The organism is Desulfoluna spongiiphila (assembly GCF_900101345.1).
In the GTDB taxonomy this organism is placed as follows: domain Bacteria; phylum Desulfobacterota; class Desulfobacteria; order Desulfobacterales; family Desulfolunaceae; genus Desulfoluna; species Desulfoluna spongiiphila.
Genome location: NZ_FMUX01000006.1, coordinates 115,344 through 284,375, shown reverse-complemented (window position 1 = coordinate 284,375; position 169,032 = coordinate 115,344). Strand labels below are relative to the sequence as shown.

124 protein-coding genes, 3 tRNA genes and 1 pseudogene (1 of these 128 cut by a window edge) are annotated in these 169,032 nt (G+C 58.7%); 79 read left to right on the top strand and 49 right to left on the bottom strand.

Annotated features, from left to right (window positions below; genetic code table 11):
* The 24 genes from BLQ12_RS10755 to BLQ12_RS10640 form a co-directional block, all read left to right on the top strand.
* Positions 1 to 282, top strand: a 282-nt coding sequence (locus BLQ12_RS10755) for a transposase (RefSeq protein ID WP_139163940.1), incomplete at its 5' end; no start/stop codon positions are given.
* Between the two features lie 88 nt (positions 283 to 370).
* Positions 371 to 1,726, top strand: a complete 1,356-nt coding sequence (locus BLQ12_RS10750) for an O-antigen ligase family protein (RefSeq protein WP_092210648.1) — start codon at positions 371 to 373, stop codon at positions 1,724 to 1,726.
* Positions 1,727 to 2,156: 430 nt separating this feature from the next.
* The gene (locus tag BLQ12_RS10740) at positions 2,157 to 3,197 is read left to right on the top strand and encodes an SLBB domain-containing protein (RefSeq protein ID WP_092210646.1); all 1,041 of its coding nucleotides are present in this window, start codon (positions 2,157 to 2,159) and stop codon (positions 3,195 to 3,197) included.
* Positions 3,198 to 3,240: 43 nt separating this feature from the next.
* Positions 3,241 to 5,421: a GumC family protein gene (locus BLQ12_RS10735; protein WP_092210645.1), complete on the top strand. Its 2,181-nt coding sequence runs from the start codon at positions 3,241 to 3,243 to the stop codon at positions 5,419 to 5,421.
* A gap of 342 nt (positions 5,422 to 5,763) precedes the next feature.
* Positions 5,764 to 6,345: an acyltransferase gene (locus BLQ12_RS10730; protein ID WP_175469649.1), complete on the top strand. Its 582-nt coding sequence runs from the start codon at positions 5,764 to 5,766 to the stop codon at positions 6,343 to 6,345.
* Positions 6,342 to 7,535: a glycosyltransferase family 4 protein gene (locus BLQ12_RS10725; protein WP_092210643.1), complete on the top strand. Its 1,194-nt coding sequence runs from the start codon at positions 6,342 to 6,344 to the stop codon at positions 7,533 to 7,535. The genes BLQ12_RS10730 and BLQ12_RS10725 overlap by 4 nt, the downstream gene beginning before the upstream one ends.
* A gap of 432 nt (positions 7,536 to 7,967) precedes the next feature.
* Complete coding sequence (locus BLQ12_RS10720) at positions 7,968 to 9,566, top strand: lipopolysaccharide biosynthesis protein (RefSeq protein WP_092210642.1); 1,599 nt, start codon at positions 7,968 to 7,970, stop codon at positions 9,564 to 9,566.
* Positions 9,551 to 10,159 carry an acyltransferase gene (locus tag BLQ12_RS28185; protein ID WP_302846769.1) on the top strand — a complete coding sequence of 203 codons (609 nt, stop codon included), beginning with the start codon at positions 9,551 to 9,553 and terminating at the stop codon, positions 10,157 to 10,159. The genes BLQ12_RS10720 and BLQ12_RS28185 overlap by 16 nt, the downstream gene beginning before the upstream one ends.
* Positions 10,156 to 12,372, top strand: coding sequence for a glycosyltransferase (locus tag BLQ12_RS10710; protein WP_092210641.1), 2,217 nt, complete (start codon positions 10,156 to 10,158; stop codon positions 12,370 to 12,372). The genes BLQ12_RS28185 and BLQ12_RS10710 overlap by 4 nt, the downstream gene beginning before the upstream one ends.
* Positions 12,353 to 12,685, top strand: coding sequence for a hypothetical protein (locus BLQ12_RS10705; RefSeq protein WP_092210640.1), 333 nt, complete (start codon positions 12,353 to 12,355; stop codon positions 12,683 to 12,685). The genes BLQ12_RS10710 and BLQ12_RS10705 overlap by 20 nt, the downstream gene beginning before the upstream one ends.
* 3 nt (positions 12,686 to 12,688) lie before the next feature.
* The gene (locus tag BLQ12_RS10700) at positions 12,689 to 13,651 is read left to right on the top strand and encodes a glycosyltransferase family 2 protein (protein WP_092210639.1); all 963 of its coding nucleotides are present in this window, start codon (positions 12,689 to 12,691) and stop codon (positions 13,649 to 13,651) included.
* Positions 13,652 to 13,732: 81 nt separating this feature from the next.
* The gene (locus BLQ12_RS10695) at positions 13,733 to 14,563 is read left to right on the top strand and encodes a DUF4114 domain-containing protein (protein WP_175469648.1); all 831 of its coding nucleotides are present in this window, start codon (positions 13,733 to 13,735) and stop codon (positions 14,561 to 14,563) included.
* Positions 14,564 to 14,700: 137 nt separating this feature from the next.
* Entirely contained in the window at positions 14,701 to 16,644 is a 1,944-nt protein-coding gene (locus BLQ12_RS10690) for a tetratricopeptide repeat protein (RefSeq protein WP_092210637.1), read from the top strand.
* The gene (locus BLQ12_RS10685; protein WP_092210636.1) at positions 16,641 to 17,465 is read left to right on the top strand and encodes an exosortase/archaeosortase family protein; all 825 of its coding nucleotides are present in this window, start codon (positions 16,641 to 16,643) and stop codon (positions 17,463 to 17,465) included. Before BLQ12_RS10690 ends, BLQ12_RS10685 begins: the two co-directional genes overlap by 4 nt.
* The gene (locus BLQ12_RS27400) at positions 17,462 to 17,995 is read left to right on the top strand and encodes a hypothetical protein (RefSeq protein WP_175469647.1); all 534 of its coding nucleotides are present in this window, start codon (positions 17,462 to 17,464) and stop codon (positions 17,993 to 17,995) included. The genes BLQ12_RS10685 and BLQ12_RS27400 overlap by 4 nt, the downstream gene beginning before the upstream one ends.
* The gene (locus BLQ12_RS27395) at positions 17,983 to 18,570 is read left to right on the top strand and encodes an exosortase-associated EpsI family protein (RefSeq protein ID WP_175469646.1); all 588 of its coding nucleotides are present in this window, start codon (positions 17,983 to 17,985) and stop codon (positions 18,568 to 18,570) included. The genes BLQ12_RS27400 and BLQ12_RS27395 overlap by 13 nt, the downstream gene beginning before the upstream one ends.
* An 89-nt stretch (positions 18,571 to 18,659) precedes the next feature.
* Positions 18,660 to 20,426: a diguanylate cyclase gene (locus BLQ12_RS10675; protein WP_175469645.1), complete on the top strand. Its 1,767-nt coding sequence runs from the start codon at positions 18,660 to 18,662 to the stop codon at positions 20,424 to 20,426.
* 45 nt (positions 20,427 to 20,471) lie between these two features.
* Positions 20,472 to 21,059 carry an acyltransferase gene (locus BLQ12_RS10670; protein ID WP_092210633.1) on the top strand — a complete coding sequence of 196 codons (588 nt, stop codon included), beginning with the start codon at positions 20,472 to 20,474 and terminating at the stop codon, positions 21,057 to 21,059.
* Positions 21,060 to 21,120: 61 nt separating this feature from the next.
* Positions 21,121 to 22,716 (top strand): sulfatase-like hydrolase/transferase, encoded by a 1,596-nt coding sequence (locus tag BLQ12_RS10665; protein ID WP_092210632.1) that lies wholly within the window; start codon positions 21,121 to 21,123, stop codon positions 22,714 to 22,716.
* A 41-nt stretch (positions 22,717 to 22,757) separates the two neighbouring features.
* Positions 22,758 to 23,267: a serine O-acetyltransferase gene (locus tag BLQ12_RS10660; RefSeq protein ID WP_092210631.1), complete on the top strand. Its 510-nt coding sequence runs from the start codon at positions 22,758 to 22,760 to the stop codon at positions 23,265 to 23,267.
* Positions 23,264 to 24,256: a glycosyltransferase family 2 protein gene (locus tag BLQ12_RS10655; protein WP_175469644.1), complete on the top strand. Its 993-nt coding sequence runs from the start codon at positions 23,264 to 23,266 to the stop codon at positions 24,254 to 24,256. Before BLQ12_RS10660 ends, BLQ12_RS10655 begins: the two co-directional genes overlap by 4 nt.
* Before the next feature lie 72 nt (positions 24,257 to 24,328).
* Positions 24,329 to 25,891, top strand: coding sequence for a WecB/TagA/CpsF family glycosyltransferase (locus BLQ12_RS10650; RefSeq protein ID WP_092210629.1), 1,563 nt, complete (start codon positions 24,329 to 24,331; stop codon positions 25,889 to 25,891).
* A gap of 115 nt (positions 25,892 to 26,006) precedes the next feature.
* Positions 26,007 to 26,828 carry a cytidylate kinase-like family protein gene (locus BLQ12_RS10645; RefSeq protein ID WP_092210628.1) on the top strand — a complete coding sequence of 274 codons (822 nt, stop codon included), beginning with the start codon at positions 26,007 to 26,009 and terminating at the stop codon, positions 26,826 to 26,828.
* 155 nt (positions 26,829 to 26,983) lie between these two features.
* Positions 26,984 to 27,805 (top strand): cytidylate kinase-like family protein, encoded by an 822-nt coding sequence (locus BLQ12_RS10640; protein WP_092210627.1) that lies wholly within the window; start codon positions 26,984 to 26,986, stop codon positions 27,803 to 27,805.
* Positions 27,806 to 27,841: 36 nt separating this feature from the next.
* Here BLQ12_RS10640 and BLQ12_RS10635 read toward each other — a convergent pair whose 3' ends face one another.
* From BLQ12_RS10635 to BLQ12_RS10620, 4 genes are all read right to left on the bottom strand, one after another.
* Positions 27,842 to 29,947 carry an alpha amylase C-terminal domain-containing protein gene (locus BLQ12_RS10635; RefSeq protein ID WP_092210626.1) on the bottom strand — a complete coding sequence of 702 codons (2,106 nt, stop codon included), beginning with the start codon at positions 29,945 to 29,947 and terminating at the stop codon, positions 27,842 to 27,844.
* Positions 29,913 to 31,427 (bottom strand): glycogen synthase, encoded by a 1,515-nt coding sequence (locus BLQ12_RS10630; RefSeq protein ID WP_092210625.1) that lies wholly within the window; start codon positions 31,425 to 31,427, stop codon positions 29,913 to 29,915. Before BLQ12_RS10630 ends, BLQ12_RS10635 begins: the two co-directional genes overlap by 35 nt.
* Before the next feature lie 145 nt (positions 31,428 to 31,572).
* A complete protein-coding gene (locus tag BLQ12_RS10625) occupies positions 31,573 to 35,850 on the bottom strand; it encodes an amylo-alpha-1,6-glucosidase (RefSeq protein WP_139163937.1) in 4,278 nt (1,425 codons plus the stop codon).
* 146 nt (positions 35,851 to 35,996) lie between these two features.
* On the bottom strand, positions 35,997 to 38,456 hold the full coding sequence (locus BLQ12_RS10620) for a glycogen/starch/alpha-glucan phosphorylase (protein WP_092210623.1): 2,460 nt from the start codon (positions 38,454 to 38,456) through the stop codon (positions 35,997 to 35,999).
* 926 nt (positions 38,457 to 39,382) lie between these two features.
* On the opposite strand from BLQ12_RS10620, the gene BLQ12_RS10615 reads away from it, so the two are divergent.
* From BLQ12_RS10615 to trpA, 7 genes are all read left to right on the top strand, one after another.
* A complete protein-coding gene (locus BLQ12_RS10615; RefSeq protein ID WP_092210622.1) occupies positions 39,383 to 40,861 on the top strand; it encodes an anthranilate synthase component I family protein in 1,479 nt (492 codons plus the stop codon).
* Positions 40,862 to 40,943: 82 nt separating this feature from the next.
* On the top strand, positions 40,944 to 41,513 hold the full coding sequence (locus BLQ12_RS10610; protein ID WP_092210621.1) for an anthranilate synthase component II: 570 nt from the start codon (positions 40,944 to 40,946) through the stop codon (positions 41,511 to 41,513).
* Positions 41,514 to 41,657: 144 nt separating this feature from the next.
* Entirely contained in the window at positions 41,658 to 42,674 is a 1,017-nt protein-coding gene (trpD, locus tag BLQ12_RS10605) for an anthranilate phosphoribosyltransferase (RefSeq protein ID WP_092210620.1), read from the top strand.
* Between the two features lie 197 nt (positions 42,675 to 42,871).
* A complete protein-coding gene (gene trpC, locus BLQ12_RS10600; RefSeq protein ID WP_092210619.1) occupies positions 42,872 to 43,663 on the top strand; it encodes an indole-3-glycerol phosphate synthase TrpC in 792 nt (263 codons plus the stop codon).
* A gap of 169 nt (positions 43,664 to 43,832) precedes the next feature.
* Entirely contained in the window at positions 43,833 to 44,513 is a 681-nt protein-coding gene (locus BLQ12_RS10595) for a phosphoribosylanthranilate isomerase (protein ID WP_254782038.1), read from the top strand.
* Positions 44,488 to 45,693 (top strand): tryptophan synthase subunit beta, encoded by a 1,206-nt coding sequence (gene trpB, locus BLQ12_RS10590; RefSeq protein WP_092210617.1) that lies wholly within the window; start codon positions 44,488 to 44,490, stop codon positions 45,691 to 45,693. Before BLQ12_RS10595 ends, trpB begins: the two co-directional genes overlap by 26 nt.
* Positions 45,693 to 46,487, top strand: coding sequence for a tryptophan synthase subunit alpha (gene trpA, locus BLQ12_RS10585; RefSeq protein WP_092210616.1), 795 nt, complete (start codon positions 45,693 to 45,695; stop codon positions 46,485 to 46,487). The genes trpB and trpA overlap by 1 nt, the downstream gene beginning before the upstream one ends.
* A 414-nt stretch (positions 46,488 to 46,901) precedes the next feature.
* On the opposite strand, the gene BLQ12_RS10580 is transcribed toward trpA, so the two are convergent.
* The gene (locus BLQ12_RS10580) at positions 46,902 to 47,567 is read right to left on the bottom strand and encodes an NAD(P)H-binding protein (RefSeq protein WP_092210615.1); all 666 of its coding nucleotides are present in this window, start codon (positions 47,565 to 47,567) and stop codon (positions 46,902 to 46,904) included.
* Positions 47,568 to 47,620: 53 nt separating this feature from the next.
* Positions 47,621 to 48,253 carry a ferredoxin-like domain-containing protein gene (locus BLQ12_RS10575; protein WP_092210614.1) on the bottom strand — a complete coding sequence of 211 codons (633 nt, stop codon included), beginning with the start codon at positions 48,251 to 48,253 and terminating at the stop codon, positions 47,621 to 47,623.
* 462 nt (positions 48,254 to 48,715) lie between these two features.
* Between BLQ12_RS10575 and BLQ12_RS10570 the strand changes: the two genes are divergently transcribed.
* The 7 genes from BLQ12_RS10570 to BLQ12_RS28180 all read left to right on the top strand — a co-directional run bounded on the left by BLQ12_RS10570 (position 48,716) and on the right by BLQ12_RS28180 (position 62,475).
* Positions 48,716 to 51,784 (top strand): two-component regulator propeller domain-containing protein, encoded by a 3,069-nt coding sequence (locus BLQ12_RS10570; RefSeq protein ID WP_175469643.1) that lies wholly within the window; start codon positions 48,716 to 48,718, stop codon positions 51,782 to 51,784.
* A 668-nt stretch (positions 51,785 to 52,452) separates the two neighbouring features.
* Positions 52,453 to 55,035 carry a molybdopterin-dependent oxidoreductase gene (locus tag BLQ12_RS10565; RefSeq protein WP_217640286.1) on the top strand — a complete coding sequence of 861 codons (2,583 nt, stop codon included), beginning with the start codon at positions 52,453 to 52,455 and terminating at the stop codon, positions 55,033 to 55,035.
* 4 nt (positions 55,036 to 55,039) lie between these two features.
* Positions 55,040 to 55,768 carry a 4Fe-4S dicluster domain-containing protein gene (locus BLQ12_RS10560; RefSeq protein ID WP_092210612.1) on the top strand — a complete coding sequence of 243 codons (729 nt, stop codon included), beginning with the start codon at positions 55,040 to 55,042 and terminating at the stop codon, positions 55,766 to 55,768.
* A complete protein-coding gene (nrfD, locus tag BLQ12_RS10555) occupies positions 55,765 to 56,913 on the top strand; it encodes an NrfD/PsrC family molybdoenzyme membrane anchor subunit (RefSeq protein ID WP_092210611.1) in 1,149 nt (382 codons plus the stop codon). The genes BLQ12_RS10560 and nrfD overlap by 4 nt, the downstream gene beginning before the upstream one ends.
* 290 nt (positions 56,914 to 57,203) lie before the next feature.
* Positions 57,204 to 57,965 carry a TorD/DmsD family molecular chaperone gene (locus BLQ12_RS10550; protein WP_175469642.1) on the top strand — a complete coding sequence of 254 codons (762 nt, stop codon included), beginning with the start codon at positions 57,204 to 57,206 and terminating at the stop codon, positions 57,963 to 57,965.
* A gap of 579 nt (positions 57,966 to 58,544) precedes the next feature.
* On the top strand, positions 58,545 to 60,218 hold the full coding sequence (locus BLQ12_RS10545) for a hypothetical protein (RefSeq protein WP_092210609.1): 1,674 nt from the start codon (positions 58,545 to 58,547) through the stop codon (positions 60,216 to 60,218).
* Positions 60,219 to 60,351: 133 nt separating this feature from the next.
* Entirely contained in the window at positions 60,352 to 62,475 is a 2,124-nt protein-coding gene (locus BLQ12_RS28180; protein WP_092210608.1) for an HRDC domain-containing protein, read from the top strand.
* Positions 62,476 to 62,722: 247 nt separating this feature from the next.
* On the opposite strand, the gene BLQ12_RS10535 is transcribed toward BLQ12_RS28180, so the two are convergent.
* Complete coding sequence (locus BLQ12_RS10535) at positions 62,723 to 63,448, bottom strand: class I SAM-dependent methyltransferase (protein WP_092210607.1); 726 nt, start codon at positions 63,446 to 63,448, stop codon at positions 62,723 to 62,725.
* A 226-nt stretch (positions 63,449 to 63,674) separates the two neighbouring features.
* On the opposite strand from BLQ12_RS10535, the gene BLQ12_RS10530 reads away from it, so the two are divergent.
* The gene (locus BLQ12_RS10530; RefSeq protein ID WP_175469641.1) at positions 63,675 to 64,664 is read left to right on the top strand and encodes an HDOD domain-containing protein; all 990 of its coding nucleotides are present in this window, start codon (positions 63,675 to 63,677) and stop codon (positions 64,662 to 64,664) included.
* A 21-nt stretch (positions 64,665 to 64,685) separates the two neighbouring features.
* Here the strand turns inward: BLQ12_RS10530 and BLQ12_RS10525 are convergent, their stop codons facing one another.
* On the bottom strand, positions 64,686 to 64,991 hold the full coding sequence (locus tag BLQ12_RS10525; protein ID WP_092210605.1) for a hypothetical protein: 306 nt from the start codon (positions 64,989 to 64,991) through the stop codon (positions 64,686 to 64,688).
* Positions 64,992 to 65,226: 235 nt separating this feature from the next.
* Between BLQ12_RS10525 and BLQ12_RS10520 the strand changes: the two genes are divergently transcribed.
* A complete protein-coding gene (locus BLQ12_RS10520) occupies positions 65,227 to 66,210 on the top strand; it encodes an HDOD domain-containing protein (RefSeq protein WP_092210604.1) in 984 nt (327 codons plus the stop codon).
* A gap of 18 nt (positions 66,211 to 66,228) precedes the next feature.
* Here BLQ12_RS10520 and BLQ12_RS10515 read toward each other — a convergent pair whose 3' ends face one another.
* The 7 genes from BLQ12_RS10515 to BLQ12_RS10485 form a co-directional block, all read right to left on the bottom strand.
* Entirely contained in the window at positions 66,229 to 67,095 is an 867-nt protein-coding gene (locus BLQ12_RS10515; protein WP_092210603.1) for an SDR family oxidoreductase, read from the bottom strand.
* Between the two features lie 70 nt (positions 67,096 to 67,165).
* Positions 67,166 to 68,722: a hypothetical protein gene (locus BLQ12_RS10510; protein ID WP_092210602.1), complete on the bottom strand. Its 1,557-nt coding sequence runs from the start codon at positions 68,720 to 68,722 to the stop codon at positions 67,166 to 67,168.
* 274 nt (positions 68,723 to 68,996) lie between these two features.
* A tRNA-Glu gene (locus tag BLQ12_RS10505) sits at positions 68,997 to 69,074 on the bottom strand.
* A 24-nt stretch (positions 69,075 to 69,098) separates the two neighbouring features.
* Positions 69,099 to 69,176 (bottom strand) — tRNA-Asp (locus tag BLQ12_RS10500).
* 23 nt (positions 69,177 to 69,199) lie between these two features.
* Positions 69,200 to 69,275: transfer RNA gene (locus BLQ12_RS10495), tRNA-Phe, on the bottom strand.
* 109 nt (positions 69,276 to 69,384) lie between these two features.
* Positions 69,385 to 70,911, bottom strand: a complete 1,527-nt coding sequence (locus BLQ12_RS10490) for an arylsulfatase (RefSeq protein WP_092210601.1) — start codon at positions 70,909 to 70,911, stop codon at positions 69,385 to 69,387.
* Entirely contained in the window at positions 70,901 to 71,302 is a 402-nt protein-coding gene (locus BLQ12_RS10485; RefSeq protein ID WP_092210600.1) for a DUF4345 domain-containing protein, read from the bottom strand. Before BLQ12_RS10485 ends, BLQ12_RS10490 begins: the two co-directional genes overlap by 11 nt.
* A 461-nt stretch (positions 71,303 to 71,763) precedes the next feature.
* On the opposite strand from BLQ12_RS10485, the gene BLQ12_RS10480 reads away from it, so the two are divergent.
* Complete coding sequence (locus BLQ12_RS10480; RefSeq protein ID WP_139163936.1) at positions 71,764 to 72,111, top strand: hypothetical protein; 348 nt, start codon at positions 71,764 to 71,766, stop codon at positions 72,109 to 72,111.
* Between the two features lie 245 nt (positions 72,112 to 72,356).
* Here BLQ12_RS10480 and BLQ12_RS10475 read toward each other — a convergent pair whose 3' ends face one another.
* The gene (locus tag BLQ12_RS10475) at positions 72,357 to 74,363 is read right to left on the bottom strand and encodes a HAMP domain-containing methyl-accepting chemotaxis protein (RefSeq protein WP_175469640.1); all 2,007 of its coding nucleotides are present in this window, start codon (positions 74,361 to 74,363) and stop codon (positions 72,357 to 72,359) included.
* A gap of 933 nt (positions 74,364 to 75,296) precedes the next feature.
* On the bottom strand, positions 75,297 to 76,220 hold the full coding sequence (locus tag BLQ12_RS10470; protein ID WP_092210597.1) for a transposase: 924 nt from the start codon (positions 76,218 to 76,220) through the stop codon (positions 75,297 to 75,299).
* A 683-nt stretch (positions 76,221 to 76,903) separates the two neighbouring features.
* On the opposite strand from BLQ12_RS10470, the gene BLQ12_RS10460 reads away from it, so the two are divergent.
* The gene (locus tag BLQ12_RS10460) at positions 76,904 to 78,589 is read left to right on the top strand and encodes a sulfatase-like hydrolase/transferase (protein ID WP_217640285.1); all 1,686 of its coding nucleotides are present in this window, start codon (positions 76,904 to 76,906) and stop codon (positions 78,587 to 78,589) included.
* A gap of 161 nt (positions 78,590 to 78,750) precedes the next feature.
* On the opposite strand, the gene BLQ12_RS10455 is transcribed toward BLQ12_RS10460, so the two are convergent.
* Positions 78,751 to 79,152: a ribosomal maturation YjgA family protein gene (locus BLQ12_RS10455; protein WP_217640284.1), complete on the bottom strand. Its 402-nt coding sequence runs from the start codon at positions 79,150 to 79,152 to the stop codon at positions 78,751 to 78,753.
* Positions 79,153 to 79,942: 790 nt separating this feature from the next.
* On the opposite strand from BLQ12_RS10455, the gene BLQ12_RS10450 reads away from it, so the two are divergent.
* From BLQ12_RS10450 to BLQ12_RS10425, 6 genes are all read left to right on the top strand, one after another.
* Positions 79,943 to 80,188 (top strand): hypothetical protein, encoded by a 246-nt coding sequence (locus BLQ12_RS10450; protein WP_092210595.1) that lies wholly within the window; start codon positions 79,943 to 79,945, stop codon positions 80,186 to 80,188.
* A 208-nt stretch (positions 80,189 to 80,396) separates the two neighbouring features.
* Positions 80,397 to 80,684, top strand: a complete 288-nt coding sequence (locus tag BLQ12_RS10445; protein ID WP_092210594.1) for a hypothetical protein — start codon at positions 80,397 to 80,399, stop codon at positions 80,682 to 80,684.
* A 927-nt stretch (positions 80,685 to 81,611) separates the two neighbouring features.
* On the top strand, positions 81,612 to 82,739 hold the full coding sequence (locus BLQ12_RS10440) for an ABC transporter ATP-binding protein (RefSeq protein ID WP_092210593.1): 1,128 nt from the start codon (positions 81,612 to 81,614) through the stop codon (positions 82,737 to 82,739).
* Positions 82,740 to 82,748: 9 nt separating this feature from the next.
* On the top strand, positions 82,749 to 83,405 hold the full coding sequence (locus BLQ12_RS10435; RefSeq protein WP_092210592.1) for an ABC transporter permease: 657 nt from the start codon (positions 82,749 to 82,751) through the stop codon (positions 83,403 to 83,405).
* Positions 83,406 to 83,411: 6 nt separating this feature from the next.
* Complete coding sequence (locus tag BLQ12_RS10430; protein WP_092210591.1) at positions 83,412 to 84,143, top strand: ABC transporter permease; 732 nt, start codon at positions 83,412 to 83,414, stop codon at positions 84,141 to 84,143.
* A 22-nt stretch (positions 84,144 to 84,165) separates the two neighbouring features.
* Positions 84,166 to 85,077: a glycine betaine ABC transporter substrate-binding protein gene (locus BLQ12_RS10425; protein ID WP_092210590.1), complete on the top strand. Its 912-nt coding sequence runs from the start codon at positions 84,166 to 84,168 to the stop codon at positions 85,075 to 85,077.
* Positions 85,078 to 85,216: 139 nt separating this feature from the next.
* Here BLQ12_RS10425 and BLQ12_RS10420 read toward each other — a convergent pair whose 3' ends face one another.
* Positions 85,217 to 85,918 (bottom strand): NYN domain-containing protein, encoded by a 702-nt coding sequence (locus tag BLQ12_RS10420; protein ID WP_092210589.1) that lies wholly within the window; start codon positions 85,916 to 85,918, stop codon positions 85,217 to 85,219.
* 361 nt (positions 85,919 to 86,279) lie between these two features.
* Between BLQ12_RS10420 and BLQ12_RS10415 the strand changes: the two genes are divergently transcribed.
* Complete coding sequence (locus BLQ12_RS10415; protein WP_092210588.1) at positions 86,280 to 87,113, top strand: sulfite exporter TauE/SafE family protein; 834 nt, start codon at positions 86,280 to 86,282, stop codon at positions 87,111 to 87,113.
* 302 nt (positions 87,114 to 87,415) lie between these two features.
* Here the strand turns inward: BLQ12_RS10415 and BLQ12_RS10410 are convergent, their stop codons facing one another.
* The 7 genes and pseudogenes from BLQ12_RS10410 to BLQ12_RS28325 all read right to left on the bottom strand — a co-directional run.
* Positions 87,416 to 88,288 carry a methylenetetrahydrofolate reductase gene (locus BLQ12_RS10410; protein WP_092210587.1) on the bottom strand — a complete coding sequence of 291 codons (873 nt, stop codon included), beginning with the start codon at positions 88,286 to 88,288 and terminating at the stop codon, positions 87,416 to 87,418.
* A gap of 479 nt (positions 88,289 to 88,767) precedes the next feature.
* On the bottom strand, positions 88,768 to 90,486 hold the full coding sequence (locus tag BLQ12_RS10405; protein WP_175469639.1) for a methyl-accepting chemotaxis protein: 1,719 nt from the start codon (positions 90,484 to 90,486) through the stop codon (positions 88,768 to 88,770).
* 87 nt (positions 90,487 to 90,573) lie between these two features.
* Positions 90,574 to 92,682: a putative bifunctional diguanylate cyclase/phosphodiesterase gene (locus BLQ12_RS10400; protein WP_092210585.1), complete on the bottom strand. Its 2,109-nt coding sequence runs from the start codon at positions 92,680 to 92,682 to the stop codon at positions 90,574 to 90,576.
* Position 92,683: 1 nt separating this feature from the next.
* A complete protein-coding gene (locus BLQ12_RS10395) occupies positions 92,684 to 95,260 on the bottom strand; it encodes a response regulator (RefSeq protein WP_092210584.1) in 2,577 nt (858 codons plus the stop codon).
* Between the two features lie 312 nt (positions 95,261 to 95,572).
* A complete protein-coding gene (locus tag BLQ12_RS10385) occupies positions 95,573 to 97,483 on the bottom strand; it encodes a methyl-accepting chemotaxis protein (RefSeq protein WP_092210582.1) in 1,911 nt (636 codons plus the stop codon).
* A 250-nt stretch (positions 97,484 to 97,733) separates the two neighbouring features.
* Positions 97,734 to 98,504 carry a substrate-binding domain-containing protein gene (locus tag BLQ12_RS10380; protein WP_254782037.1) on the bottom strand — a complete coding sequence of 257 codons (771 nt, stop codon included), beginning with the start codon at positions 98,502 to 98,504 and terminating at the stop codon, positions 97,734 to 97,736.
* Between the two features lie 39 nt (positions 98,505 to 98,543).
* Positions 98,544 to 98,645, bottom strand: a pseudogene (locus BLQ12_RS28325) (twin-arginine translocation signal domain-containing protein); the annotation flags it as partial.
* Positions 98,646 to 98,957: 312 nt separating this feature from the next.
* Here BLQ12_RS28325 and BLQ12_RS27390 point away from each other — a divergent pair.
* The 24 genes from BLQ12_RS27390 (at position 98,958) to BLQ12_RS10255 (ending at position 137,274) form a co-directional block, all read left to right on the top strand.
* On the top strand, positions 98,958 to 99,131 hold the full coding sequence (locus tag BLQ12_RS27390) for a hypothetical protein (RefSeq protein ID WP_175469638.1): 174 nt from the start codon (positions 98,958 to 98,960) through the stop codon (positions 99,129 to 99,131).
* Positions 99,132 to 99,332: 201 nt separating this feature from the next.
* Positions 99,333 to 100,673 carry a sigma-54 interaction domain-containing protein gene (locus tag BLQ12_RS10375; RefSeq protein WP_175469637.1) on the top strand — a complete coding sequence of 447 codons (1,341 nt, stop codon included), beginning with the start codon at positions 99,333 to 99,335 and terminating at the stop codon, positions 100,671 to 100,673.
* A gap of 310 nt (positions 100,674 to 100,983) precedes the next feature.
* The gene (locus tag BLQ12_RS10370; RefSeq protein WP_092210580.1) at positions 100,984 to 101,856 is read left to right on the top strand and encodes an ABC transporter substrate-binding protein; all 873 of its coding nucleotides are present in this window, start codon (positions 100,984 to 100,986) and stop codon (positions 101,854 to 101,856) included.
* 40 nt (positions 101,857 to 101,896) lie between these two features.
* Positions 101,897 to 103,927, top strand: coding sequence for a TonB-dependent receptor domain-containing protein (locus BLQ12_RS10365; RefSeq protein WP_175469636.1), 2,031 nt, complete (start codon positions 101,897 to 101,899; stop codon positions 103,925 to 103,927).
* 851 nt (positions 103,928 to 104,778) lie between these two features.
* Positions 104,779 to 106,629, top strand: coding sequence for an extracellular solute-binding protein (locus BLQ12_RS10360; RefSeq protein WP_175469635.1), 1,851 nt, complete (start codon positions 104,779 to 104,781; stop codon positions 106,627 to 106,629).
* The gene (locus tag BLQ12_RS10355) at positions 106,629 to 107,726 is read left to right on the top strand and encodes a microcin C ABC transporter permease YejB (RefSeq protein WP_092210577.1); all 1,098 of its coding nucleotides are present in this window, start codon (positions 106,629 to 106,631) and stop codon (positions 107,724 to 107,726) included. The genes BLQ12_RS10360 and BLQ12_RS10355 overlap by 1 nt, the downstream gene beginning before the upstream one ends.
* Positions 107,727 to 107,728: 2 nt before the next feature.
* Positions 107,729 to 108,763: an ABC transporter permease gene (locus BLQ12_RS10350; protein ID WP_092210658.1), complete on the top strand. Its 1,035-nt coding sequence runs from the start codon at positions 107,729 to 107,731 to the stop codon at positions 108,761 to 108,763.
* Positions 108,764 to 109,115: 352 nt separating this feature from the next.
* Complete coding sequence (locus BLQ12_RS10345; protein ID WP_092210576.1) at positions 109,116 to 110,708, top strand: ABC transporter ATP-binding protein; 1,593 nt, start codon at positions 109,116 to 109,118, stop codon at positions 110,706 to 110,708.
* A 158-nt stretch (positions 110,709 to 110,866) separates the two neighbouring features.
* Positions 110,867 to 112,378 (top strand): DUF2868 domain-containing protein, encoded by a 1,512-nt coding sequence (locus BLQ12_RS10340; RefSeq protein ID WP_139163934.1) that lies wholly within the window; start codon positions 110,867 to 110,869, stop codon positions 112,376 to 112,378.
* 38 nt (positions 112,379 to 112,416) lie between these two features.
* On the top strand, positions 112,417 to 113,814 hold the full coding sequence (locus BLQ12_RS10335) for a GTPase/DUF3482 domain-containing protein (RefSeq protein WP_092210574.1): 1,398 nt from the start codon (positions 112,417 to 112,419) through the stop codon (positions 113,812 to 113,814).
* Positions 113,815 to 113,959: 145 nt separating this feature from the next.
* Positions 113,960 to 116,239 carry a mechanosensitive ion channel domain-containing protein gene (locus BLQ12_RS10330; protein WP_175469634.1) on the top strand — a complete coding sequence of 760 codons (2,280 nt, stop codon included), beginning with the start codon at positions 113,960 to 113,962 and terminating at the stop codon, positions 116,237 to 116,239.
* A 273-nt stretch (positions 116,240 to 116,512) separates the two neighbouring features.
* Positions 116,513 to 118,858 (top strand): ATP-binding protein, encoded by a 2,346-nt coding sequence (locus tag BLQ12_RS10325; protein ID WP_092210572.1) that lies wholly within the window; start codon positions 116,513 to 116,515, stop codon positions 118,856 to 118,858.
* Positions 118,851 to 119,249 carry a response regulator gene (locus tag BLQ12_RS10320; protein ID WP_175469633.1) on the top strand — a complete coding sequence of 133 codons (399 nt, stop codon included), beginning with the start codon at positions 118,851 to 118,853 and terminating at the stop codon, positions 119,247 to 119,249. Before BLQ12_RS10325 ends, BLQ12_RS10320 begins: the two co-directional genes overlap by 8 nt.
* A gap of 310 nt (positions 119,250 to 119,559) precedes the next feature.
* Entirely contained in the window at positions 119,560 to 120,552 is a 993-nt protein-coding gene (gene gap, locus BLQ12_RS10315; RefSeq protein ID WP_092210570.1) for a type I glyceraldehyde-3-phosphate dehydrogenase, read from the top strand.
* A gap of 244 nt (positions 120,553 to 120,796) precedes the next feature.
* The gene (locus tag BLQ12_RS10310; RefSeq protein ID WP_092210569.1) at positions 120,797 to 121,999 is read left to right on the top strand and encodes a phosphoglycerate kinase; all 1,203 of its coding nucleotides are present in this window, start codon (positions 120,797 to 120,799) and stop codon (positions 121,997 to 121,999) included.
* Positions 122,000 to 122,223: 224 nt separating this feature from the next.
* Positions 122,224 to 123,789 (top strand): glycerol-3-phosphate dehydrogenase/oxidase, encoded by a 1,566-nt coding sequence (locus BLQ12_RS10305; protein ID WP_092210568.1) that lies wholly within the window; start codon positions 122,224 to 122,226, stop codon positions 123,787 to 123,789.
* Between the two features lie 233 nt (positions 123,790 to 124,022).
* Positions 124,023 to 125,426 (top strand): pyruvate kinase, encoded by a 1,404-nt coding sequence (gene pyk, locus BLQ12_RS10300; protein WP_092210567.1) that lies wholly within the window; start codon positions 124,023 to 124,025, stop codon positions 125,424 to 125,426.
* Positions 125,427 to 125,756: 330 nt separating this feature from the next.
* Positions 125,757 to 127,031, top strand: a complete 1,275-nt coding sequence (eno, locus tag BLQ12_RS10295) for a phosphopyruvate hydratase (protein WP_092210566.1) — start codon at positions 125,757 to 125,759, stop codon at positions 127,029 to 127,031.
* Positions 127,032 to 128,042: 1,011 nt separating this feature from the next.
* Positions 128,043 to 128,750 carry an MIP/aquaporin family protein gene (locus tag BLQ12_RS10285; RefSeq protein WP_092210564.1) on the top strand — a complete coding sequence of 236 codons (708 nt, stop codon included), beginning with the start codon at positions 128,043 to 128,045 and terminating at the stop codon, positions 128,748 to 128,750.
* Positions 128,751 to 128,912: 162 nt separating this feature from the next.
* Positions 128,913 to 130,406, top strand: a complete 1,494-nt coding sequence (glpK, locus tag BLQ12_RS10275; RefSeq protein WP_092210562.1) for a glycerol kinase GlpK — start codon at positions 128,913 to 128,915, stop codon at positions 130,404 to 130,406.
* A gap of 237 nt (positions 130,407 to 130,643) precedes the next feature.
* On the top strand, positions 130,644 to 131,390 hold the full coding sequence (gene tpiA, locus BLQ12_RS10270) for a triose-phosphate isomerase (protein WP_092210561.1): 747 nt from the start codon (positions 130,644 to 130,646) through the stop codon (positions 131,388 to 131,390).
* Between the two features lie 14 nt (positions 131,391 to 131,404).
* Complete coding sequence (gene gpmI, locus BLQ12_RS10265; protein WP_092210560.1) at positions 131,405 to 132,922, top strand: 2,3-bisphosphoglycerate-independent phosphoglycerate mutase; 1,518 nt, start codon at positions 131,405 to 131,407, stop codon at positions 132,920 to 132,922.
* 413 nt (positions 132,923 to 133,335) lie between these two features.
* A complete protein-coding gene (locus BLQ12_RS10260) occupies positions 133,336 to 135,039 on the top strand; it encodes an ABC transporter substrate-binding protein (RefSeq protein WP_092210559.1) in 1,704 nt (567 codons plus the stop codon).
* A 12-nt stretch (positions 135,040 to 135,051) separates the two neighbouring features.
* Positions 135,052 to 137,274 carry a methyl-accepting chemotaxis protein gene (locus tag BLQ12_RS10255; RefSeq protein WP_092210558.1) on the top strand — a complete coding sequence of 741 codons (2,223 nt, stop codon included), beginning with the start codon at positions 135,052 to 135,054 and terminating at the stop codon, positions 137,272 to 137,274.
* A gap of 299 nt (positions 137,275 to 137,573) precedes the next feature.
* Here the strand turns inward: BLQ12_RS10255 and BLQ12_RS10250 are convergent, their stop codons facing one another.
* From BLQ12_RS10250 to BLQ12_RS10235, 4 genes are all read right to left on the bottom strand, one after another.
* Positions 137,574 to 138,266 (bottom strand): aspartate/glutamate racemase family protein, encoded by a 693-nt coding sequence (locus tag BLQ12_RS10250; RefSeq protein WP_092210557.1) that lies wholly within the window; start codon positions 138,264 to 138,266, stop codon positions 137,574 to 137,576.
* A gap of 262 nt (positions 138,267 to 138,528) precedes the next feature.
* Entirely contained in the window at positions 138,529 to 139,131 is a 603-nt protein-coding gene (locus tag BLQ12_RS10245) for a hypothetical protein (protein ID WP_092210556.1), read from the bottom strand.
* A 36-nt stretch (positions 139,132 to 139,167) separates the two neighbouring features.
* Complete coding sequence (locus BLQ12_RS10240; protein WP_254782036.1) at positions 139,168 to 140,091, bottom strand: DMT family transporter; 924 nt, start codon at positions 140,089 to 140,091, stop codon at positions 139,168 to 139,170.
* 240 nt (positions 140,092 to 140,331) lie between these two features.
* The gene (locus BLQ12_RS10235; RefSeq protein WP_092210554.1) at positions 140,332 to 141,774 is read right to left on the bottom strand and encodes an aminotransferase-like domain-containing protein; all 1,443 of its coding nucleotides are present in this window, start codon (positions 141,772 to 141,774) and stop codon (positions 140,332 to 140,334) included.
* Positions 141,775 to 142,359: 585 nt separating this feature from the next.
* On the opposite strand from BLQ12_RS10235, the gene BLQ12_RS10225 reads away from it, so the two are divergent.
* Complete coding sequence (locus BLQ12_RS10225; protein WP_092210552.1) at positions 142,360 to 142,893, top strand: class I SAM-dependent methyltransferase; 534 nt, start codon at positions 142,360 to 142,362, stop codon at positions 142,891 to 142,893.
* Between the two features lie 132 nt (positions 142,894 to 143,025).
* Positions 143,026 to 143,505, top strand: a complete 480-nt coding sequence (locus BLQ12_RS10220) for a GNAT family N-acetyltransferase (protein ID WP_092210551.1) — start codon at positions 143,026 to 143,028, stop codon at positions 143,503 to 143,505.
* Here BLQ12_RS10220 and BLQ12_RS10215 read toward each other — a convergent pair.
* The 3 genes from BLQ12_RS10215 to BLQ12_RS10205 form a co-directional block, all read right to left on the bottom strand.
* The gene (locus tag BLQ12_RS10215) at positions 143,486 to 144,286 is read right to left on the bottom strand and encodes an alpha/beta hydrolase (protein ID WP_092210550.1); all 801 of its coding nucleotides are present in this window, start codon (positions 144,284 to 144,286) and stop codon (positions 143,486 to 143,488) included. The genes BLQ12_RS10220 and BLQ12_RS10215 overlap by 20 nt on opposite strands.
* Before the next feature lie 492 nt (positions 144,287 to 144,778).
* Positions 144,779 to 145,342: a BON domain-containing protein gene (locus tag BLQ12_RS10210; RefSeq protein ID WP_152004262.1), complete on the bottom strand. Its 564-nt coding sequence runs from the start codon at positions 145,340 to 145,342 to the stop codon at positions 144,779 to 144,781.
* Between the two features lie 221 nt (positions 145,343 to 145,563).
* Complete coding sequence (locus tag BLQ12_RS10205; RefSeq protein ID WP_092210548.1) at positions 145,564 to 146,607, bottom strand: GMP reductase; 1,044 nt, start codon at positions 146,605 to 146,607, stop codon at positions 145,564 to 145,566.
* A gap of 787 nt (positions 146,608 to 147,394) precedes the next feature.
* On the opposite strand from BLQ12_RS10205, the gene BLQ12_RS10200 reads away from it, so the two are divergent.
* Together BLQ12_RS10200 and BLQ12_RS10195 are read left to right on the top strand one after the other, a co-directional pair.
* The gene (locus BLQ12_RS10200) at positions 147,395 to 149,107 is read left to right on the top strand and encodes a methyl-accepting chemotaxis protein (RefSeq protein WP_175469632.1); all 1,713 of its coding nucleotides are present in this window, start codon (positions 147,395 to 147,397) and stop codon (positions 149,105 to 149,107) included.
* 43 nt (positions 149,108 to 149,150) lie between these two features.
* Entirely contained in the window at positions 149,151 to 149,915 is a 765-nt protein-coding gene (locus BLQ12_RS10195) for a substrate-binding periplasmic protein (protein ID WP_092210546.1), read from the top strand.
* 8 nt (positions 149,916 to 149,923) lie between these two features.
* On the opposite strand, the gene BLQ12_RS10190 is transcribed toward BLQ12_RS10195, so the two are convergent.
* From BLQ12_RS10190 to BLQ12_RS10165, 6 genes are all read right to left on the bottom strand, one after another.
* On the bottom strand, positions 149,924 to 151,192 hold the full coding sequence (locus BLQ12_RS10190; RefSeq protein ID WP_175469631.1) for a Y-family DNA polymerase: 1,269 nt from the start codon (positions 151,190 to 151,192) through the stop codon (positions 149,924 to 149,926).
* Positions 151,193 to 151,695: 503 nt separating this feature from the next.
* Complete coding sequence (locus BLQ12_RS10185; RefSeq protein WP_217640283.1) at positions 151,696 to 152,325, bottom strand: HAD-IB family phosphatase; 630 nt, start codon at positions 152,323 to 152,325, stop codon at positions 151,696 to 151,698.
* Between the two features lie 333 nt (positions 152,326 to 152,658).
* Positions 152,659 to 153,024: a LexA family protein gene (locus tag BLQ12_RS10180; protein ID WP_226859971.1), complete on the bottom strand. Its 366-nt coding sequence runs from the start codon at positions 153,022 to 153,024 to the stop codon at positions 152,659 to 152,661.
* A gap of 161 nt (positions 153,025 to 153,185) precedes the next feature.
* On the bottom strand, positions 153,186 to 153,704 hold the full coding sequence (locus BLQ12_RS10175) for a cereblon family protein (protein WP_092210543.1): 519 nt from the start codon (positions 153,702 to 153,704) through the stop codon (positions 153,186 to 153,188).
* Positions 153,705 to 153,772: 68 nt separating this feature from the next.
* Positions 153,773 to 154,546 (bottom strand): tRNA 2-thiocytidine(32) synthetase TtcA, encoded by a 774-nt coding sequence (gene ttcA / locus BLQ12_RS10170; protein WP_092210542.1) that lies wholly within the window; start codon positions 154,544 to 154,546, stop codon positions 153,773 to 153,775.
* Positions 154,539 to 155,249, bottom strand: coding sequence for a histidine phosphatase family protein (locus tag BLQ12_RS10165; protein WP_092210541.1), 711 nt, complete (start codon positions 155,247 to 155,249; stop codon positions 154,539 to 154,541). The genes ttcA and BLQ12_RS10165 overlap by 8 nt, the downstream gene beginning before the upstream one ends.
* Positions 155,250 to 156,002: 753 nt before the next feature.
* Between BLQ12_RS10165 and BLQ12_RS10160 the strand changes: the two genes are divergently transcribed.
* On the top strand, positions 156,003 to 156,329 hold the full coding sequence (locus BLQ12_RS10160; RefSeq protein WP_092210540.1) for a hypothetical protein: 327 nt from the start codon (positions 156,003 to 156,005) through the stop codon (positions 156,327 to 156,329).
* 90 nt (positions 156,330 to 156,419) lie between these two features.
* A complete protein-coding gene (locus tag BLQ12_RS10155; protein ID WP_092210539.1) occupies positions 156,420 to 156,704 on the top strand; it encodes an integration host factor subunit alpha in 285 nt (94 codons plus the stop codon).
* A 128-nt stretch (positions 156,705 to 156,832) separates the two neighbouring features.
* Here the strand turns inward: BLQ12_RS10155 and BLQ12_RS10150 are convergent, their stop codons facing one another.
* From BLQ12_RS10150 to BLQ12_RS10105, 10 genes are all read right to left on the bottom strand, one after another.
* Complete coding sequence (locus tag BLQ12_RS10150) at positions 156,833 to 158,599, bottom strand: ABC transporter ATP-binding protein (protein ID WP_092210538.1); 1,767 nt, start codon at positions 158,597 to 158,599, stop codon at positions 156,833 to 156,835.
* A 164-nt stretch (positions 158,600 to 158,763) separates the two neighbouring features.
* Positions 158,764 to 159,660 (bottom strand): LpxI family protein, encoded by an 897-nt coding sequence (locus BLQ12_RS10145; protein ID WP_254782035.1) that lies wholly within the window; start codon positions 159,658 to 159,660, stop codon positions 158,764 to 158,766.
* Between the two features lie 2 nt (positions 159,661 to 159,662).
* Positions 159,663 to 160,439, bottom strand: a complete 777-nt coding sequence (gene lpxA / locus BLQ12_RS10140) for an acyl-ACP--UDP-N-acetylglucosamine O-acyltransferase (RefSeq protein WP_092210536.1) — start codon at positions 160,437 to 160,439, stop codon at positions 159,663 to 159,665.
* A 166-nt stretch (positions 160,440 to 160,605) separates the two neighbouring features.
* Complete coding sequence (gene lpxD / locus BLQ12_RS10135) at positions 160,606 to 161,631, bottom strand: UDP-3-O-(3-hydroxymyristoyl)glucosamine N-acyltransferase (RefSeq protein WP_092210535.1); 1,026 nt, start codon at positions 161,629 to 161,631, stop codon at positions 160,606 to 160,608.
* A 1-nt stretch (position 161,632) separates the two neighbouring features.
* Positions 161,633 to 162,133, bottom strand: coding sequence for an OmpH/Skp family outer membrane protein (locus BLQ12_RS10130; RefSeq protein WP_175469630.1), 501 nt, complete (start codon positions 162,131 to 162,133; stop codon positions 161,633 to 161,635).
* Positions 162,134 to 162,214: 81 nt separating this feature from the next.
* Positions 162,215 to 164,878: an outer membrane protein assembly factor BamA gene (bamA, locus tag BLQ12_RS10125; protein ID WP_092210533.1), complete on the bottom strand. Its 2,664-nt coding sequence runs from the start codon at positions 164,876 to 164,878 to the stop codon at positions 162,215 to 162,217.
* A gap of 16 nt (positions 164,879 to 164,894) precedes the next feature.
* Complete coding sequence (locus tag BLQ12_RS10120; RefSeq protein ID WP_092210532.1) at positions 164,895 to 165,590, bottom strand: ABC transporter ATP-binding protein; 696 nt, start codon at positions 165,588 to 165,590, stop codon at positions 164,895 to 164,897.
* Positions 165,583 to 166,842: a lipoprotein-releasing ABC transporter permease subunit gene (locus BLQ12_RS10115; protein WP_092210531.1), complete on the bottom strand. Its 1,260-nt coding sequence runs from the start codon at positions 166,840 to 166,842 to the stop codon at positions 165,583 to 165,585. The genes BLQ12_RS10120 and BLQ12_RS10115 overlap by 8 nt, the downstream gene beginning before the upstream one ends.
* A gap of 69 nt (positions 166,843 to 166,911) precedes the next feature.
* Entirely contained in the window at positions 166,912 to 168,402 is a 1,491-nt protein-coding gene (gene lysS / locus BLQ12_RS10110; RefSeq protein ID WP_092210656.1) for a lysine--tRNA ligase, read from the bottom strand.
* 308 nt (positions 168,403 to 168,710) lie between these two features.
* Positions 168,711 to 169,032, bottom strand: the 3' end of a protein-coding gene (locus BLQ12_RS10105) for a two-component system sensor histidine kinase NtrB (protein WP_092210530.1). Its footprint extends 1,064 nt past the window's final position; only the last 322 of its 1,386 coding nucleotides appear in the window; its start codon lies beyond the right edge, outside the window; it ends in the stop codon at positions 168,711 to 168,713.

Here is a 169,032-nt window from a genome sequence, read left to right as displayed (position 1 = left end):
GCAGAAACTGAGGCAGAACTAATCAAAAAGTCTCTTCAGGCCCGACAAGACGAAATAGATCGAATCCCCATTGAAGGAAAATTTGGACAAGCAAAGAGACGATACTGTCTTGGCCGTGTCATGACAAAATTAGCAAAGACCAGTGAAACTGCCATCTCACTATGCTTTTTAGTTATGAATCTTGAAAAATGGCTGAAAGCCATTTTGTTGTGCCTGTTTTTCAAAGAGCCAATTCGGTGGTGGCCGTTTAGAGTGTCACGTTTTGCATCTGCAGCTGACTAACCCCATGTCCTGAAATTAATCGCGCAAAATTGTTCAGCAACCCCTACCTATTACTTCTATTACCTGATTTGCCTACCACCTAATTCCCATGGATAAAATCGTCCTCTTCCCCCTGATCATCAGCGCCCTGCTCCTTGCCACCCGCTCGCCCCGGGAAGTGTTCATCCTCTCCTTCCTGCCGGCCCTTACCTTCTTTCCCGCCTACTTCAACGTCAAGGTGGTCAGCGGGGTGCCCGAGCTCTACTTCTGGTCCGCCGCCCTGGTCCCCATCCTCGGAGCCTGGGCCATGAACGGGTTTGACGGGTACGATTACCACTGGATGGACCTGTTTATCTTTGCCTATGTCTTTGCCATCTTCTTTGCCCAGTGGAGCAACAGCACCTACAAGATCTCCCAGAAGATCGTCTTCAACAACCTCATGGGAATCTGCGTTCCCTACATGCTGGTACGAAGCTTTGCCGTGGACCGAACGGCCCTTGTCTCCCTGATCCGGGCCATGACCGTGGTGGGGGCCGTTGTGGCTTTTTTCAACGCCCTTGAATTCCGCATGTTCATCAACCATTTTGACGAGCACTTAAGGCGCCTCTGGCCCACCTACGTGGTCTGGGATACCGGCATGGTCATGAGCCGCTGGGGCTTCAAAAGGGCCCTTGGCCCCTTTTCCCATCCCATCGTGGCCGGCTATGTCTTTGCCCTCATCGCCCCCCTGGCCATCTGGTGCCAGAACCAGGGCCACTACCCCACCCGGCGCAAGGGGCAGATCATCGTGGGCCTCAACATTTTAGGGATTTTCGTTTCCATCTCACGGGCCCCCATCATCGGCTTTCTCCTTGGCCTTGCCGTCATCTACTACGGCTGGAACAAAAACCGAGCCACCATCTTGACGGTGGTCTCCGTTGCCGGGGTGCTCATGCTCATGGTCATCGTGCCGAAGTTCATCGATTACATCTCCGTCACCCGCGCCACGGCCACCACCGAAGCCCAGCGAAACGTCGCCTACCGGAAAGAGATGTGGGAGGCTTACAGCGAGGTGGTCATGGAGCGCCCCTACGCAGGCTGGGGCCGCTTCAACGTCCCGTCGGTCAAAGGGATGAAGTCCATTGACGCCGAGTACCTGGGCGTGGCCCTGGCCTCGGGGGTCATCGCCCTCTCCTTCTACCTGGTCTTTCTCTTCGGCATGCTCATCCGCATGATCATCTACGCCCAGAAAACGGCCTGGGACGACCCCTGGGGTCGCCTGGCCTGGTGCCTCATCGCCGGATGGGTCTGCGCCATCTTCTCCCAGGCCACCGTCTACTCCGGGGCCCAGAGCGTCCAGTACCTCTACATGCTGGCCGGTATCGGCCAGATCCTCATCCTCACCCGGCCCCAGACAGCCGACACGGAAAGCGCCATGCATGCCGTGCCCCCGGCACCCCGTTTCGGCTTTGCCCGGGTTCTCTAAAAAAACAGCCTTCTATGGTTAAAGTCCGATGAACCGCAGGGTCAAAAGGGCTCAGAAAAAAACAAAAGCGATGCCTCCGGCGGCGAGGTGTGCCACCCCGAAATCACATTCGCCATTGATACAGATAAAACCGAATCTGTTTTTAAAACCTGTTTATTAAACCCGTCGTTTTAAGATCAGGCAAAAGTTTAGCCTCCGGCGGGTCGCTTTTTTGAAAAAAAGCTCCGCAAAAAACGTTTCTAATGCGAAAAAGTGGAAATTATTTCGGCGGAGCCTGGAAAGGATTGCTTAAGACCTGTTTGTCAAACTTTTTAAAAGTTTGGCCCCCGGCAGGGTCGCCGGAGGCTTGTTTGAGCTGAATAGTTACCAAAAAACATACGGTTCCGGTACTCTCCACACCCCCGCAGGTCTTGATCTGAAAGGCACTTTTATGAGTCAGAGCCCCCGTCGACCCATCCATCCCCCCATCCTCATTCCCCTTCTTCTCTATCTCCTGCTGATCTCCGCCTGCGCCACCAAACCCCTTGAAGTGGCCGACGACACAACCTTTTCCCGCAACAGCTTCCGCACGGAGATCCCCTTTGCCGACCCCGAGGTGATCCGGCTCCACGAGGCCAACCTCACCCACGAGTACATCATCGGCTCCGGGGACCTTCTCACCGTGGACATCTGGAACCGCCCCAAACTGTCCGGCGAACACGTGGTGGGGCCTTACGGGAACATCACCCTCCCCATGCTGGGGGAGTTCAAAATCGGGGGAATGAACAGGAAAAAAGCCTCGAAGATCATCACGGGCCTCTACCGGGAGTACTATGAAGAGCCCATCGCCACGGTTAAGATCATCAAATACATGAACAACCGGGTCTATGTCCTCGGAAGGGTTGCAAATCCCGGTGTCATTCACTTCAGCGGCCAGGCCACCCTCTTGGAAGCCCTGGCCATGGCCGGGGGCCTTCCCACCCGGGACAAAACCATCTTTCTCTCCAAATGCTACATCGTCCGGGGCAAGAACCAGATCATCTGGATCGATCTGTTGAAGCTCCTCCAGCGGGCCAACCTCAAGCTGAACATCAGCCTGGCAAACAACGACATCATCTATATCCCCGAATCCATGGACGCCGCCGTCTTTGTCATGGGAGAAGTTGAAAACCCGGGCTCCTACCAGATCCAGACCACGGGCCTCTCCATTCTGGACGCCATCAACCTGGCGGGCGGGCCCACCGAGGACGCCCAGACCAACAAGATCCGTCTCATCCGAGAGATGGAAGAACAAGAGGGGGTGAAAACCATCGACATGGAGTTGATGCTTGCCACGGGCAATCTCTCCGACAATTTTCTGCTCCTGGACAACGACATCATCTATATCCCCAAAAAAGGAATCGCCACCTTCAACTATTACCTGCGCCAGATCGATCCGTTCCTGCGCACCTTCATAAGCGGCACCATCATCCACGATACCCTGACAGACTGATCACCGCATCCCATGCCCCGGACACACCGAGACCGCCCCTGCCATGGACATCCCGGAAAACAAACCTGTCCCCACCTTTCCCGCCAAACCCATCGACCCCGTGGGGAGCCTCCTCAACCACCTGCCTATGGTGTGCCTTATCGTCCTGTCCATCCTGGCCCTGGGCGTGCCGGCCGTCTGGTTCAAGGTCAAGCCGGTCTATTACAGCGAGGCGGTCCTTAAAATCGAGCCGGTAATCCCCAAGATCCTCTACGGCAAGGAAGAGGCCTCCATCACCCCCTACTACGACGACTACGTGCGGACCCAGATCAACATCGTCAAAAGCTACGCCGTCCTCTCCATGGCCATCGAAGAGGTCGAAAAGACAGGCTCAAACTGGAAATACCCGGACGAAACCATGCAGCAGGCCGTGGATCGACTGGCCATGCGCCTGGCCATCAAGCAGCTCCGGGACACCCAGCTCTTCTCCCTGTCCATGTTCAGCCGGAGGGGAAGGGGGCTTGCCGAGATCCTCAACGCCGTCTCCGCAGCCTACATCGAACACACCCGGCTGGAGCGGTTCAACAAGGACGGCTCCAGGCTGGGGTTTCTCAAAGGACGCCGGGAGGAGCAGGAGAAGGTCCTGGCGGAAAAATACGCGGTGCTGGAGAGCATCTCCGCCAAGTATGCCGTGGGAATCACCGACGAGAAGAACATCTACGTCTACCTCCAGGCCGTGGTGGACCTCACCCAGCAGCTGGTGAAGGCCAAAACACGGCGCATTGAGACCCAGACCCGGCTCCGGGAGCTGAAAAACCAGATGGTGAAGCTCCAGCAGCTCGACATCGAAGCCGATGTGGACGATTGGGTGGAAAAGGACTGGGCCACGCGGGACAACCGTATCCAGCTCTCCCGAAAGCTTCAGGACATGCGCCTGACCCTGTCCGGGGTCAACGAAAACCACCCGGACCGAAAGGAGTACGAAGAGAACCTCACCCGGCTCTACGAGGTCCAGGAGAACCTGCTCAAGCGGGCCGGCGAGGTGGGAGAAAAGGTGATCCGGGGCAAGCTCTTGTCCGACCAGCGGAAAAAAATCCTGGAAGAAGAGATGCTCTTTGCCTCGGCCCTGAGTGCGGAACAGCGACTCATCGAGGAACTCACCGCCGCCGAGCACAAGGCCACGGACGTCAACACCCAGATGATGAAGGCCTCGACCCTCAGGCGGGAGATCGACCGCCTCCAGGACGCCCTGCTCCGCATTGAAGAGCGCATCGACCAGATTGAGGTGGAATCCCGCTCCCCTGGCCGGGCCAGCATCCTCACCCAGGCCAAGAGCCCGGAAACTCCAGACACGGGCAAACGGGTCAAAATGGCGGCCGTGGTTATTATCATGGGTTTCTTTTCCGGCATCGGCTACGCCGTGGCCAAGGACAAACTCGACCCGCGCCTCAAAAGCATTCAGGATATCCAGCGGGTCCTGGGCTTTCCCGCCACCGGCCACATCATGGACGCCAAGCAGGACCAGGGCGCGGCGCAGGACCGCCACAGGATGTGCCTGGACTCCCCCTTTTCAAGGGTCTCAGAGCAATTCAAAGAGATCGCCTTTTCCATCGCCAAGGAGAACACGCAGCACAATTCCCGGGTCTACAACGGGCTCTCCCTAAACGGAAATCAGGGGGTCTCCACCTTTCTCCTCAACACCCTCACCGCCCTTCCCGGCATGGCCAAACGCAAGATCTTTGTGGACCTCAACGTCTGGAACCCCGTGACCCGAGATCTCTTTGCCGAAGACGCACCCGGCCTGTGGGATGTACTGGAAGGCCACTGCGACTTAAACGACGCCATCATCAAAGACAGCGATTTTCCCTTTCACATCCTCCCCTTCGGCAACTGGCCGGGCATCGACAAAAGCATCTTCCAGGAAATCGGCATGGCCCCCATGATCGAAAGCCTCCGATGCGACTACGACTACGTTCTTCTGGACTCCTCTCCTTTGTGGCTCTCCACGGACGCCCGGTTCCTCACCCACTTGTCGGATGTCACCATCCTGGTGGTGGAGGCAGGGGCCGTGGTGGAAAGAGAGCTCGCCCGGGCCGTCCACACCCTCGATCGGCTGGAGGTAAAAGCCATCTCCGTGGTGCTGAACCGCGTCTCCTTCCAACGGGGCCGATACTACCGGGAGGCCATGGACAACTACTACAGCCAGGTGCAAAGCGCATTTCAAGGGGCGGGGCAAGGGACATAAAAAGAAATGCCTCCGGCGGCCCTGCCGGGGCTAAACTTTTAAAAAATTTAACAAACAGGTTTTAAAAATTCTTTTTAAATGCATCCGCAACCTGCTTTCAAGGTGGCACACCTTGCCGCCGGAGTTATTCCGGTTAAATACAAGCGAATCCCAAAAGCCCTTCATAGTGTTTCCAGAAGAATGAAACGGGCCTTTCCAGCAAACGGTTGCCACATCTCACACATCACGCGAATGCCTCGAGAACAATTGCATAATGGCTGCCTCCAGGCATTCGCCATAGGGTTTCAAGGTGCCCCCACCTTGCCGCCGGAGGCTATTTTGATCTGAACAATGACGAAACCCATGAACCTCATCGAAAAAATCCGCCTCAAATTTTTCATCCCGAGCGGCTTTCCCTACGCCCGTTACCTGAAAGACAAAGGGTTTCTCAGGCGCCAGGGCACGGGCTGCTTCATCGCCAAAAATGCCGGGATGCCCGACGGCTACCTCACCGCCATCGGGGACAATGTCTGGATCACCGACGGCTGCCAGCTCCTCTGCCATGACGCCTCGGTGATCATGCTCAACATCCGGGACGCCTCCCATTTAGACCGGGTGGCCCCCATCACCATCGGGGACCACGTCTTCCTCGGCAACCGCACCACCATCCTGCCGGGCATCACCGTGGGCAGCCACGTCATCGTCGGGGCAGGCTCCGTGGTTACCCGGGACATCCCCGACGGGGAAGTCTGGGCGGGAAACCCCGCCCGCCACATCTGCACCACCCAAAGCTACCGGGACCGGCTTGACGAGGCCACCGGGGATCTTCCCTGGTACCCTCTCCTTGAAGGCGCAGGCCGTCATGTCTTTGACCCGCACCTGGAGACCAAGCTCCGCAAGGCACGCATCGCCCATTTCTTCTCCGAGGAAGAGACGAGCCCATGACGCACCACACGACCCAACACGATGCCGAGCAGGCCCCCGGCAGACTCCGCATTGCCGTGGCAAGCCCCGGAGACCCCTACGACCGTCGCACCTGGTCCGGCTCCACTTACTTCATCGTCAAGGCCCTGGAACCCTTTGTCCGCTCCCTCACCTGGATCGGCCCCCTGACCATTCCGCACCAGGACTTAAAAAAACGCCTGGCCGCCGTGCGCCATCGCATCACCGGCCTTCGCACCTACCCGGAGCGAACCTTAAAGGCGTCCCAACACTTTGCCCGATGCATCGACAAGCGCCTGGATCAGGAAGCCTTCGACCTGCTCCTCGCCCCAGCGGCAAGCGTGGAGACGGCCCACATCGAAACCCGGATTCCCCTGGTGTACATCTCCGATGCCACCTTTGCCCTCATGCAGGAGGTCTACCCCATCTTTTCCTCCATGGGAGACGCCGCCGCCACAGAGCACCGGTTCGAACAGGCCGTCATCAACCGGGCCGACCTGCTGGTCTACCCGTCCCACTGGGCCGCACGCTCCGCCGTCACTACCTACGGGGCGGATCCGGACAAGGTCCGGGTGGCGCCCTTCGGCGCAAACCTGGACACCCCGCCGTCCCGGGAGGCCAGCCTCGGCAGGCGCGTCAAGGGCCGCCTTGAGCTGCTCTTCCTGGCCAAGGAGTGGGAACGAAAAGGAGGCGACATCGCCTTTCATACCCTTAAAAGCCTCATCGACAACGGCGTGGACGCCCGCCTCACGGTGTGCGGGACCGTTCCCCCCGCCTCCTTCCGCCACGAGCAGATGACCGTGATCCCCTACCTCAACAAAAACATCCCGGAAGAACGAGCCCGCTTCCAGGAAGTGCTGAATCGCTCCCACCTTCTCTTGCTGCCCACCCGGGCCGAGTGCTACGGGGTCGTCTTCTGCGAAGCCGCCGCCTACGGGCTGCCGGTCTTTGCCACGGATGTGGGGGGCGTGGGCACCATCGTCGAAAACGGGGTCAACGGCCACCTCCTCCCGCCCGACGCCGACGGGGCCGACTTCGCCTGCCTGATCCGGGACACCGCCCTGGACCCCACCACCTACATGCGCCTCAACACCGAAAGCAGGCGGCGCTATGAAGAGCACCTTAACTGGGACGCCTGGGGGCGCACCATGGTCCATGAGATCTCACGGGTCCTCAGGGTAAAACAGAGATAAGCGATGCCCTCTATGGTTAAGGTGGGTGGAAAAAGCTTGCCTCCGGCGGCGAGGTGAGCCACCTCGAAAGCAGGGTGCGAATGTGCTTTCCCCTTCGTTCCTCAGGGAAAATCACATTCGCCTATGGTTCAGATTAAACTGAATCTGTTTTTTTAAACCTGTTTATTAAACCCGTCGTTTTAAGATCAGGCAAAAGTTTAGCCCCCGGCAGGGCCGCCGGAGGCATAAGCTGAACAGTTACATTTATTTTAACGTATTCAGAGGGCCCCGCATCATTTTTTTGATACATGAAATAGGTGTCTCCTGCAGAGACGGTTGCCGAATGTCACACGTCGTGCGAATGCCACGAAGACGCCTGAACACCGACAGCTCCCATGCATTCGCCACCGGGTTTCAAGGTGCCCCCACCTTGCCGCCGGAGGCTTTTATTCTATGAACCCTCAATCCCCAAATAACGACAAAGAAAACATCGCAAAAACGGTCTCCCGGAACTCCCTTTTCACCATCGTCTACAACGTCTGGTATCTGGGGAGCCGCCTTGTGCTGACCCCACTCATCCTCTCGTACATCACCATCGAGGAGTACGGGCTCTGGGCGTACTGCTTTGTGGTGCTCTCCTACCTTGCTTTGACGGCCTTCGGGTTCAACAACACCTACATCCGGTATGCCGCCGATTACAGGTCCCGGGGGGAAAACGACAAGGTCAACCAGCTCCTCTCCACGGGTATTATCTCCATGGTGGGGATAGGGCTCCTGCTGTTTTTGCTCTTTCTTCCGGCGCTGCCCGTGCTGATCCCTGTCCTCGGCATCGATCCCGAGCTGAACAGGACGGCCCATCGCCTTTTTGTAGGCACCGCCGCCATCTTTGTCCTGAATTTCAGCCTGGCCGGGTACCAGTGCGTGCTGGAGGGCGAGCAGCAGATTGCATTGGTCCGGAAAATCCACCTCTTCGCCTCGGTGGTGGAGCTGGTGCTCCTGCTTCTTTTCTTCCGCATGGGCATGGGGGTGTTTTCCCTGCTCTGGGCCTACGCCATCCGCTTCGGGCTGATCATTCTGCTCACCATCTTCTTCGCCCACAGGGTGTTTCCCTTTCTCTCCCTGCGCTTTCGGCACCTGCGCGTGGAGGCTTTGAAAAAATTCGGAAACTTCGGCGGTAAAATGAGCGTTCTGGGGCTCCTCTCCCTTCTCATCAATTCGGTGGACCGCATCTTCATCACGCGGATCCTTCATCTGGAATCAGCGGGCCTCTACGAGATCGGGCGCAAGCTCCCCAACATCGGCATGATGCTCCCGTCGGCCGTGGCAGGCACCCTGATGCCCGCGGCCTCCCACCTGGAGGGCAGCGGGCTGCACCGGAAGCTCCGGGGCATGTACCTGCGCTCCACCCGTTACATCATGCTCCTGTCAGGGCTCCCTTATGCCTTTCTCATCTTTTTTGCCCCCCAGATCATCGAGGTGTGGGTGGGGCCGGGATACGACGCACCGGCCCGGGTCATGCAGATCCTGGCCCTGGGGACCCTCATCAACCTCTTCACCGGCTCCGGCACGGCCTGCGTGCGGGGCATGGGGCTCCCCGGCTATGAGATCCGGTACATGGTGATCTCTGCCGCGATGCTCCTGACCCTTACCCCGGTTTTCATTTACGCCGCAGGCCTTGAAGGCGCCGCCTGGGCCTACACCCTGGCACAGGCAACAGGGTCCCTCTACTTCCTGCACAGGGCCAACGGGCTCTTTGCCGTGCCCTGGAAAACCTTTATCGGCCAGACCGTGCCCCCGGTCCTGCTCATCTTTGCGGCAGGGCTGCCGGGCCTGTTTCTCTGCCGAAGCCTCTGGGCGGACGTTGCCACCTCCCGGTGGCCCGGGCTCTTTTTCCTGGCCCTCTTTGGATGCGCCCACCTGATCCTGGCCCTGCTCCTGCTGCTCATGGCGCGCAACCGCCTGTTCACCCCGGAAGAGAAGCACCGACTATCGGAAATCACCCCCCCGAAACCCATGATCCCCCTGTGGAGCAAATTGTGGAACCCCCAGTAAAAGAGACCCTGCGTAACCTCTTTCTCGGCGTTCTCAGTCGCCTGATCCGCCTGATGGCACCGGTGGGCCGTCTCCTCCCTCGCCACATCTACACCGCGCGGTTCATGGCCCGAATTCCCAGCGCCGATGCCACCACCCAGTGCGACGGCCCCGTTCGCATCATCGGCTCCGGGTGCATCACCCTGGGCAAGCGGTGCCGCATCGGAAGAGAATGCGAGTTCACCACCGAGGAGCAGGGGGAGATCATCCTGGAAGACAACATCCGCATCAACCGGGGCACCACCCTCACCAGCTATGCCCAGGTCCGCATCGGCACCTTTGCCATCATCGGTGAGTTCACCTCCATCCGGGACGCCAACCACGGCACGGAGATGGGCACCCCCATGCGCCTCCAGCCCCACACCGCAGCGCCCATCATCATCGGCAGGGACGTCTGGATCGGCCGGGGCTGCTGCATCCTGCCCGGGGTCACCATCGGCGACGGCGCCATCATCGGCGCCAACAGCGTGGTCACCAAGGACATCCCCTCCCACACCCTGGCAGCCGGGGCACCGGCCACCGTGCTCCGGGAAAGACAAAAAAGGCACCCATGAAAGACAAAATCGCATACCTGGCCCCTGAGATCCCGGCCCTTTCGGCCACCTTTGTCACCGGAGAGCTCCTGGAAATGGAGACCCAGGGATTTTCCGTGTTGCCTATCTCCGTCCATCGCCCCACGGCCCCGGCCACCGGACGGGAAGCGGAGCGACTGAGCCGCGTCACCTGCTACCTCTACGAGCAGTCGTGGGTGTCCCTTATCTGGTCCCATCTCAAGCGCATCGCGACCCGGCCCGTGAGGTACATCCGCTCGCTGAACCTGCTGGTCCGGGACCTGATCCGTGTGGGGCCCTTTTCCCGCACCGCTGCGGGGCTCTGCTACCGGTGGGCACGGGCCTCCCACCTGGCCGACATCCTTGATGCCAACCGGTGCGAGCACCTGCACACCCACTTTGCCCACATCCCCACGGACCTGGCCATGTATGCCTCGGCCATGGGCGGGGTGCCCTTCAGCTTCACGGCCCACGCCAACGACCTCTTCGAACGGGGCTGGCTCTTGAAAGAGAAGGTCCGGCGGGCCGCCTTTGCCGCCACCATCTCCGAATTCAACCTTCGCTACCTCATCTCACGCGGGGCACCGGAGGCCTCCATCCACGTGATGCGCTGCGGGGTAAACCCCACCCTCTTTGAAGCCCGGCCCCCCAAGGAACTGGCCACGCCTCCCCTTCTTGGCAGCATCGGACGCATGGTGGAGAAAAAGGGCTTTCACCAGCTCATCAAGGCATGCGCCATCCTCAAACGCCAGGGCATCGCCTTCCACCTGGAGATGGCCGGGCACGGCCCCATGAAAGAGGCCCTGCAGCAACGGGTCCTGGACCTGGGCCTTTCCGCCGAGGTCACCTTCAAGGGGCCCTTGGCCCATGCCGAGGTCCCGGGCTGGCTGGCGGGTCTTGACGCCTTTGTGCTTCCCTGCAGGCGGGACGATCAGGGCGACATGGACGGCATCCCCGTGGTGCTCATGGAGGCCATGGCCTCCGGGGTCCCGGTGGTCTCCACCGCCATCTCGGGAATCCCGGAGCTCATCGACGAAGGGACCACGGGCCTCCTCTGCGAGCCGGACAACGAAGACGACCTGGCCGAATCCCTGAAGCTTCTCCTGGCCCACCCCGATCTGCGCAGGAGCCTTTCTCAAAACGGTCGGGGTAAGGTGGAAGCGGAGTTCCACCAGGGCGCCAATACCGCCGCCCTGGCCCGCCTGATCCGCAGAGCCTCCTTCCCCCGCCCCTTTCCCCCCCAGCAAAAGAGGCCCATCGGCAACCCGCCCCGTTACATCGTGGTCTCCCCGGTCCGCGACGAGGAGGCCTACCTGCCCGCCACCATCGAAAGCATTGCGGCCCAGACCATTGCCCCCACGGAGTATATCCTGGTGGACGACGGGTCCACGGACAACACCCCTGAGATCATCCGGGAAGCGGCCAAAGAGTATCCCTTTATCCGGTATGTAAAACGCTCCAACCGCGGGGAGCGGCAGGTGGGTCCCGGCGTGGTGGAAGCCTTCTACGACGGATACGCGGCCATCGCCTCCACGGCCTACGATTTCATCTGCAAGATGGACGGCGACCTCACCGTCGGTTCCACCTACTTTGAAACCCTGTTCAACAAATTCCACAAGGACCCCTACCTGGGGGCGGCCAGCGGCAAGCTCTTCCTTGAACTGGAAGACGGACGGCTGGTGGAAGAGCGCATCACCGACGAAAGCGTCCTGGGCGGGGTCCTTTGCCTCAGCCGGAGCTGCTTTGAGGCCATCGGAGGGTTTACACGCCAGGTGATGTGGGACGGCATCACCTTCCACCGATGCCGCATGGAGGGCTATCGCACCCGCAGTTTCAACACCCCGGCCCTGCAGATCACCGACCACCGGATCATGGGATCATCCCACAAAAGCATCTACCATGGCCGTCTCCGCTGGGGCTGGGGGCAGTACTTCATGGGCACCCACCCCCTCTACATCCTCGTTGCCGGGCTTTACCGGGTCATTGAACGCCCCTTTGTGGTGGGCGGACTCCTCATCATCGCCGGGTATTTTCAAGGGTGGGTCACCCGGACCCGACAGTACAGCCACCCCGGCTTCAAGGCCTCCCTACGGGCCTGGCAGCTGGAACGGTTAAAGATGGGCAAGCGCCTGGAGGTGCTGCCGGAGCCCACCGGCCCGGTGCCCCAGGACGGCATCGACCAACGGGAGACCGCCGATGCGAACCCTCCCTCCTGAAACCGACGGGGAATCCCGCCCAACCGACGGGGAATCCCGCCCACTGGAGGAACCCGCCAGACGGGAGTTGATATTCCGAATGATCCTGCCCTTGCGGCTCTTTGGCGAGGTCTACTTTCTGGGGTTTCTCATGGGCCGCGACCTGGCCCACGGAGCGCCCCCGGAAAAGGGACGCATAAAGGGCCACATCACAGCCGCCGCCATCTTTCTCGTGCTTTTGTGCGTGGTGCTGTCGGGAAGTTTTTTTCTGCTCTATCTCATAAAATCCCTCATGGGTTTTGATCTCTTCACCCATGCCCATCTCATGGAATGACCCATGGCAAAAGAAACCGATCTGTCCATCATCGTCGTCTCCTTCAACACCTGTGAGCTTACCCGCCGGTGCCTGGCCTGTGTGCGGGACCATGGCGGAGAGGTCCGGCGGGAAGTCATCGTGGTGGATAACGCCTCCTCCGACGGTTCCGCCGACATGATCGAGGCCGAATTCCCGGAGGTCACCCTCATCCGGCTCCCCGTCAATGTGGGGTTTGCAGGCGGCAACAATCCCGGTATGAAGCGCGCCGTGGGCCGCTATATCCTGCTGCTCAACTCCGATGCCTTCATCGAAGACGGCGTCCTTGAAAAGACCCTGGCCTACATGGACGCCAATCCCCGGACGGGGATCCTCGGGTGCCGCCTCACCAACCCGGACGGTTCCCTGCAGCCTTCGGCCCGGAGCCTTCCGGGCCCCATCAACAAATGTATCCACATCTCAGGACTTGCCGCGCGGTTTCCCGCCTCCCGCATCTTCGGCAAGGTGGACTACACCTGGTGGGACCACAGCACCCCCCGCAAGGTGGGCTGGGTGGTGGGTGCCTTCTTTCTTATCCGCAGGCGAACCATGGAGACCATCGGCCTGCTGGACGACGGCTACTTTCTCTACTTTGAAGAGATCGACTACTGCCTGGCCGCCCAGAGGGCTTACTGGGACGTCGTCTTCTACCCCAACGCTTCGGTGGTGCACATCGGGGGACAAAGCACCCTGAAGACCCCGGGGCGCATCTCCACCCACGGACGGCAAAGCCTTTCCATCCGCATCGCCAGCGAATACAGGTATTACAAAAAATGCTACGGACTGCCCCGCCTGCTGGCCGCCATGGCCGTGGAGTACCTCTGGAACGCCCTCGTCCGCGTGAAACACACCCTTGCCCCCAAAAAGGAATCGCCGCAGAAAAAAGCCGACGCCGCGGCGATCATGGAGCTGATCCTCAACCAGCTGACAAACCCTCCCAAGCCGTGAACACGGCACCGCAACAAAAAAAACGGGTTCTCTGTGAGTTACCCGACCCAAACCAAAAAAAGTATGTCTAAGGAAAACACCATGAACCACACAACACGTTACGCCCTCCTGGGCCTCCTCTTCCTGGCCCTTTCCACCCCGGTCCAGGCCAAAGAGTCCCCCATCCAGTCCTTTGCCCGGCCCTTTGGCCTCGATATCGCAGCGCCCGTCATGAAGGCGGGCTCCGATGACCGCTCATCCCTCTTCCAGAGCGATGTCCTGCCTTCCATGAACTCCTGGATCAACACCAATCTGGGGGAAAACGTCTCCATCAACGACACCACCAGCATCGCCCTGGACCCCTCCAACCTGGCCATCTCCACCGCATCGGAGGCCCGGGTCTACTTCGTGGGCGAAGGAGCGGGGTACAAGAACACCCTGGGCTTCAACACCGAGGCCGGCGGGACGGGATCAGGGGACCCCAAGCTCATCTTCCCCGATGCCACCAGCCGGGTCTCCTCCTACGACCCTGGCCCGGGTAAATCCCAATCCCGAAGCCGCTGGTACCCTCTGTATCCCGGAGATTTCGTTGACATCGGAAACCTTGAGGCCAACTCCCAGCTCGATTTCTTCCTCATCGCCAACGGGGCCAGGGGCGGCACCATGACCTACTCCACCGATACCTCCATCAATCCCGATGGTATCGACCACGTGGTGGCCTATGCCATGCCCTCCAGCCCCTACCTCCTCGTGGGCTTTGAAGATCTCTACGGCGGCGGAGACCGGGACTTCAACGACCTCCTCTTTGCCGTGGATATCGGGGCAGCCAACGTGGCAGCCCTCACCTCCGTCCCCGAGCCCGCCACCCTCCTGACCCTGGTCTCCTTTCTGATCATCGGCTTTACCGTTCACCGGCAGAGGCGAACCGCCTAAAGCCCGACCGGCAGATCTCATGCCGTGCTCCGATGCGTGCCGCCTTATCCCGAAACCTTACCCGGAAAAAGGCATAAGGCGGCACGCATCCCATCAACCGCTTGGACTGTACCGTAAAGCCCTCACACGGAGGTGTCATGAAAAAAGGAAAAACATGGATCTCTGTTATTGGAGTCGTCCTCCTTCTGGTCATCCTGGTGGGTTTAGGAAGCGCCATGTGGCGCAGCCATGCCCGAGAAAAACGGGCCACGGACACCCTGGCCCGCGCCGAAGCACTCCTGTCTGAAAACAAGCCCATAGAAGCCCTTGCCCTCTTGCGCCGAGCCTTGCCCCAGGACTCTGATGCATTCACAGAAAAGAAGGCGGCCCTTGAAATCCAAGCCCACCTTCACATGCGCAACGTGCCGAGGCTCCTCCATCTGTACGACCGGCATCCCCACCTCTTCCTTCCCCACGAGGAGGCGGCCCTGTTTGCCTGCCGGGCCCTGCTCCAGACAGGCAACAAGGAACCTTTCCACATCCTGCGCAACAGCTGGAAGGGACGGGAAACCGATTCAGGGGCCTGGCTGGCACTGGATGTGGACGCCCTTCTCGTGGAGGGCAAACGGGACGCAGCCCTTGCCATGCTCAGCGAAAAACGCCCCGATGACGAGGCTGAAACCGTCCGCCTCATTCGCCTGGCCCTTCTCAACGCACCGGACCACCTTGAGGAGGCCTGGAGTTACCTGGAGGAGGCCTCTCTGCTGGCGCCCACCAACAGCGACATCCGTCTCTTTCGCGGGCAGATTCTGGAACAGCTCGGAAAACCGGCAGCAGCCCGGGTGGAGTACGTGGCCGCCCACCTCGCCGAACCGGACAACCCCCGGGTCAGAGACCAGCTGGCCGAGTTCTACAGGCGCCAGGGCAACCCCAACCTGGCCCTTGCCACCTGGGAAGCCGGATTGAGCCCAACGGCTCCGGGATACCTCTGGCTCAAGGCCATGTTCTGGAGCCGCATGGTCAAGCCCCTGGAGCGGGACTGGACCAAGGCGACCTACCCCGAGGAGCGACTCACGCCCCTGCTTGTCTGGCTCGGCCATCTGCCGGACACCAGCCTCTGGGACGAAGAGACCTTTTACCAGGTCCCAGATCGCACCCTGTTTCTCTCCACCCGACAGGAGCTTTTCTGGATACGGGTGGTGGATCACCTTGCCCGTAACCAGGAGACCCAGGCCCTTCTCCTTCTGGAGAGGAACCCCTTTAAAGCCCGTTCCTGGAACCCGGAAATGGAAGAGGCCCTTGTGGCGACCCTGCGATTCCGAAAATGGGGCGCCTTTCCACGGGAGCCCAAAGGGGACCTTACGGCAGGCAACTCCCACCCCCTCTTCAGGCAACTTATCCGGGAAGACGCCGAGCCCTCACCGGAACTTACAGCACTGCTGCAAAGCCCCGAGGCGTTCTCCGCCCTCTTCCTGGCCGGGGGATGGCTGGAGGCGGCCCTTCACCTGCACCGCATGCCCGAGATCCCTTCAGGGTTCCCGGACTGGGTTTCCTACGGCCTCACCCAGGCCATCCGCTACAACCGGAGCACGGAAGAGGCCCTCGCCTTTGCCCAGCGGCAGCCCCAGAGCCCGGCCCTCACCGTGTTGACAGGGGAACTGCTCTTGTCCGAAAACCGAATTGACCAAGGCATGGCGCGCCTGGCCGACGTTGCAAAGGCCCCCACGGAGGCAGGGTTCCGTGCAGCCTGGCTCACAACCATGGTCCACCTGGACCAGGGACAACCCGACAAGGCCAGGCAAGCCCTTGAGAACCATCCCGGCCTGCTCAAAAGCCTCACCGGCCGAGAGCTCATGGCCCGCATCGCCATTGCCGAAAACAAACCCGAAGAAGCCACCCGGCTCTACACCGAGGTACTGACGGAATCCACCGAGGCCAAGGTGTGGCTTGCCAGGCAGGCCTATGTGGCCAAACGCTGGGAGGAAGCGCGCAGGCTCACCACCGAGCTCAACGCGCAGTTTCCCGACAGCCTTCAATTCCGGGCCAACCTGGCGGCCATCGCCGATGCCGAAGCAAAGGCGACCCAAGAGGTTGCGCCATGAACCGAACCCGACGCCTGCCGGTCATGCCGCTGCTCCTGACCCTCTGCTTTGTCCTGATCTGGCTTCAGGACACGGGCTGGTCCCAATCCCTTTCCGACACCCTGCCCGTCCTTGCAGCCCTGCCCCTGTTTTACTGGCTGGGCAGGCCCTGGAATCTTGCAGCAGAGCCATCGCCTCCTTCCGCCCCCTTTCTGGTTACAGGCATCGCTCTCTTTGCCCTGGGCGTGATCACCGGCATCGCTCTTTTCCCCGCCCTGGGCTGGACAGCCTTTCTCTGGAGCTGGCTCTCCCCCCGCCTTGCCACGGAGGCCAGGGCCAGGGTGAGTAAGCTACTGCCCCTTCCCGTCATGGCCTTTCCGTGGCTTCTGCTGGACGGACGCCCCGTGGGGTGGTGGTTCCGCCTCACCGGTGCCGAAGCCACCGAAGGGGTCTTCACCCTCCTACGGCTGGATGTCCTCCGCCAGGGGACCCGGCTCCTCGTGGAAAACCTTCCTGTGGACGTGGCCCCGGCCTGCTCAGGCCTCAACACCCTGCAGGCCATGCTCATCGCCGGCATCGCCCTGGCCTTCCTCGAGTTGGGTGAAACGCGCCTGTACTGGGTATGCCTTCCCCTCCTCGCGGCCGCCGCCTGGATGGCCAACACCCTGCGCATCATCGCCATCACCAGCACCGCCCTGGTGTTCGACCCGGAAACTGCCATGGGCATCTTCCATACCCTGGGGGGATGGATGGTCCTTGTGGTGATGTTTCTCCTCTGCCTGGGGGCTTTTCGCCTCATGGCACCCCATGCCCCAACAGATACAGGGCCAGGCACCCAATGAACACACCCCCTGGTATCGCCGATCCCAACACGAACCGGGGTCTTCTGGCCCTGTTTGCACGGCTTCGCCTGGCAGAGGCCATGGTCTTTGCCTACTGCCTCTGGCACGCAAGGGACCTTCTCTCCGCCTGGCAGCGAAGTCCCCATGACCGTCTGGGCTGGCTTGCCCTGTTCATCTGGCTGGTCCCCGTCCTCTACCGGGGCCGTCACCTCCACCGAGGCCTGCCCGCCTGGTCGCCTCTCCTCCTTGGCCTGGGGCTGCTCCTCTCCTTCATCGGGGAGATGGGCTCCCTGAACCTTCTCAACCACCTGGGGCTGGCCACGGCCCTTGCGGGCCTGGCCCGAATCACACCCCGCCAGCTCCCCTGGGCCGCTGCCGCCATCAGCTGGATGCCCCTGTTCGGGTGGGTGGGCAGCCACTGGTTCCCCACCATGATCCTTCCCGTGCGCCTTGCCCTTGCAACGGCGGGCTGTGGCTTCTTTTTTCTGCACATCCCACCCCCATCGGAGGTCGCCTCGTGTCCAACCTGACCCGGCTTTTCCTTCTCCTGGGCGTTGTTGCCGCCCTTCTCTTCGGCCTGGCCGCCTCAAAACACGCCAGCAGGGAGCATCCCTCCCGCCTTGACACATTGCCCATAAACGGCTCCGGGTATGCGGGACGGGAACTCTCCCTGACCCCTGCAGAGCAGTCGGTCTTTGCAAACGCCCGGGTGGTCAAACGCCTCTACCACTTCGGCAGGTTTCCCTTTGTGCTCATGGCCATCGACGGGTCCAGGTACCGACACGCGGTCCACGATCCAACCTACTGCTTCCGCGGCATGGGCTGGGAGGTGGCACACCGCAACCCCATCCCCATTGAGGGGGGAGAGGCCCTGCTCCTCACCCTCACCAGGGACGGGGAAAAACGACGGGTCCTGTACTGGTTCACCAACGGGGCCTCGCGCCACAGCTCGGTGATCCGCTACTGGCTCCAGACGACCATAAGGCGCCTGACCTTCGGCCACTCCGGACCCGAACCCCTTTTTGTCGTGCTTCAGCCCGCCGGGGACTCAGCGCCCCCGTGGCACCGGGTCATCCACCACTTCGGCCCGATCCATGACCTGTAATAAACCCGTCACCCCACCCATCCCCCGACATGGTACACATCACAAAGCGCATCCTCACATTCAGCGAATGGCAGATTCTCAGTAAAATCATGGCCATTTCCATTATCAGCGTCGCCCTGCTGATCCTGGTCATTCTGGGGTATTTTATGCCCCTTGCTGAGCAGAAAATGCTCGCCGGGAAAAAAGAGGGGCTCAAAAACGTCGTGGATACCACCTACGGCATGTTTCAGGAGTATGCCGACCTCATCAGAGAGGGAAAAATCAGCAAGGCCGAGGCAAAAAAGCAGTTCGCCCGCCGCATCAGGCCCCTGCGATTCAGTGAAAACAGTTATTTCTGGATCAATGACATGGATTCCACCATGGTGATGCATCCCATCATGCCGGAACTTGAAGGGTTGAACCTCAACGATCGCAAAGATTCCAGGGGCAACCTCCTGTTTCAAGACTTCTTACGGATCAGCAAGGCACATGGTGCCGGCTATGTGGACTACATGTGGGCCAAGGCAGGAAAAGAAAAACCGGTTCCCAAGCTCTCCTATGTCAGGCTTTACGAGCCCTGGGGCTGGATCCTCGGCAGCGGCATCTACATCGATGATGTCTACGAAGACATCAACCAGCTGCGCCTCTTCCTGCTTACCAGTGTCGCCCTGTTCGCCACCCTGACCATCACCCTTGCCGTGTTCATCGGAACCGGCATCACCCGCCCCTTGAAAAAAGTCATCTCAGGACTTCAGGACATTGCCGGGGGCAAGGGGCGGGCCGGCCTGACCAAACGCATCGCCATCACCTCCATCGATGAGATCGGCCTTCTTTCCACGGAGTTCAACAGCCTGATGGACGCCATCAACAGCCTGGCGGTCTTTAAAAACGTCATTGAAGAAGACGACTCACTGGACGAGGTCTACCAGAGGCTTGGCGATCTGTTCACACAGATGATCGGCATCCCCCGCTGCTTTATTTTCCAGGTCATCAGCTCGAAAAGCAAACTGGAGCTGACCTACCCCGGCCGCTTTGACCAGGAAGGGATGATGTGCAATCAGCTGATCCTTGATGACAACACGCTCTGCAAGGCAAAACGCACCGGGCACGTGATCACCTCCACCCGTTTTCCCGCCATCTGCAGGCAGTTTAAGCCCGAAGCAAAAGAGCACCACTACTGCATTCCCATTATGGTGGGCGGCGCCACCGTGGCCGTTGTGCAGTGTCTCTTCCCGAAACAGGACAGCCAGACAGAGGTCAAGGCAAGGGAGACAAAACTTTTCAAGGCAGAGCAGTACATCAACGAATCCCTTGCGGTCATCGAGACCAAACGGCTGATGAACTCCCTGAAAGACGCGGCCCTCATCGACCCGCTCACCGGCCTGTACAACAGGCGCTACCTTCAGGAATACACGGAAAAAATCGTGGCGGGCGTTCTGAGGCGAGGCAAAAGCATCGGGCTGATCATGTGCGATCTCGATTACTTCAAGCAGGTCAACGACACCTATGGCCACCATGCAGGGGACCTTGTCCTGAAGGAGACCGCCAGGACCATTGCCCAAAATGTCCGTGACTCGGATATCGTGATCCGTTTTGGCGGGGAAGAGTTCCTGGTTGTCCTCCTTGACATCAACGACGGCGAAAGCATCGACATCGCGGAAAAAATCCGTTTAAAGGTCCAACAGGTCAAATTCAAACTTCCCGATGGCGTCATTCAAAAAACCATCAGCCTTGGTGCAAGCGAATTCCCGAAGGACACCGACACGTTGTGGAGTTGCATCAAATATGCCGATGTGGCGCTCTACCGAGCCAAAGAAGAGGGCCGCAACAGGTGTGTCCGGTTTCTCACGGAGATGTGGACGGAAGATCAGATCTGACAACCCGCCCATGCAGTGGCGGGCTCAGGAGAGTGGGTATCGCCCATGAAGTTAACCGAAAAAATCATGCACATGACGCGCAGGCTCAGGCTCCTGGCCGACAAGGGGTACTACCCCAGCTACCTGAGACACCAGGGGGTACGCATCGGCAAAGACGCCGTGATCCTCTACCCGTCCTACATCGACGGACGGATGCCTTACCTCGTGGAAATCGGAGACAACGTGGTCATCAGCCTTCACGTCACCATCCTCACCCATGATGCCACCAGCGCCTGGGCCGGGGACCTCATCAAGGTGGGGCGGGTCACCATAAAAGATCATTCCTTCATCGGCGCCGGGAGCACCATTCTCTGCAACACCACCATCGGGCCCAACGCCATTGTCGGGGCAGGGTCCGTTGTGAGTCGGGACATCCCTCCTGACACGGTCTACGCGGGAAGCCCGGCCCGGTTTGTCTGCACCATGGAGGAGTTTACCCGGAAAAACAAAGACGCTGCCGCACACCGGCCCCTTGTGGAGGGCTGCCATTACCAGCACCCCTATATTCCCATCCAGAGAAAGGACGCCCTGAAAAAGAGCCTTGACGACGGATTCGGGTATTTCTGTGCGAGGTTGCCGAACGACAAAAGCTGAATTTCCCCTGTAAGGCTTTTCGATGCTTCACGACACCACATAAAAAGGAGGTTGAAGTGCCATGGGAGTCTACCGAATCATCTCAGTCACTATTTGCGCGTTCATTGCATTTCCCACACTCACTGTTGCTGCAAAAAAGATACAGCATGACGCAGAATACTATGTCGTACAAACACAGCATGCCGAACAATGGGCTGCAGAAGACGATGAACTGGACAAGAGGCTTAAAGCCCTGAGAGACAAATACGGCAACCCGCCGAACATCGTGCACATTATGTGGGATGATAATGGCATCGGTGAATTCGGGAACAAGCTTTTCAACAAGATTCGGGGCTACAACACACCGAAAATCAACGCCCTTGCAAAGGAAGGAGCAACCTTTGCCCGGATGTATACCGAACCGTCATGTACGCCTTCCAGGGCCGCGGCTCTTACCGGACGTCTTCCGATCCGTTGCGGAATGTTTAAGGTTTTGTTTCCCCCCGACGGGATGGGTTTACCCGGGGAGGAGGTGACCATTGCCGAAGTGTTGTCAAAGGCGGGATATGCGACGGCATTCTACGGCAAGGCACATCAGGGTGATATTAAGGAAAGCTATCCCCATAATCAGGGTTTTGACGAGGCCAATGCGTCCCTCTACAATCAAGCCGGCCCCACCTGGTGGAACGAATTAGGTGAAGCCGCAGGTGCAACGGTCGGGTGGAGCAAGGATACCTGGGACAAAGAGTATGCCCTGGATCAAAACTTCCGCCCTTACGACTACGTCATGGCCATTGAAGCAAAAAAAGGGGACAAAGTAGCAAAAGAGTGGGCTGTGCCGTCAATTGAAAGCTACAATCGGCTTCACTCTCACATCGAAAAGAAATCAATGGAATTTATCCAGAAGAATGCAAAATCAAAGGAGCCGTTTTATCTTGCATACTGGCCCAACCTGCCTGTCAGGCCCCCTGCAAAGCTACCTGGAGAAACATGGAGCACAAGTTCCGCAAACTGGTATGCCGAAGCCGTTGAGGACCTCGATAAATCTGTCGGGAAAGTGATCGATGAACTCAAGCGCCTTGGAATCGCAGAGAACACACTGGTAATTGCCATGGCTGACAATGGCCCGATGGAAGAGACGGCACCTGTAGGCCCCTGGAGTATTTTTCGGGGTGGGAAAGGGAGCTTTCTCGAAGGAGGCATCCGGGTAACGGCCTGGGCGTGGTGGCCCGGAGTCATCGAGCCCGACACAGTGATTGGAGACATCATCCATATCTCCGATTTGTTTACAACATTTGCGCGTCTTGGTGGAGGGATGAAGTACATCCCTACCGACAGGGTCATTGACGGAATTGATCAGACCGCGCTGTTAATAAATGGTGATACCCATGGGCGCCGGGACTACAACATTGTCTATTCAGGCCCCATGCTTGCTGCCATTACAAAACAACAGTTCAAACGCCACTTTATCGGGGACCGACCGGGACTTGTAGGCAAGGGTTTTTTCAACCTTTACTGGGACCCGAGGGAAGAGCATGGAATGATGCAGGAGTTGCTGTGGGCATGGGGCAATTTTGAACTGATGAAAGAACGTCATGAAAAGCTCATTGAAAAATACCCCAATACCCCTCCCCGCCATGGCGACCCCTTGGGTGGCATTGAACGTATCAGCAGGTAAAGCCGCGAAACATCTGCGGCCCCTTGAAAAGGCAGGATGCCATGTTTGACAACATCCGGGCGGACCTTGCCGCCCACAAGGGAAACTGGGGAGCCCAGGGGTTCTGGGCCATGGTCATCTACCGGTTCGGGAGGTGGCGGTACACCATCGGCAACCGCTGGCTTCGGATGCCCTTTTCCCTTCTCTACAAAATCGCCTTCAAGGCCGTGCAGGTGGTGGCGGGCATTGAGCTGCCCTGTGAGGTCAACGTGGGCAAGGGCTTCCGCATCGATCACTTCGGCGGGGTGGTGGTCAGCGGGTTTGCCTCCTTCGGAGACCACTGCGTCCTCCGCAACGGGGTAACCGTGGGGCTGCAGCGCACCGACGAACCCAAAGCCCCGACCATCGGAAGCCATGTGGACATCGGCGCCGGGGCCAAGGTCCTGGGGCCCATTACCATCGGCGACCATGTGGAGATCGGAGCCAACGCGGTGGTCATACAGGATGTCCCGCCCCACGCCATCGCCGTGGGAATCCCCGCGCGCGTCATCAAAAAAGGAGACACATCGTGACCCAGCCCCTCCCCAAAATCGGTGTGGTGATTATCGGCATCAACGTCTCCCGCTACATCGACGGGTGCATCCGCTCTGTGCTCTCCTGCGACTACCCCGGAGATCGGCTGGAGATCGTCTATGTGGACGGCGGCTCCGACGACGGAAGTCCGGAGCTTGCCGAAACCTTTGACAACGTCCAGGTCATCCGACTGGACCACCCCCACCCCACCCCGGGCCGCGGACGAAACGCCGGGTGGCGGGCGTTGTCCACGCCCCTTATTCAATTCATGGACGCGGACACCACCCTGGAGCCGGGATGGTTCAGGGCCGCCCTTCCCAACCTGGGGGACCGGACCCCTTGCGTCTGCGGTTTCAGGCGGGAACGCCACCCGAAACGAAACAGGTATCACCTCCTCACCGAGATGGAATGGGGCTACGAAGAGGGCCCCTGCCGCTACTTCGGGGGTGAGGTGCTCCTGTATCGGTATGCCCTGGAAGAGACCGGCGGCTTCGACGCCCACCTCGTGGCCGGAGAGGACCCCGAACTGAGCCGCCGGATCCGCAAAACCGGCTGGGAGATCCTGCGACTCCCGGTCCCCATGAGCACCCACGACATCAACATGAACACCTTCAGCCAGTACCTCAAACGGGCGTATCGAAGCGGCCACGCCTACGCCGAGATCGGCCTGAAGTTTGCCACCACCTCAGACCCCCTCTGGCTTCGGGAGCTCCTTCGGATCACGGTGCGGGGAGGCCTGCCCCCGGCACTCATCGGCGCAGGCCTGCTTGCCGGATATCCCCTTACCGGTCTCCTTCTGGCCCTGCTCGTTGCCGCCAAGCCCTTTTACGCCCTGAAACACACCGCCCGAACCTTTCGCTGCTCCACGGGCCAGGCCCTTGTCTATGCCGGTCACTCAGCCTTTGTGGTCTTTCCCCAGTTTGCGGGGGTGATCCGCTACCTCGCGGGCCGACTCCTCAGCCGCCCCCTGCACAACAGCTTAAGCTGACCCAGGGCCGCCGGAAAAGCCTCCCCGCCATTTACTGCTTACAATTTACTATTCACCCATTTTAAGGTCCCCATGCAACCAACCGACACCGTCCTTATTTTAGGCATTCCCCTGGACAACCTCACCATGGAGGAGACCGTCGACCGTATCCATGACATGGTGGCAGCCTACCGGAAAGACGGCAAGCCCAGGCTGGTCGCCACGGTCAATGTGGATTTCCTCGTCAACACCCTCAGCTGGTTTTCAACGGTCCCCAGGCACCCGGAGCTCCTGGGGATCCTTCAGCACGCCGACCTCGTCACAGCCGACGGCATGCCCCTGGTCTGGGCAAGCCGTCTGCTGGGCAACCCCCTCAAAGAGAGGGTCACTGGGGCGGACCTTGTCCCCAGGCTTGCCATTGCCGCCCCGGGCAGAAAACTCTCCCTCTATTTTCTCGGGGGACGAGGCGAGGTGGCCAGGCAGGCTGCGGAGACCCTGAAAAAGAAAAACCCCGGCATGCTCATTGCCGGGGTGGATGCCCCCTTTGTCCACGTTGAAGGGGAGAAGCTGGCCCAGGCCGATGAAGACGACGCAGAGGTCATCGACCGCATCAACGAGGCCAGCCCGGACGTTCTGCTGGTGGCCTTCGGAAACCCCAAGCAGGAGGCGTGGTTCCACCGCAACAGCCATCGCCTGAAGGCCGCCGTCACCATCGGCATCGGAGGCACCTTTGAGTTCATCACCGGCAGCGTGTCCCGGGCCCCCGTGTGGATGCAGAAGGCCGGGCTTGAATGGGTGTACCGCCTCACCCAGGACCCCAAGCGCCTGTGGAAACGGTACATCATCGGGTTGTTCAAATTCACCGTCATGGTGCTGCCCATCATTGTGCAGGACCGGTGGAGACGGTTCCGGGTCCGCACACTGAGGATCAAAACACCCGACACCCCTGCCTTTGAAGGGACCATGCCCCTTAAAAACGAACTCAACGTTGTCCCCCTACCGGACGAACTCGACGCCTCGGTGGTGGCCAAGCTGAAGCAGCAGCAGGAAGAGTGGCTGGCCCATGACAACGGACTGGTCCTTGATTTTCGCAATGTCCGGTTCATCGACTCCTCGGGCCTCGGATTTCTCCTGGGCCTCTGGAAAAAAGGGTCTGCGCGGTACGCGGGATTTCACATGGCGGGCGTGCAGCCCCCGGTCATGAAAACCCTCAAGCTCAACCGGGTGGCGTCCCTTCTCTCCGATCACATGGTGGAAGACCTGGACGAGATCGTGAACTCCCAGCAGGCCCCCTCCCTGAACCGCCCGTTCTACCATACCCTGACCGCAACGGAACAAGCCCGGGAGCTCCAGCTTTACGGAGCCCTGGACGCCGCACAGATGCAGGGGCTTGATGTGAAGCAGATTCTTAAATCCGTTGCCGCACGGCACCTCATCGTGGACCTGACCCACCTCAACTTCGTGGACAGCACCGGCCTGATCCTTCTGCTCAAAATTAAAAAAACCGTTGCGTCATCCGGTCACACCTGTCTTACTTGTGGAGCAAGCAGCCATGTTACCCAGATGCTCCGTGTCACACGATTGGACCACTTCTTCCCTTCTCTGCAGGATATTCAAACAGCCCGGGTCGCCCTGGATGACCTCGTCCTCCCCTGAGCCCGTCCCCGCCATGCCCGCACAAGGGAAGCCGACCGGTGAATGCAACTGTCCCCCGGGCAACCGGTCTGTTCGCGTGCCCCGCCACCCACAGCCTTTATGATAAGGAGGTGTCATGTCCATCATCACAATATCCAGGTCGTTCTGCAGCAAAGGAAACATCGTTGCGGAAAAAATCGCAGCCGCCATGGGATATGAATGCATCTCACGGGAGATTCTCCTGGAGGCCTCGGAGCAGTTCAATGTCCCTGAAATCAAGCTGGCCCGGGCCATCCACGACGGGCCCTCCGTGTACGACCGCTTTACCCACGGCAAGGAGTGCTACATTGCCTTTATCAAGGCGGCCCTGCTCAACCGCCTGAAAAAAGGGGACATCGTCTACCATGGCCTGGCCGGTCACTTTTTTGTCCAGGACATCCCCCACATCTTGAAAATACGGCTCCTTGCGGACATGCAGTCACGGATCGCCGATGAAATGGCCCGGGAAAACGTCACCGAGGAGATCGCGCGCAAACGGATCGCCAAAGATGACAAAGAGCGCTGCAACTGGAGTTCTCACCTCTACAAAATCGACACCCGGGACCCCGAACTCTACGATCTGAGCATCAACCTCCGGCATGTTTCGGTGGAAGACTGTGTCACCATCATCCGGAACACCATGGAACTGGAGTACTTCAAAGGCTCCGAAAAAACGAAAAAACTGCTTGAAAACCTGGCCCTCACCGCCACGGTAAAGGCCTCCCTCGTAAACCGATATTACAACGCCGAGGTGACGACCCGTCAGGGAAACGTGGTCATCAAGCTCCCCGATCCCGTGGCCAAGGTCGATAAGACAAAGGAAGAGATCAAATCCCTCCTTACCCAAATCCAGGGCATCAAGGATATCTATTTGGATGTAAAGTCCAATACCTTGTCACGGACAGCCATGCATAAATAAAGGCCGCAAGCAGGCGTCATGCCCCTTCGCCTGCATCACGGTTCACGGGCCATTTAAAAAAAACAGATATTTTCCATTGAAATTACCGTGTTCCGCGCCTATGATGCGCCCCTTGATATACAAGCAAACTCATTTCTGACCCTTGGAGACGCACAATGCCTATTGTTACCCTGTCCAGTTCATCACAAAAAAAACGCAGACTTATCGCGGAACGCATAGCCGAACGACTCGGCCACAGCTGCATGTCCAGGGAGGTCATCCTTGAGGCATCGGAACAGTTCAATGTCCCGGAGATCAAACTCGCCAAAGCCATCCACGACAGCCCCACAATCTTTGAACGCCTGTCCAACGGCAAGGAACGGTACATCGCCTTTTTCAAAGCGGCCCTTCTGAACAACCTGAAAAACGGCGGCATTGTCTACCACGGCATCGTCGGCCATTTTTTTGTCCAGAGGGTTCCCCATGTGCTCAAGGTGAGAATCATCGACAGCATGGAAAACAGGATTCAGGAGGAGATGGAGCGGGAAGACGTTCCCGAAAACGTGGCGAGAAAACGCGTGATGCAGGAAGACAGAGAGCGCTACAACTGGTGCTCGGCCCTTTACAAAATGGACACCCGGGACCCGGAGCTCTACAACATGGTCATCAACCTGGAGCGCATCTCCGTTGACGACTGCGTGGACATCATCTGCCACGCCCTGGACAAAGACTCCTTCAAAAAGACCGCCGACGCAGAAAAGCAGCTGAAGGACATGGCCCTTACCGCCACCGTCAAAGCCGCCATCGTCCAGAAATACAGCGACGCCACGGTGAGTTCCTACGACGGCAACGTGCTGATCCACATGGATCCGCCCGTTGCCCAGATCCCCAAAAAGAAACGGGACATCCGCGCCCTGACCTGCGGCATCGAAGGGATCAAGAAACTGGAACTGGACCTCAAGGCCAAGACGATTCCGCGGACGCCGATGCATAAATAACAGGAAAATAGGTCATAGGAAAAACAGGTTATAGGCTTATGACCTATGACCTATGACCTTTTTTTCTTGTTTTTCCTGTTTTTTAAGCACCATCGCCGTCCGAGCTGGCAGGTACGTGTAAATCCGGTGCTCGCCCTTGGCGTCGGGGAATGAAAAAAAACGCTGCTCCTCTTCGATGCGGCCCTGCCCGCCGAACCGGTGGGCATCGCTGCTCAGGTGCAGGCTGTAGTCGCCGGGAGAAACCGACACGGGATGGTCCACCCAGGATTGGGTGGGATGAAAATTGAAGATGTACACCATGGCTCCCCTTTCAAAGGCGAGCCATTTTTTTATGCGCGACATCCCCAGAAGCCGGATGGGGGACTCGCCGAACAGGCCCCCCACCGTTATAAGAGCTGTCATCTCGCGGTCAAAGTTGGCCAGAAGCGGGTATTTCAACTCCGAATTGTCCACGAGGCTCCACTGCCGCCGGGCATAGTGACCGGACCAGTTGTTGCCGTGGCGCGGAAAATCGATCCACTCCGGGTGGCCGAACTCGTTGCCCATGAAGTTGAGGTACCCCCCACTGGCCGTGGCAAAGGTGATGAGGCGGATCATTTTGTGAAGGGCCATGGCCCGTTCGATGAGCGGGTCGGTATCCTCTATTCCCATGTGATCGTACATGGCGGCCCCGGCCATGCGGAAAAAGTGGGTCTGATCCCCCACCAGGGCCTGGTCATGGGATTCTGCGTAGCTGATGGCGGGCTCCCTGTGCCGCCTGTTGGTCAGCTCGTACCAGATGGTGTCAAGGTCCCAGGACTCATCGGGCACCTCTTTGATGAGCTTTGTCCAGAGGTCCGGCAGCCCCATGGCAAACCGGTAGTCAAAGCCCGTTCCCCCGAGCTCCCGGGGCAGTGCCAGGCCAGGCATGCCGCTGACATCTTCAGCAACGGTGATAGCAGAGGGGCGAATGTCATGGATCAACCGGTTGGCAAGGGCGAGGTAGACCAGGGCCTCTTCATCCACCTCGTCACCGTAGTAATCGTCGTAGGTGGTAAAACACCGGTTCATGCCACGGTGGTGGTAAAGCATGCTGGTGACCCCGTCAAACCGGAACCCGTCCAGGCGGTACGTCTCCAGCCAGTAGCGGCAATTGGAGAGCAGAAACCGCACCACCCCCTCTTTCCCGTAATCAAAACAGCGAGAATCCCAACCTTCGTGGCGGCCCCTGTTCCCGTCATGGAAGTAAAGATGGGGGGTTCCGTCCTGGCGGCTCAAGCCCTCCACCTCGTTGCCCGCCGAATGGGAGTGAACCACATCGATAATCACCCGGATGCCCATGCCGTGGGCGGTATCCACCAGCCGCATAAAGGCTTCGGGGGTTCCGAACCGGGACGAGACGGCAAAGTAACTTGTCACGTGGTACCCGTAGGACCCGTAATAGGGGTGTTCGAGGATCCCCATCAACTGAATGGTGTTGTACCCTGCCCCCTTGATCCGGGGCAGGACATGGTCGGTGAAATGGTCGAACCCAGCCACCTCACCCCCTTCGCCGGCCATCCCCACATGGGCTTCGTAGATCAGCGGGGCCGTGCCCTCTTCCGTCATGACCCCGTGCCGCCACTCATAGGGTTCCGGTCGCCAGGCCTGGGCGTTGAAGACAAGGGTGTCAGGATCCTGGACCACCCGATGCGCGTGGGACGGAATACGGTCTCCCGAGCCCCCCTCCCAGTGGATCCGCAGCCGGAACAGGGTGCCGTGGGGCATCTCTTCCTCGGGGAGCGCAATCTCCCAGATGTCCGAGCCCTCCTGCCTCGTAAAGGCAAACTCGGGCCTCTCTTCCCAACCGGAAAATGTCCCGATCAGATAAATGGCCGTGGCGTTGGGTGCCCACTCCCCAATGCGCCAGGTGCCGTCTTCATACCTCGGCCCGCAGACAAGGTGGGTACCCGCCGCCTCCCGAAGGCTTCCGTGCCTTGCCAGGAGCTTCAGGGCAAGGCTCACCATCTCAAGGCGCCTCACCAGAACCGGTCCGTATGGTTTCAGCCAGGGGTCCAGGCTGATGAGGGTCGCGGCCAGCTCACCGGCATGGTCCAGACCCGTACAGCTGTATCCGCTTCCCGTCTCGCTACACAATAAAGGGCCGTTTAAGCATCGTCTCATAGAGGTCAATGTACCTGTTTGCCGTTACAGTGTGATTAAAGGTTCGCCGGCTCTCGTCCATGATGCGGATAATCTGGGACCGCTTGAAGGCCTCGGGCTTCCGCCAGAACCCCATGGCCTCGTCAATGGCCCAGCGCAGCCCGCCGGAATCATAGGAGCCAAAGAGAAATCCGTTGCCCATGCCCTCCTCGGAATCCAGGTGGGTAACGGTGTCGTGAATCCCCCCGGTATCACAGGCAACGGGCAGGGTGCCGTAGAGGGGACCGATCATCTGGGGCAGACCGCACGGTTCGAACTTCGAGGGCATGAACAGAAAATCCGAGGCCGCATAGGCCAACCGGGAGAGGGACTCTTCAAAGGGTACCAGCGCCACCCGGGAGTGAAGGTTAAAGGTGCGGATGATCCGCTCGAAATGGGGCTGAAACGCACCGTCGGCAACCATCACCACCTGCATGCCGTCGTGCCAGTAATGGGACAGGGTCTCGTAGAGGATCTCTGCAAGGAGACCGCACCCTTTCTGAAGGGGGTCCAGACGGGACGGCCAGAAAAAGAGAGGGGCGTTGTGATCCGGTTTCAACCCCACCCGCTCCTGGAGATGGATCTTGTTGGACCGCTTGCCCGCTTTATGGCTCTCGGCCGTATAGTTCCTGAAAAGGAACTCATCGGTTTCCGGGTCGCAGGTGTCGTCCGGCGCGTTTAAAATCCCGGCGGCGCACCCCGCGTGCCACTTGTTGGCCAGCTCCTGCCGAAGGGGGGGCGCCACCATCTCATGGCCTCCGCCGACGATCTCCTGGAAAAAGGTGGGGCTTACGGTGTTGACATAATGGGATGCAAAGACACCGCTCACCAGGTAATCCACGGGAATGGTGTCCCGGGAGGCCTCGTAGTTTCCCGGCGGCCGGGTAAAGTAAAGGTGCTGCCAGAACTCCGCCGTGTCGATGCCCCGGTCCTCGATGGTGGCCATCACCGTCTCCCGGCTGTGGACATTGTGAAGGGTAAACAGGCAGGGAATCCCTGCTCGCCTTGCCATGGCGGGAATCAGCCCGGTCATCCAGTCGTTGCAGTGGATCAGGTCCGGTTTCACCCTCGGGATCACGTGATTGATCACCTCCCGCTGAAACGCCAGGGAAATCTTCACGTCTTCCCCGTTGTACCCCGAATAGATCTGATCAAGGTAGAAAAAAGCCCGGTCTTCGGCCAGGTGGATCCGGTCGCTGGTGATGGAGTTCCGAATGCGATCCACCTCCTCATCAAAATCGTTTCGCAACTGGTCCCTGAATATGGCCCTGTAGTTGGGCAGGGTCACGTGGACATCTCCCCCTTGCTCATACAGCGCCCGGATAAGGGAGGAGGAGACATCCGCCAGCCCCCCGGCCTTGGCGTGCATTTTGTCCGCACCCTCCCCCATGCCTGCGGGAAGATACGTTATCTCAGGTGTTACAATGAGCACCCGGGGCGTTTTGTTCCGAGATGTGGGCATGTTGTTTCTCTCCGGCGGTGGCGGGGTGTGCCACCTCGAAAAAAGGGTTTGAAAATGCGTTAAGGGAATTGCCCTTCCGACAGCCCGGCCACACCGGTCCATCATGGGGCAAAATCAGGGTAAGGGCAAAGCTCCGTCCGGGGTCTCACCCCCTGCTGAGACGGGTCTTCACCCGGATCCATTCGCTGACACTCCAGGCCTGGGCATCGCAGCCACGAGGGAGATGCGGTGCATTGCCGTCCATGATCTCCGGCAGATGGCCGTAGCACCCGGAGAGGGTCTGGGGCAGGGATTCGTAAAGAAGGGAGAGGGCCGTTTTTCGCCCTCCGTCCCCAAACACACAAAACCAGGCTTCGCAAAAGAGGGGATAAAACCATCCCCAGGCCGTACCGTTGTGGTAGGCGGGTTTTCTCTCCCGCTCTTCGTCGCCCTGGTACACTCCCCGGTAGGGCCGAAGGGGGTCGTTGAGGAGCTCCCCTTCCCAGGTAAGGGGCAGCGGATACGTTACCTCGCGGTCGGCAAGGCTCCGCAGGCCCCCCGGCACCACCAGCTCCCTGCAGGCCTCCACCACCTTCCGTGCCTGGTCCGGATCCGCTACAAGGCCCAGGGTAACGGCCAGGAGCTGGTTGGGACGCAGGTGGTCGTCGGCTTCGGCATCTGCTGCCGGGATCGGTTCGTCGGCGTGCAGGCAATCACTTAAAGCTCCCCTGCCGGGTCGCGCAAAAAGCTCACGGACCGATGCCTGTACCTTGCGGGACAGGGACAGCCAGGTCTCCCGGCCCTTTGGATCCATCCGGCCAAGGCCCGTGAGGGTCCGGTACCAGAGGGCCTGGATTTCAATGCAGTAACCCGACCGGGGCGTACACGCCGGATGATCCGTGTCCATCCAGGTAAAATGGGCGGGGCTGAAGACAAGGCCGGATGCCGGATCCATGGCAATGCCGTTGGAGGTGCCTGCCACATAGTGCCTGACGATGGAAAAAAGAATCTCCCGCAGGGGACGTCCCCCCATATTGAGGTCAAAAAAGGCTTCGTTCCCAATGGCATCCGCCGCTTCAAAGGCCGCCACGGCAAACCACAGGGGGGCATCCGTGGTATCCCGGTTGCCCGTGTTGTCCCCTAAAATCATGTTGGGAAGAGTCCCCTTCTCCTCAAACCGCCCGAACTGGGAAAGAACGGCCGTGGCTTCATCGTGCAGCCCCGCGGCAAGGAGACCCCGCACGCAGATGAGGGAGTCCCGCCCCCAGTCCAGGAACCAGGGGAACCCGGCGATCACCGACATGTGTCCTTCCCGGTGCACCAGGTATGCGGCAAGGGAGCGGCCCATCAGGACGTCAGGCGATACCTCGATATCACCGTCATCCATCACCGGACCCGCCCCGGGGGAAAGGGGGAGCGCGGCCCGCCCCGTTTCCCGTAAGAGCACCTCGCCTTCCACCACGGTGCCATCGCCTTCGCACAGCATGGACTTCATGTACCCGGGACTGAACAGGTCCGTGGTGGCTTCCAGGCCCCGTTCCTGTTCCAGGGGCAGGTGGACCATGTAATCCCACATGGGGGATGCATGATAGCTCCCGTCGCTTAAGGTCAGTGCAAACCTGTGCCCTCCGGACAGATCAAAAAAGAACCCCTTCTTTTCCGAAACAATGCGCCCCGGCCACTGGGTCTCCGGGCCGGTATAGGCCTTGGTGGTGTGATGAAAACTGCGGTCCTCGATATCGGGTCTCAAAATCAGCCCCACAGGCTCTTTGGCATCCAGCATCCTGGCAAAGGGTGCTGCCGTCCGTCGAAAGCTGATGCGGGTACGGTTCTCCCCATCCACCCCTTCGATCCGCACCTCCACCTGGACCAGCTTGCCGTTGCCCACCGGCACCAGATAGGTCCAGTGGCCCACCATGCCCCTGCCCGTCCGGAACCGTTCCAGATACTCAAGGGCCAGGGGAAAGGAGAAGCCACCGTAGGTCACCCAGGCCCGGCACCGCGTCCAGATCACCCGGCGATCTTCGGGCCACACCGGGTTGAGGTTTGCCGCCAGAAGCGCATCGTACTTGCTCAGCAGGCTCTCCCGCTCAATGGCCACCCGCACCAGGGCGCCCCTGCCGTTGGGGCCGATGACCGCCGTAGGAAAAGGCCGCTCCCCCCGCCTGAAGAGAAGGGGCAGGCGCTTCGGCTCCCGGGCGGTGAGATAATGGAGAACGCCCCCGTCGTGGTGCACCCCGTCCGGGGAGAAAAGGGTCAACCGAAGCCGCCCTTTTTCCGTTTCTCCCCTGTCACGCCTCGGCATAAACAGGGCCGTCACCTTGCCTGCCGGAAGCCGGATACCGGTCTCGGCCCCGCAGGTTTCCCCTCCCACCTCACGCACCACCCGAAACGGATGGGGGCAACACACCAGCAGGAAATGATCGGGGGGGACCATCACCTCCCGGTCCAGGTCCATGGGCCAGCGCCACACCACGGTCCGCGTCTCCATGGAAAAGGGGTTCTCACGCCTCAGGTACCCTTCCGGATCCCGCGAAAAATGCCCCACGGCGTCCTCGATGGAAAACGTCGAGCAATCCGTCAGGCCATGGTAAAACGTGTGGACTTTCAGGCAGGCAGCGGCCAGGATTTTTCTGTGCAGGTGATCGGGCCACACCGACGGCGCCCGGCCATGGGCCGCGATCTGCTCCACCTCCCCTGCGTCCCGGGTCAGGCAGAGCACGGCCCCGGGCATCAGGTGAAGGGAGATGTCCCCGGCCATGACGGAGGGCACCACCCTGTCCCCGGTGAGCAGGTCCCAAAAAGGCCCTCGGGACGCGCCGTCTGCGGGCCAGGAGGCCACGGCCTGGGCCCTGCAATCCGTGTTGGCCACCACCCAGAGGCTCTTTCCCGTCCCTTCATGGTCCCGCCGCACCACCACCGCCTCTTCGGATTCGCAGTTCAACACCGTCAGCATCGTCCCTTCGTAGTAGCAGGGGTGGTGTTTCAAGATCGTGGAGAGGCGAGCCAGATGATCCACGAGATTCTCGCGATCGCCCCAGTTGAGACCCGAGGCCCCATGCACATCGATCTTCTCCGTTGCCAGCCACTCCACCCCGTTGGCAAACCCGAAGCTCCCGTTGCAGGAGAGAAGGGCGCACAAGGCGGTCCTGTGCCTGGCGTAGCAGGAAGAGACCGCGGCAAGGCGGTTGTTGTCGTGGGTCTCGGCAAAATTGACCAAAAGGCCGTCTTCCCGGGAGATCTCGGCAAGCTCCCTCAAATAGTTCTCAACGGCCCGTTTGTCTTCGTTTTGAAACAGCTCGGAATACCCCCAGTCGAATCCGCAGCGCCCCAGGATCTCCCGGGTGGCGTCAATGCCCCCGCCCAGCCCCTCCAGGAGAAAAATGGTGTGGGGATAGGCCGCCCGCACCGTGCGCACCACCTGAATCCAGATCCGTGGGGGGATCATGTACCCCGCATCGCATCGAAATCCGTCCACGCCCCGGTGGCACCAGGTCAGAAACGCTTCGGTGAGGTGGTCGGCGACCCCCGGGCTGGAGTGATCCAGCTCCGTCAGGTCCTCCCAGATTACCCCCCAGGCGCCGGGGGAGACAATCTCACCGTCGGCCCTGCGGAGCAGCCACTCCGGGTGCGCTTCATGGATCCAGGACGCCCAGCCCGTATGGTTGGCAGCCAGATCAAGGATCACCCGGGCACCCCGTTCATGGATGGCATCCGCAAGGTCCGTGAACTGCTCCACCGGTGTCCGCTTGCGGTCGAACTCGGCCAGGGAGGGCTCAACGCCCGTAAAGCTCAGGGCCGCGTATGGGCTGCCGAAGCGCCCCATTTTTCCAAAGGTGGTGGGCAAGGGATTCACTGGCAGGAGCTGGATCACGTTGCAGCCCAGCCTGCCCACAATAAAATCCAGGTGACGGGCAAAGGACCGGAAGGTCCCCGACGGAGGGATCACGGTGTGGCCTTCCCGTTCCAGCCGGTCCGTGGATTCGGTACTGGGTGCCGATGCTTCCCGCTCAAGGAGCATGGACGGGCCGAACTGCCGTAAAAAGGCGTTATAGATAATGGAGGAACAACAGGTAGCGGCTGGCTTGGCGTGGATTTTCACGTTGCCGCCCTCACCCCAGAGGATTCCGTTGCCCTGCTTCACACAGCAGGTGGCCTCGAAATACCCGGCTTCGGTCACCGGCAGGGTAAGGACAAAGCGCCCCGTGCCCGCCGGCAGCATGGGGATATCCCTCCAGGCGTTTTCCGGATAGGCTGGGCAGGCTTCTTCGATCTCAGGAGCGGTGAATCCGAGGTTGGTCCGCACCACGCCCTCCCCCCCTTCCACTTCCCCCAGGGTCAGGACAAAGGCAAGGCTCTCCCCTTCGTAGAGCACCAGGGAACTGCCGGGTGCCGGAATCTGGGTGAGGGGGCGTACCGATTTCGTTGTGCCGGATGGGTCCATAAAGCAGGCCTCAGATACGGATCGTTGGGTCAGGAGATCGACAGGTTGAAGGGGCACAGGCTCAAGGCCCGGCCCCTTGGCGACTCGACAGAGCAACAGACAGCGGTACCGGCTTCAAGGAATACGTGTGTCTGAAAGGGGCGGCCTTACAGGGCCGGGCTCACCCCCCAGATGTCCCGGGCGTACTCCAGGATGGTGCGATCGCTGGAAAAAGTGCCGGTGTTGGCGATGTTCTTCACCACATGTCCGGCCCACTTCCGGGTGTCGAGAAAACAGCGATCCACCTCCTGCTGAATCAACAGGTAAGACGACAGGTCGGCCAGGTGGTAGTAGGTATCCCGGCCGTAGAGCAGGTGCTCGAAAATCCAGGAGAAGAGGCCCGGGTCCTCGGGGCAGAAGAGGTTTCCGGAAAATGCGTCCAGGATGCGCTTGACGGAAGGATCGTTTTCGTAGATGTCCCAGGGGTTGTAATCCCGCCCCTCACGCAGGGCGCGGATCCCCGCCACATCGTGGCCGAAGATAAATATATTCTCACGGCCCACCTCGTTCATGATCTCGATGTTGGCCCCGTCACAGGTGCCCACGGTGAGGGCCCCGTTCATGGCAAACTTCATGTTCCCGGTTCCCGATGCTTCGGTGCCTGCCGTGGAGATCTGCTCGCTCAGGTCGGCCCCGGGGATGATCTTCTCGGCCACGCTCACCCTGTAATCCGGGACAAAGGCCACCCTCAGGAACCTGCGGGCTTTGGGGTGGGCGTTCACCACGGTGGCGATGCTGTTGATCAACTTGATAATCTGCTTGGCCACCTTGTAGCCGGGGGCGGCCTTGCCTGCAAACACGAAAGTGCGGGGCACCTCGGGGCAGATATCGTCTTCGGTGATCATCAGGTACTGATGGACAATGTGAAGGGCCTTCAAAAGCTGCCTTTTATACTCATGGATCCGTTTGGCGTGGACATCGAACAGGGAATCGGGGTCCACCCTCACATAGGCATCGCTCCAGATCCGCGCCGCCAGCCTCTCCTTGTTGGCCCGCTTGACGGCCATGAGTCGCTTCAGGAATTCTGAATCTTCCGCCGAGGCCTCCAGGGCCTTGAGTTTCCGGAGGTCCCGGATCCATCCGTCCCCGATGACCTCGGTGATCAGGGACGCAAGCCCCGGATTCGCCTTCAGCAGCCAGCGCCTCGGGGTCACCCCGTTGGTCTTGTTGTTGAATTTTTTCGGCCAGAGCCTGTAAAAATCGGGCAACAGGTGGTTCTTTAGCAATTCGGTGTGCAGGGCGGCCACCCCGTTTACCGAGTGACTCCCCACCATGGCCAGGTGAGACATGCGCACCTGCTTTTCTTCCCCCTCTTCTATAAGGGAGACGCTCCTCACCAGCTCCTCGTCTCCGGGCCACTGCAGGGTGATCTGCTCGAGAAAACGCCGGTTGATCTCATAAATGATCTGCAGGTGCCGGGGCACCACAAACTCCATGAGGCTCACCGGCCACTTTTCCAGGGCCTCGGGCAGCAGCGTATGGTTGGTGTACCCGAAGGTCCGCTCCGTGATGGACCAGGCCCGCTCCCATGGCAGGGCCTTTTCATCCACCAGGTACCGCATGAACTCGGCAATGGCCAGGGCCGGATGGGTGTCGTTGAGCTGGATGGCCACCTTGTCGGGGAAGATGTCAAAATTATCGAAGCTGCGCAGAAAGGTCTGGGCGATATCGCGAATCGCACAGGCCACGAAAAAATACTCCTGCACCAGGCGCAACAGCCGTCCGGCGTGAAAATAGTCCGACGGGTAGAGGACCTTGGAGATGTTCTCCGAGGAGATCTTGTTTTTCACCGCCTCGTGGTAATCCCCGTCGTTGAAGATCTCCACATCGAACTCCTCGGAGGATTTGGCGGAAAAGAGGCGCAGGGTGTTCACCGTCTGCCCCCCGTACCCCACGATGGGCATGTCAAAGGGAACCCCCACCACCATCTCCCAGTCCCGCCACATGGGGTTGTAATCCCCCTTTTTATCCCGGGTGTGGGCGATGCGGCCGAAAAACGGAACCAGGCACGCCTCTTCCGGCCGTGAGATCTGCCAGGGGTTGCCCCGTTTCAGCCAGTTGTCCGAGGTCTCCCGCTGGTAGCCCTTGCAGAACTGCTGCCGGAAATGCCCGAACTCGTAGTTGATCCCGTACCCGTAACCGGGAATTCCAAGGGTGGCCATGGAATCGAGGAAACAGGCGGCAAGCCGCCCCAACCCCCCGTTGCCAAGGGCCGCGTCCGCGGTGCACTCCTGAACCTCCTCCAGATCCACGCCCATCTCCTCCAGGGCGGTCTTGAAGGTGTCGTGCAACTCCAGGTTGCAGAGGTTGTTTCCAAGGGCTCGCCCCATGAGAAACTCCATGGAGAGATAGTACACCCGCTTTACGCCTCCTTGCCGGTACCGATTCTCGGTTTCAAAGAGCCGCTCGAAAAGCCGGTCCCGCACCGACAGGGAAACCGCCCAGTACAGATCGCGGATAGAGGCCTTCTTCCAATCCCGTCCCAGGGTATACCGCAGGTGATGGATCACCGATCCCTGAAGCGCTTCCTGGGTGTTCATAAGACGCATGCCGTCATAAAGTTTCATCGTGTCTGTCCATGGGGGTTCGGGCAAAGAAGCACGCACCCCTTCCATAAAAAATGGGGGTTAACATCTCGAGACCTTTGACATGGGGCCAACGCTCGAAGCGCTTTTAAAACTGCCTGTCACATCACGCGAAAACCGGCCGGAGACACGCAGGTCCTGTAACACCGGCTCGCCCGGCGGGGTAATGCAGGGAAAAAAAAGACACAAACAGGAAAAAACAAACGAATTGTCGGGGAAAAAGGCCGCACCCTAAAGATGGGCAGCCTGGGTATGTCATATCATCTGGGTTGGTTTTCCTGACATGACGCGTGCCGGTCTCACGTGGTCGACCTTTGGATGGTCAAGGGATCCGGGCTGTCTGGGAAAACCCTAGAACGGGTGGAATGCGCCGTTGCGCTGGAAGTCGTCGATACAAGTTGTCAGATTATCTCAAAATTTACCTTTTATTTCAACACAAGGCTTGGGCATCCCAAAAAAAATGTTTCTGTGCGCAGAAACATTTCTTGACACCCCTTCTGCTGCTGTGTATAACTCCGGCAACGATACTAAAAAAGTGCATACAAAAAACCACATCCCGGTGATGACCTTAACGTATGCACAAAACACGTTTGTTTTTTAAGGAAACCCATCGGCATGGCACACGTCAATCAGACATTCACTCTTTCCGCACCCTTCTGCTGGTGGTGGCGCACCCGTCTTAACGGTCTGCCCACGCACCCCTTGCCTTGCTGAACACCACTTTATATTGAATCCGACAGGGACCGTGAGCACACCTCACGGTCCTTTTTTTTTAAAGGGCCGAACGCAATGACGTTACCGGCCCTTTTTTTTATCCCGCACCCGGGGCTGCAAGACTGTCGGTAACGAGATCACCGTGCATCGTTCATTTTTTTCTAAGAAAACGCCATCACTTGAAGGAAAACACCATGTTTCTCACAGAATTCCCCTCACGCGACGCCTTTACCTCCCTGGGTGAGCGTGCCGACGTCATCCCCCTCTGCCGGGAAATCCTGGCCGACATGGAGACGCCGGTCTCCCTTCTCACACGCTTCTATACCCCGGATGCGCCCCTTTTTCTGCTGGAGAGCGTGGAAGGAGGCGAGCGATGGGGCCGGTTCAGCTTCCTCGGTGTTTCAGCGCGCATGGAGGTGCGGGTCTTCCACGAGCATGTGGAGACAACGGCCGGGGAAACCGTCACAAAAACAGCCCACCACGGCGCCCCCTTAACGGTCCTCCGGGAACTCATGGCCGGACTAAAGGCCGCAGAGCTCCCGGAGCTGCCCCGCTTCCAGGGCGGACTCACGGGATTCATGACCTATGAGATGGTCTCGTTCTTTGAAAACATCCCCCACGACCACCCGAAGGACAAACCCCTGGCCCACTTCATCCTGGCCGATGAGATGATCCTTTTTGACAACATCCGCAACACCATGGTGGCCATGGTGCTCTGCTTCAAAGAGGACAGCCCGGACATGGGGGCCCTCTACGAATCCGGCAAAAAGCGCCTGGACGCCCTGATGGATAAAGTGGAGCACGGCAACGGCAAAAACCCGGGCAAAAAACCCGAAGCACCCCTGGTGCCCCTGCCCGTCATCTCCGATGAGGACTTCCGGGCCAAGGTGGCAAAAACACGGGAGGCCATCTTCGAAGGCGAAATCATCCAGGCCGTCATCTCCCAGCCCTTTACCTGCAAGGCTCCTCCCTGCCCCGTGGAGCTCTACAGGGCCCAGCGCTACGTCAACCCCTCACCCTACCTCTACTTCATGAACCTGGGGGGCACCTGCCTGGTGGGCTCCTCTCCGGAGGTCATGGTACGCCTGGAACAGGGCACGGCAACCGTCCGTCCCATCGCCGGGACCCGCCCCCGGGGCACCACCCAGCAGGAGGACCGACGGCTGGCCGACGACCTTTTAAAAGACGAAAAAGAGCGGGCCGAACACCTCATGCTGGTGGACCTGGGCCGCAACGACCTGGGCCGCGTGGCCACCACCGGCACCGTCCAGGTCACGGACCTCATGGTGGTGGAGCGCTACTCCCACGTCATGCACCTCGTCTCCAACATCTGCTGCGACCTCAAACCGGGCCTCGACGCCTTCGACCTGGTGGAGGCCACCTTTCCGGCAGGCACCCTCTCCGGCGCCCCCAAGGTCCGGGCCATGGAGATCATCGCCGAGCTGGAAGAATCCCCCAGGGGGCCCTACGGTGGCGCCGTGGGCTACGTCTCCTTCAGCGGCAACATGGACCTTGCCATCACCATCCGCACCGCCGTCATCGAAGGGGACACCCTCACCGTCCGCGCCGGAGCCGGCATCGTGGCCGACTCCGACCCGGAAACCGAGAGACAGGAGACCGTCAACAAGGCCATGGCCATCGAAAAAGCCCTCATGCTTGCAACCAGGGGCTGAGGGTTCACGAATGCGCCCGCGGAGGGCAACCGTATGAACAGGAAACGCTCTTAACGTTTTTTCCGAACACAGGTGACACACCATGATTCTGATGATCGATAATTTTGATTCGTTTACTTACAACCTCGTTCAGTACCTGGAGATGGGGGGCGCCGAGGTGACGGTGTACCGCAACAACGCGGTGACCGTTGAGGAGATTGCAGCCCTCTCCCCTGCTGGGATCGTCATCTCCCCCGGACCTGGACGGCCCGTGTCCGCCGGGGTCTCCATGGACGCCATCCGGGCCTTTTCAGGGAAGGTACCGGTGCTGGGAGTCTGCCTTGGCCACCAGAGCATTGCCGAGGCCTTCGGGGGCACCATCATCCGCGCCAAGGCCGTGATGCACGGCAAGGTCTCGAAGGTTGCCACCGACGGCGAAGGCATCTTCTCCGGCATCGCATCCCCCATGAAAGCCATGCGCTACCACTCCCTGGCCGTGGAAGAGGCGAGCCTGCCCGATGAGCTCCTGGTCACAGCCCGCACCGATGACGGCGAAATCATGGGAATCCGGCACAAAACGCACCCCACCGAGGGGATCCAGTTTCACCCGGAATCCATCATGACCACCACGGGCAAACGGCTCATCCGCAATTTTATCAAATGCACCGGCTGAACCCCCCGTACGGCCTACGGCAAAGCGTTTGAACCAGTTGACAGACAGAGCATAAAAACCAATTTCCACGGGCACAGCCCGTAAGGGAATGTGACAAAACCGGACAACAAGGGTTGCCACATTCACGAACCTGGAGGAGTGAACATGTTCAGCGACATCCTGAAAAAAATCGTGGCAGGAGAAAACCTTTACGAGGCCACCATGGCCGACGCCATGGAAGAGATCCTTGCAGGGCGGGCCACCAACGCACAGATCGGTGCCCTCATGGCCGGACTCGCCGCCAAAGGCGAGACCTTTGAAGAGCTGGCCGGGGCCGCCCGGGCCATGCGGAAAAGTGCCACACGCATCCACGCGGGCGGCGCCTGCTTCGACACCTGCGGCACCGGCGGGGACGGCCTGTCCACCTTCAACATCTCCACGGTCACCGCCTTTGTGGTGGCCGCAGGGGGCGTCACCGTGGCAAAACACGGCAACCGCAGCGTCTCCAGCACCTGCGGCAGCGCCGATGTCCTGGAAGCCCTGGGCGTCGACCTGAGCGTCTCCCCGGACGTGGTGGAAGAGGCCATCGCCGAAGTGGGCATCGGCTTTCTCTTTGCACCCACCTTCCACGGCGCCATGCGATACGCGGCCCCCGCACGCAAAGAGACGGGCCTTCGAAGCATCTTCAACATGGTGGGGCCCCTCACCAACCCGGCCGGGGCCTCCCGCCAGCTTTTGGGGGTCTACGCCCCCCAGCTCACCGAGATGTTCGCAGAGGCCCTGCGCCTTTTGGGCAGCCGACGCGCCCTGGTGGTCCACGGCCACGACGGCTTGGATGAAATCAGCGTCTGCGCCCCCACCCGGGTCACCGAACTCAACAACGAGCTTATCCGCACCACGGACATCGACCCCACGGACTACTTCGGCGAGCTGGCGCCCCCCGAAGCCCTCAAAGGCGGCACCCCGGAAGTAAACGCCCGTATCGTCCGGGACATCCTCACAGGCGACGAGCGCGGACCCAAACGCAACGTCATCCTCATCAACGCCGGGGCCGCCCTCATGGCAGCCGACAAAGCCGACACCCTAAGGGACGGTATCTTCCTCGCCGAAGAGGCCATCGACTCCGGTAACGCCATGGCCAAACTGGAGGGCCTGGCGCGTTATACTACCGAAAACGCATAGGCGCAGAAAAAAACAAAAGCGATGCCTCCGGCGGCAAGGTGTACCACCTTGAAAGCAGGTAGCGAATGCGCTTTCCCCCTCGTTCCTCGGGGAAAATCACATTCGCCTTTAATTTTGATTGGCCCGAACCCGTTTATCAAATGTTATAAAGGCTTAGCCTCCGGCAGGAAAACCGAAGCCATAAGGAATTCAAAAATATGAGCGGATTTTTAGAGACCATCGTCACCCATGTGAAAGGCGTGGTGGCGCAGAGCAAGGCAACGGTTTCCATGGCGGACATGAGGCGCACCGCTGAAGCGCCCCGGGTGGTGCGGCCCTTCCGAAAGGCCCTGGAAGCAAAACCCGTGGCGGTAATCGCTGAGGTGAAGCGGGCCTCGCCCTCCAAGGGGGACATTGCCCTTGACCTTGACGCGGCAAAGACAGCCAGGCGTTACGAAGAAGGGGGCGCGGCGGCCTTGAGCGTGCTGACGGAAGGAAAATTTTTCAAAGGAAGTCTTGAAGACCTTAAGGCCGCCCGAAAAGCGATCACCCTTCCCGTACTGAGAAAAGAATTCATTGTGGACCCGTACCAACTCTACGAAACCGCCGCGGCTGGGGCCGACGCCGTGCTCCTCATCGCCCGGATCCTCGAGCCCTCGCAGCTGGGGGACTTCATGGCTCTGGCCTCGGAGCTCCGTTTAGAAGCCCTGGTGGAGGTCTTTGACGAGGCCGATATCAAAAAGGTGGCCCCCTTTGCCCCGCCCCTGGTGGGCATCAACAACCGCAACCTGAAAAGCTTTGACACAGACATCACCCGGGCCGGGCGATTGAGTGAATACCTGCCTTCCGGCACCACGGTGGTGGCAGCCTCGGGCATCAAAGACACCGAGGACATTCGGCGCCACCTGAAGGCGGGGATTTCATCGTTTCTCGTCGGGGAGAGCCTGGTAAGGGCCGAGGACTCCGTTGGGTTGCTCCGGTCGTGGTGTAACGTGAAGGATGAAGGGTAAAAGATCGACCGGAACGGAGCGCCGCACTCCGGCGCGGCTTTTCAGCCTGTCGTTACACGTGCCGCACAGGAGTGCGGCGCTCCAGGGGACAAAGGCCTGTTTGTCATTTTTTCTTTAAACTTGGCCGTCGAAGGCAATTTTGAACTGAACTGTTACAATGGAAAACACCATGCACACCCCTCGCATCAAAATCTGCGGCCTGACCGCCCCTTCCGAGGCGGCCTTTTGCGCGGAGGCCGGGGCCCATGCCGTGGGCCTGGTCTTTTTTCCGAAGAGCCCGCGCAACGTGAGTCCGCTGCAGGCACGGGAGATCACCCGGAAGTTGCCGCCCGAGGTGGCCTCGGTGGGGGTCTTTGTGGACGCATCCTTTGAAACCATCATGGCCGTTTCCGAAACGGCGGGGCTTTCGACGGTGCAGCTCCACGGCAACGAACCACCGGAGCTGGCGGCGGCCCTTCACGACCAGGGCCTTGCCGTGCTCAAGGCCTTTTACGTCACCGCCCCGCCGCTCATGGAACGCGCTTCGGCGTACCCGTCGGCCACGGCCCTGGTGGAATGGGGCAAGGGGGTTCTTCCCGGGGGAAACGCCCTGGCCTGGGGGGATGAGACCCCGCCCCTTCCCCGTCGCAGCCCCCTGGTCATTGCCGGGGGCCTGGGCCCTGACAGCGTAGCCGATATCATCCGGCGCTTCCGGCCCGACGGGGTGGATGTGAGCTCCGGCGTAGAGACGGAACCCGGAAAAAAATCCTTTGATAAAATACAAAAATTCATACGGATCGTGGGCCAATGCCAGGTCCCCGGTCCCATAAAGGAGCCTTTTACCCATGACGAACCAAAATCCCCCCAATAACCTGGGCCATTTCGGCCCCTTCGGCGGCATGTACGCCGGTGAAACCCTCATGAGCGCCCTTCTGGAACTGCGGGAGGGTTACGAAAAGGTCATCAAGGACGCGGCCTTCCAAAAAGAGCTGGACACCCTTCTTGCCACGTACGTGGGCCGCCCCACCCCCCTCTTTTTTGCGCGACGCCTCACAGAACACGCGGGAGGTGCCCGCATCTATTTAAAACGGGAAGACCTGGCCCACACCGGGGCCCACAAAATCAACAACACCGTGGGACAGGCCCTTCTGGCCAAGTGGATGGGTAAAAAACGGCTCATCGCCGAAACCGGAGCTGGCCAGCACGGGGTGGCAACGGCCACCACCGCGGCCCTCTTCGGCATGGACTGCACCGTCTTCATGGGGGAAGAGGACATCAGACGCCAGGCCCCCAACGTCCGCCGCATGGAATTGCTGGGGGCCGAAGTGGTCTCGGTCTCCTCGGGATCGGGGACCCTGAAAGACGCCATGAACGAGGCCATGCGCCACTGGTCCTCCACCGTGGAAGACACCTTTTACGTCATCGGCTCCGTGGCCGGTCCCCACCCCTACCCCAGCATGGTCCGGGATTTTCAGCGGATCATCGGCCTGGAGACCCGCAGCCAGATCCGGGAAGCCGAAGGGCGCCTGCCCGACCTCATCGTGGCCTGCATCGGGGGAGGCTCCAACGCCATGGGCATCTTTCACCCCTTTGTGGAGGAACCGGATGTGGCCCTCCTCGGCGTGGAAGCGGCAGGGGAAGGCATCGACACCGACAAACACGCGGCCACCCTGAGCAAAGGCACCGTGGGAGTCCTCCACGGTTCCAAGAGCTACGTGCTCCAGAATGACGACGGCCAGATCCTCGAAGCCCACTCCGTCTCCGCCGGACTGGACTACCCCGGGGTAGGGCCGGAGCACGCCCTGTTCAAGGAGACCGGACGGGTCACCTACGACTCGGCCACGGACGAGGAGGCGGTACGCGCCTTTAAAACCATGTGCAAACTGGAAGGGATCATCCCGGCCCTGGAGAGTTCCCATGCCCTGGCCATGGGCATCCGAAAGGCAGGGGAGATGAGCAAAGACAAGGTGGTGGTCATCAACCTGTCCGGCAGGGGAGACAAAGACATGGCCAGCGTGGCCGACTACGATGCGAAACGGGAGGGGATGTAATGAAACGGATTGACGATCGATTCAAGAAACTGAAAGAAAAAGGCGAAAAGGCCCTGGTGGGATTTGTCACGGCCTGTGACCCGGACTACGACACCTCCCTGGCCCTTATCAAAGAGATGTGCGAGGCAGGCCTCGATGTCCTGGAACTGGGGATTCCCTTTTCCGACCCCACGGCCGACGGCCCGGTGATCCAGCGTTCGTCCGAACGCGCCCTAAAAAACGGGGCCACGGTGAGGCGCATCTTAAAGCTGGTAGAAGCTATCCGGGGCTTTACGGACATCCCCGTGATCCTCTTCTCCTACACCAATCCCCTGCTCGCCTTCGGCTACGAAGCCTTTGCCCGAAGCGCAGCCAAGGCCGGTGCCGACGGGGTCCTTGTGGTGGACATGCCCCCCGAAGAGTCTGATGAGCTGAACCGCGCCCTTGAAGCACAAGCCCTGAGCCTCATCCGGCTCATGGCCCCCACCACGGACGGCCAGCGGGCCCCCATGGTCGCAGGCGCCGCCTCGGGCTTTCTCTACCTCATCTCCATGGTGGGAGTCACCGGCAGCGGCGGCCTCGACGCCGGAGCCGTGGAAGCCCTCTATGACCGTGTAAAGGCCCTGAGCCCCGTCCCCGTCTGCGTAGGCTTCGGCATCTCCACCCCGGACGACGTGGGTGCCATCGCCCGCTTTGCCGACGGCGTGGTCATCGGCAGCGCCTTTGAACGCCTCATCGAAACCAACTTGGAAAACCCGGAACTCCCCAACATCATCGGCGACCAGACCCGAGCTTATAAAGCCCGAACCAGATAAAAACAACAAGCAGCCTCCGGCGGGCAGGGGATAAATCCCCTGCACCCCAGGTTCGCAAATGCTCCGTCCCTTCGTTCCTCAGGGACGTCCCATTTGCTGACGGGCTTCACCCGTGTTGAATAGAGAGGGCAAAGACCAATAAACTGTTTCAGGGTATCTCTCGTTCCCAGGCTCTGCCTGGGAATGAGGCACGGAGGCTCTGTCTCCACGATTGAGATCGTTTCACCCTGTAATGTTTATCCATTACGCCGCTTTGCTTCACACCGGCAAGTCGGAACCCGGAAACAAAGAAAAGAAAACCATATTGCCATTGCACGTCGTCCCTCAGGAAAAAGTGCCATGCCATTTACGCGGACGTCCCCCGGCTCATTATGCACCCCCGACACCTATTCCCTACTCTCTATTCTCTATTCTCTATTGCCTATTACCTGTTACCTGTATTTCCTTCCCCCCATGCACCCTCACCCCTTCCCCGGGCTCTTTGAGCAGCGTGTGAATCGTCTCGGCGAGGGTGTCGGCATGGACGGGTCGGTATGCTGCGGGAAGCAAAAACGAAACGGGGGAGAGCAGCCGGGCGGCAAGGGATTCACCCAAGCGGGTCTCCCCCCGCGCGCCCGTTAGAAGCGAAGGCCGCAGGATATGGCAGGCGGGGTACCCGAGGGCCGTCACCCGTTTTTCCATCTCCCCTTTGGTGCGAAGGTAGTGTGATGAAGCCGTAGGGGATGCCCCCACGCTGGAAATCACCACCAGGGTCCGGGCACCACACCGGAGGGCATAGGCCGCGGCAGCCTCAGTGTAGAGGCAATCCACCTCAAAAAGCCTCTCCCTGCTTCCCGCCTTTTTCAAGGTGGTCCCCAGGGCGCAGACCATGGCATCGACCTCACAGGACGGATCCACGGCATCCAGCTTGTTGAAATCCGCCACAAGGGATGTCACCTTGCCATGGGCCTCAAGCTCGGGGACGGACCTCCGCCCCAGAAGCACAATCTGCCCGATGCCCGAATCGGCAACGGCTCGATTGAAAAACGATCCGCCCACAAGGCCCGTCGCCCCTGCCATCATGATCCGCATGCCCGGCATACGCCCTCCCCTTTTTTGGATTTTAAACGGGTTCACACAATGCGTGGCCCGTGCTACGCCTGCATAAAGGCCTTGAGCTCCTCCACGCCCTTGCGGGTCACAAGGCGAGCGGAGCGCTCCAGTTTTCTTGCGTTGTCTGCATAATACTCAAGGGCCTTCAATGCCCTTTCAATGACCTCGTCGTCACTCAGCCCCTCGGCAATGACGTCGCCGATACGCGGACGGCCACCGGCGTTGCCCCCGAAGACCAGGGTCCATCCCCCTTTTTTTCCGAAGATCCCCACATCCCTGAGGTAGCCTTCGCTGCAGTTAAAGGCGCACCCGGAGACCCCGACCTTTACTTTGCCGGGAAACACGCGGTCTGCCAAGGCCTTGCCCAGTTTTTCCGAAAGCGCCAGGGAATCCTGACAGGCATATTTGCAGCTTCGTCGGCCCGGACAGGACTGCAGGGTATGGGGGCCTGACTTAACGCCCACGGGCTTGGGCATGGCTCCCCCCAGCTCCGCCATAAGGGCCAGGGCCTCCTCTTTTTCAACGCCGTAGAGCTTCAACCTCTGGGAGGCTGTAACCTTGATGGTTTCCACATTGTATTTTTTTGCAACGGCTGCAATCTCTTCCAATCGATCCGGTGTGGTCATCCCCAGGGGAGACCCCGGAACAATGACACCGATTTTTGAATCACTCATAGTCTTTGTTCATCCTGCGTTGTGTCTGTTGTGTGTCTATCGGACCACCGGATAAAAACCCCGGCGGAATCATCCAAAGCCCGACTTTTACTACGTTACGTCCTCTGTGTATACAGCTAAAATCGTTACCATAACGTTTCCATCGGCACCACGTTGCAAAGGCCCGGCAGGCGGTGCGGCACAACGGCAAGGGGCCTTGCGTTTGCCTTGAAATATGTCTTGGGGCCGGGCCACGGCCCCTGCCCAATAAAAAAAGCACACATTTTCCTCATTTTACACAGCTTCAATTCAAGTTCCCAGCCGGAAAAACCGATATAGCCCTTGAGGATTCAATCTGACACCACCGGCTGTTCCCACACGGCCGGCATATCGTCATTCGAAACGTTTTTTGAGGCTTACCACGGTACAGCCGGGGGCCAAGACGGGGACTCTTTCAAGGGCAACCCGCCGGAGACATTCTTTTTGCTTAACTTATCTGGCTGTTCTTTACTAAGGCATCACCTTCGGGCATTCTGCCTGGGCTTCTTTTTTTTCCTGGCCTCCCTGACTCCGGCATCCGGAGGCACGCCCACCCTTCTTTTCCACCACCTCGATGAAACAGACGGCCTTCCCGACAACACGGTGTTCCAGCTCATGCAGGACCGCAACGAAGCCATGTGGTTCGGCACCCGAAACGGGGTGGCCTGCTACGACGGTGTCACCATGAGGGTCTTCCAGAATGAACCAGGCAACCCAAAGAGCCTCTCCCACAACGATGCGGGCGGCGTGGTTGAGGACCACGAGGGCGCCGTCTGGGTTCGCACCTGGGGCGGCGGCCTCAACCGCCTGGATCCCGACACGGGCAAGGTCAAGGTGTTCCGGCACGATCCGTCGGATCCCCGGAGCCTCAGCGAAGACCGGATCCAGATCCACTACGAAGATTCCCACGGAGTGCTCTGGGCAGGAAGTTTCAGCTCCGGCTTAAACCGCTTCGACAAAGGGGCCGCCAACTTTACCCGGTTCACGGCGGACAACGGCACCGGGGACATCAGCCACAACCGCATCTGGTCCATTGCCGAAGCCCGGGACCGAAGCCTCTGGGTCGGTACCGGCCAAGGGCTGAACCATTTCAACCGCACCGATGAGACCTTCACTGCCTACCGCCACGATCCCCGGGACCCCACCTCCCTTCCCCACGACGAAATCCGGACGCTGTACCCGGCCGGGGGTTCCGCCCTCTGGATAGGCACCCCCAAGGGGGTTTCCCTTTTTGACCCGGATCAAAACCGTTGCATCCCCTTTCCCGGCATGGACGGACTCCCCCCGGAGGTTGCCAACGGCACCGTCAACACCCTCTATGACGACGGCCACACGCTGTGGGTGGGCACCCAGAACCACGGCCTCCTCATTCTGGACCTCGAAACGGGCGAATCCACCCTGCACCAAAGCGTTCCGTACCTTGACGGATCCCTCTCCCACAACGACATCCGGTGGATCACCGAAGACCGTTCCGGGGTCATCTGGATCGGAACCCGCGGGGGCGGGGTCAACGCATTGAGCAAAGCCCTCTACCAGATGAAACTCTTTATGCCCGGCTACTCCGGCAACGCCGTCCCCATGTCCGTGCACGCCATCGCTTCGGACCGCGACGGGACCCTCTGGACGGGAAGCTGGTACACCGGACTCAAAAAAGCATTCCTCAGGCAGGGGCGATGCGAGGCAGCGGGAAACGCACCCCCTCCCCTGGGCCCGGGAAGCCTGGATATCAACGCCCTCTCCCTGGCTCCCGACGGATCCCTCTGGATCGGAACCTGGGGTGCCGGTCTCCTCTTCAGGGATCACCGCACCGGTCAATTCACCCCCTGGAACAGCCAGCCCCTTCAACGGGACACCCGTATCATCACCGCCCTCGGCACGAACACCCCCGGGGTCATCTGGGCCGGTACACGCAACCGCGGCCTGTTTCTCCATGACCTCAAAACGGGCAATGTGCGCCGCTTCGTCAAGGGGCCTGCCAACAAACAGGGCCTCAGCAGCAACACCGTCCACGCCCTCCTTGAAGGCGACGGGGACACCCTGTGGGTGGGCACCGACATCGGCCTGAACCGCATTAAACAAGACGGAAGGCGGGTCACCCAGTTTCACCACCGCAAAGAGGCGGCAGAGACCTTGTCCAGCAACATCGTCACCTGCCTCGCCCGAACCCCAAACGGGGCCATCTGGGTCGGAACCTACAACGGGCTCAACCGCCTGAATCCCGAAACTGAAACCATCCGGTCCTACTTCAAGGAAGACGGCCTCTCGGGCAATATCATCAAGAGCATCCTGTTCGACGGCAGCAGGCGCCTCTGGATCGCAACGGAAAAGGGCCTCTCCGCCCTGGACACCAAAACCGGGGCCATCTCCCGATTTCCCATGCCCCTTCGGTTTGTTCAAGGGGCGGCCCACCGATCCCCGGACGGAAAGCTGATCTTCGGTGGGGAAAACGGCTGCCTCCTGTTTGCCCCGGATGAAATTCCCTTGAGTCTGCCCACAGGCTCTGTTCACCTCACCGGGTTTCTTCTCAACGGCACCCCGGTTCGCCCCGGAAGCCCTGCAGGGAACCGCATCAACCTGCGTGCATCCCTGGACAAAACCCCGGGAATCAGGCTGAAGTACTGGGAGAACAACCTCAGCTTCTCCTTTGCCCTCCACGACTACAACAACCCCTCGCAAAACCGCTACCGTTACAAACTCGCAGGGTACGACACCGCGTGGGTGGAGGCCGGCAACACCACCACGGCACGGTACTCCCACCTCCCGCCGGGGACCTATCGGTTCAGGGTCATGGCATCCGGGAGCCACGGATCCTGGAACCGGGACCATGCGGGCATTGAGATCCGGATCACGCCGCCGTTCTGGCAGTGGACCTCCTTTCGCGCGGTGATCTTCCTGACCCTGGCCGGGCTTATCTGGCTACGGGTCGCAGCCACCCGAAATCGGACCCGACGGCTGACGCAGCTCGTGGCCCAAAGAACCCGGGAATTAGAAGAGCAGTCCCGGCGCCACGAACGCCTCTCCCTCACCGACCCCTTGACCGAACTGCTGAACCGACGGGGCATTCAGTCACGAAAAATCGAGATTCACTCCCGGGCCCGGCGGAACCAAAGCCCCTATGCCCTGGTCCTGGCCGACATAGATCACTTCAAGGGGATCAACGACACCTGCGGCCACGATTGCGGAGACTATATCCTTCAGCGGGTCAGCAGGCTCCTGGAGTCCAACCTCAGGGCCCACGACATCCTAGGCCGCTGGACCGGCCAGCAGTTCATCCTCCTGCTCCCGGACACCACCGGAGAAGACGCGGAAACCATGGCGGAACGGCTCCGAAACCGCATCGCCTCCTCCCTGTTTGAATGGAACGGGGCCTACCTCACCGTCACCCTGACCTTAGGGGTCACGGCCTGCCCCGCCTCGGAGACCTTTGAACACAATGTCAGCAGGGCAGACGCAGCCCTCTGCAAAGGCAAACACATGGGGAGAAACAGGGTAATCTTTGCACAGGCGGGATAAGGTCGGCAGCCGTCCAGGGTCAACGGCTTGCCCCCCGGCATCTGCAGCTCTGATGCATTGACTATGGGGGCACTCGGCCCGTGAAATATCCGGGCTATGCCCCTCGTTTGCGCCTCCGGCGACCCCGCCGCAAGGCCCCCGAACAATTGCCGATGCCCATTGATCTTCAAAAGTCAGCCAGATGACTGGATATACCCACAATGCCATGTTATTATAAAAAAAAGTGTAACTATTCAGCTTGCCTCCGGCGGGTCGCTTTTTTGAAAAAAAGCTCCGCAAAAAACGTTTCTAATGTAAAAAAATGGAAATTATTTCGGCGGAGCCTGGAAAGGTTTGCTTAAGACCTGTTTGTCAAACTTTTTAAAAGTTTGGCCACCGGCAGGGCCTCCGGAGGCTTGTTTGAGCTGAATAGTTGCAAAAGCCATCCCGCGCAAGGGGGCCTATCCTGCCCCCATAAAAAGACCATCGGCCCCGATCCGTCGACCGCCCCTTCCGAACCTCTTCTATCCACCGCCCCTGCACCCTTTCGACTCAAAACCCTTTGGTTCGATGCAACCGGCCACGCGCCATGTTTCACTGTTTTCCCCGAAAGACGCGTTAAATGTATTCGTTTCTCCGACCCGAAGAGATCCACCCAAGCCCACGAACGCCATTCGGCAGAGGTACCCATGAACACGCATAAACACGCCATGATCACCAAACTGGTTTCAGACCTCAGCATGTCCAGAAGGCATTTCCTCAAGGCATCTGCCGCCGGAGGCACCCTTCTGGCAGCCGGCATGGGGCTGAAACCCGAATTGACGGCCCTTGCGGAGGCTGGAGACACGCCCCCGGAAGAAAAAGGCACCTGGCATGCCGGCACCTGTCAGGGGTGCACCTCCTGGTGCGCCAAACAGGTCTATGTCGTGGGCGACCGCGCGGTGAAGGTCAGAGGAAACCCCCACTCCAAGGTCTGCGTGGGGGCCAGCTGTGTCCGGGCCCATATGGCGCTGCAGCAGGTCTATGATCCGGATCGGATCAAAACCCCCATGAAGCGCACCAACCCCAAGAAAGGCCGCCACGAAGACCCCGGGTTTGTCCCCATCTCCTGGGACGAGGCCCTGGACACCCTGGCCGACAAGATCATGGCCCTTCGCGATGCCGACGAAACGCACAAATACATGCTCATGCGCGGCCGCTACACCTACATGCGGGATATCCTCTACGACCGCATGACCAAAATCATCGGATCACCCAACAACATTTCCCACAGCGCCATCTGCGCCGAGGCGGAAAAATTCGGGTCCTATTACACGGAAGGGTACTGGAGCTACCGGCAATACGATGTCAAAAAAGCCCGGTATGTCCTGATCTGGGGAGCCGATCCCCTGGCCGCCAACCGCCAGGTGCCCTTTTACACCAGCGTGTGGGGGGATGTGATGGAGCGGGCCCGGGTGGCGGTGGTGGAGCCCCGGCTTTCGGCAACGGCGGGCAAGGCGGACGAATGGCTGCCCATCGTGCCCGGACAGGACAGCGCCCTGGCCCTGGCCATCGCCCACGTCATCCTCACCCGCGGGCTCTGGTCCAGGGAATTTGTGGGGGACTTCAAGGATGGCTCCAACCGGTTCGTTCCGGGGCAGACCGTGGATGAATCGACCTTTGACGAAGCATTCACCCACGGGGTGGTCGCCTGGTGGAACCTTGAGGTCAAAGACCGGAGCCCGGCGTGGGCGGCTGAAAAAACAGGCCTGCCGGTGGCGCAGATCCTCCGGGTGGCCGAGGATTTCGGCAAGGCGGCCCCCAGGGCCATCTCCTGGGTGGGGGGCGGGCCCTCCATGCAGGTCCGGGGCGGGTACGGCAGCATGGCCTGCCACGCCTTGAACGGGCTGGTGGGAGCCTGCGACAACGAGGGGGGCACCCTGGTCAGCAACAAGGAGTACACCCGAAAATTCCCGAAGCCCGACGCCTTCATGGACGACATCGCCAAAAAAGGAAAAAAACACGAAAAAATCGATCAAAGGGGCCGCTTGACGTTTCCCGCCCTGAAATCGGGCAAACCCGGTTCGGCCGTCCTCACCAACAACGCGGCGGACGGGATCCTCAACGAGGACCCCTATGAAATTAAGGTCGCCGTGGGCTACATGAACAACTTCACCTTCTCCTGCACCCAGCCCGACCGCTGGGAACGGGCCCTTGCCAAGATCCCCTTCGTGGCCCACCTCACCACCCACGCCTCGGAATTTTCCTGGTTCTCCGACCTCCTCCTGCCCAACACCCATCACCTCTTTGAAAAATACGGGTACGTGAAATCCATCGCCAACGGTTACCGGCATGTCACCCTGATGCAGCCGGTGATCAAGCGCATCGGGGACTACAAAACCGATGAAACCGAGGTGCCCTGGCTGCTGGCGGAAAAGCTCTCCCAACGGGGATTCGACAACCTGTTGCGTCACTACAAAGAGTACCGGGACCCGGAAACCGGCAAAGAGCCCACCACCGCCGACGAATTTTCCCTCTACGCCCTGAAGTACGCCACCCAGTCCCTGTGGGACCCGGCCCAATACAAGGGCGGAGACAAGTTCAACGGCTGGAAGGAATTTCTCGAGACCGGGGTCTGGAATTCCGATCCCTACCCCTACCGGAAGCGCTGGGGGAAGATGAAGACCGCCACGGAAAAATTCGAGTTTTACAGCGTCACCTTGAAAAACGCCCTTGAAAAGCACGCCAAAAAGCACAAGACCACCGTCGATGAGGTCCTTTCAGCCTGCAACTACGAAGCGCAAGGGGAGCACGCCTTTATCCCCCACCATGAAGACCCCTTCACCATCGGAGACGCCGACACCTACCCCTTTGTCTTCGTGGACCACAAATCGCGGCTGAACCGGGAGGGACGTTCGGCCAACTGTACCTGGTACTACGATTTCAAGGATCTGGACCCCGGTGATGAGCCCTGGCAGGACGTGGCCAAGATAAACCCCGCCGATGCCAAAAAAATTGGGATAAAATCAGGAGACACCATTCGCATAACCTCCCCCACCGGCACCATCGAGTGCACGGCCAAGCTGTGGGAGGGGATCCGGCCGGGCACCGTCGCCAAATGCTTCGGCCAGGGCCACTGGGCTTACGGCCGGGTGGCCGCGGGCGAGTTCGGGAAAACCCCCAGGGGCGGAAACAACAACGACCTGATCCCTGCGGAATACGACCGGTTGAGCGGCAGCACGGTCCGACATGCCGGCACCCGCGTGAAAATCGAACGCATAGAGGAGGGATAACGCCATGCCACAATACGCCATGGTCATCGACCTTCAACGATGTGTGGGATGTGGAGGCTGCAGCGTCGCCTGCCGAAACGAGAACAACGTGCCGGACGGGATCTACTGGTCCAACAAGATCACCGAAACCGTGGGCACCTTTCCCGATGTGCGGTTCCACTACCTCCCGACCCTGTGCAACCATTGCGAAAACGCCCCGTGCGTCCGAGGCTGCCCCACCGGTGCCATGCACAAGCTTTCCAACGGCATCACCATGCACGACCCGGACAAATGCATCGGCTGCAAGTACTGTGAATTCAATTGCCCGTACGGCGTCATCTATTTCAACTGGCGCAGCCCTCATCCTTCCTGGCGTGATGCCGAACCGCTCATCGAAGGCTGCACCTTCTCCCCATCGGAGGTGACGCAAAAGGCAGGGGGCAAGGCCATCCCCTATTACAACCCGGACCGGGAAGAGACCCTGCCCGGCATCCGCCCCAAGGGCGTGGTGGAAAAATGCACCTTCTGTGATCACCGCGTGGAAAAAAACCTCCTGCCCTACTGCGTGGAGGCCTGCCCGGCCGATGCGCGGATCTTCGGGGACATCAGCGACCCCAAAAGTAAGGTCAGCAAGCTGCTGGGAAAATTCCGTCCCTTCAGGCTGAGGGAGCACCTGGGGACAAACCCCCGGGTCTTTTACATCCGGGGATACAACCCGGCCCACTACGAGGCCTCCAAGGGGGGATACAAATGAACGGGAAAAAAGCAAGCTATGCAATCTGGCTGGGGGGGCTCGGGGCCTGTCTGCTGGCGGGCCTGTACACAACGATAACCCTTTTTCGGGAGGGGCACTGGCTTTTTGCCGCCAACGATGTGGTTGTCTGGTCCCTTCCCCTGGGCATGTACATCTTTCTGGCCCTCAGCAGCTCAGGCCTTGCCATGCTCTCCGCGTTGCCCACCCTGTTCGGCATGGAGCGCCTTGAACCCTTTTCAAAAAGGCTGGTGTTTCTCGCCCTGGCCACCCTCTGCGGGGCATTTGTTGCCATCGCCCTGGAAATCGGGAATATCGGGGGAATGATCTACTTCATCCTCTCCCCCAACATGGCCTCCCCCATCTGGTGGATGGGCGCCCTCTATACTGCCGAACTCCTGTTCCTCACCGTGAAGCTCGGATGCCTTTACACCGGGGACAGGCAAAACGCCCTGAGCAAAACCGCAGGATCCCTCTCCTTTCTCTGTGCCATGGCGGCCCCCATGGTCCTTGGAGCGGTCTTCGGGACCACCGAATCACGGGCGGTCTACTTCGGCCCCATGGTCTCCATCTTCTACCTGACCATGGCCCTTTTCAGCGGCACCGCACTGTTTCTCCTCCACAGCATGATATGCCACAGGCTGGAAACCGGCCGGTTTCCCTCACATCGCTCCCCTGTGGACGAAATGTTTTACCGCCTGTTCGCCTGGTCGGCAGGGGCGGCCATTGTCATCACCGGGGTAACATCCGCCGTTGGCATGTCGACTGTGATCCCGGAGTTCATGGCGCATCGCACCGTCAACACCCCCTTCGGGAGCCTGTTCGGATTTCCCCTGGAGGTCATCGTCGGCCTGATGGTCCCCTTTGCCCTGTTCATGAGCCCTGCGGTCCGCAAAACCGCCATTGGCACCCTCGCGGCGGCCCTCATCGCCTGGGCAGGGTCCCTGGTCATCCACATGAAGATGCTGATCAACGGCCAGCGTTTCCCCGTCGGCCCCAAGGCGGAGCAGTACCCGGAGGTTATCACCTACTTTCCAAGCCCCTGGGAGTGGCTGGTGGCCCTGTTTGCCCTTTCGGTAATGCTGCTTCTCTACACCCTGGGGGAGCGGTATCTCAACCTGGGCACCGATGGCGCGGCGACCCGTTGAAAGAAGTGACGGTTCAGCCATGCCTCCGGTGGCCCTGACGGGTGCCAAACTTTTGAAACGTTTGATAAACAGATTCCGGTCATTCGCAACCAGCTTTCGAGATGGCACACCTCGCCGCCGGAGTTATTCCGATTAAAGTTAAGCGAACCCCAAATGCCCTTCATTGTATTTCCAGAAGAATGAAACGGGCCTCTCCTGCAAAGACGGTTGCCCCATGTCACACATCACGCGAATGCCCCGAGAGCCATTGCATAACAGCGGCCTCCATGCATTCGCCATACGGAGTTACCATGAACACAGACGACATCATCCGTTTTGAGTCGGTACGCCAAGGGGTCTACCAGGGCCTCTCGGCCTGCTTTTGCCTGCCGGGCCCCCGGCTTGCCCCTGTCCCGGACACCCTGGTCTGCCTGTTGACGGCCCAGGAATCCGAAGCCGTGGGCCCCATGGCCCGCATGGCTTCCGCCATCGAATCGCCCACGGATTTTTCCAAGCTCCGGACCGAGTTCACCCGGCTGTTTGTGGGCCCCTACGGACGACTGGCCCCTCCCTGCGGGTCCGGCTACATGGACGGAGCCGACACCATGATGAGTGCCTCCGCCATGGATGCCGAGGCCAGGTACCGCAAGGCGGGCCTTGTGGTGGCTGACACCTTCAAAGAGGCCCCGGACCATATCGTCGCCGAGCTGGAGTTCCTCTGTTTTCTCGTCGAAAAGGAGATCGACGCCCTGGGTCCGGACACGGATGAGGTGCCCCAGGCACGTCTCCGTGAACAGAAAGAGTTCCTGGAACGTCACCTGGCCCGCTGGGTGCCCCCCTTTACCGAGAACATCACGCGCCATGCAACGTCCCCGTTTTATCTGAACCTTGCAACGGCTACCCGCATTATCATCCGGGAAAGCATGGACTACCTAAGCATCCCGGGCCTGTCGGAGCAGCCCACGCCAACAAGGTCCCGGCCATCTACGGCAACGCCCCCTCGCTCCAGAGGAGCCCGTACCATTTTCCTCAAAAACGAAAAAACAAAAGCAATGCCCCCGGCGGCGAGGTGAGCCACCTCGAAAGCAGGTAGCGAATGCGCTTGCCCCTTCGTTCCTCAGGGAAAATCACATTCGCCTTTGGTTCAGATTAAACTGAATCTGTTTTTTAAAACCTGTTTATCAAACTTTTCAAAAGTTTGGCTCCCGGCAGGGCCGCCGGAGGCATCTGTAACTCCGGCGGCGAGGTGAGCCACCTCGAAGGCAGTTCCGGATGTGCTTTAACTACCGTTCCTCGGGTTAAATCACAGCGGCACGCATGTGTGAATAGATGTCTGAGCCCTTACAAAACGAGCAACACAGACTCCGGAATCACCCGCCAGAGCCTGTCCGTCTTATACCGGCCCCTTATCAAAGGGCCTCTATTTACTTGCGTCCCATCATCAATTAGATATATATTTTCACTTTATGATCGTCTTTCGACGGCCATGGAGCCCACGCCTCTCATCATTTTTTCGTCCATAACTCACCCGATAAAATGCCGACGAAAGGCTCCGCCTTCAGTGGACTCCCCGGTCGTTTAAAATCCGAGCCATTACTCACCTGCCTTTGGGACAGGGACTCTTATAATAGTAAGGGCCCTGGAGACACGCCATGCAAGCCCATTTTTCACGATTCGCCATCATCGTTACCGTCCTTCTCGTATGCGTCTGCGCAGCCTGCGATGAAACCAACGACAGCCAGCCCCTCACCATTACCGGACACATCACCACCGACAAAACCGCCGCCGAAGGCGGGGGGGATATCTACGCCTCCGTCCTGAAAGGCGGGGGCCGGGAGATGATGTCCCGGGACCTGTCGGACTCCTTCGAGTCCATGACCCGCACAGCCCCCGACGGCAGTTTTTCCCTGGATCTCTCTGGGACCGGCCTGGCCCCCGGAGACACGGTGACCCTCATCGGCTTTCTCGACCGCAACGGAAACGGAGGCATTCCCACCCCGGACGCAGGGGATGCCATGGGATTTTTTATTGAAGAGGGGACCCTCACCCCGAGCTACACCCTGAAACCGGGGGTCAACAGCGGGGTCGACATCCGCATCAGCCGGGAGGTGTTCGACTTCGACAAGGAAATCTCAGGGACCATCACCGGTGGCTACACCGGCCCGGTCCATCTTTTTGCCTACGCAGGCGACATCAGGAGCCTTGATCTCTCAGCCCTGGATGTGGACAACATCATCGGCTACGCAAGCGTTGAAAAAAACGAGACGCCCCTGGACTACCGGCTGACGATCCTCCCCTACGGCCATGACCTGCCCATTGCCGATGTGACGGTCATGGCAATCTTTGACACCAACGAAAACGGCAGCCTTGATCCCGGCGAATCCGTGGCCTACCATTCACAGCACCCCAAAGGCCTGCCCACCCTCTTGACCCTGACCACGGCAGAACAGGACGGCATTTCCCTGGACTCCGACCGCGCCATGGTCCTTCCCGTCCCTGCGGGAGAGGCGATTTCCCTTTCGGGCCAAGTGGAACCCCCGGACGGCTACGACGCACACAGCGCCCCCCTGTTTGTCCTGGTGGCGGAAACGGATGATCCCAACATCCTTCTCACCCACCCCCTGTCCGTGACCCGGGCCTTCTACCGGCTGGATCCGGCAGCGGTGGATTTCAACCTGGACGTAAGCGCCACCGGCCTTGCCCCCGGAGACACCGTCATGGTCCTGGCCCTGTGGGACAAAAATTTCAAAGAGAACCCGGACACCCCGACCTACACCTCTTTTCCCGATGCCACCGACGGCGATCTTTTGGGGTATTACCAGGACAAAGACACCCTCACCGTGGCCCACCCCCTCCGCGCCGGGGTGAACGCCTTTGTCCCCCAGGCCGAGGGAAATATCCGGTTTGACGTCAACCGGCGAGTCATTGACCACAGTGCATCCCTGGCGTTCAAGGTTGAAAACGGAGGCGGGGTCACCGTCAACGCCGGAGACACCCTCCTTGTCATCTCCATAGAAAAAGAGGGGTTGAGGATTCTCCCACCCGCATTAACCGATCCCGACCGCATCGTTACCATGGCATCGGTGACCGCCACGGGAGATTCCGACCACACCTATGCCGTGCCGGTCATGGGGGCCCTCCTCGATGAGATCATCAAAACGCCCTTTGGTGTGGAGGAGGTGTATGTAATAGCCGTCCTGGACGCCAACCAAAACGGAAAACCCGATACCGGTGAAGCACTGGCATTCTACCCGGGGATCCTCGACCTCATCGACGGCACCAATACTCTGGATAGCCCTGTAAAATTCACCGTTTTCACCATTTAAGGGAACCGGCATCAAAAACCGAACTGAATCTTGCCTCCGGGTCCCTTTTCATTTGCCGCCACATGGGGTAAAACGTGTCCAGGCCGCTGGCAGCGGGCCTTGAATCACAAAAAAACCATGGGACCCACTGGCAATGCATCAAAACAACGAACTGGAACTGGCCTTTGAGTTTGTTCAAGGCACCCAACGCAACCTTTTCCTCACCGGAAAAGCGGGCACCGGCAAGACCACCTTTCTCCACCGGGTAAAGGAGGAAATTCCCAAGCGCATGGTGGTGGTGGCCCCCACCGGGGTGGCGGCCATCAACGCAGGCGGCACCACCATCCACTCCTTTTTCCAGATGCCCTTCGGGCCCCTGCCACCGGACACCACCCTCCAGAACCGCCGGTTCAGCAAAAAAAAGATCCACATCATCCAGTCCCTGGACCTTCTGGTCATCGATGAGATCAGCATGGTGCGCGCCGACCTCCTGGACGGTATCGACCAGGTGCTGAGGCGCTACCGGGACCGCACACAGCCTTTCGGCGGGGTGCAGCTCCTCATGATCGGGGATCTCCACCAGCTGGCCCCCATCATCAAGCCCGACGACTGGGAGCTCCTCTCCCCGTACTACGAAACAGGCTACTTTTTCAGCAGCCGGGCCTTCCAGGAGGCCTCGGTCCTCGGCCTGGAGCTCACCCACGTCTACCGGCAGAGCAACGAGGCCTTCATCAAGATCCTGAACGAGATCCGGGAAAACCGCCTCTCGGAAGCCTCCCGGGAACAGCTCAACACCCGGTACAAGCCCTCCGCCCTGCCGGGCCGCAAGGAGGGGTACATCACCCTGACCACCCACAATGCCAGCGCCGACCGCCTCAACGATGAGAAACTCGCCGCCATGGACTCCCCGGTGGTCACCTTTGACGCGGAGGTCACCGGCACCTTTCCCGAGTACGCCTACCCCGCCGATGAGCTGTTGCAGCTCAAAGAGGGGGCCCAGGTGATGTTTGTCAAAAACGACAGCTCATCGAAAAAAGAGTATTACAACGGCAAGATCGGCACCGTCACGGAAATCGACGACGAGGTGATCCATGTGCAGTGCGAAGGCCAGTCCCCCATCACGGTGAACCTGGAAAAGTGGGAAAACATCACCTATACGCTTAACGAAGAGACCAAGGAGATCGACGAAGAGGTGGTGGGAAGCTTTTCCCAGTACCCCCTGCGCCTTGCCTGGGCCATCACCATCCACAAGAGCCAGGGGCTCACCTTTGAAAAGGCCGTCATCGACGCTGGTGCCTCCTTTGCCCACGGGCAAACCTACGTGGCCCTCAGCCGGTGCAAAACCCTGGAAGGGATTGTCCTGAGCAGCAGGATCTCCCCGTCGGGCATCATCTGCGATGCGTCGGTGAACCAATTCACCCGGGCCATCGAAGAGAACCCGCCCACAAAACAGGACCTGTCCGAGGCCCGGCGCACCTGCCAGTTCACCCTCCTGGACGAGCTCTTCGGCTACCAGGCCCTGCACGAGAAAGTCAGCCACTGCCACACCACCCTTCACCACCACAAAAACGCGGTCCAGGGCACCCTCCTTGAGGCCCTCACGGAAATCCTCTCCACCACCCTGCCGGAGTTCACCCGCATCGCAGGGGCCTTTTCCAGGCAGGTGGCCTCCCTGATGGAAGACGACCTGGGCCTGGAAGAGAACGAGGTGATCCAGGACCGCATTCGAAAAGGGTGCGCCTACTTTTCCGAGCAGACCCGACACGCCATCTCCGAACGCCTCGACGAGGCCACCTTCGAAACCGACAACCAGTCGGTAAAAACCCTCATCGGCGATGCCCTGGTGGCCATCCGCGAAGAGCTCATCGTCAAAGAAACCTGCCTGAAGGGCTGCAAAGAAGGATTCAGGGTGGAGACCTTCCTGTCCATACGGACCCGGGCCTTTTTCAAAAGACAGAGCATCACCGCACGGGCCAAGGCCAAGGTCAAGAGCCTGTCCAGCGAGCACCCCAGGCTCCTGAACCAGCTCCGGGACTGGCGGAAACAACGGGCTGCCCGGGATGACATCAACCCGTCCCGCGTCGCCACCTTAAGCTCCCTTGTCACCATCTCCACCGAACACCCCGACACCATGGCACAGCTTCGGACCATCCAGGGCATGGGAGCCAAGCGGGTGAAGACATACGGTGCGGAGATCATCGAAATCGTGCGGGCCTACTCCGGGAAAGGGGAGAATAAAACAAGGACGGGCATCCAGCAGAGTCTGGATCTGGGGTAAAAAACGGGTGAGGCTGTAAAACTTCTGTGCTCAAAGTAGCGGAGAAATGCCTGCCTCCGGCGGCGAGGTGTGTCACCTCGAAAGCAGCTTGCGAATGCGCTTTCCCCTTCCTGCCTCAGGGGAACTCACATTCGCCTTTGATTCGAATTAAACTGAATCTGTTTTTTAAAACCTGTTTGACTATTTTTTTAGAAGGTTATCCATAGACAGGACCGGACCACCGGAGCCACACGGTGAGCAGGGGCCTTCATTTTATTGCAATAACCGTGACGACCCCGCCGTCTTCCGCGGCATCAACCCTGCCAAAGCCCGCCCCTTTGAGCTGCGCTTCCACCCACGCCTTTGACAGGCGACATTTTTCATACCAACTCGCCTTCAGCGTCCAGCCATCCTGGCCTTTGGTGTGGACCAGGTCATGCACCGTCACCGTTTCGGGGCCGTACTCCAGAAAACAGGTAAGGATGGTGCCCTCGTCGCTTTTCACCGGGATAAAGCGATCAAGGCCCGTCACCTCACCGGAGAGGTCCCGAAAGGTGAGGATCAGTGTACCGCCATCCTCCAGGGTCCCTGCCACCTTACCGAACAGGGCCGATACCGCCTCTTTGGATGGCAGGTGAAGCAGGGTGTCGGTCATGCACACCACCAGCTCCACCTTTTCCGTCAGGTACTCGTCAAAATGCATCAGGTCGCCTTCCACCGTCTCGATGGGCAACGAACCCGCGTGGTCCGCAAGCTCCCTTAAAAGGGGGCCGCTCAAATCAATGGCCGTCACCTTGAACCCCAGGCGGGCCAGGGGAATGGATTGAAACCCGCAGCCTGCTCCCAGGTCCAGGGCCGCGCCCGATCCCAAGGGGCGTATGCCGCGTGCATCGAAAAAATCGATGTTTCGCTCAACCCCTGAGGCGAACCCACCGAACATCCACGAGTAGACATCCGACAACACCACATCGTAATGGTCCTTCACCGTCGCCATACCGTTCTCCCATCGCCAAAAAGTGATACGATTCAGGGGGCGGCCTCATCCCAGCCAAAGGCCTTCCCCACCCCATTTCCCGCAGGCACGGCCCCCACTGGTTAACCAGAAGAAAGGCCGGGGATGTCTTTTCTTTCTCTTTTTGCTGAAATAACTTGAATTGTCATATGTATATCTATATTTAAATATTTTTATTAATTCAGCAGATCTTTCAGGAACCATGCGCATGAAGATTCAATGTCCGGCTTGTGCCAAAGCATACCGAATAAAAGACGAGATTGTTCACAAGGTACACAACAAAACCGCCAAATGCACCCAATGCGGGCAGTTGATCCCCATCGCACACTTCATCCTGGACAAAGAGGCCCTGGCGCCCTTTGCCACCGGTGAGGCGCTCAGGCAGGAGGTTGTCGGTAACCTTAAAAAGCTCTACCCCATGCCCCACATCCTGCTCAAGGCGCGCAAGCTCCTGGCCGGTGACGGCAACTTCGACGAGCTCGGCAGCCTCCTCAACACGGACCCAGCCCTTGCTAGCCGCGTCCTGAAGGTGGCCAACTCCGCCTACTACGGCATGAGCGGCAAGGTCTCATCCCTGCACATGGCGGCCACGGTCCTCGGCAGCGGCACCCTGATGCAGATCCTTCTTCTGGTGGGCAACGCCAAGGCCCTCGGCCAGTCCCTGAACGGTTACGGACTGGGCTCTGGTGAATTGTGGCGACACTCCCTTGCGGTGGCCGTGTGCTCCGGGCTCATCGAGAAAAAACTCCACGCCAGCGACGGGGAAGAAGCCTTTTTTGCAGGGCTCATGCACGACTCGGGAAAAATCATCCTCGACAGCTACGTGCTTGAGAGAAAGCCCCTGTTCACCCGTTATGAAGCCCTCACCCGCGAGCCCCTTTATGCCGTTGAAAAAAAGATCCTCGGCCTGACCCACGGGGACATCGGCTTTGAGCTGTGCCGCAAATGGAACCTGCCCGACCACATGGCAACGGCCATCCGGGACCATCATACCCCCGGCGCCTCAGGGGGCAACAAACTCGCCTATGTGATCCAGCTTGCAAACCACATGGCCGACCGGGCCCTGGGGTCCACCGCGAAAACCCCGCCCCTGCCCTCGGACGCCCTGACCTGCCTGCACATGACGGCCACCGAAGTCGAAGGCCTCATCACCGAGGCCCTGACGGCCGTTGAAACCATGGAAGAGGACACCTATTGATCCCCCCTGGCTTGCTCTCCGTCAGGACCTGCCGACGTTAAAACCGATTCCGGCTTTGATGGCGCTCGGCTTTTGGATGGCTTTTGCGGTGCCGTCTATCCCCTGGAACTGACGGTGACGTTCATCCCCTATGTCGTACACGCTCACCCGTTTGCTGTTGTCGGTATCGGGCCTGGTGCCAAAGGCCCGTTTCAACAGGCCGCTGTCCTTGTCGTTATCCACGGATTGCCGGGCCGCCCGGGTGTAAGAAAACATGGTGCCCCCTGCCATGGGATCGTCAATCAACAGGGACAGCCATGACAACTCACCAAGAGAAGATCCGGACATCGCGGTTCCGTGCCCGCTTGTCAACACGTCCTGTCACCATGTCAATCAGGGAATCCCGGGGAAGACGACCCTGCGAACCGGCTGAAGACGATGGGCTTTTTGTGCATGACATCCGATCCCTGCAGGTGTATACCTTATTCGACTATACGAGGAATAAGGAAATAAAGCCCCATGCCCGGCCAACCTTCCGCGACCGCGGTTTGCAAAAAGGCCCGGCTCCACCACAGGAAGACACATGAACATTACCTGCGCCCACTGCTCAAAAACCTATCGGATCAGCGACGATCTGGTTTACCAGATCACCCATATCCCCTTGATGTGCACCGCCTGCGGAAGTGCCATCGCCATCGAACCCCTGATCCTCTCCGAGGACGATCTCCATGCCCATCCCTCAGGGGCGGCCCTCAGGCAGGAGGTGGTGGAAAACCTCAAAAAGCTCTACCCCATGCCCCACATCCTCTTAAAGGCGCGAACACTGCTCTCCGGGCAAAAGAACTTCAAGGAGCTCGAACACCTGCTCAGCACGGATCCCGCCCTGGCCGGACGGGTCCTCAAAATCGCCAACTCGGCCTACTACGGCATGAGCGGCAAGGTCTCCTCTGTCCAGATGGCTGCCACCGTCCTCGGCACCGACACCCTCCTTCAGATCATCACCCTGGTGGGGTACTCAAAAATGCTTGGCCGCACCCTTGAAGGATACGGCCTGGACTCGGGAGAGCTCTGGAAGCACTCCCTGGCCGTGGCGATCTGCGCCAGACTCATTGAAGAGACCCTCCAGGCGAAAAACGGGGAAGACGCCTTTCTGGCCGGGTTGATGCATGACGCGGGAAAAATCATCCTGGACACCTATATCCAGGACAGGCAGCTCCTGTTCACAAGGTACGCCCACCTCACCCACGCCCCCATGACCGTGACAGAGCAAAAAATCCTGGAGTTTACCCACGCAGATATCGGCGGCGAGCTCTGCAGGAAGTGGAACCTCCCGGAAACCATGGCAACGGCCATCCAGTTCCACCACACCCCTGCGGACTCCGGCGGCAATCGCCTCGCCTACATCCTCAACCTCGCAGACCACATGGCTCAGGGGCTCTTTTCGGCCTCCGAAGCGGCGCCCCTGAAAGAGACCCTGGAGTTCCTTCCCATTCCGCAAATTGCCCTGAAGGACCTGATGCGCAAAGCCCAGGACGCCCTGGAGATCCTGGAAGAGGATACGTATTAGGGCGGGTGATATAGGTGATCATGGATGGTCAGGGTCGGCTTCTTGAAGGCCTTGAAAATAGCCTGCCAGGGTGTGTTCTCCGCAAGTGGGTGCAACCATGTCCGTGGTCATCACATGCATAAAAAACTCCACCGGGCCAAAGCGCGGGGCGCTTAAACAGATTCGTCCTGCAACCAGCACGAAGCGACGCACCCAGTCCGGCACGAAGGTCACCTTCGGGCTCTTGCCCACAGCAGCAAAGGCAAGGCCCGCGATTTCGTTTTGTGTGAGCACCTCCGGCCCCCCTACGTCAATCTCCCGAGCCGATTCTTTCAGCGCCCCCACGCACACCCGGGCCAGATCCTGCCCATGGATGGGGTTGGATTTGTATTGCCCGTCACCGAACAGGTAAACCCGCCCCCTGGCTGCCATGGCGTGAAACTCAGCCATATCGGAGAAAAAGCCGTTGGGCCGGATGATACAGAACTCAAGGCCCGAGCCCTTCAACGCCTCGACGAATTTTTCCTTGGCACGGCAGATCTGTAGCTGCGTCATGGACGCCCCGTTCAGCACGGACACATAGACAAACTTTTTCACCCCGCTTTGCTGTGCAGCCTCAAGGAGGTTCAGGTTGGCCTGATAATCCACATCCATGTAGGTGAGGCCGTCCTTCTGCTTGGTGATACCGACGGCAGAGACCACCATGTCCACGTTGTCGCAACACCCCTGAAGCGAAGCCCTGTCCGTGACCTCGGCACGGACGACTTCATCGGCCGGGCACCCCGAGGCCTCAAATTTTTCAACGTCGCGGACCACCACCCTGGTATGGTACTTCCGGTCCTGAAGCTCCCTTGCGATAAAACCGCCCAGGTAACCTGTTGCCCCTGCAAGTAAAATTCTGGCCATCGGGTGCCCCTTCCTCATTGTGTGGTTTTCATTTCAAACCCTGAATATCCCTATTTCTGTCGTATAGAGTTCACAGCGTCTCCCCGGATGGCGGCAGGTATACCCGGGCGACGGTATCAAAGGTGACGTAGTAGTAGTCCCTTCGCCACCCTGGCGCGGAAAAGATGACTCCCTGAAATAAGGTGTTCATGTTGACACGCGCCTTCTCTTCTCCGCTCTCGACATCCAGCACCACAGAAGCATCTCCCCTGCCGTATGCGTAGTCATTGGTGCAGAGCTCACCGGTGTCTGGAAAATAGATCATGTGGTTGGAGGCACCAAAACCCTCCTTTTCCCAGAGCAGGGTAAACGCGTTAGCCTCCGGCCCATGGCGCCAGGCCTTGATCACCGCATTGGCCGAATCATAGGCAACGAGGATCTTTTTGTCTTCGCAGTAAACGGGCGGATTGGTGACGGTCCCCAGAGGAAGCCCTGAAACGGGAAAGACCGTGGCATCGGAAGCATCGGCAAGGGAGACGCGGACCACATGGGTCATTCCGGGAGTCTCGGCGGCACCGAGCATGGAGATCCGATACCCGTGGTCACCGTTGTCCAGGAACCAGGCGTTCTTTTCGCTGATAACCGGGTCCCAGCCGAAACTTCGCCCGGTCTCCTTGACATAGTCGAAGACCCATTTCTCGTCGAAAACAGGTTTGTAGGCACGGGAACTCCAGGGGTACCGGAAGATGGAGCGGGTGCCCACCACATAGACCGTGTTGCCCCGGGCACTGATCCGGGCCACGGAGGGCTCGTACAGGGGGATGTGGTCACAGACGGGCTTCATGGTAATGGGGTCCAGGACGGTCAGATGGGACGCCTTTTCGGACATCTCTTTCATTACCAGGGTCCCGTTGTCTAAAATAACAAAGGAGTTGTAGGGATGGTTGTAAGGTAACCGGTATGAGGCCAACAGGTGACAATCCGCGTCCAGGCGATGGCACCATCTGCCAAACACCACGTAGAGATCGCCGTTTGCGTGGGCCGCAACCCCGCCCGGCCAGCCCGGACCCGCCTTAAGCCTGGGAGAACGCGTGATGGTCTCAAGGGTAACGGGATCCACCCGCTCCAACCGACTGTAGGAGGGCAACCCGAGGTACCGGTTCCTGGCAAGGGCGGTGGTCAGGAGATACACCTCTCCGGGCCTGCGCAGGATCACCATGTTGGCAAGACGGCTGAAACGCCGGGTAACCTTTACCCGGCTCCCCTCCCGGATATCGAGCCCCGGAAGGTTGCCCGGCACCTGAAGCCGTTCAGGACCGCCGTCTTCCCCGGGCCAGGGGGAGTGGAAATATCCCGACATGAACGGGTGCGGGGTTCCTGCAGGGGCGCTTTGTATCGTAACGCCCTCTTCGGCAGCGCGCCCGTTCAGCATCGGCAGAAACAACACGCCGTAAAGGCAAAGGGCAAGGAGAACGCGCACGTCGGAGCGCCTGAGAAGGACCACACCGGCATAACGGCGCGCAGCCAGCGGAAGCACCAGCAGCATGCCCAGGCCCAAAAGGGCCACACCTGCCGGATCGCTGTCCATAAACGAGGCAACCATCCCGGCGACACACCCGAGCGTGACCAACCATGATACGGCTTTCATCTGCCTCCCCTTCGTCGCTGACGGCGCACGAAAAGCCACCGATGATGGGACCGGAAGTGCCCAGAACAACCTCAAGGGCCACAAAAAAACGGATCCACGGAATTATTCCCCCAAAGACGCACCGAACCTATGGATATCTTATATACAAAACTCAGCCGACAGTGGAGAAGAATAAATGAGAAAAGGATAAAAAGTATTGAAGGGTTGTCGTCGTTTGCGATGACCGGGATAAAAATCAGGAACCACGAGGAAGGATAAAGGGAAAGAAAAAAAGTGGCGTCCCCAAGGGGATTTGAACCCCTGTCGCCGGCGTGAAAGGCCGGTGTCCTGGACCAGGCTAGACGATGGGGACGCAATCTTTTTTTCTTAAAGGTTGTGGCGGGAGTGACGAGACTCGAACTCGCGGCCTCCAGCGTGACAGGCTGGCGTTCTAACCAAACTGAACTACACCCCCGCAACCTTTAAGGGGTTGTCAGGTGGTGCCCAGGGGCGGAATCGAACCACCGACACGGGGATTTTCAGTCCCCTGCTCTACCGACTGAGCTACCTGGGCTCACCAAACGAGAACAGGTTCTAAAGAAATCCGGCGGATGTGTCAACCAAAAATTTCACGAAATGCAAAAGGGGCCTGTTTCCCAAGGTTCCCGACAGCCGCCCCCACATCACTTTGTGGTGGGTAACCCCACGGTATCGTAGGTGAGTTTGGACGGGTTGTTGCTCATGCCATTTTGAAAGGGATACTTGGACAAAGATGCCTGAAAAGCTGCCACCACGCCCCCGCTGGGAGCAATAAGCCACATGTTGTCTGCCATCCAGCGAATGTACATCCCCGACTCCTTGGGAGCGGTTTCATAGGGATCGGCCTTTAAGTTCACAATTTCAGGCAAGGCAGACGTTGTCCTCGTCGCGCTGAACTGGTTGCCCCACTCCAGGGCAAAGTTCAGTTTCCAGTCCCGCCAGCGAACGGCATTGAGTTCACCTGACGAGGAGAAATACAGAAACGATTCCCGGGGTCCGGTCTTGGCTTCTCCGGAAAAGTAGGGAAGGAAGTTGTACCCGTCGGGATGAATTTTCCATTTTTTGCCGTTGGCCTTGTGGCCCTTTTTCAATTTGGAGACAATATCGGGTTCACCGGCGGCGGCCAGCAAGGTCGGCATCCAATCCTCATGGGACATGATGGCGTTGATCTTTGTCCCCGGCTTGATGACGCCGGGCCAACGGCACACAATGGGGGCACGGAAGCCGCCCTCGTTTGTCGTCCCCTTCTCCCCGTTAAAGGGGTTGGTGGCCCCGTCCGGCCAGGCGACCTTCTGCGCACCGTTGTCCGTGGAATAAATAACAATGGTGTTCTCCGCAATGCCGAGTTCATCAAGCTTGTCCAGGAGTTTTCCGATGTGGGTGTCGTGCTCGGTCATCCCGTCGGCAAACACACTTACCCCTGTGATCCCGCGGTATTTTTCCTGGAGGCGTGTCCACACATGCATCCGCGTGGCATTGTGCCACACAAAAAAGGGCTTGCCCGCCTTGTGGGAACGATCGATAAAATCCAGGGAACCTGCCAGGAGCTCTTCATCAACGGTTTCCATGCGCTTTCGCGTCAGAGGCCCTGTGTCCTCAATCTTGCCGTCGGCCGTGGACTTAATCACCCCCCGCGGACCAAATTTCTCGTGAAATTCCTTCTCCTTGGGATAGTAATATGTTTCCGGCTCCTCTTCAGCATTCAAATGGTACAGGTTGCCGAAAAATTCATCGAACCCGTGGTTGGTGGGCAGGTGAACATCCTGGTCTCCCAGGTGGTTCTTACCGAACTGGCCCGTTGCGTAGCCCTTCTCTTTCAACAGGTCGGCAATGGTCGGCGCCCAGTTGGGAATCCCATGGGTGGATCCGGGCAGCCCGATGGAGAGAAGCCCCGTTCGAAAGGGGCATTGCCCAAGGATGAATGCGGCCCTGCCGGCGGTGCAGGATTGTTGGGCATAGTAGTCCGTAAACAGCGCGCCTTCATCCGCAATACGATCGATGTTCGGTGTCTGGTACCCCATAATGCCATGGCTGTAGGCGCTGATATTGGTTTGCCCTACATCGTCGCCCCAGATCACCAGGATATTGGGCGGTTTTTTCTCTTCGGCGAAGCCGTATCCCCCGACGATAAACACGAACAAGACGAGTACTGGAACGTATTTAATTTTCATCGACCGCCTCCATCGTATTCAGTTGTTTCAGCATCATGATGCCGACAGCAGAAAAGCCCAGTTCAAGAACCATATAGAGAAACAGCAACCAGTGAGGCATGCCGTCCACCACAAGGCTCAACGCCCTGCCCAGAGCCAACCCGGACATAAAGGCCACAAGGCTGTAAAGAGCTGGGCGGGTCAATGCGCTGTTGCGGGCCCCGATGACCCAAAAAACGACAAAGGCCCCGTAGAGCCCCATAACGGCACGAAAAATATGCGCCAGGTTCACGTCCTGGACCGTGATATTAAAAAGAAATTTCAGGCTGGCCTGGGGATTGAACCCATAGGACAGAGCAATGGGGGTCAGACCCGCTGCGGCCACAAGCAAGAAGATCTGTGCGCTGTTCATGTGCTGTGCCTCCTTACCGTCGTTAGTGAATATATTGAAATTGATGGGGTGGTCTCAAGAAAAAGTAAAAAGACCGTAAGGCTGTGCGAGACGTTTAGCCCAGGACACATAGCCGCGCCGGACGAACACCTGGCGGCACCGGCATCATAAGCAGCTGTCTTCAGGCCTTAATCATTTTTCGTATTCTTAATTGAGAGTGACCCGGGGGGGTGTTGCAGAAGAGAGCAAGGCATCGATAGAAGTACCTGGGGCCTATTGGACAACCTTAAGGCCACGCATTGGTTTTGTCAAGAAAATCAAATAGAAGCCCACGCAGCAGCGACATTATACAGACATCATCCATGAATTGCTGAGTCACCATCAGCGGCGGCAACAAAGCCATTGATCACAGAGCCAATCCCCTTGTATATTTAAATCTTTGAGCAACCTGCAACGTCTCTGCTGTTCCACAGGAGGTCACCATGACGCATCTCACCCGACTACTGTTCATGACTCTTTTTGGTGTGGCGACCCTTATGGGGTGTGCGGGAAATTCAGGGTCACCTGAGCCTGCGGCCCCCGCCATTTCCGAAAGCACCCAGGGACACCATGAATTTGATATTCACGGCAAGGTGGTTTTTACGGGCCTGGAAGGGGGATTCTTTGCCATTGAAGGAAACGACGGACACACATACGACCCGATCAACCTCCCGGCCCCATTTCAAAAAGACGGGCTCAAGGTAAAGATTACGGCCCGGAAAAGAACTGACATATCAAGCATCCACATGCGCGGAACAATCATAGAAATCATCGGTATCAGCACGGAGTAAAAACGACGAAAAAAAAGACACCGAAAGTCGAATTCGAAAGGGGACAGGTTCTTTATGTTGTGATCCCTCGAAGATGAATAGAATTGATTCGGCGATAAATCTTGGTCAGTCGAATTTAGGGGGGGGGGACAGGCTCTTAAAACCCAGATAAAACTGCCCCTCCCGCCCCCCCCTCCAAAATCCATAAGACCCAAGCCGGAGAAACCAGACGGGGCGGTGAAACCCCGGACTCCCGGCTCAAAACCTTAGAACCTGACAGCTGACACCTTGCCCTCAAGATGATCTGCCAGATCCTTTAATGTATCGACGTTACTGCCCACAAGGGTACTGGAGTTCAGCATCTCTGTTGCTGCCTGGTCTACCTCGCTGATGTCATGGGCAATTTCCCCCGAAACCGTAGCACTCTGGGACATACTGACCGTGATCTCTTCGGTCCCCATGGAGGCCTGGGCAATGTTATCCGCAATTTCTTTGCTTGTAACGGACTGCTCTTCGATGGAAGAGGCGATGGTTGTGACCAGCTCGTTGAGCTGATCTATAATATCGGAAATGCTCTGGATCTCATGAATGGCGTCTGCAGTGGCACCTTGAATACCATCAACCTGTCCCTTGATTTCAAGGGTGGCATCCGAGGTCTGTATCGCCAGCGCCTTGATCTCACTGGCAACCACAGAAAAGCCCTTACCGGCCTCTCCGGCCCGTGCGGCCTCAATGGTGGCATTCAATGCCAGAAGGTTTGTCTGCTGGGAAATTTCGTTGATAGCCTCGGTTACTTTGCTTATTTCATTGGCGGATTTACCCAGCGTATCTATCTTTGATGACGCATGTTTTGAGAGGGCCACGGCCTCGTCGTTGATATTCCTGGCCGTTGAGGTGTTCTGAGCAATTTCATTGATTGTGCTTGTCATCTCTTCAAGGGCTGCAGCAACCATGTTGATATTGGAAGAAGCCTGCTCCGTGGCTGCCGAAACCGACGTGATATTGACGTTCATCTCTTCTGCAGCCGCAGCCACCGTATTGGACCGGTCTGAGGTCTGAGCGGAGCCAGAAACCATTTGGGAAGAAATATCGGTCAACTCAGAGGCGGAAGTGGTCAGGGTATGAACCCCTGAATTGATATCGGTAAACAGCTCACGCAGGCTTACGGCCATGGTCTCCATGTCTTTGTAAACCCCTTGGATTTCGTGCTTGCCGTTCCGGTGAAACTCGACCAGCAAATCGCCATTGGCAATGCTGTGGGCCACCTCGGCAATCTGAGCGGGATCGCAACCAAGCTGTGAAAGGACACTTCGGGTCAAGAAAAACACGACGATTATCCCCACAAGAAGTGCGGCAAGGCTCAGAAGGGCAATAAATTTCTGTCCCTTAAGGTTCGACGCCTGGAGCCTTGGCCCGATCTGGTCTTGAACCCCCTTGATATCAAGCTTGATCTCCTCAATCAATGAAGCCACTGAAGGCCCGATACGGTCCAGCACTCCAGTTACGATTTTGTCCCGTTTTTCCTGCACCGCCTGTGCTCGGGCATGGCCTTCCATATATTTTTCAAGGCTCCCCCGGATGTTGGCCAGGGCCTCTTGTTGAGTGCCACTTGCCATGGTTTGCGCCAGGCGATTCAGGTCCTCCTGCATGGATTCAAATTCCGCCGTGACCTTCCGGGCATCGCTACTGGAATGGCTGATAAAAAACTGGGTCTCATACACTTTGGCTGCCAGCAAGTGCTTCATGGCATTGCCCGCATTATAAAGGGTTGTTGTCTCATTGCTTCGTTCAGAAGAACCCATAACGTCAGAAAGGAGGGCTTCCAGCCTCGGGCCATAAACATCCAGGGAGTCTTGCTTTAGGTGATCGTATTGTTCGGTCAACGAAACAACCTCTTCAAACGCCTGGCGGTATCGGATCACATCCTCTTCAATTTGATCAATTTTCGCTGCACGATCGGGGTGCTCGATATCCTTTCCCGCCCTTTCAAGAAAGGCGTACATTTTTTCGTAATATTTCTGAAACTCTTCTCTGTCGGATTCGTTTCCGTTGATAAGGTATCCTTTCACACTCATACGAGCCATGAGCATATTGGCTTGAATGCGTCCCGACAGGTTGGTATCGCGAGCCATGTCACGGTAACTCGTAAACCCCTGGGAGGAGGAGCTCAATTTGGAAATACCCAGCAATGAAGTAAAAACGAGCAGGATCAATATAGTCGCAAACCCCAAGATAAGTTTGGATCGGAGTGTCATTGTCTTAAAAATAGTCATCGTATCAAAATTTCCTTCAAAAGAAATGTCAGCAGCAACATCGTTACTGAATAAACACAAAGGATGGCAGCACAACCAGAAACAGGGAGAATACATCTTCCCTTTTACCTTTGATCAGCGCTCACTCAACACGCACACAGCGTGTAGTTCATGTAAGAACCATGCAAGGAATCTCCAACAATCATTGTGACCATACTGAGCCAGCAAACGCACTTGCATCCCCCTTCTGGATGCCCTTGCAGCAACTCAATACAAAAACTGAAGGTCTCGTCAGACCTATGGAAAAAAACAACACAGAAGGAGATCTCAATCATCCACGATGCAGCAACAATCCCATGGGGTGCATCGAAAACTCTTGTCGCGTGTCCCCAACGGGGCACCGCTTTCGTATCTCCTGGACAGCATGTGTTGGCCTGCGTTTCTCTCCTTTCCAAAAATCGTGCCAACCCTTGGTGCCGAAAAACCGAAAAGCCCTGAATCTGAAGGTTCCTTCGTAGCAAACAACAAAAAAGCAGCCCCTAACACCCTGGGTAAACAGAAAAAATGATTTAATGCCCAAACAAAACAACCCAACACCACGTAAAGCCGGCACCGCCCCACGCACTTACTTTTCCACTTTAAAGCTCATTTACAATACAGCCCGGACCTGTCTCAGGAGGGGCTGATACAGCCAAATCTGTATCAAAGCAAACGAAACACGTTCCCAAGAAGGGACAGGCTCTTTCTGTTTGCCAGAACACGCACCTCACCAGAAAAGATGCCACCAGGCGTACACAACTAATTTTTAGGAATTATTTTACAGGCAAGGATGCAGCAGAATAAATACAGGTAATAAAACACATGAACCAACGCTACGAAAACATACATAGGGACGCACGTCACCCCCGCATCCCAGAATTTCACCTGACATCTCACAAACCACTATCGCTTTTTTCAGGCATTTGCCAGTCGTCTCAAAGAGTACATACCGTCAAAGCCCTTGACACGTTTGGGAATTTTATCCCGAGATGATCGGCATTTCGCCTTAAACCCGCCATAGGTCGTTTCGACAAAGGCCCGAGAGCCAATAATTCCGGAATCCGTAAAGTATCGGGACCGTTGTCTGAGCAGCGTTATTCGAGACACCTCGAACCCTTGGGAACGCTCCTCGTCCAGAACTGTTTCAGGTATGCTTGCCTTGCCCTTCTTCTCTATCGCACCCGCATGGTATAAAAATTCCCGATAATTTCGAAGACGCGCCCCGTGATCCGAACAGGTATCCGGCAGCCCAAAATCCAGTGAAAGAAAGCCGTCTCTGTTACCATTTTGAACATGATACCCCATGGAGCACCAGCGATAGTCCTCCGGCCGCGCAACGATCCCGGCACGCACCGCATTGAGATCTATGTATGCGAGGCAATGTATCAGGGTCCCTCCATGCTGGACAATCACACTTTTAAAGCGCTCACCCCAGAGGGTTCCCTTTCGCTTTTTCCGCTTGTTGAAGAAACAGGAAAACGTTTGCTTGATATCTTTCACGTAGGCGGAAAGGCTGCAAAAACGATCACGGTAATCATCCAGTAAACCTTCCGGAAACTCTGTTCCCGCCCCGTAAAGAAGGCTGAATCGCCGCCGGACGTCCTCATCCGAAACCAAATCGCACGGGCTCACCTCCACGAGAAGATGAAAATGATTTCCCATCACGGCAAACCCATGCACATCGACGGCGTAAACGGATGAAAAGCGACGAATAATACGCATCAACTCATCCTTTTCCACCTCTCCGAACGGCAATCCGTCCAAGGCAGTCCGGCTGATCACATGGTATGCTGCTTTTTGTCCTGAATCCGTGACAACCATACGGGGAACACGTGGCATAGCACTTTCCTCCCAGGCTCTGTGTGACAGAATGTCATGATGTGTTTTACATGAACAGATTTACAATGGATATTGATATGTTAGTATATTTCACCGACTATCTCACAGGTGAATACAGATCGTCCAGAATAAAAAGTGGATAAAGAGCCTGTCCCCACCAAATCCCAAAAAGGGTTTTGATTTCCGGCGTGATATGGTAGCCTGTATCTGTTTAATTACAAGACGTTGTCGCACAACATGCATCCGACACCGAACGCACGTCAGCCACCTTTTACACCCCCACCATCAACTCACGACCACTTCTTCATGCCACGACAACCTCGTCTCCGCAGTTCGCAGTTAGCGAATTCGGTCCGGATCATACCGCAGCAATAGCAATCGCTTTCTAAAAACCGTTTCAAAATCAAAAAATCGCACCAACGATCACACAAGGTTGACATCCCAGCTTTTCATATCATCCATAGCCCGGATCGCCGGGAGGGATAGAAAATCACTCAGAAAACCGTGAATTACGTTTTGCATTTTTGGAATGCCTGATTTTTTCGACATACTGAACCCCAACAGCACCTCAATGTGTTTATCAGGCCGTTTTCTCATGAAATATCCAGGCCAAGCCATTCACTATGTTCTGCAGTGAGTCATTAACCGTATTCCATCCTTTATTAATTTACAGGAGAAAGGCCATGAACAGATTCATGATCGTGACGATTGCCATCCTCATGTCGTGTCTTATTGCCGGGGTGGCTTCTGCTGGATCGAAAAAAGGGAAAAAAATCATCCACGACGCGGAATATGCCATTCTGGAAGCACAAAACGGGGAACAATGGGCCGAAGACGACAAGGCCATTGAGAAAAAACTTGCAGACCTCCGCAAAAAAAACGGCGGCAAGCCGCCCAATATCGTTTACATCCTGCTTGATGATGTGGGCTTTGGCGAAATCGGCATGGATGAACTCAGTGTCATTCGCGGGTACAAAACGCCCCATATGTCAAAGCTGGCAAAGGAAGGGATGAGCCTCCAGAGAATGTACACAGAACCTTCCTGTACCCCGACTCGCGTCGCCATGATGACCGGTCGCTACCCCACACGGACCGGGACTACCGAGGCCAAGGCCACCCTTGCAGGGGATGGATTGAACGCCGAAGAAGTAACCATTGCTGAAGTATTAAAGGATGCGGGGTATTTCACCTCCCATGTGGGCAAATGGCACTTGGGTGATATCGAGCAGGCATACGCCAGCAACCAGGGGTTCATGCATGCCGAATTTCCCATCCATCAACAGGGACAGCTCGCCATTATGGGCAGGGAGATGGAAACGGCCGATATTATCCGCGGCGTTGACCCAAGCAGGCAGAAGCAGACGTTTACTCTGGACAAGCAGTTTGTCCCGGACCCTGCCCACATGGTAACCGGTGTGGAACTGCGAAATGGGAAACTCTATGAAGTCGAAATGAAACCCGGTGAAGCCTGGACCCAGAAAAAATACCGCGAGATGAACGAGCGCTACCAGAAACATGCCTTGTCCCAACTTCGCACCCTGGCCAGGCAGGACAAGCCCTTTTTCCTTAATTACTGGCCCCTCTTCCCCCTTTCATTTGTTCAGGAGTTTCGAAGCGAATACAACACCCTCAACGGCGGCACCATGGCGGACATCCTTGTGGAGGTCGATGAGTGGATCGGCGACATTGTCCGCGAAGTGGATACCCTGGGTATTGCCGAAAATACCGTCATCATCGTCATGGGCGACAACGGGCCCTTCCTCCAGTACCAGGGCCCCACCGGACAGAGTGACCGTATCTATCGCGGCGGAAAAACCGACCATCTGGAAGGGGGCGTACGCGTAAATGCCTGGGCCAAATGGAAAGGGGTGATTGAAGCAGGAAGTTTTGCCGAAGACATTATCCATGTCAGCGACCTGTTTACGACATTTGCCCGCCTGGGCAATGCCATGGAAGGCGTGCCAAGGGACAGGGTCATCGATGGGGTGGACCAGAGCGGGGTGTTGCTGTTGGGTGAAAGCCACGGTCGACGTGACTACGTCCACATTTATGAAGGCCCCGTGTTGAAATCGGTGGTTAAGAACAAGTACAAAATGCACATCCCCAACCCGGGAGATAATCCCATCAGAGCCAATATTTTCGATCTTTATCGTGATTCACGGGAGCAGAATCCCATTGATGCCATTAAATACGGCCCATGGGCAGGTGGCCAGTTCGCCGGCATGGTTAAGCGCCACATGGCCTTTAAACAAAAGTACCCGGACAGGCCCCCCGTTTTTGACATTCCATACAAAGGGATTGAAAACTTAAGGCCCGAGAGCAAAAAAATCGTCGAAATATTTATGCTGGGGCTGCCCCAGAAAAAATAGCTCCCCCAGTTATCCCTGCCTGCCACAAACACCCCTTGTTTGTGGCAGGCTTCTTCCCCATGGGACATGGGTATAGCCAGGCCGATCAGTCCCCTTTCTGCCGGTTTTGCTGTCGACGACAACAAGGCCTGGCAAAGACGCCACATGAAGTGCCAACGAATCTACGGGCGGTTCAAGTTTGAACCGGTATGACGCACCACCCCCACCACCTCAGGAATCATCAACACCCCTGCCCCCACCGTATAAGCAAACAAATCCATCACATCAAATGTCGACCCGATGACAACCCGCGCCACCTTGCAATCCTGAAGGCCGAGTACAGCCACCAGGTTCATGTACTGGCCCACCTCCACGGCCCAGGCAAAGAGCAGCACCCCGGCAACCAGTTTCGCCTTACCGCACACCAGAAACGCCCGGAAAAACAGATAGAGAAGAACCACCACCAGTACATCGCCCACAAAGGGACGTATAAAGGTATCCCGGACAAACAGGGCAATGAAAAGCTCTACCAGAAACACGCCTGCAAACATGAAAAAACAGGGCACGTCAAATCTCAATTTCACATCCATTTCTGCCACACCATCCTCACCACATGCCCTCTGCATGCTGTCCACATCCAAAAACAGGCACAAGCCACGTCTAACACGGTGCCTTGCATACAGCGCCAACCGCCACCGTCATGTACCATACCGATTGATTCGCGTCACCTCGTAAGACACATAACCATGGTCACGGGAAAAAAGGGGCGCCGGGCCCGGTCTGTCCCTAACGAAACCGAAACAATTAACCACTGGATTTATCAGATAAAAACTATTGACATGGTGAATCGTTGAAATTATGGTGGGGTGTAATAACTAGTTATTGGCTGCATGAAGTCGACCCGACAGGATGTCGGCAAACATCCTGTCAGGCCTAACCAGTACAACCTTTACCGGAGGTCGTCATGGCTAAACGATTTTTTACCCCACCCCCAACTCCATTTCAAGTCGATTTATCCTCAACCCGCGGAACCCCGCTCTCCCTTAACCTGCTCTACTGTCGCTGCAAATGCCCCACAACCACCGGCGTTCCTGATCAACGGGCGAAATGAGGCCCCGACGGGAATTCTGCACGCCTTGGGACTGCTTCGGCATGGACGCCACACCGTCCACGGCCTGTCCGAAGGGGTGTTTTTCCTCTTTTCAGGTGCCAGAGCGAGGCCGGACTTTTCCCTGAACAGGTAGGCCTCCCCCCAAAAAAAAATTTTCTTACTCGTGATGGGTTGCCTTATTATTATACAGGCAAATCAGCGAAACACCCGTGGTGCGCACTTTTCTATGGTGCCTGTGCCTTAGGACTCAGACATAAAAATAAATGCGCAAAAAACCGCTGGGTTTCAAGGTGGCTCACCTTGCCGCCGACAACCAAGTTAAAGATGCCTCCGGCGGCCCTGCCGGGGGCCAAACGTTTGAAAAGTTTGACCAACAGGCTTGGGCTGATTTTATGAAAATCTTCGAGGATGCTATCACCTCGAGGAACGAGTGGATAAAAGCATTCGCAACCTGGGATCCGGGGGATCATCCTCTGGCCTCCGGAGGCAGGCTTTTCCATGCACGTTGATCATATAAGGCATCGTTTTTGTATGGTTTCTTCTTGCCCCGTCCCTTACGGGAAAAACGAGCAGAAAACCGTGACGTACATTTTGCATTTTCGAAATATCAGGGCTATCGGTGCCTTCACACCATGGCCACTGCCGTTTCGTCGTAACGATCACGTGCGGACCGGCTCTGCTTACCACGAACTGTCCACCACACATAAGGAGCTCCCCATGCCCTCACCCACACCCCAGCCCGTGCCCGGGATGTTCTCAGGGTGCGAGATCTCTGAACTCTGTAACGCCATCAAAGACACTCACCGCCTCCTGCACTCCGTGGCACGATTCTATACGGAACTCTGCCACACCGAATCCCCAGGCGGAAACGGACTTCAAATCGATTTTAAAAAATGGGGGATCCGGACCATCACAGAGGATCTCCTGGCCCGGCAGCACGAATCCATTAATCGAATCACCGAAATTTACAGGGAAGAACGAGAAAAAATGATGAATAGAGGCTGACCCTTGCCTCTTGAGGCCCGCCGCACCATGGGAGCCCTTATCCCCGGTGCGGACCGGGCGGCTTTTCGGGATTGCGCCGCCCGATACCGGGTGCCGGACTCCACGATATCCTCCCGGAAGTAGTAACCTGCCTTAGCCCGGATATTTCACGAGTCGAGTGCACCCATATTCAAGGCATCAGAGCTGCAGATGTAGTGGTTTACCTCAAAGCTCTGATAACGCAGAAGATGGGTGCACTCGGCTCGCCCGAAGGGTGAGAAAATCAACCAGCAAACGTCGATTTACATTTTGCATTTTTAAAATAGCTGACATTTTGATTGTAACCACCTTAAATCATTCCTTTTTCATTTTGGTTGGTTGTTTTCTCATGAAATATGCGGGTTAGGCCGGATTCACCGGGAAGCCCGATCCATCAGATGAATCGAAAATCATCAAACGTCTCCGGGGTGCAGGGGAAAACAGCAGGATAAAAGACTCAATAAAAAGCAAAAACACGGATAGGCAATGACACACGTCATACGTCATAGCTCCCCCCACCCGTGGAAGAGACGGAGCCATACCCATGTGAGTTAAGGCCGTTGCGTAAAAAAATGCCCTGCGAAATCACACCGACAGGAACCGCAGGGGCCACCATGCATTGAACCCAAACCATTTTGGCCCACCTGTTCCCTGTGGAATCATAAAAAAGCTTCGAACTAAATATATATTCTTCGCTCCCGCCAACTCAAAAAGCGGCTAATATTATTCCTTTTTTTCAAGGCAAACGCCCGTGAAATGAAAATTATCCTATTGTGTTCAATAGATTCTATGTGGTATGAAATGCTTCCATGATCTATTGAGTTAAAAATAAATTTCGGAAACCATTCCCTCAAAAGACACGTCGCTTAGGCGAATCACCACGATTTGTTTTAACGCCGCAGGAACCAGATGATTGAATATAGAAATGTAAGAAAAGTATACGGAAACGGCCAGGACGCCGTCCCTGCCGTTCGGGACATCAGTTTGCAGATCAAGCCGGGAGAGGTTGTGGTCTTTCTGGGGCCCTCCGGGTGTGGCAAGACCACCTTGCTTCGCATGACCAACAAGCTGGAGGATATCTCCGGCGGGGACATCCTGGTAGACGGCCGCAGCATACGGGAGCTCAACCCCGTTCAGCTCAGGCGCAGCATGGGATACGTGATCCAGCAGATCGGCCTGTTCCCCAACAAGACCATCTATGAAAACATCGCCATGATCCCCCGGGTACTCAAGTGGGACAAATCGAAAATCGACGACCGGGTGGCCCACCTCTTAAAAATAGTCAAGCTCGACCCGGAGACCTACAGCGACAGATACCCCGCCGAACTCTCCGGCGGTCAGCAGCAGCGTGTGGGCGTGGCCCGCGCCCTGGCCGCAGACCCGGACATCCTCCTGATGGACGAGCCCTTCGGGGCCATCGACCCCATCAACCGGGACCAGATCCAGGATGAATTCATGCGGCTCCAGGCCCGCCTGAAAAAGACCATCGTCTTTGTCTCCCACGACATCCACGAAGCCATCAAGATGGCGGACCGCATCGCCATCTTCCGGGGCGGCCAGCTGGTGCAGTTCGACACCCCGGAGATGATCCTGACCCAGCCCAAAAACAAATTTGTCTCAGACTTTGTGGGAGCCGACCGCGCCCTGAAAGTTCTGGGCCTCATCCGGGCCCGGGACGCCATGAACACGTCCCCAAAAAATGTCATACCGGCCGAGATGAAGAGCCCGGAGGCCCTGGATCGCCTCATGGAGAAGAACCGAAAGGTGGGCATCGTCGTGGAAAACGGCAAGCCCGTAGGCTACGTGACACCGAAGCTGCTGAAATTCGAGACCGGACCGGTCACCGACGCGGCCGAACCCTTCCAGATCTTTGTGGAAGACGACGAACCGCTTCGGGAGGTCCTCTCCTCCATGCTCATGGACAGCATGGACTTTTACTGCGTGGTGGACGACAACGGCCACTTCAAGGGGACCATCACCTACCAGAACATCCAGGACAAGATCATGGAATTCTATGAAGACGACACCAATGAGTAGGGGGCCCCAGTGAGCATCATAGGATTTATCCAACAAAATCTGGACCAGGCCCTGACCTTGAGCCTGGAGCACCTCTTCCTGGTGTTTCTCTCCCTGTGCATCGCCATGGTCACCGGCATCCCCACGGGCATCGCCATCACCAAAAACGATGCCCTGGCCAAAAAGGTCCTCGAGGTGGCCAACATCCTGATGACCGTGCCCTCCATCGCCCTGTTCGGTATCATGCTTCCGATCCTGGCCCCTTACGGGCTGGGCCTGGGCAAGGTGCCGGCGGTGGTGGCCCTGGTTCTCTACAGCGAGCTGCCCATCATCCGAAACACCTACACCGCCATCAGGAATGTGGATTCAAGCCTTGTGGACGCAGGAAAAGGCATGGGCCTCACCCGCTGGCAGCTCCTCAAAGAGGTGGAGATTCCCCTGGCCGTGCCCGTTATCCTGGCCGGACTGCGCACCGCAGCCGTCATGAACATCGGCATCGCCGCCATCGCCGCCTACATCGGAGCAGGGGGCCTGGGGGTCTTTATCCAGCAGGGCATCTCCCGATCCTATGAAGAGATGATCATCACAGGCGCACTGGGCGTGTCCATCCTTGCCATCCTGGTTGATTCCGGCATGGCCCTCATCGAGCGCCGGCTCACATCCAAGGGCCTTAAAATCGAGGCATAAGCAGTCATGACTCTGGTAACAAAGATCTATCGTTTTGCACTTTTAGGCATCCTCTTTTTCTGCGGGGTCAAGGCCCAGCAGATCGGGCTCATGGAGTACCTTTCCGATCCCTTTGAGATGGAATATGTCATGGAGCTGGTCCGCCAGCACCTGGTGCTCGTGGGCAGCAGCATGCTCATGGCCACCGTCATCGGACTGGGCGCGGGCATCCTGCTCACCCGTGATCGCATGAAAAAACACACAGCCACGGTGATGTACATCCTGAGCCTGGGGCAAACCATCCCGTCCCTGGCCGTCATTGCCATCTCCCTGAGCTTTCTGGGCATCGGCACCAAACCGGCGATTTTCGCCCTCACCATCTACTCCATCCTGCCCATAGCCAGAAACACCCTGGCAGGGATCCAGGCCGTCCCCCCCGGCATCACCGATGCCGCCCGGGGCATCGGCCTCACGCCCTTTCAAATCCTTCTGGCGGTGGAGCTTCCCAACGCCGCCTCGGTGATCCTCACGGGCTTCAGGATTGCCCTGGTCATCAACGTGGGCAGCGCCCCCTTGGGATTTCTGGTGGGTGCCGGGGGCTTGGGCGACCTCATTTTTACCGGCATCGACATGATGATGCCCGTCAAACTCTTGGCCGGAGCCATCCCCACCACCCTGCTGGCCCTCGTGGGCGACTACGCCTGCGAACTGCTGGGACGCATGGTGATCCCCAAGGGGCTCAGGCTTCAAAACAGTTAAACACCCAACACAGGAGACACCCATGCAGATAGCCAAACGCGCATTTTTACGACTGGCCCTTGCGGCCTGCCTTACCCTGGCCTTCACCACCCAGGCCATGGCCGCAAAAGAGATCGTCTTAGGCGGAAAGAACTACACCGAGCAGTACCTGCTCACAGAGCTTGCCAAGCAGATCCTTGAAAGCAAGGGATTTCAGGTCACCGTCAAAAACGGAGTGAGCACCTCCATTGCCCGCCAGTCCCTGGAAAACGGCCTCACCGATCTCTACTTCGAGTACACGGGCACCGCCTACACCGTCTACCACAAGGGCACAGACCCTGAAGTGATCAACAACTCCCAGAAGTCCTATGACTACTGCAAGACAAAGGACGCCGAAAAAGGGTTGATCTGGCTTAAAAAAACGTCCTTCAACAACACCTACACCCTCATGATGCGGGCCGACGAGGCTGCCGCGGCCAACATCAAGACCATCTCCGACTTAGGGGACCGATACAAAAAAGATTCCAAGGCCTACACCCTGGCCGTGGGCACCGAATTCTGGGAGCGCCCGGACGGCATCAAAAAAATGATGAAAGTCTACGGTTTCAGGATTTCCGGATCCCGCATCAAAAAGATGGACGTGGGCATCACCTACCTTGCCCTTAAAAACAAGCAGGTGGACGTGGCCATGGGGTACTCCACGGACGGCCGCATCTCCGCCTTCAACCTCATCAACCTGGACGACGACATGCACTTCTTCCCCGTCTACAACCCGGCCCCGGTGGTTCGCAAGGACGTACTCACCAAGTACCCCGAAATCGAAACCCTGCTGGCCCCCCTGACGGATAAACTCACCGCCGACCAGATGCAAACCTTGAACGCGAAGGTCGACGTGGACCACCAGAGCGTCACCGACACCGCCTCAGCCTGGCTCAAAGCCAACAACCTGCTGTAGAAAAGGGGCTTCGGCCCTCAGACCTGTTGAACGCAAAAAAGCCCGGTGCGGCTTGGAAGCCACCGGGCTTTTTTTGCATCCTCATTTCGTCGCAACGCCTTTCTATTCTATCCGTTATTCCGGGGGTCTCAGGACTCCCCTATTTTTTTCGATTGTCCCTCACCTCGAAGGACTTCTTTTTGTCCCGCCTCAGGTCAAAAAGCCCGATGGCCTCCATCAGGTCGCTCAACCGCGCATAGCCATAGTTCCTGGGGTCAAAGGAGGCATGGTTGCTGATATGGGAGCCGACCTTGGAGAGGCTTGCCCAGCCGTCACCGTTCTCCGAGCCGGAAATGGCATCCCGGAGCAGGTTCATCAGTTTGGCGTCCCCCCGCAGCTCTTTGGCATCGACCCGGGTTGTTTTCACCGCCACCTCATCATCCACATAGAGAAAGGTGGAACACGCATTGATAAACACGGGTGGTGTTTTCCTCTCCCCGAACCCGATCACCGATTTTCCCTCGGAGATAATCCGCGTGGCAAGGGGCGTAAAATCACAATCAGAGGTCACAATGCAGAAGGTGTCCACCTGCTTGGTGTAGAGAATGTCCATGGCATCAATGGCAATGGCGATATCCGTGGCGTTCTTCCCCTTGGTGAGGTCGTACTGCTGGAAAGGCTGGATGGCATGGTCCTGAAGCACCGCCTCCCATCCCTTGAGGTTCCCTGTGGTCCAATTGCCGTAGGCCCGCCGGATGTTGACCTTCCCGTGCCGCGCAAGCTCCGAAAAAATCTTCTGAATGGACTTGGCCGGTGAATTGTCCGCGTCAATGAGCAGGGCAATGTTCTTTGTATCTGTCAAAATGGGCCCCCAATGAGTGGGTTAACGAATTCTATTCAACACCAAAGACCGCGAATGTTATTCCCGGCATGATGCTTACCGAAAGCAGTCTACCACAAGGAAAGGGACAGGTGGTGTGCAAAACGCCGGAAGATGCGGGTGCCTCACCCAACGCAAAGGAGAGCTTCCGGTGAATCAGGCCCATCCCCTCACGCACGGACTTGCCATTGGAGTTCCTCACAAACTTTCCTATCAGACAAAACCATTATGTTTACATATATCTTACACTCATATAAAAAGATATTGAAACACAACAAGCAGCCAAAAGCCCCATGCATTTCAACACCATTGTCTTCCACCATGACGACAAATAAGGAGATTCATGATGTCGGGCAGATCTTTTTCCTCTGCGTTTGATTTCCGGTTGGCGATCCTCGGTTTTCTTGTGGCCCTTTTCAGTGCGGGCATCGGCATCGGCGGGGGCACGCTCCTGGTATCCATCCTTATGGCCGCTTTCGGCTTTGAGTTTAAAAAGGCCGCAAGCACATCCCTGGCGACCATCATCCCCATCAGCTTCGTGGGTGCCGTCAACCACGTCGCCCTGCTTCCTGCGGCCCCTTCCCTTCGGCTTTACCTTCTCTTCATCCCGGCGTGCGTTCTTGGAACGCTGCTGGGCGGAAACATTGTGCGGGAGCATCGCACGGGCTGGCTGAAACTTGCCTTTGCCCTCTTCCTGCTTGTGGTAAGCTTGAGAATGCTGAAGATTTTCGACGTTCCCCTTCTGCTCTACAGTGGGATTCATACCCTTTTGCTGACACACGAGTCACTTCTTATCATCCCCGTCGGGATCCTCATCGGCATGATCGCCGTGCTCCTGGGAATCGGCTGCGGATTGCTCATCGTCCCCTTTTACGTCATCGTGATAAAACTCGATATGCACCAGGCCATCACCCTCTCGTTAACCACCATGTTCTTTCTCTCTGTTTCAGCCACCCTCATCCACAACAAGCTCAATACCTTTGACAAAACACCCATGAAAAGCCTGTTCGGACCAGCCCTGGCCGGAGCGGTGGCAGGCGCCATCATCTCAAGCCACCTTCCGGCATTCATCCTCAAGCAGCTTTTCGGTGGTTTTCTCTTTCTTATCTCCTGCAACTTCATCATTCAGGAGCTGAAAAGCTACCGTTCAAAGGCCAAAACGCCCCAATCCCTGTAGGATGAGACCATTCGCAAGCTGCTTTCAAGGAGGCAGACCTTGCCTGCAGAGTTCTTCCGGTCAAAGCCAAACGAACCAGAAAAACCCCGAATGGTATTCCTGAAAACAATGACATGGGCATCTGCAGCAGAGACGGTTGCCGGACGTCGCACGTCACGCGAATGCCCCGAGAACGACTGCACAGTGGTTGCCTCCATGCATTCGCCATCGGGTTTCAAGGTCCCCCCACCTTGCCGCCGGAGGCTTTTCCCATGCGCTTTGCACATAAAACGTACACTTCCGCAACCACCCCGACCTGAGCCCTAAATCAGCTTTTCATCCCGCAACCGCTTCACCACCTCCGTGGTCGAGAAGGTGCGGTCCATGGTGTAAAGGTGGATGCCGGGGGCACCGGCCTTGAGGAGGCCCCGGCACTGATCCGTAGCAAAGTCGATGCCCATGGCAAGGACGGCCTCTTTGTCGTCGGGATCCACGGTGGTAAGGCGGGTTTCCAGCTCTGGGGTGATGGTGGTTCCGCAGACCTTGGCGAGGATACGGGCCATCTTAACGCTGTAGACGGGCATGATGCCGGGAATGATGGGGACGGTGATGCCTGCGGCGCGGCACCGGTCCACGTAATCCGCGTAGTAGGCATTGTCGTAAAAATTCTGGGCCACCACGTACTCAGCACCGTTGTCCACCTTGGCTTTGAGGTACTCGATGTCTTTTGAAAGGCTTTCGGCCTCCTGATGGCCTTCCGGGTACCCGGCGCAGCCCAGGGTAAAGTCGTAGTGTTTTTTGATAAAGGCAATGAGGTCCGAGGCGTAGGAAAAGCTGTCGGGGTGTGGGGTGAACCCGTCCTGTCTGGGCTTGTCCCCACGGATGACAAAGAGGGTCTCGATGCCCATGTCCCGGTAGCGGTCCAGGACCTCGGTGATCTCGGAAGGCGCCATGCCGTAGCCGGCAAGGTAGGCCACGGTAGGAATGGACTTGTCCAGCATGGTCCGGACGGTCTGGTAGGATCCGTCCCGGTTGGAGCCCCCTGCCCCGAAGGTCACAGACATGTAATCGGGGGCCATGGAGAAGAGGTCATCCACGACGGCGCCGAATCCTTCTTCGGCTTTTTCGGTTCGTGGCGGGAAAAACTCCATGGAAAGGACGGGGGACGGGCTCTCGTAGAGGTGGGTGACGCGCATGGAATGGGCTCCTGGTGCAGGTAAATGGTAAGGGACAGTACATTAGCGAACCATACAAAAGCATGCCCTCTATGGTTAAAGATACCTCCGGCGGCAAGGTGAGCCACCTTGAAAGCAGGTTGCGAATGCGCTTTCCATCCAGGGCACATGGCTAAAAGCGTTCCAGACAACTGCTTGCCAAACGTTTCAAGAGCTTTATAAACAGGCAAAAAAACGCTGACCGTCGAGACGCTGCCGACAGACATCATTTACTGTGATACGAAATTTACTAATGACGCACAAGTAAGAATAAAAAAGAAATTTCAGGAGGCAGACTATAGGGGACGGATTCGCCGGGGAATGGAAAAAATGAATGGTGGCGGGATTGCTTCGCACGGTCAGTTCAAGGGCGCCGCACCGGAGTGCGGCGCTCCACATATATGGCATGGCTCCGGCGAATGTGACCGCCCTTGTGACGATCACATTCGGGAACCAGGCTGTCAGACCGAGAACCGTGCAGCCGTATCGCTGAGCTGGGCAGCCATGGCGTTCAGGCCATCGGCGCTCTGTCGGATCCGGTCGCTGCCCCCGGACATCTCACCGGCATCGGCGTTGACCAGAGAGATGTCCCGGGCAATCTCTTCGGCCACGGTGGAACTTTGGCTGACGTTGTCGTTCACTTCCCGGATGCCTTCGGTGGTCTGCTGGACATTGGCGGCTATTTCGCTGGTGGAGGCGGACTGCTGCTCCACGGCGGCGGCAATGGTGGCGACGATCTCATTCACCCCGTCGATGACCGAGGAAATCTCTTCAATCTCAGTGCTGGTGGCCGAAGCCGTCCCCTGCATCTCTTCGATGCGGGACCGAATGTCCAGGGTCGCCCCTGCGGTCTGGTTGGCCAGCTCCTTGATCTCGCTTGCCACCACGGCAAAGCCCTTGCCCGCCTCACCGGCCCGGGCCGCCTCAATGGTGGCGTTGAGGGCCAGCAGGTTTGTCTGCTCCGAGATATCGGTAATGGTCTCGGTGACCTTGCCGATGGCCTCGGCCGCGTTGCCGAGCTCCACCATGCGGGTGGCTGCGTGCCTGGATTTGTCCACGGCCTCGCCGGAGATGCTGCGGGCAGACTCCGTGTGGTCTGCGATGTCGCGGATGGTTGAGGTCATCTCCTCGGTGGCGCTGGCTACCTGGTTTGCATTGGTGGCGGCCTGCTCCATGGCGGCTGCCACGGAGACCATGTTGGCGCTCATCTTTTGGGCCGATGCCGCCACGGTGTTGGATTTTTCAAAGGTGTGCCCCGCGCCCCTGGACATCTGCTCGGAAACGGAGGAAAGATCCGTGGAGGAGGTCAAGAGGGTGCCTGTGCTCTGTTTCATCTCGGAGATCATGGCAGAAAAAGACCCGACCATGGTGTTGAGCACGCCTCCCAGCTGAGAGATCTCATCTTTGCTCCCGTCGCGGAAGGCGACGGCAAGGTTCCCCGTGGCCAGGATGTTCACCTTCTTTGCCATCTCCTTTAAAGGGCTTGCGATGTTTTTGACCACAAAAAGGCTGAAGGCCATGGTAAGCAGAAAAAACGCCGCTGCAATGGCCACCAGGGAGATCACGGCCTTCTGAATCACGGTGCTGCTGAGCATGGCGGAAAATTTTGTCTCATAGGCCTCGATATTATCGAGGTAGACGCCGGTACCGATCCAGTAGTCGGTACCCGAAATCATCTCGGAGTATCCCAGTTTCAGGGTATCTCCTGCTCCGGGCTTGTTCCACATGAACTCAACGAACCCGCCGCCTCGCCTGGCATTGGCGTAGAGCTCACCCACGGACCGGACCCCGTTTTTGTCCACCAGGTGCCCAAGGTCCTTGCCTTCAAGCTGGTGCTTGATGGGGTGCACGGCATTGCGGGTGCCCTTGTAGATAAAGTAGTATCCGGACTTATCCTCTTCAAACCTTACGGGGTAGATCATCCGCCGCATGGCATCGAGCTTTTCCTCCTCCCCGTCAATCCCCTCAAGGGCCTTTGACAGAGTAACCGCAACAGTATGCACCGAGGCCTTGAGCTTATCCTGCTGGGCCCTGTGCAGGATCTCCTTGGCCCCTTCAATGCCTACGTCCCGGGTGACGCCGATATAATGAAGCGCGGTTGCCGACAACGAGAGAAAGGAGACGGATACCATGATAAGAACAATATACATCTGGGTCTTGATCTTGAAACACCGTAACATGAATGGGGGATCCTCCACTGATTGAAGCAAAATATCGTACCAGTCAAAAAAATCGAGTGTACCTTGTCGCATGAACAACTCAGATTTTCAATGGTTGGATGACACGGCACAGAGCCATCCGGCACGGCCGCGTTCCGAACAGGTTGCCCTCTCCAGGGGCATGGGCCGGGAGATGAGGTACCCTTGCGCGTGGGTGCACCCTGCCCGCATCACGGCGTCGAGCTGTGCCGGCTCTTCAATGCCTTCGGCCACCACGGAGACCCCGAGTTTCTGAGAGATAGAAGCGATGGCCGAGATGATGGACAGGCCGTCCTGATCAATGCGTGTGATAAAGGAACGGTCAATTTTTAGGGTGTCGATGCGGTACCGATGCAGGTAGGCAAGGGACGAATAGCCCGTGCCGAAGTCATCGATGGCGATTCGGACCCCTGCCTCCCGGAGCCTGTTGAGGTTGGCCTCGGCCATGGGACGGCCTTCCATGAAATCGGTCTCGGTTATTTCCACCACCAGACGATCCGGAGAGGCCCCGTAACGGCCGAACACCTCCGTAATAAAAGGGCAAAGCTCCGGGTCACCCAGCTGACTCGCCGTCAGGTTGATGTTGAGGATGCGCCCAGGAAAGTCCGCACCCCAGGAGGCCAGGGTCTGGGCAGCGGCTTCCACCACCCAGCGCCTCAGGGCGGTGGAGAGTCCGGCCTCTTCCAGTACGGACAAAAACGCCGCCGGGGCCAGCACGCCTTTTTCCGGGTGGTTCCAGCGGATCAGGGCCTCGAAACGCTCCACAGGGCCTTCCGGCAGGGTCAGGATGGGCTGGTAGTAAAATTCAAACTCGCCCCGCACAAAGGCATCCCTTAATTCACGCTCGATCTCCAGGCGATGCACCGCCTTCTCATGGAGGGTACTGTCAAAGAGGGTGAAACGCCCCCTGCCGGAGGCCTTTGCCTCATACATGGCCAGATCCGCATCCCGGATCACCGTGTCCGGATCTGTGTAACCGGACAAGTCGAAGACCACGCCGATGCTGGCACCGATATGAAGCACCTGGCCGTCGATCTCAAAGGGCGAAGAGGCCGCATCCAGAAGCCGCCGGGAAATTCCCTCCACCTCGGAAGCGTCCCGGGTCTCCCGAAGCAAAACAGCAAACTCGTCACCGCCGATGCGCGCCACGGTGTCCCGGTCCCTCAGGCACTGCGTAAAACGGCGTGAGACAACCTGAAGCAGGGCATCCCCCACGGGATGCCCCAACGAGTCGTTGACGGACTTGAACCGGTCTAGGTCCAGGAGCATCACGCAGCAACGGTTGACCCTGCGGTTCTCTTTCAGAACGCCCTTGAGGCCCTCCACAAAGGCGAGGCGGTTGTCGATACCCGTCAGGGCGTCGTGGTAGGCCTGGTGGGTCAGCCGTTTTTCCGCCAGCTTGCGGTCGGTGATGTCCTCATAAATAAGAAAAATTCCCCCGGACTGGTTCTCCACATCCACCCGACAGCCCGCGATGGAGACGGAAAGGGGGGTTCCGTCCACCCGCATCCGAACCCCCTCTCCCTTGAACCGCCCCCTGGCATCGATGGTTTCCAAAAGGGCCCCGTAGGCCTCAGCTTCAGCCACAGGCACCGTGTTCATGGGCTCTGCCTGCCCTTCGAGATCGCAGGCCCTGTACCCGAAAAGATCGCAAAAGGCCTGGTTGGCCCGGACAATGGCATGGGCCTCATCCAGCAGCAGAATCCCTTGTGGGGAGTGGTCGAACAGCCCGCCCAAAAAACGCCCCTGCCTCAGGGAATCCGCCCGGCTGGTTTTAAGGCTCGCGGCCAGGGCGTCGCGTCCCCTTTTGACCTCCACCTGGGTACGCACCCTGGACTGGACGATCAGAGGGGTCACCGGCTTGTGCAGGTAATCGGCGCAACCCAGACGAAACCCTTTGGTTTCGTCTGCGGCGTCGGTGCAGGCCGTCACCATGATGACGGGAATGTGCCGGGTCGCCTCATGGACCTTGAGCCGTGAGAGCACTTCGTAGCCATCCATCCCGGGCATCATCACGTCAAGGAGAATCAGGTCGGGCCCGCTGCCTTCCTGGGCGATGCCGAGACCCTCTTCCCCGGAGGTGGCCGCCTGGATGATGTAATCCTCCATGAGAATCGTCCCAAGGACGTCGATATTGGACGGGATGTCGTCGATAATCAGAAGGGTCGGTTTCTCCATGTCACTCTCCTGTAATGGCCTTGGGGTACGTGGCCGAGCCCGCCGCAAAAATCTGGGTCAAAAGGCCCTTGGCATCTTTGAAGTTGTATTTCCGAAGGCACGCCACCAGCTGCTCCGCCTGCGCCCGGAATCCGGCATGGCTTAAGGGCTCCAAAAGCGCCTGGGCCTTTGCCCGGGCCATTATGTTCCTCGTTGTGATAAGCGCCTCAAGCTCACGCAGGGATTCCAAAGGCAGCCCACGGTGCGGCTCGGCCCCTTCAGGATGCCCCCCCGTCGAGACAAGGCAATCCCCCTCCCGTGCCAGATCAGCAAGACACCGTTCCAGGGTCGCCACCCCACCCCCGGCCTCCTCGAATTGCCCCCTTTTCACGGCAGTTTCCATGGCAGAAGCGGCCTCGGCCAGCTCACGGCAGTACAGATTGGCGGCGGCACCTTTCAGGGTGTGCAGCAATGCCTGCGCCTCATCCGGGGTCTCACCGGCCAGGGTGTCCGCGATGGTGGCCGGGCTTTTCCCGAAGGCCTCCACAAAGTCCATGACCAGCTCAGCCGCGCGGGTCGGGTCTCCCCCAAGGGCGGCTGCGAGGGCTTCAAATCCAGGCCTTTCATCGGGATTTACGTCCTCTTGGGAAACATCTCGGGCGTCCGCTATCAGCTGCCCTTCGAGGACCCGCAACAGCTCACCGGGGGCCACAGGCTTGGTGAGAAACCCCGAGGCACCGGATGCCATGGCTGCCCTGCGGGTACCGGGGTCGGCATCGGCAGTGAGCATCACCACCGGAAGGTCTCTCAGGCCCTCGGAAGACCGGATGGTCTCCGTGAGTTCGCACCCGTCCATGCCGGGCATCTGCATGTCCGCCAGTACCAGATCAAAGGAATTTTTTCCCAGGAGGTCCAGGGCCTCCTGGCCATTGGCCGTACATCGGACCTGAAAACGGGCCGCCCCGAGAATCTCCTCCGCCACTTTCCGGTTGAAGGGGTTGTCTTCAACCACCAGCACGCGCTGACGGTGCACCGCCTCTCCCGAGGTTTCCGAAGGAGCCTCAGGGGCCGACACAGGGGCCAGGGCCGAGACGATGGCGTTGTAAAGGGCCGACTGCTTCACAGGCTTGACCACATGCCCGGCGATATCGAGCCCCCGGTGCCAGGCTGCGTCCCGGTGGTTCAAGGGAGACAGAAGGATCACCCCGGGACGGTTCCCTTCTTCCATGGCCTGCAGGTGACGGATAAGCAGCGCCCCTTCTCCGGGAGGCAGGGTCACGTCCGCGAGGAGCAGCCGATAGGCGCCTCGGGCCTGGGTGAGGGCCTCGACGGCCTCCCGGACGGACCCTGCCAAATCGTGGGGAAAATCAAAATCATCCAAAAACCCTGAAAGGACCCTCCGTGCGGATCGGTTGTCCTCCACAACAAGGCACCGGGGCTTCATATCGACCCCGTAAAGAAAGGCTTCAGAGCTTTCATACGGCGCATTAAGGGGACAGCTCAGGGTAAACTCGCTGCCGCGGCCCGAGGTGGAGGCGACGGTGAGCGTCCCGTCCATCATGGCCGAGAGTTTGCGACAGATGGCAAGCCCCAGGCCGGTGCCGCCGTGATGGCGGGTGATGGAGCCGTCGGCCTGGGTAAAAGCGTCGAAAAGGGTGGGAAGTACCGCCTCGGGAATGCCTTCCCCGGTATCAAGCACGCAAAGGGACAGGTTTCCGCTCTCCAGGGTCTCCCGATGAAATCGCGCCGTCACCACCACCTCCCCTGCCTCGGTGAACCGGATGGCGTTGGCCGTAAGGTTGGTGATAATCTGGCCCAGGCGCGTGGGATCCCCCACCAGGGTCTGGGGCACGGAGGCGTCGATGTCACAGACCAGCTCCAGGGATTTTTCCTGGGCCTGCTGGCTCAAGGTATCCGTCACCCCTTCCATGAGATCCCGCAGCCGGAAAGGGATGGCCTCCAGCTCCAGCTTCCCCGCTTCCATCTTGGAGTAATCGAGGATCTCGTTGACCATAAGCAATAGGTTCCGGGAGGCTGCGGCGATGATGCGCAGGTTGTCCGGTGCCGTCGGGGAGTCGGGTTGCGCCAGGAGAACATCCGCCATGCCCATGATGGCGTTGATGGGGGTCCGGATCTCATGGCTGATGTTGGCCAGAAACGCCCCCTTTGCCTGGACCGATGCCTCCGCAGCCAAGCGGGCCTGGTTGAGCTCGCCGGTGCGCCTTGCGACCCGGCGCTCCAGCTCGGCCTCACGCACCTCGATGATTCGAAGCATCCAGTTCAAATCCCGCATGAGGGCGATGATCTCATTTTCATCCTCGGTTTCCGGAGGAAGGCGAAACCCAATGTATGTGCCCTGCTTCACCCGTGCGCAGAACCGGCTGATGCGCGTCACCTGGCGCTGGATAAGCCAGCGGAACCCGGGAAGCCAGGGCGCGGCAAGGGGCAGGCCGAAGGCGGTGAGAATCCCGACGGTCAGGGCGTGCTGAAATGCCGGCATGGCGTGGATGGTATTGGCCCGGGCAGCCAGCCACAGTGCCGCAAGGGGCAAAGTGGCGTACACATACAGGATAAGCTTGTATTTCAAGGCCAGTTTCATGTCCGCTCTCTTTCCAATCCGTAACGATTCAACGTATGCCTCCGGCGGCCCTGCCGGGGGCCAAACTTTTGAAAAGTTAGACAAACAGCTTAAAAAAACAGATCCAGTTTAATCTGAACCATAGGCGAATGTGATTTTCCCTGAGGAACGAAGGGGAAAGCGCATTCGCAACCTGGTTTCGAGGTGGCACACCTCGCCGCCGGAGGCATTGCTTTTGTTTTTTCCTGAGCCCTCTTGACCCTGTGATTCATCAGGCCGTAACCATAGAAGGCTGCGTTTTGGAGCTGAATCATTGCCCCAATCCTCTGGTTGTCACGCAAGCCTGAACCGGCCGACGACGCCCGTCAGCTCCCGGGAAAGTTCGATCAGGGCCCCGGCACTGCGATTCACCAGGCGGCTGCTGTCGGACATCTCCCCGGATGTCCGGCTCGACTCTGCAATGTCCCTTGAAATCCCCGCAAAGGTATCGGAGGCCCCGGCAATATTCCGGTTGATCTCGGAGATCCCTGCGGAGACATCCCCCACATGGGCCACGATGGCGTCGGTGAGTTCCCGCTGCTCTTCCAGGCTCCCTGCGGTGGCTCGCACGATGCCGTCCACCCGGTCCAGGCCGCCTGCCAGGCCGTCCACCGTTGTCAAGACCTCTGCCGCAGAACGGCTCACGGCCTCTGTTTTTTGCTGAATGAGCTCGGAGGCCCGGGATACCTGTGCTGCCAGCTCCTTGACTTCCGAGGCCACCACGGCAAAGCCTGCCCCTGCGCTTCCGGCCCGGGCTGCTTCGATGGTTGCGTTCAGGGCCAGCAAATTGGTCTGAGCCGCGATGTCGTGGATGCCTTCGGCGATGCCCCCGATCTCCCCTGTGGCCGCATCAAAGGCGCGAAAGGCTGTGCGTGCCTCGCCCAGGGCCGACACCGTATTTTCCGTGATGCCCCGGGCTTTTTCCGCCCTGACGGTCAACTGCTCGATGGACTCTTTCACCCCGGAGGAAGCACCGGAGATTTCCCCGGCACCCCGGGCAGACTCCCCAATGGCGCTGCCGATGGCAGCCATGGTAAGTGCCAGCCGTTCCGAAGCCGACGCTGTGGCGGACACCTTGTCGCTGACGGCCTCTGAATGGGAGGCCATGTCCTCGGACGTGGCGGCGAGATCTCCGGAGGAGGCGGTCAGGGCTTCGGAGGCCTCGGCGCATTTCTCGATGAGCCCGCTCAAGTGTTCGGCCATGCGATTCTGAGCCCGGACCAGATCCCCGATCTCATCGTGCCGGTCCGTCTCCATGCGGCCGGACAGATCGCCTGCCGCTATTTTTACGGAAAAAGCGCAAAGGGATGTAAGGGCCCCGGACAGACGCCGTGAATACAAAAAAGTGGTAAGGCACCCAAACCCCAGCACCGCAGCGCCCACAAACACAGAGGTGAACTCGATCTGACGGAGAACGGCTTCCACCTGGCGGGTCTCTTCAAACAGGGCCAGCAGACACACAGAGTCTGTTCCGCCCGCTGCCACGGGGACAAAGCGAAGGACTCCCCGGCTCTCGCCCAGAAGGGCTTGGCGGTGGACCTGTGGAAACGTGCCATGGATAGAAACCTCAGGTACCGATGAAAACCCACCGGCATCCGATGAGGCACGAAGGCGATACACCTCCCCTTCCCGCTCATAAAGGGCGCAGGCTCCCAGGCCACCTCGAAGAAGAGTGGCCATAAAGGCATCATCCAATGCCCGCCGGATCACCATGGTCCCCAGGAAACTCTCCTTATGGTAGACAGGGCTTGCAAAGGCCATCTCCAGTACACCGCTCCGGGTCTCCATGCCGCCTGCAACAGCTCCCTTTGCCATCTTATCAACCGTGACCTTTCGGCCAACCGGTCCCGGATCGCCGACCACGCAGTTGCCCTTCCGGTCGAACACCGCCACCCCGTCGTAGGAGAGCACCCGTTTCATAAAGCCGACCCTGGCCTGGAGGTTTTCGTATTTCTTCGTGAACCGGGCCGCCTTCATCAGGCGAATGATCTCCCGGTCTGCTGCCATGCGGCCAAGGTCGGCCTCCATGCCCGCGTACATCGCAGAGAGCCTCTTCCCCATGGCCGAAGCCCGGGAGGCGAGTTCGTTCTCCTGGGCATCCATCAATATGCGGCCGGAGTTGATGTGGATGGGGATGATGATGGAGGCCACAGCCAGAATCAAAATAGCGCAAAAAAAAAGGCTGAGCTTGCTTCCGATGTTCATGATCGTTCTCTCTTTCAAAACAATAGGCCCCCTTGCCGCATGGCACAGGGGCCGTTATGAACATGCCTCCGGCGGCCCTGCCGGGGACCAAACTTTTGAAACGTTTGACAAACAGGTTTTAAAAACAATACCGGCTGGCCCAATGCTGCCGATATGCCTAATGTGCCGGAACGTTTTTGCGGAGCTTTTTTTAAAAAGCGACCCGCCGGAGGCAAACTGACTAATTACAAAAAAATGAAACAAACGGGCATCAGAACCCGGCCTTGAGCCAGTCCATGGAAAAGCCTTTCTCCATGAGGGCCGTACCGTGGGGGCCCTTGGCAAAGGCCAGAAAACGGGTTGCGGCATCCGAGGCGTTGGTGCGGCTCACCAGGCTGCGCGGGGCAAGGAAGGGGTACCGGCCGTTCTTCTCGGACGCCCGGCACGGAGACACACCGTCCACGTCCAGATGCTTTGAGTTGGCATCGAAAAACATCCGCGGCACCATGGCAACGGCCATCTCGTTTGCCGCGATCTCATCGAGCTGGTTGTCCGTCACCTCCACGTACATCACCGCGTCTTCGAGACGCTCGGTGTTTTTCCTGATGCCCCTTTCCGCAAGGGCCTTGTCCAGCAAAGTGTCGTAGCTTGCCCCGCACCGCTGCTTGTACAAAAGGATCTCCATGTCCTTGCCGCCCACCTCTTTCCAGTTCGTGATGCGCCCGGCAAAAATCTCAAGGACCTGTCTCTCCGTCAGGCTGTTCACAGGGTTTGCCTTGCTCACAGCAACCGCATAGGCCATGGGGTCAAGGGGTGTCTCCACCAGGCCCGCGGCTTTTTCACCGTCGGTCAGAGGCCTTAAAAGCGTCCCGATATCGGCAGCGCCCGAGCGAACAGCGGCCACCCCCGCCTCCAGCCCGGCGCAGTCCTCGTTCATGGAAAACGCAAAAGGGGTCTCGCTGCGAAAGGGGTTGGGAAACCCCTCCTGGGTCTCATGGGTGACGACGACGCTGTTGAAGATACACCGACCGGTTACGGCCACTGTGAGATCCCGCCCGGGCCCGGCAAAAAGGCTTCCCGGAAATAACGAAGATGCCGCGATAAGAGCCCCCGCCCCTGCCGCCGACCGTTTCAAAAAATCGCGCCGTGAACATGTTGCCCCACATGTGCATGCTCTTGTCATGATACCTCTCCCTTTTACATTTTTTTACATTCATAAATCTTTTTGGCTTGCCAAACAAATACGCATGGCCGAGATAGATATGGAAGCCACAAACCTTTGTCAACAGCAAAATAAGGCAATGAAGCGTCAACCGGGTTTCACCATAAAATCAGCCGTCAACCGATCCATCAATAAAACAACATCATAGGAATCAAACGGCACACGACGTGGCCGCACTGATTTTTCAGCATGGACGCGTCTTGGCCGCCTATTCCGCAACACAACCGCATGATGAAGGGCGAATTATCCCGTTGCTCCGGAGGGGCTGGATCAATGCATTTAGATTTTGCCTCCGGCGGCCCTGCCGGGGGACAAACCTTTGAAAAGTTTGACAAACAGGCATTGAGTTCGATGTTGGTTCATTCAAATATGCTCGTATTTCCAATTATTTCGCCTGGTGTGCATACCTGCGCTTTTATTGCTCAGCCCCCTGGGGTTGAACAATAAAAGCGCAGGCAACCGAAATATTTTGCGGAGCTTTTTTCAAAAAGCGACCCGCCGGAGGCAGCTTGCAGTTAAATGCGTTTGACCTGGGCAGCCCTGCCGGGCGCCTTGACAAATGGCGACTGGCAGACTATGACCGTATTTTTTTTAGGCAAAACAAAATTTATTATGACAAACAAAAAATATAGAAGGATAGTCCGACTGATGATATCCCACGACACCCTCATGAGAAACCTCCCCGGCATGGTCTACCGAAGGGTCAACGACGGCAACTGGAGCATCGACTATGTCAGCGAAGGGGCTCGCAAGCTCTTTGGGGAGACGCCCTACCAAATGATCCTGACCCGGCGCGCCAAGCTGGCCAACCTGGTCCATGAGGCATGTGTCGACGAGGTCATCCGAGCCTCTGAGCAGGCCATGGCCGGGCACAAACCCTACCAGCTTATCTACCGCGTCAACTCCCTGACCGAGCGGGACAAGTGGGTCTGGGACCGGGGGGAAGGCATCTATAACGATGCGGGGTCCCTCATCGCAGCCGAGGGGTTCATCACCGATTTTACCGAGCACAAGGAGATGGAAGAGGAGCTGCGCGAAGAGATCCGCCGCCTGAAAGACCAGGTGGCGCTGAAAACAGGATTTCATGCCATGACGGGCGCATCCCCTGCCATGCAGGAACTCTACGCCATGATCGAAAAAGCAGCCGAAACCACGGCCCCGGTCATCGTCAACGGAGAGTCCGGCACCGGCAAAGAGCTGGTCTCCCGCACCATCCATGACATCGGCCCCAGAAAGGGAAAAAACTTTGTACCGGTCAACTGCGGCGCCATCCCGGAAAACCTCATGGAATCCGAGTTCTTCGGGCACTGCAAGGGTGCCTTTTCCGGGGCCCATTCCGACCGGGAAGGCCTGTTGGACAAGGCCGACGGCGGCACCCTCTTTCTGGATGAAATCGGTGAGATCGGGCTTTCCATGCAGACCAAGCTCCTTCGGGCCATTGAGGGCGGCGGATATACCCCGGTGGGGGGACGGCAGGTGAAGGTCCCGGATATCCGCATCGTCTCTGCCACCAACCGGGACCTTGCAGAGCTGGTTCGCCGCGGAAAGATGCGCGAGGATTTCTTCTACAGAATCCACGTGGTCCCCATCACGGTGCCGCCCTTGCGGGAGCGACGGGCCGATATCCCCCTTCTGGTGGACCGTTTCATCAAGGCCTGGCCCGGGGGAACAAAGCCCGGACCGTCTGAAATGTCCGCCATCATGGCCTACGACTGGCCGGGAAACATCCGGGAACTGGAAAACGTCCTCAGGCGCTACGCCACCCTGGGCCGCCTGGACCTGCCCACCGCCTGCCGGGCCCCGGCAAACTGCCCGGGCATGGAGCGGGGGCCCCTCAAGGCCCGCCTGGCCGCCCTGGAAAAGCAGATGATCGAAAAGGCGCTAAAGGACCACAACCACAATCGCACCCGCGCCGCGTCCGAGCTGGCCATTGACCGGCGCTCCCTCTATACCAAAATCAAGGCGTACAACATCTCGCCCGGTGAGTGACGGGAAGAAATCCCCCGCACCGGGGGTTTTCTTCACTCGCCCGTCAAAGGGCTCGCCTTCCGGGGCTTTCCGTGGGGAAGACGCGCAACGTCGGGAAGGTGGCTTCCCATTGCCAAAAAATCAGGCAAGCCAAAAAAATTACAGTTAATGAAAATAATTTACAGACCTTATGGCATTTGCACTCAGGTTGGCCCGCAATATGCTCTATCTCCCGGTACGCAAATGAACCCCATGGGCCTTTGCCGGCGTCACGAGCCGTCCCACAGGTCGGAGTCAACGCCGCCACGCCCTGCAACCGAAGGAGAATACCATGTCCGAACCAACCGAAATGCGGAACCTCATCATGATCGGCGACAAGCTGGCCCACACCGCAAGGGCCCTGGGGGTCCTGCCCCGGGCCATGGTCACCAGCCAGATCCCCCTCATCGAAGACTTTTTTCCCGGCATCGACCACCTGGAGTGCACCCGCTGCATCATGACCACCAAGCGGCGCATCCTCCACACCGCCGCCAAGCGGGGCGGAATACAAAAAATCCTGTTGGAAAAGGACACCGCCACCAGCGACTACTGGTGCGGGCTCAACCCCTCTGAGATGGAAAGCGAGCTCACCTCCGACGGCTACGAGGTGTCGGTGGTGGACTTTTCACAGGGGATTCACCACGGCATCCGCGACACAGGAAGGGTCTTGGAACGGGACAAGCTGGCGGAACGGCTGGTCAGGCACTACGACGCCCAGCTTGAGGAGGTCAACGCCCTCCTGCCCTTAGGGGGCAAAAAATGCGTTGCCGCCTTCGTCGGCTTCATGCACCCCATGACCCACGAAAACTTCCTGATCCCCCAGGCGTGCGACAGTTTTCTCAACCAAAAGGTCATGGAACCCCTGGGATTGGACAACGCCCTGGACGGCCTGGGCCCCTTGGATGAATTGCCTCCGGCCGAGATGCTGCAACGGCTCACCCAAACCGCCCCGGAGGTCATCGTGATCACCGGAAACGCCCAGGCAGGGCTCATGGCCATCCGGGACGCGACCGACGCCGACCCCGCCTTCCGGGAGGTTCCCGCCGTAAAAAACCACGCTATCCACGCCCTGCCCGCCTGTAGCGGCGGGGAGCCTGCGGACTATCCGCAGATCCTCGGCGCATGGGCCCACGCCCTTGGACACAAAGAGCGTGGAACGATTTGACCCGTAGCGACGGGACACAAAGCAATACCAGGAGATGAACGTGAAAAAGCAAATGTTGAAATTACCCGTGATGGTGTGCATGGCCCTCATGGCCACCCAGGCCCTGGCCGACGAACCGAACATCCCGGCCCCCCCCCAGGAGGCCCCGGCTGTCGCCACACGTATGGACAGCATGGTGGTCACCGCCACACGCACAAAAACCAGTGCCTTCAACGTGCCCGCCTCGGCCTCAGTGGTGGATGCGGACACCATCGAGCAGGACCGGCCCGACAACCTGGCCGACATCCTGGAGAGCATCCCCGGCGTGGACATATCAGGAGACGCGGCCCACGCCCAGCAACCGGCCTTAAGGGGCCTGCCCGAAAGCCAGACCATCATCAAGGTGGACGGGGCCCGTGAAAACTACGTGCAAAAAGCTGGGGACGCCCAGTCCACCATCCTGGTGGACCCGGATCTTTTAAAAGAGGTGGAGGTGGTCCGTGGACCGGCATCGGTGATGCACGGGGCCGGAGGCATCGGCGGGGTGATCTCCCTCACCACCAAGGACGCGGCCGACCTGTTGAAACCCGGTCGGAACGTCGGGGCCATTGTCAAGGGCGGGGTCAGCACCGCCGGAGACGAAACCCATGGCACCGCCGCAGCCTTCGGGCGGTACGGCAACCTCGATATCCTGGCCACCGGAACCCTGCGGGACTTGGGCGATGTGGAGACAAGCACCGAAGAAGAGGACAAGGAGACCGTCAAACGGGACGGCAAAATCAAAAACGCCATGGTCAAGGCCACCTACACGCCGTCGGATGCCCACACCTTTTCCCTCAACGCCACCCGCTTTGACCAGGACATCACCTATGACAAGGATGATTCCCGCTACCAGGCCGAGCAGGACAAACTGATCGGCTCCTGGCGCCTGACGCCCGACAGCCCCCTGGTAGACGCGAAAATCACCGCCCTCTGGTCCAAGCGCGACGAAACCGTGGAGAACAACATCACCGACAAGCTGGAGTTCACCTCCATGGGCATCGACGCCCAGAACATCATGGCATTCAACACCGGAAACCGCGTCTCCCACCGGCTCGTCTTCGGAGCGGACGCCTACAAGGATGAATACACGCCCAAGGCAGGGGATCCCGCCATGGCCTACACCAACCCTCCGGGCCACGGCGAGGACGCCGGGGCCTTCATCCAGGACGAAATCGCCGTGCCCGGCGGTGTCACCCTGATCCCGGCGCTGCGGTACACCTGGTACTCCCGCACCGGCGAGAACTCCGAGTCCCCGGACGGCACCGAAGACCGAGTCTCCCCCAAGATGACCGTAGACTGGAAGCCTGTGCCCTGGGCCGGATTCCACACCACCTACGCCGAGTCCTTTCGGGCACCCCTGGTCAGTGAAATGTTCACGGAGCTCGACAGCCCCCACCCCTTCAACCCCATGATCCGGGTCAAGGTCCTTGCCAACCCGGACCTGAAGCCGGAGCAGGCCGACACCTGGGAATGGGGCGCGCGTTTCGCCTTTGACGGGCTCCTCAGCGATAACGACGCCCTGCGCATCAAAGGGGTCTACTTCCAGGAAAAAATCGAGGACCTCATCGACGCTGAAATCCTCCAGACGCCCGCCCCGCCGGATTTCGAATTCGTCTCCACCATGGTAAACGTGGAATCCGTCAAACGGGAAGGCTACGAGCTGGAGATGGCCTACAAAATAAAGAACCTGTCCCTCCTCCTGGGGCACTCCAAAATCAAGGGCCGGGACGAGAAAACCAAAGAAAACGCAGGCGAGACCCCCGCCACCACCCTGGTGCGGGCCGACTACCTCATCAAGGCCCTGAACCTCAAGCTGGGCTGGCGCGCCCGATTCGTGGAGAGCTTTGAAAACGGCGACGACGAATACGAGGCCTATGAGGTCCACAGCCTCTCCTCCACCTTCAGGCCCTCCTGGTTCAAAAACCGGGACCTGGCCCTCTACCTCAACGTGGACAACCTCTTTGACGAATCCTACGACGCCTACCACTTCAAAAACAGCGGCCCCGGCGGCGCAAGGAGCATCAAGGCAGGGATGAGTATGATGTTTTAACAGGGGAAAGCATGTAACAAAGCAGCCTCCGGCGGCCCTGCCGGGGGCTGAACAGTTAAAAACTGTCTAACAAACAGGCTTCAAAAGTTCTTCTTGAATGAAGTTTGGGCCTCGGCCTTCAAAAAAACGAGAAAAATCGACCCAAACGGAGCGCCGCACTCCGGTGCGGCTTTTTGGTCCGTCGTTACCCGTGCCGCACAGGAGTGCGGCGCTCCAGGCGACAAGGGTGTTCGGAGGGTGATGCAAATAGGCCGATGACCCAAGCGATGATCAAGGCCGACGTTTGTTTGAAAGGCGGGTGTGGCTTGACCCGAGGAACGAGGGGAAAGCGCATTGTATCATTCGAACGAAGAAACCCTGATACAGGATATCGCCCCTTACCCTCGTTATTCAGCACGGGCGAAGCCCGTCAGGGAATGTGATGAGCCTGAGGAATCCGCACATGCCCATGCGAGGGTGTCACCAATAAGCCGACGTCACCGGACTACCGCGCGACAAGCGAAGGCGAAAGAGCATTCCCGAACCTGGGATCCAGGGGATTTATTCCCTGGCCACCGGAGGCAGTCCGATTAAAGCTGATAGTCAACAGGTTACGTGAATGAGTCCTGGTCTTTCAAGGCTTATGGGACAGCTCGTACAAACCACCAACTTATGTATCGGGCGAAGCCCGAGCCGAAGGCGTTTGCGCATTTTCCTGAGGAACGAAGGAAAATGCGCAAATGCAATAAGCTTTCGAGGTGGCTCACCTCGCCGCCGGAGGCCTGCTTTTTCCACTCACGTTAACCATAGAAGGCACGCTTTTACCACACAACCCTTCCGGTGAGCCGGAAGCCAGACAAGGTATGTCCATCATGAAGTTTAGTATTCCCCTGATTGTGCTCGTTCTTTTTGTGCTGACCATCTCCACAGCACGTGCGGAAAGCCCGGGCGTTGTTTTTTCCCACGCCTTAAGTTCCGGGGGGGTGCCAAAATACAAGGCGGGGTTCGAGCATTTTGATTACGTGAACCCGAACGCCCCCAAGGGTGGGACCCTGCGGGATTTTTCCCTGGGCAATTTCAACAGTTTCAACCCGTTTATCCTCAGAGGGGAATGTGCTGCCGGGGCGGAGCTGGTCTACGACAGCCTCATGGTGGCATCCGGCGACGAGGACGGGGTGTACTACGGACTGCTGGCAGAGGGGGTAGAGATGCCTGAAAACCGTTCCTGGATTATCTTCCACCTGAGAAAAGAAGCCCGCTTCCATGACGGAACCCCGGTGACGGCCACAGATGTGGTCTTCTCGTACAACGCCCTGATCAACAACTTCGGCAACACCCTGAAAAAGTACTACGAAGAGATCAAAAGGGTGGAGGCCCTGGGCCCCTACCGGGTGAAATTCGATTTCAAAGCCAGGGCAAGCCGCGAGCTTCCCGGCATCCTGGCCCAGCTCGCCGTCTTGCCGGAGCATGCCTGGCGCATGCGGGATTTTTTCGCCACCACCCTGGACCTTCCCTTGGGAAGCGGGCCTTACCGCATCGCCTCCTTCAAGCAGGGACGAAGCATCACCTACGAGCGCGTCAAGGACTACTGGGCCCGGGACCTTCCTGTCTGTCGCGGACAGTATAATTTCGACGTCATCACCTTCGATTACTTCCGGGACGGCACCGTGGCCCTTGAGGCCTTCAGAGCCGGGCTCTACGACTACCGTTTCGAAAACTCAGCCAAGACCTGGGCCACCATGTACAAAGGGCCGGCCTTTGCCCGGGGCGAGATCAAGTGCGCCACCCTACCCCACCGGCTTCCCCAGGGCATGGAAGGCTTGGTGTTCAACACCCGCAGGCCGGTGTTCAAGAATCCCCGGGTACGCTATGCCCTCCTCCTTGCCTTTGATTACGGATGGGCGAAAAAACGGCTCTACTATGGCGAACCCCGGCGCTTCACCAGCTACTTTTTTAATTCAGATTTTTCAGCGCCTCCCCTTCCCGGCCCGGAGGAGACGGCCCTTCTATCCCCGTTTAAGGACGAACTGCCCAAGGAGGTGTTCACCTCCCCCTACCGAATCCCGGAGTCGGACGGATCCGGGTTAATCCGGGAACGCCTCATCCGGGCTGCCCAGATACTCAAGGAAGAGGGGTGGCGCATCAAAGACAACCGGCTTGTCTACGGAAGGGAAAAGGGCCCCATAAAGCAGGGGAGCCCATTTCGGTTCCAGTTCCTCTCCGACTCGCCAGCCACGGACCGGCTCCTGCTGCCGTTTCAAAAGAACCTGTCCCGCCTGGGAATCGAGATGATCATCCACCGCAGTGACTCGGCCCAGTACACTCTGCGCATGCGAAACTACGATTACGACATGATCAACGCAGGCTTCGGCTGCATGCCCACCCCGGGGATGGAGATGAAACTCTACTGGCACTCGGAGAGCGCCGACCGGAAAGGGGCCCGGAACCTTGCCGGGGTCAAGAGCCCGGCCGTTGATTTCCTGGTGGAGAAAATCCTCTCCGCACCGGACCGCAACACACTCGTTTTCGCCATGCACGCCCTGGATCGGGTACTGCTTCAGGGAACCTACATGATCCCCTTCGGCACGGTGAGCCACTACCGGCTGGCCTACAGGGATAAATTTGACATGCCCAAGGTCATCCCCGGCAAGAAACCCGGGGTCGCCACCTGGTGGGTACGTCCGGGCAAAGACGCCGTTCAGGCAGGCCCCAAGGAGATATGATGGGCGGATACATTCTCAAGCGAATTTTCTATATGGTCCCCACCCTCCTGGGGATCCTCACCGTGAACTTTTTTGTGATCCAACTGGCACCGGGAGGACCGGTGGAGCAGGTGATTTCCAAAATGCAAGGGGACCGCCGGTCGGTGCTTGAACGCATCACCGGCCAGGACGGGGACCTGGTGAGCACGCCGGACACCTCCCTTAACCGGGTCAACCGGTACAAGGGGGCCAGCGGGGTCTCCCCTGAGATGATCCGGGAGATCGAAAAACAGTTCGGGTTCGACAAGCCCGTCCATGAACGCTACCTGAACATGCTGAAAAGCTACCTCTGCTTTGACTTTGGAGAGAGTTTTTTCAGGGACCGGAAGGTGGTGGACATCATCTTTGAAAAAATGCCCGTCTCCATCTCCCTGGGGCTCTGGAGCACCCTGTTGATCTACGGGATCTCCATTCCGTTAGGCATCCGAAAGGCCGTCAACCACGGCACCCGGTTCGACGTGTGGTCCAGCACCGTGGTGATCCTGATGAACTCCATCCCGGTGTTTCTCTTTGCGGTCCTTCTCATCACCGTGTTTGCAGGGGGCAGCTATCTCCAGTGGTTTCCCCTGCGCGGACTGGTCTCGCCGGGGTTTGATGCACTTCCCTTCTGGGGAAAAGTAACCGACTACCTCCACCACCTTTGCCTGCCCATCCTGGCCATGAGCATCGGGGGCATCGCAGGGCTCGCCCTTCTCACCAAAAACTCCTTTCTGGAAGAGATCAACAAGCTCTACGTGGTGACGGCCCGGGCCAAGGGGGTGACCGAAAAAAGGATCCTTCTGGGCCATGTGTTCCGAAACGCCATGATCATCGTCATCTCGGGCCTTCCCGCCACCTTTGTGAGTATCTTTTTCACCGGATCCATGATGATCGAGGTGATCTTCTCCTTAGACGGCATGGGGCTCCTGGGATTCGAGTCCACCATGCAGCGGGACTACCCGGTGATGTTCGCCAACCTCTACATCGGCCTTCTCATGGGCCTGGTCCTGAAGATCATCAGCGACATTACCTATGTGTGGGTGGACCCGCGCATCTCCTTTGACGAAAGCGAGGTATGACCATGGCATGGATCAACCTGTCCCCTATAGGCAAAAGGCGCGTCCGGGCTTTTCGGACAAACCGCCGGGCCTTTTACTCCTTTGTGCTCTTTTCCGTGCTGTTCGCCTTGAGCCTCATGGCCGAGGTCATCGCCAACGACTCGCCCCTCCTGGTGCGATTCCAGGGGCGCTGGTACCTCCCCGTGATTCACGACTACCCCGAAACGGATTTCGGAGGCGTCTTTGAAACCACGGCGGACTTCACCGATCCCCAGGTGCGGGACCTCATCAACGCCCAAGGATGGATGCTCCGGTCCCCCATCCGGTTCCACTACGACACGGTAAACTTTGAGCGCCCGGTCTTCCCGGCACCGCCCAACGGGGAGAACCTGCTGGGAACCGACGACCACGGCAGGGACATCTTCGTCCGGCTTCTCTACGGATTTCGCACCTCGGTGACCTTCGGCATGCTCCTCACCCTCTTCAGCTCGGCCATCGGCGTCACCGTGGGCGCCGTCCAGGGCTACTTCGGCGGAAAAATCGACATGCTGGGCCAGCGGCTCATGGAGATCTGGTCGGGAATGCCCCTGCTCTATATCCTCATCATCATCTCCAGCTTCATCGAGCCGGGGTTCTGGGTCATCCTGGGCATCATGCTCCTCTTCAGCTGGATGGGGCTTGTGGAAGTGGTCAGGGCCGAGTTCCTCCGCTGCAGGAACCTGGAATATGTACGGGCCGCCCGAGCCCTGGGCATCGGGGACCGCAAAATCATGTGGCGGCACGTCCTGCCCAACTCCCTGATCTCGGTGTTCAGCTTCCTGCCCTTTATCCTGAGCGGCTCCATCACCACCCTCACCTCCCTGGACTTCCTGGGCTTCGGCCTGCCCCCGGGCTCCCCGGCCCTGGGGGAACTCCTGGCCCAGGGAAAGGCCAACCAGCACGCACCATGGATCGGCCTCTCCGCCTTTGTGGTCCTGGCCCTCATGCTGAGCCTGCTCGTGTTTATCGGGGAGGGCGTGCGCGACGCCTTTAACCCAAGGCACCAGGCTCGGGGGTGAGCAGCAGGAAAAGAAGCAAAAGCGTGCCTCCGGCGGCCAGGGGATTTTTAGCCTAAGTGGCTTCGCCACCCCTGGACCCCAGGTTCGGGAATGCTCTTTCGCCTTCGTTCCTCAGGCTCATCACATTCCCTGACGGGCTTCGCCCGTGGATACCAACGTAGATGCCACCTTGAAGGCAGGTTTCGGATGCGCTTTGTCCCTCGTTCCTCGGGTCAAATCACATCCGCCCTTAAAAAAGACTTCATCTGAAATCATTTTTTAAGACCTGTTTGTTAAACTTTTTAAACGTTTAGCCCCCGGCAGGGCCGCCGGAGGTATAAACCGAAGAGCAACTATAATTCAGGAGAAATCATTGACCCTACCCCCAGTGTTAAACGTTGAAGACCTGCATATATCCTTTTCTGAAAACGGCATGGAAAAGGAGGTGGTGAAGGGGATCTCCTTTGCCGTCAACCGGGGGGAGATCGTTGCCATCGTGGGCGAGAGCGGGGCGGGCAAATCCGTGGCTGCCCAGTCTGTCTTGCGGCTGCTGCCTGTATCCGGAACCCGTATCCAAGGTGCAATTTCACTTGGGGATCGGAATATCCTGGAATTACCCGAAAAGGAGATGCGATCGATGCGGGGCAAAAGTGCCGGGATGATCTTTCAGGAGCCCATGACCGCCCTGAATCCCCTTCACACCATTGAGAAACAAATCACTGAAGGGATCCTGTCCCATGACAGTTCTGGCAGAAAGAAGGCAAGACAAAAAGCCATAGAGCTTTTAAGTGCCGTGGGCATTGACCATGCCGAAGAACGGCTCGGCCACCACCCCCACCAGCTATCGGGGGGACAGAGGCAGCGGGTGATGATCGCCATGGCCATCGCTTCCAACCCGGGACTTCTTATCGCCGACGAACCCACCACGGCCCTGGACGTCACGGTGCAGGCAAGGGTGCTGGCCTTGCTGTCCGAGCTCAAAGAGACACGCCACATGGGTATCCTGCTCATTACCCACGACCTTGGGGTGGTCCGGCACGTGGCAAACCGGGTGTACGTGATGCGCGGCGGTGAATTCGTCGAAACGGCAACCCCCGAAGAGCTTTTTGAAGCGCCCCGGCATCCCTACACCAAACAGCTTGTGACGGCCCATGCGACGCCAGCAGAACCCCGAAACATGGAAGGGGCTCCGGTGGTCCTCAAAGCTGACGACATCAGGGTCCATTTCCAAAAAGGGGACAGGTTTCTTTTCAAGAAGAGACGTGTCACCCGCGCCGTGGACGGGGTTTCCCTTGAGGTGAAGGCAGGTGAGAGTTTAGGGATCGTTGGGGAAAGCGGCTCCGGAAAATCCACCCTGGCCCTGGCCCTTCTGCGCCTGATCCGGTGCCGGGGCGGCATCGAATTCATGGGGCACAGGCTGGATACTCTGGGGCAGGCAGAGCTCAACCGCATCAGGCAAAACATTCAGGTGGTGTTCCAGGACCCCTTTGCCAGCCTATCCCCCCGCATGAGCGTGCGGGAGATCGTAGCCGAAGGGCTCAGCCACCATGCCAAGGAAACCCGTGGCGACCATCACCGCCTCATCGAAAAAGCCATCACCGAGGTGGGCCTGTCTCCATCAATCCTTGCCCGCTACCCCCACGAATTTTCGGGTGGAGAAAGGCAACGCATCGCCATCGCCAGGGCCCTGGTCCTCAACCCGGCCCTCATCATTCTGGACGAACCCACCTCGGCCCTGGACCGATCCATTCAATTCCAGGTCACCACCCTCCTGAAGTCTCTCCAGAAAACCCGAAATATCGCCTACCTCTTCATCTCCCACGATCTGCGTATTATCCGCTCCCTCTGCGACCGGGTAATGGTGATGAAAGATGGACAAATCGTGGAGTCCGGAAACACCCACCAGATATTTGAAACGCCAGCTCACCCCTACACGAAAGAGCTGCTGGCAGCCGCCCTTTCGTGAGGGGACAGGCTTTTTTTGCAACTCACAAAACCATTCAGCTCAAAATAGCCTCCGACGCCCTGCCGGAGGCCAACGAAACACGACCTTTCGAGCTAAAGCCTTCCTGCCGCACAGCCCCTCCCTTGCCATTTTTCCCCTCCTGCGGTACATCTCAAGGCATGGAAAAACCGTTTCACATCCGCGACCTTCTGGACACCCTGCACTTCCTTTCTATAGACGAAGAGAAGGCCGAAACCGCTGGCCACGCCGAGGTGGACGAGGCAAACCGCCGCCTTGTGGAGAGCCGTGCCGGTGATGACGACCGAAAACGCCTGGAGCGCTGGCTTGCGGCGCGAAGGCAGGCAGACGAGATGAAGAATAAACATCCCGGGGATCTCTTCGGTACGGCATCTGCCCTCCTTTCTGTTCTCCTGGTCTGTTTTGCCGTGACGGCGGGCTATGGCGGGGTGTTTTCATTTCTTGCCTATACGGGCACGGAGCCGGTGAACGTGCTGGTCTTTTTCGTGCTCTTCATCCTGATTCAGGGCATCCTCGCCGCAGGAAGCGCCCTGCCCCTGGCCTTCAGGATCAAGGCCCCGGAGAGCCTCAGCCCCTTCGGGGTGATGGTGGGCCATCTCCTCTCCCGGGCCATGGAAAAAGGATTGAAAAGACTCCCGGCTGAGCGTCGCAGCGAGACCCTGGGGCTGTGGCGGCGGCTCAGGGGAAACTCCCGGGCCTTCGGGCGGACACTTTTTTTCCTTCTTTTCTCACGGGTCCAACTCTTTGCCACGGTCTTTGCGGCCGGGGCCCTCACCGCATTTTGTACGCGGATCCTCTTTTTTGACACGGCCTTCGGGTGGCAGACCACCCTGGGGGAAAGCGCGGCCCCCCAGGTGGTGCATCGCCTGGCCGAAGGAATTGCCCTGCCCTGGTCCTGGTGTTTTCCCCAGGGTGTGGGCACCCCCACCCTTGAGGCCGTGGCCGGAAGCCGTATCCTTTTAAAGGAAGGAATCGAAGGGCTCTCCGGTGCCCACCTCACGGCCTGGTGGCCCTTCCTTGCCATGGGGCTGCTGGTGTATGGCCTGCTGCCCCGGATTTGCCTTCTCATCGCCTCCCGAAGGGGCCTTGGCAAAGCCGTGCACCGGGAACTCCTGGCCTGGCCCCAGGTCCGCCTCCTGCTTGATAGCGTTTCGGGACCGTCCCTTGCCACCCGGGTCACTGAAGCCCGCCGGGCCGAAGAGGCCGAGGCCGAGCTGAACAAACGCAAATCCGTCACCCCCCGGGACAACGGAGACCCCGGCCTCACCCCTGCCCGCCCCACGGTCCTCGTCCCCGAAGAGTTGCAAGACATGATCCCGGAACTTACCCACCATCTGGCCGCCCCCCTGATGGCCCCGGAAATCATCACCGTCTCCATGGAGGCCCCTGCCCAACACCCGAAGCCCCATGGCCGCCTCTACCTGGTTCAGGAGGCGTGGCAGGCGCCCATCCGCGAAACCCTGGACTGGATCGTGGACCTGAGGCAGTCGTGCCCGAAGCACACCCCCCTGACGATTCTTCTCACCGGAGAAATGGCCGAAGGAACCCTGGACGTACCTGAAGAGGGCCATGTGAATATCTGGAGGAAAGTCGTGGCGGCCCTGGCGCTGCCGGGTTTGAGGGTAGAGGTAATAAAGGCAGAGGATAGCTAACAGGTTCTATCATTTGAACGGAGGCCAGCTTTTAGACCATGACCCACACGACCATCCCAGAATTTGCCATCCTCGGGCATCCCAACGAGGGAAAATCGACCCTGGTCTCCACCCTCACCGAGGACGACACCGTGCGTGTGAGCCCGTTCCCCGGCGAGACCACGGCCAGCCGAACCTACACGGTCACCCTCAACGATGCCCCCCTCATCCGCTTTGTGGACACCCCGGGGTTTCAGGCGCCCAAAAAAACCCTGGCCTGGTTCCGGTCCTATACCGGGGCACCGGAGCGCATCCTTGATGCCTTTCTTGCCGAACATCAGGACGATCAGACCTTTACGGACGAATGCGAGCTCCTGGCACCCGTGGCAAAAGGGGCAGGGATCATCTACGTGGCGGATGGGTCCCGGCCCGTACGGCAAAACGACCTGGCGGAGATGGAGATCCTTCGCCTCACGGGCCTGCCCCGCATGGCGGTGATCAACTGCAAGGGGGGAAACGAAAAACACCTGGCCGCCTGGCGGGCGGAGTTCCGCAAGACCTTCAACGCCGTGCGGGTCTTCAACGCCCACACCGCAGCCATCAAAGACCGGCTCGACCTGTTGGCGGCCCTTATGACCGTGGACCCGGAATGGGAACCCGCTCTTTCCCATGTGGTCACGGCCCTGAACGAGGAGTGGGGCCACCGACTCAGGCGAAGCGTCGATGCCATGGCCGAGCTCCTTCGGTTTGCCCTGACCCACACGGTCTCCGTCACCCTGCGGGATGACACGAAAAAAGGAGAGACAGAAAAAAAACTGGCGGCGCGTTTTCAGGAAGATCTCCGAAAAAAAGAGGCCCGGACCCGGGAACAGATCCGCCGCACCTTCAGGCACAGCGTCTTTGATGTCACCATGCCCGAAGGCTCCGTCCTTCAACAGGACCTCTTTGACAAGCGCACCTTCAAACTTCTGGGACTCACCCAGAAGCAGCTGGCCACGGCAGCCGCCACGTGCGGGGGTGCGGCCGGTGCCGTCATCGACCTGGCCGCCGCCGGGCACAGCCTCGGCCTGTTTACTGTCCTGGGCTCCCTTGGCGGGGCGGCCTCGGCTTTTCTGGGGGAACGGCGCATTGCACGGGCAAAGGTCTCCGGCATCCCTTTAGGGGGCCAGGAGCTCACCTTAGGGCCCTGCAGGAACCTGCAGATGCTCTTTGTCCTGCTGGACCGGATCCTGCTCTACTTTACCCTTATCACCTCCCGGTCCCACGGCAAGCGGGATGATGCGGCCCTGGCCATCGAAGAGGCGGCCCTTTCCGACGGCGGCACCTCCCGCCACCTTTCGTCCTCGGACAAAAAAGCCTTCCAGGAACTCTTCAACGCCGCAGGCAAGCAGGACTCCGCCGGCATCGACAACGCCATGGCTGACATTCGGGCGGTCCTGTTTGCACGCATCAATTAAATAAACAGTGAATCGTGGGTGCACAGTGATGCCCCGCGATGGCCTGTCACCTGCTCCATTGCCTCCCCAGCCCCGTGCTGGTAAAGTAAACCCATTGATCCTTATTTTTATTAGACGGTCTCTTTTTTCCACACGCAAGGTTGCCATGAAACGATGTGTCCTCATACTCTCTGCTCTGCTGCTTCTCATACTCCCCACCCTTTGCGGGGCCGAGGATAAGGCGTGGTACATGGTCGATGAGATCCGCCTCAACGCCATCCGCGTGGAAGTGGGCGGCTGGGGCCTTTCCCCGCCCCCTCCGGAGGTGATCAACAAGCGCCTGGCCACCCTCCAGACCCTCATGGAAAGCGCCTCCAAATGTGTGGAAGACACGGAAAAAGAGCTGTCCCAGGTGGAGATAAAGGCTGCGGTCCTGGGGGACCCCGTTGCCTCCGATGATTCCGAACTGGCAAGGCGCCGAAGCACCCTGGAGGCCGACCGGAAAAACCTGGAGCAGCGGCTGGCCATCTGCCGGCTCCTCAACCTGAGCGCTCGCGAGCTCCAAAAACAGATCATCACCTGGCGACAGAAGAACTTCACCAGCGCCCTTCTCGACCGGCAGCAGCCGGTGTGGAAGGCGATTACGGCCCTTCCCGCCCTCATCGCCTCCCCCCAGAAACTCTACGAGTTCAAAACCACCACCCATCCGGACACCAACCTCATGCTGCTGGCCGGTTTTTTTCCCCTGCTCCTGCTGCTGCCCCTTATCCTCACCCTGGACAGGCGCATCAAGAGCTGGTCGGCGGAGGACCCCGAGCTGAAGCGGCACAAGGCGGCCCTCATGTTCACCCGGCGCCTGCCCGCCATTGCCCTGCTCACCTCCACGGCTTCGGGGTTTTACGCCGGTGGCATCCTCACCCTGGCCGCCCCGGTGGGGGCCCTGGCCATCGCCCTGGCCCTGAGCCCCCTTGTGGAGCGCTATTTCAGCAAGGAGACCCTGGGCGTTCCCGCCTCCTTTCCCTTGAGGGTCCTTATCACCGTGGCCCTTCTGGCCGAAGCCCTTGTCATTGCGGACATTGAGAGCCGGGTCCCCGAGGTGCTGGCCATTCTGGCCCGAAGCGTCCTGATGATCGCACTGCTGGGGGCATCCGTCCGCGTCCTCTGGACCCTCTCCCGCCACCCCCGGCTCGCCCTGCTCAAAAGCATCCGTTTTCCCCTGATCTTCTGCCTCGCCTTCGGCCCTGTGGCCGACTGGCTGGGGTACCGACACCTGGCGGGGTTTGCCACCGTCGGGGTGCTGGGCACCCTCACCGGCGGGCTGGTGACCTGGGCCATCATCCTGGGCGTCCACAAAATCCAGGATCTTTTGACCCAGGTCCCTGCGGAGCAGACAGCCCGCACACTGCGGCATGCCCTGGGCTACACCCCTGAAGAACAGATCAAGGGACTCAAGTTGATCACCCGCGGCCTCACCGTGATTATCTTTCTCGCCTACGGGATGCTTGTCACCAAAATCTGGGGAAAAACCGCCCTCCAGACCACCACCCTGGGGAATTTCTTCCTTGAAGGGTTCCGTGTGGGCAATACCGTCATCGTCCCCGTCAGGATCATCCTGGCCGTCTTCCTCTTCTTCCTGATCCTCAACCTCTCTCGGTGGCTCAAGCACCAGATGGGAGAGAAGTGGCTCACCCACACCAACTTCGACAAGGGCGAAAAGCAATCCATCGTCACCCTCACCGGGTACGTACTCACCGGCTTTGCTCTCTTCTACTCCCTGTCCATCGCCGGGCTGGAGTTCAAGAACCTGGCCATCATCGCAGGGGCCCTCTCCGTGGGCATCGGCTTTGGCCTCCAGAATATCGTCAACAACTTCGTCTCAGGCCTCATCCTCCTTTTTGAGCGGCCCGTCCGGCCCGGGGACTGGGTGGTGGTGGGAGAAACCGAAGGATATGTCAAACGGGTAAGCATCCGGTTCACCCACATCCAGACCTTTGATCGGGCCGATGTGCTGGTGCCCAACTCGGATCTCATCGCCAACCAGGTGACCAACTGGATGCTCGGAGACCCCTTCGGCCGGGTCATGGTCCATGTGGGCGTGGCCTACGGCACCGACACCCGAAAGGTCCACGACCTGATGATGCAGATCGCCGAGGACCATCCCATGGTCCTCACCAACGGACGCCTTGTTCCCAAACCCCGGGTGTTGTTCAAGGGCTTTGGGGACAGCGCCCTCGATTTTGAGTTGCGCTGCCATATCCGGGACATCGATTACCGCATGTCCGTCCGTAGCGAGCTGCTCTTTGCCATTGACGACGCCTTTCGAAAAGAGAACATCGAAATTCCCTTTCCCCAGCGCGTGCTTCACCGGGCCGCAGCCCCACGGGATGAAGTCAAAGAAGACGACAAGGCCGAGGATGACACAGCCGCCCCTGAGAAATCCCATTGATCGTATGCGCCATGGCTGCGATTCCTTGGAAAACCCCGTGAAATGCATTGATAAATTGAAACACGCCGCCACCCTGTGGTAGGATAAAAACTCACAACCCCCTTGTGATGTGATCTGCCCTCCGACAGTTCCCGGTTAGCCCCACCAGATCACCTGTTCATCCGGCTTCTTGCGCTATGGTCTGATACACCGCCTCCCCCGAGGCACCGGGCCGCCATAAGGCCCTGCACACCGCCACGCTCCTGGCCCCCGGCACGCTTCCCAAGGCACCCTATGTTCAAAGACCTGAAAATCATGCATCGCCTCGGCATCGGCTTCGGCACCATCCTGATCCTGATGATCAGCCTGGGTACCGTTGCCCTGCACCAGATGGGCCAGCTCTCCGATCTCACGCGGAAAATGTATCGGCACCCCTTTCAGGTGAGCAACACGGTCCAGCGGGTGGACTCCAACATCATCCGCCTCCACAACGCCATGAAGGATGTGGCCCTCTCCCGGATCCCCCAGGAGCTCCAGGTGGCCGTGCTCACCATGCAGGCCCTGGAAGAGGAGATCGAAGGGGATTTCAACGCCATCAAGCACCTCTATTTGGGTGAACACGCCATGGTGGACCACGCCTTTGCCCTTTATAAGGAGTGGCTTCCCATCCGCGATGAGATCATCGCCCTGGTGGAAGACGGCGAACCCTGGCGGGCGGCGGAGATCGCCAAGGGCCGATGCGCTGCCCACATGGAACTCATCTCCCAGAGCATGGCCCTGCTCAACGAATCCACCCAGTACGAAGCGGAACTCTTTTTCAACCACACCCGAAAGGTACGGCGCCAGGCCTTTATCCTCATGTACTGGGCCCTGGGCCTGGCCTTTACCGCCGGCCTCTACTTCACCTGGCTGGTGACCCGGTCGGTGGCCTCTCCGGTGCAGGAGATCGTGGAGGTCTCCGATGCCATCGCCAAGGGGGATCTCCACCGGCAGATCACCTACCACTCCGAAGACGAGGTGGGCCAGATGGCCGAAAGCTTGAGGCACATGCTCTCCGGGGTCATCGGCGAAGGGCAGTCCATCAAGCGGGGCATCCCCATTGTCCTGTGGACCGCCGACACCGAACTCAAGATGACCTACATCAACCGGGCGGCCGCCACCCTGGCCGAAGCGCTGACCGACATCACGGCCGAAGGCCTCGTGGGGGACTACCGGGTCGATGAAGTGATGAAAGATGAAGACGGACTCTGCGGCATCATGGCCAGGAAAAGCCTGCTCTACGGCATGCAAAACGACATGGAACTCTACTTTAAATGCCAGGACGACGTGCGCTGCCTCAGGTGCGTCACGTCCCAGCTCAAGGACCTCACGGGCCAGGTGGTGGGGGTCATGGGGGTGGGCATCGACATCACCCAGCGCATCAAGGCCGAAGAGCGCCTCATGGAGAGCGAGGCGCGCCTGGAAGAGGCCCAGCGTATCGCCCACCTCGGCCACTGGGAGTGCAACCTGGAGACCGGCCTTGCCACCTGGTCCCAGGAGTTTTATCGCATCTTCGGCCTGGAGCCCGCCACAGACCCCATCAGCCGCGATTTCCTCAAAAAAAGCGTCTCCTCCGAGCACTTTGAACTCATCGACCGTATCTTGAAATCCATCCTCCATGAGGGGCGCACGGTCTTTGAAGAGCAGATCACCCTCCCCGACGGATCGGCCCGGTGGGTCATCGGCAAGGGCCTGCTTGCACGGGACGAAGACGGCACCCCCCTTTCGGCCTTCGGCACCGTCCAGGACATCACCGACCAAAAGCAGGCGGAAGAGTCCCGGCTGGCCCTTGAGAGTGAGCTGCGCCAGTCCCAGAAGCTCCAGGCCATCGGCACCCTGGCCGGGGGCATCGCCCACGACTTCAACAACATCCTGGCCGCCATTCTCGGGTTTTCCGAGCTCCTCCAGGACGAGGTCGAAAAAGAGAGCCTGGAGCACCAGTACGTGGGTGAAATCCTCAAGGCAGCCCGCCGGGCCCGGGACCTGGTGAAACAGATCCTGAACTTCAGCCGACAGGCGGACCAGACCCTGACCCCTGTGTTTTTAGGGCCCGTCATCGGCGATGCGGTCAAGCTGCTCCGGGCCACCATCCCCAGCACCATCACCATCGACTTCACCCTAGACGAAGGGGCCCAAAAGCCCGTCATGGCCGACCCCACCCAGATTCACCAGATGGTGATGAACCTGGGTGCCAACGCGGCACACGCCATGAGGCAGCAGGGTCGGTGCATTGCCGTCTCCCTCACCGAAGGGCCCCTCCCCGCCGAGGTCATGAGCCGCCACCCGGATCTCAAAGCCGGGGAGTACCAGTGTTTCACCATCACAGACCAGGGCTGCGGCCTTGCCCCGGAAACCCGGCAGCGTATCTTCGAGCCCTTCTTCACCACCAAAGAGCCGGGGGAAGGCACCGGCATGGGGCTCTCCGTGGTCCACGGCATCGTCAAGGCCCTGAAAGGAACCATTGAGGTGGAGAGCGTCGTGGGCCAGGGGACCCGTTTTGCCATCTACCTGCCCACGGTGGATGCCGCCCCCCCCGGCTTTGGACGCCCCGGCCCAGCACACCCTGCCCACGGGAGGAGAACATATTCTCCTGGTGGATGATGAGGAGGCCATCCTCACCGCAACGGTCACGGCCCTTCAAGGCCTTGGGTACCGTGTCACACAAAGCCAGGCCGGAGACGAGGCCCTGGCCCTCTTTCAGGCAAACCCCGATGGATTCCACCTGGTCATCACGGACATGAACATGCCCAACTTAAACGGTGCCCAGCTCTCGGAAAACATCCTGGCCATCCGTCCGGGCATCCCCATTATCCTGCTGACAGGCTACAGCGACCAGATCGACGAGGCCCTGGCAAAAAAAATCGGGATCCAGAGCTACCTCCTCAAACCCCTGGCCCGAGACCAACTGGCCCATGCCGTGCGAGACGCCATGGAGCATGGACCGGGAACAGCCCCCCTTGCCATGAATGACCCAGAAAACAAAACCCCTTAACAGCCACCCCGCGGCACCGGGCACCAGGCCCCCCTGGTCAGACCAAAAATGTTCACTTTAGAATCCCGTCGCCCCCCAAAACCCCCTAAAAATCTTCAGACTCGAACTTTTTATGTTCGATAGTGAAAATTCTTCTTGCTTTTCATAGCGTGCATAGCCTATTGATTAAGTGCGTTGACGACGTTGTTCGAAAATGAACATGCTTCAGCACCGGACAACGCCTGAAACCCACCGAACAAACAGGTTCCGATACGGGCCACTGCTTCGAACCGGAACCGCCAAATCAAACCAACTGCTTCAGGAGGGCAACATGATCAAGATCGGCATCAACGGATTCGGACGCATCGGACGCCTTGTCTTCAGGGCAGCCACGAAACGCACTGACATGGAAATCGTGGCCATCAACGACCTCATCGATGTGGACTACATCGCCTACATGCTGAGATACGACTCCACCCACGGCCGCTTCGACGGCACCGTGGAGGTTGCAGACGGCAACCTGGTGGTCAACGGCAAAGCCATCCGGGTCACCTCGGAGCGCAACCCTGCCGACCTTGCCTGGTCCGACGTGGGTGCCGACTACGTGGTAGAAGCCACCGGCCTCTTCCTCACCGAGGAGACAGCCTCCGCCCACCTCAAGGCCGGTGCCAAGAAGGTGGTCCTCTCCGCCCCGTCCAAAGACGCCACCCCCATGTTCGTCATGGGCGTAAACCACACCGACTACGCAGGCCAGGCCATCGTCTCCAACGCCTCCTGCACCACCAACTGCCTGGCCCCCCTGGCCCACGTGGTCCACAACGCCTTCGGCATCAAAGAAGGCCTCATGACCACGGTCCACGCCACCACCGCCACCCAGATGACCGTGGACGGCCCCTCCCGCAAAGACTGGCGCGGCGGCCGCGGTGCCGGCCAGAACATCATCCCCAGCTCCACCGGCGCAGCCAAGGCCGTGGGCAAAGTCATCCCCGATCTTAACGGCAAACTCACCGGCATGGCCTTCCGCGTGCCCACCCCGGACGTCTCCGTGGTGGACCTCACCTGCCGCCTGGAAAAACCCGCCACCTACGATGAGATCAAAAAGGCCCTCAAAGAGGCCTCCGAAGGCGAACTCAAAGGCATCCTGGCCTACACCGAGGACGCCGTGGTCTCCACCGACTTCGTGGGCGAGCCCTGCACCTCCGTCTTCGACGCGGGGGCCGGCATTGCCTTAAACGACAACTTTGTCAAGCTCATCGCCTGGTACGACAACGAATGGGGATACTCCTGCAAGGTCCTGGATTTGCTCAAGCACATCGCCGGGTAGCAAAAGAGTGCTTCCGGCGACCCTGCCGGAGGCCAAAGGCATGCCCTTTTTTGGGGCCAGGGTGTGACACCCGGGCCCTGGGGGCAGCCTCGATGCATTCGAAGGCATTGGCTCACCGACTCTTTTGACTTAACGAGAAAGCGTCCCCTTTTTTCGGTGCAGCCGGCAACAGGGGATTCAACCGAAAAGTTTTTGCGGCGCTTTTCCAAGAAAAGCGATCCGCCGGAAGCTTAAGGCAGGAAACATGAACAAGCTTTTTATTGAAGAGATCGACTGCAAGGGAAAAACGGTGATTGTGCGGGTGGACTTCAACGTGCCCGTCAAAGGCGGCGCCGTGGAAAACGACAAGAGACTCCGGGCCGCCCTGCCCACCATCACCCGCCTTGCGGACAGCGGGGCCAAAGTGGTCCTCATGAGTCACCTGGGCCGTCCCAAGGGCCAGCGCGTAGAGGCCATGAGCCTTGCACCGGTGGCAGCGCGTCTCTCCGAGCTCCTCGGAAAACCCGTGGCCTTTGCCGAAGAGTGCATCGGCCCCAAAGCTCAAGGGGCGGTAAACGCCCTTGCGAACGGCGACGTGCTTCTCCTTGAAAACCTGCGATTCCACAAGGCCGAGACCGACAACGACGATGCCTTTGCAGCCGAGCTGGCAGCCCTGGCCGACCTCTACGTCAACGACGCCTTCGGCACCGCCCACCGCGCCCACGCCTCCACCGAGGGGATCACCCGGCACATGGGCACCTGCGCCTGCGGCTACCTTATTAAAAAGGAGCTCGATTTTCTGGGCAGCGCCCTCTCTGAGCCGAAGCGCCCCTTCACCGCCATCATCGGCGGGGCCAAGATCTCCGGTAAAATCGATGTCATCAAGGCCCTGCTGCCCAAGGTAGACACCCTGATCATCGGCGGCGGCATGGCCTGCACCTTCCTCAAGGCCACGGGTCGAGAGATCGGAAACTCCCTGTGCGAAGAGGAAAAGCTCCCCTTGGCCAAGGAGCTCCTTGAGCTGTGCAAGGGAAAGATCCTTCTCCCCAGCGACTACCTCGTCACGGACCGCCTGGACTTTGACAACCGGACATTGGGCGACTGCGCCTTTGTCGGAGAGGACGCCATCGTCGCCGGCCAGATGGCCGTGGACATCGGGCCGAAATCCGTGAAGGCCTTTTCCGAGGCCATCGCCGCCTCCAAAACCGTGGTGTGGAACGGCCCCATGGGCGTCTTTGAAATCGAAGCGTCGGCCAAGGGCACCTTTGCCGTGGCAGAGGCCCTGGTCACCGCCACAGAAAACGGCGGCACCACCATCGTCGGCGGAGGCGACTCCGCGGCGGCCATTGAAAAAGCGGGCCTGGCCGACAAGGTCTCCCACGTCTCCACCGGGGGCGGCGCCTCCCTGGAGTTCCTGGAAGGCAAAAAACTCCCCGGGGTGGAAGCCCTGGGCGCGCCGGCGGCTTGAATAAATACGGCAACGACACATGATCACAGCGTTTCACCCTGTCAGATGGCCTGAATAAGGATGAAACACGAAATCCGTTATCCGCGGGCGCAGTCCCGTGAACGCACATGCAACGCACCCGCGCCGTCCACCCGGCGGGCACCTGCGTGCAGCCATACGCCTTATAAAACCCGCTGCGGCGGAACAGGCGAGGGTGCCGAGCATATGCACACCAGGAGTATGTCATGAAACGTGAACAAATGATTCGGCAACTGGAGGACCCCTCACGGGTCTGGGACGTCATCATCATCGGCGGGGGAGCCACGGGCCTTGGGGCTGGCGTGGACGCAGCCTCCCGAGGGTACAGCACCCTGGTTCTGGAACAGGGTGACTTTGCAGAAGCCACCTCCAGCCGCAGCACCAAGCTGGTCCACGGCGGGGTACGCTACCTGCAGCAGGGCAACATCGCCCTGGTCATGGACGCCCTGAAAGAGCGCGGCATCATGCTGAAAAACGCCCCCCACCTTGTTTACAACCAGGCCTTTATCGTGCCCGACTACAGGTGGTGGGAGCGCCCCTTCTACGGCATCGGCCTGAAACTCTACGACATGCTTGCAGGCAAACTGGGCTTCGGCCCCTCCAAGCTCCTCTCCAAGGAAGAGACCTTAACGCGCATCCCCACCCTGAAAACCGACGGGCTCAAAGGGGGCGTGGTCTACCACGACGGCCAGTTTGACGACGCACGCCTTGCCGTGACCCTGGCTCGTACCATGGAGAGCCTCGGCCAGTTCCCCGTCAACCACATGGAAGTCACAGGCCTCCTGAAGAAAAAAGGCGGCGTGGTGGAAGGGGTCACCGCCAGGGATCGCCTCACCGGCACCGAGTACACCTTAAAAGCAAAATCCGTGGTCAACGCCGCCGGCATCTTCGTGGACAACATCCGCGCCATGGACAACGAAAACACCAATAAACTCATCGCTCCGAGCCAGGGCGTGCACCTGATCCTGGACAAATCCTTTGCCCCCGGGGACACCGCCGTCATGGTCCCCCACACCGACGACGGCCGCGTGATCTTCATGGTGCCCTGGCACGACCGCGTCATCGTGGGCACCACAGACACCCCCATCAAAGACCCGGTTATGGAGCCCACCCCCCTTGCCGAAGAGATCGATTTCCTCCTCAGCCACGCGGGCCGCTACCTCTCCAGGGTCCCCTCAAGGGGAGATGTCCTGAGCGTCTTCACCGGCATCCGCCCCCTGATTTCAGGGGACGACAGCGACGGTAAGACCTCGTCCCTTTCACGGGACCACCACCTCACCATCTCCCCCAACGGCCTGGTCACCATCGCCGGGGGCAAATGGACCACCTACCGCAAAATGGGTGAAGACACCATCGACCGGGCCGCCCAGATCGGCGGGCTTCCCCACCGCGACTCCCAGACCCGGGACCTCAAGCTCCACGGGTGGTGCGTGGGCGCCGACTTAAGCGACCCCTTCCACGTCTACGGCAGCTACGCAGGCGAAATCAAAGAGCTGGCCCAGGAGTCCCCCGAGCTGGCAGAGCCCCTGCACCCCTCCCTGCCCTACACCGGCCTGGAAGTGGCATGGGCCGCTCGGAACGAGTGGGCCTGCACCGTGGCCGACGTCCTCTCAAGGCGCACCCGGTCCCTTCTGCTGGGGGCCACCGCCAGCGTGGAGGCAGCTCCCAGGGTCGCCGCCATCATGGCAAAGGAGCTGGGCAAGGACCAGGCATGGATCGACGAACAGATTGAGGCGTACGGGAAACTGGCAGCCAACTACATGCCCAGGTAACGGGCCCGGGCAGGCCGGTGGTTGCCGGCCTGCCTGACCATCCCGTAACGCAATCCAGGGATGCCCGTAACACCATCCGGGTACCCTTGACACCCATGGAAACAACGTACGTACACATCCTCCCTGAAATGACCGCACCCGCCCGCTGCATGTCCCCATGCACCCTTAACGGGAGGGCGGGGGCGGTCATACCACCCGGCGGAGGAAAGCCTATGCAAGCCCAAGGAGAGAACATGCGCAGGACCAAGATTGTCTGCACCATCGGCCCCACCAGCGAGTCCCCGGACGTGCTTCGAAACCTCATTGACAGCGGCATGAACGTGGCGCGGCTCAACTTCTCCCACGGGAGCCACGACGAGCACATCAAAAAAATCCACACCATCCGCGAGCTGTCCCGGGAGATGGGCAAGCCCGTGGCCATCCTCCAGGACCTCTGCGGCCCCAAAATGCGCACCGGTAAAATCGAGGAACCCGGCATCGAGCTGGTCCCCGGTGCCGAGCTGATCCTCACCTCCGAGGAGATCATGGGCGTAGGAAACCGCGTCTCGGTCTCCTACAAGGACCTGCCCGACGAGATCAAGGCCGGGGACGTCATCCTCCTGGCCGACGGCCTCATGGAGCTCGTCGTCAAGGAGATCAAGGGCCAGGACATCACCTGCACCGTGGTCATCGGCGGCCTTCTCACCTCCAACAAGGGCATCAACCTGCCCACCAGCGTCCTTAAGATCCCGGCCCTCACCGAAAAGGACAAAGAGGACCTGGCCTTCGGCCTTGAAAACGACGTCGATTTTGTGGCCCTCTCCTTTGTAAAGACCGTGGACGACATCAACGAGATCAAAGAGCTCATCGCAGCCGCGGGCAAAGCCACCCCGGTCATCGCCAAGATCGAAAAGCACGAAGCCATCGCCAACATCGACGAAATCATGAAGGCCACCGGCGGCATCATGGTGGCCAGGGGCGACCTGGGCGTAGAGATTCCCTTAGAGGATGTCCCGGGCGTTCAGAAGATGCTCGTGGAAAAATCCGTGGCAGCGGGCAAGCCCGTCATCATCGCCACCCAGATGCTCCGCTCCATGGTGGACTCCCCCCGCCCCACCCGCGCCGAAGCCACCGACGTGGCCAACGCCGTGCTGGACGGCGCCGACGCCGTCATGCTCTCGGAAGAGACCGCCAACGGCAACTTCCCCGTGGAGACCGTCCGCTACATGAGCCGCATCGCCGCCAAGGCCGAGGAGACCTACCCCCACAAGCAGTTCATGAAAAGCGTCTGCAAAGAGCGCGTCTCCGATTCGGTCTCCTACGCCGCCTGCGTCCTGGCCGAAAAACTCAGCACGTCGGCCATTGTGGCCCCCACCACATCCGGGTTCACCGCCCGGCAGATCTCCCGGTTCCGCCCCGACTCCCCCATCATCGCCCTGTCCCCGGACGAAGCCGCCATGCGAAGGCTCTGTCTCTTCTGGGGCTGTTACCCCAGCCTGGTGAACAGCGCCGAAGGCATGGACGAGATGATCGAACAGGGAGCCAGCGAGGCCTTGCAGACCGGCCTTGTGGACAAGGGGGACACCATCGTCATCACCGCCGGATACCCCACCTGGGTCCCCGGCACCACCAACATGGTGAAGGTAAAAGTGGCGTAAATCGCTTTTCGGGGTAACTATTCAGCTTGTGCCTCCGGCGGCCCTGCCGGGACCTAAACTATTAAAAAGTTTAACAAGCAGGCCCCAGAGAAACGCCTTGAATGGATTTTATTTAAGAGGCGGATGTGATTTGGCCCGAAGAACGAGGGGCAAAACGCATCCTCAACCAGCTTTCAAGGTGACTCACCTTGCCGCCGTAGGCATCTTTTTAGGTGCTGAATGGTTACATTTTATTGTTAGAAACATTTGGTGGTGGGAGCCGGGGAAGCCTGCTCATGGGCTCCCCGGCATCTCCCGTCGCCGCTTAATATAAGATAAAGAAGGTATGACATGACTCAGATCACCAACGTGGTTGCACGCGAAATCCTGGATTCACGAGGAAACCCCACCGTTGAGGTGGACATCACCCTTCACTGCGGTGCCGTCGGCCGCGCTGCCGTTCCCTCCGGTGCATCCACCGGTACCCGGGAAGCCCTGGAACTCCGGGACAAAGACGCAGACCGTTACCTCGGAAAGGGCGTCCTCACCGCCGTTGAAAACGTCAACGCCATCATCGCCCCGGCCGTCATCGGCCTGGACGCCTCAGACCAGGTGGCCCTGGACCAGGCCCTCATCGACCTGGACGGCACCGAAAACAAATCCAAGCTGGGGGCCAACGCCCTTCTTGGGGTCTCCATGGCCGCGGCCCGCGCCGCAGCCGAGGCTTACAGCCTGCCCCTGTATCGCTACCTGGGCGGCATGGCGGCCTGCGAGCTGCCCATGCCCATGATGAACATCGTCAACGGCGGTTCCCACGCCACCAACAGCCTGGACATCCAGGAGTTCATGATCATCCCCGCCGGAGCAGACACCGTGGCTGAAGCGGTGCGCATGGGCGCCGAAGTGTTCCATCACCTCAAGGCCCTCCTCAAGGAAAAAGGACTCACCACGGGCGTGGGCGACGAGGGGGGCTTTGCACCCAACCTGGGATCCAACGAAGAGGCCCTGGCCCTGATCATCACCGCCGTGGAATCCGCCGGGTACGCCCCGGGAAAAGATGTGGTCCTGGCCCTGGACGCCGCTGCCAGTGAGTTCTACAAAGACGGTAAATACGTCCTTGAGGCCGAAGGCAAGGCCCTCACCTCCGAAGAGATGGTGGCTTACTACGAGCGCCTTGTGGCCACCTACCCCATCGTCTCCATCGAAGACGGCCTGGCCGAAGGCGACTGGGACGGATGGGCCCTCATGACCCAGCGCATGGGCGAGAAGATCCAGATCGTGGGCGACGACCTGTTCGTCACCAACCCTGCCATCCTTGCCAAGGGCATCGAGCTGGGGGTGGCCAACTCCATCCTCATCAAGCTCAACCAAATCGGCACCGTCACCGAGACCCTGCGTGCCATCGAGATGGCCCGTGCCGCCGGATACACCACCGTGATCTCCCACCGTTCCGGAGAGACCTCGGACACCTTCATCTCCGACCTTGCCGTGGGCATCTCAGGGGGCCAGATCAAGACCGGCTCCCTCTCCCGAAGCGACCGTGTGGCCAAGTACAACCAGCTCATGCGCATCGCCGAAGAACTCGGTGGGGCCGCCCGCCTTTCACGGCCGGCATTTGTAAAGTAACCCATTCATACGGAGCCTTTAAAAAGGAAGCCGCACAGCAGCCGTTGCATGGGCGCCACACCGGAACAACAAACCGATGTGACGCCCATCTTCCCGGACGGCCCTGGCAGACCCGATTTTAAAGGCCCCTGAGCAGCCTCCTGTGGCCAGGGGTGGCCCGATGGCGCGTGGACACCGATCCTCACCACCTGCCTGCGCCATCAGCCATCCCTTGCCAGGCCGCTGCCCACAGCATTGCAGACCGTTGCTGCCGCCACCGGATCTCCGATTTACCGGAAAACGGTGCGGTCCAACGCCCTGCCCCCTTTCACAGGGGAGAACGCCCGGCGCAGGGCTGTTTTCCCCTGCTGAAGGGACATTTTTAAGGGGATCGGATACGAATCGGTGCGGATTTGCCCGACCACCCGCCAGGAGCGTGCAGCCGGGCCATGACACCCGTCCGCCTGCTGCACGCCCGTCCCTTTTTCATACTTGACCGAAACGCTTCGGTATATTATACCTTTCCAAAGCCCGAAAACCTGCATTCTGATCCCCCGCTCCCCCCTCTGTCGTCCTCTCCAGGCTCCATATTTCATGGCTTTTCAAGATCCCACCCGCACCTCAATACGGATTTATAAATTTTTTGCGCAAATGTTCACTACCGAACATAAAAACGAATAGAAATTTTCACAATGAAAATGCCCCCTCTCCGGGCACACCCCTGAACACGGGTTACCCTCTTGGCATCCGTTTTTCCCAATAAATGCTAAGGACAATCCCTTTAATCCCAGGTTCCATCAGCCGTCCCATGGGGATCATTTTTCTTCAAGTTCCTTAATAAGTCACCAAACATCAACGATAAAATTTTCACTTTCGAATATTTTTAACTTGATTTATTTCGGTTTCGAATATACATCAAACAAACAGTGTTTCCCGCACAACGCTTCGTTTGACGGGAAACCGATGGGCCCGGCAATGGAGGCGGGCGAAATTCTTGACGTTCTTTAGAAGATGATTTTGGAGGGAAGAAGTATGTCTAGTTTTCTGGGAGAGTTGATTGGAACATTGATTTTGACACTGTTCGGGTGCGGCGTTGTTGGAGGCGTTGTACTGAACAAATCCAAAGCTCAGGACTCCGGGTGGATCGTTATCACCCTGGGATGGGGCTTTGCAGTAGCCTTTGCCGTTTACCTTGTGGGAAAATACTCCGGCGCCCATGTCAACCCGGCCGTAACCCTCGGCCTTGCCACCATCGGCCTTTTCCCCTGGGCCGATGTTCCCATGTACATCGCCGGTCAGATGATTGGTGCCTTCATCGGCGCCACCCTGGTCTATCTGCACTACTATCCCCATTGGGCTGAAACCGAAGACAAAGACGCCAAACTGGCTGTTTTCGCCACCGGTCCCGCCATCAACAACCCCATGGCCAACCTCTTCAGCGAAATCCTGGGCACCGCCATCCTCGTCTTCGGCCTGCTTGGCATCGGCGCCAACAAATTCTCCGAAGGCTTAAACCCCCTGATCGTGGGTTTCTTCATCGCCGCCATCGGCCTCTCCTTCGGCGGAACCACCGGGTACGCCATCAACCCCGCAAGGGACTTGGGCCCCCGCCTCGCCCACTTTTTCATGCCCATCGCAGGCAAGCGTGACTCCGACTGGACGTACGCCTGGATCCCCGTTGTCGGCCCCATCCTCGGCGGCGTATGCGGTGCCCTGCTTTACAAGGCCATCGTCATGTAAGAAGATTGGGGGCCGGCCCCGGCCCCCTGCTGCACACCGAACAAAGAGCGAACGAACAAAGTGAGCGGCTCCACTGTTTTACCGAACCTGCCCTGCAGCTGTCCGGTCCGCAGGGCCCTTCGGGGAGCCGCCGCCCACAACCCCCATACTGAGGAGTCAATCATGGAAAAAAAATACATCATCTCCATCGACCAGGGAACCACCAGCTCACGTGCCATCCTCTTCGACAAAGCAGGCGAGATCAAACTGGTGACGCAGAAAGAGTTCACCCAGATCTTCCCCCAGCCCGGCTGGGTAGAGCATGACGCCCTTGAAATCTGGTCTTCCGTTCAGTCCGTCCTGGCAGAGGCCCTGGCCAACAAGGACATCTCCGGCGACGAAATCGCGGCCATCGGCATCACCAACCAGCGTGAAACCACCGTGGTCTGGGACAAGAACACCGGCAACCCCATCTACAACGCCATTGTCTGGCAGTCCCGCCAGACCGCAGGCATCTGCGACGAGCTCAAGGCCAAGGGCCTGAGCGACACTGTCCGCGACAAGACCGGCCTCCTTATCGATGCCTACTTTTCCGGCACCAAGGTCAAGTGGATCCTCGACAACGTGGAAGGTGCCCGCGAGAAAGCCGAAAAAGGCGATCTCCTCTTCGGCACCATCGACACCTGGGTCACCTGGAAGCTCACCGGCGGAAAAGCCCACGTCACGGACTACTCCAACGCGTCCCGTACCCTGATGTACAACATCTACGACCTCGACTGGGACGAGGAGCTCCTTGAAGCCCTCACCGTTCCCGCGTCCATGCTTCCCGAGGTCAAGCCCTCCTCTGAAGTATACGGCACCACCGCCCCCAATGCCTTCTTCGGCTATGAAATTCCCATCGCCGGCATCGCAGGCGACCAGCAGGCAGCCCTCTTCGGCCAGGCCTGCTACGAAGAAGGGATGGCAAAGAACACTTACGGCACCGGCTGCTTCATGCTGATGAACACCGGCGAAAAAGCAGTAAAATCCGACAACGGCCTGCTCACCACCATCGCCTGGGGTGTCAACGGCAAGGTGGAATACGCCCTTGAAGGCAGCGTCTTTGTGGCGGGTTCTGCCATCCAGTGGCTCCGTGACGGCCTGCGCATGTTCGCCGACGCCAAGGACAGCCAGGCATACGCCGAACGCGTAAACTCCACCGAAGGCGTTTACGTGGTTCCCGCCTTCGTAGGCCTGGGCACCCCGTACTGGGACAGCGACGTGCGCGGCTGCGTCTTCGGCCTCACCCGAGGTTCATCCAAAGAGCACTTTGTACGCGCCACCCTGGAGTCCCTGGCCTACCAGACCAAGGACGTCCTCTCCGCCATGGAAGCCGACTCCGGCATCTCCATCAAGACCCTTCGCGTAGACGGCGGGGCAACGGGCAACGATTTCCTCCTTCAGTTCCAGAGCGACATCCTGGGCTCTGACGTGGAACGCCCCGTCATCGTGGAAACCACTGCCCTGGGTGCCGCCTACCTGGCCGGCCTTGCCGTGGGCTTCTGGAAAAACCGCGCTGAAATTGCCTCCCAGTGGAACAAGGACAAGACCTTTGAAGTAACCATGGACGACACCACCCGCGACGACCTCTACGCAGGCTGGCAGAAAGCCGTCAAGGCCTCCATGGCGTTCAAATAGAATACGCCTTGCCCCGCCCTGGTTGCCGCCCCGAAAAGACCGCTTGACATGGCCGGTCGCTTCGGGGTGGCATCCAACCGGGACCGCTGAACCTGTGGCGCCCGTATGGCGTGCCCCCCTTACCCGGTGCGCCGTATTTACGCCGGAATCCTGCCCTTGGAAACGTCGCTGCGCAGACATCTCCGGCCGCGCCGGACGCCACACCGCACGACCCGAAATACCCGTGAAAGGAGTGTCATGAGAACCCCCTTAATTGCCGGCAACTGGAAAATGAACAAAACCCTGGACGAGGCCCTGGCCTTTGCCCGTTACCTTGGGGAACACGCCCCGAAAAACGGGGTGGAAACCCTGATCTGCGCCCCCGCCCCCCTGCTCTACTCCCTGGCCGATGCCCTTGCCGGAACCCGCGTCGCCCTGGGTGCCCAGAACATGCACCACGAAGCCCAAGGGGCCTTCACCGGCGAGATCTCTGCGGCCATGATCAAAGACACGGGTGCCACCTACGTAATCCTCGGACACTCCGAGCGTCGCCAGCTCTTCGGAGAGACCGATGCCTCGGTCAACCGAAAAACAATCTGCGCCTTAAAAGAGGGACTGACCCCCATCCTCTGCTGCGGAGAGAGCCTTGAAGAGCGCGAAGCAGACCGCACCACAGAGGTCATCAAAGCCCAGGTCATCAGCGGGCTCCACGGCATCGCCGAAGCGGATGTCACCAAAGTGGTCATCGCCTACGAACCCATCTGGGCCATCGGCACCGGAAAAACCGCCAGCAGCGCCGACGCCAACGAGGTCTGTGCAGCCATTCGCGGCATCATTTCCGACCTGTACAGCGACAAGGCCGCTGAAAGCCTTCGCATCCTCTACGGCGGCAGCGTCAACACCGACACCGTCAAAGGGCTCATGGCCGAAGCCGACATCGACGGCGCCCTGGTGGGCGGCGCCAGCCTCGCCGCAGAAAGCTTTCACAGCCTGACCACCTTTTGACAGGAGCCGTACCCATGAACACTCCGGTGACACTTGTCATCTTAGACGGTTGGGGGCAGGGCAAACCCTGCCGGTACAACGCCGTCCACCATGCCAGCACCCCCAACATGGATCGTTTCATGGCCGAAAGCGCCCACACCACCCTTGCCGCAAGCGGCGAGGAGGTGGGCCTGCCCCCCGGCCAGATGGGCAACTCCGAAGTGGGACACCTCAACATCGGCTGCGGCCGCGTTGTCCGGCAGTCCCTTTCCCGCATCACCCATGCCATTGAGGACGGCTCGTTCTATGAAAATCCCGCCCTCCTTGCGGCCGTAAACCGCGCCAAGGAACCGGGAAAGGCCCTGCACCTCATGGGGCTCCTCTCCGACGGCGGGGTCCACAGCCACATGGACCATTTAAAGGGACTCCTGGAACTGGCCGCGCGACACGAGGTAGAGCAGGTCTTTGTCCACGCCATCCTGGACGGACGGGACACACCGCCCCAGAGCGCCCTCTCCTTCATCGAAGAGCTGGAGCAGACCTTCCACACCATGCGTACCGGCACCCTGGCCTCCCTGTGCGGCCGCTACTACGCCATGGACCGCGACAACCGCTGGGGAAGGACCCGTTACGCCTACGAGACCCTCACCGGCAACGAACCGGCACGCGCCGCAACGGCTGCCCACGCCGTGGAGGCATCCTACGCCAAGGGCGACACCGATGAATTCTTCGAGCCCCTTCTCATAGAAGGGACCGAAGGAGCCATCCGCGACGGCGACGCCGTGATCTTTTTCAACTTCCGGCCGGACCGGGCTCGCCAGCTCACCCACGCCTTTGTGGACGATGATTTTACCGGGTTCCCACGGGAAAAACGCGACACCCTCTTTGTCTGCATGACCGAATACGATGCCGACATCAAAGGGGTCCCCGTGGCATTTGGCCCCATCACCCCCAAGCGCCCTTTAGGGACCGTCGTGGCCGAGGCCGGACGCACCCAGTTGCGCATCGCCGAAACCGAAAAATACGCCCACGTCACCTTCTTTTTTAACGGAGGCGTCGAGGCCGAATCCCCCGGGGAGACGAGGATCCTCATCCCCTCGCCCAAGGTCGCCACCTACGACCTGAAGCCGGAAATGTCCGCAGCTGAGCTCACCGATGCCTTTGTGGCGCGCTTTTCCGCCACACCGGATGACTTGACGGTGCTCAACTTTGCCAACGCGGACATGGTGGGGCACACCGGCGACATGAAAGCGGCGGTCAAGGCCCTTGAAGCCGTCGATGAATGCCTCGGACGCGTGGTAACAGCCGCCACCGCCAACGGCGGAGCGGTTCTCATCACCGCCGACCACGGCAACGCGGAGACCATGGTGGACCCCATCACAGGAAACCCCATGACCGCCCACACCACCAACCCGGTGCCCCTCATCCTCCTGGGCTCCGACACCCCCTCTTTGCGGGACGAAGGCCGCCTCTGCGACATCGCCCCCACCATCCTGTCTCTCCTGGGGATACCCCAACCCGAGGAGATGACCGGCCAAAGCCTGTTGGCTTGATCCTGGGCCGGGGCGGACCCCACCGCCCCGGCACTCCCCCACCAAAATGACTACCCAGTAAAAAAAACACCCCACCCCATCAACATTATTTTTTACTAAAAACACCCACACAAGCCCGCACCATACCATCAAATACGCCCAACCACATCTTTACAAACCCTGCATTGATTGCACCTCCAGAACGCCAATTAAGAGATGATTCCATTGATTTTTGACTCAACATTAGGTAGTATAAAAAATCAAGAAAAACTACAGCTAAACAAGCAAATATTTTTAGCTTACCCGAGAAGTAAGCAACAACATATTTTTTAACTAAATACGAGGTATCTATTTTTTAAGAACACAGTAATGCGACGATGCCTTCGGGCCCTGCCGGACCCTGCGGCAACCGGAAATGGGAAAGGGAAAGACGTATGCGGAAAAAAAACAGACACGGATTCACCATCCTGGCCATGCTGCTCCTGCTGGCCACACTCCCCGGCCAGGCAGAGGCCGGAGAGATCGAAACATGGGCCAAGGCGTTTCAGCCCTCGGCCCTTTCACTGAGGGAACAGCAAGACGAGCTCGCCTGGTTTGCCCGGGCGGCGGCTCCGTACAAGGGCATGGAGATCAGGGCCTGCGCCGAAGGGATCCCCACCCACAAATGGGAGGCCGCGGTTCTGGCCAAAGCCTTCACCGACATCACCGGCATCAAGGTCCGGGTCGATATCATCGGCGAAGGTGAGGTGGTGAACCGGATGACCCGCCAGATGGAGACCAACGAGAAGCAATACGACATCTACGTCAACGACGCCGATCTCATCGGGACCCACCTCCGGGCGGACAGTGCCCTGGACTTCAAAGGCTTCATCGCAGGGGAAGGGGCCTCGGTCACCAACCCCCGCCTGGACCTTGACGACTTCCTGAACCTGGAGTTCGGCCAGGACTACGAAGGCCACCAGCTCCAGCTCCCGGACCAGCAGTTCGCCAACCTCTACTGGTTCCGCTACGACTGGTTTACCGACCCCACCTTCAAAAAAGAGTTCAAGTCGCGCTACGGCTACGAACTCGGGGTTCCCCTGAACTGGCAGGCCTACGAGGACATTGCCGAATTCTTCACCGGCAGGACCATCGACGGCAAAACAGTATACGGCCACATGGATTACGGTAAAAAATCACCGGGCCTGGGCTGGCGCTTCACCGACGCCTGGCTCTCCATGGCTGGGGCCGGTGACAAAGGTCTCCCCAACGGGCTTCCCGTGGATGAGTGGGGAATCCGGGTGGAAAACAAGGTCCCCGTGGGGGCCTCAGTGGCCCGGGGCGGAGCCACCAACGGCCCTGCCGCCGTCTATGCCATGGAAAAATACATCCACTGGATGAAGGCCTACGCCCCGCCGTACGGAGAGTACATGGATTTCTTTGTGGCGGGCATCGTTCCCTCCAAGGGCCGCATCGCCCAGAGCATCTTCCAGTACACCACCTGGCTGTCGGAAGATGCCTACACCAACCCGGAGAGCCGGGTGACAGACAGCCACGGCAACCCCCTGTGGCGCGTGGCCCCCTCCCCCCACGGCAAATACTGGGAAGAGGGCATGAAGGTGGGCTACCAGGACACCGGGAGCTGGACCCTTCTTAAACATTCCGTCACCGGCAAGCACCGGAAGGCGGCCTGGCTCTGGGCACAGTTCTGCGTCTCCAAATCGGTGTGCATGAAAAAGTTCCTCGAAAACAAAACCCCCATCCGCAAGAGCACCATCTTCTCTCCCAAGCTGGACCGCTATGAGGGCAAGTTCGGCGGGCTCATCACCTTTTACCGCTCCCCCGTGGAGAACCGCTGGACAGACACCGGCCCCAACGTCCCGCACTACCCGTCGCTCTCCGCCCAGTGGGCCAAAAACGTGGGCATGGCCGTGGCCGGGGAGATCACCGCCCAGCAGGCCATGGACAACATCGCCCACGACATGGAGGCCCTCATGGAGACCATGGAGCTTCCCCGGTACTCTCCGAAGCTCAACCCCAAAAAATCCCGCGACTACTGGCTGAAGCAACCCGGGGCACCCAAGCCCCCGGTGGAAGACCAAAAGGGCCAAACCATGCCCTACGACGCGCTCATCGAGACCTGGAAACACAAGGGATAAAAGGAGGCAGCCATGAAAATGATCTACAAACTGGGTGGGGGATTCGGCATTGTCCTGTTCCTGCTCCTCGGTGTCATCGGTATCTACCAGTACTGCGTTCGGTCCACGGTGGGAAGCGTCGACGACCTCATGAAGGTGGAGCTGAAAATCGCTGAACACGCAGCCGACGTCAAATCCCTGCTCATCGAAAGCCGGGAGCTCCAGGGCCGTTTCCTGACAAGCCGGGACGACGCCACCCTCACCAACTTAAACGCGGGCATCGCACAGCTCCAGGCCAAAGCCGATGCCATCCACTCCCTTGCCCGCAAGGCGGGATACAAAAAAAGCGCCGAAAAATCCCAGCGGGTAAAGGCCCTCTCCGAGCACTACCTGGCCTCCTTTTTGGAACTTGCCGCCGCCTGGGAACGCAAAGGGGCCGACGCCCACTCCGGTCTCCAGGGGGAACTCAACAAGGCGGGCGCCATCCTGGCGGAGAAGATGAAGGGCCATCAGGTGGAAAAACTCTACCTCTCCTTTCTGAGGCTCTGGATCTGTGAACGGGAGTTCAAACAGACCACCTTTGCCGATGCCAGGGAAAACCTCGTCACCAGCATCGATGCCTTTGAGGCCGCCCTGGCCCGATCCACCTGCAGCCCGGAGAGCAAGGATTACCAGGCCAGACAGCTGGCACTCTACAAAGGCGCCCTTGAACAGCTTGCCGATGACGAATACTTCTATGAAATCATGGTCACCACACGGGAGAACATCCAGGCATCTTTAAACGACGTCTATGTGCCCATGGCCGGCAAGCTCCTTCTGGCCATCCGAACCCATGAAAAAAGTTACCTGCTCTACGGGGAGCCCAAGGAAGCCGAGGCCACCGGTAACGCCGTCAAGGCCCTGGCCGAACAACTGGCAGGGGCGGGCATCACCCAGCGCCATGTGGCCGAGGCCACCGAACAGCTGGAAGCTTACAACCGCGCGTTTTCCGAGGTGATAAACGAAGAGAAGATCATCGAAGAGGCCGAAGCCACCATGGGTGTCTCCGCCCAGGAAATCGGAGAGGCCGTGGAGGGCATCTACCGGGAAGCCATGGATATCGCGGGCTCGCGCTCCGGAACCCTTGCCGACTCAGCGGGAACCCTGTCGCGCATCGCCATGCTCGTAGGGGCCATGGCGGTACTCATCGGCATGGTGCTGGCCATTTTCATCACCCGCTCCATCACCGGCCCCTTGCAGCAGGTCATCGCCATGGTGGCCGACATTGCCCAGGGCGACGGGGACCTGACAAGTCGCCTCTCCTATGAAGCCCGGGATGAGATCGGGGAACTGGCAACCCTTTTCAACGCCTTCCTCGAAAAACTCCAGGGAATGATCCGGGACATCGCCAACGGATCGGGGACCATCGGCTCGGCGTCCAGGGAGCTGCTCTCCATCTCCGGGGAGATGACCAAGGGAGCCGACGGCATGTCCCACCAGCTCCATTCCGTGGCAACAGCCGCCTCGGACATGAGCGGTAACATCGAGAGCATGGCCGAAGCCCTCAACGAAGCCTCGTCCACCGCCCACCTCGTGGCCTCGGCCACCGAGGAGATGACCGCCTCCATCTCCGAGATCGCCGGAAAAACGGAAAACGCCCGCACCATCTCGGAGACCGCCGTCAACGAAACCCATCAGGCCAAGGAGCTTATGGAAGCCCTGGGACAGGCCGCCAAAGAGATCGGCGAAGTCTCCCAGACCATTGACGACATCTCGGGACAGACCAACCTGCTGGCCCTGAACGCAACCATCGAGGCGGCCCGGGCAGGGGAAGCCGGCAAGGGCTTTGCCGTGGTGGCAAACGAGATCAAAACCCTGGCCCACGAAACAGGGGCGGCCACCACCCGGATCAACGAACAGATCGTAGGCATCCAGAACGCCGCCAAAAACACCACCGCCGGCATGAACGCCACCGCCGACACCATCCACAAAATCGACCGGATCATCCAGACCATCGGCACCACCATCGAAGAGCAGTCCGTGACGACCCGAGAGATCTCAGGCAACCTGGCCCAGTCCTCCCGTGCCATCGCCCTGGTCAACGACCAGGCCAGAGACGGTGCGCGCTTTGCCGAACAGATCGCCCGGGAGATCACCGAGGCCAGCAACACCGCCTCCGCCCTCGTCTCCAGCAGCGACGTGGTCAATACCCACGCAGAAGACGTCACCGGCCTGTCCGGGGGCCTGCAGGAGCAGGTGGGAAAATTCAGGATCTGAAAGAAGAGTACACCGCATAAAAAAAAGCCTCCGGCGGCCCTGCCGGGGGCTAAACTTTTAAAAAGTTTAACAAACAGGTTTTAAAAACAAATTCGAATCAATCTAAATCAAAGGCACGTGTTATTTTCTCTGTGGAATGAAGCGGATAACGCATTTAAAAACAGATTCCGATTAATCTAAATCAAAGGCGAATGTGTTTTTCCCTGAGGAACGAAGGGGAAAACACATTCGCAACCTGCTTTCAAGGTGGCACACCTTGCCGCCGGAGGCATGCTTTCAGCTTTTTCCTTTTCCCAACCTTACCCAATGGCACGCGCCACCGCTTTGGCCGCATGGATGGCAGCGGTGTCGTAGAGGGGCACCGAGGTGTCCGAAGGGCCCACCAGCAAGCCGATCTCCGTACAGCCAAGGATCACGGCTTCGGCGCCTTTGGCTTTAAGCTCTCCGATGATCTCCACAAAGCGCTCTCTGGAAGAGGGGTTGATCTCTCCGCGACAGAGTTCCGTGTAGATCACGTTATGGACATCCCCACGGCCTCGGGCATCCGGGGTCACAACCTCAAGACCGAACCGGTCACTGAGCCTGCCTGTGTAAAAATCCTCTTCCATGGTAAAGCGGGTTCCCAGAAGCCCCACCTTAGAGATCCCATCGGCGGTCAGGGCTTCAGCCGTGGCATCGGCGATGTGAAGAAGAGGAATGGAGAGCTGCGCCTCCACGTCTTCGGCCACCTTGTGCATGGTGTTGGTGCAGATCATGAGAAAATCTGCGCCCCCGGCCTCCACCGAGGCTGCGGCGCGGCCGAGAAGCTCTGCGGCAGCGGCCCAGTCTCCGGCATCCTGGAGCGCTTCTACCTCCTCAAAATCGACGCTGTACAGACAGATCTTGGCCGAATGAAGGCCGCCCAAAGCCCCCTTGACCCCTTCGTTAATAACTTTGTAATAGCTGGCTGTGGATTCCCAGCTCATCCCACCCAGCAGTCCGATGGTTTTCATGGTCTCTTCCTTTATTCTGTTAGCACATAATGTCCGTTGATCCGGGTCACCGCCCCGCCGCCGAAAAGCACCCGAACCGTTTCGTCCGGCGCTGTTTTCTTTCAGAGATTCAAGATGTTGGGTCGATCCGTCGATCCATTTTATTCGATCACCACGGTCTCACCCTGCCACAACCCGTGGCGGATCAGGCAATACCCGAGGGCGGAGTTCCCGGATAAATGCGGTGTGGCAAAGGCATCTATTTTACTGAATCTCAGCTCTCTTATCGGATCATGATCTCCTTCTCCCCGTCCAATGAAGTCCCTATGGCACGCATGAAGCCGTACATAACAAAACAGAGGGACACTCCCTGCTGGAACGCTAAAATGGGTTTTTCCTGCAGAAGCATCAGGGTACCCATGCTTCCGTTCATCAGCATAAAAAAAAGCCACCCGATGTGCCTCTCCTTGGCCAGATAATAGCTCCCCATCAGAAACCCCACCATCACCCCGATCTCCAGCACCTGGGATACCGAGTTGAGGCCGTGGTAATCGTAGAGGCTGAAGCCCGCACCGAGTACCATGAACCCGTACGTGCAGACCGTGGCCACCCCATCAAGGGCCCCATGGTTTTTTCCGTTGTTCCGGTACACGCTGAACAAGCCCAGCGCCATGGAAGGAATGCCTCCGGCCTCAATGGATGCGGCAATCCAGTTGTGTTTGAGGATCAAAATGGTCACCCAGGCCGGGACCCCGAGAATGTAGATTCCCCAGCCCCAGAGTTTCAGCTGACGCTTCCTCGACTCACCACGCCCCTCGGCAAGGGAAAAACACATTTTATTGATGAGGTAAAACGAGCCTCCCCACAGCTGCAGCACCATATCCATGGTTCATCGGTTCCTTTCCATCGTGTCCGACCAGGTTCAGGCGGTCATGGTCTCTGGGGATTTCGTTGCCGGTTGTGATGACACGGAACAGTCCGGCCCGGGCTTCTTCTTGGCTTCTTTTCGGTTGAGCAGCAAAAGGTTCCCCCCAAGAATCAGGGCTACGCCGCTGAAGGCGAACCCGCTCCACTGATACCCTTCCCAGACCGTGGAGATCACCAGGGCCACCACCGGAAAGACCAGGGTGGCATAGGCAGCCCGGTCCGCGCCGATGCGGCCTATAAGGGAAAGGTAGCAGCCAAAGGCCACGATGGACCCGAAGACCGCCAGGTAAACCAGGGACCCCACATAGGCCGTGCTCATCTCAAAAGCAAAGGAGCGTCCCAGAAGGGCGGACAGGCCCAGCATGAGCAGGGCCCCGTACAGCATGCCGAAGGCATTGGTCTGCACCACGGGAAGCCCAGCTTTCTGGTTGCGGGCGGACAGGATATTGCCGATGGAGGCCAGGTAGGTGGCCGCAAAGCAGAGCAGCAACCCCTTGGCCCCGCTGTCTCCCAGGTGAAACGAGGTGAGCTCAGGCCGAAACACCAGCCCGATGCCCACAAGGCCCAAAGCGCCCCCCGCCACCACTTTGGCGTCCACGGGCGTCTTGAGAAACAAAGCCCCGTTCACCACGTTCATCACCATCACCGTGGAGAAAATCACCGCCGCAAGGCCGCTTGCGATATGAAGCTCCGCCAGATAAAAAAGCCAGTAGTTTAGGGCAAACAGGAAAAAACCCTGGGCGGCCATGGCCAGGTGCTCTCCCATGGTAAACCGCATGGGAAGACGCCGCACGGCGCACCACAGCAGAAGAAGCACCGCGGCCAGGGAAAACCGATAGGTCACAGACACCATGGGGTCGATGCGCCCCAGCTGGAAGGTAATGGCCAGCCAGGTGGAGCCCCAGATCAAAATCGTCATCACGTAAAACATCACATTTCGCATATCATCCATCACTTTGTTGGGTGTAAAAATCGAAATAAAAACGCCTCCGGCGGCCCTGCCGGGGGCCAACCTTTTGAAAAATTTGATAAACAGCTATTTAACGCGATACCCGCACCACGCCTTGAATGAAAGGGAAAAGCGCATTTGCAATCTGCTTTCGAGGTGGCACACCTCGCCGCCGGAGGCATGTTTTTGGTTTTTTGATTTTTCAGACCATTAAACCAGCTCCCGTGCAGCATCCCCCACGGCCTTAAGGGCCCACCGGGTCTCCGGGGTAAAGGCGGCGGCGTTTAAGCGCAGGTAGTGCTGGTAGGTATCGCCGATGGAGAAAAGGGCCCCGGGGGCCACGGTGATACCCATCGGTTCCACCGCGGCGTAGAGTTTCATGGAATCCACGGCCTGGGGCATCTCCACCCAGAGGGTAAACCCGCCCCAGGGACGTGTGACCCGGGTTCCTTCGGGGAAGGTCTCCCCCACCATCTCCCCCATGGCCGCCACCCGCTGGGCGCAGGTGCGCCCCAATCCCCGCAGGTGGTGTTCGTAGCCGCCGTTGGCCAGGAACTCGGCCACGGCCAGCTGGGGGGGCAGGGCCGTGGCCAGGGAGGAGACCATCTTCAGGCGCTGCATACGCTCCCGAAACCTGCCTGAGACCATCCATCCCACCCGGTACCCCGGGGCCAGGGTCTTGGAAAAGGAGGAGCAGAGGATCACCATGCCGCTCTTGTCGTAGGCCTTACAGACCCCGGGGCGACGGCCGTCAAAGGCGATGTCCCCATTGATGTCGTCTTCCACCAGGGGGACCTGATACCGCGCAAGAAGCGCCACCAGGTCTTTCTTCTTCTCCTCGGAGAGGGAGACCCCCAGGGGGTTGTTGAAGTTGGTCACCTGAAGGCAGGCGCTCACCCGGTTTCGGGACAGGGCGCGCTCCAGGGCATCCAGATGAATCCCATCCACGGGCGATGAAGGCACCTCAAGGACCTTGAGCCCCAGCTCCCGGAACAGCTGCAAAAAATTGAAGTAAACCGGGGCCCCGGTCACCACGGTGTCCCCGGGTCGGCACAGGACCTTCATGGCCAGGGAGACCCCTTCCGAGGCCCCCGAGGTGATAAGGATCTCATCGGCGGCAAGGGTTACCCCGGCTTTGAGCATGTGCCGGGCGATCTGGTGCCTCAGCTTGGGCAGACCGCTGCCCATGGCGTAGCCGGTGCCGTGGCCCTTTGCCCTGCGCACCTCGGCCGCCATGATCCGCCCCAGTTTTTCAGACGGCAGGATCGCAGGATCAGGGATGGCGGCCCCGAACTGCACCCGCTCGGGGTCGTTGACATCCCGCATGATACGGGAGACCATTTCGCCTGCCTCCACGGCCGCGGCGTTGAGAAGGGGTCGCCGCACATCCGGTTCCCTCGGAATGGCGGGAAGCCGTGCGCACACGTAGTAACCGGACTGGGGCCGCGCTTCGATGACCCGCCGGTCCTCCAGCAGGCCGTAGGCGGTCTTCACCGTGTTGATGCTCACCTTCAGCCGCTGGCTCATGGCGCGAATCGACGGCACCTTCTCCCCGGGCCTGAAGGTGCCCTCCCTCACCATGAGGGCCAGGCGCCCGGCCACCTCTTCGTAGAGAGGCTGTCCCCCCTTTTTCTCCGCAACGTTCGATTTCATGGCAATACCCTACCCCAGCTCCCTTGAAGGCCAAAAGATACAGTTGGTTTCATTTTTAATGGATACAGTTTTTCATATCATCTATCCAAAGGACACAGATAAATACAGACACCATCTTGACCGCCGGCCCGTTCTGATCCATCGTAAATGAGAAAAAGCATGCCTTCTATGGTTAAAGTGGGCAGGGAAAACCCGCCTCCGGCGGCCAGGGGATGATCCGCTGGACCCCAGGTTGCGAAAGCCCTCCCCCTTCGTTCCTCAGGGTGAGGGCTTCCGCGAAGGTTTCTGTTAAATTGAGCAAAACCTGTTTGTCAAACTTTTCAAAAGTTTGGCCCCCGGCAGGGCCGCCGGAGGCGTCTTTAACCTGGCTGCCTCCGGCGGCAAGGTGTGCCACCTTGAAAGCAGGTTGCGAATGCGCTGTCCCCTTCGTTCCTCAGGGAAAATCACATTCGCCTTTGATTCAGATTGAATTGAATCTACCGTCTAAAACCTATGTGTTAAACTTTTTAAACGTTTTGCCACCGACACGGCCTCCGAAGGCTCTTTCACTTTTAGGTACTGAGCAGTTACGAAAAAGGAAAAAACATGAACGAACACCTCTCCAACACGGCCTTCAGGCTGATGGCCCTGGCCTTTCGGGTCAAGGACCTCTTCAGCAGGCGCACGGATATCCTGGCGGAGTTTGAGATGATGGAAGGCATGCATGTGGTGGATTACGGGTGCGGACCGGGCTCATACCTTCGGGCCGCCTCCCGGCTGGTGGGAAAAACGGGGCTGGTGACGGCGGTGGACATCCACCCCCTGGCCATCCAGGCCGTGAACGAAAGGGCCTTTCGCTTGGGGCTCACCAACGTCATGGGGCTTCTCACCCGGGGGTATGACACCCCTTTGGATGACCACAGCGTCCATATTGTCTACGCCATGGACATGTTCCACATGGTCGACGATCCCACAGCCATGCTCACGGACATCCGTCGCATTCTGGTACCGGAAGGGGTCCTCTTCATGGACAGCGGCCATCAGCCCGACGAGACCGCCCGGAAAAAAATCACCGACTCGGGGCAGTTTACCATCCAGCGAACCACGGACCGCTATTTTCAGTGCCGCCCCGAACCCTGAGTGCAACAGCGTATTGTCATTGCGATTTCCCTTCCTCTGTGGCATATCTCATCCCAATTATCCAACCAGGCCAAGGGGTCCTGTCGCACCGCCCGGTCCCTCTGCGCCCAGACCACACAGGGAGTTGAAACAATGTCAGACGTGATGGTAACCCGCCTCGACGAATCCAGGGAGGCAACGGATTTTCTCACCCTCTTTACCGAATACACCCGCAGCTTAGGGACCGCCGGAATCCCGAGCGATGTTCCGATCCCCACAAACCTTGTGGAAGAGATCCGAAAGCGCTCCGACGTGGTGGTCTTCCTCGCCTATGAAGAGAAGCAACCCGCGGGCTTTGCCGTCACCATCGAAAGCTTTTCCACCTTCCGGGCCATGCCCTCCTTCAACATCCACGACATCGGGGTCAGCAGCCGGTTCCGCAGGCAGGGGGTGGGCAAAGATCTCCTCACTGCCGTCCGTGATGAGGCAAAAAAAAGGGGCTGTTGCAAGGTCACCCTGGAGGTCTACGAAAACAACACCAGGGCCTACAATCTCTACCGTTCCATGGGGTTCTCAGCCCTGTCGGGCAACGACGACTCCGAGCAGACCCTGTTTATGGCGAGCCCCCTGTAAGAAGAAAGGTCAGGGGCACATGAACCCGTTTGCCCCAGGAGGTGGCGGAGTGGTCGTGGCCTTTCCAGACCCTGTTCATGCAGGTCTCACCTTCCCGGTACCCTTTTTGGGCCAGAATATCCCTCACGCGACGATGATACGGGATGTACCTGGCATCCAACGCTTCGGTGCTGATATCAAAGTAGAAACGGTGACGGTCGGGATCCGGCAAGGACTCTGCCATGTAAGGAAGGGTGGAGCCCTCGTAGAGGGGCCAGTGGGATGAAAGGCACCCTGCCCCGTAAAACAGGTCCGGGTGCTCGCAGACCGCATACAGGGAGATGATTCCCCCGAGGCTGGAGCCCATGGCAAACCGAGCTTCGGGCCGGGTGATCAGGGGATAGGCCGATTCCATGTGGGGAATCAGCTCATCGGTGAGAAATTTCAGGTAGCGGTCCGAGGTGGGGCACTTGCCCCTTTGCCGGATAGACTCTCGCTCTGTTTCGGAGACAAACCGCTCCACGGGCTTTTTGGGGACGTACTCCCGCCATCGGTCCGGGGAGTTCCAGATATTGGCCAGGATCACCGGCGGGATCACCCCGGCTTCAATGAGTCCCCTGGCCGTATCGCACAAGCCCCACCCCATGAGGTTGCTCGCAGGCAGGCAGTTGTACTGCCCGTCCTGAAGGTAGATCACGGGATACCTGGCTCCTCCCCCCTTTTCATACCCCGGCGGCAGCCACACATCGATATGGCGCGGCGCCACAAACCGTGAATCAAACGTGTCGAGTCTCTCCAGCATCCTGCCCCATCCCCTGCTCACCCCATAAGCCAAAGCCCACGCACCCCATCAGACGCAATATGCGTCACAACGGGCAAAGGGCTAGGAGCCTCGAAATCCGATCCGAGGCCCTGGACCATCGTCATGATGGATGTTCAGATGTAAGATCCGAGAATAAAAAGGAGGTAGCAAAGAAGGGGACAGAACACAAGGGGATCACTATAAAAACAGGCAGTTTCCTTCAAGATCCACACCGCAAAAGGAAACTGTCAATCAACGAACAGGAACGAAAAGGCCTTCTGTGGTCAAAGCGTATAAAAAAAGCCTCCGACGGTCCTGCCGGGGGCCAAACGTTTAAAAAGTTTGACAAACAGGTCTTAAGCGAGCCTCTCCAGGCTCCGCCGAAATCATGTCGCCTTTTTCGTGCATTAGGAAAATTTCTTGCGAAGCTTTTTTCAAAGAAGCGACCCGCCGGAGGCAATACATAAATAGCAATCCGTTACCCGGATTTTTTTATTTCACCACAAGGTTGTTCACCACGCGCTTGACTCCGACGAGGCGGTCGGCCAGGCGAACGGCCTCATCACGCATGGCAGCGGTCTCCAGCACGCCGGTCAGGACCACCACCCCGTTGTTCACGTCCACATCGATGTGCAGGGCATCCACGTCCGGGGACCCGATGAGCTCCGACTTCACCTTGATACCCACCACCTTATCGTCAAAGGCCTGCCCGATGCTGGTGGGCCCCACCTGGAGCAGGTTGTTGACGCCACGGACCCCGGAGACCTTGCGGACCACAGCCTCCACATTGCGCACCACCCCATCGTTGTCCACCATACCGGTAAGGGTCACCACCCCTTCGATGGTGTCCACATCCACGGAGAAGGTTGGAACTTCTCTGCACTCGGCAAGAGCAGCCTTTACCCGGGCAGTAAGGGTGACATCGTCCACCTGGTTGCCAAAGGTGCGTTCGTCCGAGGCGCTTTTGTAGACGCCCGTTGCCCCGGTTCCCACCACCACCGGGGCGCACCCCGCACACAAAAGAAAAAGAGATACCGCAATCCATCGTATCGGCATACAGCCAACCCTCCAAAAACAAGACAATACCCGCCGACAGGATATCCGAAACGGACCTCCAACCAAAGCACCGGCAGGCAGTTCAAACGTTCCCATGCATACCATGGCGTCCCAGGGTCCCGCTGTGACGAAGGTCACGCCGAAGGGAACAACAGGCCATGACAGGCTGACGATAGCCGAATTTTCAAAAAGCGGCAACCGCCCGCGCTGGCGCAAACATCTTACTCGTCACCAAAGGCGCGGTTGTGCTGCTCCATAACCCGGATAAAGGTGGTGCGCTTGGAGAGTTCTTTAAGTTTTGCCGCCCCCACATAGGTGCAGGTGGACCGAAGCCCGCCCAGGATGTCCAGCAGGGTGTCTTCCACGGGCCCCCTGTAGGGCACGGTCACGGCTTTTCCTTCCGAGGCCCTGTAATCGGCCACCCCACCGCTGTGCTTCTCCATGGCGGCCCGGGAGCTCATGCCGTAAAAGGCCACCACCTTTTCCCCGTTTTCATCGAGGATCTCCCCGCCGGATTCGTCATGGCCTGCAAGCATTCCACCCAGCATGGTGAAATCGGTACCGGCCCCGAAGGCTTTGGCGATGTCCCCTGCGCAGGTGCAGCCGCCGTCGGCCACGATGAGCCCCTTGAGGCCATGGGCCGCGTCCGCACACTCGATGATAGCCGAGAGCTGCGGGTACCCCACCCCGGTTTTCACCCGGGTGGTGCAGACGGACCCCGGCCCGATGCCCACCTTGACAACATCGGCCCCGGAGAGAACCAGCTCTTCCACCATCTCCCCTGTCACCACGTTCCCGGCGATGATCACCTTGTCCGGAAAGAGGTCCCGGACCCTCTGGACCACCGCCACAAAATTTTCCGTGTACCCGTTGGCCACGTCGATGCAGATAAACTTTAAAAGCGGCAGTGCATGGACAATCTGCTTCAGCCGCTCAAGATCCGCGTCCATTGTGCCTGTGCTCACCATGATGTGGTCGTAGATCGAGTCGTCCTGACGCGCCAGGAACCGCTTGAGCTCCTCCGGCGAGTAGTACTTGTGAAGGGCCGTCACGGCGCCGTGCCGCGCCAGGGCCTCTGCCATGGCAAGGGTGCCCACCGTGTCCATATTCGCGGCGATAATCGGCACACCGGACCAGGTGGTCTGGCTGTGCCTGAACACATAGGTTCGGTTCATCTCCACCTGGGACCTGCTTTTCAGGGTGGATCGTTTGGGGCGGATCAGCACATCTTTGAACCCGAGTTTCACTTCGTTGTCGATACGCATGGGCGGACCTCATCTTTGTGCATGGGTTAAAAGGGATGTCACTATTCAGTGCCGGACTCCATTAAACATAAAAACAGAATTTTATGGCTAAAGCCCGGTGAGTCACAGAGTCACAGAGGGCTCAGAAAAAACCAAAAAGATGCCTCCGGCGGCAAGGTGTGCCACCTTGAAAGCTTGTTGCAAATGCGATTTCCCCTTCGTTCCTCAGGGAAAATCACGTCCGCCTCAAAAGCAAAAGTGACTCACTAATCATTTTTCAAGACCTGCTTGTTAAACCCGGTTTTATAAATCAGGCAAAAGTTTAGCCACCGGCAGGGCCGCCGGAGGCATCTTTAACCTGGCTACCTACGGCGGCAAGGATGGCCAGGCCACATAGCCCGGATATTTCACGAAGGGTGAGAAAAAAGGTCAGAAAACAATGAATGCTGGTTGCGGATGCGCCCCCAGTGTATCCAAAAAAAGCAGGCCTGCCAACCAAAGGGTTGGACCACAGCAACAGGGTTCCGTCCGAGTGATCAGGGCCATTGAAAAACGACTCCCATTGCTGACGAAACGTAAGGGAGAATTATTCAGCGCACAGGGTAAATCCCGGATTTGTCGGGACGTATGCCTGATTTTTTACTAAACGTTTCACTCCTGGCTGCCGATTATTATAAATGACGCAGCACGACAGAGTCACCTACCACGACCCCAAAGCCCACCTCCCGGCCTGAATCGCTTGAGTGCCTGGCGAACAGCACCGGTATGCGATACGTTTTTTAATGACGATGTAATGCGGAGAGACCACGTGAACAAATTCAGGCTGAATAGAAAGGGTATTGTCGCAAAAACTTCCATTTACAGCGGCGCCATTGTTTTTTCTGTCCTTGCGCTGGCATGTTTTGCGATCATCCGGTTTCAATCCGGCATGGTGGAGTTTGTCCTTTCAAAATATGTGGTTGAAATTCAAGAGACAACCAAAAGTCAGGGGGACCGGCAGAAAAAAGCCCTCCAGGACAGCTCCGGGGTCATCACCGGTATCCTCGGCGGAATCGCAGGACCGTTCATCAACGATATTAACAACGACGGGTGCAGCAAAGCCCTTGAAGCCTTTATGGGATTTTCCGATATAGAGGCCGTGCAGGTCATGGACGAAGACAATGAACCCTTTGCCGCCGCATGGAAATCGCCTGCTGTGGCCTCTGCCCTTACCCTCCCGGACGCTCTGGATTTAAGCAAAAGCCTGTCGCTTCAGGCCGATGTTGTTTTCGAAGACACCGTCATCGGAAACGTGACCGTCTACTACACAGATACCCGCCTCCTTTCAAAACTCACCAGGAGCCGTGAGCAGGCCCTGGCAAAAGTCGATCAATTTCGCACAACAACAGACGAACGCATCCATGCCTTTGTCTTCAAGCAGATACTTGCCGTCATGGCCATTATTCTTGTGCTGACAGCCACCATCAGCATCTGCCTTACCCGTGTCGTCATCAAACCCCTGAACAACGTCATCCACAATTTAAAGGAGATCGCAACGGGTGAAGGGGACCTTACGGTACGGCTGGACATCAGGAGCGAGGATGAACTCGGGGAGTTGGGTCACTGGTTTGATCTGTTTATCGAAAAGCTCCAGGCCATCGTCAAAAACATGGTAACGAGCGCTGAAAAGGTGAAGACATCGTCACTGGGCCTGTCCCGCCTGTCGGAAAAAATGAAAGGAAACGCCGATGCCCTCCTTGCCAATTCAAACACGGTAAGCGCCGCATCCGAAGAGATGAGTTCCAACATGTCCACCGTTGCGGCGGCAATGGAGCAGACCGCAACAAGCGTGGAGACCGTGGCGACCTCCACAGAATCCATGAACCGGGCCCTCCTTGATGTCTCCAGAAACACAGGCAACGCAGGCAACACCACCCGCGAAGCCGTATCCCTCATGGGCGACGCATCTGAAAAGGTGGAACACCTGGGCGATGCAGCCCAGAGAATCAACGCGGTCATTGATATCATCAACGATATCTCGGACCAGACCAACCTGCTGGCACTCAATGCGACCATTGAGGCTGCAAGGGCCGGAGAGGCCGGCAAAGGATTTGCCGTGGTTGCCGGCGAGATCAAGGAGCTGGCGGCCCAAACCGCCTCCGCCACCCGGGACATACGGGAACACATCGGTCAGATCCAGGCATCCACAACGGACACGGTTGTGGAGATATCCAGGATAAACGGGGTCATCGGCGAGGTGAACGATACCGTGGAATCCATTGCCCATGGGATCGACTCACAAGCCATGACCACCAAAGAGATCTCGGAGCATATTTCCCAAACCGCCTCGGGCATCCAGGAAGTCAATAAAAACGTGAACGAGAGCTCACTCGTCTCAGGAGACATCGCCAAAGAGATGGCGTCCGTGAACAGGGCCTCAGAAGAGATTTCAGCCAGCATCGCCCTGGTGAACACCAGCGCCGGAGAGCTGTCAACACTGTCGGAACACCTCCATGGCATGGTCGGTAAATTCAACGTGTAAAGCGCTGCAAACATAACCAACAGACATCAACGAGGGATCACCTATGAAACGTGCAACGGCTGCCATTTTATCCGCTTTCTGCATTCTCTGTTTCGGCATATCGGCACATGCCCAGACACAGGTACTGAATATCGCCTCCGATAACGACTGGCCCCCTTATGAGTGGGTGGACAAAGAGACCAAAGAGCTGAAAGGCTTTGCCCCTGAGGTTGTTACCCATGTCCTCAAAACCATGGACGTCCCCTTTGAGATCAAGCCCTACCCGTGGAAAAGGGCGGAAAGAAATGTCCTTGAAGGAAAATCAGACGCGTTGTTTCCTGCGAGCCGCAAGGCAAAAAGGGAAAAAACATGCCACTACCCGGGAATTGACCTTCTCAAGTCCGAGTACTGTTTCTTTATCCGGAAAGAGGACCAGGGAAAACTGACGTTCACGGACTTTTCCGATCTCAAGGGCCATAAGATAGGGGTCAGCAGCGGCTACTCCTACACCACCGAATTCTGGGAGTTCCTCAAGGCAAATAAAAACTATACCGAGGCAAAAACAGATGAGCTGAACCTGAAAAAACTGGTCAAAGGCAGGTTTGATTATTTCCCCGGAGAAGTCGGAAACGTGGCGGTGCTTGCAAAGCAGCTGGGCATAGAAGACAAAATCGTTCGCCTGCCCAAGCCCATCACCCAGAAGCCTTACTACATCATCTTCAACAAAGCCAAGGTGGATGAAGCCTTTGTGCACCAGTTCTCCGACGCGCTGGAGGCGTACAAAAAAAGCCAGGAATACCAGGCGATCTATACAAAGTACTTCAACTAACCCGGATTTCAGAAGACCCGGAGAATGTCGTCCCAGCAGGTGGTGTAGGACGGGGACTTGTGATTGAAGCGGGTGCGCCAGGCCTTGGGCTCGGAAAGGCCGGACGAGGCGTAGCCCAGGGTACGCTTGCCCATGGCGGTGTTCACGGCGTCCAGGGCCTTCATGAGGGAGGCGGACCGATCCCGGTCCACGGCGTCAAAGAGCAGGAGCTGCTGTTCGCTCTCCGGACTCAGCTCCCGCAGGTGGATGCCCAGCTTTTTAAAAGGGACGTTCTCCCTGTAGATCCCGTCAAAGGCCGAAAGGGCCCCCTTGATCATCTCCGACGCGTCGGAGGTGGGGGCGGGAAACCGCACGACGGCGGTGTTGTAATAAAAGGTGTCCCGCTGAAAGCGGTTGCTCATGGCAGACACCTCCATGAGCCCTGCCCGGAGTTCTTCTGTGCGCAGCTTCTCAGCGGCCCGCTCCGCATAGGTGGAGAGGGCCTCGCAAAGGGCCCTTCGATCGTCAATGCCCGCGGCAAAGGTGCGGGAGACCCCCACCCCTTTTTGGGCGGGCGGGTTCGTCTCCAGGGGGTAGCAGCTGATGCCGGAAAGTTCGTCCAGCAGGCGGGTGCCGTTGATCCCCATGCGTTTTTTGACCATGACCCGATCGGCGCGGGCCAGGTCCAGGGCCGTATCAATGCCCCGCATCTTCAAAAATTTTTCAAACCGCCGCCCCACGCCCCACACCTTGCCCACCGGCGTAGCAGCAAGGGCACGCTCACGCCACCTCTCATCGGTCACATCACAGACCCCGCCCAGACAAGGGTGCTTCTTGGCCATGCCCGCCGCCACCTTGGAAAGGGTCTTGGTGGGCCCCACCCCCACGGACACCGGAATGCCGGTGTTCCGCTTCACCGTCGTCACAATGGTCCCGCACAACCCCGGGACATCCTTCTCTCGAAAAGAGGACAGGTCCAGAAACGATTCGTCGATGGAGTAAACCTCAAGGTCGGGAACCAGCTCCCCCAGGGTGAGGATCACCCGCCGGGACATGTCCCCGTACAGGGCATAATTGGACGAAAAACAGGCCACATTGTGACGGCGTAAGGTCTCGGCCAGGGTGAAGACAGGGGCCCCCATACCGATGCCCAGAGCCTTGGCCTCGTTGGATCGGGCCACGGCGCACCCGTCGTTGTTGGAGAGCACCACCACGGGTCGCCCCTCCAGGGACGGGTTGAACATCCGCTCACAGGAGACATAAAAATTATTGCAGTCCACAAGGGCAAAACGTGACATGGGGTCCATCTCAAAAAAAGAAAAAGCAGCCTTCTATGGTTAAAGTGGGCAGGGAAAACCTGCCTCCGGCGGCCAGGGGATGATCCCCTGAACCCCAGGTTGCGAAAGCCCTCCCCCTTCGTTCCTCAGGGTGAGGGCTTCCGCGAAGGTTTCTGTTAAATTGAGCAAAACCTGTTTGTCAAACTTTTCAAAAGTTTGGCCCCCGGCAGGGCCGCCGGAGGTGTCTTTAACCTGGCTGCCTCCGGCGGCAAGGTGGGGGCACCTTGAAACCCTATGGCGAATGCATGGAGGTCTTGGTTGTGCGGACGCTTTCGGGGCATTCGCATGGAGGGTGAAATCCGGCGCCCGTCCTTGCAGGAGATGCCCTTGTCATTATTGGTGGCGGGTGCAGCCCGCGACGAACGCCCCTGCGCTTTTTCCTGAGGAACGAAGGGAATAGCGCAGGGGCTATCAGCTTTCGAGGTGGCTCACCTCGCCGCCGGAGGCTTATTTTTTCAGACGTTTCACCAGACCGACGCCAGGGTCTGCCGGATGGCATGAAAATCCGTCCAGGGGTGAAACGGCAGGGCATGGGCGTCCATATGCTCGGCAAGTTGCCGTCGGGCAAAGACCCGATCCGCTGTTTTGGCCATGTTGTAATCGGTGATGCCGTCGCCGATGGCAACAGCTTCCCCGTAGGCATAGGCGGCCATCACATCGGCCTTGGCCAGGAGCTCTGTCTCCCCCGGGTACTCGCTGACCACCTTTAAAAAGGACCCGTCGGTCTCCACGTCCGGGGCGTAGACCGCCGCCACCTTTTCGGCCAGATCACCCAGTTTTCGAAATACCAACCCTTTGAGCCCGCCGGAGATCACCACAAAGGGCACCTCCCGTTCCGCCAGCCAGTCGATGAGCTCTTCCAGGCCGGGCCGCATGGGCACGGTCTCGCAGTGATCCAGCATGGCCGGGTACTGGGACGAGGGGATGGTCTCCAGGATCTTGGTGAGCCCCTCCCGAAGGGTGATGCTGCCGTCCATGACCCCGGGAAGCCAGGTTTCCACTGCCTCGGGGGCAAAGGTCCTGCACACACTCACAAACCCGTCCTGCTCCGTGATGGTGCCGTCGAAATCACAAAAAACAATACGCTGTATCAAAAAACTGCCTCCGGTTGCGTTGCTTAAAAAAAGAGTAACTGCACATAGAAAACTGCTTTCTATGGTTAAAGTCTGATGAATCACAGGGCCAAGAGGGCTCAGAAAAAAACAAAAGCAATGCCTCCGGCGGCGAGGTGTGCCACCTCGAAAGCAGGTTGCGAATGCGCTTTCCCCTTCGTTCCTCAGGGAAAATCACATCCGCCTTATAAGGGGGTTCATTCAAAAAGATTTTTTCAGAGCTGTTTGGTAAACGGTCCAAAAGATCAGCCGCCGGAGCCATACGCTCAGTAGCAACGCCTCGATCTATAACCCATCGCCCATGACCTTCCCGCTCTACATCAAATGAACCACGCTGGTCACCACGCCCCACACCTGAAAATTGATCCCGGCCTTCATCTCCATGGGCGCATAGGCGTCGTTTTCCGCCTCCAGAAAGACCCTGTCCCCGCGCCGCCGGAACCGTTTCACCGTAAGGTCACCGTTTACCACGGCAATGATCACCTTCCGATCGGCAGGCTCTAAAGAGCGGTCCACAACCAGGATGTCGTCCGGCAGAATGCCTGCTCCGATCATGGAATCTCCGGTCACCCGGACAAAAAAGGTGGCTGCGGGGTGCTTGATCAAAAGGGCGTTGAGATCAATGGACCCTTCCACGTAATCGTCGGCCGGCGACGGAAACCCCGCCGTAACCTTCCCCATAAAAAGAGGCCGCTTACACACCACGGCCGTCTCTGCCTTATATATTGTCCTGACCTTTGTCACCATTTCACACACGGTTCCCGGTTCGTTGTATGTTCCCCTTCCGCATCCCTAATCACTTATGCCCTATTACCTATGACCTGAATCCCCTATCATCTTTTTCACCTCTCCCCCTTGCCCTCCTCTTCCCGGGTAAGGGCGGCAAGGATCAGGCCGACGAAGGAGCCGGTCTTGGATTCAAAGAGCCAGCCCATGTGGGTCCCGCATCCCCGGCACCCGGCAAGGCGCCATCGGTACCCGGCAAACCAGGAAAATTCGGCGGAAGAGTCCGAAGAAAACGCGCAGCCCGGAGCCGCGACAAAGCACCCGATCTCGTAGTAGAGGCCGTGGGGATTGGCAAACCCATGGGTATGGGAGCCCCCCACCTCCATGCGGTCGTTGTCCCGGGTGATGGGAAACCCGCAGGTGGCGCAGACGATAACCACCCCGCCACCGGAATGGTCCACCGCTTCGGTGGCGAGTCCCTTTTTGCGGGCAGGTGCCCCGGATTTTCCGGTGCATCCTCCCTTTTTTCTCGGGCAATCCCTTGCTTCGACCGGAACAAAACAACCTGTATCCGTGGGGCAGGACATCACCATGGAAAGGGTCCCGGTATGTTCAGACGAATGTGTGGACATCATGGGCCATTGGCTCCTCATCGTTTGAGATGCGTCTATTAAAAGCTTACCTTACCCCGGACCGGTCCGGCTTAAAAGTCAAAAAGCGAGGTATCGGCAAGATGGGACGGGACCACGTTGCCCATGCCATGGAAAATCTTTTCCACCCGACCGGGGTGGTGCTTGCGCCACCCTGCAAGGATCTCTTTGACCTCGCGCCGTTTCTCGTTCTCTCCGGCACCGCAGAGATCCCTGGGCGCTGTGTCGTACCCGGCAAGGCGAAGGTACCGAAGGACATCCCCCTCGGCCACAAAGGCCATGGGCCGCACCACGGTAAGGTCCCCTTTCCGGGTGACAAGCTTCGGGGGCATCCCCTTCATCATGCCGCCGTAAAAAAGATTGAGCAAAAGGGTCTCCACCATGTCATCCATGTGGTGGCCCAGGGCAAGGTGGGAGAACCCGTTGGCCGCCGCATGGGCATAAAGGGCGCCCCGCCTCAGCCGGGCGCAGAGCGCACACATGTTCTTTCCGTCCGGGCACTTCTCCTTCAGGGTCTTCCAGATATCCTGGCGAATCACCTCGAAGGGCAGATCCACAAAGGCCATATGCCGGTGCAGAAGCGCTTCCGGAAACCCGGGGAACCCGTGATCAAGAAACACCACCCCCATCTCAAAGCGCTCTTTGCACTGCCTCCGGTAAGAGACCATGAGATCCACCAGGGTCAGGGAGTCCTTGCCCCCGGAGAGGCAGAGCATGACGCGGTCCCCCTCCCCCACCATGCGGTACTCCCGGATGGCCCGGGCCACACGCCAGGTGAGGTGGCGCCGGAGCTTCTCCCTCTGCTTTCGCGGCTTTGCCTCATCCATGGACAGCGGTCGCCTCCCCGGAGGCCAGCAGGGCCTCGTCCACGGCCATGGGCTGACTCTGATGGTTGACCGCCATGAGGCGTCCCTCCTTACGATAAAGCAACACCCCTTCGAGGTACCCCACCTTGCCCCAGGTTTCGTGGGACAGCTTCAAGGCAAACTCCTTGACGGCAAAAAGGTTCCAGTCGTGGGTCACCGCAACGGTGAGCCCCGGGGTTTCCCCTGCAAGGTGCCCTTCGGCAAACTTCAGCATGACGGAGGCGGCATGGTCTGCCGGGGCCATCACCTCAGGAGAAAATGCCCCGTCGATCCAGCGCCTTATAAACCCGGTGAGGTCGTGTTTGAGAATCAGGCCCACGGTTTGTTCAAAGTCTTTCACATAAAAAGGAGAAAGGGCCTCTTCAAGGGTGTTGAAATGATCCGCCCGGCACCCGCTGCCGCGCTGCAGGAGGTATGCGGTCTCGATACACCTGCCGATGTAACTGGAACACGGGGTCACGGGCAGCTCAGCGCCGAGGCCGCACCCAAAAGCCAGGGCCGCACGCTTGCCCTCGTCCGTCAGGCCCATAAACGGCTCCAGGCGGGGGTCGTTGCTGTAATGACGCGCCGAGTGCCGCATCAAAAGTACCTGATGTGTCACCCCTTCATTCCGAAGTTGCCGGACCACATCAACCGTGACCTGGCCAAGAGCCTCTGCACCCATAATCTCTCCCTGCTCCTTAAATGGTTATCCTTGGGACTCGGCAAAAAAAACACTCATACATCCGCTGTGTTGGCCGTTTGAGCGACGATCCGGATCCACCGATAGGACATGCATATAACGTCAATGGCGCTCTCTGGTGTGTGTCTGTTTCATTTCGGGCATGGACCTTACACCCTCGAACCTTCCAGGTACCGGCGCTTGCCGAAGGGCCAAGCCCCCGTGCCGGATGTTCCCGTCGAGCATATGAATTTTAGAGCCGGAAATCAATTGCCAAGGAAGGGTCCCGCCCCGGAAATGGAAACCATGCCGAGGAGGGTGCCTTTGATTTTTTGTCCCCGACCGTCCCAAAAGCCCTGACGGCGGACAAACCCCTTGACAGGCAACCCTCAAACGATATAACCACACGTGGGTATGGGAAATCGGGATTATCGTGACCCCTGCAGGGAACCGCATTGTGCATGACAGGTTTCACAGGGAAGCTGAACGTTATGGTCTCCGTTTTCCCGGGGCAAAGCGATCTTTTGCACTCAATGCTTGACAAGGATAACATATCCGTATATCTAAAAAAACTTTGTGTAAGGACACCGACCACGGGGAATCGTAAAACACCACCCCGGCGGAACCGGCACACAGGATGTCGTGGTCTGCCTGTTTTGCAACACTCTATGCTGGTGTACCGTATGTGTTTGCGAGGAACTCACCCCGCCGGCGTCCGAACCAACCACACAGACCAAGGATATCGTCAGCTGAGCCATGAATTGTATCGACGCCATTGAAGGAACGGCCAAAAAGGTTATCTCCGACTTTTATGCCATGCATGAAGCCGGGGAGATGGATGACACCGAGTTTGCCCGAAGCACGCGGGTCCTCATCGACGGGACCCGAGAGTTTGTGGTGGACAACTGTGAAATCACGCCCAACCCGGAGCTCTTGAAGACCGTTCTTTTCGAATACGCACGGGACCTGTGGAAACGCTCCCTCAAAGCCAAGGAAGAGGCCAGAACAGCCGCTTCCGGCGACCAGGGATACGACGATTATTATTTTGACTATATTTTCAGGCACGGCACCTACCCCGATTAGGGGAAAGCTATGCCTTAAACTCACCATATGTATTATCAATGCCCGGTACAGGGGCATTCAAAGCAGCAAAAATTTCAGGAGTATGTTGGTATGACACTTACAAAAAACGACATTGTGATGCGCGTAAGCGAAATGGGATTTTCAAAACAGCGGTCCGTAGATATCATCGAAAACCTGCTGGTCATCATGAAGGACACCCTGGCCGTCGGCGAGGATGTGCTCATCTCCCGTTTCGGCAAATTCTGCATCAAAACCAAGGGTGAGCGAAAAGGACGCAACCCTGCCACCGGCGACGAAATGATCTTGCGTGACCGCAAGGTGGTGACCTTCAAGTGTTCCGGTAAACTCCGCGACAAAATCAACGGTGACGCGTAGCCCTGACCGCTGATATAAGCATACAAAAAAAGGCGACCCCGCAAAGGGTCGCCTTTTTTCGTTTGGTGCAACAGGTTTTCTAAAGGCCGGGGGCCTGTTTACGGCCCGCAGCCCTTAAGCAGCTCACATCATGTTTTTTCGCCGGCCCGCCGTCTCGAAAACTGCATGGTGTGCAGCCTCGCGTACTCCCCGTCCCTGGCAAGGAGGTCGTCGTGCCTTCCCTCCTCCACAATCTCTCCCTTGGAGACCACCAGGATCCGGTCGGCGTGCTGGATGGTGGAGAGGCGGTGGGCAATGACAAAGGTCGTCCGCCCCTTCATGAGGTTTTCCAGGGCATCCTGCACCACCTTCTCCGCCTCGGTGTCCAGGGCGCTGGTGGCTTCATCAAGCAGCAGGATGGGGGCATCCTTAAGCAGGGCCCGTGCAATGCAGAGACGCTGCTTCTCCCCTCCGGAAAGACGGCTCCCGAGCTCTCCGATACGGGTATCAAACCCGTCCGGCAGCGCCATGATAAACCGATAGGCATAGGCTGCCTTGGACGCCGCCACAATGTCCTCCCAGGTGGCGTCGCTGTTGCCGTAGGCGATATTATCCCGAATGGACTCGTTAAACAGGATGGCATCCTGGGTAACCATGGCGATCCTGCTACGCAGGGAAGCCAGGGTCACTTTCCTGATATCGGTGCCGTCGATGGCAATCCGGCCCCCGGTCACATCATAAAACCGCGGGATCAGGTTGATGAAGGTGGATTTCCCCCCCCCGCTCATGCCCACAAGGGCGATGACCTCGCCTGGCTCGGCGCAAAGATCGACACCTTTGAGCACCGGATCTTCCCCATAGGAAAAGGAGACGTTCTCAAAGGCCACGCGATGGGACCCCGGTGAGAGTTCCACCGCCCCGGGGGAATCGGTTATCTCCGGGTCCATTTCGATGATCTCGAACACCCTGTCCAGTGCCGCCAGCCCTTCCTGGACCGTGTTGTTGAGCTTACTGAGTTTTTTCAAGGGTTCATACAAAAGCATCACAGCCGTCAGAAAGGAGAGGAAGGTCCCGGTGGTGGAGGTTCCGTTGATGACCCCGTGGCCGCCGTACCAGACCACGGCCGCAATGCCGAGGCCGCCGCAGACGTCCGTCACCGGCGATGAGAGTGCCTTGGCCTTCACCTTTTTCATCTCAAAGCGGAACAGGTCCCAGGACTTTTTGTAAAACCGCTGTTTCTCGTACTCTTCCCGTCCGAAGGCCTTGATGATCTTGGCTCCGGCAAAGGTCTCATGGAGAAAGGTGTTGAGTTCCCCCACCGACTGCTGGGTTCCAGTGCTCACCTTGCGGACTCGTCGGCCCAGCTTCACGATGGGGTAAAAGGCCACGGGAACCACCACCAGGGCCACCAGGGCCAGCTTCCAGTCCCGATAGATGATCACCCCGGTGAGGCCGATGATGGTAAACACATGCTCAATGGCTGCCGTCACCGAGGTGGAGACCATGGACTGAATAAGGGTGACGTCGTTGGTGATACGGCTCATGAGGACCCCGGTCCGCTCCTTTTGAAAAAAGGAGAGGGACAGGTCCTGGATGGTGCCGTAGAGTTCGTTCCTGAGGGTGGTGATGATACTCTGGCCCACGTTGTTCATGAAGTACTCTTTGGCAAGAACCGCCACCCCGCGCACCAGGGAGACCCCCAGCACCACAAAGGTCACCACCTTGAGCATGACGCCGTTCTGGGCGATGAAGATATCGTCCAGGATATTCTTGATCAGAAAGGCCAGGGCCGCGGTGGAGCCCGAGATCAAGGCCATGCAGACCATGGAGATCCCCAGCTTCATCCAGTTGTTCCGGATAAGCCCTAAAATTTTGCGATGCCGTTGGCCGGCCGTCAATTCCTGAATAAATTTCATAGTGATAATGTATCTAACCTTAGGCCCGCCCCTTCCGGGCGGGCGGCATGCCGCATAAACTCAAGGCATGGATGGATCAACAGACAAGGAGACCCCGGAGGGTGCCCGGGGTGATGGATGACAGGAGCCTGCATGGCTGTAAAAAAACGTGGTGCGATGTCGCCTTATCCCTTGCCCAGGACCGGACAGGATGCCGGTGAGCCGTCCACCGCCACAATGGTCATGCCGTTTTCATTGGCATAGGCCACCATGGCCTCGCGGTCGAACACCACGGCGTGCCCCGCCTCCAAAACGAGCCCGGTGACCCCGGCCTCTTTCATGGTTTGAAGGGTTTGAAGGCCCACGGCCGGTACGTCGAAGCGCATGTCCTGGGTGGGTTTGCTCACCTTGACCAGCACCGCGTCCCCGGTGCCCAGGCCGCCTCCCCGCCGAATGGTGGCGTCGGTGCCGTCAATGGCCTCCACGGCCAGGACGGACCCGCCGCCCATGACAATGCACTGCCCCACATCGAGGCGCCCGATCTCCTTGGCGATATCCCAGCCGGTTCGCATGTCCTTGGCCTGGGATGCGGTGGGCCGTTTCCGGGTCCAGAGGCCGGCATCGGCAAGGATCTCAGGGATCAGAAACGTGGATGAACGCACGGCCAGGCCCTCTTTTTCCAGAAGCCGGGCAAAGGCGCTCAAGAGGGTATCGTCGTGGGTATGGCGCATGCGGGCGAGAAACGCCACGGCCTTGGTATCAGGACGGATATCCCGGAAAACATGGGTCTTGGTGACGCCCCCCACGAGGACAACCTCCGCCACCCCATGGGTCCGGAAAAATCGGATAAGTTTTTTCACCTGACCGATGTGGAGCCATTCGGTCTCTTCGCAGACCCCCTCCACATCGGCAGTCGCTTCGTTTTTTATCGCTGCGGCGTAAACCCGGTAGCCCTTCTCTTTTGCTGCGCGCGAAAACAGCAGGGGAAACTGACCGTTGCCCGCAATGATTCCCACCTTCATGGCGTGATTCCTTTCCGGTGCCCCGGCAGCCCTGCCGTCGCCGTATCTGCCGGGTGTCATCGTTAGCGGGTGATCCCTCGGCTGGAGTTCTGGATAAAATCGATGAAGGCCACGACTTCCGGGATCTGGTTCACCTCGGCGCGAACCCGCTCGATGGCTTCGTTTAAGGTCAGGCCGATACGGAAGAGAAGGCGGTACGCACGTTTCAGTTCGGTGATGGTTCCTTCGGAAAAATCGCTTCGCCGCATGCCCACCTTGTTGAGCCCGTGGAGGGTGGCGCGGTCACCGGCTGAGATCACATAGGGCGGAATATCCTTTACCACCACGGACTTGCCGCCGATATAGGCGTAAGCCCCCACGCGGACAAACTGATGGATGGCGGTGAACCCGCCGATATTGGAAAAGTCCCCGAGTTCGCAGTGGCCCGCCAGGGTGGAGTTGTTGGCAAGGATCACCCGGCGCCCGGTCTTGCAGTCATGGGCCACATGGCAGTAGGCCATGAGAAAGTTCTCGGCCCCCACCTCGGTAATGCCCCCGCCCACACCGGTACCCCGGTTGATGGTAACAAATTCACGGATCACGGTGCCCCGTCCCACCTTGAGGTAGGTCACCTCTCCCTTGTACTTCAGGTCCTGGGGAGCCGCTCCCACCGAGGCGTACTGGAAAATCCGGCAATCCGGCCCGATGCTGGTATGCTCGTCAATGACCACATGGGAGGCGATCTCCGTCCCGGCCCCGATGGAGGTGTTCCCCCTGACAATGGTGTAGGGACCGATGACGACATCTTCGGCAATCTCCGCCGAAGGGTCAATAATGGCTGTCGGGTGTATGTTTGTCATGGCACATCCTTATATTTCTGCACACCGGCACGGTGCGAAAACTGTCAATGTTCTTTTCTGGTTCTGGTATATCGCGGCACAACACACCAAAGGGAGACTCCCCAAAGTGTATACGTTACGCGACGAGCCCGCAACGGGAAGGGGCCCGAATCGTTGGGAAACCTGCCTAATCTTCGGACTCAAGGCGGGCCACCCGCTTTTCAAGGCGGTCAACCGTTCGCTTGAGATCGGGCAGTTTGGGCATGAGCCCCATGAGTCTGAGCCACAATTTGTGCGGCATGGCCGGGGTTCCCGACACCACTTCACCTTCACCCACTGATTTTACCACTCCGGCGTCAGGCCCCACAATGGTGTTGTCGCCGATATGGATATGCCCGGAGATCCCCGCCTTGCCGGCCAGGATCACGTGGTTGCCCACCGTGGTGCTCCCGGCGATGCCCACCTGGGCCACCAGAAGGGTGTCTTCTCCCACCTCCACGTTGTGGGCCACATGGACCAGATTGTCGGTTTTCACCCCCCGCTTGATCCAGGTCCGCCCGGCGGTGGCGCGATCGATGGCGTTTAAGGCGCCGATCTCCACGTCGTCGTCGATCTGGACAATCCCGGTATGGGGAATTTTGCGGTAGCTCGTTCCCTCCGGGGCAAAACCGTATCCGTCGCTGCCGATGACGCTGCCGGAGTGGATCACCACCCGGTTGCCTAAAATGCAGCCATGGCCGATGGTGACATTTGATTTAAGGGTCACGCCATCGCCCAGGCGGGCGCCCTCTTCCACCACAACGCCGGGGAAAATGCGGCACCCCGTTCCCAGGGAGACGTTGTCGCCGATCACCGCACCGGGGCCGATCTCAACCGGTCCGCCGAAGGTGACCTGTTCCCCGATGAAGGCCTGGGGGCTCACCTTGTGCGCCACCTCCCGGCCCGGGGCAAACAGCTCCATGAGCCGTATAAAGGCCACCCGGGGGTTGGCCACCACAATGAGGCTCTTGTCCGTGTCGCCCGGTGCTTCGGGAACGAGCACCGTGCCGGCGCCTGTCTCCGAGAGCCGTTTCAGGTAGCTTGCATCCCCTGCAAAGACAACCTGATCTTCTTTTGCGTCTTCAAAAGGCGCCGGAGCCGTGACAGTCCGGGTTCCGTCACCAATAACGGTGCCTCCCAGCATGTCGGCAATGTCTTGAACGGTCCGCTTCATCTTACCTCTTTTCGTATGCCTTATCATACAGGCCTATGAGCCTGCTTGTCATGTCCATGGATTTGGGGGCGTAGAGCACCTCTTTTTTTTCAACGATCAACAGGTAGCCCCCTTTTCGGCCGAGGCCGTCGATAAGTCCGGCCAGCTCCGTTCTGATCTTTTCCGTCTGCCTGCGGTTGATCTCCTCAAACAGACGGCTGTACTTCTGATCCGCCGCCTTGAACTCACCCAGGAGCGTCTCCAGTTCCTTGCGTTTTTCCCCCACGTCACGGGAGGTGGCCGAGAGCGCAAGGTTCTCCAGGTCACCCTGCAGAGCCCCGATGCGCTTTTTCAAGCGCCCCAGCTCTGCCGTGCGTTCCGCCTGCTTGGTTCGAAGGGCTTCGGCGGCCTCACGGCCCGCCCGGGATTCCTTCAGCACACGCTGGAAATCCACCACACCAATTTTCGCCACGTCGGCTGCCAGGGCGCTTCCCCCCCAAAAAGCCAGGAAAAGAGCCGCCATCAGGCACCTGGTAACGCATCGCATAAAAGCCCCCGTTTCATTCGGTGGTATCGTTCACATCGGCCGGTGCCGACGTATTCTTTAAAAAGCCGTGCCCATGGTAAACTCCCAGCGTCCCGAGTCTTCACCGGGTTCGGGGTCCAGGATGTAGCCCCTTTCAAAACGGATGGGGCCGATGGGCGAGTACCAGCGGAAGCCGAAGCCGTAGGTCTGGCGAAGGCTCGACAGGTCGATGTTCCCGTTCTCTTCGTAGACGTTACCCGCATCGGTGAAGATCAGGGCCACTAGGCCATCCACCCCGAACAGGGGCGCGATGAGTTCCGCGTTGAACTGCACGTATTTTTCGCCGCCGATGGATTTTCCGTCTTCATCTTCAAGGTGGACATCCTCGAAATCAAACCCGCGCAGGGAGTTGATGCCCCCTAAGTAAAACTTCTTGTAGTCCGGCAGGAAGCCGTCGCTGTTTTCATGGACGATCCCCCCTTCGCCGTGGAGCATGCCCACCAGCTTCCACAACACGGGAAAGAACCAGCTCGATTCCGCCGTGTACTTGGAGTAACTGATGTCGCCCCCCAGGGGCCCGCCGGTATGCTCCACCCGCAGGGTGTGGTTGAAACCCCGGGTGGTCTGGGCGTTGTAGCGCCGGTCCCTGGAGTCATAGTTCAGGCTGAAGGCGGCGCTGCTCAGGGTGTTCTCCCCTTCCATCTCCTTGATCTGATCCGAGGCCGTGGGGTCAATGTCATCAATGGTGTTTTTCTCGAAGGTGTAGGAGACATAGGCGCGGGTGTAATCAAAGACGGGATAACCCAGGGTCAACCCGCCACCCACGGTCTCTTTGTCGTAGGAGGTGTATTCGTCATCCCAGTTCTTCAATTCATACTTGGAGTAGAGGGGAATGTCAAAAAGCCAGGGCTCCACGAAGATCAGCGAATACTTGTTGCCGGTGCCGCCGAACTGCGCCTTCAAATCGATGGACTGATCCCGACCGAAGAGGTTGCGCTTGGAGATGGAGGTGGTGCCGAAAAGTTTGTCCTCGCTGCTGTACCCCATGCCGAAGGTGAAGGTCCCGGTGGGTTTTTCCTTAACGTCGATGGAAAGGTTCACCTTGTCCGGGTCGGTGGTGTCCAGGGTATTCACCTTGATGTCCCCGAAATACTCCAGGCGATAAAGGTTCCGAACGCTCTCCTTGAGCCGGACACCGCGGTAGAGTTCCTGCTCGTAAACCTTGAGCTGACGACGGATTACCTTGTCCCGGGTCACCGAGTTGCCGGTGATGATGATCTTGTCAAAGTAGACCAGGTTCCCTTTGGAAACCCGGTAGGTCACATCGGCCACCTTCTCTTCCCGGTTACGCCGGATATCGGGCACCACCGAGGCTCGGGCGTACCCTTCATCGCTGTAGGTGTCCGTCAGGGCCACCACATCGTTCTGGACCTTTTCCCGGTTGAGAAACTCATCCTCTTCCACGGTCAGCCGCTCAAGGAGCGCCTCTTTGGTGTCCAGGATATCCCCGTCCACATCCACCCGGCCCAGGGCGTAGCGAATCCCTTCATCGATCTTTACGGTGATGTAGATCCATTTGCCCTTGTACTCCACCACGGGATCCGCGATGCGGCAATCGATAAAACCGCTTTTCTGGTATTCGGCGTTGATCACCGCCATGTCGACGTTCAGGTCCGCCATTTCCAGGGTACCGGAGGAGGTCAGCCAGGAGAAGAAGCCCTTTTTCTTGGTCTTGATCATCTTCCGGATCTTTTTATCCGAGAAAAAATCGTTGCCCTCCACGGCGATCTCTTTGATCCAGATCTTCTCCCCTTCCTCTATGGTAAATTCGAGGTCGGCCTGGTTGTTCTCCACATCGATGAGCCGGTAGCTCACCTTGGTCTTGTAATAGTGCTTTTCGTTGTAGAGGCTTTCGATCTGCTTGATGGAGGTGTTTAAGGCGCCGGTGTTGAAAATCGCGCCTTTGGTAAGGGTGATGTTCTTTTTCACCTTCTCGTCGTCGAAGACATGGTTCCCCGAGACCAGAACGTTGCGGATGGTGGGCTTTTCCTTCACGCGGAAAATCACCGTGGCCGTGGCGTCGTCATGGTGCTCGGCCACCACCTTGATGTCTTCAAAGTAGCCCATGCGGTAAATGGCCTTCATATCCCGCGTAAGGGCGTCTTTTTTCAGCCGGTCGCCGGCCTTGACCCGAACGACCCGAAGGACGGCGTCTCCTTCGATGCGCCGGTTGCCCTCCACCTTCACGTCCGCCACGGTCTCGAAGCTGAAAATCCGGGAGCCGATCTTCACGGCCAGATCGCCAACGGTGGAAATGAGGGTTTCCACCCCCTTGCCTTCGCTGGAAAGGGGCATGGTGGCTGCGCTCTTAACGTCGAGCAGGGTGGCGTCCAACCGGAAGGTATCCCCTGCCTGGGTCAACGTACCCCAGACCACATGATCAATCTTTTCAGAGGCAGCCGACGCTGCCAGGCGGCCGGTATCCACGGATCCGTTCTCACCCACGGCATCCAGCAGGGGCCCGGCATCCACCATCTCCCCGCCATCCCGCTGAAGCTGGCCGGAAAGGGTTTCGGGAATCTGCCCGGAGAGGTACGAGAGGTCCGTTTCAGAGGCCACGTGAAAAGGGAGAACGGCGATTCGTTTTGCCGCCTCTTCAGCCCGGGCGGGATTGGCTCCGGCCATTACCACGATCACGATCATCAGAGAAGAGAGAAGAGATCTGGTCAGTCGAGTCATCATACTGTTATCCTTGTTATCAAGTCCGTTCAACGAGCTGTCCCCCTTCCAGGGTTACCTGGCGGTCCATGTACCCGGCCAACTCCAGGTTGTGGGTCACCACCACAACCGTCATGCCGGTTTCACGGTTCAAGTCATCGAGCAGCTCATGGATCTGGCTGCTGTTTTTTCCGTCCAGGTTACCGGTCGGCTCATCAGCCAGAAGAATCGCGGGCCGTCCCACCACCGCTCGTGCAATGGCCACGCGTTGTTGTTCTCCCCCGGACAGTTCCCCCGCCCGATGGTGAAGCCGACGAGAAAGGCCGACCCTGTCAAGGATCGCCTCGGCGTCCTTCAGGGGCCCTTCTCCCTTTTCCCCTCTGATCAACCGGGGCAACATCACATTTTCAAGTGCTGTAAACTCCGGCAGTAAATGATGAAACTGGAACACAAAGCCAATGGTTCGATTGCGAAAATCCGCAAGGTGTTTGTCGTCCGCGGCAAAGACATCCATGCCGTCGCAGACAAGCCGCCCCGCGTCGGGCCGGTCCAGGGCCCCCACGATGTGTAAAAGGGTTGATTTGCCGATGCCGGACGCGCCGGTAACGGCAATCCGCTCGCCCCCCATCATGGAGAAATGGACATCCCTTAGCACGTCCAGGTCCACCCCACCGGCACTGTACGACTTGGAAATGCCCTCCAGGGACAGGCAGGCGCCTCTCATTGAATCACCCATAACGTATCGCCTCCACCGTGTTCTGCCTGGAAGCCTGCCACGCCGGGTACAGGGTGGCCAGAAAACAGATGCCAAAGGCCGAAGCGGAGATGACCAGAACATCCATGGCCTCCAGCCGCACCGGCAGGGTTGAAAAAATGTAGACCTTGGGCAGGTCGATAAATTTGAAATGCTTCAGAAAAAAACAGAGTACCACCCCCAGCACCACGCCGATGGAGGTGCCCACCATGCCGATGAGGGTACCCTGGTACACAAAAATCCGCATGATGCTGCCGTCCGTGGCGCCCATGGCCTTTAAGATGGCAATATCCCGTGTCTTTTCCATCACCATCATGATCAGGCTGCTGGCGATGTTAAAGGCCGCCACCAGAACAATGAGGATGAGGATCACAAACATGGCCGCCTTCTCAAGCTTGAGCGCTGAAAAGAGGCTGGCGTTCATCTGCATCCAGTCCCGGGCCCAGAAAATGGGCCCCATCTGGGCAAGGATCCCTTCGCGGACCTGATGGGCGTCATAGGGAGCATCAATCCAGACATCCATGCCCGAGACCTTGTCCCCCAAACGAAAAACGGACTTGGCGTCATCGATATGGATGTAGGCAAAGGCGCTGTCGTATTCGTACATCCCGGAATCAAAGAGGCCCGCCACCCTGAACTGCCGCATGGAGGGCACGTGGCCCATGGGGGATATCATCCCCTTGGGAGAGATCAGGTAGATCATGTCCCCTTCTCCCACCCCTAAATTCAAGGCCAGCTCCTTGCCGAGCACCACCCCCGGTGCCGGGGGGCGTCCCCGGGAAGGGGCTTTGCGCGCGAGCTGTGTTTCGAGGCGCTCCGGGGGGAACCCCTCGATCTGGGTCACGCCGGCAGCGGGATCCACCCCGCGAAGCACGGCACCGGACACGCCGTAACCGGAGCGCAGCATCACCTGCCCGTAGACAAAAGGAGCGGCCACCGTCACCCCGTCCACCCCTTCGATCACATTCAGGAGGTGCGCCGGGTCGGCAATGCCGCCGCCACGTTTCATCACGGTAATATGGGATTGGAATCCCAGGATGCGGGCCTTGAAATCCTTTTCAGCCCCGGTCATCACGGCAATCACCACCACAAGGGCCATCACCCCCACGGCAACACCGGCAACCGAAAGCAAAGAAATAAGGGAAATAAAGGCTTGCCTGCGCTTGGCCTTTAGATAGCGCAAGGCAATGAGGAGTTCATACGATATGGAAAGGGGCGATCCGATTCGGCTCATTCAACCATCGTTTTACAGGAGGTATTAAAAAAACCGTCGGCAGGGCTCTGCCCCACCGACGGCATCATATCACGACTTTTCGATTCGCTTCATCAAGGGGAACAAAATCACCTCGCGAATGGAGGGGGAGTCGGTGAGCAGCATGGCAAGGCGGTCAATACCGATGCCCTCTCCTGCCGTGGGAGGCATCCCGTACTCCAGGGCTTCAATGTAATCACTGTCCATGTTGTGGGCCTCTTCGTTGCCCGCTTCCTTGTCCGCAACCTGCTGGAGGAACCGGCCCCGCTGGTCTTCGGGGTCGTTGAGCTCGGAGAAGCCGTTGGCGATCTCACGGCCTGCGATGAAGAGCTCAAAGCGGTCGGTGAGTTCCGGCTGGGTGTCGCTGCGACGGGACAGGGGCGACACCTCCACCGGATACCCGGTGATGAAGGTGGGCTGGATGAGGTTGGGTTCCACCAGCTCGTCGAAGAGCTTGGTGATCACCTTGCCCATGCGGTCCGCTTTGGTGATGTGAATGCCCTTGGCCTCGGCAAAGGCCAGGAGGCCCTGGTGATCGTCCAGGATCTCTTTGTCCACCCCGCCGATCTCCACCAGGGAGTCCATCATGGGAATGCGTCGCCACGCCTTGCTGAAATCGATGGTGTCGCCCTGGTACTCAATGACCGGAGACCCGGTGGTCTTTTCGGTCACAAAGGCAAACATCTCCTCGGTCAGGTCCATGAGGTCTTCGTAGTTGGCGTAGGCCTGGTAGAACTCGATCATGGTGAACTCCGGGTTGTGCCGGGTGGACACCCCTTCGTTCCTGAAGTTGCGGTTGATCTCGAACACGCGCTCGAATCCGCCCACCACCAGACGCTTCAGGTAAAGCTCCGGTGCGATGCGCAGGTAAAGGTCCATGTCCAGAGCGCGGTGATGGGTCACAAAGGGAGTGGCTTCCGCTCCGCCGGCAATGGGCTGCATCATGGGGGTTTCCACCTCAAGGTAGTCCCGTTCCAGGAGGAACTCACGCACGGCCTGGACCATGCGGCTTCGCCTTCGGAAGATCTCCTTGACGTCCTGGTTCATGATCAGGTCCACATACCGCTGGCGGTACCGTTTTTCAGGGTCTTTGAGGCCGTGGAATTTTTCGGGCAGCGGGCGCACGGACTTGCACACGAGGGAGAGGCAGGTGGGCTGAAGGGTCCACTCGCCGGTGCGGGTTTTAAAAAGGGTACCGGTGAGGCCGAGGAAATCGCCGATGTCCATCTTCTTAAAGAGGTCGTAGGCCTCATCCCCCACCTTGTCCTTGGCAACAAAGGCCTGCATCAGGCCGCTGCGGTCCCGAAACCGGACAAACGAGGACTTGCCCATGCGGTTGATGGCCATGATACGCCCGGCCACGGTAAAGACAGCCCCTTCTTCACCGGTATTCTCCGGCTCGGCTTCAATGAAGGCCTTGAGATCGGCAACGGTATGGGTCACCCGCAGGTCATTGGGGTAGAGGTTGACGCCCCGCCCTTTCAGCTCTTCATTTTTCGCTTTTCTCTGTTCAACGACGTCCTGTGCGCTTTCTTTGCTCATGCTTTTGCTGCTCACTTTATTGATGGCTCCGTAAAAAAACAGCCCTGCCCCGGCACATCCGGTGCCGGGGTTGCCCTTGCCAAATGGAAGGGAGAACCATTCGCAGCGTATTTTTTTACGGTCGCATCTTCATTGTTATGTTCAGAAGCCGCGGCTTCGGATATGTCCTGCTTTGAGCCCGTCAGGGTCCCCTGGCGCCCCCGGCCTTAAGGGCCGCACCTCATCCCCCACATCACAGGGACTTAAAAGGCCTCTTTGCCCCGGGTTTGATCAAAGGTCCCTAACCTAACCAATTTCGTTTGCCCCTGTCAACAGCGGTCCGGAAGTTGTCGTGACAGAAGGGAGCCCGACCCGGAGGGAAGGGAAAGGGTAAATTCCGCGCCCTCCCCGGGTCGACTCATGACCCGAATCCCTCCACCGCACTCATCCAGCAGCCTGTGAACGATGGAAAGCCCCAGGCCCGTCCCCTCCTTTTTGGTCGTAAAAAAGGGGTCAAAAATGTGCTTTGCGATCTCTGCGTCAATGCCCGCACCGTCATCCTTCACCGAGAGCACCACGCATTTCCGGTTTTCCCTGTACCCCGAAACAATCACAGAGCCTCCGTCGGAAACCGCCTCGGTGGCGTTGATC

What these genes read in the sequence shown, in the direction of transcription:
- BLQ12_RS10510 (WP_092210602.1), bottom strand. Translation starts at nt 68,722, where the DNA reads ATGAAAGCCGTATCATGGTTGGTCACGCTCGGGTGTGTCGCCGGGATG.
- BLQ12_RS10145 (WP_254782035.1), bottom strand. Translation starts at nt 159,660, where the DNA reads ATGACACCCGGCAGATACGGCGACGGCAGGGCTGCCGGGGCACCGGAA.
- lysS (WP_092210656.1), bottom strand. Translation starts at nt 168,402, where the DNA reads ATGAGCAAAGAAAGCGCACAGGACGTCGTTGAACAGAGAAAAGCGAAA.
- BLQ12_RS10115 (WP_092210531.1), bottom strand. Translation starts at nt 166,842, where the DNA reads ATGAGCCGAATCGGATCGCCCCTTTCCATATCGTATGAACTCCTCATT.
- BLQ12_RS10235 (WP_092210554.1), bottom strand. Translation starts at nt 141,774, where the DNA reads ATGAAATCGAACGTTGCGGAGAAAAAGGGGGGACAGCCTCTCTACGAA.
- BLQ12_RS10485 (WP_092210600.1), bottom strand. Translation starts at nt 71,302, where the DNA reads ATGAACAGCGCACAGATCTTCTTGCTTGTGGCCGCAGCGGGTCTGACC.
- lpxD (WP_092210535.1), bottom strand. Translation starts at nt 161,631, where the DNA reads ATGAAGCGGACCGTTCAAGACATTGCCGACATGCTGGGAGGCACCGTT.
- BLQ12_RS10335 (WP_092210574.1), top strand. Translation starts at nt 112,417, where the DNA reads ATGACCCACACGACCATCCCAGAATTTGCCATCCTCGGGCATCCCAAC.
- BLQ12_RS10195 (WP_092210546.1), top strand. Translation starts at nt 149,151, where the DNA reads ATGAAACGTGCAACGGCTGCCATTTTATCCGCTTTCTGCATTCTCTGT.
- BLQ12_RS10665 (WP_092210632.1), top strand. Translation starts at nt 21,121, where the DNA reads ATGGGAGTCTACCGAATCATCTCAGTCACTATTTGCGCGTTCATTGCA.
- BLQ12_RS10445 (WP_092210594.1), top strand. Translation starts at nt 80,397, where the DNA reads ATGCCCTCACCCACACCCCAGCCCGTGCCCGGGATGTTCTCAGGGTGC.
- BLQ12_RS10480 (WP_139163936.1), top strand. Translation starts at nt 71,764, where the DNA reads ATGACGCATCTCACCCGACTACTGTTCATGACTCTTTTTGGTGTGGCG.
- BLQ12_RS10250 (WP_092210557.1), bottom strand. Translation starts at nt 138,266, where the DNA reads ATGAAAACCATCGGACTGCTGGGTGGGATGAGCTGGGAATCCACAGCC.
- BLQ12_RS10725 (WP_092210643.1), top strand. Translation starts at nt 6,342, where the DNA reads ATGACGCACCACACGACCCAACACGATGCCGAGCAGGCCCCCGGCAGA.
- BLQ12_RS10205 (WP_092210548.1), bottom strand. Translation starts at nt 146,607, where the DNA reads ATGCGTATCGACAACGAAGTGAAACTCGGGTTCAAAGATGTGCTGATC.
- BLQ12_RS10210 (WP_152004262.1), bottom strand. Translation starts at nt 145,342, where the DNA reads ATGCCGATACGATGGATTGCGGTATCTCTTTTTCTTTTGTGTGCGGGG.
- bamA (WP_092210533.1), bottom strand. Translation starts at nt 164,878, where the DNA reads ATGATGACTCGACTGACCAGATCTCTTCTCTCTTCTCTGATGATCGTG.
- BLQ12_RS10630 (WP_092210625.1), bottom strand. Translation starts at nt 31,427, where the DNA reads ATGCCCACATCTCGGAACAAAACGCCCCGGGTGCTCATTGTAACACCT.
- BLQ12_RS10220 (WP_092210551.1), top strand. Translation starts at nt 143,026, where the DNA reads ATGTCAGACGTGATGGTAACCCGCCTCGACGAATCCAGGGAGGCAACG.
- glpK (WP_092210562.1), top strand. Translation starts at nt 128,913, where the DNA reads ATGGAAAAAAAATACATCATCTCCATCGACCAGGGAACCACCAGCTCA.
- BLQ12_RS10670 (WP_092210633.1), top strand. Translation starts at nt 20,472, where the DNA reads ATGAAGTTAACCGAAAAAATCATGCACATGACGCGCAGGCTCAGGCTC.
- BLQ12_RS10610 (WP_092210621.1), top strand. Translation starts at nt 40,944, where the DNA reads ATGATTCTGATGATCGATAATTTTGATTCGTTTACTTACAACCTCGTT.
- BLQ12_RS10350 (WP_092210658.1), top strand. Translation starts at nt 107,729, where the DNA reads ATGGCATGGATCAACCTGTCCCCTATAGGCAAAAGGCGCGTCCGGGCT.
- BLQ12_RS10285 (WP_092210564.1), top strand. Translation starts at nt 128,043, where the DNA reads ATGTCTAGTTTTCTGGGAGAGTTGATTGGAACATTGATTTTGACACTG.
- BLQ12_RS10675 (WP_175469645.1), top strand. Translation starts at nt 18,660, where the DNA reads ATGGCCATTTCCATTATCAGCGTCGCCCTGCTGATCCTGGTCATTCTG.
- BLQ12_RS10375 (WP_175469637.1), top strand. Translation starts at nt 99,333, where the DNA reads ATGATATCCCACGACACCCTCATGAGAAACCTCCCCGGCATGGTCTAC.
- trpC (WP_092210619.1), top strand. Translation starts at nt 42,872, where the DNA reads ATGAGCGGATTTTTAGAGACCATCGTCACCCATGTGAAAGGCGTGGTG.
- BLQ12_RS10730 (WP_175469649.1), top strand. Translation starts at nt 5,764, where the DNA reads ATGAACCTCATCGAAAAAATCCGCCTCAAATTTTTCATCCCGAGCGGC.
- BLQ12_RS10475 (WP_175469640.1), bottom strand. Translation starts at nt 74,363, where the DNA reads ATGACTATTTTTAAGACAATGACACTCCGATCCAAACTTATCTTGGGG.
- lpxA (WP_092210536.1), bottom strand. Translation starts at nt 160,439, where the DNA reads ATGACAAACATACACCCGACAGCCATTATTGACCCTTCGGCGGAGATT.
- BLQ12_RS10430 (WP_092210591.1), top strand. Translation starts at nt 83,412, where the DNA reads ATGACTCTGGTAACAAAGATCTATCGTTTTGCACTTTTAGGCATCCTC.
- BLQ12_RS10700 (WP_092210639.1), top strand. Translation starts at nt 12,689, where the DNA reads ATGGCAAAAGAAACCGATCTGTCCATCATCGTCGTCTCCTTCAACACC.
- BLQ12_RS10370 (WP_092210580.1), top strand. Translation starts at nt 100,984, where the DNA reads ATGTCCGAACCAACCGAAATGCGGAACCTCATCATGATCGGCGACAAG.
- BLQ12_RS10640 (WP_092210627.1), top strand. Translation starts at nt 26,984, where the DNA reads ATGCCTATTGTTACCCTGTCCAGTTCATCACAAAAAAAACGCAGACTT.
- BLQ12_RS10360 (WP_175469635.1), top strand. Translation starts at nt 104,779, where the DNA reads ATGAAGTTTAGTATTCCCCTGATTGTGCTCGTTCTTTTTGTGCTGACC.
- BLQ12_RS10425 (WP_092210590.1), top strand. Translation starts at nt 84,166, where the DNA reads ATGCAGATAGCCAAACGCGCATTTTTACGACTGGCCCTTGCGGCCTGC.
- BLQ12_RS10240 (WP_254782036.1), bottom strand. Translation starts at nt 140,091, where the DNA reads ATGACGATTTTGATCTGGGGCTCCACCTGGCTGGCCATTACCTTCCAG.
- BLQ12_RS10645 (WP_092210628.1), top strand. Translation starts at nt 26,007, where the DNA reads ATGTCCATCATCACAATATCCAGGTCGTTCTGCAGCAAAGGAAACATC.
- gpmI (WP_092210560.1), top strand. Translation starts at nt 131,405, where the DNA reads ATGAACACTCCGGTGACACTTGTCATCTTAGACGGTTGGGGGCAGGGC.
- BLQ12_RS10410 (WP_092210587.1), bottom strand. Translation starts at nt 88,288, where the DNA reads ATGCGCGTCACCCACCTCTACGAGAGCCCGTCCCCCGTCCTTTCCATG.
- BLQ12_RS10520 (WP_092210604.1), top strand. Translation starts at nt 65,227, where the DNA reads ATGAACATTACCTGCGCCCACTGCTCAAAAACCTATCGGATCAGCGAC.
- BLQ12_RS10355 (WP_092210577.1), top strand. Translation starts at nt 106,629, where the DNA reads ATGGGCGGATACATTCTCAAGCGAATTTTCTATATGGTCCCCACCCTC.
- BLQ12_RS10225 (WP_092210552.1), top strand. Translation starts at nt 142,360, where the DNA reads ATGAACGAACACCTCTCCAACACGGCCTTCAGGCTGATGGCCCTGGCC.
- BLQ12_RS27390 (WP_175469638.1), top strand. Translation starts at nt 98,958, where the DNA reads ATGCATTTAGATTTTGCCTCCGGCGGCCCTGCCGGGGGACAAACCTTT.
- BLQ12_RS10595 (WP_254782038.1), top strand. Translation starts at nt 43,833, where the DNA reads ATGCACACCCCTCGCATCAAAATCTGCGGCCTGACCGCCCCTTCCGAG.
- BLQ12_RS10340 (WP_139163934.1), top strand. Translation starts at nt 110,867, where the DNA reads ATGGAAAAACCGTTTCACATCCGCGACCTTCTGGACACCCTGCACTTC.
- BLQ12_RS10695 (WP_175469648.1), top strand. Translation starts at nt 13,733, where the DNA reads ATGAACCACACAACACGTTACGCCCTCCTGGGCCTCCTCTTCCTGGCC.
- BLQ12_RS10535 (WP_092210607.1), bottom strand. Translation starts at nt 63,448, where the DNA reads ATGGCGACGGTGAAGGACCATTACGATGTGGTGTTGTCGGATGTCTAC.
- BLQ12_RS10175 (WP_092210543.1), bottom strand. Translation starts at nt 153,704, where the DNA reads ATGATGTCCACACATTCGTCTGAACATACCGGGACCCTTTCCATGGTG.
- BLQ12_RS10310 (WP_092210569.1), top strand. Translation starts at nt 120,797, where the DNA reads ATGAACAAGCTTTTTATTGAAGAGATCGACTGCAAGGGAAAAACGGTG.
- BLQ12_RS28180 (WP_092210608.1), top strand. Translation starts at nt 60,352, where the DNA reads ATGCATCAAAACAACGAACTGGAACTGGCCTTTGAGTTTGTTCAAGGC.
- BLQ12_RS10460 (WP_217640285.1), top strand. Translation starts at nt 76,904, where the DNA reads ATGAACAGATTCATGATCGTGACGATTGCCATCCTCATGTCGTGTCTT.
- BLQ12_RS10575 (WP_092210614.1), bottom strand. Translation starts at nt 48,253, where the DNA reads ATGAGTGATTCAAAAATCGGTGTCATTGTTCCGGGGTCTCCCCTGGGG.
- BLQ12_RS10690 (WP_092210637.1), top strand. Translation starts at nt 14,701, where the DNA reads ATGAAAAAAGGAAAAACATGGATCTCTGTTATTGGAGTCGTCCTCCTT.
- BLQ12_RS10625 (WP_139163937.1), bottom strand. Translation starts at nt 35,850, where the DNA reads ATGGACCCATCCGGCACAACGAAATCGGTACGCCCCCTCACCCAGATT.
- BLQ12_RS10515 (WP_092210603.1), bottom strand. Translation starts at nt 67,095, where the DNA reads ATGGCCAGAATTTTACTTGCAGGGGCAACAGGTTACCTGGGCGGTTTT.
- BLQ12_RS10130 (WP_175469630.1), bottom strand. Translation starts at nt 162,133, where the DNA reads ATGGCGGCTCTTTTCCTGGCTTTTTGGGGGGGAAGCGCCCTGGCAGCC.
- BLQ12_RS10565 (WP_217640286.1), top strand. Translation starts at nt 52,453, where the DNA reads ATGAACACGCATAAACACGCCATGATCACCAAACTGGTTTCAGACCTC.
- BLQ12_RS10660 (WP_092210631.1), top strand. Translation starts at nt 22,758, where the DNA reads ATGTTTGACAACATCCGGGCGGACCTTGCCGCCCACAAGGGAAACTGG.
- BLQ12_RS10190 (WP_175469631.1), bottom strand. Translation starts at nt 151,192, where the DNA reads ATGTCACGTTTTGCCCTTGTGGACTGCAATAATTTTTATGTCTCCTGT.
- BLQ12_RS10385 (WP_092210582.1), bottom strand. Translation starts at nt 97,483, where the DNA reads ATGAACATCGGAAGCAAGCTCAGCCTTTTTTTTTGCGCTATTTTGATT.
- BLQ12_RS10530 (WP_175469641.1), top strand. Translation starts at nt 63,675, where the DNA reads ATGAAGATTCAATGTCCGGCTTGTGCCAAAGCATACCGAATAAAAGAC.
- gap (WP_092210570.1), top strand. Translation starts at nt 119,560, where the DNA reads ATGATCAAGATCGGCATCAACGGATTCGGACGCATCGGACGCCTTGTC.
- BLQ12_RS10525 (WP_092210605.1), bottom strand. Translation starts at nt 64,991, where the DNA reads ATGTCCGGATCTTCTCTTGGTGAGTTGTCATGGCTGTCCCTGTTGATT.
- BLQ12_RS10180 (WP_226859971.1), bottom strand. Translation starts at nt 153,024, where the DNA reads ATGGGGAAGGTTACGGCGGGGTTTCCGTCGCCGGCCGACGATTACGTG.
- BLQ12_RS10750 (WP_092210648.1), top strand. Translation starts at nt 371, where the DNA reads ATGGATAAAATCGTCCTCTTCCCCCTGATCATCAGCGCCCTGCTCCTT.
- BLQ12_RS10615 (WP_092210622.1), top strand. Translation starts at nt 39,383, where the DNA reads ATGTTTCTCACAGAATTCCCCTCACGCGACGCCTTTACCTCCCTGGGT.
- BLQ12_RS10560 (WP_092210612.1), top strand. Translation starts at nt 55,040, where the DNA reads ATGCCACAATACGCCATGGTCATCGACCTTCAACGATGTGTGGGATGT.
- BLQ12_RS10550 (WP_175469642.1), top strand. Translation starts at nt 57,204, where the DNA reads ATGAACACAGACGACATCATCCGTTTTGAGTCGGTACGCCAAGGGGTC.
- eno (WP_092210566.1), top strand. Translation starts at nt 125,757, where the DNA reads ATGACTCAGATCACCAACGTGGTTGCACGCGAAATCCTGGATTCACGA.
- BLQ12_RS10215 (WP_092210550.1), bottom strand. Translation starts at nt 144,286, where the DNA reads ATGCTGGAGAGACTCGACACGTTTGATTCACGGTTTGTGGCGCCGCGC.
- trpA (WP_092210616.1), top strand. Translation starts at nt 45,693, where the DNA reads ATGAAACGGATTGACGATCGATTCAAGAAACTGAAAGAAAAAGGCGAA.
- BLQ12_RS10545 (WP_092210609.1), top strand. Translation starts at nt 58,545, where the DNA reads ATGCAAGCCCATTTTTCACGATTCGCCATCATCGTTACCGTCCTTCTC.
- BLQ12_RS10705 (WP_092210640.1), top strand. Translation starts at nt 12,353, where the DNA reads ATGCGAACCCTCCCTCCTGAAACCGACGGGGAATCCCGCCCAACCGAC.
- BLQ12_RS10720 (WP_092210642.1), top strand. Translation starts at nt 7,968, where the DNA reads ATGAACCCTCAATCCCCAAATAACGACAAAGAAAACATCGCAAAAACG.
- BLQ12_RS10415 (WP_092210588.1), top strand. Translation starts at nt 86,280, where the DNA reads ATGATGTCGGGCAGATCTTTTTCCTCTGCGTTTGATTTCCGGTTGGCG.
- BLQ12_RS10710 (WP_092210641.1), top strand. Translation starts at nt 10,156, where the DNA reads ATGAAAGACAAAATCGCATACCTGGCCCCTGAGATCCCGGCCCTTTCG.
- BLQ12_RS10470 (WP_092210597.1), bottom strand. Translation starts at nt 76,220, where the DNA reads ATGCCACGTGTTCCCCGTATGGTTGTCACGGATTCAGGACAAAAAGCA.
- BLQ12_RS10580 (WP_092210615.1), bottom strand. Translation starts at nt 47,567, where the DNA reads ATGCCGGGCATGCGGATCATGATGGCAGGGGCGACGGGCCTTGTGGGC.
- BLQ12_RS10160 (WP_092210540.1), top strand. Translation starts at nt 156,003, where the DNA reads ATGAATTGTATCGACGCCATTGAAGGAACGGCCAAAAAGGTTATCTCC.
- trpB (WP_092210617.1), top strand. Translation starts at nt 44,488, where the DNA reads ATGACGAACCAAAATCCCCCCAATAACCTGGGCCATTTCGGCCCCTTC.
- BLQ12_RS10490 (WP_092210601.1), bottom strand. Translation starts at nt 70,911, where the DNA reads ATGAAAATTAAATACGTTCCAGTACTCGTCTTGTTCGTGTTTATCGTC.
- BLQ12_RS10685 (WP_092210636.1), top strand. Translation starts at nt 16,641, where the DNA reads ATGAACCGAACCCGACGCCTGCCGGTCATGCCGCTGCTCCTGACCCTC.
- BLQ12_RS10305 (WP_092210568.1), top strand. Translation starts at nt 122,224, where the DNA reads ATGAAACGTGAACAAATGATTCGGCAACTGGAGGACCCCTCACGGGTC.
- BLQ12_RS10405 (WP_175469639.1), bottom strand. Translation starts at nt 90,486, where the DNA reads ATGTTACGGTGTTTCAAGATCAAGACCCAGATGTATATTGTTCTTATC.
- trpD (WP_092210620.1), top strand. Translation starts at nt 41,658, where the DNA reads ATGTTCAGCGACATCCTGAAAAAAATCGTGGCAGGAGAAAACCTTTAC.
- BLQ12_RS10245 (WP_092210556.1), bottom strand. Translation starts at nt 139,131, where the DNA reads ATGGATATGGTGCTGCAGCTGTGGGGAGGCTCGTTTTACCTCATCAAT.
- BLQ12_RS10150 (WP_092210538.1), bottom strand. Translation starts at nt 158,599, where the DNA reads ATGAAATTTATTCAGGAATTGACGGCCGGCCAACGGCATCGCAAAATT.
- BLQ12_RS10400 (WP_092210585.1), bottom strand. Translation starts at nt 92,682, where the DNA reads ATGGAGAAACCGACCCTTCTGATTATCGACGACATCCCGTCCAATATC.
- BLQ12_RS10740 (WP_092210646.1), top strand. Translation starts at nt 2,157, where the DNA reads ATGAGTCAGAGCCCCCGTCGACCCATCCATCCCCCCATCCTCATTCCC.
- BLQ12_RS27400 (WP_175469647.1), top strand. Translation starts at nt 17,462, where the DNA reads ATGAACACACCCCCTGGTATCGCCGATCCCAACACGAACCGGGGTCTT.
- BLQ12_RS10155 (WP_092210539.1), top strand. Translation starts at nt 156,420, where the DNA reads ATGACACTTACAAAAAACGACATTGTGATGCGCGTAAGCGAAATGGGA.
- BLQ12_RS10450 (WP_092210595.1), top strand. Translation starts at nt 79,943, where the DNA reads ATGCGCAAAAAACCGCTGGGTTTCAAGGTGGCTCACCTTGCCGCCGAC.
- BLQ12_RS10165 (WP_092210541.1), bottom strand. Translation starts at nt 155,249, where the DNA reads ATGGGTGCAGAGGCTCTTGGCCAGGTCACGGTTGATGTGGTCCGGCAA.
- pyk (WP_092210567.1), top strand. Translation starts at nt 124,023, where the DNA reads ATGCGCAGGACCAAGATTGTCTGCACCATCGGCCCCACCAGCGAGTCC.
- BLQ12_RS10395 (WP_092210584.1), bottom strand. Translation starts at nt 95,260, where the DNA reads ATGAAACTGGCCTTGAAATACAAGCTTATCCTGTATGTGTACGCCACT.
- BLQ12_RS10330 (WP_175469634.1), top strand. Translation starts at nt 113,960, where the DNA reads ATGAAACGATGTGTCCTCATACTCTCTGCTCTGCTGCTTCTCATACTC.
- BLQ12_RS10650 (WP_092210629.1), top strand. Translation starts at nt 24,329, where the DNA reads ATGCAACCAACCGACACCGTCCTTATTTTAGGCATTCCCCTGGACAAC.
- BLQ12_RS10735 (WP_092210645.1), top strand. Translation starts at nt 3,241, where the DNA reads ATGGACATCCCGGAAAACAAACCTGTCCCCACCTTTCCCGCCAAACCC.
- BLQ12_RS10260 (WP_092210559.1), top strand. Translation starts at nt 133,336, where the DNA reads ATGCGGAAAAAAAACAGACACGGATTCACCATCCTGGCCATGCTGCTC.
- BLQ12_RS10620 (WP_092210623.1), bottom strand. Translation starts at nt 38,456, where the DNA reads ATGAAACTTTATGACGGCATGCGTCTTATGAACACCCAGGAAGCGCTT.
- BLQ12_RS10255 (WP_092210558.1), top strand. Translation starts at nt 135,052, where the DNA reads ATGAAAATGATCTACAAACTGGGTGGGGGATTCGGCATTGTCCTGTTC.
- tpiA (WP_092210561.1), top strand. Translation starts at nt 130,644, where the DNA reads ATGAGAACCCCCTTAATTGCCGGCAACTGGAAAATGAACAAAACCCTG.
- BLQ12_RS10635 (WP_092210626.1), bottom strand. Translation starts at nt 29,947, where the DNA reads ATGAGACGATGCTTAAACGGCCCTTTATTGTGTAGCGAGACGGGAAGC.
- BLQ12_RS10120 (WP_092210532.1), bottom strand. Translation starts at nt 165,590, where the DNA reads ATGGGTGATTCAATGAGAGGCGCCTGCCTGTCCCTGGAGGGCATTTCC.
- ttcA (WP_092210542.1), bottom strand. Translation starts at nt 154,546, where the DNA reads ATGGATGAGGCAAAGCCGCGAAAGCAGAGGGAGAAGCTCCGGCGCCAC.
- BLQ12_RS10440 (WP_092210593.1), top strand. Translation starts at nt 81,612, where the DNA reads ATGATTGAATATAGAAATGTAAGAAAAGTATACGGAAACGGCCAGGAC.
- nrfD (WP_092210611.1), top strand. Translation starts at nt 55,765, where the DNA reads ATGAACGGGAAAAAAGCAAGCTATGCAATCTGGCTGGGGGGGCTCGGG.
- BLQ12_RS10325 (WP_092210572.1), top strand. Translation starts at nt 116,513, where the DNA reads ATGTTCAAAGACCTGAAAATCATGCATCGCCTCGGCATCGGCTTCGGC.